The sequence below is a fragment of the Paenibacillus sp. FSL R5-0486 genome, assembly GCF_037975155.1.
In the GTDB taxonomy this organism is placed as follows: Bacteria; Bacillota; Bacilli; order Paenibacillales; family Paenibacillaceae; genus Paenibacillus; species Paenibacillus amylolyticus.
In genome coordinates, this window is the sequence record NZ_CP150237.1 from 1,326,440 (window position 1) to 1,557,125 (window position 230,686).

Annotated in this window: 202 protein-coding genes (2 of these 202 cut by a window edge); 142 read left to right on the forward strand and 60 right to left on the reverse strand. The window is 46.7% G+C overall.

The window, feature by feature from the left end; translation table 11 throughout:
• The 7 genes from MKY01_RS05825 to MKY01_RS05855 all read left to right on the forward strand — a co-directional run.
• Nucleotides 1–48 carry the final stretch of an alpha/beta hydrolase gene (locus MKY01_RS05825; protein WP_339285821.1) on the forward strand. 978 nt of this gene lie to the left of the window's left edge, so only the last 48 of its 1,026 coding nucleotides appear in the window; its start codon lies beyond the left edge, outside the window; it ends in the stop codon at nt 46–48.
• 52 nt (nt 49–100) lie between these two features.
• A complete protein-coding gene (nikR, locus tag MKY01_RS05830; RefSeq protein ID WP_339285823.1) occupies nt 101–637 on the forward strand; it encodes a nickel-responsive transcriptional regulator NikR in 537 nt (178 codons plus the stop codon).
• A gap of 289 nt (nt 638–926) precedes the next feature.
• Complete coding sequence (locus MKY01_RS05835; RefSeq protein ID WP_339285824.1) at nt 927–2,585, forward strand: ABC transporter substrate-binding protein; 1,659 nt, start codon at nt 927–929, stop codon at nt 2,583–2,585.
• A 42-nt stretch (nt 2,586–2,627) separates the two neighbouring features.
• On the forward strand, nt 2,628–3,623 hold the full coding sequence (locus MKY01_RS05840; protein ID WP_076251247.1) for an ABC transporter permease: 996 nt from the start codon (nt 2,628–2,630) through the stop codon (nt 3,621–3,623).
• Nucleotides 3,620–4,621, forward strand: a complete 1,002-nt coding sequence (locus tag MKY01_RS05845; protein ID WP_339285826.1) for an ABC transporter permease — start codon at nt 3,620–3,622, stop codon at nt 4,619–4,621. The genes MKY01_RS05840 and MKY01_RS05845 overlap by 4 nt, the downstream gene beginning before the upstream one ends.
• A 2-nt stretch (nt 4,622–4,623) precedes the next feature.
• Nucleotides 4,624–5,580 (forward strand): ABC transporter ATP-binding protein, encoded by a 957-nt coding sequence (locus tag MKY01_RS05850; RefSeq protein WP_339285828.1) that lies wholly within the window; start codon nt 4,624–4,626, stop codon nt 5,578–5,580.
• A complete protein-coding gene (locus tag MKY01_RS05855) occupies nt 5,570–6,175 on the forward strand; it encodes an ATP-binding cassette domain-containing protein (protein WP_127547193.1) in 606 nt (201 codons plus the stop codon). Before MKY01_RS05850 ends, MKY01_RS05855 begins: the two co-directional genes overlap by 11 nt.
• 192 nt (nt 6,176–6,367) lie before the next feature.
• On the opposite strand, the gene MKY01_RS05860 is transcribed toward MKY01_RS05855, so the two are convergent.
• A complete protein-coding gene (locus MKY01_RS05860) occupies nt 6,368–7,561 on the reverse strand; it encodes a MalY/PatB family protein (protein ID WP_339285830.1) in 1,194 nt (397 codons plus the stop codon).
• 410 nt (nt 7,562–7,971) lie between these two features.
• Here MKY01_RS05860 and MKY01_RS05865 point away from each other — a divergent pair, with 410 nt between their 5' ends.
• Nucleotides 7,972–8,661, forward strand: a complete 690-nt coding sequence (locus tag MKY01_RS05865; RefSeq protein WP_053061461.1) for a stalk domain-containing protein — start codon at nt 7,972–7,974, stop codon at nt 8,659–8,661.
• Between the two features lie 130 nt (nt 8,662–8,791).
• On the opposite strand, the gene MKY01_RS05870 is transcribed toward MKY01_RS05865, so the two are convergent.
• Nucleotides 8,792–10,801, reverse strand: a complete 2,010-nt coding sequence (locus MKY01_RS05870; RefSeq protein WP_315370547.1) for a S9 family peptidase — start codon at nt 10,799–10,801, stop codon at nt 8,792–8,794.
• A 393-nt stretch (nt 10,802–11,194) separates the two neighbouring features.
• Between MKY01_RS05870 and MKY01_RS05875 the strand changes: the two genes are divergently transcribed.
• The 6 genes from MKY01_RS05875 (at nt 11,195) to MKY01_RS05900 (ending at nt 15,387) form a co-directional block, all read left to right on the forward strand.
• Nucleotides 11,195–11,752 (forward strand): STM3941 family protein, encoded by a 558-nt coding sequence (locus MKY01_RS05875; RefSeq protein WP_339285832.1) that lies wholly within the window; start codon nt 11,195–11,197, stop codon nt 11,750–11,752.
• A gap of 44 nt (nt 11,753–11,796) precedes the next feature.
• Nucleotides 11,797–12,663: an aldo/keto reductase gene (locus MKY01_RS05880; protein WP_339285834.1), complete on the forward strand. Its 867-nt coding sequence runs from the start codon at nt 11,797–11,799 to the stop codon at nt 12,661–12,663.
• Nucleotides 12,664–12,888: 225 nt separating this feature from the next.
• Nucleotides 12,889–13,275, forward strand: a complete 387-nt coding sequence (locus MKY01_RS05885) for a GntR family transcriptional regulator (RefSeq protein WP_036606428.1) — start codon at nt 12,889–12,891, stop codon at nt 13,273–13,275.
• Complete coding sequence (locus MKY01_RS05890; RefSeq protein WP_017690291.1) at nt 13,268–13,966, forward strand: ABC transporter ATP-binding protein; 699 nt, start codon at nt 13,268–13,270, stop codon at nt 13,964–13,966. The genes MKY01_RS05885 and MKY01_RS05890 overlap by 8 nt, the downstream gene beginning before the upstream one ends.
• Complete coding sequence (locus MKY01_RS05895) at nt 13,963–14,703, forward strand: hypothetical protein (protein WP_036606429.1); 741 nt, start codon at nt 13,963–13,965, stop codon at nt 14,701–14,703. The genes MKY01_RS05890 and MKY01_RS05895 overlap by 4 nt, the downstream gene beginning before the upstream one ends.
• 180 nt (nt 14,704–14,883) lie before the next feature.
• The gene (locus MKY01_RS05900; protein WP_339285836.1) at nt 14,884–15,387 is read left to right on the forward strand and encodes a hypothetical protein; all 504 of its coding nucleotides are present in this window, start codon (nt 14,884–14,886) and stop codon (nt 15,385–15,387) included.
• Between the two features lie 183 nt (nt 15,388–15,570).
• Here MKY01_RS05900 and MKY01_RS05905 read toward each other — a convergent pair whose 3' ends face one another.
• On the reverse strand, nt 15,571–16,455 hold the full coding sequence (locus MKY01_RS05905) for a WYL domain-containing protein (RefSeq protein ID WP_339285837.1): 885 nt from the start codon (nt 16,453–16,455) through the stop codon (nt 15,571–15,573).
• Complete coding sequence (locus MKY01_RS05910; protein WP_339285839.1) at nt 16,403–17,758, reverse strand: WYL domain-containing protein; 1,356 nt, start codon at nt 17,756–17,758, stop codon at nt 16,403–16,405. Before MKY01_RS05910 ends, MKY01_RS05905 begins: the two co-directional genes overlap by 53 nt.
• A 370-nt stretch (nt 17,759–18,128) precedes the next feature.
• On the opposite strand from MKY01_RS05910, the gene MKY01_RS05915 reads away from it, so the two are divergent.
• The 5 genes from MKY01_RS05915 to MKY01_RS05935 all read left to right on the forward strand — a co-directional run bounded on the left by MKY01_RS05915 (nt 18,129) and on the right by MKY01_RS05935 (nt 25,893).
• Nucleotides 18,129–19,622, forward strand: coding sequence for a TROVE domain-containing protein (locus MKY01_RS05915; RefSeq protein ID WP_339285841.1), 1,494 nt, complete (start codon nt 18,129–18,131; stop codon nt 19,620–19,622).
• 26 nt (nt 19,623–19,648) lie between these two features.
• The gene (locus MKY01_RS05920; protein WP_339285843.1) at nt 19,649–20,449 is read left to right on the forward strand and encodes a nucleotidyltransferase domain-containing protein; all 801 of its coding nucleotides are present in this window, start codon (nt 19,649–19,651) and stop codon (nt 20,447–20,449) included.
• A 427-nt stretch (nt 20,450–20,876) separates the two neighbouring features.
• Entirely contained in the window at nt 20,877–22,493 is a 1,617-nt protein-coding gene (locus tag MKY01_RS05925; protein ID WP_339285844.1) for a 3' terminal RNA ribose 2'-O-methyltransferase Hen1, read from the forward strand.
• A 65-nt stretch (nt 22,494–22,558) separates the two neighbouring features.
• Nucleotides 22,559–25,168 (forward strand): polynucleotide kinase-phosphatase, encoded by a 2,610-nt coding sequence (locus MKY01_RS05930; RefSeq protein ID WP_339287098.1) that lies wholly within the window; start codon nt 22,559–22,561, stop codon nt 25,166–25,168.
• A gap of 95 nt (nt 25,169–25,263) precedes the next feature.
• On the forward strand, nt 25,264–25,893 hold the full coding sequence (locus MKY01_RS05935; protein ID WP_127547173.1) for a copper amine oxidase N-terminal domain-containing protein: 630 nt from the start codon (nt 25,264–25,266) through the stop codon (nt 25,891–25,893).
• 139 nt (nt 25,894–26,032) lie between these two features.
• Here MKY01_RS05935 and MKY01_RS05940 read toward each other — a convergent pair whose 3' ends face one another.
• Nucleotides 26,033–26,425: a RidA family protein gene (locus MKY01_RS05940; protein ID WP_127547171.1), complete on the reverse strand. Its 393-nt coding sequence runs from the start codon at nt 26,423–26,425 to the stop codon at nt 26,033–26,035.
• A gap of 276 nt (nt 26,426–26,701) precedes the next feature.
• Here MKY01_RS05940 and MKY01_RS05945 point away from each other — a divergent pair, with 276 nt between their 5' ends.
• Nucleotides 26,702–26,953 carry a hypothetical protein gene (locus MKY01_RS05945; protein ID WP_076251279.1) on the forward strand — a complete coding sequence of 84 codons (252 nt, stop codon included), beginning with the start codon at nt 26,702–26,704 and terminating at the stop codon, nt 26,951–26,953.
• A gap of 61 nt (nt 26,954–27,014) precedes the next feature.
• Here MKY01_RS05945 and MKY01_RS05950 read toward each other — a convergent pair whose 3' ends face one another.
• Nucleotides 27,015–27,935: an AEC family transporter gene (locus tag MKY01_RS05950; RefSeq protein ID WP_017690279.1), complete on the reverse strand. Its 921-nt coding sequence runs from the start codon at nt 27,933–27,935 to the stop codon at nt 27,015–27,017.
• A gap of 121 nt (nt 27,936–28,056) precedes the next feature.
• Here MKY01_RS05950 and MKY01_RS05955 point away from each other — a divergent pair, with 121 nt between their 5' ends.
• From MKY01_RS05955 to MKY01_RS05965, 3 genes are all read left to right on the forward strand, one after another.
• Complete coding sequence (locus MKY01_RS05955) at nt 28,057–28,572, forward strand: mismatch-specific DNA-glycosylase (RefSeq protein WP_100526891.1); 516 nt, start codon at nt 28,057–28,059, stop codon at nt 28,570–28,572.
• 141 nt (nt 28,573–28,713) lie between these two features.
• Nucleotides 28,714–29,289, forward strand: coding sequence for an RNA polymerase sigma factor (locus tag MKY01_RS05960; RefSeq protein WP_282319188.1), 576 nt, complete (start codon nt 28,714–28,716; stop codon nt 29,287–29,289).
• Nucleotides 29,267–30,880: a hypothetical protein gene (locus MKY01_RS05965; protein ID WP_339285846.1), complete on the forward strand. Its 1,614-nt coding sequence runs from the start codon at nt 29,267–29,269 to the stop codon at nt 30,878–30,880. Before MKY01_RS05960 ends, MKY01_RS05965 begins: the two co-directional genes overlap by 23 nt.
• A gap of 233 nt (nt 30,881–31,113) precedes the next feature.
• Here the strand turns inward: MKY01_RS05965 and MKY01_RS05970 are convergent, their stop codons facing one another.
• Nucleotides 31,114–32,175: a LacI family DNA-binding transcriptional regulator gene (locus MKY01_RS05970; RefSeq protein WP_339285848.1), complete on the reverse strand. Its 1,062-nt coding sequence runs from the start codon at nt 32,173–32,175 to the stop codon at nt 31,114–31,116.
• A 114-nt stretch (nt 32,176–32,289) separates the two neighbouring features.
• Here MKY01_RS05970 and MKY01_RS05975 point away from each other — a divergent pair, with 114 nt between their 5' ends.
• Entirely contained in the window at nt 32,290–33,609 is a 1,320-nt protein-coding gene (locus MKY01_RS05975; RefSeq protein ID WP_339285850.1) for a glycoside hydrolase family 125 protein, read from the forward strand.
• Between the two features lie 307 nt (nt 33,610–33,916).
• Here the strand turns inward: MKY01_RS05975 and MKY01_RS05980 are convergent, their stop codons facing one another.
• Complete coding sequence (locus tag MKY01_RS05980; RefSeq protein WP_339285851.1) at nt 33,917–34,972, reverse strand: Gfo/Idh/MocA family oxidoreductase; 1,056 nt, start codon at nt 34,970–34,972, stop codon at nt 33,917–33,919.
• 49 nt (nt 34,973–35,021) lie between these two features.
• The gene (locus MKY01_RS05985) at nt 35,022–35,909 is read right to left on the reverse strand and encodes a sugar phosphate isomerase/epimerase (RefSeq protein WP_339285853.1); all 888 of its coding nucleotides are present in this window, start codon (nt 35,907–35,909) and stop codon (nt 35,022–35,024) included.
• Nucleotides 35,910–36,038: 129 nt separating this feature from the next.
• Between MKY01_RS05985 and MKY01_RS05990 the strand changes: the two genes are divergently transcribed.
• The 3 genes from MKY01_RS05990 to sigJ are packed head-to-tail and all read left to right on the forward strand — an operon-like array spanning nt 36,039 to nt 39,214.
• The gene (locus tag MKY01_RS05990; protein ID WP_339285854.1) at nt 36,039–36,935 is read left to right on the forward strand and encodes an AraC family transcriptional regulator; all 897 of its coding nucleotides are present in this window, start codon (nt 36,039–36,041) and stop codon (nt 36,933–36,935) included.
• 58 nt (nt 36,936–36,993) lie between these two features.
• Nucleotides 36,994–38,313, forward strand: coding sequence for an FAD-dependent oxidoreductase (locus tag MKY01_RS05995; protein WP_339285856.1), 1,320 nt, complete (start codon nt 36,994–36,996; stop codon nt 38,311–38,313).
• The gene (gene sigJ / locus MKY01_RS06000; RefSeq protein WP_339285858.1) at nt 38,303–39,214 is read left to right on the forward strand and encodes an RNA polymerase sigma factor SigJ; all 912 of its coding nucleotides are present in this window, start codon (nt 38,303–38,305) and stop codon (nt 39,212–39,214) included. The genes MKY01_RS05995 and sigJ overlap by 11 nt, the downstream gene beginning before the upstream one ends.
• A 20-nt stretch (nt 39,215–39,234) precedes the next feature.
• On the opposite strand, the gene MKY01_RS06005 is transcribed toward sigJ, so the two are convergent.
• Nucleotides 39,235–39,918 carry a serine/threonine protein kinase gene (locus MKY01_RS06005; protein WP_076329467.1) on the reverse strand — a complete coding sequence of 228 codons (684 nt, stop codon included), beginning with the start codon at nt 39,916–39,918 and terminating at the stop codon, nt 39,235–39,237.
• A 536-nt stretch (nt 39,919–40,454) separates the two neighbouring features.
• Between MKY01_RS06005 and MKY01_RS06010 the strand changes: the two genes are divergently transcribed.
• Nucleotides 40,455–41,372, forward strand: a complete 918-nt coding sequence (locus MKY01_RS06010; RefSeq protein WP_076329468.1) for a PD-(D/E)XK nuclease family protein — start codon at nt 40,455–40,457, stop codon at nt 41,370–41,372.
• 167 nt (nt 41,373–41,539) lie between these two features.
• On the opposite strand, the gene ald is transcribed toward MKY01_RS06010, so the two are convergent.
• Nucleotides 41,540–42,673: an alanine dehydrogenase gene (gene ald, locus MKY01_RS06015; protein WP_339285860.1), complete on the reverse strand. Its 1,134-nt coding sequence runs from the start codon at nt 42,671–42,673 to the stop codon at nt 41,540–41,542.
• A gap of 189 nt (nt 42,674–42,862) precedes the next feature.
• Here ald and MKY01_RS06020 point away from each other — a divergent pair, with 189 nt between their 5' ends.
• Nucleotides 42,863–44,533 (forward strand): PucR family transcriptional regulator ligand-binding domain-containing protein, encoded by a 1,671-nt coding sequence (locus MKY01_RS06020; RefSeq protein WP_339285862.1) that lies wholly within the window; start codon nt 42,863–42,865, stop codon nt 44,531–44,533.
• 59 nt (nt 44,534–44,592) lie between these two features.
• Here MKY01_RS06020 and MKY01_RS06025 read toward each other — a convergent pair whose 3' ends face one another.
• The gene (locus MKY01_RS06025; RefSeq protein ID WP_124117151.1) at nt 44,593–44,883 is read right to left on the reverse strand and encodes a hypothetical protein; all 291 of its coding nucleotides are present in this window, start codon (nt 44,881–44,883) and stop codon (nt 44,593–44,595) included.
• Between the two features lie 440 nt (nt 44,884–45,323).
• On the opposite strand from MKY01_RS06025, the gene MKY01_RS06030 reads away from it, so the two are divergent.
• A complete protein-coding gene (locus tag MKY01_RS06030) occupies nt 45,324–47,393 on the forward strand; it encodes a hypothetical protein (RefSeq protein ID WP_339285864.1) in 2,070 nt (689 codons plus the stop codon).
• Between the two features lie 46 nt (nt 47,394–47,439).
• Here the strand turns inward: MKY01_RS06030 and MKY01_RS06035 are convergent, their stop codons facing one another.
• Entirely contained in the window at nt 47,440–49,149 is a 1,710-nt protein-coding gene (locus tag MKY01_RS06035; protein WP_339285866.1) for a sigma 54-interacting transcriptional regulator, read from the reverse strand.
• A gap of 395 nt (nt 49,150–49,544) precedes the next feature.
• On the opposite strand from MKY01_RS06035, the gene MKY01_RS06040 reads away from it, so the two are divergent.
• On the forward strand, nt 49,545–51,215 hold the full coding sequence (locus MKY01_RS06040) for a collagen-like protein (protein WP_339285868.1): 1,671 nt from the start codon (nt 49,545–49,547) through the stop codon (nt 51,213–51,215).
• Between the two features lie 368 nt (nt 51,216–51,583).
• Here the strand turns inward: MKY01_RS06040 and MKY01_RS06045 are convergent, their stop codons facing one another.
• The 4 genes from MKY01_RS06045 to MKY01_RS06060 all read right to left on the reverse strand — a co-directional run bounded on the left by MKY01_RS06045 (nt 51,584) and on the right by MKY01_RS06060 (nt 54,748).
• Nucleotides 51,584–52,459: an SDR family oxidoreductase gene (locus MKY01_RS06045; protein ID WP_036612068.1), complete on the reverse strand. Its 876-nt coding sequence runs from the start codon at nt 52,457–52,459 to the stop codon at nt 51,584–51,586.
• A gap of 29 nt (nt 52,460–52,488) precedes the next feature.
• Nucleotides 52,489–52,968, reverse strand: coding sequence for a hypothetical protein (locus MKY01_RS06050; protein WP_036612071.1), 480 nt, complete (start codon nt 52,966–52,968; stop codon nt 52,489–52,491).
• 127 nt (nt 52,969–53,095) lie between these two features.
• The gene (locus MKY01_RS06055) at nt 53,096–53,653 is read right to left on the reverse strand and encodes a MarR family transcriptional regulator (RefSeq protein ID WP_047841886.1); all 558 of its coding nucleotides are present in this window, start codon (nt 53,651–53,653) and stop codon (nt 53,096–53,098) included.
• A gap of 171 nt (nt 53,654–53,824) precedes the next feature.
• Nucleotides 53,825–54,748, reverse strand: coding sequence for a proline dehydrogenase family protein (locus MKY01_RS06060; protein ID WP_282319173.1), 924 nt, complete (start codon nt 54,746–54,748; stop codon nt 53,825–53,827).
• Nucleotides 54,749–55,068: 320 nt separating this feature from the next.
• On the opposite strand from MKY01_RS06060, the gene pruA reads away from it, so the two are divergent.
• Both pruA and rpoN read left to right on the forward strand, forming a co-directional pair.
• The gene (pruA, locus tag MKY01_RS06065) at nt 55,069–56,616 is read left to right on the forward strand and encodes an L-glutamate gamma-semialdehyde dehydrogenase (RefSeq protein ID WP_282319172.1); all 1,548 of its coding nucleotides are present in this window, start codon (nt 55,069–55,071) and stop codon (nt 56,614–56,616) included.
• 128 nt (nt 56,617–56,744) lie between these two features.
• Entirely contained in the window at nt 56,745–58,049 is a 1,305-nt protein-coding gene (gene rpoN / locus MKY01_RS06070) for an RNA polymerase factor sigma-54 (RefSeq protein WP_282319171.1), read from the forward strand.
• Between the two features lie 120 nt (nt 58,050–58,169).
• On the opposite strand, the gene MKY01_RS06075 is transcribed toward rpoN, so the two are convergent.
• Entirely contained in the window at nt 58,170–59,603 is a 1,434-nt protein-coding gene (locus MKY01_RS06075) for an aspartate ammonia-lyase (protein ID WP_017690253.1), read from the reverse strand.
• Between the two features lie 335 nt (nt 59,604–59,938).
• Between MKY01_RS06075 and MKY01_RS06080 the strand changes: the two genes are divergently transcribed.
• The 3 genes from MKY01_RS06080 (at nt 59,939) to MKY01_RS06090 (ending at nt 63,251) form a co-directional block, all read left to right on the forward strand.
• The gene (locus tag MKY01_RS06080) at nt 59,939–61,216 is read left to right on the forward strand and encodes a methyl-accepting chemotaxis protein (protein WP_036672371.1); all 1,278 of its coding nucleotides are present in this window, start codon (nt 59,939–59,941) and stop codon (nt 61,214–61,216) included.
• A gap of 198 nt (nt 61,217–61,414) precedes the next feature.
• Nucleotides 61,415–62,248 carry a hypothetical protein gene (locus MKY01_RS06085; RefSeq protein WP_282319170.1) on the forward strand — a complete coding sequence of 278 codons (834 nt, stop codon included), beginning with the start codon at nt 61,415–61,417 and terminating at the stop codon, nt 62,246–62,248.
• Nucleotides 62,249–62,543: 295 nt separating this feature from the next.
• Nucleotides 62,544–63,251 carry a stalk domain-containing protein gene (locus MKY01_RS06090; RefSeq protein ID WP_036672368.1) on the forward strand — a complete coding sequence of 236 codons (708 nt, stop codon included), beginning with the start codon at nt 62,544–62,546 and terminating at the stop codon, nt 63,249–63,251.
• Between the two features lie 149 nt (nt 63,252–63,400).
• On the opposite strand, the gene MKY01_RS06095 is transcribed toward MKY01_RS06090, so the two are convergent.
• The gene (locus tag MKY01_RS06095; RefSeq protein ID WP_282319169.1) at nt 63,401–64,375 is read right to left on the reverse strand and encodes a ring-cleaving dioxygenase; all 975 of its coding nucleotides are present in this window, start codon (nt 64,373–64,375) and stop codon (nt 63,401–63,403) included.
• 262 nt (nt 64,376–64,637) lie between these two features.
• Between MKY01_RS06095 and MKY01_RS06100 the strand changes: the two genes are divergently transcribed.
• Nucleotides 64,638–65,399: a TIGR02206 family membrane protein gene (locus tag MKY01_RS06100; protein ID WP_282319168.1), complete on the forward strand. Its 762-nt coding sequence runs from the start codon at nt 64,638–64,640 to the stop codon at nt 65,397–65,399.
• Nucleotides 65,400–65,536: 137 nt separating this feature from the next.
• Here MKY01_RS06100 and MKY01_RS06105 read toward each other — a convergent pair whose 3' ends face one another.
• The 3 genes from MKY01_RS06105 to MKY01_RS06115 form a co-directional block, all read right to left on the reverse strand.
• Nucleotides 65,537–66,331 carry an SDR family NAD(P)-dependent oxidoreductase gene (locus tag MKY01_RS06105; protein ID WP_036612094.1) on the reverse strand — a complete coding sequence of 265 codons (795 nt, stop codon included), beginning with the start codon at nt 66,329–66,331 and terminating at the stop codon, nt 65,537–65,539.
• A 202-nt stretch (nt 66,332–66,533) separates the two neighbouring features.
• Nucleotides 66,534–66,797, reverse strand: coding sequence for a YqkE family protein (locus MKY01_RS06110; RefSeq protein ID WP_076327358.1), 264 nt, complete (start codon nt 66,795–66,797; stop codon nt 66,534–66,536).
• A gap of 483 nt (nt 66,798–67,280) precedes the next feature.
• Nucleotides 67,281–67,931, reverse strand: a complete 651-nt coding sequence (locus tag MKY01_RS06115; RefSeq protein ID WP_315372497.1) for a peptidylprolyl isomerase — start codon at nt 67,929–67,931, stop codon at nt 67,281–67,283.
• Nucleotides 67,932–68,187: 256 nt separating this feature from the next.
• Between MKY01_RS06115 and MKY01_RS06120 the strand changes: the two genes are divergently transcribed.
• A complete protein-coding gene (locus MKY01_RS06120; protein WP_036612104.1) occupies nt 68,188–69,402 on the forward strand; it encodes an MFS transporter in 1,215 nt (404 codons plus the stop codon).
• Between the two features lie 102 nt (nt 69,403–69,504).
• Here the strand turns inward: MKY01_RS06120 and MKY01_RS06125 are convergent, their stop codons facing one another.
• The 3 genes from MKY01_RS06125 to MKY01_RS06135 all read right to left on the reverse strand — a co-directional run bounded on the left by MKY01_RS06125 (nt 69,505) and on the right by MKY01_RS06135 (nt 70,390).
• On the reverse strand, nt 69,505–69,696 hold the full coding sequence (locus tag MKY01_RS06125) for a hypothetical protein (protein WP_036611535.1): 192 nt from the start codon (nt 69,694–69,696) through the stop codon (nt 69,505–69,507).
• A 39-nt stretch (nt 69,697–69,735) separates the two neighbouring features.
• Complete coding sequence (locus MKY01_RS06130) at nt 69,736–70,107, reverse strand: hypothetical protein (RefSeq protein ID WP_036611534.1); 372 nt, start codon at nt 70,105–70,107, stop codon at nt 69,736–69,738.
• A 121-nt stretch (nt 70,108–70,228) separates the two neighbouring features.
• A complete protein-coding gene (locus MKY01_RS06135) occupies nt 70,229–70,390 on the reverse strand; it encodes a hypothetical protein (RefSeq protein WP_017690239.1) in 162 nt (53 codons plus the stop codon).
• A gap of 144 nt (nt 70,391–70,534) precedes the next feature.
• Between MKY01_RS06135 and MKY01_RS06140 the strand changes: the two genes are divergently transcribed.
• Complete coding sequence (locus MKY01_RS06140; RefSeq protein ID WP_282319167.1) at nt 70,535–70,816, forward strand: hypothetical protein; 282 nt, start codon at nt 70,535–70,537, stop codon at nt 70,814–70,816.
• Between the two features lie 153 nt (nt 70,817–70,969).
• Complete coding sequence (locus tag MKY01_RS06145) at nt 70,970–72,868, forward strand: HAMP domain-containing sensor histidine kinase (protein WP_339285872.1); 1,899 nt, start codon at nt 70,970–70,972, stop codon at nt 72,866–72,868.
• A gap of 76 nt (nt 72,869–72,944) precedes the next feature.
• Here MKY01_RS06145 and MKY01_RS06150 read toward each other — a convergent pair whose 3' ends face one another.
• Entirely contained in the window at nt 72,945–73,187 is a 243-nt protein-coding gene (locus MKY01_RS06150) for an NHLP leader peptide family RiPP precursor (protein WP_091015589.1), read from the reverse strand.
• 41 nt (nt 73,188–73,228) lie between these two features.
• Complete coding sequence (locus MKY01_RS06155) at nt 73,229–74,188, reverse strand: hypothetical protein (protein ID WP_282319165.1); 960 nt, start codon at nt 74,186–74,188, stop codon at nt 73,229–73,231.
• Between the two features lie 219 nt (nt 74,189–74,407).
• Between MKY01_RS06155 and MKY01_RS06160 the strand changes: the two genes are divergently transcribed.
• On the forward strand, nt 74,408–75,145 hold the full coding sequence (locus MKY01_RS06160) for a hypothetical protein (RefSeq protein ID WP_282319164.1): 738 nt from the start codon (nt 74,408–74,410) through the stop codon (nt 75,143–75,145).
• Between the two features lie 37 nt (nt 75,146–75,182).
• On the opposite strand, the gene MKY01_RS06165 is transcribed toward MKY01_RS06160, so the two are convergent.
• Nucleotides 75,183–76,436 (reverse strand): acyltransferase, encoded by a 1,254-nt coding sequence (locus MKY01_RS06165; protein WP_282319163.1) that lies wholly within the window; start codon nt 76,434–76,436, stop codon nt 75,183–75,185.
• A 138-nt stretch (nt 76,437–76,574) separates the two neighbouring features.
• Complete coding sequence (locus MKY01_RS06170; RefSeq protein WP_282319162.1) at nt 76,575–77,570, reverse strand: LCP family protein; 996 nt, start codon at nt 77,568–77,570, stop codon at nt 76,575–76,577.
• A 184-nt stretch (nt 77,571–77,754) separates the two neighbouring features.
• On the opposite strand from MKY01_RS06170, the gene MKY01_RS06175 reads away from it, so the two are divergent.
• From MKY01_RS06175 to MKY01_RS06195, 5 genes are all read left to right on the forward strand, one after another.
• The gene (locus MKY01_RS06175; protein WP_282319161.1) at nt 77,755–78,306 is read left to right on the forward strand and encodes an undecaprenyl-diphosphatase; all 552 of its coding nucleotides are present in this window, start codon (nt 77,755–77,757) and stop codon (nt 78,304–78,306) included.
• Nucleotides 78,307–78,513: 207 nt separating this feature from the next.
• A complete protein-coding gene (locus MKY01_RS06180) occupies nt 78,514–80,253 on the forward strand; it encodes a methyl-accepting chemotaxis protein (RefSeq protein ID WP_339285876.1) in 1,740 nt (579 codons plus the stop codon).
• 342 nt (nt 80,254–80,595) lie between these two features.
• Entirely contained in the window at nt 80,596–83,589 is a 2,994-nt protein-coding gene (locus tag MKY01_RS06185; RefSeq protein ID WP_282322224.1) for a glycoside hydrolase family 9 protein, read from the forward strand.
• Between the two features lie 88 nt (nt 83,590–83,677).
• Nucleotides 83,678–86,953, forward strand: coding sequence for a glycoside hydrolase family 48 protein (locus MKY01_RS06190; protein WP_282319160.1), 3,276 nt, complete (start codon nt 83,678–83,680; stop codon nt 86,951–86,953).
• A 527-nt stretch (nt 86,954–87,480) separates the two neighbouring features.
• Nucleotides 87,481–88,275 (forward strand): SH3 domain-containing C40 family peptidase, encoded by a 795-nt coding sequence (locus MKY01_RS06195; RefSeq protein WP_047841902.1) that lies wholly within the window; start codon nt 87,481–87,483, stop codon nt 88,273–88,275.
• Nucleotides 88,276–88,395: 120 nt separating this feature from the next.
• On the opposite strand, the gene MKY01_RS06200 is transcribed toward MKY01_RS06195, so the two are convergent.
• Nucleotides 88,396–89,304 carry an ArsR family transcriptional regulator gene (locus MKY01_RS06200; protein WP_081745958.1) on the reverse strand — a complete coding sequence of 303 codons (909 nt, stop codon included), beginning with the start codon at nt 89,302–89,304 and terminating at the stop codon, nt 88,396–88,398.
• Between the two features lie 179 nt (nt 89,305–89,483).
• Here MKY01_RS06200 and MKY01_RS06205 point away from each other — a divergent pair, with 179 nt between their 5' ends.
• A complete protein-coding gene (locus MKY01_RS06205; RefSeq protein ID WP_051449607.1) occupies nt 89,484–90,989 on the forward strand; it encodes an alpha-N-arabinofuranosidase in 1,506 nt (501 codons plus the stop codon).
• A 529-nt stretch (nt 90,990–91,518) separates the two neighbouring features.
• On the opposite strand, the gene MKY01_RS06210 is transcribed toward MKY01_RS06205, so the two are convergent.
• Nucleotides 91,519–92,271 (reverse strand): MBL fold metallo-hydrolase, encoded by a 753-nt coding sequence (locus tag MKY01_RS06210; RefSeq protein WP_282319159.1) that lies wholly within the window; start codon nt 92,269–92,271, stop codon nt 91,519–91,521.
• 131 nt (nt 92,272–92,402) lie between these two features.
• Here MKY01_RS06210 and MKY01_RS06215 point away from each other — a divergent pair, with 131 nt between their 5' ends.
• Nucleotides 92,403–92,834 carry an Lrp/AsnC family transcriptional regulator gene (locus MKY01_RS06215; protein WP_036611514.1) on the forward strand — a complete coding sequence of 144 codons (432 nt, stop codon included), beginning with the start codon at nt 92,403–92,405 and terminating at the stop codon, nt 92,832–92,834.
• A gap of 34 nt (nt 92,835–92,868) precedes the next feature.
• Here the strand turns inward: MKY01_RS06215 and MKY01_RS06220 are convergent, their stop codons facing one another.
• From MKY01_RS06220 to MKY01_RS06230, 3 genes are all read right to left on the reverse strand, one after another.
• Nucleotides 92,869–93,369 carry a hypothetical protein gene (locus MKY01_RS06220; protein WP_282319158.1) on the reverse strand — a complete coding sequence of 167 codons (501 nt, stop codon included), beginning with the start codon at nt 93,367–93,369 and terminating at the stop codon, nt 92,869–92,871.
• Between the two features lie 104 nt (nt 93,370–93,473).
• Entirely contained in the window at nt 93,474–95,291 is a 1,818-nt protein-coding gene (locus MKY01_RS06225; RefSeq protein ID WP_282319157.1) for an ABC transporter ATP-binding protein, read from the reverse strand.
• The gene (locus MKY01_RS06230; RefSeq protein ID WP_339285878.1) at nt 95,284–97,026 is read right to left on the reverse strand and encodes an ABC transporter ATP-binding protein; all 1,743 of its coding nucleotides are present in this window, start codon (nt 97,024–97,026) and stop codon (nt 95,284–95,286) included. Before MKY01_RS06230 ends, MKY01_RS06225 begins: the two co-directional genes overlap by 8 nt.
• Before the next feature lie 361 nt (nt 97,027–97,387).
• Here MKY01_RS06230 and MKY01_RS06235 point away from each other — a divergent pair, with 361 nt between their 5' ends.
• The 8 genes from MKY01_RS06235 (at nt 97,388) to MKY01_RS06270 (ending at nt 108,957) form a co-directional block, all read left to right on the forward strand.
• Complete coding sequence (locus tag MKY01_RS06235) at nt 97,388–98,311, forward strand: S-layer homology domain-containing protein (RefSeq protein ID WP_315371906.1); 924 nt, start codon at nt 97,388–97,390, stop codon at nt 98,309–98,311.
• A gap of 934 nt (nt 98,312–99,245) precedes the next feature.
• A complete protein-coding gene (locus MKY01_RS06240) occupies nt 99,246–100,217 on the forward strand; it encodes an ABC transporter permease subunit (RefSeq protein ID WP_100528714.1) in 972 nt (323 codons plus the stop codon).
• A 15-nt stretch (nt 100,218–100,232) separates the two neighbouring features.
• Nucleotides 100,233–101,141, forward strand: a complete 909-nt coding sequence (locus tag MKY01_RS06245; RefSeq protein ID WP_036668765.1) for a carbohydrate ABC transporter permease — start codon at nt 100,233–100,235, stop codon at nt 101,139–101,141.
• 41 nt (nt 101,142–101,182) lie between these two features.
• Nucleotides 101,183–102,778: an extracellular solute-binding protein gene (locus tag MKY01_RS06250; RefSeq protein ID WP_315371907.1), complete on the forward strand. Its 1,596-nt coding sequence runs from the start codon at nt 101,183–101,185 to the stop codon at nt 102,776–102,778.
• Between the two features lie 107 nt (nt 102,779–102,885).
• The gene (locus tag MKY01_RS06255; RefSeq protein ID WP_339285882.1) at nt 102,886–104,172 is read left to right on the forward strand and encodes an alpha-L-fucosidase; all 1,287 of its coding nucleotides are present in this window, start codon (nt 102,886–102,888) and stop codon (nt 104,170–104,172) included.
• Nucleotides 104,173–104,235: 63 nt separating this feature from the next.
• Nucleotides 104,236–105,258 (forward strand): carbohydrate-binding family 9-like protein, encoded by a 1,023-nt coding sequence (locus tag MKY01_RS06260; protein WP_339285883.1) that lies wholly within the window; start codon nt 104,236–104,238, stop codon nt 105,256–105,258.
• 7 nt (nt 105,259–105,265) lie between these two features.
• On the forward strand, nt 105,266–107,899 hold the full coding sequence (locus MKY01_RS06265) for a transglutaminase domain-containing protein (protein WP_339285885.1): 2,634 nt from the start codon (nt 105,266–105,268) through the stop codon (nt 107,897–107,899).
• A 5-nt stretch (nt 107,900–107,904) separates the two neighbouring features.
• On the forward strand, nt 107,905–108,957 hold the full coding sequence (locus MKY01_RS06270; RefSeq protein ID WP_339285887.1) for a glycoside hydrolase family 18 protein: 1,053 nt from the start codon (nt 107,905–107,907) through the stop codon (nt 108,955–108,957).
• Nucleotides 108,958–109,108: 151 nt separating this feature from the next.
• Here the strand turns inward: MKY01_RS06270 and MKY01_RS06275 are convergent, their stop codons facing one another.
• Nucleotides 109,109–111,409: an AraC family transcriptional regulator gene (locus tag MKY01_RS06275; RefSeq protein WP_339285889.1), complete on the reverse strand. Its 2,301-nt coding sequence runs from the start codon at nt 111,407–111,409 to the stop codon at nt 109,109–109,111.
• A gap of 314 nt (nt 111,410–111,723) precedes the next feature.
• The gene (locus MKY01_RS06280; RefSeq protein ID WP_339287100.1) at nt 111,724–113,238 is read right to left on the reverse strand and encodes a glycoside hydrolase family 43 protein; all 1,515 of its coding nucleotides are present in this window, start codon (nt 113,236–113,238) and stop codon (nt 111,724–111,726) included.
• A gap of 170 nt (nt 113,239–113,408) precedes the next feature.
• On the opposite strand from MKY01_RS06280, the gene MKY01_RS06285 reads away from it, so the two are divergent.
• The gene (locus tag MKY01_RS06285; RefSeq protein WP_036611501.1) at nt 113,409–114,275 is read left to right on the forward strand and encodes a helix-turn-helix domain-containing protein; all 867 of its coding nucleotides are present in this window, start codon (nt 113,409–113,411) and stop codon (nt 114,273–114,275) included.
• A 62-nt stretch (nt 114,276–114,337) separates the two neighbouring features.
• On the opposite strand, the gene MKY01_RS06290 is transcribed toward MKY01_RS06285, so the two are convergent.
• From MKY01_RS06290 to MKY01_RS06305, 4 genes are all read right to left on the reverse strand, one after another.
• Nucleotides 114,338–114,925, reverse strand: coding sequence for a YdeI/OmpD-associated family protein (locus MKY01_RS06290; RefSeq protein ID WP_339285891.1), 588 nt, complete (start codon nt 114,923–114,925; stop codon nt 114,338–114,340).
• An 11-nt stretch (nt 114,926–114,936) separates the two neighbouring features.
• Nucleotides 114,937–115,446 carry a DinB family protein gene (locus MKY01_RS06295; RefSeq protein WP_339285892.1) on the reverse strand — a complete coding sequence of 170 codons (510 nt, stop codon included), beginning with the start codon at nt 115,444–115,446 and terminating at the stop codon, nt 114,937–114,939.
• Nucleotides 115,447–115,529: 83 nt separating this feature from the next.
• Nucleotides 115,530–116,447 carry a YafY family protein gene (locus MKY01_RS06300; RefSeq protein ID WP_339285893.1) on the reverse strand — a complete coding sequence of 306 codons (918 nt, stop codon included), beginning with the start codon at nt 116,445–116,447 and terminating at the stop codon, nt 115,530–115,532.
• 276 nt (nt 116,448–116,723) lie between these two features.
• The gene (locus tag MKY01_RS06305; protein ID WP_036668788.1) at nt 116,724–117,641 is read right to left on the reverse strand and encodes a winged helix-turn-helix transcriptional regulator; all 918 of its coding nucleotides are present in this window, start codon (nt 117,639–117,641) and stop codon (nt 116,724–116,726) included.
• Nucleotides 117,642–118,038: 397 nt separating this feature from the next.
• Between MKY01_RS06305 and MKY01_RS06310 the strand changes: the two genes are divergently transcribed.
• The 8 genes from MKY01_RS06310 (at nt 118,039) to MKY01_RS06345 (ending at nt 127,007) form a co-directional block, all read left to right on the forward strand.
• Nucleotides 118,039–118,950 carry a glycoside hydrolase family 43 protein gene (locus MKY01_RS06310; RefSeq protein ID WP_339287101.1) on the forward strand — a complete coding sequence of 304 codons (912 nt, stop codon included), beginning with the start codon at nt 118,039–118,041 and terminating at the stop codon, nt 118,948–118,950.
• A 132-nt stretch (nt 118,951–119,082) separates the two neighbouring features.
• Nucleotides 119,083–120,423: a sugar ABC transporter substrate-binding protein gene (locus tag MKY01_RS06315; protein WP_036611486.1), complete on the forward strand. Its 1,341-nt coding sequence runs from the start codon at nt 119,083–119,085 to the stop codon at nt 120,421–120,423.
• 157 nt (nt 120,424–120,580) lie between these two features.
• Nucleotides 120,581–121,471 (forward strand): sugar ABC transporter permease, encoded by an 891-nt coding sequence (locus tag MKY01_RS06320; RefSeq protein WP_036611613.1) that lies wholly within the window; start codon nt 120,581–120,583, stop codon nt 121,469–121,471.
• Nucleotides 121,472–121,497: 26 nt separating this feature from the next.
• Nucleotides 121,498–122,340 (forward strand): carbohydrate ABC transporter permease, encoded by an 843-nt coding sequence (locus tag MKY01_RS06325; protein ID WP_036611483.1) that lies wholly within the window; start codon nt 121,498–121,500, stop codon nt 122,338–122,340.
• A 56-nt stretch (nt 122,341–122,396) separates the two neighbouring features.
• A complete protein-coding gene (locus tag MKY01_RS06330; RefSeq protein ID WP_339287103.1) occupies nt 122,397–123,812 on the forward strand; it encodes an arabinan endo-1,5-alpha-L-arabinosidase in 1,416 nt (471 codons plus the stop codon).
• A 627-nt stretch (nt 123,813–124,439) separates the two neighbouring features.
• On the forward strand, nt 124,440–125,420 hold the full coding sequence (locus tag MKY01_RS06335) for a family 43 glycosylhydrolase (protein WP_282319151.1): 981 nt from the start codon (nt 124,440–124,442) through the stop codon (nt 125,418–125,420).
• Between the two features lie 194 nt (nt 125,421–125,614).
• Nucleotides 125,615–126,460 carry an EcsC family protein gene (locus tag MKY01_RS06340; RefSeq protein ID WP_282319150.1) on the forward strand — a complete coding sequence of 282 codons (846 nt, stop codon included), beginning with the start codon at nt 125,615–125,617 and terminating at the stop codon, nt 126,458–126,460.
• 58 nt (nt 126,461–126,518) lie between these two features.
• Entirely contained in the window at nt 126,519–127,007 is a 489-nt protein-coding gene (locus tag MKY01_RS06345; RefSeq protein WP_282322223.1) for a prolyl-tRNA synthetase associated domain-containing protein, read from the forward strand.
• Nucleotides 127,008–127,428: 421 nt separating this feature from the next.
• Here MKY01_RS06345 and MKY01_RS06350 read toward each other — a convergent pair whose 3' ends face one another.
• Nucleotides 127,429–128,703: an MFS transporter gene (locus tag MKY01_RS06350; RefSeq protein ID WP_036668794.1), complete on the reverse strand. Its 1,275-nt coding sequence runs from the start codon at nt 128,701–128,703 to the stop codon at nt 127,429–127,431.
• A 253-nt stretch (nt 128,704–128,956) separates the two neighbouring features.
• Here MKY01_RS06350 and MKY01_RS06355 point away from each other — a divergent pair, with 253 nt between their 5' ends.
• Nucleotides 128,957–129,166, forward strand: a complete 210-nt coding sequence (locus MKY01_RS06355; RefSeq protein WP_282319149.1) for a hypothetical protein — start codon at nt 128,957–128,959, stop codon at nt 129,164–129,166.
• Nucleotides 129,167–129,319: 153 nt separating this feature from the next.
• Here the strand turns inward: MKY01_RS06355 and queF are convergent, their stop codons facing one another.
• The 6 genes from queF to MKY01_RS06385 all read right to left on the reverse strand — a co-directional run bounded on the left by queF (nt 129,320) and on the right by MKY01_RS06385 (nt 133,455).
• Entirely contained in the window at nt 129,320–129,811 is a 492-nt protein-coding gene (gene queF, locus MKY01_RS06360) for a preQ(1) synthase (RefSeq protein ID WP_036668798.1), read from the reverse strand.
• A 147-nt stretch (nt 129,812–129,958) separates the two neighbouring features.
• Entirely contained in the window at nt 129,959–130,732 is a 774-nt protein-coding gene (gene queE / locus MKY01_RS06365; protein WP_339285895.1) for a 7-carboxy-7-deazaguanine synthase QueE, read from the reverse strand.
• Entirely contained in the window at nt 130,725–131,216 is a 492-nt protein-coding gene (queD, locus tag MKY01_RS06370) for a 6-carboxytetrahydropterin synthase QueD (protein ID WP_339285897.1), read from the reverse strand. Before queD ends, queE begins: the two co-directional genes overlap by 8 nt.
• Complete coding sequence (queC, locus tag MKY01_RS06375; protein ID WP_339287104.1) at nt 131,213–131,890, reverse strand: 7-cyano-7-deazaguanine synthase QueC; 678 nt, start codon at nt 131,888–131,890, stop codon at nt 131,213–131,215. Before queC ends, queD begins: the two co-directional genes overlap by 4 nt.
• 386 nt (nt 131,891–132,276) lie before the next feature.
• Nucleotides 132,277–132,981: an AIM24 family protein gene (locus MKY01_RS06380; protein ID WP_036668803.1), complete on the reverse strand. Its 705-nt coding sequence runs from the start codon at nt 132,979–132,981 to the stop codon at nt 132,277–132,279.
• Between the two features lie 18 nt (nt 132,982–132,999).
• Nucleotides 133,000–133,455, reverse strand: coding sequence for a hypothetical protein (locus tag MKY01_RS06385; RefSeq protein WP_339285899.1), 456 nt, complete (start codon nt 133,453–133,455; stop codon nt 133,000–133,002).
• A gap of 331 nt (nt 133,456–133,786) precedes the next feature.
• On the opposite strand from MKY01_RS06385, the gene MKY01_RS06390 reads away from it, so the two are divergent.
• The 3 genes from MKY01_RS06390 (at nt 133,787) to MKY01_RS06400 (ending at nt 135,989) form a co-directional block, all read left to right on the forward strand.
• Entirely contained in the window at nt 133,787–133,954 is a 168-nt protein-coding gene (locus MKY01_RS06390) for a hypothetical protein (protein WP_339285900.1), read from the forward strand.
• 207 nt (nt 133,955–134,161) lie between these two features.
• Nucleotides 134,162–134,866, forward strand: coding sequence for a hypothetical protein (locus tag MKY01_RS06395; RefSeq protein ID WP_017690195.1), 705 nt, complete (start codon nt 134,162–134,164; stop codon nt 134,864–134,866).
• 151 nt (nt 134,867–135,017) lie between these two features.
• A complete protein-coding gene (locus MKY01_RS06400) occupies nt 135,018–135,989 on the forward strand; it encodes a WYL domain-containing protein (RefSeq protein WP_036669185.1) in 972 nt (323 codons plus the stop codon).
• A gap of 57 nt (nt 135,990–136,046) precedes the next feature.
• Here MKY01_RS06400 and MKY01_RS06405 read toward each other — a convergent pair whose 3' ends face one another.
• Nucleotides 136,047–136,718: a 3'-5' exonuclease gene (locus MKY01_RS06405; RefSeq protein WP_017690193.1), complete on the reverse strand. Its 672-nt coding sequence runs from the start codon at nt 136,716–136,718 to the stop codon at nt 136,047–136,049.
• 436 nt (nt 136,719–137,154) lie between these two features.
• On the opposite strand from MKY01_RS06405, the gene MKY01_RS06410 reads away from it, so the two are divergent.
• Nucleotides 137,155–139,101 carry an FAD-dependent oxidoreductase gene (locus tag MKY01_RS06410; RefSeq protein ID WP_245837997.1) on the forward strand — a complete coding sequence of 649 codons (1,947 nt, stop codon included), beginning with the start codon at nt 137,155–137,157 and terminating at the stop codon, nt 139,099–139,101.
• A gap of 369 nt (nt 139,102–139,470) precedes the next feature.
• Nucleotides 139,471–141,255 carry a proline--tRNA ligase gene (locus tag MKY01_RS06415; RefSeq protein ID WP_339287105.1) on the forward strand — a complete coding sequence of 595 codons (1,785 nt, stop codon included), beginning with the start codon at nt 139,471–139,473 and terminating at the stop codon, nt 141,253–141,255.
• Nucleotides 141,256–141,852: 597 nt separating this feature from the next.
• Here MKY01_RS06415 and MKY01_RS06420 read toward each other — a convergent pair.
• The 3 genes from MKY01_RS06420 to MKY01_RS06430 form a co-directional block, all read right to left on the reverse strand.
• Nucleotides 141,853–143,652, reverse strand: a complete 1,800-nt coding sequence (locus MKY01_RS06420) for a 5'-nucleotidase C-terminal domain-containing protein (protein WP_339285902.1) — start codon at nt 143,650–143,652, stop codon at nt 141,853–141,855.
• A 172-nt stretch (nt 143,653–143,824) separates the two neighbouring features.
• The gene (locus MKY01_RS06425; RefSeq protein ID WP_017690190.1) at nt 143,825–144,241 is read right to left on the reverse strand and encodes an ImmA/IrrE family metallo-endopeptidase; all 417 of its coding nucleotides are present in this window, start codon (nt 144,239–144,241) and stop codon (nt 143,825–143,827) included.
• Nucleotides 144,242–144,283: 42 nt separating this feature from the next.
• Complete coding sequence (locus tag MKY01_RS06430; protein WP_082219000.1) at nt 144,284–144,727, reverse strand: helix-turn-helix domain-containing protein; 444 nt, start codon at nt 144,725–144,727, stop codon at nt 144,284–144,286.
• A gap of 831 nt (nt 144,728–145,558) precedes the next feature.
• On the opposite strand from MKY01_RS06430, the gene MKY01_RS06435 reads away from it, so the two are divergent.
• From MKY01_RS06435 to MKY01_RS06470, 8 genes are all read left to right on the forward strand, one after another.
• A complete protein-coding gene (locus MKY01_RS06435; protein ID WP_253506193.1) occupies nt 145,559–146,041 on the forward strand; it encodes an ArpU family phage packaging/lysis transcriptional regulator in 483 nt (160 codons plus the stop codon).
• A 42-nt stretch (nt 146,042–146,083) separates the two neighbouring features.
• Nucleotides 146,084–147,808, forward strand: a complete 1,725-nt coding sequence (locus MKY01_RS06440) for a GAF domain-containing sensor histidine kinase (protein WP_339285904.1) — start codon at nt 146,084–146,086, stop codon at nt 147,806–147,808.
• Between the two features lie 18 nt (nt 147,809–147,826).
• The gene (locus MKY01_RS06445) at nt 147,827–148,561 is read left to right on the forward strand and encodes a response regulator transcription factor (protein WP_282319144.1); all 735 of its coding nucleotides are present in this window, start codon (nt 147,827–147,829) and stop codon (nt 148,559–148,561) included.
• 188 nt (nt 148,562–148,749) lie between these two features.
• Nucleotides 148,750–149,325 (forward strand): NAD(P)H-dependent oxidoreductase, encoded by a 576-nt coding sequence (locus tag MKY01_RS06450; RefSeq protein ID WP_076319051.1) that lies wholly within the window; start codon nt 148,750–148,752, stop codon nt 149,323–149,325.
• A 47-nt stretch (nt 149,326–149,372) separates the two neighbouring features.
• A complete protein-coding gene (locus MKY01_RS06455) occupies nt 149,373–149,831 on the forward strand; it encodes a VOC family protein (protein WP_076327336.1) in 459 nt (152 codons plus the stop codon).
• On the forward strand, nt 149,828–150,463 hold the full coding sequence (locus tag MKY01_RS06460) for a VOC family protein (protein ID WP_339285905.1): 636 nt from the start codon (nt 149,828–149,830) through the stop codon (nt 150,461–150,463). The genes MKY01_RS06455 and MKY01_RS06460 overlap by 4 nt, the downstream gene beginning before the upstream one ends.
• A 302-nt stretch (nt 150,464–150,765) precedes the next feature.
• Nucleotides 150,766–151,716 (forward strand): hypothetical protein, encoded by a 951-nt coding sequence (locus MKY01_RS06465; protein ID WP_127547909.1) that lies wholly within the window; start codon nt 150,766–150,768, stop codon nt 151,714–151,716.
• 948 nt (nt 151,717–152,664) lie between these two features.
• Nucleotides 152,665–154,515, forward strand: coding sequence for a DUF4127 family protein (locus MKY01_RS06470; protein ID WP_339285907.1), 1,851 nt, complete (start codon nt 152,665–152,667; stop codon nt 154,513–154,515).
• Nucleotides 154,516–154,519: 4 nt separating this feature from the next.
• Here MKY01_RS06470 and MKY01_RS06475 read toward each other — a convergent pair whose 3' ends face one another.
• A complete protein-coding gene (locus tag MKY01_RS06475) occupies nt 154,520–154,864 on the reverse strand; it encodes a DUF3139 domain-containing protein (RefSeq protein ID WP_339285909.1) in 345 nt (114 codons plus the stop codon).
• A gap of 422 nt (nt 154,865–155,286) precedes the next feature.
• Here MKY01_RS06475 and MKY01_RS06480 point away from each other — a divergent pair, with 422 nt between their 5' ends.
• Nucleotides 155,287–155,874, forward strand: coding sequence for a DUF3238 domain-containing protein (locus MKY01_RS06480; RefSeq protein ID WP_339285911.1), 588 nt, complete (start codon nt 155,287–155,289; stop codon nt 155,872–155,874).
• Between the two features lie 48 nt (nt 155,875–155,922).
• Here the strand turns inward: MKY01_RS06480 and MKY01_RS06485 are convergent, their stop codons facing one another.
• Nucleotides 155,923–156,399: a hypothetical protein gene (locus MKY01_RS06485; RefSeq protein WP_339285913.1), complete on the reverse strand. Its 477-nt coding sequence runs from the start codon at nt 156,397–156,399 to the stop codon at nt 155,923–155,925.
• Nucleotides 156,400–156,803: 404 nt separating this feature from the next.
• Here MKY01_RS06485 and MKY01_RS06490 point away from each other — a divergent pair, with 404 nt between their 5' ends.
• The 22 genes from MKY01_RS06490 to nikC all read left to right on the forward strand — a co-directional run bounded on the left by MKY01_RS06490 (nt 156,804) and on the right by nikC (nt 176,251).
• Nucleotides 156,804–157,727 (forward strand): hypothetical protein, encoded by a 924-nt coding sequence (locus MKY01_RS06490; protein ID WP_339285915.1) that lies wholly within the window; start codon nt 156,804–156,806, stop codon nt 157,725–157,727.
• 388 nt (nt 157,728–158,115) lie between these two features.
• Entirely contained in the window at nt 158,116–158,316 is a 201-nt protein-coding gene (locus MKY01_RS06495) for a hypothetical protein (RefSeq protein ID WP_017690177.1), read from the forward strand.
• Nucleotides 158,316–159,779: a phage tail sheath subtilisin-like domain-containing protein gene (locus MKY01_RS06500; RefSeq protein ID WP_339285917.1), complete on the forward strand. Its 1,464-nt coding sequence runs from the start codon at nt 158,316–158,318 to the stop codon at nt 159,777–159,779. Before MKY01_RS06495 ends, MKY01_RS06500 begins: the two co-directional genes overlap by 1 nt.
• 150 nt (nt 159,780–159,929) lie before the next feature.
• Nucleotides 159,930–160,337 carry a phage tail tube protein gene (locus tag MKY01_RS06505; RefSeq protein WP_124117078.1) on the forward strand — a complete coding sequence of 136 codons (408 nt, stop codon included), beginning with the start codon at nt 159,930–159,932 and terminating at the stop codon, nt 160,335–160,337.
• Between the two features lie 177 nt (nt 160,338–160,514).
• Nucleotides 160,515–160,949, forward strand: a complete 435-nt coding sequence (locus MKY01_RS06510; protein WP_017690174.1) for a hypothetical protein — start codon at nt 160,515–160,517, stop codon at nt 160,947–160,949.
• Nucleotides 160,950–161,131: 182 nt separating this feature from the next.
• Nucleotides 161,132–162,877 carry a hypothetical protein gene (locus tag MKY01_RS06515; RefSeq protein ID WP_339285919.1) on the forward strand — a complete coding sequence of 582 codons (1,746 nt, stop codon included), beginning with the start codon at nt 161,132–161,134 and terminating at the stop codon, nt 162,875–162,877.
• Nucleotides 162,878–162,931: 54 nt separating this feature from the next.
• Nucleotides 162,932–163,561 carry a LysM peptidoglycan-binding domain-containing protein gene (locus MKY01_RS06520; protein ID WP_339287107.1) on the forward strand — a complete coding sequence of 210 codons (630 nt, stop codon included), beginning with the start codon at nt 162,932–162,934 and terminating at the stop codon, nt 163,559–163,561.
• The gene (locus tag MKY01_RS06525) at nt 163,558–164,544 is read left to right on the forward strand and encodes a phage portal protein (RefSeq protein WP_339285921.1); all 987 of its coding nucleotides are present in this window, start codon (nt 163,558–163,560) and stop codon (nt 164,542–164,544) included. The genes MKY01_RS06520 and MKY01_RS06525 overlap by 4 nt, the downstream gene beginning before the upstream one ends.
• The gene (locus MKY01_RS06530) at nt 164,537–164,947 is read left to right on the forward strand and encodes a hypothetical protein (protein WP_036668841.1); all 411 of its coding nucleotides are present in this window, start codon (nt 164,537–164,539) and stop codon (nt 164,945–164,947) included. The genes MKY01_RS06525 and MKY01_RS06530 overlap by 8 nt, the downstream gene beginning before the upstream one ends.
• Nucleotides 164,940–165,395, forward strand: coding sequence for a DUF2634 domain-containing protein (locus tag MKY01_RS06535; protein ID WP_339285923.1), 456 nt, complete (start codon nt 164,940–164,942; stop codon nt 165,393–165,395). Before MKY01_RS06530 ends, MKY01_RS06535 begins: the two co-directional genes overlap by 8 nt.
• Nucleotides 165,396–165,399: 4 nt before the next feature.
• Nucleotides 165,400–166,539 carry a baseplate J/gp47 family protein gene (locus tag MKY01_RS06540; RefSeq protein ID WP_339285925.1) on the forward strand — a complete coding sequence of 380 codons (1,140 nt, stop codon included), beginning with the start codon at nt 165,400–165,402 and terminating at the stop codon, nt 166,537–166,539.
• A 137-nt stretch (nt 166,540–166,676) separates the two neighbouring features.
• Nucleotides 166,677–167,267: a YmfQ family protein gene (locus tag MKY01_RS06545; RefSeq protein WP_339285927.1), complete on the forward strand. Its 591-nt coding sequence runs from the start codon at nt 166,677–166,679 to the stop codon at nt 167,265–167,267.
• Nucleotides 167,267–167,851 (forward strand): pyocin knob domain-containing protein, encoded by a 585-nt coding sequence (locus MKY01_RS06550; RefSeq protein ID WP_127547887.1) that lies wholly within the window; start codon nt 167,267–167,269, stop codon nt 167,849–167,851. The genes MKY01_RS06545 and MKY01_RS06550 overlap by 1 nt, the downstream gene beginning before the upstream one ends.
• The gene (locus MKY01_RS06555) at nt 167,852–168,454 is read left to right on the forward strand and encodes a hypothetical protein (RefSeq protein WP_127547885.1); all 603 of its coding nucleotides are present in this window, start codon (nt 167,852–167,854) and stop codon (nt 168,452–168,454) included.
• Entirely contained in the window at nt 168,454–168,873 is a 420-nt protein-coding gene (locus MKY01_RS06560) for a hypothetical protein (protein ID WP_127547883.1), read from the forward strand. Before MKY01_RS06555 ends, MKY01_RS06560 begins: the two co-directional genes overlap by 1 nt.
• Nucleotides 168,873–169,166 (forward strand): hypothetical protein, encoded by a 294-nt coding sequence (locus MKY01_RS06565; RefSeq protein WP_091033898.1) that lies wholly within the window; start codon nt 168,873–168,875, stop codon nt 169,164–169,166. Before MKY01_RS06560 ends, MKY01_RS06565 begins: the two co-directional genes overlap by 1 nt.
• The gene (locus MKY01_RS06570) at nt 169,166–169,324 is read left to right on the forward strand and encodes a hypothetical protein (RefSeq protein ID WP_164783258.1); all 159 of its coding nucleotides are present in this window, start codon (nt 169,166–169,168) and stop codon (nt 169,322–169,324) included. The genes MKY01_RS06565 and MKY01_RS06570 overlap by 1 nt, the downstream gene beginning before the upstream one ends.
• Nucleotides 169,325–169,400: 76 nt before the next feature.
• Complete coding sequence (locus tag MKY01_RS06575) at nt 169,401–169,901, forward strand: phage holin family protein (RefSeq protein ID WP_339285931.1); 501 nt, start codon at nt 169,401–169,403, stop codon at nt 169,899–169,901.
• A 480-nt stretch (nt 169,902–170,381) separates the two neighbouring features.
• Nucleotides 170,382–171,329, forward strand: coding sequence for a glycoside hydrolase family 25 protein (locus tag MKY01_RS06580; RefSeq protein ID WP_127547877.1), 948 nt, complete (start codon nt 170,382–170,384; stop codon nt 171,327–171,329).
• A 933-nt stretch (nt 171,330–172,262) separates the two neighbouring features.
• Nucleotides 172,263–173,909: an ABC transporter substrate-binding protein gene (locus tag MKY01_RS06585; protein ID WP_127547965.1), complete on the forward strand. Its 1,647-nt coding sequence runs from the start codon at nt 172,263–172,265 to the stop codon at nt 173,907–173,909.
• 207 nt (nt 173,910–174,116) lie between these two features.
• Nucleotides 174,117–175,121: an ABC transporter permease gene (locus MKY01_RS06590; protein WP_017690144.1), complete on the forward strand. Its 1,005-nt coding sequence runs from the start codon at nt 174,117–174,119 to the stop codon at nt 175,119–175,121.
• 230 nt (nt 175,122–175,351) lie between these two features.
• Nucleotides 175,352–176,251, forward strand: coding sequence for a nickel transporter permease (nikC, locus tag MKY01_RS06595; protein WP_047841957.1), 900 nt, complete (start codon nt 175,352–175,354; stop codon nt 176,249–176,251).
• Nucleotides 176,252–176,697: 446 nt separating this feature from the next.
• Here nikC and MKY01_RS06600 read toward each other — a convergent pair whose 3' ends face one another.
• The 3 genes from MKY01_RS06600 to MKY01_RS06610 are packed head-to-tail and all read right to left on the reverse strand — an operon-like array spanning nt 176,698 to nt 177,888.
• Entirely contained in the window at nt 176,698–177,120 is a 423-nt protein-coding gene (locus MKY01_RS06600; RefSeq protein ID WP_339285935.1) for an IS3 family transposase, read from the reverse strand.
• Nucleotides 177,107–177,523, reverse strand: coding sequence for an IS3 family transposase (locus MKY01_RS06605; RefSeq protein WP_339285937.1), 417 nt, complete (start codon nt 177,521–177,523; stop codon nt 177,107–177,109). The genes MKY01_RS06600 and MKY01_RS06605 overlap by 14 nt, the downstream gene beginning before the upstream one ends.
• A gap of 47 nt (nt 177,524–177,570) precedes the next feature.
• Nucleotides 177,571–177,888, reverse strand: coding sequence for a transposase (locus MKY01_RS06610; RefSeq protein ID WP_036673079.1), 318 nt, complete (start codon nt 177,886–177,888; stop codon nt 177,571–177,573).
• Between the two features lie 1,021 nt (nt 177,889–178,909).
• Here MKY01_RS06610 and htpG point away from each other — a divergent pair.
• The 5 genes from htpG (at nt 178,910) to MKY01_RS06635 (ending at nt 187,160) form a co-directional block, all read left to right on the forward strand.
• The gene (htpG, locus tag MKY01_RS06615) at nt 178,910–180,790 is read left to right on the forward strand and encodes a molecular chaperone HtpG (RefSeq protein ID WP_339285939.1); all 1,881 of its coding nucleotides are present in this window, start codon (nt 178,910–178,912) and stop codon (nt 180,788–180,790) included.
• A gap of 591 nt (nt 180,791–181,381) precedes the next feature.
• The gene (gene dgt, locus MKY01_RS06620) at nt 181,382–182,797 is read left to right on the forward strand and encodes a dGTP triphosphohydrolase (RefSeq protein WP_076209597.1); all 1,416 of its coding nucleotides are present in this window, start codon (nt 181,382–181,384) and stop codon (nt 182,795–182,797) included.
• A gap of 42 nt (nt 182,798–182,839) precedes the next feature.
• Nucleotides 182,840–183,844 (forward strand): MsnO8 family LLM class oxidoreductase, encoded by a 1,005-nt coding sequence (locus MKY01_RS06625; protein ID WP_339287109.1) that lies wholly within the window; start codon nt 182,840–182,842, stop codon nt 183,842–183,844.
• A 284-nt stretch (nt 183,845–184,128) separates the two neighbouring features.
• Complete coding sequence (locus MKY01_RS06630) at nt 184,129–185,841, forward strand: methyl-accepting chemotaxis protein (RefSeq protein ID WP_339285940.1); 1,713 nt, start codon at nt 184,129–184,131, stop codon at nt 185,839–185,841.
• Between the two features lie 341 nt (nt 185,842–186,182).
• Nucleotides 186,183–187,160, forward strand: coding sequence for an RsmD family RNA methyltransferase (locus tag MKY01_RS06635; protein ID WP_339285942.1), 978 nt, complete (start codon nt 186,183–186,185; stop codon nt 187,158–187,160).
• 130 nt (nt 187,161–187,290) lie between these two features.
• Here MKY01_RS06635 and MKY01_RS06640 read toward each other — a convergent pair whose 3' ends face one another.
• A complete protein-coding gene (locus MKY01_RS06640) occupies nt 187,291–188,247 on the reverse strand; it encodes a D-2-hydroxyacid dehydrogenase (protein ID WP_339285944.1) in 957 nt (318 codons plus the stop codon).
• Between the two features lie 207 nt (nt 188,248–188,454).
• Here MKY01_RS06640 and thpR point away from each other — a divergent pair, with 207 nt between their 5' ends.
• The gene (gene thpR / locus MKY01_RS06645; protein WP_339285946.1) at nt 188,455–189,057 is read left to right on the forward strand and encodes an RNA 2',3'-cyclic phosphodiesterase; all 603 of its coding nucleotides are present in this window, start codon (nt 188,455–188,457) and stop codon (nt 189,055–189,057) included.
• Nucleotides 189,058–189,187: 130 nt separating this feature from the next.
• Entirely contained in the window at nt 189,188–190,045 is an 858-nt protein-coding gene (locus MKY01_RS06650) for a cell wall hydrolase (RefSeq protein WP_036611353.1), read from the forward strand.
• Between the two features lie 275 nt (nt 190,046–190,320).
• Here MKY01_RS06650 and MKY01_RS06655 read toward each other — a convergent pair whose 3' ends face one another.
• Nucleotides 190,321–191,535 (reverse strand): glycosyltransferase, encoded by a 1,215-nt coding sequence (locus MKY01_RS06655; RefSeq protein WP_339285948.1) that lies wholly within the window; start codon nt 191,533–191,535, stop codon nt 190,321–190,323.
• Nucleotides 191,536–191,917: 382 nt separating this feature from the next.
• Between MKY01_RS06655 and MKY01_RS06660 the strand changes: the two genes are divergently transcribed.
• The 4 genes from MKY01_RS06660 (at nt 191,918) to MKY01_RS06675 (ending at nt 200,645) form a co-directional block, all read left to right on the forward strand.
• On the forward strand, nt 191,918–192,499 hold the full coding sequence (locus MKY01_RS06660; RefSeq protein WP_036611349.1) for a TetR/AcrR family transcriptional regulator: 582 nt from the start codon (nt 191,918–191,920) through the stop codon (nt 192,497–192,499).
• Nucleotides 192,500–192,705: 206 nt separating this feature from the next.
• Nucleotides 192,706–194,988, forward strand: a complete 2,283-nt coding sequence (locus MKY01_RS06665) for a YhgE/Pip domain-containing protein (RefSeq protein WP_127551241.1) — start codon at nt 192,706–192,708, stop codon at nt 194,986–194,988.
• A gap of 672 nt (nt 194,989–195,660) precedes the next feature.
• A complete protein-coding gene (gene gltB / locus MKY01_RS06670; RefSeq protein ID WP_339285950.1) occupies nt 195,661–200,259 on the forward strand; it encodes a glutamate synthase large subunit in 4,599 nt (1,532 codons plus the stop codon).
• 230 nt (nt 200,260–200,489) lie between these two features.
• Nucleotides 200,490–200,645 carry a hypothetical protein gene (locus MKY01_RS06675; RefSeq protein ID WP_017690128.1) on the forward strand — a complete coding sequence of 52 codons (156 nt, stop codon included), beginning with the start codon at nt 200,490–200,492 and terminating at the stop codon, nt 200,643–200,645.
• 97 nt (nt 200,646–200,742) lie between these two features.
• Here the strand turns inward: MKY01_RS06675 and MKY01_RS06680 are convergent, their stop codons facing one another.
• On the reverse strand, nt 200,743–201,111 hold the full coding sequence (locus MKY01_RS06680; protein WP_076251429.1) for a helix-turn-helix transcriptional regulator: 369 nt from the start codon (nt 201,109–201,111) through the stop codon (nt 200,743–200,745).
• A 378-nt stretch (nt 201,112–201,489) separates the two neighbouring features.
• On the opposite strand from MKY01_RS06680, the gene MKY01_RS06685 reads away from it, so the two are divergent.
• From MKY01_RS06685 to MKY01_RS06820, 28 genes are all read left to right on the forward strand, one after another.
• A complete protein-coding gene (locus tag MKY01_RS06685; RefSeq protein ID WP_127551237.1) occupies nt 201,490–201,894 on the forward strand; it encodes a hypothetical protein in 405 nt (134 codons plus the stop codon).
• Between the two features lie 155 nt (nt 201,895–202,049).
• On the forward strand, nt 202,050–202,808 hold the full coding sequence (locus MKY01_RS06690; RefSeq protein ID WP_036611338.1) for a CpsB/CapC family capsule biosynthesis tyrosine phosphatase: 759 nt from the start codon (nt 202,050–202,052) through the stop codon (nt 202,806–202,808).
• A gap of 32 nt (nt 202,809–202,840) precedes the next feature.
• Nucleotides 202,841–203,596 (forward strand): Wzz/FepE/Etk N-terminal domain-containing protein, encoded by a 756-nt coding sequence (locus tag MKY01_RS06695; RefSeq protein WP_253506264.1) that lies wholly within the window; start codon nt 202,841–202,843, stop codon nt 203,594–203,596.
• Nucleotides 203,577–204,254, forward strand: coding sequence for a CpsD/CapB family tyrosine-protein kinase (locus tag MKY01_RS06700; protein WP_036611333.1), 678 nt, complete (start codon nt 203,577–203,579; stop codon nt 204,252–204,254). The genes MKY01_RS06695 and MKY01_RS06700 overlap by 20 nt, the downstream gene beginning before the upstream one ends.
• Before the next feature lie 187 nt (nt 204,255–204,441).
• On the forward strand, nt 204,442–205,344 hold the full coding sequence (galU, locus tag MKY01_RS06705) for a UTP--glucose-1-phosphate uridylyltransferase GalU (RefSeq protein ID WP_036611572.1): 903 nt from the start codon (nt 204,442–204,444) through the stop codon (nt 205,342–205,344).
• 35 nt (nt 205,345–205,379) lie between these two features.
• On the forward strand, nt 205,380–206,039 hold the full coding sequence (locus tag MKY01_RS06710; RefSeq protein WP_047844154.1) for a sugar transferase: 660 nt from the start codon (nt 205,380–205,382) through the stop codon (nt 206,037–206,039).
• Nucleotides 206,040–206,073: 34 nt separating this feature from the next.
• Complete coding sequence (locus MKY01_RS06715) at nt 206,074–207,450, forward strand: O-antigen ligase family protein (protein WP_091015441.1); 1,377 nt, start codon at nt 206,074–206,076, stop codon at nt 207,448–207,450.
• The gene (gene pssD, locus MKY01_RS06720) at nt 207,447–207,905 is read left to right on the forward strand and encodes a PssD/Cps14F family polysaccharide biosynthesis glycosyltransferase (RefSeq protein WP_339285952.1); all 459 of its coding nucleotides are present in this window, start codon (nt 207,447–207,449) and stop codon (nt 207,903–207,905) included. Before MKY01_RS06715 ends, pssD begins: the two co-directional genes overlap by 4 nt.
• Nucleotides 207,902–208,381: a PssE/Cps14G family polysaccharide biosynthesis glycosyltransferase gene (pssE, locus tag MKY01_RS06725; protein WP_036611327.1), complete on the forward strand. Its 480-nt coding sequence runs from the start codon at nt 207,902–207,904 to the stop codon at nt 208,379–208,381. Before pssD ends, pssE begins: the two co-directional genes overlap by 4 nt.
• 38 nt (nt 208,382–208,419) lie before the next feature.
• Nucleotides 208,420–209,487: a glycosyltransferase family 4 protein gene (locus MKY01_RS06730; RefSeq protein ID WP_339285954.1), complete on the forward strand. Its 1,068-nt coding sequence runs from the start codon at nt 208,420–208,422 to the stop codon at nt 209,485–209,487.
• A gap of 21 nt (nt 209,488–209,508) precedes the next feature.
• Entirely contained in the window at nt 209,509–210,453 is a 945-nt protein-coding gene (locus MKY01_RS06735) for a glycosyltransferase family 2 protein (RefSeq protein WP_315372840.1), read from the forward strand.
• Nucleotides 210,454–210,464: 11 nt separating this feature from the next.
• Complete coding sequence (locus MKY01_RS06740; RefSeq protein ID WP_076209611.1) at nt 210,465–211,487, forward strand: glycosyltransferase; 1,023 nt, start codon at nt 210,465–210,467, stop codon at nt 211,485–211,487.
• Between the two features lie 43 nt (nt 211,488–211,530).
• Complete coding sequence (locus MKY01_RS06745; protein ID WP_339285956.1) at nt 211,531–212,436, forward strand: glycosyltransferase; 906 nt, start codon at nt 211,531–211,533, stop codon at nt 212,434–212,436.
• An 8-nt stretch (nt 212,437–212,444) separates the two neighbouring features.
• Nucleotides 212,445–213,821 (forward strand): oligosaccharide flippase family protein, encoded by a 1,377-nt coding sequence (locus MKY01_RS06750; RefSeq protein WP_339285957.1) that lies wholly within the window; start codon nt 212,445–212,447, stop codon nt 213,819–213,821.
• Nucleotides 213,808–214,836 carry a polysaccharide pyruvyl transferase family protein gene (locus tag MKY01_RS06755; RefSeq protein ID WP_339285959.1) on the forward strand — a complete coding sequence of 343 codons (1,029 nt, stop codon included), beginning with the start codon at nt 213,808–213,810 and terminating at the stop codon, nt 214,834–214,836. Before MKY01_RS06750 ends, MKY01_RS06755 begins: the two co-directional genes overlap by 14 nt.
• On the forward strand, nt 214,833–216,215 hold the full coding sequence (locus tag MKY01_RS06760) for a sugar phosphate nucleotidyltransferase (protein WP_339285961.1): 1,383 nt from the start codon (nt 214,833–214,835) through the stop codon (nt 216,213–216,215). Before MKY01_RS06755 ends, MKY01_RS06760 begins: the two co-directional genes overlap by 4 nt.
• A 32-nt stretch (nt 216,216–216,247) precedes the next feature.
• On the forward strand, nt 216,248–217,579 hold the full coding sequence (locus MKY01_RS06765) for a UDP-glucose/GDP-mannose dehydrogenase family protein (protein ID WP_339285963.1): 1,332 nt from the start codon (nt 216,248–216,250) through the stop codon (nt 217,577–217,579).
• Nucleotides 217,580–217,592: 13 nt separating this feature from the next.
• A complete protein-coding gene (locus tag MKY01_RS06770) occupies nt 217,593–218,513 on the forward strand; it encodes an LCP family protein (RefSeq protein ID WP_047841973.1) in 921 nt (306 codons plus the stop codon).
• Nucleotides 218,514–218,534: 21 nt separating this feature from the next.
• Entirely contained in the window at nt 218,535–220,694 is a 2,160-nt protein-coding gene (locus MKY01_RS06775; RefSeq protein WP_339285964.1) for a hypothetical protein, read from the forward strand.
• A 10-nt stretch (nt 220,695–220,704) separates the two neighbouring features.
• A complete protein-coding gene (locus tag MKY01_RS06780; RefSeq protein WP_339285966.1) occupies nt 220,705–221,289 on the forward strand; it encodes a VanZ family protein in 585 nt (194 codons plus the stop codon).
• Between the two features lie 84 nt (nt 221,290–221,373).
• Entirely contained in the window at nt 221,374–221,895 is a 522-nt protein-coding gene (locus MKY01_RS06785) for a hypothetical protein (RefSeq protein ID WP_036611303.1), read from the forward strand.
• 251 nt (nt 221,896–222,146) lie between these two features.
• Nucleotides 222,147–222,398 (forward strand): hypothetical protein, encoded by a 252-nt coding sequence (locus tag MKY01_RS06790; RefSeq protein ID WP_127551208.1) that lies wholly within the window; start codon nt 222,147–222,149, stop codon nt 222,396–222,398.
• Between the two features lie 32 nt (nt 222,399–222,430).
• The gene (locus MKY01_RS06795) at nt 222,431–223,339 is read left to right on the forward strand and encodes an ABC transporter ATP-binding protein (protein ID WP_036611301.1); all 909 of its coding nucleotides are present in this window, start codon (nt 222,431–222,433) and stop codon (nt 223,337–223,339) included.
• A complete protein-coding gene (locus MKY01_RS06800; protein ID WP_036668933.1) occupies nt 223,332–224,123 on the forward strand; it encodes a DUF2705 family protein in 792 nt (263 codons plus the stop codon). Before MKY01_RS06795 ends, MKY01_RS06800 begins: the two co-directional genes overlap by 8 nt.
• A gap of 177 nt (nt 224,124–224,300) precedes the next feature.
• Nucleotides 224,301–225,374: an AI-2E family transporter gene (locus MKY01_RS06805; protein ID WP_081745953.1), complete on the forward strand. Its 1,074-nt coding sequence runs from the start codon at nt 224,301–224,303 to the stop codon at nt 225,372–225,374.
• 214 nt (nt 225,375–225,588) lie between these two features.
• Nucleotides 225,589–225,984 carry a GntR family transcriptional regulator gene (locus tag MKY01_RS06810; protein WP_076319076.1) on the forward strand — a complete coding sequence of 132 codons (396 nt, stop codon included), beginning with the start codon at nt 225,589–225,591 and terminating at the stop codon, nt 225,982–225,984.
• A gap of 24 nt (nt 225,985–226,008) precedes the next feature.
• Nucleotides 226,009–227,109 (forward strand): DUF5808 domain-containing protein, encoded by a 1,101-nt coding sequence (locus MKY01_RS06815; protein ID WP_339285969.1) that lies wholly within the window; start codon nt 226,009–226,011, stop codon nt 227,107–227,109.
• Nucleotides 227,110–227,167: 58 nt separating this feature from the next.
• Entirely contained in the window at nt 227,168–228,757 is a 1,590-nt protein-coding gene (locus MKY01_RS06820; protein ID WP_339285970.1) for a stalk domain-containing protein, read from the forward strand.
• Between the two features lie 125 nt (nt 228,758–228,882).
• Here the strand turns inward: MKY01_RS06820 and MKY01_RS06825 are convergent, their stop codons facing one another.
• On the reverse strand, nt 228,883–230,241 hold the full coding sequence (locus MKY01_RS06825; protein WP_036668939.1) for a hemolysin family protein: 1,359 nt from the start codon (nt 230,239–230,241) through the stop codon (nt 228,883–228,885).
• Nucleotides 230,242–230,617: 376 nt separating this feature from the next.
• On the opposite strand from MKY01_RS06825, the gene cls reads away from it, so the two are divergent.
• Nucleotides 230,618–230,686, forward strand: the beginning of a protein-coding gene (gene cls / locus MKY01_RS06830; RefSeq protein ID WP_339285972.1) for a cardiolipin synthase. Its footprint extends 1,371 nt past the window's final position; 69 of the gene's 1,440 nt are visible here — the first part of the coding sequence; its start codon is at nt 230,618–230,620; its stop codon lies beyond the right edge, outside the window.

Sequence of the window (230,686 nt, forward strand, 5' to 3'; positions counted from 1 at the left end):
CAGGCGATACATTCGGCAGTACGATTCATGCAACAGTATAGTCGATGAGCAGACAAGTCTGTGGTACACTCGAAGCAAATGAGGGCGCAGGAGGAGAAGTATGGCAGATAAAGAAGATTTGACCCGGTTCGGGGTGGCGTTTCCTACACCTCTAATTGAGCAGTTTGACCAGTATATTGAGGAACAGGGATACAAAAACCGATCTGAGGCTTTCCGTGATCTTGTTCGCAAAACATTACTGCAACCTTCTGCACTGCAATCCGATCAGGATGTGGCAGGCACCATTGTGATGGTCTACGATCACCATATCAGTGATCTTCCCATTCGTTTGATGGAGCTCCAGCACGAGGCGCATCATGACATCATTTCCAATATGCACGTGCACTTGAACCATGACCAATGCCTGGAGGTAATTGCCGTACGAGGGAATCTGGGACGATTGCGTCATTTGCATCAACAGATCCAGGTGCAAAAAGGTGTTTTGTATGCGGAGCTGTCTGTGACTTATGTAGATGAACTCAACAAACTGGCTCATGCTCAGAGTCGTCAGGATGGCAATCCGGATCAAAGTCTGGATCATCACAATCAAGGTGCGGGTCAGCATGGTCACAGTCATCATCATCGCTCTGCGGAGTAAGACAAATACGGGTGTAATTTCTATGAAAATATAGCAAATCTAAAAAAAACAGACTATTGGTTAGATGCCAACCGTCTGTTTTTTTGTTTGTTTGTTATAATACCTGACTTTATAGAGCGCTACAAATGCTCGGTTATACAATTTTTTATTTATTAATTCTGAAATATGAAAAAATATGGATTGTGAAGTTAACTTTGTTGACATATGATTTATATTTTGTGCTACAATTTCTCTAAAAAGTAACACGAAAAAGTGAGTGAAGCACATATTTAGAGGGGGAACGACCAGAATGGGCAGATTTTCATGGAGATGGGGAAAACGAAAAGGTAGAACAGGATTAGGCATTTTGCTTGTATGTTCCATTGGTTTATCTGGTTGTGCACAGAGCACAGCGCCAACAGCTTCATCAGCAGAGAATGGAGAATCAGGAACAACCTCAACCAAAGACGAATTGGTGCTGGCGGTTGGCACCGAGCCGGAAGGTGGGTTTGATCCAACAACCGGATGGGGGCAATATGGGTCACCACTTTTCCAGAGTACCTTGCTGAAGAGGGATGCCAAGTTACAACTGGTTAACGATCTGGCAACGGCATACTCAGTTAGTGAAGATGGGCTGACCTGGACGGTTACACTTCGGAACGATGTAAAATTCTCTGATGGGGAGCCACTTACGGCTGAAGATGTGAAATTTACGTTTGATACGGCTGCTCAGAGTGGGTCTGTCATTGATTTGACGAATATGGCTGATGTGAAGGCACCTGATGATAGCACGGTTGTATTCACATTGAAGTCGCCGCAGTCTACATTCATCAGTCTGCTGACGACACTTGGCATTGTGCCTGAACACGCCTATGGGGCTGATTATGCAGAACATCCGGTCGGATCAGGACCGTACAAGCTGGTTCAGTGGGACAAAGGACAACAGGCCATCGTTGAGGCCAATGAAGAATATTACGGTAACAAGTCTGCATTCCACAAACTCACCTTCCTCTATCTGGATGAAGATGCAGCCTACGCCGCTGCGCAGGCAGGTACGGTGGATATCGCTGCTATCCCGGCAGCGTTTAGCAAACAACAGGTGAATGGTATGACATTGGAGGCCGTGAAAACCGTAGATAACCGTGGCATCATGTTCCCCATGCAACCTGCTGGTACCAAGTCGGGCGATGGTCTTCCCGCAGGGAATGATGTGACATCTGATCTGGCGATTCGCCAAGCGGTGAACGTTGTGATTGATCGTGAGGCTTTGGTTGAGGGTGTACTGGAAGGGTACGGTCGTCCAGCGTATTCCGTCAGTGATGATCTGCCTTGGAGCAATGCAGAAGCTGTATTTACAGATGCCAATCTAGAAGAAGCGAAGCGCATTCTAGCGTCTGGTGGCTGGGTGGATGCGGATGGTGATGGTATCGTCGAGAAAAACGGCGTTAAGGCCGAATTCAATCTGCTTTATTTTGCAGGTGATTTAACAAGACAATCTCTGGCACTGGCTGCTGCGGATATGGTAGCTCAGGCGGGAATCAAAATCAATGTTGAAGGCAAAAGCCGTGAAGAGACAAAAAAGATGGCTTACTCCAACGCTGTAATGTTTGGGTGGGGCAGTCATGATCCTTTGGAAACCTATAACCTCTATAGCAGTACTCATAAAGGAGAAGGGTATTACAATGTGGGGCTGTACAGTAATCCTGTCGTGGATTCTTGGATGGACAAAGCCCTTCAGGCAACAAGTGAAGAAGAGGCATTGCCGTTCTGGCAGAAAGCGGAATGGGATGGAACAACAGGTTTCAGTTATCAGGGTGATGCGCCATGGGCGTGGCTTGTGAACATAGATCATCTGTATCTGGTTACGAATGGCCTGAACATTGGTGAGCAGCAGATCCACCCCCATGGTCACGGCTGGCCGGTGACAACCAATCTGGAGGAATGGTCCTGGGATAACAGTACAAAGTAGGAAACGTACCGGTAGCTTTAGCCTGAATTGGGGAGAGATTGGATGACAGGCAGGAATGGATGGGCCAGATTTGTTGGTTTTAAAATGTTGCGACTTGTATCTCTATTGGTTGGAGTCAGTGTGTTGTCTTTTATATTAATGCAATTCTCTCCTGTTGATCCGATCGAAGCCTACATTGGTGGAGACATGATCAGGGTAAGCGCCGAACAGCGCAGTTTAATCGAAGAACGTTGGGGATTGAATGAATCTCCCGTGGAACGATTACTAACCTGGGGACAAACGCTGATTCAGGGAGATCTGGGGACATCAATGATCTACAGACAACCTGTAGCGGATATTATCCAGGAACGATTCATGAATTCTGTCGCACTTATGGCTGTAGCTTGGATATTATCTGGCATCATTGGTTTCACTCTTGGTGTAGTTGCCGCCATGAGACGGGATTCGAAGCTGGATCGCCTGATCTGTTGGTATTGTTATACGCTGGCTTCCACGCCAGTATTCTGGATTGCGCTGTTGTTGCTGATGGTATTTGGTGTGTGGCTTGGATGGCTTCCGGTTGGGCTTGGAGTACCCGCCGGGATGTCAGCTGATCAGGTTACATGGGGAGATCGGGCTATTCATATGATTCTACCAGCGTTGACCCTCAGTTTGACCGGGGTAGCCTCTATTGCTTTGCATACCCGGCAGAAGCTCACAGATGTGCTCGAGTCAGATTATATTCTGTTTGCGAGAGCGCGAGGTGAGCGTGGATTTCAGCTGTTCCGTCGACATGGGTTCAGACATGTTGTTTTGCCAGCCATCACGCTGCAGTTTGCTTCGTTCAGTGAACTGTTTGGCGGGGCTGTGCTTGCAGAACAGGTTTTTTCATACCCCGGCCTTGGTCAGGCGACGGTTCAGGCGGGGTTGCGTGGAGATGTTCCACTGCTGCTTGGACTTGTGATGTGCAGTGCGATTTTTGTTTTCACAGGTAATATGGTTGCCGACATTCTGTATCGCTTGATTGATCCACGGATGAAGGAGGAGCTGATGTCATGAAGCAGACGGTAGAACGCTCCTCCGAGCAGACGACAGAAACAGCCAAAATACAGAAAGTGAAAACTGCGAATCAAGAGGTACGGTATAACATTAATACCGGGTCTCTACAAGCTGGGAATGGAACAGGAACCTCACGCCCATCGAGAAAAGATTATACGGCTGCCAGAGACCAAAATTTCCGCAACCCTCGCCAAAGAGCGGTGATCTGGGGAAGCCTCGCGGTGATCTGGATTGCCGTTGTGTGGTTGACGGGCAGGCTGCTTCCGGCTGGTTCTACGCTGACTTCACTAATGGATCGGAATTTGGCTCCAACCTGGGCGCATCCATTTGGCACAGATTGGCTCGGAAGAGATATGTTCATGCGTACGTTAAAAGGATTGGCAACCAGCATTCAAGTGGGATTGCTTGCTGCATGTGGTGGCGGATTGATCGCACTGCTATTGGGTTTGGCTGCCGCTTCAAGCAAGGCTGCTGACCGGGTAATCTCATGGATTATCGACCTGTTCCTGAGTGTACCTCATCTGGTATCGCTAGTTATGCTGGCCTTTGTATTCGGTGGAGGTCTGGCAGGAGTGGCGGCAGCGATTGCGCTGACGCACTGGCCGAATCTGGCCCGGATTGTAAGAGCGGAGATGATTCAACTGAAATCCGCAGAATATATTCAGATTTCACACAAGTTGGGCCAATCGAGGTTACAGGTTGCGATGCAACATATGCTGCCACATCTGGTCCCGCAGCTGTTCGTGGGCATATTGCTAATCTTTCCCCATGCGATTCTGCATGAGGCAGCCATTACGTTTCTGGGGCTGGGGTTGTCCCCACAACAACCGGCAATCGGAATTATTTTGTCAGAGTCGATGAGATATTTATCTGCTGGCATGTGGTGGCTCGCCTTTTTCCCGGGACTGGCATTGTTGCTGGTTGTTCGTGCTTTTGATGTATTGGGCAACAGTCTGAAGACATTGACGGGTACAGGTAGTTCAAGGGAGGTGAGGTAAATATGGCTCTGCTTGATATTGAGGGAGTGTCGGTGTCATTTCGGCGCGCTCGTGGTTGGTTTGGACGCGAACAGACTTATGTCATTCAGAATCTGAATCTTTCCATAAACGAGGGCGAGATCGTGGCTGTTGTAGGCGCAAGTGGATCGGGTAAAAGTGTGCTGGCGCAGGCCATCATGGGCATTCTGCCTGCCAATGCCAGGTTAGAGGGACGTATTAGCTATAGTGGCGAGCCTTTGACCCCAGACCGACAACTTCATCTGCGTGGTGAGGAGCTGATGTTAATCCCGCAATCCGTCAGTTATTTGGACCCGCTGATGAAGGTGGGGAGGCAAGTTCAGCAGGTAACCCGAGATTTGGGAAGGAAGCGCGGCTTCATAACTCGATCCCATATGAAAAAGACGGAGCAGGAGCTGACGGAGCGATATCATCTTCCTCAAGGAACAGCCGGGAAATACCCGTTTGAGTTGTCTGGAGGTATGGCAAGGCGGGTGTTGATGGCGACAGCGACCTCAGGTCAGCCCAAGCTGATCATTGCAGATGAGCCGACACCAGGCATTCATCCCGAAGTGCTGGCCGAGACGATGAAGCAATTTCGCGAGCTTGCAAATCAAGGCGTAGGTATCCTGTGGATCACCCATGATGTCACGACAGCCCTGACGGCAGCGGATCGCATCGCTGTATTTTATGCGGGTACCAATGTAGAGACGGCGCAGGTGGATGATTTTAAAGGGAATGGAGAACGTCTGCGTCATCCATATACAAAAGCGCTCTGGAATGCGTTGCCGCAGAACGGATTTCAGCCACTCCCAGGCTCCCAGCCGTTGGCAGGTCAAGAGATCGCCACAGGCTGTTCATTTGCTCCTCGATGTAATGCAGCAACCGCTGTATGTACCCGCGAACGTCCAGAGCTTCGTAAGGTACGGGGCGGAGAAGTGAGGTGTTTCCATGTCACTTGAAGCACGGGACGTGAGTTACCGTTACGATCCGAAATCGTGGGTGTTCCAGCAGATGAATATGCAGGTGAAACAAGGCGAAGTCGTTGGCTTGTGGGGACCAAGTGGCTGTGGGAAAACAAGTCTTGGACGCATCCTTACAGGATATGCCGAACCTGTGGCAGGACAAGTACTTCTGGATGGGAAACCACTCCCACGTACAGGAGTATGTCCGGTTCAGCTGGTATTCCAGCATCCGGAGAAAGCTGTGAATCCACGCTGGCGAATGCGCCGCGTATTGCAGGAGGCGTCTGTGCAGGATAAACAGTTGCTCGAAGCTTTGGGTATTCAGCAGACCTGGTTGGACCGTAGGCCGACTGAATTATCCGGTGGAGAACTGCAACGTTTCTGTGTGGCGCGGGCGCTTGGCACAGCGACACGTTATGTGATCGCAGATGAGATGACAACGATGCTGGATGCAATCACTCAGGCACAGATATGGCATACCGTGATGGAAGTGGCTCGCCAGCGTGATCTGGGGCTATTGATCATAAGCCATGATCGGGATTTGTTGAACAGGTTGTGCGACAGAATTACACCGATGCCGATATCGATGTGACTGTAATTTTAATTATGTTTTGAATAAATAAAATGATCGAATACAAATGGGGTGCCCTTTGTGAAGTCATTGACCATGAATATGAGTCATGGACTTGACTACGGGGCACCCCTTTTTCTATCTTGACAAATATTCACCATTTAACAAACAGTACACGTTTTGTTCGCAACGTACATAGATGTAACTGACAGCTTATTTGCCCGACACATTGCTTAACAACACAGATAACCTGCGCATCGCCTCTTCAACCGTGGAACGTGGACAGGCTACATTAATGCGCATGAACCCTGTGCCCTCTGTTCCAAAGAAGCTCCCGTCATTGAAAGCAAGCCCTGCTTCATGAAGAAGCATATTGCATAGTTGTGCATGTGGGATATTCAGCTCCCGGAAATCCATCCATAACAGATAGGTCGCTTCGGGCAGATGCATTTTAATCTGAGGCATATGTTCCGCAACATATTGCTGTACATACGCCATATTTCCACGGATATAGGCAAGGCACTCATCCAGCCATTCCTCGGCATCATTGTAAGCAGCTTCGGTTGCGACAGCCCCCAGTGTGCTGATATTGGAAAGTCCCATCGTTTTTACACCCTGCGCGAACGATTCCCGCAACTTGGCATTGGGGATGACGATATTGGATGTACAGAGGCCAGGAATGTTGAACGTTTTGCTTGGAGCCGTACAGATGATACTTAGATCAGAGACGGCGTCCGAGATCAGGGTCAGTGGTGTATGAGTTCCGCGCTGATGAACAAGATCGGCATGGATTTCATCTGAAACCATCAGTACGTTGTATTGCAGACACAATGACGTAAGCCCTTCAAGCTCTTCACGAGTCCATACCCGTCCAACCGGGTTATGAGGACTGCACAGAATCAGCATTTTGACCCGACCGGTCTGTAAGCTGGATTCCAGTTGTTCCAGATCCATCGTATAATGACCGTTATTCTCTACCAAAGGATTGGTGATCAGTTCACGGCCCTGACCACGTACTACTTCATAGAAGGGAGCATACACCGGGGTTTGGATGACTACAGCATCTCCAGGATCGGTGAATCGTTGTACAGCAATGCTGAGTGCGGGCACAATACCTGGAGTGAATACGATCCAGTCATCGTTAATTTTCCAGTTGTGACGCCGTTCCATCCACCCTGCAACAGCTGCATGATACGCCTCAGTCCGCACTGTATAACCAAAAATCCCGTGCTCCATCCGTGTTTGCAGGGCCTGAATGACGGATGGTGGAGCAGCGAAATCCATATCGGCCACCCACATCGGAAGCGCATCAGCAGCGCCGAAGATATCCTCAAGCGCATCCCATTTTTCTGATCCGGTAGAGATCCGGTTAATAGACTGGTCAAATGTACTGTTATTGTTATTCATCGTATTTAATCCCCCTTGAGTTCCGTTCCTTCGACCACAAATCGACAAATAATTATCTAATACATTGGTTAATTTCGCAACTGTTGTGCATGTATGATTAGCTTCATATGTATGGTCCGGAATTCAGGACTTTATTCATATAAGAACAACTTAACGAGCGAGAGTACAGCGGGAATACGACAAAGACTATTTTTGTACGCCCTTGGTCCTGTTTTGTTCATATATTATTTACAACCTCTTGTCAGATGCTATTATATTGCTAACATTTGGTGGAACAACGGGCTGTTATCCGAATAAGCTCGTACCCATACATGATGAGCATAACTACATGAGTCTTTCGCGTACATCGAGCGATCGCTTGAATCGTATTATGCATAAGGCTGACATTTGAACTCAGGAGGCGTTTAGGGATGAAAAGCAAAAAGTGGTTGATTGCTGCGGGTGTGTTTGGCATGGTGTTAACCGGATCGGCAGGTGTATATGCAGGTACACAACTGGAGACAATCAAAGCTTATCTGAACCATGGGCTCGCCATCGAAGTGAACGGACAGAAATTTACACCGACAGGTGACCAGGGCAAAAAGCTTGCGCCAATTACATATCAAGGCAGTACATATCTCCCCGTTCGTTCGATTGCTGATGCGTTAAAGACCGAAGTGAAGTATGATTCCCAAAACAATAAAGTAAGCATCGGCTCTTCAAGCTCTTCTGGTGGGTCAACATCCACAGGCAACAGCGGATCTACATCGCCCTCAACAGGTACAAACACACAGGCGGCAGGAGTGAAGTCCAAGTATCTTCCGGCTGATTTCCCATTACCGAAGGATGCGAAGGCAACAAGTCTCATTGAGAACATAATGGATGGTGACAAAAAAGTAGTGCTCACGTACACAACCAAAGAAACGTTGCTAACCGTTGGAACATCCTACAAAGACTACTACCAGACCAAAAATTTGAGTCAGAACACTCAGGATATCCAGGCAGACGGCTTCAGCATCGTGGGTCGTGAAGATGGCAAATATGCCGTGACCATCACAGGTTCGGTGTCTGCAACCAACAAGGATCTGAATGAAATCACCGTAGTGTGGGGCGAAGAGTAATCCTTCCTTCCATAAAAGGTGAACAGCAAAAGCCGCCCGTTGAAATCATAACAGATTTCATTGGACGGCTTTTAGGGTTGAATCCATATCTGGTTCTATACTCTGAATTAATAGTCTAAATATTAGTCCGTTACAGGTACTCGTTGAACCATCCGGCAATATGCTCCAAACGGCGTACCCTCAAGTGAGGGTGACCTCCACGGGACAACTCGTGGTTTGCCCCTGGGAAACGAACAAGTCTTGTGGTCTGCTTGCGCCGTTTTAATGCAATGAACAACTGCTCGGCTTGTTCAATTGGACACCGCAGATCCTGTTCGCCATGCAAAATGAGCAGCGGAGTACTGACGTTTCCGACATAAGCGAGCGGGGAATGTTTCCATAGTTTTTCCGTGTCATCCCACGCGTTACCGCCAATCTGGTCTTCCGTGAAGAAATATCCAATGTCACTTACACCGTAGAAGGATAGCCAATTGGAGATGGAACGCTGGGTAACAGCCGCCTTAAAGCGGTCCGTGTGTCCAACAATCCAGTTGGTCATGAAGCCACCATAACTGCCCCCGGTTACGCCCAATCGTGATTCATCGATAAACTCATACTGGGACAGGGCATAATCCACACTCTCCATGAGATCGCGATAATCGCCACCGCCATAATCTCCGCGACAGGCGTCTACAAACTGCTGCCCGTATCCGAGGCCACCGCGTGGATTGATATACACAACAGCGTAGCCTTGTGCGGCGAGAATTTGGAACTCGTGCATAAACGTAAAACCATACATCATGTGCGGGCCGCCATGAATCTCCAGAATGGTCGGGATTTTGACCCCGTCGACCATGCCATGAGGTTTCATGATCCATCCTTGCAGTCGCAGGCCATCTGAGGAATTAAACCAGAAGGTCTCAGGTGTACTAAGGTGGATCTCATCCTCAAGCTGTGGATTGCTACGGGTGAGCTGAATCGGTTCTACCTCAGGATCTTCCGGTTGTTCATATATATATATATCACCAGGATTTAGTGTATCGGCTACAGCGGCAACGATCTGCCCGTTTTCCAACTCGGCAAATTGATAAATCTCCCGTTCGTTAGGCCATATATAGTCAGCACTGCTGCCGTCTCGAGCGAATTTGGCGATGCGTACACTACCATGGATGGTCGCCAGACAGAAGATTGAAGAACCATCCCTGCTGAATACTGGCCCCGTGGTTGTCAGATGTGAACGCATGTCGCCAACAATGCTGTGATTCAACTGTACGTCCCAATCCGTGCTCAGACATACGAGTTCACCACCTGATATCTGAAGGGTGTACAACTTCACAAGCGTGGCATTTCCATAGGAACGGTCACTGGCGAGCAGTGCAAGAGATTGTCCATCCGGCGCAAAGGCCAGTCGGCTGAACGTATACCCTTCCGGGGTCAACTGTTGCACATCCGATCCGTCTGCCTTGGCAAGGTACACATGATTAGTCAGGGTGTAATCATTATGCTCCTCGTCTTCTTCAGGCATCTGCGCAATCCAAGCGATGGATGTTCCGTCCGGGGACCAGGCGTAGTCTCCGACGTCATAATGACCTGTAGTTACAGGAATTGCTTCCGCATCGATCGGTGCGAGAGCGAAAAGGTGGGAACGTCGACCGTTCCACAATCCACTGGCATCTGACTTCATGCGAATCCGGTCTACGACATGTTCTTGCAGCAGTTTGGGTTTATCGTTTATAGGATCTGTATGTTCTGATTCTTCATTTCCGCTCATATCCACGGATGATTTCGCAAGTATGGTATGGCCATCCGGTGACCAGAGCAGAGAACTGACGCCATGTTTCAGGTGACTGATTTGCTGTGCTTCTCCGCCATCTGATGCGATAATCCACACTTGGGATTTCCCATCAACCTCTCTTAGAAAGGCAAGCTGAGACCCATCGGGCGACCAGGCAGGGGAATGATCCTTCTCACCAGAGGTAAAGGGCCTGTCCTTCTGACTCCCCAGATGCAGCAGTCTCAGGTGAGAACAATAACCGTCACGTGCTTCATTCGTTTTCCGGCTTACATATACCAGTTGTCCGCCTTGAGGGGACGGAGTTGGATCATTAACCCATGTAATCTGATAAAGATCTTCCGATGTTATGCCGCGCTGACTCATCATTGTTTGTCCTCCCACCATGAATTAAAATTGGTTAATTTCCTAACCTTTCCATTTATATTAACGGAAAGCTAGGGACAGGACAATATGACTAAGGATAGGAGGGGAGACTTTTATAACAGCGATCGGAAGGTTGTTCTGTCATCGGAGTGACCCATGTAAATATTCTTTGTTCAATTCATATAGGGGTGTTAAAGGATTTATTCGAAGGATGACGAATCCTAATGTTGAATAAGCGCAGAAATGACGAAAAATGGTCTTAATTTAATGTTTAACACTGGTTAATTTGGTTTAATGTACAATGCAATTCCTGTTCTACATTCAGCTATTTGGTTCATAGCCATTCGTTTATATAGAACTCGTATGATTCAGTCGCAATGGAGGAGGAACGTCACGTTGAGCACATCCTATGAGCAACATGTGGAATATCCAAACCGGAAACGAATGGCGTGGCTCACGGCAGGGGCAGCACTTTTTGTGGCAGCCGGATTTTTTTTGATTTTTGATCGTTCTTCAGTTACGAATGATTCCATCCTTTCGGATGTGATTGGACTTCTATCCATTTTGTTTTTTGGGCTATGTTTCTGTTACAGTCTGGTAAAGATGATCAAGAAGGAACCTTCTTTTGTAATCGATGAGGATGGGTTTGTGGATGCATCTTCTTATACCGCAGGAGGAGCAGTGGCCTGGAAAGACGTTGAGAATATTTTTATGTATGAATTGATGGGACAGAAAATGATCGGGGTCAAGTTGCGGGACGAGAAAGCCTTTCTGGATCGCCAGAACGGGATGAAACGCAAATTGATGACGGTCAACAGCAATATGGTCGATGCAACCATCAGCGTTGCCCAAAGTAGCCTCACAGTTTCGCTGGATCAATTGTATATCATGATGATGAGCCACTGGAGACATGTGAGTGATAACATGATGTATGATTCGTATAGTCGTCGTTAGAGAGGTCACAATGTCCATAGAGTCTTCAGAATGGAGGAATATAGATGATGCATGGTGATGCAACACGCACGATTCTACTTCCGGATGGAACTGCCCTGCCTGCGATAGGACAAGGCACATGGAACATGGGAGAGAAGCAATCCAGTCAGCAAGAAGAAGTACGTGCACTGCGTTCCGGTATTGAACAGGGAATGACCGTGATTGATACAGCGGAGATGTATGCAGAAGGTGGGGCAGAGGTTGTTACGGGAAAGGCCATCTCGGGCCATCGTGATGAAGTTTTTCTCGTATCCAAAGTGTATCCCCATCATGCGGATCGTAAGCAGATGATTACGGCCTGTGAACGTAGTCTTAAGCGCTTAGGAACAGATCGCCTGGATCTGTATCTGCTCCACTGGCGAGGGGGAGTACCACTCGAAGAGACGGTTGAAGCTTTGGAACAATTGAAGAAATCCGGTAAAATCATTCGCTGGGGTGTATCAAACCTGGATACAAGGGATATGCAGGAGTTATGGAGTCTGCCGGAGGGGTCTCAGTGCATGGTGAATCAGGTGCTCTACCATGCAGCTTCGCGTGGTATTGAACATGATCTGCTTTCCTGGATGCGGGAACGGAGCGTTCCTGTAATGGCGTATTGTCCACTGGCACAGGGTGGCAGACTTCGAAGTGAATTGTTGGAGCATCCAGTCATTCAGAAGATTGCGCAGGATCGAGGAGTTACGACTTCGCAGATCGCTTTAGCCTGGGTGATCAGGGATGGAGATGTACTGGCGATTCCGAAGGCGGTACAGCTGAATCATGTGGCAGACAATGCAACAGCAGTGAAAATCGTTTTGACACAAGAGGAACTCGCCCGTTTGGATGAGGCATTCCCTGCACCTAAAGGCAGTGTACCTCTAGATATCGTGTAGCTGGCTCTTTTTTATTGGATAAGCATATGAAAAAGATAACAATACGATTAATAATGTTATGCAGAGCAGATCTTCACGATCTGCTCTTTTTTTTGTATGGATATCAATAGTCGAAGCTGGCCCATCAATTGAGCGAATATATATTTTAACAAATGGGCTTTACAACACTATTTCACTAGTGTACTATGTAACTAATACACCAGTACAGAGGGGAGCGAGAGCTTTGTGACTATAGAATTTGATAACAATTTACCAATCTATCTGCAGATCATGCAGTACATCAAGAGACAGATTGTAACCGGGACACTTCAGGCAGGTGACAAAATTCCTTCGGTTCGTGAACTGGCAGCTGAACTACAGATCAATCCAAATACAGTACAACGGACATTTCAGGAGCTTGAGCGGGAAGAAGTGGTCGAAACCAAACGGGGCTTGGGCAGATATGTGACCAGTGAGGAGCGGAAGATTATGACGATCAAAAAAGAGATGGCCGGTGAATTGCTGGAACGCTTTCTGACCGGAATGCAGGAACTGGGGATCGAAGAGCAGGATATCTTATCCATCGTAGCCGATGCCGTTGCGGAAGGAAAGGGAGGAACAACGCATGAGTAACATCCTTGAACTGAACCAGATCAATAAAACATATGGCAATAAGAAAGCGCTAAGTAATATTACATTGGATATTGCACCGGGACGAATCGTAGGTCTACTGGGGAGCAACGGTAGTGGAAAAAGTACGCTCATGAAGCTGGTTGCAGGTTTGTTGCATCCGAGCAGCGGAACGATTCAAGTCACAGGTAAGCCTGTTGGGCTGGAGACGAAGGCACTGGTTTCGTTCATGCCGGATCGTCCATTAACCGAGAAGTGGATGAGAGTGCGGGATGCGATTGCGTACTATCGCGATTTCTATGCTGATTTTGATGAGGAGAAGGCGCGGGAGATGCTGGACTTCATGAACCTTGTCGAGAGTGACCGGGTACGGCATCTGTCGAAAGGTATGAATGAACGACTACAATTAACACTGGCACTTTCTCGTAAGGCTCGTCTGTATTTGCTGGATGAACCGATTGGCGGAGTAGATCCGGTTGCGCGTGGCAAGATTCTGGATGCGATCGTCAAATTCTATGATGAAGACAGCAGTCTGATCATCTCCACGCATCTTGTGAATGATATCGAACGGATTTTTGATGAAGTTGTCTTTATTCGCGAGGGCGAGCTGGTGATGCGGGAAGAAGTGGAAACGCTCCGTCTGAAATATGGGAAAAGTGTGGATGAGATGTTCAAGGAGGTCTATGCGGAATGATGACATTATTGAAATATGACTTTAGAAGGAACTGGAATACACTGTTGGCGGGGCTAGTTATTTTGATTATCGCGCAAGTGGGACTTTCCCTTTTCGTGTCTGAGGTCACAGGGATTGTGCTTGGTATTATGGGATATGTTGGAGTAGGTGTGGCTATTTATGTGAAAATGATCAAAACATACACGTCCAATATCCGATCATATAATCGCCGCCTTTTACCCGTAACGGGCCTGTCACATGTGTTGTCTCCCTTGATCTTTGGAGCCCTTTGCGGGTTGGGGTTAGTCATTATATTCGCGACTCATGCCTACATCTATATCTCAATGAAGCTACGAATGAACATGGCTACCAATATTGATCTTTCGGGTCTGCATGTCTCGGATTATATTAGTTTGTTGCTGTTTAGCGCATGGGTTATGGTATTCATGACCGTCATTATCTTCCTTTCGATCTCGATTGCAGGCAGCTTCCGTTGGAGAACGGGGCCATGGATTGGAATCGTTGCATTCTTTGTCCTCGTTAATCTGCTTGGCTGGTTGGAAAATATCATTACGACAGGACGTTTTAGTCCAAATGAAATGTTCCGGTACACGGAAGAAAGTACAGGGATCTCGATCACAGCCAATGGCGTATTATGGTCGGACGGCATGTGGGGAAGCATTGTATTTGAAGTTATTGTGGCGGTCATCTTGGTGTGGGCTACCATTTACCTGAACAACAAAAAAGTCGAAGTTTGATAACAGGATAATTTGAACGTGATGCGAGCAACCAGGGTTGCTCGTTTTTTTACATCCAGTAATAATCCACTTTTTGAATCCATTACCATTAATTATACGTATATATAGATATATTGTGTGCTCGATGCGAGATTAGGTTAAAGAGAACAAAAGGATATGTAAGGGAAAGGAGAAAGCGTTATGGAACTATACTTCAGGGATAACTTTTTTAACGCAGGTTACACCGAGATTATGAATCCAAATCAGGAACAGGCAGGGCATCTGGATTTGAAAAGTGTCTTTGGTTCTTCGCTCGATGTATCGGATAACAGTGGATTGGTCTGCAGCGGTAAATTTCGCATGTTAACGAATCGTTGGGATATCACTGCAGCAGATGGGAGACATCTGGGTGTGCTTCGGCCCAGATTTAGTTTTTTTAGTAAAAAGTATGAATATGACGCAGGATCACGAGGTACATATGATGTGTCTGCCCCAGCATTTTCGCAGGAATATGATATAAGTGGCAGTGGTGGCCGCATCGTGGCCAGTTTCCGTCGCACCAGCGGCTGGTTTAGTTCAGGGGCATTTGTATTAGATAACCAGTCGGAACAACTGGACACGTATGAATTAATTGCAGTGGTCATGGGCGTGCACGCGATTAACAAAAGAAGGAACTCGGCAGCTAGCAGTGGTGGAGCGACGTAAGTGGAGCGACGTAAGTGGAACGAATAGAGTTACTTCCGCTGATAAGTTTATGACATTTTTATGAGCAAGCAAGTATCGCAAAAAAAGGTTTGGATGAGATTCTCCAGACCTTTTTTTCGTATATGGATATAGATATGGATTTGTCTTTTGAGCAATAGTTATGGTTAACCCAATCTTACAAAATCATTGACCATCGGCTTTCGCAAGGGAGCCTTCCTCACGTTGGCGGTGCTGAACTTCATTGGAGCATTCGGAATGCATATCAGGATCTTTTTCCGCATAACGGGCTAATGCCTTCGCAGCTGTTTCGGACATTCGCTCCCGCAGCACTGTGTGGTCAGCAATTCGAACCCGTTTGCCGAGAAAACGCATTTTGGATAAGACGTAATCCATCTCATTGCGCGGAACGGTCAGCTCGATCCGATATGTCTGCTTGGCTTCCAGGTACTCGACCTGTTTTTCAAAGCAGGAGAAGGCATAGAGGATTCGGGACAGCTCCTGATTGAACTCGGGCAGTACCTCGATGGTGATGGTCGTTTTACGCTTCTCTGTTATCGCAGCAATTCGGGCAGTGTAACCCGAGGCGGTATCCGGTTCAACCGGTTGGGCTTCCACGGTAACGATGCTGTGCAGCTTGGTCGACATGAGTTTGTCGAAGCGAGGAGCATACCAGAGCACGTACCATTCTTTTTTGACCATGGAATACTCCAGTTTGTACGGGAAGCCGAATTCATCATGGCTCGTGCGTCCATTGCGGACGCGACCCGTCATGCGAAATCCCTGATGATGCAGAATGATTAGCCGTAACTGTCGAAGTAGTGGGTGAGAGACACTGTTTTCTTCGCTTTTGGCTTTTTCGGTCAGGTAATCCTGAAGGTTCAGGTCCTGCTCACCATTAAGCATGTTGTACATTTTATCCAATGTTACAGGGCTCAGCGCTTCTCTCGCAGCAGGGTGATTCAGCATCATGCGAAGCCAGGCCCGTTCCTGTGAGGTCCAGGTGAACAGTCCGGTTTCATTCAGTCGTGTCATCATCTGGTAATTGAACATCTTCTCGAACAGGTTCATAATACTCCGCAATCTCCTTCCATTCCTTGATCATCTCTTGGCGTAGTCTCTGAGGCGCGATTACTTCACAGCTTGAGCCAAAACTCCGCAACCACGGTTTGATCTCGGTGGTACCGTTGACCTGGATTTCGTAGAGAAAGGTATGATCCGTTTCGGGTATAATTTTGCCCCATTGACCTTGCAGACGAACCCGATCCAGAATAAAGTTGCGCTGACCACGCTCCGGGTGGAAAAAGCGAGCTTGAACCGTCACGGTATTTCCCGTATCCACGAGCCAACTGTAGCGACTAATGTCGGTCCACTGCTGCTTCAGTTTGAGCATGTATTGCTCTTCTACTGAATCCTGTTCCTCCAGTTGGGTTATGCCTTCCATGCGGAATTTCACAAAGCCGCGCCGGCCCTGATATCCAATTACATACCAACGACCATACTGATGGTCATAGATCACTTCAAGGGGCACGATCCGGTTGGATCGACCACCTGCTTCCCGTTCAAAGCGTGGATTCGTATTCTGTGAACTGTAGCTGGATGGTTTTTTCGGTGAATAGTATAGGAACTGCACACGTTTACGCTGACGAATCGCACTAAGTAGCGTGTAGAGATGAGCTTCGTCCAGGATACGAGAATAATAGTGATACTTATAGATATAGGGCTCGGTAGCTTCTTCTTGCGGGAAACTTGCCGTAATTGCTTTTTTTAAACTGTCGCGCAATAAGTACCCCTGTACGGAAGGAACCTGGGTGTTCGCCATCATATCCACAAAATCATACAACTCCAGCTGTTCCTCCGCTGTCAATTCGGTAAGGACGTCCTGTTGTAAAGCATATCGATACGGTCTGCCACCCGGCTCTTTTCGGATAACCCCAACCTCTTCCAGATACTTCAGATCGGAACGAATGGTTTTCTCGTCAGGTAACGCCAGATCCTCCGGCAGATCAGCACAGCAGGCGTCCAGCAGTTCCATCGCGGTCAGGGTTTTATGTTGTAAGGTATGCAAAAGGACAGAAAGCCGCTGAACTTCAGTCTCTTTCATCGACTTGGCGCGGAAGAGGAAGAGCAACATAGGCTCTGCCGACTCCCCGTATTGGAAGCGGACGAGATCTGCCATTTCCCGGCCTGCTTCGGCACTTGAGCGTTGGTCGGCGACGGTCTGCATGATTTCTTTTAATCTGCGATTGGTTTTATCAAAGGTATGTACGGATATGCCAAGCCGCTCGGCATATTGTTTGCGGTTATATGCACCGCTTGTTAGGGATAACATGCGTAAGAACTGAATTTCTTTGTCAAAACTCTCTCTTGCCATGAACATTCACTCCTTGTTATCCCTTCATTGTAGCAGGATGAGCGGAAGCTTTCATTTTAAACTTATGAAGATTGACTCATTTCAGAAAATGATTCGTCGCCATACTTTCGCCATGTTCGCGTGCAGATGTGTGAGGCATAATAAGGTTGTGAAGCGGGGCAGCAACAAACTCTGCGGATCAAGGTTCCGAGGCGCCAGGGAGGGTTACTTCGACTGTTAATCGACCAGGTCGTTGGTTCGAATCCAATCGCCGCCGTACATGGCGGTGTAGCTCAGCGGTAGAGCGGGTATTATACCTTCCCACCTTTTTCCTCGGAACATTTTATTATGAAAGAACAGCAAATAGACTCACACCGGGAGGTCATGAGTGATGAGCAGAGCGAAACAATTATTTAATCAACCTCAACCAACGACACGTAATCATGGGGGCTACGGAGCCTATGAGCGATTGGTGGAGGAACAATATATACAGATGTTGATGACCAATACATTGAACAATACTTTTTATGCAGATACCCAGCAACTGATGGACGATGCGATGGTCAGTCATCAGGAGATGGCTGAGGTCGATGCAGGGTTTATGGCGCGGGCGCTGGTCTATGCTCGTAATGAAGGTTTGATGCGGTTACAGCCTCTATACGGGCTGGCACTGCTGTCCAAAGTGGACCCAGATCAGTTTGCAAAGGTGTTCTCCAAGGTCGTACAGACACCGGCTGACTTGGCCGATTTTCTGACGATTCTAAGAGGAACTGGTCGGGGACAGGGCGGGCGAGCGGTTAAGCGTCAGGTGAGTCAATTTTTGAACGGCATTACTGAATATTGGGCCATCAAATACAACGGGCGTGGGCGTGGATACAGTCTGGGCGATATGATCGCTACAGCACATCCCAAGCCGATAGATCTGAAGCAAAAAGCCTTATTCCGTTATTTGCGCGGGCATGAGGTGGATCTTACGGAACTTCCGCAGTTGCAGGCGCTGGAAAAGCTGAAAGCTACCCCAAACCCGGCAAGTCGGATGCATCTGATCGAGAAAGGTAAACTCCCGTATTCGGTGGTCACCTCGATCATGCAACCGACACGTACGGTGTGGGAGGCGTTAATGTCACAAATGCCGACTTTTGCGTTGCTGCGCCATCTGAATGCAATGGATCGGGCAGGTGTTTTTGATAAATCGAAAAATATCGATTATGTTACACGTCGTCTAACGGATGCAGAAGCCCTGCGTAAGTCGCGCATATTGCCTTTCCGATTCGCCAGTGCGTATGAAATGATTGCGAGGGAAGAGCTGCGGGATGCTTTGCGGCAAGCGGTGGAACTATCCATTGGCAACCTGCCAACACTGCCGGGAAGAACGGCTATTTTCCTGGATCGCTCCGGTTCCATGCAAGGGGATTATTTGCGGATTGGTTCGGTGCTGGCACTGGCGCTTTATAAGCAAACAAGAGGTAACGCACTGTTCTGGTTATTCGACCATATGGTTGAGGACGCTCGTCCCAAGATGGATGAGAGCATCCTTTCCCAAGCTCACCGTATTCGCGCACAAGGTGGAACAGACACCGGTCGACCGGTGCGGGAACTTCGGGATATCGGAGAAAAAGTGGATCAGATCATTATGATCACCGATGAACAACAGAATGAAGGCAGCCCGTTATATGCTGAGCTTGAGCGATATCGCCGGATGATGAATCCGGAGTTGAAGGCATTTATTGTGGATATAGCACCTTATCAGCAGGCAATGGTACCGCCACGGGATGGCAAAACCTTTTACATCTACGGTTGGAGTGAAACGGTATTGACGTATATTGCCGAGACTGTGGCAGGATATGATACACTCGCGAACCGGGTGAGAGAGATAGAGATTTAAATTGGGGAATTTGGAGGCGGCTGACCATGAGCTACGTTCATGAAGAAATGAAAGATACGATTAGACAACAGCTGAAGCAGATTGAACAGGAGGAGCAGGTACGGATCATCTATGCCTGTGAATCTGGCAGTCGGGCGTGGGGGTTTCCTTCACAGGACAGTGATTATGATGTGCGTTTCCTGTATGTGAGACCGCTGGAGTGGTACTTGTCGATTGAGGATAAAAGGGATGTGATCGAACGCCCAATTAGTGACCAGCTCGATATCAATGGGTGGGATCTGCGCAAGGCGTTGAAGCTGTTTCGCAAATCAAATCCACCACTGCTGGAATGGTTGCAATCCCCGATTCAGTATGATGAACAGTATAACGTGGCACAGCATATCCGTGCACTGTCGCCTTTGACCTTCTCGCCCAAGTCCTGTATGTATCATTATCTCAATATGGCAAAGGGTAATTTTCGAGATTATTTACAAGGTGAGCAAGTGAGGATTAAAAAGTACTTCTATGTTCTTCGACCATTACTAGCTTGTGGCTGGATCGAACGTCATGCTGCGATGCCACCGATGGCATTTGAAGAGCTGATTCAAGAACTTGTACCTGCGACTACACCGCTATATACGGAGATTCATGAGTTACTACGCCGGAAAAAGGCGGGCGAGGAACTGGATCTGGAGCCGCAGCTGCCAGCAATACAAGCTTTTTTGGCGGAGAAGATCGAGCATTTTGAAAAACTGGCTGGCCAGATGGAGAATGAGCAGATTATTCAATTTGAAGAATTGGACCTGATTTTCCGTTTGGCACTGCAAGAAGTATGGGGGAACAATTAGGACGTTTCTTCTCACCCAGGCGAGCGATTCGATGATGGATGTCCGCGTCCCGAACGTTTTAAAGTTCAGGTCGGCTAGCTGATTGTGACGAATTGCTAGGGAGAGTATGTTCTAAGAAACACAGGACGTCTTATGCGGCCTCCAGGGTGCCTTTTTAAAATGTAAGGAACATGGGACACGTTATTGTCCGAAAAAGTCGGATAAAAGGCTGGAAAATGGCGGTTTAGCCCCATATAGCGTGACTTGGGTTCGTTAGGTTTCAAGGGGGCTTCTCATCATGAAATAAGACGCCAGCATTCGTTAGCGCTCCATCATGCACTTGTGCTGCTTTGGCTCCGGGACGTTTAAGTACGCTTGGGCTTTCAGCAGGTTTGCAAGAAACGCACTAGTGCGTGACGACATTTTTCATATATAAGGAGGAGAACTGATGCATCTGATCTTGAAAGCAAGCGGCGCTGACGCGGGAATTGTATCCCATTTGTTAGCGAAGAATCCGCTGAATATATATGACCGCGTAGACAAAGGTGTGCGTGTAAGAATGGTGTACACTGCGGCTACAGAGAACGAAACAGAATTACTAATTCATGCCGAGCCTGATCCTGTGGATCTGGTCAGAGGTACACCTGATGGATATGACATAACGCAATATATCAATGATCGTGAGTTCGTGACCAGCAGCTTGTTCTGCTCCTACATACGTGGGGCGCTAGGGACGGCCTTGAATGGTAAGCCCAAGGAAGACTATGTGCAATGGGTAGGGCATGCTTTCGAGTTGGAACTGACCTTTGGCCCAGTGGCTTCCGATCTGCCGGATCGAGTTGTGGAAGAATTGTTCTCGCCATTAGGATACGCCGTTTCGGTGGAGCGTGGAGAACTATCGTATTCATTTGATCTGAAAAATAAAAGCACGGTTCGCCATATCATCCTGCGTGGACGTAACACGGTACAACATGCACTGCGTCAGCTTTTTCTACTGATTCCAGTGCTGGATAATTACAAACATTATTTCATCAGTGAAGATGAGATCGATAAAATCAAACGGTATGGTGAAGGGTGGCTGGATGCTCACCCACTGAAAGAACTCATTGTGAAGCGTACGTTGCGTTTTACCGAACTGATTCGGCAGTATGAGCGTCAAGAGGGTGCTTTGACTGTGTCCTTTGGACAGGAGAGAGAAATAGGCCACACCTCGGAAGCGATTATTCAGGAGAATAAAGCAGGGCATCAGGAAGAAGGAGAAAAAGAGTACCTGGGGTCCGAGTCCGATAGCGATGAGATGCAACTGAATGCAGATTCTAGAGGTCCAGGTGAATGTACGGATGCAGATGTAGATACAGAGATAGAAGATGGTGATGCAAAGATTGCTGATGTAGATACAGGTACAGCTGGAGGAGATGGCGGGCAATCTGAACAATCTGAACCTCCTGTGCGGCTAAACGAGTTGCGTTATCGTGCGATTACAGATGTGGTTGCAACGTTGCCAGTCAAACGGCTTATTGTTGATATGGGAGCGGGTGAAGGCAAGCTGTCTGCCCGTTTGGCGTACATTCCCGGTGTGGAGGCCATTCTGGCCGTTGAACCTTCAGGGCAGTCGCGGCTCCGGGCTATGGAGCGCTTCGCGAAGCTGGAGGGTCGTTCTGGAGTGGTGGCTATGCCGGAGCCAATCATTGGTTCACTGTTTTATTTTGACGAGCAGATGCAAAACCAGGACGTTATGATTCTGTGCGAAGTGGTTGAGCATATCGAGGAATATCGTCTGAACGGAATTATGGATACAATCATGAACGATTATCAGCCAGAAGTGCTGCTGGTCACTACACCAAACAAAGAATATAACGAAGTGTATGCAATGGAGCAGGAAAGTTTCCGTCACCATGATCATCGCTTTGAATGGACTCGTGCGGAGCTGGCTTCCCGGTGTGAGGAATGGACGCAGCACGGGAACTATGGCTATGAAATTAAGGGTATCGGTGAGCATGTAGAGGGCTATGGACAACCTACCCAACTGGTCATTTTTGAACGGAGAAAGGAGAGTCTATCATGAGTGGAAAAACGGGTTCTAGCGAAACAGCTAGTGTGGGCAGAGGACAGCAGGATCGGAAAAATGAGATGAAGGAAAGACAGCGGGAGATCCGTCTGCCCTATGCAGGTATCGTCGTTCTTGTTGGCCCGTCCAACAGTGGCAAAAGTACGATGTTGGATCGTCTCGTTGCAGAAAGTGTCATTCGCCGCACAGAAGCCGTCTCGTCAGATCAATTCCGCATGCTGGTTGGAGATGATGAGTATGTGGATTGGAAACACCGTCCCCGCAGTGAAGCGGATGTGATCTATGCGGAGTATCAGCAAGTATCGGCCAAAGCATTTGAGGCGATGGAGGCGATGCTGGCAACCCGCTGCCGTCTGAACAAGCTGACCTGGGTGGATGCGACACATCTGTATCCCGAGGATCGCGAGCGCCTGATTCAGGTGGCAAGAAAGGCTCATGTGCCTGTGATTGCTGTGGTGCTGGATATTCCTGAAAAAGAGCTGCTGGAACGTGATGCCCAGCGGGAGTATCCGCGTGGACGTCAACGGGTGAAACAACAGGTGCAGCAGTTCAAGCGCACATTACGCTCGATCCGTGAGGATGGCTTCGATGCCAGTTATGTGCTGAAGCAGCCGGATGAGATTACGTTTGTCCGCACATCCAATCCGCTGGTGACCGACATGGGTACAGGTATTGATATCATCGGAGATATTCATGGCTGTTACGATGAAATGATGGAAATAATCGTGCGTCTCGGGTATGTGGACGAGGATGGAAGTGGTCTGTACCGTCACCCTGAAGGACGCAAATTGGTCTCCGTTGGTGACGTAACGAGCCGTGGGCCAGAATCTTTAAAATGTCTGTTGTTCTGGCAACGGCATTGTGCCGCCGAGCTCGCCTACATGATTGACAGTAATCACGGCTGGAAGATCGCGCGTTATCTGGATGGTCGTGACGTTACGTTGAGTCATGGTGACGAACGGGTGGAGATGGAACTGCTACAGTTTGAGCGGGAGCAAGGCCAAGAGACAGCAAAGCAAGTACGTGCAGAGCTTAGGGCATTTCTGCTTGACGCACCATCTCATCTGGTCTTTTCCCGGAACGGGGTAAGACAGGTGGTTGTAGCACACGCGGGAATTCGAGATCATTTTATCGGAAAACAGTCCAAACGCATTCAGGATTACTGCCGATATGGCGATGTGGAGGGTACGGATGAGCGGGGTCGGCCTGTGCGCAAGGATTGGTACGTGGATCACAATTCGGGTGAATGCATCGTCTGGGGACATGATCCCCGTCCATATCCTACGATTGTGAATGATACGGTCAACATTGATCACGGTGTCGTTTTTGGTGGCATGCTCACTGCTTGGCGAATGCCAGAACGTGAGGCAGTCAGTGTTCCGGCGAAGCAGGATTATGCGAGGGATCCGGATAGTCCATTAAAGCGCTGGGAACAGCGGCGTTTTGCTCCGCCCAACATACGTAAGTTCAAGGAGGGTTTCACGGTTCAGACAGCATCCAAACTTGATGTGTTTGTGCACGGTGAGGTGGCGAAGACGGCAATTGATACGTTTTCCCATTATACTGTACCGCTGGAAGAACTGATTTACATCCCGCCCACGATGAGTCCGCCGCCGAGTGTCTGTTCTGTAGAGGGATATCTGGAGCATCCACAGGATGCGTTCCATTATTATCGCTCACAGGGCGTTACCCGTATGGTTGCCGAGAAGAAACACATGGGCAGTCGGGCCATTTTGCTTCTTTTCCGGGATGAGCAAGCTGCGGTGCAGCGAGTGGGTAGGCCGATGTTGGGGAACATTGTGACCCGGACGGGCCGATCCTTTTTTGACCCTTCGACAGAGCAAGATGTGCTTTCCAGATTACATGCGGACTTGACCGTAGACGGTTATTTTGATCGTCACCAGACAGAGTTTGTATTGCTCGATGCGGAGATTGTACCTTGGAATCTAAAGGCGCGTGAGCTGATTGCTTCACAATATGCACATGTGGCTGAAGCCTCCATGATGGATCGCTCTACGGTGCTGGACAAACTGCGCGAAGCTCAAGCAGCAGGTCGTAACGTAGAGGAGTGGTTGCAGGAAACAGTAGGTAAACTCGCTAATGCCGAGACGTTCCGCGATGTATTCCAGAAATACTGCTGGGATGTGGAGGATATCGGGGACATACGGATTGCACCGTTCCACACACTGGCACATAGCACGGGAGCATTTTGGGAGCAAACGCATGAATGGCATATGGAGCAGAACCGTGAGTTCGCCCGGATATCGACCATGATGATGGAGACGGAATATCGCGTGATCGCAAGTGAGGCAGATGAAGCGGATGTCATTCTTTGGTGGAATGAGATTACGGCGGAAGGACATGAGGGGATTGTGATCAAACCCGAAACATTCCGCGCCTGGAATAATAACAAAATGATTCAGCCTGCGATTAAAGTACGAGGACGTGCATATTTGCACATCATCTATGGGATGGACTACCTGGCACCCGAGAATCTGTCCCGACTTCGTAAACGCAAAACGTCCAAAAAAGAACGTCACGCCTTAATGGAGAGTGCTTTGGGCATGGAGGGGATTGAGCGCTTTATACGCAGAGAGCCAGTGGAACGAATTCATGAATGCGTGCTGGCAACGCTATCGCTGGAGTCGGAGCGAGTAGACCCGCGTTTGTAAACTGTTATATGAAAATAATTTTTGTTATTCACCTATATTGTATGGGTAATTATGGTATGATACTCTGGCCAAACTAATTGCTGGAGGTTATCCGTATGCGTATCAAAGTAATAAGCAGTTTGCTTGCCATTTTCATGATTTTTGCTACCGTTGCGTCTGCTCACCCGGGAAGAACAGATGCAAATGGGGGACATACCTGTCGAACCAACTGTGCAAAATGGGGGCTGAAACAAGGGGAATATCATTATCACAACGGAGGTTCTTCTTCGAGTTCCAAATCTTCCTCTACAAGTTCATCCAGTTCAGGAAGTACCAAGAAAAGTAATAAGTCTTCAACGGCAACCCAAAAGAAAGCCACTCCTAAACCAGAATATATCAAGTCTGCTGTTCAGGTGAAGGTGAATGGTTCCAAGGTTATTTTCACCGAATCTCCAATTATAATGAATAACACAAATCTCGTACCTCTGCGTGAGATGGCCAAAGCAATGAAAGCCAAAACGTCTTGGGACAGTAAGACTCAGACCATTACCGTTACCAAAGACAAGTACAAGCTAATCTTTACCTTGGGCAGTAAAAAGGTGAAGGTTAACGGGAAAGAAGTCACCCTACAGGCAGCACCCAAAGAAATTAAGGGAACGACGTATATTCCCCTCAGAGTTTTGGTAGAAGGGCTTGGGGCATCCCTCACTTCATCTGGTAATACGCTGACGGTGAAAGTCAAATAATAAGAATAAGAATAAGAATTCATAAAGAAGCAGGTTCGGAGTTTATCCGGCCCTGCTTCTTTTTTGTATATGAACTTCGTTAAAGCGAAACCTCATCAGGCCATTTTACTTGGCGCTGCAACTTTTGACATGACCTGGATCAGTTGGTATGAGCAACGGCGCGAATCTCAATCAGTTGATGAGGGAAGGCCAGACCCGATGTCCCAACCATTGTAACAGCCGGACGATGAGTACCAATATACTCTTTATACACAGCAACACATGGCTCAAGATGCTCCTGCGGGTGAACCAAAAAAATCTCCAGTTCAGCAATGTTCGACTTGGTCACGTTAAATCCTGCGAGCACGCGATCCAAGTTATCCAATGTCTGGCGGACCTGTGCTTCAATATCATTGACACCAATAAACGTTCCCTGCATATCATGCGAAAATTGACCTGCAATGTAGATCGTACCGTTAATGCTGTATCCCTGAGCAACGCTGAATGCCTCTTCCCACGGGACCCCGTGGCTATATATTTGAGCTGTAGTCATAAGTTTCTCTCCTTTGGAAATTCAAGATATGGTTAGTATAAACGGAGAAAAACGACTTGGGCAGTACGCACTTTCATGACAGTGACTATCCATTGGGATAGTGTAAACACGGTGTTTGTGAGCCTAACGACTCATTTCAGAGAATCTTTATATCAGGATATTTAATTTAGGTATAACTAACTTAAGTCCTATATCCTTCCACTAGAATCTGGGTAATAATTATAGTAGGCAAGTGATTAATGGAATCTCATAACGTAACGATAGGGGGTAACCTGTATGGCATCTGTGATTCTGCTGGTGAAACAGACGGAGGACGATGAGAAGGTTATTTATCGCTTCGGACCGAATGAGCGAAAGATGGGGCTCATTGAGATGAATAAGATTAAGGAAAGTGTGAAGGAACTGGAACCTGTCCAGGTGGATGGGGTAAGCCCGAGTTTTTTCTTTAACCGAGCCGCGCAGCGACTGGTACGATGTTTATTCAGGGAAGGCGGCAAGTTCCCGGAACGAACGACGTTTGAATCATAGTTTTAGCACCGCAAAAATAAGTCCACAACCTTGCTCATGGGTCATGGACTTATTTTTCGTTTCAGAACGTTTTGGCATAAGAAATCAGTGCTGTTATCGTGATGATGTTAAGCAACGTTGAGATTAGCACCGTCTGGGCTGCAAAATCTGGTTCGTTATCGTATTCTTCTGCGAGAATGGATGCATTGACACCCGTCGGCATACCGGAAGCGATAATAAGTGCCTGTGCAGCGATACCTTCCAACCCAAGCAGTAGCACAATTGAAATCCCGATAGCCGGGCCAATCAGAAGACGCAAAAATGTGCTAATATACACATCAAGACGGTACAGTTGAATTGGATATTTTACAATCTGTGCCCCGAGTGTCAGAAGCGCCACGGCAACCATACTTTGCTGCGCATAGGTCAGTGGCATGGACAGGAACGTAGGCAAGGGAACCTTCCACATGTGTAACAGAATCCCTAGCAAGAGCGCATATGGAACAGGCATTTTAAGAAATCCAATAATCACGGCACGGTAATTACCTTTGAGCTTCGCGCCCTGAATGGACAACACGCCATAGGTAAATGTCAGTAATGCCTGCAAAGACATGACCAGTGCCTGAATGGAAGAGGCGAGTGGATCCCCGCGGAATACCAGTGCATTGATGGGCAGTCCGTAGTTGCCTGCGTTATCCAGCATAATACTGTTGTTGAAAGCAGCCTTCATGCCTTTATTCATCCGAAGTGAGCGCGCAAATACAGAACCTACAATATAGAGAATCAATACATATATCGCGTAAAAGAGTGTCACGGTCCCAAGCAGTTCGCCTGACATATCCGAGTGGTACATGCTCATAAAGACGGCTGCGGGGGTAATACAATAGAAATTGATTTTGGCGAGGGTGTACAAGTCCAGCTTGAACACCTTTTGCATCCAGGACCCGACGGCGATCAGGAGAAAGACGGGCAGGACGACTTCAAGCATGATGTCTGCAATCATTAGTTCAGCTTCCTTTTTCATGAAAATTTCAATCCGATTTCGAAAATACTTTGCTTATTATATCATTTTATACACACACGAAAGATTTAATTAGCTAAAAAAGATAAGGGGGCTTCCCATCATGATTCCAGATCATCTGGATGTTGGTTTATCGATATTGTTTATAGGCTTCAATCCGAGCATTACGTCTGGAGAGACGGGTCATCATTATGCTTACAAAGGAAACCGGTTCTGGCGCATTCTTGAACGTTCGGGATTAACCCCGCGTTTATATGATGCACAGGAGGATGGAGAGTTGCTGAAGCTGGGATATGGATTCACGAATATTGTGGCCCGTCCCACCAGAGGTATGGAGGATATTACGAAGGAAGAGTACGCAGAAGGACGACAGATTTTACGGCAAAAGTTGGAGAAATACCGACCGGACATCGCTTGTTTTGTCGGAAAAGGAGTGTACACCCAGTACAGCAAGCGTACCAAAGTGCAATGGGGATTTCAGGACGACCCGGTCGTCAAGGAAATTCAGGAATTCGTCGCCCCATCGTCCAGTGGACTCGTGCGCATGTCGATGGATGAGATTGTGGCGATCTATTCCCAGCTTGCTGATTTTGTTGCGGAGAAGAACAGGGAAGATTAGGAGGCAAGTAAGCAGAGTTCACCCAGTCGGTTTTGCCGGTAGGGCGAATTCTTTTTTTTGGATAAAGTGAGAGGTTTCGGGAACGGCTTCCGTCTATATAGTACAGAACCATGCATGGAAGCTGTAGAGAAGGGGGATTACATGAATCAACAGATACCGGAGGAGGAGCTTATTCAGCGTATTGTTGCAGGGGATAAGCAGTTGTTCTCCGTGCTAGTGGATCGATATAAAAATAAAGTCTACGGCATCATGCGCGGAATGGGCGCGAGTCATCCGGATGCAGAGGATCTCGCTCAGGATACGTTCATTCGTATCTATCGTCATCTCCCGTCGCGGCGGGAGGGAAGAAGTTTCTCGTCGTGGGTGTACACCATTGCGGTGAATCGGATGCGGGATTTTATACGGGAAAAGAAACCCGTCATGTCTTCGGTCGATCAGGGGATCGAACCTGTCAGTAATGAAACACCTGAAAAGCGTGTGCTGCATAAAGAGATGCAGCGTGAAATATACCGACAGCTCGAACAGTTACCTGAATCGTATCGCCTGGTGTTATTACTGAAGTACACAAACGAGTTGAGCTATGAAGAGATTGCAGACATTACAGGCATGAGTTCAACCAAAGTGCGCAACGCCCTTTATCGCGGGAAAAAAACGCTGAGGAAGCAAATGGAACGCAAAGGAGGTTTAGCTACGTATGAAGCCTATTTCAAAGGATGAAGATCGGTTATGGGAGGAGCACCTGTACCGTGAGGAGCCGGATGCGGATTTTACGCTTAAGGTCATGCAGAAGCTGGATGGCGTGTCTATGGAAAGTGGAGAAGATCAGTATCCATTCGTGAAAAAATCCATGAGAGCGCATTGGATGCGTCGGACTGGAATCGCTGCAGCGGCAGTTGCGATTCTTGCGGGAGGGGCCTGGTTTGCTTTTGAACGAACAACAGAGCCGCCCTACCCCTCAGTGAGTGCTGTGGATCACCCGCCACTACCGAACATGGCTGTGCCGGAAGAGTTGAAATATTCCTATTTTGCAGATGATTACAAACGTCTTAAACCTCTCGGACTTGTAGTTAATCCGGATATCAATATCAATGACCAGGGCTACACGCTTAAAATTGAAGACGTGCTTGTAGACCGATCACATATGGTAATGACCATGCAACAAACAACACCTGATGGATTAGGGTTATCACGGTCACTGTCTGCGATGGGGAGAATTCATGTTACGGATGAAGAGGGACGACAGGTTGCTACTCTTGCAAGAGATACCAGAACTAAGGGTTCTGTAACTGAACGATTGTTATTCCAGTTTGATGATGAAATTCCGGATCAGGTGGTCGTGCGGGGTGAACTGCGTAATCTAAATGTGGGCGGATATTATGATTACGAGAAGAAATCCTACGAAGATAGAGATGTTACGGTGGATTGGAGCTTCCAATTCAATATCGATATGACCAAAGCCAAATCATTGGCTGTTGAAAATTCTATGGATAACACATATACGTCGCCAGAAGGACTAAAGCTTGATATGACACAGCTTGTACGCACGCCAAACGGAACCCGGCTTGACCTGAATGTGAGTCTGGATGATGAACTTCGTGCCAAAGTTGATGAGAATTGGGCGAGCTATATGAGTATCATCTACCATCTTGAGATTCCTGAAACAAATGAATATCGAATTTTCAATGGAATAAGACCAGATGCCCGTCAAGCCAAGTTCCAGCTCCAAGATCAGAGTGACTTAAGGAACGGTGGGCCGTTGAAGTTGTCAGAGACATGGGACCCTGCGTTGGTAACGGTAGATGCGAAGAACATTCGCTTTGTTCTGGATGGTTACACCCTCCCGGTGAAGGAAGAGAAATCAGTGGAAGTTGATCTGAAGAGGATGCGTAAGGACGTTAATTTTTATACTTTTGTACATTTTGAACAGCTTGGAGATGAAATATTGTTTTATGATTTTGAGTACGAGCCACTGATGGAATCGTATGATCCTCCGAAGATTGATGTAAAGGAAGGGTATTCACTAGTTCTGAAGGGGAGTGGGACGTTCCGAAATGCTTTCATGGGTGATCGCTGGGTTGCAGTAGATTCGGATGGAAAAGAGTATCCTGTTGAAGTGAACGGTTATCCGGATCAACCTAATAATAACGGTGAATACGTTGAAGATGATCTGCAATTAAAAATTCGGGGGTTTAACGAAGAAAATGGAACGAAATTCACTTTGAAGCGAACCGCAGTTAACCGAGAGTATCGTGATGTGAATTGGGAAGTGGATCTTCCGTCGTACGATAACCTGCCTTGGGTGAAATAACCAGTAGTACAATTCCCAGACATGAAGTAAATGAAGCTTCGAATGGATGATATAAGGATGGGTAGATGGATCATCAGATTTAAGTGTGAATGTACAGGAATATAAGGATATAAGCCTAATATACGAAAAAGGCCCTGCATAATATGCGGGGCCTCTTTCGTTTGCACCAGACTTACGGGGACAGCAAGTACCTAAAGAATTCATCTTCAGAAAAGAGCAGTACCCTTTCCGAATTATGCCGATTCCCTTGGAATCAACGTAGTGGATAACATAACCGTTTCTTTTGGTGTCCCCGGGCGTTCGATTCGGCGTTGCAAAGCCTCGACCGCGCGCTGTCCAAGTTCCTCTTTACACAGATTAACTGTGGTCAGGGGCGGGGAGGACGTAACCGCAGAGTGTACATTGTCGATACCGATGACAAGGCAATCTTTAGGTGTGGAGATGCTTATCTCCTGTAGTTTGTGCATCCATTGCAAAGCAATATCATCATTAACACCGATCCAGGCGTCAGGACGTTCGTCATCTGGCATGTTTTGAATTTTGGTGGCCAATTGGTTAACCCATTCCCCGTTCTCATACGGAATGTTCCATTCTCTGAAGCTGGTCGTATGACTGGTGTCCACATGGAAATGATTCAAAGCCAACTCAATCCCGATTTTCCGCTGGGCGAAGCTCGCAGCACGACCATCATCTGTGATGAGGCCGATCCTTCGGCAATTCATAGACATTAGATATCTAGCCACGGTGATGCCAGCTTCCAGATTATCATGGCTGATCGTATCACAATTCAGCAGGGGCTCCTGATGATCTACCAGAATAATAGGACGGCCTGTCTGAGAGAGTCTTTGCAGAACCGTATGAGGGAAAGCCCCCATGACAATAATCCCGGCACAACGTTCCCAGTCCAAATGAGGAGCAATGGCTTTTTCGGGAGAGGTGTTCTCGTCCGTCACTCCGAGTGAGGGAGATACAATGGCATGATGCCAACCACGCTCATTACAGGCGGAGATCATGCCTGACAGAACACGTTGCCAGTAGTGGGGTTCACCGCGGTTGAGCTGATTCATGCAAATGAGAACAAACGGTGGATCGGACGGATCTGCATGGTTTGCAGTAGCAGAACTATTGCTAGTACCTGGAGTACTTTGGCGATACCCCAGTGCCCGAGCGAGTTCCAGAACCCGTGCGCGTGTTCCTTCACTGACACCCGTCTTGCCACTGAGTGCGCGGGAGACGGCATATTTGGATAATCCGAGCTGGTCAGCCAGCGTCTGAATGGATACTTTGCGTGACATATCATTACTCCTTCATTTGACGATCATCTTCTGACACAGTACACTTACAAATAATAATGTTATTATAAATTATCATAACAAAAATAACAATATAGTTATAAGGAGACGACATCCATGGAACAGTTCAGATTACCGAAAATCCCTATGCCGCATCTGGAATTGCCGCAAGCTGTGCAGGATATTCTGACTGAGGCGGACGAGCGTTTGCAACATCGACCGAGATTGCTGACTCAGTTTCGCAATTGTTTTCCGAATACACTGGAAACGACCACGAAGCTACTGGAGGATGGGACAACCTTTGTGATTACAGGGGATATTCCCGCTATGTGGTTACGGGATTCCGTAGAGCAGGTCATGCATTATGTTCCACTTGCGAAGGATGATGAGAAGTTGCAGCGTATTATCGGAGGCCTGATCAAACGGCATACGTTCTACGCTGATCAGGATATCTATGCCAATGCGTTCAATGAAACAGCGAATGGATGGCATTGGGATGCCAATGATGAGACGGAGATGTCACCTTGGGTGTGGGAACGGAAGTTTGAATTGGATTCTCTTTGTTTCTCCATGAAGCTGGCTTATACATATTGGCGGGAGACGGAACTTACGGATATATTCGATGAGCGCTTCAAGAAAGTGATGGAGAATATCGTACAACTATGGGAGACGGAGCAGCATCACGAAGAGCAATCACCTTACCGGTTCATGCGGCGCAATTGTCCTGCCCATGATACGCTACGTAATGAAGGATTGGGTATGCCGGTGAATTATACGGGGATGATCTGGTCCGGATTTCGTCCGAGTGATGATGCCTGTGATTTTCATTATAATATTCCGGCGAACATGTTCGCTGCGGTAACCTTGCGCCAGATGGGGGAGATCGCGAAGTGGGTGTTCCGAGATGAACAACTGGTAAGCCGGATGGCTCGTTTGGAAGAAGAAATACGACATGGTATTGCCCTGTACGGTACTTACCGTCATCCAGAGTATGGGCAGATTTATGCCTATGAGACGGACGGTTACGGCAACTTTTGTCTGATGGATGATGCGGGCACACCTGGACTGATGTCTATACCGTATATGGAGTATGCTTCGATTGTAGACAGGGTGTATCAGAACACACGGCGATTCATTTTAAGTAAGGAAAATCCGTTTTATTATGAAGGGCGGGTAGCCAAAGGTATTGGTAGCCCTCATACCCCTCCGGGATATATCTGGCACATGGCGCTATCCATGCAGGGTCTGACTGCAGACAATGATGAGGAAATACTGGCGATGATTGAATTGCTGGAGAACACGGATGCGGGTACTGGATATATGCATGAGGGTTTCCACGCCGATGATTCCAGCACGTTCACCAGACCATGGTTTGCCTGGTCCAACAGCCTGTTCTCGCAGTTGGTGTATAAGGCAATGAAAAAAGGAATTCTTTAAAATGATGAAAGTTCCAAAAAAATTGCTCACTGCTCGTGAAGCAGCCGTTCCGGTTACGAATCGTTCTTTTGATCGCTGTTATCCCCGGATTTCCTGATCGACTTTTGTAAAGTCGAAATCCGGTGATAAAGGCGAACGCTTTGCTTCTTCAGAATCGATTTCGTCCCCTACACTACTTTCACTATCGAGCGCGACTGTTTTTGAACGATATCATTTTTAGAATAGGAGAGTAGGTAAAAACAAGAAAGCCCAAACTGCTGAACTTTGCAGTTGGGCTTTGTTTAATATGAAAAACACAGGCGCTTCGCTATGTGTTTTTCAGTAGATCGGCGATGAACACTTTCTGGCCTGTGCGGGCGCTTTCCAGGGAAGCGAGGACCATGGCCATGCTGAACTGGTTATCACTGCAATCGGTCTCAGGCAGTCGGCCGGATTCCAGTGCTACGAACATGTCTTCGAGACAACCGTGATGTCCTGTTTTGTCCATGACAGGCAGTTCCGCTTCAATCCGCTCGCTTGGCTGGAAAAAGGATGGTTTGCCGTCAGCATCCAGGCTTTGCGCAGTAACTACTTCAGCATAGATGTCATCATGACCATCCCAGATGGCGGTACCTTTTTCACCGATTACGCGCCAGCTTGCTTCCCATGATGTGGGTACACCTTCTGCGCACCAAGATCCGCGATAGTTGAATACGGACCCGTCAGACATCTCAAATATACATAACGCCATCGCATTGCCCTGATACCAGGAACCTGGAGGATTGAACTCATGGCAGTACACAGATACCGGGTTGGCTCCGAGAATATACCGTGCCTGATCAAATGTATGTATTGCCATATCGAGCAGTAGCGGGCTATCCATCAGGTCCCGGAATCCGCCGAAGTGTGGCCCGAGGAAAAAGTCAGCCCCTGCGTAACCTACCTGCCCTATAGCTCCGCCGGAAATGAGGTGCTGGTAGGCGCGGATACGCGGATCAAAACGGCGATTCTGCATGACGGCTTGAATGTGTCCTGTGCTGCGAGCGGTTTGCACAATATCTGTGCAGTCGGAGAAGGACTCTGCCAGTGGTTTCTCGCCAAACACGTGACATCCTTCCTTCAAGGCTGTCATGGCAATGCCGTAATGACTCGCCGGAATCGTGACATCAAATACGATATTTGCACCAGTCGTTTGAATGGCTTCACGGATATCGGTGAACGTAGGGCAGGTGAGGCCATGTCTTGTAGCAAAAGCAAGGGCTGTCTGTTCATATAGATCGACCAGTCCGACGATTTCTGTATCCGGCCTTTGCAAGGCATAATCCGCCCATGTGTTTGCCATGGCACCGCAGCCAGCAATAATTACCCGATAAGGATGAGTCATGTTCTCATCTCCTTTGCATGGAATTGTGTTATACAGCTCGCATGGTTTCCTATACCGGATTGGGCACAAAATCGCCGCCGCGGCATTGTTTCAAATATCGCAATGCATGCACCTGTCCGGTCATTTCGAGTTCGTCTTTGTAGACAGGATCATGCCAGCCTTCAATGTCAATCGTACCCTGATAACCGTTCTGGCGCAGAATGGTGATAATGTCTGCCCAGTTGTTATCCCCGAAGCCGGGTGTGCGGTGCCAGACAAATTCACGTGGTCCATGCACGCCGTATTCCTTGACAATATCCCAGGCAATCGTGGCATCTTTGCCATGTACGTGGAAGACTTTATGTGCCCATTTGCGTAGCTGTGGAATAGGATCAATCAGGCTGGACATTTGATGGCAAGGCTCCCACTCCAAGCCTACATTTTCATCCGGAACAGCATCAAACATCATCTCCCAGGCCGTCGGGTTATGGGCAATGTTCCAGTCGCCCGTCTGCCAGGTTCCACCCATATCACAGTTTTCAAAAGCAATGCGTACACCCTGGTCTGCTGCCCGGCGTGCCAATTCACCAAATACTTCCTTGAACCGGGGGATAGACTCGTTAATGGGTTGATCGGTCAGACGTCCGGTGAACCCGGAGACGATATCTGCACCAAAGAGCTGTGCATGATCGATAACTCGCTCCCAACTTGCCAATGTATCGGCGTTGTCTCCGGCTCCGGTGAGCGGATTACCAAATACACTCACCGCGGAGATGACAATGCCTTGTTCGTCCACGATTTCACGGACACGTTTGGCTGTCTCAGCCAGGTCCAGGTCACCAGTTGTTTGCCAGAAGGTCAGGTTAAATGATTCGAAGCCATGTTGCATGATCTGCGGGATAACGCGGACGGCGTCCTGCCCGCCTACAAGGGTACCGATGCGTAATGATTTATTCATGGTTGTATTTCACTCCAATATTGGCTTATAGTACTTCGTGACACACTCATTATAGCCGTGGATTAACGGGATGGCTCTAAACAATCTTGTGTAATAATAGTCGGATCTTGTGAAGAGGGGGAAGAAGTCGTGCTGGATCTGAAAGCGCTTCACGAAAATACCCGAATTGACCATAAATCACATCCATTTCAGCTGTTCCAAAATCGGTGTTCAGATATGAAAGCGGAAGAATGCATTTTGTATTTGCATTGGCATGAACATTTTGAGCTGATTATTATGCGCAAGGGCAGTGCGCTGTTTCATATTGATAGCAAACCTTATATGGTTCGAGCAGGTGAGGTCATCATCATTCCTGGAGGTACATTGCATGTTGGATATGCTCTGGATGACGGGGACGTGCATTATGATTCCGTTGTGGTCAACCGTGCACTGTTCCATGATTTCACTCATGATCCTGTGCACGAGCAATATGTCGCGCCGTATTTGGAAGGAAGAGTGAGATTTCCGGTCAAACCGGCAGAGGAAAACACAGCCTGCACAGGCTATTATTCTTTATTGAATGAAGCTGTGGAGGAAATGGCGTTACAGCCCCCGGCTTATCAGCTCGTGGTGAAATCCAAGTTGCACGCCTTGTTCACCCTGCTTGCACGAACCTTTATGCCGCAGCAGCTACCGGATAAAACGGTCGGATCGTATTTTCCAAACCGCGAACGTTTCAAACAGTTGATCGCACAGATTGAAGCGGACCCCACAGGTAAGATGTCTGTTACGGAAGCGGCGAGTCATGTGGGATTAAATGCGTATCACTTCTGCAAAATGTTTAAAAAGCTGACCGGACGTACCTTTGTGGAATACGTGAACGGGTGCAGGATGAGTGAGGCAGAGCAGCTGCTGCAAGGCAGCAGTCTGACCATTACGGAGATCGCCGCCAGAGTCGGCTGCGACAACGCCAACTATTTTACAAAGTTATACAAACAGTACAAGGGAGTAACTCCTTCTGGGGGGCGAATGAAGAAGCAAGTCTGAGTCACAAAAGTCCGCTGCTCATCGTCATGTATGCATTAAGCGGAGGGGATTGATGTACATGACAGAGCATCATAATGAGCCAGTATGGGATGTTATCATCATTGGAGCAGGCATTGCCGGTTTAACCGCCTCGATTTATCTGGCCCGTGCAGGAAAGACTGTACTGTTGCTCGACAAAGGGGTAAAGCTCGGAGGACGCGCTATCTCAAATGAGATTGCGGGAGCACGCGTGAACTTGGGGGCTCATGCTCTCAGTAAAGCAGCGTTGCCCATTCTCCATGAGGTAGGCGTCACACCTATCGGATCAGTACCGAAACCGCCAGATACATTGGTGTTTGAAGGAACAAACGGCGGGAATAAGACAATTTCCCTAGCACAGCTCTTGCTCGGATCGTATTTGAAATGGAGAGAGAAGTGCCAGCTTCTTCGGTTCTACAGTTCTCTCCGAAAGGTAGATACATCCGTTTTGCATAACGTTAGTTTGCGTGATTACCTGGAAACCCTGGTATCCAGTCTACGTGTACGTAGTGTCGTATTTGCGCTCGTTCGTTTGAGCACCTATTGCGATGCTCCTGATCAGGTAAGTGCTTGCGCCGTCATTGAACAACTCAAACAGGACCAAGTATTGTATATAGATGGAGGTTGGCAATTCCTCGTTAGTCGGCTCACAGAACAAGCTCAGCAGGCGGGTGTATCCATCCGCACAAGCTCGGTCGTACGAGAAATTGCCGGAAGTTATCCTCAGATGATGGTTTCCTTAAAAGATGGTTCACAGTTGACGACTCGCCATGTCTTATCAACGGCTGGCCCATTGGATACTTTAGCTCTGCTTAATCCTGCTCTTTCACCCATTGAAGCCAAACTGTATCACAAGTTAACTCCTGTTCGAGCCGCATGTCTGGATCTCGTCGTGTCCGGGATGCCTCAACCGAAAACAAAATTTGTTTTAGGCGTAAATCATCCTTGGTACTACTCCAACCATTCCGCCGCGGCCTCCTTATCAGAGAACCCTGTACATGAAGTTGTGCATGTGATGAAGTATTTGTCGGAATCATCAAAATCGGATCCAAGGCAGGATGAAGACGAACTAAAGGGCTTTCTCGATTTGATTCAGCCGGGGTGGCGCCAGCATATCATTAAGCAGCGGTTTCTTCCACGAATGCTTGTCTCACATGGCAGTGTCACAGCTGAGAACGGAGGTCTCTCGGGTAGACCTGGATCTGAGATCACAGGAAGACCGGGGCTCTATGTTGCTGGCGATTGGGTAGGGGATGAAGGGATGCTGATTAATGCCTCTCTGGCGAGCGCAAAACGGGCTGCTCAAATGATAATAGAAGGTAGAGGAAAAGATAAGGAAGGAATACATTATGGAGATTGAATTGGTATACAGGACATATAGACCCCTTCTTCTTTCTGTCGCATATCGTATGCTGGGATCTGTCATTCATGCTGAGGATGTGGTTCAGGACGCATTTGTAACAGTACAGCAGCAGGGTATTCATAAAGAGAGTAGCTCTGTTCGGAACCTGAAAGCATACTTATGCAAAATGGTAACTAACCGTTGTCTCGATTACTTGAAATCAACACGTAAAAAAAGGGAACTATACGTCGGAACATGGCTACCGGAACCTCTGGTGCAAAATTATAAGGCTGCTCGAGAATCAGTATCAGCCGTGGAACATGATCCACTTCAAACGATTGAACTGGAAGATACGATTTCGTACGCCTTCCTGGTCATGCTTGATCGGCTAACCCCAATTGAGCGCGCGGTATTTATTCTGCGAGAAGCTTTTGAATTTGATTATGGCGATATAGCAGACTTCTTGAATAAGACGGAGGTCGGCTGCCGGAAAATATACAGTCGTCTTAAACGTAAAATCCAGGACGAGCCGGAAGTCGAGTTGACTCCCAGCGTTCAGTCCGAGCAGCTTGCGCTTCGTTTCCTCCAAGCCACGTCGAGTGGAGACATGGGAGGACTATTAAAAATGCTTTCCCACGATGTCGCCTTGTACAGTGATGGTGGTGGTAAAGTTGTGGCAGCAATTAAACCCGTTACATCATGCCAGCGGGTGCTAGCGTTCATTCAAGGGCTCTTATCCAAAGGGGACAGCGCTGGTATTGTACGTCTGGTCAAGGTCAATGGACAACTAGGATTTGTATTAAGTAGCCCCTCTGAGGCATTCCCGACTGTGGTCAGCCTAGCTTTTAGAAACGATTGTGTTGAGCGGATCTATATCTTGCGTAATCCGGATAAGCTGCAACATCTGAATTTAGGTTAAAGTGAAGTGAATTTGGATACTCATTTCATAAATCTGGAGAACAGACGATTGGCTTTCTTGGCGAGGTCGTCCATTTTGACGTTGGCATGATCGAACTGATTGTATCCCCATTTGATCGTTTGCAGCATGCGTGGAGATATGGGCGTTCCTTTGATCCGCGGATAGATGTTGTGATAAGCCCAGACGAGATGCTCCCAGCGATTGTCATTGCCGTCCTGGATATACTCGGATACGTCAATCACTTTCCCGCGTCCATCCTGAAGTATTACATTTTTCAGATGAATGTCGCGAGGGTTCAACCCGCGGCTGCGAACAGCTTCTCGCGCTGCGTCCACATCGAGCATCACCTGCTCGGGGACAGGGATTCCTTTTTCCAAACATTCCAGCAAGGTATCCCCGGGTTCAAAACTGATCACGAGTACATTCCGGCCACTGCCGTAATAGGTAGGGAAGTATGGCAGGCCTTTGAGCTGCTCGTATACCTGTTTTTCATTTTCGAGTTTGTCCAAGGCATGATCCGAGTACATTTTGAAGGCATACTGCGGCAAGCCGTCATACGTAAATACAGCCGCATCCGTACCTGTGCCAATGCAATTCAATCCTTCTACATCGCCGATGATGTTCACGAGCTCATTCCGGTCGCTTCCGATGACTTGGATCTGTTGTAATGCTTCTTCCGCCTGGAACCAATCCGGTCGATTCATGGGTGGTGCCTCCTTTTAGGATATGCCTGTACAATTTTTTTTCATATAATCATTTTCTAACGAACCGAGTAAGTCTTATTTCACGTAAATCGCCAGATCTGAAAATGTAACGAATCAGAGACAAGCTATTGGCTCATTTGCTCGCAGTAAACACGTTCTCCAACCGAAATAAGACTAATTAGCTTGTCTGGGGTTCGTTAGATTCCGTAAAACCTCGTGATCCACGTGATAAGGTGTGTGAGATTCGTTAGCGCCGGGCCTGCACTGGCCCCGCACTGGCCCCGCACTGGCCCCGGGCTAGATCCGAACTAGCCTCCCGGTCCCGAATTCGCTGCCCTCTATAGAGTATATTATGCGTTCTGCTCCGCAATTTCATCTTTTGGTGATGTTACTATATAAACGATACGGATCGAATCGGAAACGGTTGCGTCAGAAGAAAATAACGGAAGCGCGCTTGCGACAAGGTTGCCCGGGCTTTATACTGTGAGCATTAAGGGATCTCATGCAGATCCGGCATACAGAAAGGCAGATTACTTATGGCACAATACCCGCAGTGGTCTTATTCGCAGTCGCGGGCGAGTATGTTCGATGAGTGCCTGCGCAAATATTATTATCATTATTACGGTGCCCATAACGGCTGGAAGACAGACTCTGCTGATGAGATGCAGGTTCGTCTGTATCGTCTGAAGCAGCTCAGCAATCTGTATCTTGTCTTCGGGGATCTCGCGCATCGGATGTGTGAGTCGGCGGTACGCAGCAGGGAAGAGGGCAAAGATAAACCGCGTGAACACTTCCTGGAACAGACGATACGCAAGCTGCTGAATCAGGCGTATGTGGAATCCATGGACGCGGATCAGTGGCGACTGAACCCCAAGAATCGCACGATGTTGTCCGAGATCTATTACGGGGATGATACGTTAAATGACCGGATCGCCACGATTAAGGAACGGGCTTCGGCCTGTGTCGGTAACCTGTACCAGACGCTTACGTGGGAGGACTTGTCCCGAGCAAGTACGGACATTCTGGAGATTGAGAAATGGGATACCATGATGCTGCACGATACGCGTGTGTATGTGAAGATGGATTTATTGTATCGACGCAGTAACGGCAATATTGTTATTGTGGACTGGAAGACGGGCAAAGAAGATGACTTCTCAGATCAGCTAATGCTGTACGCGTCCTATGTAAGGGAGCACTACCGAATTCCTTTGGAGCAGATTGAGCTTCGTGTGGAGTACTTGTTAACCGGAAAACACCGGGAGTTTACAGCGACAGAAGAGGATATCCGGAAGGTGGAGGAGAACGTGGGTCGTTACATTGAGGAGATGCGGTCCTGCGTGGAGGATGAGTATTACAACCGTCCCAAGGACGTCACCTACTTCACAGCGATGCCATCGCATCGGTCCTGCCGGGATTGCAACTTCCGCGAAGTGTGCAGTGAGCGAGCAGTCTGAAGCGCCAAAACCGGAGCAACCTAAAGGCCTTATACCAAACAACGAGCTATTTCATATGTGAAAAAAAACAAGAAGCGCAAGCCGGGAACATCATCTGCCCGACTTGCGCTTCTATTACGTTCCACAGGCCTGGCGACAAGGCGCCGGGTGGAACGATCATATCAAGATTAATGGACAGCGGCGGTATTCTCCAGCGCCTGACCCGCAGGAACATAGGCATGCCCGAGATCCCGGGCAACCGCCTCATACGTGATGTGTCCATTCAGCACGTTAACCGCGCTGCGAATGGACGAACTGCCGCGAATCGCGGCGGCTGCACCGTGGTTGGCCAGCTGCAGCGCATAAGGCATGGTGGCGTTGGTCAGCGCCACCGTGGACGTACGCGGCACGGCGCCCGGCATGTTCGCCACCGCGTAGTGCACGACGCCATGTTTCACATAGGTCGGTTCATCGTGGGTTGTGATATGATCAATGGTCTCAACGATCCCGCCCTGATCAATCGCCACATCCACAATGACCGAGCCCGGTGCCATCGTCTTAACCACTTGCTCGCTGACAAGTGTTGGCGCCTTGGCGCCCGGAATCAGCACCGCACAGATCAACAGATCTGCCGCCGCAACAGCTGTTGCAATGTTGGACGGGCTAGATACTAGCGTGTGGATCTGATTGCCAAAGATATCATCCAACTGCCGCAGACGATTCAGATTCAGGTCAAGGATGGTCACATCGGCGCCAAGACCAATAGCAATTTTGGCTGCATTTGTTCCCACCGTTCCGCCACCAATAATGACTACTTTCCCCCGACTGACGCCTGGTACACCGGACAACAGAATGCCCTTGCCACCTTCCGTTTTCTCCAGTAACTGTGCTCCGATCTGGGAGGCCATACGGCCTGCAACTTCACTCATAGGGGTGAGCAGGGGTAGGGCACTGTTGACCTCCAACGTCTCATACGCAATAGCAGTTACCCGACTTTTAATAAGGGCTTTGGCAAGCTCCGGTTCCGCTGCGAGGTGCAGGTATGTGAACAGAATCAGTCCCGGACGAAAATATCCATATTCACTGGCAAGCGGTTCTTTCACCTTGATGATCATATCGGCTTCGGTCCACACGGACTTGGCATCAGTCCGAATCTCGGCGCCCGCAGTTTGATATTCATGATCCGTGAATCCACTGCCGATCCCCGCGCCTTGTTCGATCAGTACCTGGTGACCGGCTCTGATGAAATCAGCAGCCCCGGCCGGAGTCATTGCTACACGATTCTCATTGTTCTTGATTTCTTTGGGAATTCCGATTCTCATCACCATGCACCTCGTCCATTTATTGGTTGTTAGCTTATACTACAAGTTTATGACTTGGATAATCGTTTTGCACCTTACTTGATGTCTAATCTTTAGAAATTGAACTCAACATATTGTCGAAAAAGACTGTTCAGGACATTTGTCCATGGATTATAATGTAAGAAAAAATAACACGAAGAGGGATCGCCATTGCGAAATGACCGTGTGTTTACGATCAAAGATATCCTTGCACGTCCGGTATTTGGCCGAGCACGACTAGCGGCAGGGAAGGATGGAGTGAACCGTCAGGTTGGCTGGGTTCATGTATTGGAGATTACCAATGTATCTCCATTCGTAAGCCCCCATGATCTTATTTTATCCACTGGACTGTGGCTTCAATCGGAAGAAGGGCGCGAAGAGTATCTGCTTCAGCTCATTGGCAGTGAGGCAGCCGGGCTGTGTGTGGAGTTTGGTACCAGCATATACGGAATCCCGGAAGAACTGATTGAACTAGCGGACAGACACCAGTTTCCGCTGATCGTATTTGAGCAACCGGTCCGTTTTGTCGAGATTACACAGGATATTCACTCTCTGCTCATTAATCATCAGCACCAACTGTTGAAAAGTCTGGAAGCCTACTCCCGCCAGCTTCAGCAGCGTACATTACAGAGTACGGACATGTCTGCTGTGCTGAACCTGTTGCATGAATACGCTGCAAAACCGGTGGTGTACATCTCGTCTATGGAGCCGGGTAGCTTTGTGCCCGAACTTGCTCCGGAGATGGAGCAAGCAATCTATACCTGGTATGAACAGGAGGTAGAACATCTGGATCTGAATGATTCGGATACTGAATTATGGTTCCACATAGACGAAGAGAAGGCTCTGCTGTGTCATCCGGTCGTCTGTTTTGGCCAGGTATTTTCGGCTGTAGGCATGATTGTGCAACCCGCAGCTCCAGTCGAATATCTCAAGCTGTTGCTCGACTATTCAGCGAAGGCAGCGGCAGCGCTCACGCTTCGCTCCCAGTTTCTTGAAGAGAAGATGGTCCGCAATCAGAACGAGCTGATCCAGGATCTGATGAATGGCAACATCCATCAGGAGGAGCAGGCCCAGACCCGAATGGGACTTCGTTTGCTGGTGAAGGGACAGTACTGGTTTGCGGGAGGGGTCATCGAGATTGAGCATCGATTGAAGGGTACGGGCCGGGAGAGGATGGAAGCGAATCATCAGGATGTTCTTGTCCTGCTTCGTTCCCTGCTCAAGAAGAACAATCTGCCTAGCCTGATTATGCTGAAGAACAACCAGGTATATCTGTGCTGTGCGAAGGAAGCGGTAACGGCCGCTGCACGTCATCAACTGCTGCGATTGCTGGAAGGAATCGCCCTGGATGTGAAGCGGTTTGCCAGCCGCAACTTGAACCAGGTCATGATTCATACCGGATTTGGCAAGTTTCGCAGCCGTTTGACCAGTCTGCCGGAGAGCCTTCAGGAGGCCTATCAGGTGATCGAAGTTTCGAGATCGGTAGATTCGATGGAACATGTTCACTTTTACGAACGTATGGGTATATATCAAATGTTAAAGGCATTACCCCAATCCTTCCTGCAACCCTTTGTCCAGGATCACCTGGGTATGTTGATTGAACATGACCAAACGCATCACCTGCGATTGGTAGAGACGTTGGATGCCTACTTGCAGAACTTTGGTTCCAAACGGGATGCGGCCGCCCAGTTATTTATTCATCGGCAAACGTTGTACAACAGACTGGAGAAGCTGGAAGAACTGATGGGTCCAGGTTACATGGATCAAGGGAGAAGAATCTGTCTGGAGATGGCGTTGCTCGCGCACGTGATGATTGAGAATGGACAGTGGCAATCCTCTTGATGAGGTGAAAGGGATGCAACACAGACTGTGCATCGATCTTACACTACCTTGAGCACAGTCTAGCAGTTTTTACTAATCCGCCGGGTGTGTCGTAATGAAGCAGGCAGGCGTTGCAGAGTGGAAGTGGAGCGTCGGCCCCGATAAAGCTTCGTTTGACCGGAGGAAGGTGCCAGTGATAATGAAGAAGGAGCAGCCAGCCGATACGGGGGTGACGACCGGTCGGGACGTCCTTCCTGTTCTGCTTCATTGTCCTCCATTGAAATGCCACTTTGGTGCAGCCATTCATTAAGTCGTTTAGGATTGATTCCAAGTTGTCCGCTCAGATTACAGATATCGAGGTTTATTCTCACACAAATCCGCCTTTCCTGGAATATCGGGCTGGTAGTAGGGTATGAAAGGGAAGCATGAATTCGAGATCGGTAAATGCTCATGTACATGTTGGCTGTGCTTGATTGGCGGAATGATCCATTATGTTAAGAAGTAGCGCGGAGGTGTCTATGTATACCTTGTAAAAACGTTTCCATGTCCGCTGTTTTGAATATTTACTATAAATTGGCTTTTAACAAGATTCTATCACTTCACATGCAATTGCGCGTCTCAATATAGTCTCAATTTTGTGAGAGAATAGAATCAATTTCATAATACCTTCAGCTGCTTCAATCAAAGGTAGATATAGATCAAAACGATTCAATTTGTCTATATCTAGTTACAAAATTGATAGTTTACTGAGTTATGAAATGGATTCAATAAAGTATATTAAAAGTACCAGTATCTAGTACGGAGGACATATATGGGAAACAGTAGTGAGGCTCAATACGACAAATATGTTGAGGATGGCAAACGTTTCATTGGTCGAACCAAGGAACTGACGACACTGGAGCGGTGGTTCAATCATCCGGAAGCCCCATTAACCATATTTTCAATTACGGGTATGGGAGGCATTGGTAAATCTTCCTTGCTTTCAGAGATGTTATCTGTCTCTCGGGATCGAGGTGCGACGGCAATATGGATGGATGGTCGATCATGTGGGGCAACTCCTTCCGTTTTTATGGATTATTTGTCCTCTACATTAGGCTTGGAAACAATGGATAGTGAAGGATACCCGCGACCATTGAGTCTGCTGAGAGACACATCGATCGAGAAGAGATTGGTTCTGGCCGTGGATAATTATGAAGAGCTTGCTCTGTTAGAAAGCTGGTTCATGGAAGTCTTTGTATCCAAACTTCCGTTAAGAGGGATACTTGTCATTCTTGCATCACGCCCGGAACTGGCGTCCACCTGGCGGACACATCCCCGATTACATCAGAGATTTATACAGATGCGGCTTCAACATTTTACAGTTGATGAGATTATGGAATACATCACGGTGGCAGGCTTTCTGAATCAGGGGATGGCGGGTACCATTACGCGAATGACCGATGGACATCCGCTGGGGCTGGCCCTTGCTGTAGAAGCTGCGGATCAGAGGAGGAATCTTCCACAGTCCGAATGGGCTGAACTGTCACATATGATCAGTGCACGATTGTTATTGGAACTGACGAATTCCCGTCTACATCCCATGGTGGAGGTACTGACACTGATTGAGACAGCCAATCAGGAATTGTTATCATCTGTCCTGGACATGACTGTGACGCAAGAAGACTACCACATGCTGAGACAGATGTCGTTTATTCGTTCCGGTCCGGATGGTCTTGGACTGCATGACATGGCCAGGGTACATCTGCTACGGGATTTTCGACAGCGTGAGCCACATCGGTTGCAGACATTGCGTATCAAGATTGCGAAGCTGTTGAAACCGCTACATGAATACGCAGGGGCTCATGAGCGTCGTCAAATCGCCCGAAAGATGCTGCTGCTCTGTCAGGAATCGATGCTTCAATACCGCAAGTACGCAGACGTGTCTCGTGATTCCCTGTTCTCCCCTCTTGAGACGATGAGAAAAGAGGATCTGCCCGCTCTGCACAGCTTGTTACAGCAATGGTGCGAGTACAGCGTGGAACCATGGCAGGCGGTATCCTATGGTCCCTTCCTGGATGAACTGGCGCACCGTTATCCCGAAGGAATCGTATTAATGCGTGACAAACTTGGGGAGACAATCGCCATGTTCATTACGATTCTTGTACATAGGGAGAGTAGTGAGTTGTTACTAAAATATTTTCCAAATGAGATGTATGAATGTTTCACACCACTGGAACTTGAAAACGACCCGGATCAGAGTGATACGCACTTTGCCTTGCTGGCTGCGGCAAGAGATGATGTGCCTGGTTATACACGAGAAGAACTGGTGGGATACATGGCACTGGATCGACTATCTCTACTGGGTGATGGTGCACGAGCGATACTCGTTGCAACGAATCCTCACCTGAAACTATTTTTGCAGAGCATTGGATTCCAGATGCGAAGAACCCGCACCCGTGTCTGTGACAGATTCGAGGACCAGGCGGACATACTTGATTTGGATTTGCGTAGCGGGCAATTCGGAGAGTGGGTCATGTCTCTGCTTGATCCGGAGTCAACAGAGGATCGTATACAGCCGGAAACAACGGAAGTGGATGGTTTAATCTGGACTGAACAGGATGTTCGCAAGATGTTGGGGGATCTTCGTTCCCCGGGAGAATTACATGAATATGCTGGCAGGGTTAGAGGAGTAAAGGATGGAATCCAGTTACAGCTGTATGTCATGGATCTGTTAGAAGACAGATTACATGGCCTATCTCCACAGGATCAGATGCTGTTATATGCGGCCTACTGGACGCATGCTGGCAATCCAACTGCCGCAGCCCAGACGTGTTCCATGAGTCGGGCGACATTTTATCGCCATCTCAGAACAGCGCTGACTCGCTTGGCGCGGATTTTGTAGGGTTCTATTCATTCATATACCAATAATAACGACAAGAAGAGGCTGGTCATAGACCAAGCCTCTTCATGCGATTATAGAGCGTTGCCCTGGAGATGCCAAGTTGCTTGGCGAGGGTTCGTTTGTTGCCACCTGCTGCTTTCAGATATTGAATTAGAAGTTGCGCCTCATAGGTGTCCAATTTTTGCTGGTAGGTAACACCGGAGACAAGTTCGGAATCATCCGAGGGATCTGATTCGTCCACATTTGCAACTGTTTGAGGTTCTTGTTCTGCTCCTGCTGAATCCTGACGTTGCTGATATTCGTTGTTGGCATGTGAATGAATTCCGGATGTCAGTTGAATTTCGGACTGTTCTTGTATGGTGAGGGAAGTGAGGGTGTCGGGCAGATATTCCTGCTTCACCTCACCATCTGTCGTCAGAATGGTCAGGCGTTCGATCACATTTCGTAATTCACGTACATTGCCTGGCCAATCATATTGGAACAGCAATTTGAATACTTCAGGTGGAACCAACTCTATATGACGGTTATAGAGCAATGAGAATTCTTGAAGGAACGTTTGGGTTAACTCATAGAGATCTTCCTTGCGCACACGCAGAGGAGGGATGACAAGGTTAATGACATTCAGCCGATAGTAGAGATCTTCTCGGAATTGATTGCGTGCAATCATACTCCGTAGATTCTGATTGGTCGCAGCGATAATCCGGCAGTCGGCCTGTTTCATTCGCGTTCCCCCCACAGGAAAGTAACTCTTCTCCTGCAACACCCGAAGCAGTTTCACTTGCAATTCCAATGGCATCTCACCGATCTCATCCAGAAAAAGAGTACCCCCTTCGGCAAGTTCAATCTTGCCCTTTTTGCCTTTGGGATCCGCTCCGGAGAAGGCGCCTTTTTCGTAGCCGAATAATTCACTTTCGAACAAGGAAGCGGGAATTGCCCCACAGTTAATAGCGATGAACGGTGCCGTCTGCAATTCACGAAGATCATGAATGGCTTTGGCGAATAACTCCTTGCCTGTGCCACTCTCTCCGAGGATAAGTACGGTTGCTGAGGTGGTGCTGATCTTGCGAATGGTATCCATGCACTGCTTGATGACCGGGCTGCTGCCCTTGATTCTGGCAAATGGATCTAATTCGGGACGTAGCCGAGCAACGGCTTTCTCCAGGTGCTGGACTTTGGAGGTCATATGTAATAGTTCCTGATGTAATCGGATTTCGGTTGTTATATCCACTTCGGCAGCAACTGCACCCACAATATGTCCATCCAGTTGGACAGGACGAGCATTAATCAGGGCGAACAGGTCGGGCCGTGGCTGATGCTGTTTGCGATAGACCGTTTCGCCGGTATACAACGTCTTGAGAGACTGTAGCCGATCTGGAGGAAAAAAGTCCGCCGCGGGTTGTCCGATAATATCATTTTTGCTGATCGAAAAAACATGCTCCGCGCCAGTTGTCCAGTAGGCCACTTTGGCATCTTCATTAATTAATGTCAGAGCTGAACCCGCTGTCTCCAGTGTGGTCTCAAAATAAGCTTCTATTAGGCGATGCGCATGCATCATGGCATGCAAAACATCGGATACGGCGATATATCCCAATAGAGGGCCATCATCCTGAAGGAATAAATAAGAAGATGTGTCGAATAAGCAGAAGGCATCTACCAACGATGTTGATGACGGAATGGTAAGTGTGGGGAGGTCTGTATCCAGAACATCCATATCCGTACGCAATAAAGACATTAATTCTGGAAGTAAATGTTTCATCGATATCACCTCAGTTAGGGCATAACTTTCAGAACTGTACCTGTTACAAGGAACTTTTATGATCGGAGTAAATGGAAATATTTGAGTGAGATAGTTATCCATATTATAGCTTTCAAAGTGAAGTGTGTATAGATTTTTTGACATGAATCATACATAAGACAATCGGAAATAGTGGTTAATTTTGTTTTGTACAACTAGAATACGTTCTCAATCTGAAGCGAAAGTGAAGCATTCATGAACATGACAGTATCAGTTCGTTAATCTCAACACATTCACTGGGCAGGTTAAGTGATTCTATATGTTGACTCTCAATTTGTCCACACCATTAAGTATCGTCTGAATAATACTATACCAAGGACTGAAATGAATGAATTCAATCGAAGGAGGGTGATGAAATGGCGATTCTATCAACTGGGCCCATTGAGAATAATATTTCAGGAATAACGGGGATCCGACCAACTCAATCCGTTACGGTCAAAATCGATAACCGGAATGCGACAGATGTGTTCACAGTGCTTCTTCGGGGCTATTACCTTAATGGAGTCAGAACATTATATGTAGAAGAACTGCTCAATGTATCACCTAATCAGGTCATAACCAAAGTTTATAATGGGAATTTTGATGCTTTTGAGTTTGTATTTTCAACCTCAGACACGGCTGCTCCAGAAGCACAAATATCCGTATGGGGTAAAAATGCCGCAGGCGAATTAGTCGCGGCTCACCGATTGGTATCCCAGGAGTTATTGGGAGAAACGCTGAGCACAACGGGTGTAACTGGAGCCACTGGAGCCACGGGTATTACGGGAGTAACAGGAGGCACCGGAGCTACTGGAGTGACAGGAGCTACGGGAGTAACGGGAGGCACTGGGACCACCGGAGTAACAGGAGCCACGGGCGTTACGGGAGTAACGGGAAGCACCGGGGTCACCGGAGTAACAGGAGCCACGGGCGTTACGGGAGTAACGGGAAGCACCGGGGTCACCGGAGTAACAGGAGCCACGGGCGTTACGGGAGTAACGGGAAGCACCGGGGTCACCGGAGTAACAGGAGCGACGGGCGTTACGGGAGCAACGGGAAGCACCGGGGCCACCGGAGTGACAGGAACCACGGGCGTTACGGGAGTAACAGGAGGCACAGGGGCCACCGGAATAACAGGAGCCACTGGCGTTACGGGAGTAACGGGAAGCACCGGGGCCACCGGAGTGACAGGAGCCACGGGTGTTACGGGAGTAACGGGAAGCACTGGAGCTACTGGAGTGACAGGAGCTACTGGAGTGACAGGAGCGACTGGTGTTACAGGAGCAACGGGAAGTACCGGGGCTACCGGAGTGACAGGAGCCACGGGTGTTACGGGAGCAACGGGAAGCACCGGGGCTACTGGAGTGACAGGAGCCACGGGTGTTACGGGAGCAACGGGAAGTATCGGGGCTACCGGAGTGACAGGAGCCACGGGCATTTCTGGAGTAACGGGAAGCACTGGAGCTACTGGAGTGACAGGAGCTACTGGAGTGACAGGAGCGACTGGTGTTACAGGAGCAACGGGAAGTACCGGGGCTACCGGAGTAACAGGAGCCACGGGTATTACGGGAGTAACAGGAAGCACTGGGGTTACCGGAACAACAGGTGTCACTGGAGCAACCGGTACAGCAGGGCAAGGGTTGTCCTCTTATGCCTATGTTTTTAATACTTCAGCTCAAACTGTAGCTATTGAAGCGGATGTAATCTTCGACAGCAACCAAAATCTTACTAATATTACTCATGCGCCCAATACCGCTGCGATTATTATTGGTAATGCCGGGGACTATGCGGTGTTTTTCAACGTTGCAGGTGTGCAGGCAAACCAATTCACCCTTTATCAAAACGGAGCCCCTGTAGGTGGCAGTGTCTATGGTTCAGGAGCTGGGACTCAACCGAATCCAGGCATGGTCATTATTACGGCTGCTCCCGGTGATGTGCTGACATTACGGAATCATTCCAGCGCATCAGCTGTTGGTCTGCAAACACTAGCAGGTGGAACACAGACCAATGCTAATGCTTCTATTCTTATTCAACAGTTAAGTGGTTAACTTTTAAATAATAAATGGGTGTGTCCAGAAAAATAGACATTTAAAATTGTGGTCCTATCTCATAATTAGTGGTTGACAGTGTTCGGTCGCAAATCATGGGAAGTTCTCACTTTAATAATTTTCGCATTAAAAGAGTCATAATATAAAGTCTAGCCGCTCTTTTTGAGTGGCTAGACTTTAGCTTAATTAATAGTTAAGTTCTCTCATTAAAAACATTATTACCGGCTAGGATTCCTGTAGAGCTCATAACCATCCTCTAGAACGCTGAAGTTCGTTAAACTTAGCATTTTTGTTTATCGCTTTAATATGCGGTGGGGTCGTTAGCGCTTGGAGCGAGAGAGCCCCTTTTCGTTATTGTATAACTTGGTTTACAGCCTTGGTTTAAATGCATCTCGATGTTCTCTCAGGAATGCATCAAGTGAACGCGGCGCTCTGCCAAGCAAGCGTTGGACCGTATCTGTCGGCTTCTCTGGCACAACGGAAGACATCGTCTGAATTTCCACAACGTGGTCTGCAAGCCAAGGAGGCATCTGTCCATGTTCGATCAGATCCGTTCGAAGCTCCTCGGGTTTGAGGTTGAAGAATCCGATCGGACGATTGAACAGGGTGGACATTTTATCTGCAATCTGTGCATAAGTGAATGCTTCGGAACCGGTAAGCGTATAGATGCGGTTCACTGGTTTGTCTCTAGTCAGCACTTCTGTGGCAATATCTGCGATGTCTCGGCAATCGATGAAGTTGCACGGGGAATCTCCAATGCAGCCGAAGAATACATCTTGAGTTGTAATGGTTGGTGCGAGTCGGAGCAGATTTTGCATAAAAGCATAGGGCCGCAGCATTGTATATGTCATCCCGGATTTCACTAGAGCTTGCTCGATTTGTTCATGCCAGCCTGCTACAGTTACTGGTGAACGTTCGTCATATGCTGGGCTGGATATTTTGACGACATGCTTGACTCCCTCTTGCGCAGCCATCTGAATAATGGATGTCTCTAGTTCCACTTGTTTAGGGTTGTTGGATAACGCTAGAAATAGTTGACTGGTACCCGCCAAAGCTCTGCGCATGGATTCGGAATCATTTGCATCGGCAGCACAGATTTCAATCCCGGACAACGCCAAGTCCGCCATTTGTTGACGAAGCTTATCCGGCTTTCTACTTACTGCCCGAACGGGAATACCTCTTTCCATCAAACGTCTCAAAAGTACATTTCCAATCATGCCTGTTGCTCCAATAATAGTAATCATGTTTCAATCTCTCCTTATAATGAACTTGTTTATTTGATAATGTAAGCTCGCCAGCGCCATGTCATGATCGTACAAGCTATTGCACCGGACAATGGAAAATCGAACCCAATATGATCCAACCAAGCCCATGAAGAACTCGGGTTTACGATCTGCAATACATTAGAAATCCCCCACGCCGCCACCAAGCCAAACCCTGCGCCTGCAAGTGCCAAGCAGCCCACGACAATGATTCGGGGGGCTTTTGCCACCCACCGTGTGCGGTTCTTACGGTTACGAAGCCAGAGTCCGGCCCATAGAGCCATAAGCAGAGACGCCCCTCCAATCGTTGTTAAAGCTCGTAACTGAAGGACTTCATCAGCGGTAACGATTCCCCCGATGCTTGCCATGATGGCAGGAGACAAGTAGGCCGGGATTAATTCACGCCACAGCACAAAAGGTTTTGGGGGAGGATTAGCAGCTCGGTTTGGATAAGCTTCCTCGGAATGAATGGGGTCATTAAGGTTAACCATATCACTACTCCTTTTTTGTTTAGAAATCACTGATTTGCTTTCATCTATAAGTAATTAGGAGCCTAACTATATGGTGATGAAAATGGGCTAGTTGAACTAGCCCGGTTCACCTTTCTTCGTTATGCTCCTAGGATTTTGGTTCGGAGAAGTCGTGTGACTCATCTGTAAGTGCAGCAATACCTTGTGTTACACGCCCCAGCAGGTTGAGAAACACACTCCTTTCCTCGATCGTAAGTAATCCAACCATCGCTTCCAGTCTGGCAAAATGTTCCGCAGCCATATCCGTTAGTTTCTTCGCACCTTTGGCGGTCAAAATGACTGACTTCTGACGACCATCAACGGAACTCGTCCGACGAGCAACCAGTCCGTCGCGTTCTAAAATCTCGATTAGACCAGTTACGGTAGCACGGGTTACACCCAGATTTTCCGCCAGTTGGGAGGGCAGTTCTTCTCCTTCGTGATCTTCAAGATCTGCCAACAGACGATATCGTCCTGTCGATAAACCAAATCTGGAGAAATGGATTTCTGCAGCATGCCCAAGTTTGGCTCCTGCTACCATCAGTCTGGATGCGACAAGCACGGCTTGTGCATCCACGTCTAATTGATAGCGATCAACCTGACGCTTCGTTTGTACTAACGAAGGGATGAGGTACATATCAGTTGTTGATTTGTTTTGATTGTCCATACATATAGTATGGTGCCTAACTATATAGTTGTCAACTTTTGTTTAGACCATTCGTCAAGTTGGATGCTCTCGTAAAGTGTTCGTACACAAAAAACCATGTGCCCAGAAAAAAAGAGGCGACATGGTTTTCTTTTGTCTTTTTTCATAAATATTGATCCAGCTGGAAAATAACTATCGGAACATATTCTTAACGACCATCCAGAGATTAGCCGGTTTTTCGGCCAAACGGCGAGTATAGTACGGATACCACATGGTGCCATAAGGTACGTAACAGCGAATGCGATAACCTTCTTTGGCGAGACGTTCCTGTTCGCTCATGCGCAGACCATATAACATCTGGAATTCAAAGGCATCCGGCGAGATTCCCCGATCCTTGACGTATTGTTTTGTCCAGTTAATGATGTGATCATCATGCGAGGCAACCGCAGTGTACACACCCTGATCGAGGTGATTACGAATCATCGTTTTGAATTGATGAATGACTTCAGAAGTATTCTGATAGGCGACTGATCCGGGTTCTTTGTAAGCACCTTTAACCAGTCGAAGCCGGATGCCTTCCCGAATCATATCACGTGTATCTTCTTCGGTACGATGCAGGTAGGCTTGCAATACTGTGCCTGTATTATGCAGTCCTTCCGAGTGCAGTCTTCGCACAATATCCAGCGTTGCTTGAGTAAATGGACTATCCTCCATATCAATTCGAACAAATAGATCATGTAATTTGGCTTGTGCGGCAACGGTACGAATATTTCGATAACCCTCTTCCGGGTCAAGTGCGAGGCCCATCTGGGTTGGTTTTAGCGAGACGTTGGAGTCTACGCCTTCACGTGCAATGCCTTCTACCAGGCGTACATACTCATCCCTGTACAATGCCGCTTCGCTCAGGCGGGTGATGCCTTCGCCCAGATGATCGAGTGTAGCCATAATGCCTTTATTATTGAGTATGTGGATCTCTTCGAGAGCTTCTTCCAAGGTGTTTCCTGCAATAAACTTGCCTGCCAGCTTCTTACCATATCTAATAGACAGGTTCTCTACAGCTTTGTTGCCTGCCACGGTTAATAAGGTTTTGCGATATATTTCCGTTCCCACACTCATTTTCGTTTCCTCCTTCAGCATTGTGCATCCTTAATTCAAGCAAGAAACGTGCCAGATTTGGCGATGGTCTACTATTTTTCATGGAAATTTTAACTTTATAAAAAGGAATCAAAAAAATCTGGGGATAACAGCGATCGGAAGGTTATTCTGTCATCGGAGTGGCCCGTGTGAATTTTCTTTAGTTAAATTTAACGAGAAAAATATTTCAATCTCAACCGGAGTTGGCACGGATTTTGCTACATATATTTGGTGATGAGTAACATGCAAAATAATTCAGGCGAGCAGCCAGCGAATCTTACATCCTGAAGGAGGAATCATTGATGAATATCCCTTTTGTTAACGAACCATTCACACCCTTTGCAGTCCAGGCGAACCAGGAAGCATTTGAAGACGCACTTCGTCAGGTAGAAGCTGAACTTGGGCAGGAATACCCGATTATTATTGGTGGGAAAAAAATAACAAGCAGCCGCACGTTAACTTCCGTGAACCCCGCAGCCAAGAATCAAGTTGTCGGAACGATCCATCAGGCAGATCGAGAATTGGCCGAAAAGGCCATTCAGACAGCGGCGGAGACATTCCACACATGGAAACATACTGACCCGAATGAACGGGCCCGTTATCTATACAAAGCAGCTGCCATTATGCGCCGTCGCAAGCATGAATTCTCCGCATGGATGGTCTATGAAGCCGGCAAGACTTGGCCTGAAGCGGATGCGGACACAGCGGAAGCCATTGATTTTATGGAATTCTATGCACGGGATATGCAGCGACTGAGTGAACCGCAGCCCCTCGTGCGGATTGCAGGGGAAGATAATGAACTGAGTTATATACCGCTGGGCGTTGGTGTTGTTATTCCACCTTGGAACTTCCCACTGGCGATTATGGCAGGTATGACCTCTGCTGCACTGGTATCCGGCAACACGGTAGTATTAAAGCCCGCCAGCACAACTCCGGTGATTGCCGCGAAGTTTATGGAGCTGCTCGCAGAAGTTGGTCTGCCGGATGGCGTCGTGAACTTTTTACCTGGACCAGGCAGTGAAGTGGGTGATTATCTTGTGGATCATGCGCTCACCCGGTTTATCAGTTTCACCGGTTCCCGAGATGTAGGACTGCGAATTAATGAACGTGCAGCACGTACTGCTCCAGGTCAGAAGTGGATTAAACGGGTTATTGCAGAAATGGGCGGCAAGGATTCTATCGTTGTAGACAGTGACAGTGATCTGGAACTCGCGGCAGAGTCCATTACCGCTTCGGCATTTGGTTTCTCAGGACAGAAATGTTCGGCGTGTTCCCGTGCCATTATTCATAAGGATGTATATGATGAAGTGTTGCAAAAAGTGATTGAACGGACACAGAAACTGACGATGGGCAGTCCACTTGAAGTTGGCAGTCAGGTTGGACCAGTTATCGATGACAAGGCATATGCAAAGATCACGGAATATATTGAAATTGGCAAGGGCGAGGGACGTCTTGTGCACGGTGGCGGTACCGGGAACGTTGAAGGTTATTTCATTGAACCAACCATAATTGCCGATGTGGATCCCAAAGCCCGGATTGCTCAGGATGAGATTTTTGGTCCTGTGCTTGCGTTCATCAAAGCAGAATCATTCCAGGATGCATTGGATATCGCCAATAATACAGACTATGGTCTGACCGGCGCGGTGATCTCACGTAATCGTGAACATCTGGAGCAGGCAAGACGTGAGTACTTTGCGGGTAATCTGTATTTCAACCGGAAATGTACCGGAGCACTGGTAGGCACACATCCATTTGGCGGATTTAACATGTCAGGCACGGATTCCAAGGCAGGTGGAAGAGACTATCTGCTGTTGTTTACCCAGGCGAAGCTGGTATCCGAGAAATACTAGACAGAAACCCATGATCCAACTAAAAACTTCTTACATTCACTTGAATAGTATGCTATTATCCCTGCAAATCCTTTTGTTCGTATAAGAAACACAGATGCTTATTACCGAAGGCATAAGGAGGGTAACGGATGTTAGGTGTTCAGTTGGTACAGGAACAACGTATTCGGCTGTCCATCACGCCGGAGATGAAACAATCCTTTCAATTGCTAACCATGTCTGGTCAGGATCTGACCCGTTATTTGCAGGATGCGGCGGAGGAAAATCCGGTGCTTGAACTGGAAGAACAAGCTACGCCCCTTGCCCGGATTCCGCGGCGAATGGATCAGCGCAGGTATGATTCCTATGACCCGTTGCTTCAGGCCAAAGGTGCCGAACCTACTCTGGAACAATTGCTGATTGCGCAAATTCGAGTAATGACAATTCCAGACGAATTGGAAAATATGGCCATATATTTGGCAGGGTGCGTTAATGATGATGGTTATCTGACGGTTGAACTGGCAGAGGTGCAAGCAACACTTGAGCTTTCGATGAGCAAGATTGCAGCGGGACTGGAGCTTCTCCAATCGCTGGACCCTGCTGGTGTAGGGGCGCGGAATCTGCAAGAATGTCTGTTGCTCCAGATTAGACGTGATCCATCAGCAGTGCTGAATGCGGAGTGGATGGTGGAAGCGGGATTGGAAGCACTGGTTCCTTTTCACCCAGGTAGAACAGGGAGTCGATTAGGTATGACTTCACGGGAAGCTCAGACTGCCTATGACTATATTACACGTCTGGACCCCAAGCCCTGTCGATCCATCGGATGTACAGAACGGCCACATTACATTATTCCGGATGCTATTGTTGGGTTGCGTAACGGTGAGGTCCATTATAGTCTGCATGCAACAGGTAACCCTCGGGTATCGATGAATGAAGCGTGCTTCCGCTGGATCAGGGAAGAGGCTCCCGACGCAACCTGGTCTACCCGCGTGGCAGAGGCGAGGGCTATCATTCGGAGTGTACACTTGCGGCGCAGAACTTTAGTGCGTGTGCTGGCGGCAGTGATGGAAGAACAGAAGCACTTTTTGGTCAAAGGCCCATCCGCGCTAAAACCACTTAATCTGGCTGTTATTGCAGAGAAGATTGGCATACATGAATCAACGGTAAGTCGTGCGGTGAACGGTAAATACATTGAGACCTCACATGGTGTATATGAACTCAGGGCTTTTTTTGCCTCGGGAATCAGTACAACGTCAGGGGATAAAACATCAGCATCAGCGGTGAAACGTAGATTAAAAGAAATCATTCGCATGGAACAGGCTCAGCGTCCATACTCGGATAGTCATTTGGCCACATTGCTCGCCGAGGAGGGGATTGTCATCTCCCGCAGAACGGTTGCCAAGTACAGGGAGGAACTTCAGATTCTGCCTTCCCTTGAGCGTAAACGTTGGGCTTAATCGAATAGCTGGCGTCTTATCATCTCTGAATACAAGAACCCCCGCAAACCGGATAAACGGTCTGCGGGGGTTCTTGTTAATTATTTGTGTTTGGGTTGCTGCATTAGTTTTCCTGATTACCTACAAACGTTCCATATTACGCAGGAAGTGTTCTCCGGCAATCCCTGGTGTAGTCATCTGTTCCGGATGAAGAATCTCTTCCAGTTCTTCCGGTGTCAGCAATCCGCGTTCGAGAATAATCTCTTGCAAGGAAAGTCCAGTCTTGAGCGCTTCCTTCACGATGGAAGCTGCCACATTATAACCTAAGTGCGGGTTCAACGCCGTAACCACACTGAAACTTTGCTTCATGATTAATTCGCAGCGCTCACGGTTAGCTTCCATCTCTTCAACTGCATAACGCGTGAAAACATCGATGCCGTTATTCATAATTTTCAGCGATTGCAGCAAGTTGAACGCAATAACTGGGCCCATGACATTCAGCTCGAATTGACCGGCTTCACACGCCATACAGATCGTATGGTCGTTCCCCATCACCTGGAAGGATACCTGGTTAATGACTTCTGCCATAACGGGGTTGACTTTGCCCGGCATAATGGACGAACCTGGCTGACGCGGTGGCAGGCGCAATTCATTGAATCCTGCACGCGGACCTGAAGCCATCATGCGAATATCATTACAGATTTTGGAAAGGCTAACCGCACATACTTTCAGCGCCGCTGAAAGTTCAAGATAGGCATCTGTGTTCTGCGTTGCATCCACGAGATCCTCAGCTGTTTGTAGTGGAAGTCCGGTAACATCAGACAGGTGCTCTGTAACCTTGACGATATATTCGGGTTTGGCATTGAGACCTGTACCTACCGCAGTTGCACCCATGTTAATGGTAAGCAAGCGGCGATTGGCGAATTCAAGACGCTCAATATCCCGTCCGATTACACGGGCATAAGCTCCGAATTCTTGTCCAAGGCGAATAGGTACGGCATCCTGAAGATGGGTACGGCCAACCTTGACCACATCGTTAAATTCCACTTCTTTTTTACGGAACGCATCCTGTAGTCTCTTCATGGTAGCGAGTAACGTCTCCGACAGTCGGTACGCCGCAATGCGCAGTGCTGTAGGTACCACGTCATTGGTGGACTGGGACATGTTCACATGATTATTGGGATTGCAATGGAAGTAGTCTCCCTTGCTTTTGGTTAACAGTTCCAGCCCGCGGTTGGCCAGAATTTCGTTCATATTCATATTCATGGAGGTGCCTGCACCGCCCTGAATGGAGTCTACAATAAAATGATCCAGATGATGGCCTTTCATCATTTCTTCAGCTGCCATGACAATCACATCGCCAATCTTGCTCGGCAGCATCTTCAACTCCATGTTGGTAATCGCTGCTGCCTTCTTCACCGCAGCCAGAGCCGTGATCAGCTCCCGGTGTACCGGAACGCCGGTAATCGGGAAGTTTTCCACGGCCCGTACCGTCTGAATTCCGTAATAAGCATAAGCCGGGATTTCTTTTTCACCGATAAAATCTTTCTCCGTCCGTGTGGACATAGTAGACATCTCGTTCGCCTCCAGTGGCATCAATAAAAATAGTTCGGCTCCAGCGTTGCTGAAGCGCACTCAGTATATCATTTAAGCAAAATGGATGCCAATCTAAATCATTTGGCCTCTTGTGCCGATAATAAATAAAATTAGGGATATTAAATGGGATATTATTCAATTTTTAAGAAAGGGAGGGGTGGCTAAGCTTGTCTTATACATTATGCGCTATATGGTAGAGAAGTCATGCATGAACGGCAAGTATGAGGGGGAATAGAACGTTTTCAGTGATGTATATCACATGAAATTTGGTACTTGATTGGTAAAATAGGAAAAAAGGACTACGGGGTGTGCACATGAAATGGACTTTAGGAGCAAAGACTGTCGCAGGTCTGGTACTGATTTCGATTATTACCTACGGAACTAGCGGCTTTTTTATATTTTTTGTCAAAGACTGGGTTACGTTAGATATTCCGAATTGGGTATACATATCGATTATCCTGATCATGGGAGTATGCTGGAACGGGATTCTGGGATGGTTTGCCTCACGCTGGCTGACTCGTCCAATCGTTCACCTGTCCCGGGCTGCACAGCAGGTTTCAGCGGGAGATCTGACAACCGAGATTCCGCAGCGACGCACGCAGGATGAACTTACTGTATTATATGATGCTTTTCGCGCAATGGTTTCTAACCTTCGAAGCATTGTAAATGATATTGCAGACAGTACAAGAACGACTTCACAGAACGCACAGTCTCTGAGTGAAGCGATTACCCAGGCCGCTGAACAGATCGAGATGATGTCGGATGCGGTAGATCATATTGCAGTAGGCGTAGAAGAGCAGAAGGTCACTTCCCATCAATCTTTGATCACTGCGGATGAGATGCTGAACGATTTCCAACGTATGCATAGCCAGTCAATGGACATGACAGAGATGTCCGGTCAGATGGAACGATCGGTGGATCATACCAAACAGACTTTCTCATCGTTGATGAAAGGGATGGACGAGCTGGCCGAGTCGCACAATCGTTCCCGCGATATTATGCTGTTGCTGGAGAAGGAAGCCTCCGATATCGAGGTAATTACCCAGTCTGTCAAAAACATCGCAGAGGAAACTGGGTTACTTGCCTTGAATGCTTCCATTGAGGCTGCACGAGCTGGCGAAGAGGGTTCTGGTTTTGCAGTCGTGGCGCAGCAGATCCGCAAGCTGGCAGACGAAAGTAAGGAATCGGTACACCGTATTAATGAGCTGATTAGTCGTGTGCAAGAGCGGATCAGGGAGACAGCCCAACTGTCTCATGAGCAGCATGGTCTCGTGGTTAATGAATCGGAGCGGACCGTCTCTGTGGATCAGACGTTGCATGAACTGACAGGTACAGTGGAAGTATTTATGAAGGGTGCACATGATATCGGCTCCAAGATTGCAGAACAGACCGGTCGCGTGGAGCAAACGCACGGTCATGTGAAGAAGATCCAAGGGAAAGCTGGATCGTTCTCGGATGAGGCGAGACGAATTATGGATGCCGCACACGAAGAGACAGCCATCATGGAGGAGATTTCATCCTCGGCTGAAGAACTGAGACAATTAACCGATCGGTTATTGGACAAAACCAAAGCATTCCGGATGCAGCCTTAAGCTGTGTTCGGGATTTTTTTTGTTTTTGGAGCACAGTTTTGGCATGATAATTTGCTTATTCTGGTTAAAGCCGAACGTTCTTTCGTGAAAACGAAAATTTGTAAAGATTATTTTATGAAAGATTAACAAATTCGCAACTTGCAGGCGATAAATGAAGATATAATAGGATTATCACAACAGATAAAGGAGCCCAGTATATTGAAAACTTGGACAGGTATCCTGCTGATGATTATTTTGGCGGTAGCTACGATTAGTACAACTTCGGCTGCCAGAACCATGAATGAATCGCAAAAACAGCTTAACATAGATGATCAATCCAGCCAGACCGAAGTGGTCGAGGCTTCCAATATAGATAAACTGCATGACACAACGAAGACAACACAGGAATCCATTCCTGTGAAAGAGGAATACGTTTCGGTAGCTCCAGAGAATGAGAACGTCAGATTATACCCCATGAAAGTTGAGGGTTCAGGATATATATATAACGGAATGATTTTGGAAGTGGACGGCAAAACGCGAGAATTTAGTGATTGGCAGGGAGAAGGCGGGTCTTACAAACCCGAAGTGCACGAGTTGGATCTGAATGGAGACGGCCAGAAAGAAATTATCGTTTTGTACACGGAAGGTCATGGAACAGGTATTTATTTGGGACAAGCACGTATCATTAATCCGGTAACGCTGGAAGAGATGAAGATGCAATCTCTGGATGAGATTGCGAAACAACATGTGAAGTCAAAAGTTACGGTTAGATCAGACCGTGTGGATGTTGATGTCGCCGTTGATGGCGTTCAAGCAGAACCTTTACGGATCGAGGAAGATACGAGTGGCGGCGTATATAACGAAGAGTTGGGGTTCGGTGGAGTTACCTATTACAGTGTAGAGGATGGCCAGCTTGTCGTATCAGCAGCAGGATCTTACGGTGCGGCTTTGTATGCGGGTGATCTGACATTTGCTTATGAGTATCAAGATGGCGAGTGGAAGGCCGTAGATTTGAAGTACAGCATGGAAGTGTATGAAGAAGAATATTTATGAATCTTTTGATTGATATCATCCTGTTGATATCATCCTGTTGATATCATAGTGCAGTGGGAATTAAAAGTTCTCGATTGTGGAGTTAAGTGAACAACTGACAAGAATATCTTCCTTTCTCCGTATACGGACAATGGGAAACAGGGCGAGGCTGAAAAAAATGGGGACATACAGCCTCGTTTTGTGCTACCCGGAAATAGGCAATGTGTACTAAAAATGCAGTAAACAATTGACATTATCACTTTAGTCGTTTAAATGTATAAAGGACAAATCATTTTAACATTCAGGAGGGATTTTGATGAAGAAAAAAGTTGTACTGGGTTTGATGGTAGGTACACTAACGCTTGGGATCGGAACAGGTGCACTCGCAGCAACAGGGTTGGAGCAGATTAAAGCCTATCTAAACAGCAAGATTACGCTAAAAATGGATGGTGCCACGGTGACAGCCAAAGATGCCAATGGTAAAACAGTGTTGCCTATCACTTACAACGGAACGACTTATTTGCCTGTGCGTGCTGTGGGATCTTTGCTTGGGACAGAGATCACTTATGACAGTGCAACTTCATCCGTCCTGATTGGCGGAAAGAATGGATCTGCGCCCGTAACCAACGGAAAAGTAACGCTGAGTGCACTTGGAACATCCGTACTGGGATCTACCGCTTGGCACACCAAAGATCCTAAGGATACCACATATAAAGGCAAGGATTACAAGGATGTTTATCTGCATAATGATCCTACGAAACAGGGGGATGATATCCAGATTAATACGGGTAAAAAGTATTCTTCTCTGCACTTGGAACTTGCCGCGCTGAAAGGAAATCAGGAGATTCATATCTATGATCAGGATCTCGCGACACTCAAAAAGTTCAATATCACTCCAGAAAGCGGTATGATGAGTCTAGATGTGGATGTTAAAGGTACAGACGCTGTCTATGTAGAGATTGTATCTGAAGATCCGGGTTCGGCTCTGTTTGTACCGCTCACAACATCGTATCTGACGAAGTAAAACACAATCTGCAAGTTTGCGACCTTACAGAAGGGGCAAGACAAGCATAAACATAAAAAAACGATGATTCACTAGGCGATTCCTGAACCGTATCCGGTATTCAGAGTTGCCTGGTGAACATCGTTTTTATTTTCTTTTTGTTACGAATATTAACGAATGACGGTATCCAGCGGTTTGAGATTAGCTTCAATCTCGGCGCGGCGACCTTCAAGGAATGGAGGCAAAGCAAGGGATTCACCCAGATGCTCCAATTCTTCGTCTGTATCAAATCCCGGACCATCGGTTGCAAGTTCGAACAGAATACCGTTTGCTTCACGGAAATATAGGGAGCGGAAGTAGAAGCGATCTACAAAACCGGAGTTAGGGAATTGGAAGTTACGAACCCGTTCCACCCACTGTTTCAGTTCTTCTTCGTTATCCACACGGAACGCAACGTGGTGTACGCTACCACGTCCAGGACGCTCTTGGGCAAGGTCATTCCGTTCCTCAACATGCACCTCGGAGCCGCTGCCACCTTCACCGGATTCAAAAACGAGTACATCAGGTTGACCTGGAGTAAAGGCAGGATAACTTCCTTTAGCTCTGAAACCGAGCAGTTCGGTAAGAACCGGAGCGGTAAGGGAAGCATCTTTTACCGTAAGATGGATAGGGCCAAGACCTACAATGCCATACTCGGCAGGCACAGGGCTCTGATCCCATGGTTTACCACCAGCGACACCTGTATTGTTTTCATCCGAGACCAGAATCAGACGTTGTCCTTCAAAGTCTGTGAACGAAAGCGTGGCACGACCACCCCGTTCAACAATCTCTCCATGTGGGACTTCGAATTCGTCAAAACGCTGCTGCCAGTAAGTAAGTGCCGCATCATTTGGAACGCGCAGTGACGTTCCGGATATGCTGTTCACGCCTTCACGAGTCTGTCCGGCCATCGGAATCTCGAAGAAGGTAAGTTCGGTACCCGGATTGCCTTTTTCATCGCCATAGAAGAGATGGTAGACGGACACGTCGTCTTGGTTGACCGTTTTTTTGATGAGGCGCAAACCCATGATGTTGGTGTAGAAACGATAGTTCTGATCGGCATGTGCTGTTAGAGCGGATACGTGGTGAAGTCCTTTGATTTGCATAATATTTCCTCCTAGATGAAATGGGATAGTGTAAATGTTCAGTTGAACGTTTGTTAAGTACGGTATATTTCATTTCGATTAAGAAAGTTACTAACTTTTCGTTTGTTTTGTTTCTGAATTTATCTTAACATAAAGATATTTAAATTACAATGCTTATTTAGAATTCCAACTGGACAGCTCTTTCATTCAATGGCAAAATGAAAAAGTTAACATTAAAGAGAGATACTGTTGGTGAGATCCTTGTAAAGGAGAGAAGAGATGCATGGCGTATCCAACATGGCTGGACCCTTATGATGCAGAGCCGTTTATCCTGTTCTCCACTTCACATATCGTTTCAATTAGCGTAATTACAGTATTGATTGTACTGATGTTTTTGCTTCGACACCATCTTCGATCATGGTCAGAGAGGGCACGCCGCATACTGCGGATTGTTCTGGCCTGCATCATGTTTGCCTGCGAAATCGTGCTGCAACTCTGGTATGTGTATGGAGGGATATGGAGCCTGCAGACTTCACTGCCACTCGAACTATGCAGTCTGTCTCTGCTATTATCGGCGTTGTTACTGTTAACACGCAGTCGACTGTTACATTCTGCACTGCTGTTTGCAGGTATTGCTGGAGCCCTTATGGCGATCCTGACTCCTAATCTGGGTTATGGTTATGCACATTTTCGATTCATTCAATTTTTCGTTGCTCATGCCTGTATCATTCTGGCTTTACTCTACATGACCTGGGTAGAACAGCTGCGACCTAGCTGGAGATCTGTAGCAGGTTCGATGATATTTGTGAATGTGGCAGCACTAATCGTATACATTGTAGATGTCATGCTTGACGCGAATTACATGTTTTTGAGACACAAACCGAGTACACCCTCGGTGCTGGATGTGCTAGGTCCGTATCCCATGTACATCCTTGGGGAAGAGATCCTTGCATTAGTCTTGTTCTCGCTGATGTACATTTTGCTCTTTGCCATTCCAGATCGGTTGAAGCATCGTGTGAAAAAAGGTAAAAGCTCCGCGGTATAGGGATAATCCTAGTAGTTGCGCCTGCGCCGCATTATAAACTCTTTATATAAAACATCCCGCAGTAATCTGAACGGATCAGATTGCTTACGGGATGTTTTGGCGTTGTCCCTGAAAGGGACCAACTTATCTTTATATTTTTATCCACGGAGCAGAGATTCCGCACCATCCACATAGATTCGTGTACCTGTAACATGAGAGGCTTCATCGGAAGCGAGGAACAGGACGAGGTTTGCGACTTGCTTCGACGTTCCGGGTTCGCCCTTAAGCGGATGTTCATGACCCTCAGGGAATTCAACGGGAATCTGTACTTCTTTCAGATCATCCGACGGATAGGTATTATCATCAATATTGGTATCGATGGCACCTGGGCAGACGGCGTTTACACGGATCTTATAACGAGCCAGCTCCAGTGCAGCCATCTTGGTAAACGCAGTTTGTCCCGCTTTGCTGGAAGCGTATGCAGAGAAACCGATCCCTGAGAAGACCCGGTTACCGTTGATGGAACTGGTGATAATGATGCTGCCGCCATGTTCTTTCAGATGGGGAATAGCATATTTTACGGTTGCGAAGGTTCCTCGCATATTGATCTCCATCGTCTGGTCCCAGTCCTCGATTTCCATCGTTTCAATCGGGGCCATCGTTCCGTTAATGCCTGCATTTGCAAATATGATATCCAGTTTACCCGCTTCAGCCGCAGCCTGATTGATCGCCTTCTGCACATTGTCCGGTTTGGAGATATCACATTCGATCACATACGCTTCTCCGCCAGCCTTTTCAATCGTCTGTTTTGTTTCCTCCGCATTTTCGGGTGTGCGATCCAGCATGTACACTTTGGCTCCATGCTCGGCGAATCGAATAGCAGTAGCCTGACCAATACCCGATCCACCTCCGGTTACAATCGCCACTTTGCCTTCCAAACGTTGTTCTGTCATCTCTGATCCCTCCAAGAGTTAGATTATCGTTGTACGCTCTATTTCTAACATACCCGGCTCAAGACGCGTGAATCATATGTGTATATATCAAAAAGAACAGGACCGCAACGCGGCCCTGTTCTTTGAACAGATCATCTTCATGATCTGCTGTAATATTATTTTGGCATGTGTGATAGAAGACATCCTTAGGTCATGCCCTGGCTTACTTATGTTTCTTCCAGTCCATTGCACTGTTATTGAGCAAATATTCGAAATCGTTATCCCGGCGCTTCTGCTCCGCTTGGCGAGCTTCTTCTGCTTGCTGACGTTCCTGCTCTTTAAGTGCCACCTCAGCAGCCTTTGCCTCATCCGCCTGAGCTTTCAGCTTCTCCAGCACATCACTGCTAAGCAGATCCTTCAGTGTTGTGGGTTTATCCTGTGCTACTGCTGCTTTGGGAGCAGGAGTGCGTTTTTTGGATTTTGCCATAGGAAAATCTCCTTTCCAAACATGAATCAGGTTCCATTTATCGTACAGTAGTCATAGTATATCAGGTTCCCGTAAAGCATTCCATGAATCTCCGGAACAAAAGCAGGAAAACGAGGGTTGCGTGACGAATGAAAACGGGTATAAAATCATATACTATTACCGATACTGCGACTATTCCCTGGAGAAAGGAGTCGTTGTTCGTGGAAGTAAACCGTGGTTTACTGAAAGGGCTTGCATGGGGCGTTGCCTTTAGCTGCCCGTTATGGATTGCGATTATCGGCTGGTTACGTTTGATGGGATGGATGTATTGAGGATGATGCCGGAAGAGGTCATTTTTTATAAAGTCATATATGTAACCGCTATCATTAAAATCAATAAATAAAGCTCTGCCTTGCGAGATACGCACAGGACAGAGCTTTTGTTTGTTTAGAGTTCCTTTCAAGTCATAACCATGGATTATTATCCGTTTGGAAAGGAAGTTAATTAAGGCATTTTTATCGGTTCTGGATACTCCAGACCGTGGGTATCTACCGTAACTTTTTTCATAACTTGATCCGTAACGGGTTTGTCACCTTCACCTATTTCCTGAGCTGCAATGTTATCCACAACTTCCATACCTTCGGTCACTTTTCCAAAAGTAGCATAGGCATTATCCAAATGATCCGCGTCAGCTAACATGATGAAGAATTGGGAGCCTGCGGAATCCAGATCTCCATCTTTTCGTGCCATGGAAATAACTCCGCGAGTATGATTCAGGTGGTTTTTGTGACCGTTGGATGTAAATTCGCCCTTAATCGTGTATCCCGGGCCGCCCGAACCGTTACCATTTGGGTCACCACTTTGAACCATAAAGCCCGGAATGACCCGATGAAAGATCAGGCCGTCATAGAACCCTTTATTCGCAAGGGAGATGAAATTATACACCGTGTTTGGCGCAATCTCGGGATAGAGCTCAATAACGATCTTTTGACCATCCTGCATCTCAATGGTAGCCACCGGGTTTGGACCTTCAGGTGCGGCCGGGACCGGCGCTTGCTCGGCACTGGTTGCAGGGCGTCCGCAACCACTAATGACGATAAGCAACATCGCAAGAACGAGCGATACTGCGGTTGTTTTTTTCCACCGTAAAGACATGAAAACGTTCCTCCTTGCATCTCTGCATTATATATTTTCTCCAAATCATATTTGGATATTTACCCAACTATCATACCGTTTTTGTGGACAGGATGGCAATGTAATACATGTGTTTGTGGTGAACAAGGGATGGCCTTCAAGGAATGATGGGTGTAAAATAAGGAAAATGCTTCCGCATCGGGGACGTACGGGTCTGTTCCGTCCGCTCCAATACACGGCAGTCCCGGCGTCAGTAACGGAAAGGGCGTGCGGGTATATGAACTTCTCGTGGAAGCGCAATCTGGTCATATTGTGGATTGGTGTATTTTTTTGCAGCACCGCCTATTCGATCTCGATTCCATTTCTGCCCCTGTTTCTAAGTGCTGACTTGGGGGTTCGTGATCACTTGGAGTTATGGTCAGGACTGGCATTTGGCATTACATTTCTTGCGAGTGCACTCGTGTCTCCGTTCTGGGGATCACTGGCTGACAAATACGGACGCAAGCCTATGCTGATCCGGTCGGGATACAGCCTTGCCGTCTTGTATTTAATCAATTATTTCGTGCAGGACCCGTATTCACTGATTGTTGTTCGATTGTTTCAGGGTCTGCTTGCAGGGTTTGTTCCAGCAGCGATTGCTCTGGTAGGTACAAATACACCTGAAGAGAAGACTGGTTATGCACTTGGTATTATGTCCACTGCAGGAGCCACGGGTGGTATTATCGGACCGTTAATTGGTGGCGTGGTGAGTCATTATTATGGGAACCGGAATGCATTTTTGTTTTCGGCTATTGTTGTGTTAGTCTCCGCGATCATCGCAACCTTCTGGGTAAAAGAAGAGAACTTCAACCGGAACAAAGCGCGTTCCCACGTCATGGATGACATTCGTGAAGCAAGAGCGAATCGTTTGTTTATGACGGTGCTTGGCATGATGGGCATATGTACGTTCTCCGTCATGATTCTGGAGCCATTATTGACGGTCTATGTGATGGAGATGGGCGTTCAGCCGGATCGTGCCTCACTCAGCTCGGGTATTATTTTCTCAGCGGTGGGGGTAGCAACAGTTATTATGGCACCGCGTTGGGGCAAGATTGGTTCAAGGATTGGATACGGTAAAGTGTTGATCATTGGACTTGTTGGTGGGGCTGTAGGGAATCTTCTGCAGTTCTTTACAACAGGATATATCGCATTCGGCATTTTACGATTTGTGTATGGTTTATTCTTTGCCGCTGTATTTCCGGCAATTAACGCCATGATTGTGCAGGCTACCGCATCGAGTTTCCGGGGCAGGGCTTTTAGTCTGAATCAATCCGCTGCCCAGATCGGGACGATGGCGGGACCGATTATTGGTGGTGTACTTGGGGGCTGGCTACCGATACGCTGGATATTTATTATTAATGGAGTGGCATTGATCATCACTGCGATGGTAGCGAAGTGGTCAGGATTGGATCACAAACTGCCCGTGGCAAGTAAGGTTTCCGCTAAGCGATGATGCTAAATCACTAAGAGAAAGTGAACTTACAGGTAACAAAAAAGATGACGCTGTGAAATTACAGACGTCATCTTTTTTAAGTCTACTACGGATCTATATAAGTTAGTCATCCGAAGAGGGCTTACGAGAAGCCTTCTCTTTGGGAATGGCATGTTCGACCGCATCACGTTGATCCTCATCCTCAAGTGCTTCGGGGAAGGAGTCCTCAGTGAACAGTCCGAAGTCCGGGTCAATATCCCGTTCGGTCACGAGATTATCCGGTTCATGCACATGCTTTTGGCGATCTTCCTTCATCGTGTATGCACCTCCTCATTCAGGATGTCATAACAGCTGTTAATGTCGCGGTGGAATGTCGTTCTCTGGTTTAGCATCCGCACCAGCACCATTAAGCAAGTCGGTACCATGCAAAGCATCCGGATCGGGTGCAGCAGGATCAACCGGACTGTTCGGTTGCAGAAGATCTGCATCCGGTACAGATTCCAGCGGTGTCTCAGCCAAACGTGAATCCAATTCCGGCTCATCCACAGCGGTTGCGGCTACGGGTGCCAGATCCGAATCTTCCGTAACAATCCGTCTGCCGGAAACTTCATCAAAGGTGTCCATATCGCCTTCCGGGACTTCCGTCTCTGGTGGAATATCGCGGGACCTCTGATAACGGTCATAATAGCGGTCGCTCTCTTCGTTACTAATTGGTTTGTCAGACATGAGTAACACTTCCTTTCATTGTCGGTTGTCCAAAGCTTCTTACTCCGTAGTTACCCAAAGCGCTAGTGTTGTAATCTTGCACAGGTTATTATCTCCGGGTGTTCACTACGATATGAATGCCTTAGAATTTGGGGAATACATATTTAACCAAGAAGTATAAGAATCCGAAAAAGATAATGATATATGCGGCATATTTAATAAATGTGGAAGCGACCATACTTGAATCCGATTTATGCTGAACATCCTTATGTTCTACCTCAACCGTACGATGGGGCTCATTCATTGTAATCATCTCCTTAGCGTGTTTGTTTGCTTTGAGAAACCATTACACCCGGAGCAAAGGATTGAATCGCAACCACCGTTTTTACAGCTTTTCCTGTTTTGCCTATGTTATGATGAAGCTTGAATATGTAAGGGAGGGATTCATGTGGACTGGTATACACTGGGTAATATGATCACACGCATCCGTATCGGGCAAAAGGCGTCCACACCCGGGTTCTCCCGTACCGTCATCCGTCGTCCGGATGGTTTGTTTTGGGTAGGCGGTATATGGTCCGGGCAAGTTGTCCAGTTACGGGATTTCCTTTTTTCCGACATATGGACCATCTATGATGATGAGGAGACAGAGCAGTGGCTTGAATTTCGCAGTCAAGTTGAACAGAAAGAACGGGAAATGATAGTGAACCAGTTCGAAGACTTGCATGATTAATCGGATAACTTTAACAATAAAATGGAAATAAGACTATAAATCGACTTAAATGTGAAATTTCATTTTATCTCAAGAAGGTGACGTGACAAACGGTGGCGAATGATAAATGAGAGAATCTAAGATAGGGAAAATTAGAACTTTGAGGTGCTGTGAATGAAAAATGTGCCCAAAGCTATCGTCATCTTATGGATGAGTGTATTGATTATTCTAGGCATGCCACATGGGATAGTCTTTGCAACTACAGGAGTGGTTCAGCAACCTGTATCCATTACAGGATGGGAAGTAAAATGGGGGAACGTTGACGATCAAGGATTCATCAGTGAGGTTAAGGGAGCAGACGAAATATGGGAAAAGCAGGGCAGTGATAAGTTAGAGTATAGCAATACGGATCGATCGAATTCTTTGTGGACTCGCCTGACCATTCCTGAGTTGAGTGAGGAAAGTTCAGCCATTCGATTTGAGAACATTAAAGGCAATCATATTGTTGTTTATCTGGAAGACCGCAAGGTCTACGAGAACTATCATTACAATTATGATAATAATGCTGTGTTGCTGCCCTTATCCAGCGAAAATTCAGGTGACACGCTCTATGTATGGTCGCAAAATGAAAAAGGCCGTCTGGGGATACAAGGTATTGTTCAGGTTGGACCTTATGCCGCGTTACAGGAGAAATATATTCATAACGGACTTATTGATGTAATTTTGGGCGCGACCTTTGTGTTCACAGCGATTACGATGCTGAGTTGTACATTCTTCCTTGGCAAATTCCATAAGGGATTATGGATCTCGCTATGCATCGTGATGGGTTCCATCGGCACGATGATCATCACGTACTCGCAATTTTTGTATACGTTCTATCAGGTATATGGTGACCTGTATTCCGTAGTCTTTGATCTGGCGATGCTGCTGGGTATGCCAGCGCTATGTTATTTTTTTGAACAGATTATCGGGCCAGGACTGCATGGAATCTTCACCAAACTGCGAAAAATACTATTCATATATTCAGTTATCGCGGTGTTCTCTCTATTTATCTATGTTACTTCAGGTGGGCAATGGGAGATCCTCTACAATCTGCTCGTACAGCGTGTGGTTGGCATTGTGCTGGTCATTCTGCTGACAATCCTGTTGGTTGGTACCATCGCCAAAGCGCTGCAACGAAATCGGGAAGCTATGCTGCTTGCAACGGGATTTGGTACATTTGCCTTGATCAGTGTGGCTGAACTGTTATGGTATTATCAGCGGAGTGGGACGTATCATCTGTTATGGTGGAAATGGTCCATGGTTGCATTTGTGATCTCGTTGATTGCCATTCTCGGAAGTCGTTTTGCCGAAAAACATACTAAAGTTCTAGAGTATTCCAAGGAACTGGAGCTGTTCAACAATGAGTTGCAGCGATCCGAAAAGATGGAGATTATTAGTGAATTGGCCGCTTCCGTTGCCCATGAAGTACGTAATCCACTTCAGGTGACAAGAGGGTTCTTGCAACTTATGACGGAACAGGAAGACAACAAAAATAAGGGGTATGTGCGAATTGCACTGGAAGAACTTGATCGGGCTTCGGGCATCATAACGGATTTTCTTACCTTTGCCAAACCTGAGTTTGATCATATTATCTCGCTCAATATCTCGGATGAGTTCAATCATATTGAAGGCATTCTTGTACCGATGGCTAATCTGGAAGGTGGTAAAATCACCACTGACATTCCGCCAGATCTATATATTCGAGGCAATTCCTCGAAGTTTAAGCAGGCTTTTATCAATATTATTAAGAACAGTATTGAAGCTCTGCAGGGACAAGGCCAGATTGATATCTGGGCGTACAAGCAGGATGGAATGATTAAGGTGCATGTCAGGGATAACGGAGAAGGAATGGACGAGGAAGCACTCTCCCGGTTGGGCGAGCCTTATTTCTCCAATAAAATCAAAGGCACAGGCCTCGGCATGATGGTGACATTCCGTATTGTTGAAGCGATGCAAGGACAGATCAGCTTTACAAGCACCAAAGGGGTAGGAACAGAAGCGGTTGTAACTTTTGTCGAGTTCGTCGATTGACGAACTCACAGAAGGATACAGCGGCTTTTTTGTTCCTACCCCTAATTTCTTACACTACAAGATTAGCTCACCCGAATTAACTTCTCCAAGGTCCGCAATTCACATCATAATTTACTTTGGAAGGATTGGGAGGTATGACAAGTACATAGTCATTCTGCTGCTCCTCAACAGTACGTACCTGAATGTGCTCCGGAATTACGATGCCAAACGCTTCACGAAGCGCCTGCTTCGGATTGGAGTGCAATTGTTGTCTGAAGTGCTCGTCAGTCCAAGCCTTTTCAATAATATCCTCATGCAACGTTTTCTCTGATACCATCATCGTCAACATTCCCTTCATATTTAAAATTAAACTGAATCAGCTTAGTCCTTATGCTCAGAATCCCAATTGTGCTCGCTAATCCAGTGATGAAACCCGCCTTGGAGGAGCTGTTTCTTCCGTTGTGTAATGTCCTGAACAGCTTGTACTAAAGTGCTGCATAAATAAGAATTAAACGCCTCAAGATGCGATATTACTAAGTTAGACGATGTTAGTGTACGATTATAGTGATAAGCAATGTCTACGTAAGAGTTCATGAGTTGTGTATTGTATACATTGTCATGTATACGGTCGCTTAGAGGATGAACTGGATAGTTATGATTCAGTGCTGCGGATATGTGGGAGAGGTAGCTGTTGTAGTTTCCATGCACAGCATCTTGTTGCGTGTCTGTGAAGTCATCGGTCATCTGGAGTGTCATGAGTGTGATGTTGATGGCAGAACACACCGGGATAATCCGGTCGGACTGATTCAGCAGAAGCAGTGCACCAGTAGCTCCAATGAGGAGAGGGGCAGCCTTTTGCGCAATCAACAAGGGATTCTGTTGGAAATAATCAATGGAATGCTCACCCGTAACACTCACGGCCCAATCCACTACATATTGTCTGAAATAGACCCAGAACGTGGAGGAAGGATTGAATAATACCGAGTAAGATTGAAGTGCATCCATGTAATATAGATTACCCAGGGATAACTTCAATGTGGCATTCTCCGGTTGTTCATCCATCACGTCGTCCTGATTCAGAAAATATAACATATGGATGAGACAGGCTGTACTTAATTGGTGTGCTTTCTCTGGGGGTAGTTTATCTGAGTGTTGCATCCAAAGTGGAGTGATGTACCCGATGTAGCTGTGTCCCGAATCTCGTAACAGCGGATTAACCGAACGAAGCTGCTCTAATGCATGTCCTGACAAGGGTTCGGGATATTCCCGTACGAGTTGTTCCGCTGAAGCAAACACGACCTCCAGATCGGATCTAAACGGATCTAACCAATCTTTCCGCATTATTACATATCGTCCTTCCTGCGATAAGGTGACTAAGGACTGTTCGACTAGATCATGAAGTTACACTTAGTATAGCGGAAATAAACTGAAAAAAATAGGATTTTTTGTGATCAATTGTGAGAAAAATGATGACTTTTTGTATTTTATGGCATAAAAAAGTGGATTTTAGGCTCAAACTAGGAAGGCACAGGATTTCGACATCGGAAAGGCGGCAGAAAAATGAATTTGAAATGGAAAACATGGATGGCAGCCGGATTGGCAGCCGTAGTTATAACAGCAGCAACAGGACATGTGGCATTTGCTGATCCAGCCGTTCGTGCTGAGCAACATGACGATGCGTCAAAACCTTCTTCCTCCGGCAAACCAGCGAAGCCATGCATGCAGGCAGGACACGGTCTGTTCATGATTGGTGAGACGGCAGACTTGCTTGGGATTGGACTTCGGGATCTGAAAGAACAGATGGAACTTGGCAAGACGTTGTCCCAGATTGCGAAAGAGCGTAAGGGACTTAGTGAGGAGCAGTTATTGCAGAAGTTGAAGCCTACACTGGCACAGCGTTTGGATCAAGCTGTGGAAGAAGGTTGTCTCACCAAGGAACAAGCTGCAGCCACGAAGGCAGACATGGATACCAAGTTGAAAAAGGTCATTAATACACCGCTGCGTGATTTGCGGCGTGAATTTGCCCACCATGGCAAACGTTCCATGGTAGATAAGGGCGAAATTGCCCGGTTTATTGGAGTGACCCCTGCTCAACTGCACGAGCAGCTTCAGGGAGGGAAATCCCTGGCTGAGATTGCTCAGGCAAAAGGCATTAGCGAAACGCAGCTGGTGGACAAGCTGAAGGAACAATTAACGGGTGATTTGAAGATATTTGTGAATCAGAAGGGCAACGTGCATCCAGCCCCGGGTCCCCAGGAACCTGTTCCTGGACGATCAACTTCGAGCGAAGTAAATTAAAGAAGAGCGTCTCCGTGAGGGGACGCTCTTCTTTATTCTAAAACGGCTCACTCGTTCCCGGACTGCGAGTTGGGCCGGGTGACGGAGTTCGCTCAGATGAATTTCTTTTGTCCACAGCAGCTGATGAATTAGGTATCGAACGTGGTTTGCGCATTAACCCTACGGTGAAACGTGAGCCAGGAAGCTTGGACAGCGCCCAACTGATTGCAAGAGCAATGCCAACTGTTACAAGGAACGATAGCAACGTTACAGGCAGATGCCATCCACTGAGTTGAAGCGGTCTGGTGACGTAAGCGATCGCGTAGATCACCAGTGCATGAACCAGATATCCACCAAATGAATAGCGGCCAATCCAGGCTAAGAGGCGCTGAAACCATGTATCTTTGCCCCGCATCAGTACAAGGAAACCATACATCATAAACATCTGAGCCATAATGATCAGGAATGTGGTTGGTTTCAGATAGGTGGAGATATTCAGATTAACAACATCCCCGGACCCACGCAGCACATCGTAACCAAGCCATATATACATCCCTATAAACAGACAGATCGTCCATGGCAGGATCTTTGTGGTCCAGCTCCTCCAGCTATCCACTGACCAGGCACATACGGCACCCAGTAAAAAGTAAAACCAGTACATCACCCATGAATAGGAGCGATATTGCAGCAACGTTGACCAAGGCTCAGACATGGATTCTGTCCAGCCCTCCATATTATAGTAGGACCATTGCATAAGCAGGGCATATAGTACTGCTGCAAAGAGAATTAGTCCGATAATGACTTGCATGGGAGTGAAACGTGAGGTGTTCTGGATACGTCTCTGAATGGCTTTTGCTCCTGTCCAGAACAGGGGGAACAGAATATAGAATTGAAACACCATAATAACAAACCAGAGATGATATCCCGTCTGTGGTATAAACAGTTCACGAATCAGACTGCGAAAATCCGGTATGCCTGCAAGCCAGAACGCGGGGGTGAAGATACGGACAGAAAGCCAGTAGATCAGTGTCCATACGACAAACGGCATATAGATATCGCCAAATCGCTTTCGAATGAAGCGAGGATATTCCGGTTTGGTGTTACGATGATGGTAAAACAACATTACACCCGATAGAAATACAAACGTTGGCGTACCAAATCGGGTCAGATGATAAATCATGGTCAGCATAATGGAATCCGGTTGTTCAATATCAGCGCGATAGATATACTCAGCGATACTATGCTGCATGACGATTGCCAGAAAGGCAATGCCCCGCAGTTCGGTCCATTCCGTTATTCGCGGTTTTTTCACATTGTAATCCTCCCTCCAGGAACCGGAGTTCATCATATAAGGGTACCCGTTAAACATTAAGACTGCATTAAATGGAGAAAATAGATACAAAAAAAGACGGCTTTGGCCGTCTTTTCTATTGATATATATCATGCTTGTTTAGTTCTGTTCCTCTGATGATGGAGTCTCTGAGGACTCGGCATCTTCTTCAAACATTTTCTGAATGTAGGACTGGAGTTTGGCCACATCAACACCCAGCACCTGAGCTGAGCCGACCAGTTCATTGGTGAGTAGTTTGTTCGGTGGAATCTGCTGCTGATCGATATCGTTCACATGGATATCGAAGCCAAGTGATGCGAGTTTTAACATCTGGGTTGGACTGAGGTCTGTCTCAATATAAGGAGCGATGGCTTCCAGGATATCCGGGATTTTGAAAAGCGACATGGTACTCTGCATTTTCTTGGCCAGCTCGGTCATGAAGATCCGCTGCCGTTCGGTACGGGTAAAATCCGATGTGGCATCATGCCGGAACCGAACATATTGCAGGGCGGTTTTGCCGTCCATATGCTGCAATCCTTTTTTCAAGTCAATGTCGTACATATGTTTATCTGCTTTACTGGTGTAATACATGTCTTTCTCCACATCGATCTCAATGCCGCCTACCGCATCAACAAGTGCCATGAAACCTGTAAAGTCTGTGTAGACATAATGCTGAATGGGAATACCGAGCAGATCACTGACGGTTTGTTTGGTCAGCTCCGCACCCCCGTAGGAAAAGGCTGCATTAAGTCTGCTTTTGCCATGCCCGGGAATGGCGACATAGGTATCACGCAGTACGGAGAATAGATGGGCTTTCTTGGTGACCGGATCAATGGAAGCGACCATGACCGAGTCCGAGCGTCCTGCATCGTCGCCTCTTGAGTCTCCACCAAGGAGCAGAATGTTCACCCGTTCCTGGCCCTCCCATCTGGGAATCGTTGTTGTTGGTGTGTCTGAATCGTTGTCTGTGCCGGAAGAGGACGAGTTGGATGAAGTCCCGGAAGCCGTGGAGATGCTATTGGCAAAATGAACAATCGAATATCCGTAATATACAACGACACCTGTAATCGCAAGTGCCAGGGTCAGGGCTGTACCCCATAACCATTTTTTAAGCATAATCTTCACCTTTCTATGATTGAACTGATATGTAACCCAAACTAGTTTAACAAAAAGAAAGCAAAAAGTCCTCTTTGATTTCGTAACTTCGGTCAATGTGAGGATTGTTTGACAAATAGTTAGTGTATATTTAATATGTAAAAAATAATCTTGTTTTGTGTAATGGGGGTATTAAAAGCCAGTTATGAATCAATCACTATTTAATTGGATTAATCAGTTTGCAGACCAAATACCGTTTCTGGACTGGTTTATGATCACATCATCCGAGTATGCGGTTTGGGTCATGATTGCACTGCTCGTTATCGTATGGTTTCTCGGCGATCCATCGAAACAACGAATTGTTTTTTATGCCTGTGCGGCTTCCATTGTAGCGCTAGTTCTGGCCAAATGGGGGATTTCACCAGCGGTCGGTCATCCAAGACCTTTTGTAGAAGGGACTGTGCATCAGCTGGTTGCCCATGTACCTGATCCTTCTTTTCCAAGTAAACATGCTTCCTTTGTATTTGCTCTAGCGGCTGCTTCATTCTTTATTGGACGTCGCTTCGGGTCATGGATGTTGTTACTCGCTGTGTTGACAGGGGTGTCGCGTGTATATGTTGGTGTGCATTATCCAGGAGATATTCTGGGAGGATTCATTCTCGGAAGTCTGCTTAGTGTGGTTCTGATTACAACCCGCAATTATACCAAGTCGATTCCCGACTTCTTCATTAACATACACCGACGTGTTTTTCGTTAGCTTTTGAAAGCAATGTCTAGTGAAGTTTTGGTAGTTTAGTTTATTGAAAGAAGTCTCTTATCTCTGGTTCTGCCAAAGATGGGAGACTTTTTTTGTGTTATGTTCGAAGTTACATGAAATTTATAGAAATTGAATTCTAACATCTACAATTCACGACGATAGGTGACGATATATTATAAATATGTATTATTTTGAGGAGTGGGACACATGGAAGACACGCGGGGGAATAAGTTGGGGATATTGAAGTTAACGATTCGAGGCAAGTTACTGACTGGTTTTCTCATAGTCGTGGCTCTGTTGATTGTTGTAAGCGTTTATGCGTTAATACAGATCCATAATATGTCTGGTAAAGCCAATGATGTGGACCAGACCTGGATGCCGAGTGTAAGCCTGCTTGGTATGATGAATGGTGATGTTTCGGATGTAGAGCGGTTAGCGCTGGCCATTATCGTTGAACAGGACGAAGACGAGAACGTCAAGTTGAATGAAGCGTTACAGCTGCTTCTTACCAAGATTGAAGATGAGCGCAAACAGTTGCAAACGTACTTTGTAGGCAACGAAGCAGCGCTTAAGCTGTATAATGAAGATTTCAGTACAAACTATGATGCCTATCTGGCTAAAATGCCTGCATTCATCGAAATGGGTCTGAAAAACGATTATGCAGGAGCAAGCAGACTTCATACTGAGGCCTACCCAATGTGGTATACAGCAAACGACACCCTTGCCAAGTTAATTACCTTGGGCAATGAAGGATCAGATGCAGCAACGAATGATTCTGTCGAGTTGGCTGAGAATACATTTAATGTAATTTTGGCAGTGACGATTTTTGCATTCCTGATCGCCGTGTTCATTGCATTCTTCATTGCAAGCATCATTTCACGTCCAATCAAAAAGATGAATGAAGCGGCCATGGCTATTGCCAATGGTGATCTGACGGGTGAGACGATTGTACTTAAGAACAAAGACGAATTGGGAACGCTGGCGGCTTCCTTCAATACCATGAGTGGTAATTTGCGCTCCATGATTGAATCGGTATCGATGACTTCTGAACAGGTAGCGGCTTCATCGGAAGAGCTTCTTGCAAGTGCAGAGCAAAATACTCAAGCCTCGGAACAGATTTCCGAAACGGTTGAGGAACTGGCCGTGGGCACGTCAGATCAAGTTGATATTGTGAAGCGCTCTTCACAGGCGATGAATGAGATGGCTCTGGGATCAGAGCAGATTGCCGAGCTTGCTCAGAGTGTATCCGTATCTGCTGTAGATGCGGCGAATCAATCTTCCGAAGGAAATATGATTATTCAGCAAGCGGTTGAACAGATGGGTTCTGTTCGAAATTCTATTGCTTCGCTTACTGAATTGGTTACAGGGCTGGGGGAACGTTCAGCAGAGATTGGAACCATTACCGAGGTAATCAACAACATTGCCCGGCAGACCAATCTGCTTGCACTGAATGCAGCCATTGAAGCCGCACGAGCAGGAGAGCACGGACGTGGTTTCGCCGTAGTTGCGGGAGAAGTGCGTAAGTTGGCTGAGGAATCTTCTACATCTGCGCAAAGAATTACGGATCTCGTTCAATTGATTCAGAAAGATACGGATCATGCTGTTCAGGCAGTGAAAGTGAACAGCAGTGAGACAGAAGCCGGAATCGAGATGGTTACTGCGGCAGGACAAGCCTTCGAGCAGATCTCGGATGCGGTCAACAAAGTAGCGGGGGAAATCCAGGAAGTATCTGCAGGTTCAGAGGAAATGTCGGCGAGTACAACTGAGGTTGTAGGATATGTAAGTCAAATCTCCAACATTGCTGGAGAGGCAGCGGGCGGGGTTCATAATGTATCTGCCGCAACTCAGCAGCAGTTGGCTTCGATGGAAGATATTGCATCATCCGCAGGTTCATTATCCAAAATGGCCGAAGAACTGCAGGAGCAGATTAACAAGTTCAAAGTGTAACTAAGAGATGTTCTGTGATATCTAAGGTGTACAGAAACATACTGACAGGATGGTCAGAATGCCATTCGATTTGTACTGTTGATGATAACAAGGGCGAGAAGCTGTTTCTCTAACGCGCATATGCGTTAGAGAAACAGCTTTTTTTGTCGCATGACGCAGAGCAGGTCACAACAATGTTATTTCAGAAGTCACCAACGCTTATATAGCTGGTGAAACAAACGGCTATAATGGTAATTAATGGTGGAACTTACACTGAAATACACCATGGGAAGGAGCGATATAAACTTGCAGTCCAGAGTAATGCATACGGAATATTGATGAAGAGGAGATGAATAGTTGAACATGAAGGGGAGCTGGTGGAGACGAGTCGCTATGATCGCGTTATCGGCAGGATTACTGGCAGGGAGTTTATCGATGGGCACAGGAATTCGTAAGGCGGATGCGGCCGCCGGAAATCAGAACTATGCTGAAGCACTACAAAAGGCCATTTACTTCTATGAGGCACAGCGCTCGGGTCCGTTGCCAGCGAGTAATCGGGTCGAATGGCGTGGTAATTCGGGCATGCAGGATGGAGCTGATGTAGGTGTTGATCTGACCGGAGGATGGTATGATGCCGGAGATCACGTGAAGTTTGGTTTTCCGATGGCTGCTTCCGCAACGATGCTCGCCTGGTCTGTCGTGGAATACAGTGACGGATATGAACAGGCCGGACAACTGGAGGAGATCAAGGATAATATCCGATGGGCGACCGACTATTTTATGAAAGCGCATACGAAACCAAATGAATTATGGGGACAAGTGGGGGCAGGTAATACCGACCATGCCTGGTGGGGACCCGCAGAAGTCATGCAGATGAACCGTCCTTCGTTCAAGATTGATGCTTCATGCCCGGGCAGTGATCTGGCGGCAGAAACGGCTGCAGCGCTGGCAGCGTCATCGATTGTATTTGCAGATGATGATCCGGCATATTCGGCCAGACTGCTTCAACATGCGAAAGAGCTGTACAACTTCGCAGATACATATCGGGGGGAATACACCGATTGTATCACTGATGCTGCAGCGTTTTATAATTCGTGGACAGGATACGAAGACGAGTTGGCATGGGGTGGCGCATGGCTTTATTTAGCTACTAATGATAGCGCTTACTTGTCCAAAGCCATTGCAGCTACGGACCGGTGGTCTTCTAGCGGAGGCTCAGCCAATTGGCCCTATACCTGGACACAAGGTTGGGACAGTAAACATTATGGTGCCCAGATTCTGCTTGCCCGTATTACGTCCAGTTTGAACATGCCGGAGGCGACAAGATTTATTCAGTCGACTGAGCGCAATCTGGATTATTGGACGGTTGGAGTCAATGGGACACGAGTCAAGTATACGCCAGGAGGTCTGGCGTGGCTGGATCAGTGGGGATCGCTCCGATATGCAGCGAATGCATCCTTTATTTCTTTTGTATACTCCGACTGGGTCAGTGATCCTGTGAAAAAGTCAAGATATCAGGATTTTGCTGTCTCACAGATGAATTATATTCTGGGCGATAATCCGCGTCAGAGCAGTTATGTGGTCGGATATGGGCAAAATGCACCTCAACATCCGCATCATCGGACCGCTCACAGTTCATGGCTGAATAACGAAGATATCCCGGCTAACCATCGCCACATTCTGTATGGTGCCATGGTCGGTGGGCCGGATGCATCGGATGGATATACCGATGATATCGGGGATTACGTGAGTAATGAGGTCGCAACCGATTACAATGCTGGTTTTACCGGCGCACTGGCAAAGATGAATTTGCTATTTGGTCAGAATCATCAGCCCCTGGCGAACTTCCCTGCACCTGAGGTGAAGGGAGATGAGTTCTTTGTGGAGGCTGCGATCAAATCATCAGGTGCCAATTATACGGAAATCAGGGCACAGCTTAATAATCGTTCCGCTTGGCCTGCCCGAATGGGAGATCAACTTTCTTTTAGGTATTTCCTGGATTTGAGTGAAGTGTATGCTGCCGGACGTACGGTATCGGACGTGCAAGTGACAACCTCCTATACGGAGGGGGCGACGGTATCCCAACCAGTTGTGGTGAATGCAGCTCAGCATATCTATGCCATTACGGCGAACTTCGGTAATACCAAGATCTATCCAGGTGGGGAAGGAAATTATCGTAAAGAAGTACAGTTCCGCATTACAGGCCCACAGGATGCATGGAATGCCAGCAATGATCATTCGTTCCAGACGCTGACCACAGGCACTCCTGTGAAGAGCATATACCTTCCAGTCTATGATGCAGGGGTGAAGGTGTATGGACAGGAGCCTGGTGTTACACCAGTCACGGTCCCAGCCGCACCCGCTGGCGTGCAGGCTGTAGCAGGAAGCAGTCAGGTTAACCTGACCTGGGCTGCTGTATCCGGGGCCGAATCGTATACGGTGAAGCGTTCCGAGGTGAGTGGAGGACCATATACAACTGTTGCGACAGGGGTTAATGGATTGACCTACACAAACACGGGACTGACCAACGGGACGGCTTATTATTATGTAGTGACTGCTGTGAATTCAGCAGGGGAATCATCGGGTTCTGTGCAGGTGTCGGCTACCCCGCAAGTAGCTTCGACGGTGCCAGGAGCGCTGACTTTAAGTGGGACAGCTGGTGATGCGCAGTCGGTCCTGACCTGGACAGCAGCCTCGGGCGCTACTAGCTATAAGGTACAACGTTCGGTGGCAGGCGGGACATATGCAGATGTGGCAACCGGATTGTCCGTGTTGACTTACACCGACACAACAGCGCTGAATGGCACCACGTACAATTACCGGATTGCAGCTGTGAATGCGAACGGACAGACACTGTCCAATGTCCTGGCACTGACGCCTTCTGCACCTCCGGTGACGACGGGTACACTCGAAGTGCAGTACCGCAGCGGAGGGTCTGGGAATTCAAGTAATGCGGCGACTCCGCAGTTCAACGTGAAGAATACCGGAACACAGGCGATTGATCTCAGTACCGTGAAGATCCGATATTATTTCACCAAGGATGGTGCGGATCAAATGACCTTCTGGTGTGATTATGCCGAGATGGGCACGGCCAATGTTGAAGGTACATTTGTCGCAGTGAATCCGGCGAAGGGTACCGCAGATACGTATCTGGAGATTAGCTTTAAGCCTGGAGCAGGCAGTTTGGCCGCTGGAGCAGAGACCGGCGTGATTCAAGCACGCTTTTCCAAAAATAACTGGAGTAATTTCGATCAAAGTAATGATTATTCCTATGATGCTTCCAAGACGGCTTTTGCCGTATGGAACAAGGTAACAGGGTATCAGGGAAACACCAAAGTATGGGGCTTGGAGCCGTAACTAGTTCAAGATCATTGGCCGAATAGTAGCATGGGCAGACCAACAGCACTTATATTCAATTTCCACTATTCCAGGGAGGTATATATTAATGTTGAAATCAGCTGCGAAAAAAAGTTTAACAGCCATGCTGGCGGGAACCGTCATGTTGACCGGATACACCGGACTCTGGGCAGGGCCGCAAACAGCACATGCCGCAGATCAGGCCATCGAGATTCAGGCAGACGGCATTAATGAAGCCCGGTTTTTGCAATTATATGATCAGTTGAAAGATCCGGCGAACGGATATTTTTCGCCAGAGGGTCTACCGTATCATTCCATTGAGACCCTGTTGAGTGAGGCCCCGGATTATGGTCATATGACGACGTCAGAGGCATACAGTTACTGGCTGTGGTTGGAAACCATGTATGGTCACTACACTGGAGACTGGTCCCAACTGGAAGCAGCTTGGGACAGTATGGAGAAATACATTATCCCGGTCAACGAAGGTGACGGCAAGGAAGAACAGCCTACGATGAGCTCGTACAATCCGAACAGCCCTGCTACGTATGCAGCGGAAAAACCTTTTCCTGATCAATATCCATCGCCACTTAATGGTCAATATGCAGCGGGTAAAGACCCGATTGATGCCGAACTTAAGGCGACCTATGGTGACAATCAGACTTATCTCATGCACTGGCTGGTCGATGTGGATGACTGGTATGGATATGGAAACCTGTTGAATCCATCACATACGGCTACCTATGTGAACACGTTCCAGCGTGGGGAGCAGGAGTCTGTGTGGGAAGCCATTCCGCATCCATCTCAGGATGATAAATCTTTTGGTAAGGCAAACGAAGGCTTCATGAGCTTGTTCACAAAGGAAACTCAGGTACCGTCAGCGCAATGGCGTTATACAAACGCAACGGATGCGGATGCACGTGCAGTACAGGTGCTGTATTGGGCGAAGGAGATGGGATACAACAATCCGGAATATCTGGATAAAGCGAAGAAGATGGGGGACTATCTGCGCTACGGCATGTATGATAAATACTTCCAGAAAATTGGGAGTGCAAAGAGCGGTACACCAACTCCGGGTACAGGCAAGGATTCCAACATGTATCTCATGGCTTGGTATACGTCTTGGGGAGGTGGCTTGGGTCAAGGTGGGGATTGGGCTTGGCGCATTGGAGCGAGCCATACCCATCAGGCTTATCAAAACCCGGTTGCAGCGTATGCCTTGTCTGACCCGGCTGGCGGCTTGATTCCGGAATCAGCTACAGCGAAGGCAGATTGGAATGCGACGTTGAAACGTCAGTTGGAATTCTACACTTGGCTACAATCCCATGAAGGAGCCATCGGCGGGGGAGCAACGAACAGTCTGGATGGTTCATACAAAGCTTATCCAGCAGGGGTAAGTACATTCTATGACATGGCATATCAGGAGGCGCCTGTATATCGTGATCCGGATTCCAACACCTGGTTTGGATTCCAGGCATGGCCGCTGGAGCGTGTAGCCGAGATGTACTATATTCTTGCGGAGAGCGGGGATTTGACCTCTGAGAACTTCCAGATGGCCAAGAAGGTAATCACGAAGTGGATCGACTGGAGTAAGGATTATGTATTTGTAGGTGAGCGTCCGGTGACGGATGCGCAAGGGTATTATCTGAATGCGGCTGGACAGCGCATTTTGGGAGGAACTAATGTTCAGGTAGCAACAACGCCGGCGCCGGGAGAGTTCTGGATTCCGGGTGGTCAGGAATGGCAGGGTCAACCGGACAAGTGGAATGGATTCAGTTCGTTTACGGAAAATCCGAACTTCCGTGTAACGACCAAAGATCCAGTGCAGGACACAGGAGTTCTGGGAAGTTACGTTAAAGCTCTGACCTTCTTCGCAGCCGGAACACAGGCAGAGAACGGTACACTTAGCGCGGAAGGCCAAGAAGCCAAGGATTTGGCTGAGGCTTTGCTGGATACAGCTTGGGATTACAATGATGGTGTGGGGATTGTTACGGAAGAAGAACGTAAAGACTACTTCCGCTTCTTTGCCAAAGAGATCTATATCCCAGCGAACTGGTCTGGAACCTTTGGTCAAGGCAATACGATTCCAGGTACAGCAGGTGTACCTTCCGATCCGGCGAAAGGTGGCAATGGCGTATACATTGGATACTCCGATCTGCGTCCGGCTATCAAGCAAGATCCGGCATGGGCTTACCTGGATAATCTGTACAAAACGTCATATAACACAACCACGAAGCAGTGGGAAAACGGTGCACCTACCTTTACGTATCACCGGTTCTGGTCACAGGTGGATATGGCTACAGCGTATGGCGAGTATGATCGTCTCCTCGGAGATTCGGATAGTCCGGAAGTGGAAGTACCCGCTGCTCCTGCTGGCGTAACAGCAACTGGAGGAAGTGAGCAAGTGGTTCTGAATTGGAACGCAGCCGCTGGTGCAGCCTCGTATACCGTGAAACGTGCAGAAGTGAATGGTGGTCCTTATACGTCTGTAACGACAGGGGTCACAGGATCAACATTCACGGATACAGGCTTGACCAACGGCACAACGTATTATTATGTCATCACTGCGGTGAATGCCGTAGGTGAGTCTGCACCGTCGACACAGGCATCTGCAACACCACTCGCAGGTACCGTTGTGCCAGGCGTATTCAACCTTACTGGAACGGCTGGCAATGCCCAGGCGGTACTGACATGGACCGCATCAACTGGAGCATCGAGTTATAAGGTACAACGTTCGGTTGGCACCGGAGCATATGCTGATCTGGCAACAGGTTTGACCGCACTGACGTATACCGACGCTACAGCGGTGAATGGTACGGCTTATAATTATAGAGTCGTAGCCATTAATACGAGTGGTCAGACGAATTCAAATGTATTGGTGTTGACCCCATTGGCACCTCCAGTTACAACGGGAACGCTTGAAGTACAATACCGTAATGGTAGTTCAGGAACTTCGGTCAATGCGATTACTCCACAATTTAATGTGAAGAATACTGGTACAACTGCTGTGGACTTGAGCAAAGTGAAGATCCGGTATTATTTCACCAAGGATAGTGCCGCTGATCTGACTTTCTGGTGTGATTATGCACAGATTGGCAGCGGTAACGTGGAAGGGCATTTTGTTTCGATAGATCCGGCCAAGGGCACAGCAGATACGTATCTGGAGATTGAATTCAAATCGGGTGCGGGCAGTTTGGCCGCGGGTGCCGAAACAGGAATCATCCAGGGACGTTTCTCGAAAAACAACTGGACGAATTTTGATCAAACGAATGATTATTCCTTTGATTCCACCCAATCGGCCTTCAGTGCCTGGACAAAAGTGACAGCTTATCAGGATGGCGCCAAGGTATGGGGAATTGAACCTTAAATGAGTTGATCGACCAGCTGTAGAGTGATGTTACCAATCATACAGGTTAAGCCGGGGAGAAATCCCTGGCTTTTCTTTGTTTATGGAAAAGCAAAAATGAAATACAAAATAATCAAACGGACACTGCTGATAAATCGATCCGTATTGAGTCTGGAGGTAAAATTGTGAATTCGGGGAACGGTAATCGGCAAATGAATCATAGTAATGTTTACCATATTTGATATTTTAAATATTAAAATATAGGTCATATGGCATATGCCCTGAATGAGAAACGACCTAACTCTTTTATCGCGGTAAAATGAAGTATATCAAATAGTTACAATGATTTAACCTTTCAAAAAGAAGGGATCACCAGTGAATTTTTCCAGCAGATTATGGACACACCCTGATACTTAGTGCTCAAGTTCGCCTATATCAATACAGGACTTTCGACTGATGAACGTTATGGATAGCCCGTTTACAATGGGGCAAGCCCGGGAGAACCAAGCCAGGTTAAAATTCTGTAACATCAGGGGGAACTCGACATCATGAACTGGAAAAAAACGATTATTACGGCAAGTGTCACAGCAACGATGCTGATGGGAAGTCTGACGACAGGAGCACTAACGGCACAGGTATCGGCAGCTGCTGTTAACAATTCACAAGTAAAAGTAATTTGGGGCGTAAACTTACGCACAACACCTTCTTCTTCTGCGAAGATTGTTCGCTTGGTCGCTAAAGGGGAAACGGTAACGGTGCTTCAGCAATCCGGTTCGGATTGGTATAAGATTAAGGATTCTGCTAACCGGACAGGCTACATATCTTCTTCATCCAAATACACACAAGCGATTAGTGGCGGCACAAGCGGATCGGGTTCGAATAGTGGTACATCGGTGACCGGCAATGCATCTGTAGAAAAAGTGATTGCAGCGGGAATGAAATATTTGGGAACACCTTATGAGTTCGGAGCCAGTCGTAACAGCACAGCTACTTTTGACTGTTCCAGCTTTGTACGCCAGGCCTTCATTGATGCACTGGGCATCAAGCTTCCAGCGGATTCCCGCAAACAGGGAGACTATGTAAAAGCCAAGGGTACAGTTCAGACGAACTGGAAAAACCTGAAACGCGGCGATCTGATGTATTTCATGTCGTATAAAGGCAGCTCTGCATCATCGTATTCGGGCGTGAATAAATCTAGCGCAACCATTACGCACACAGGGATTTACCTGGGCAACGGCAAGGTATTACATACGTATTCCAACGCTGGCGGTGGTGTAACAACTAGTGATATCTCCGGCAAACACTGGGAGTATCGCTTCCTGTTTGGTGGCAGTGCGCTGTAAGTTAGAACAAGAACTTTCTTAAATAACCTACGCATGTTCATATGCATACAAAACACCTCCCATTCTGCCTTTGACAGGCGACTGGGAGGTGTTTTGGTGTTATTTATTATTTTGAAGAACTCAATCGTGATAGTACAGCCGGAACAGGATATCCTGATTGTAGTTGCCGAATCCCTCGCCATATAAGGTAAGCCCGCCCACATGCTGAGCATCTTCCTCCACCGAAAGACGAAGAGTCCATTGGTTGCGTTCGACCGGGATATCTGCGAGTGTAATGTCGGATAGATGTTGTCCATCAATAAACGTACCCTCATTGGTAATTCGCAGTACCTTGAGCATGCCGTACTGATTGACACTGTCACTCCACCATTCCGGGGTGAACATGCCACGTCCGTTGCCTGAATCTCCAGGGCTTGTCCATTCCCCTAATCGGATGCCATTCAGCATGAATGTAATATCTGAGGGCCAATTTGGATTCACCGAAGGGGCTTCTGATCCGATCTCGAGGGCCAGTTCAATGGCATTGATCTGCTGTCCGGATAAAATATAGTTTGGAATTTTGTACTCCACAAATCCACGGCCAAACCACAGAATATGCGCATGCATCCGCTCGGGGTCGAGAAAATAACGAGGGTCATCATACTGTCCGATAACATGATTGGATGTAGCCAGACCACATGTCGGATAGACGTCAAAGTGAGTATAGTGTCCCACAGGGACGGAAACCTCGTGAAGCTTGCGGGCTGTCCCGCTTTCCTGCGGCATGGAGATGCCAATCCAGTCTACAGCAAGGCTGTTCATTTTATGTGTGCCGCCGTCTTTGCGTATCATTTTGGACTGAATAATGCCCACATCCTGAAGTTTGCGGACATGCATGGTCACGATGGCACTACTCAGACCCAGTGAAGCAGCAAGGTCTTTCACATTCATCGGAGTCTCTGCAACAAGGCGGATGATCTGTAGACGGACTTCACTGGCAAGTGCTTCATATAGGGGTAGCCATTCGGCATCGGTATTTGCTCTGATCACAGTTGTTCCTCCATTTTATCTGTATAGAATTAAGTTAAACATAAATTCAGTAAAAAGAATAACATTTTGCAAAATTCAGGTTGAAATTAAGGCTATAATCGATTTTAATATAAATATGAACGTTGATCCATAGAATATCAATTAATTTTTATATTAATCTTAGGGAGTTGAAATTCATTATGGAAAAAGCAAAAATGACGGTTGATAAAGATTTTACTATTGGTGTAGTGGACAAGCGCTTGTACGGATCATTTATTGAGCATCTGGGACGTGCCGTCTATGGAGGGATTTATGAGCCAGGGCATCCATCAGCGAACGAACAGGGTTTCCGCACGGATGTGCTGGAGATGGTCAAGGAGTTGAATGTACCGATTGTACGTTATCCTGGAGGTAATTTTGTATCCGGTTACAATTGGGAAGATTCGGTTGGACCTGTGTCAGAACGCAAACGCAGACTGGAACTGGCCTGGAGAACGATTGAGACGAATGAATTTGGCTTCAACGAATTCGTGGACTGGGCAAAACAGGCTAATTCTGAAGTGATGATGGCGGTCAATCTGGGAACACGGGGTACGGATGCAGCTCGCAACATTGTGGAGTACAGCAACCATCCGGAAGGTTCGTACTATAGTGATCTTCGCATCAAGCATGGATACAAGCAGCCACATGCGATCAAAACATGGTGTCTGGGCAACGAGATGGATGGTCCTTGGCAGATTGGTCACAAAACGGCAGAAGAGTATGGACGATTAGCAGTTGAAGCGGCAAAAGTCATGAAGTGGACGGACCCGACGATTGAGCTGGTAGCCTGCGGAAGTTCGAATCTGAATATGCCATCGTTCCCGGAATGGGAAGCAACGGTGCTGGATCATACGTATGATCACGTGGAGTATCTGTCCTTGCATCAATACTACGGCAATCAAGAGCAAGATACGCCAACGTTCCTGGCACGCTCGCTTGAAATGGATCGTTTTATCGATACCGTGAAGGCGACTTGTGATTATATCAAAGCGAAGAAACGTAGCAAAAAGACGATGTATCTGTCCTTTGATGAGTGGAATGTATGGTATCACTCCAATGAAAATGATTCGAAGATGGACCCTTGGCAGATTGCTCCGCCACAGCTGGAGGATATCTATAACCACGAGGATGCACTGCTTGTTGGTTGTATGTTGATCAGTATGCTCAAACATGCGGATCGGGTTAAAATGGCCTGTCTAGCACAACTCGTTAACGTTATTGCACCGATCATGACAGATACGGGCGGTGGTTCATGGAGACAGACAATCTTCTATCCATTCATGCATACGTCCCTCTTCGGGCGTGGAACAGCATTGGTGCCATTGATCCAGTCTCCAAAATACGATACAAAACAAATCACAGATGTACCTTATCTGGAAGCTATTGCGGTTCATAACGAAGAGCAGGGTGAAGTGACTGTATTCGCAGTCAACCGTCATCTGGAAGAATCCCTTCCGCTCGAAGTGGACCTGCGCAGCTTCGGGAAGTGTACCGTGATCGAGCATATCGTGCTGGAAAGTGATGATCTCAAAGCATCTAATACGGCAGCACAACCAAACCGCGTTGCTCCTCATAATCGCGGGGGTGCAGTTGTATCTGATACTCTGATTACGGCGAGCTTGGCAAAAGCATCATGGAACGTGATTCGTTTGAAAGTGCAGTAATGGATTAGCATAAAGGGATGGGACACGTTGGAGCGCAAAGGCAGGCTTGATGCCTGAGAAGGAAGCCAGCGAACAGCGGATTAGCGTGTTCCTTCAATCAAAAAAGCTGGGTGCGAGTTCATCGCATCCAGCTTTTTCCGTTATAAATTATAGGGAAAGGGAAGGCATGGGGGACATGAGTGATGATGTGGCAGACAAGGAAGCATATAAATTAGGTAATGGCGTGTGTTGAAAATGAAGTACATGGTCCTGTCATACGCATACGCGCTAACGAACCTAGGACACCTTATTGTGCCGATTATTGCTATAGTAGATATTTAACGAATCTGAGACACGGTATCCTGGCAAAATGATGGATGAATCTCGGGAAAAGCATGCCCAGATCGGAAATAAGGTGTCTAGGATTCGTTAGAATATTAGAGTATCCAAAAACAGACTAATGACGTGTGCTGAGTTCGTTACAATCCACCCACCTGTGTGAAAAGGTTAATTCTCTTCCGCTTTAATTCAGCGTAGCTTCCTCTCCAATTTAAAACTCAAAACTTTCACCGTCACGTGGGATGAGCACCTGACCATCCAACTGCTCGGATGCCAGATAAGTCGCAAGATCCGTACGAGACATCACACAATGGTTAATCGCATCCATGTGCACAGCGATGACATGAGCAGATGGCGCATGGCGCTTCACGGCGATAACGTCAGGCCCGTCCATCGTAATGGGATCACCCTCCACGAAGCGTGCACCTCCGGCATTCACGACAATGACTTCAGGCGTATATTGGCGGATGGCCTCAGCAGGTTCTTCACACCAGATTGTATCCCCCGCAATATAGGTGACAGGTTCTCCATCTGCTTCAAGTACGAAACCGGACACGTTGCCCATACGTTCGCCGATTTCACCTGTGCCATGATGCCCGGATGTGCGGGCGAATCGGACAGAGTGATGCTCATGTTTTTTATCTACAGCTGTTACATTCGTGAATCCGGCACCCAGAAATACATTCTCGTCCCCAGGCTGGCAGATCAGGGGAATGTCTTTGCCAAGTTGTTTTGCCGCGGCTTCATCCCAGTGGTCCACATGGGTGTGTGTCACAATCAACAGATCCGGATTCAGATAATCCGTTTCGGTTTCGGGCAAACTCACTCTTGGATTACGTAGCTCATTCGGTGTGTTTGGAAAAGCGGGCATGACTTCGGCGTCCATCAGCATCGGATCAACGAGAATGTTCAGCCCTCCGTATTCCAGCCACAGTGTAGCATTGCGAATCAATTGAATTTTCATTATATTTGCACTCCTTCGAGTTGTTTAATAGTATTACCCTATATGGTATACAACCCGTTTAACGGCGTACATAACATGATGAATGGAATTAGGCCACGCTAATTTCACCGTGAAAGGATTGCTGAAGCAAGATGAATGAAATGATAGATGACACGGATATACGTATTTTGCAGATTCTGATTCAGGATGCCAAACGTTCTCACAAAGAGATCGGTGAAGAGGTTCATCTCACGGGACAGGCCGTTGGTGCAAGAGTGCGCAAGTTGCAAGATCTGGGTGTGATTGAAGGGTATACGGTAAAATGGAACCCGGAACGCCTTGGCCTTGGTCTACAGGCCTTTGTCACAGTTTTCTTGAACTCCGGCGACAGACATGCCGCCTTTCGTACATTCATTGCTGAACGTGAGGACATCGTTGAAGTCCATCGCGTCAGTGGAGAAGGCTGTTATCTGATGAGAGTGCAGACTGGCACCACAGAGCAGCTTGGCCAACTGCTTGAAGCGTTGTTGCCTTACGGAAATTACAAAGTCAGCCTGTCCATAGGTGTAGAGAAATCACAGTGATGTGTGGGGAGCTTGTCCTCATCCATCCCGGTACTCAACGATCCTGTTTCTGTTCCAGCAAAGTCTCCTGAAGTAAGGACACAGCCTGGTTCAGCTCTTTTTTGCTCAGCAGATGATCTGTCTGAATATGAGACCGTGTGCCGTCCTTTAAGTACAGGACAAACATGGGAGAAGCGGACAGGAGCCACTTGCTGCGGGCAGGTGAGGTGAGTTCGACTTTGCGAATCTGGCTCCAAGCAATCTTACGTTTGCCCGTGCTTAACGCATCATCATCCCAGGATAACAACACGGCAGGGGTTTTGGTTAGTCGTGACACAAACATGAAGAACAGCGGTCCGATCAACCACATACCCAGCACGGCTGCAATGGAATAGTATATGGTCTCCAGTCTTTCGGCTTGTCCGTCCACGATGATCCATAATAAGCTCACGCACAAGAGAAGGAAAAGGAAGCATAGACTTCCCTTCCATAGAGCTGTGCTGCGTTGGTAACGAATCTGCTGATGGTCACGCTTGGGTGTTTCGGGTTGTTGCATGGATGTTCCTCCTGATTAACAATGCTGATCGATATGCCAAACGTGCCGCCTGCATAAGCAGAGCGGCATGTTCAACGTTCTGTATTTACTATAACTCAGGTTCATTACCCTGATATAGCTGAATTTTTACCTGCATCACGCGCATGGGTGTACAAGTCTGCATATACACCTTTGGCTGTGATTAGTTCCTGGTGCGGTCCTTCCTCCACAATCTCACCATTTTCCATCACCAGAATTCGATCGGCATGCATCACCGTAGACAGGCGATGAGCAATGACAATGGTGGTGCGTCCCTGGGATACCGATTCCAGCGCCTGCTGCACAAGCTGTTCCGTGTGTGAGTCCAGATTGGCGGTTGCCTCATCCAGGATGAGCACTCGGGGTTGGAACACCACGATCCGGGCAAATGAAATCAACTGCCGCTCCCCAGCGGATAGTCCGCTTCCGCGTTCGGATAGATGTGTATCATATCCGTGAGGCAAACGTGAAATCATCGCATGTGCCCCGACAAACCGGCAGGCCTCAATTGCCTGCTCTCGCGTAATATCCTCACGAAACATTCTCACATTATCAATAATGGAACCGGAGAACAGGAAGGGTTCCTGTTGAATCAGACCCACGATACGATGAAGCTTAGCCTGCGGCAGATGCCGGATATCAGTACCATCAATCTCGATACTGCCCTTGTCTACATCATAGAAGCGATTGAGCAGGGAGATTAGGGTGCTTTTGCCAGCGCCTGTTGTGCCCACGATACCTACCATTTCACCCGGATAGAGGTGCAGGTTCATCTGTTGGATCAAAGGCCGGTCTGCCCGATAACCAAACGACACATCATTAAAATCAATCTGACCCATCACATTTTTTGGTTCCAGCAAGGAAGCCATACCGGGTTTGGGATCGGCAACTTCAGGCTGTGTATTCAGAATGTTCCAGATGCGATCCATTGATACGGTCGTGGACTGGAATGTATTCCATTGCATCGTAATCTGGTTAATCGGTTGAAAGAACTGACGAATATAGCTGATAAACGCATACAATACCCCGACTTGCAGGGACTCACCCAGTACAGCGCGACCTCCAAGCCAGACCATCATAACCAGTGCCGCATTGCCAAGGATATCAAACGTCCGGTTGAAGATAACATTGGAGCGGGCTTGAGCAATGTTGGCTTTCAGGTGAAGTGCGTTCTGTTCCGAGAAACGTTTCTTCTGTTCTTCCTCTTGGTGAAAAGCCTGAATCAGAAACATACCGGACAGGTTCTCCGCCGTAAATGCGATCAGACGGGAAAGACGCGTACGGGCATTTTGATAAGCTTTTCGCAGTCGACTACGGAATAATACCGCAACCACCGCAATGACAGGCAGAACGATCAGGGAGTATGTCGCCAGCACAGGATCAAGTTGGAACATAAAGACGATAATGAGCACCAGCATCATACCATCCCGAATCAGACTGAGCAGTACTTGAGTGAAAAAGCTGCTGATGGTCTCCGTATCACTGGATACGTTCGTGACCAGACTGCCGATATGAAAACGGTCAAAGAAGGACATGGACATCTTGGAGATATGCTTGAACAGGTCCTTTCTGATCCGGGATACAATGTTCTGACCCACATGCTGCAACAGATTATTCTGGATATAGGTAAAAATAAAACTGATGACAGCCAGCCCAAGAAAGATGGCTGCGAGCTGAACGAGAAAGCCCACACTGGTCTGGCCCACGGCCAGATGATCATCGATGGCGATCTTCACCAGATAGGGTTGCAGCAGATCTGCCGATATGCCAAGCAGTGAGCAGAAGAAGATACCGGCAAAAGCCCATTTATGCGGTTTGGCGTATGCCATCATCGCCTTAAACGAAGTTCGTTTACTCTGATCGGCCTCTGCATCTGGGTGAAGTTCAGCGTTAGTGTTAGACATGATGTAATCCCTCCTCCTGCAAACGGTAGGTGGCCGCATATAACCCCTTGGCAGCCATCAACTGCGCATGTGTTCCCTGTTCAGCGACTCGCCCTTCATCCAGAACGATAATATCGTCCGCATGACGGACCGCGCTGATGCGATGAGAGATGATTAATGTAGTCTTGCCCTTGCCGATCTCACGCAGGCTACGCAGAATACCACTCTCGGTGACAGCATCAACCGCGCTCATGCTGTCATCCAGAATAAGTAACTGTGCTTGTTTGATCAGTCCTCTTGCAAGACTGGTTCGCTGACGCTGTCCACCAGACAAGGTGAGTCCACGTTCGCCAAGCAGTGTATCAAAGCGATCAGGAAAACGGACAATATTATCATAGATCATGGCTTGCCGTGCACTATGTTCCACTGTATCCAGCGATACTTCTCGGTCGCTAAATGCGATGTTATCTCGGATGGTGGTACTAAACAGGAATCCATCCTGAGGGACATAGGCGATGCGCGATCTTAGACTTTCCAGCGACAACTGCCGAATATCGGTACCATTGATGCGAATCGTTCCTTCAGGTGGTTCATATGTACGCAGCAATAGCTTAACGAGGGTACTTTTACCTGAGCCGGTCTTGCCTACAATACCGACCGTTCGCCCGGCACGGATATTGAGTTGAATGTTTTGGAGAGCAGGAGATGAACTGCCAGGATAGGAGAAGGTTAGATTCTCCATGGTGATATCTTGTACGGTTTGGAGCGCTGTGGCTTCAGGAAGTTCACGTACATCTGCTACTTCGCTGAGCAGGTCATTCACCCGCTCCAGTGATGCGCCTGAGCGCTGAACGGTATTAATAACATTGCCGATCTGTTGAAGCGGTCCCATAATAATGCGCAGATATAAGGTTAAGGCGACAAAACTCCCGAGTGTAATAGAATTCTGCATGGTCATAATACCTCCGACAAGCAGAGAAACGACCAATGAGATGGCTCCCAGCAGCGGGAGCAATGCTTGAAACAACGAAGACAGACGAACGAGTCGAAGCTGTTTGCTCTTGATCTCATCGACGGTGGTTCCAAAGCGTGCACGAGCACTGTCTTCGATGGCAAACGTCTTGGTTACGCGAATGCCACCCAGCTGCTCTTCCGCCGATTCCGTCATGGTTGCAAGAGCTTCCTGCACGTCGCGAGAGCGCTTGCGAATCCGCGGACCAAAAAACACCACCAGAAATGGGATCGCCAGCAAAGGGACAACACTGATTAAAATGAGCGTCAACGGAATCCCGCTAAGCAACATCATGACAATGCAGGACAACAGCAGGAAGGTGGCATTGGTCATGAGTGTCACACCATTGGATATCGCTTCACGTACGGAAGTAACGTCATTCATGACATAACTGAGGAGTTTTCCGTTCCCCTGTTTGGAGAAATAATGTTCGCTAAGTTCGGAAAACTTACTGAATATACGCTCACGCGTCATGAATTCGAAGCGTCGACCGAGCTTCATAATCATGAATTGCCCGGTACCGAACAGCAGATTATACCCGATGGCAATAGCTAGAAGGGACAGGCTGTACCTTACGACCGTCTGCATCTGAAGCGTGTTCTGCATCAACTGATCCGTGAAGCTGCCGAGTATGCGGGGCAAGGATGCTTGCCCGACATTGGAGGCAATAATCAGAAGAACAGCAACCAGATAAACAAGCCAGTTCGACACAACATAACCGCGAAGTAATCCTTTCTTGGACATAAGCGTTGTTCTCCTTTTGTTATAGGTGAAGTCAGTTCAGCAGGTGGAGTCAAGAAAAGGGCCGACACCTGTTATTAGCGCGTCGTGCCCTCTTACTGTATGCGATCCAGTTCGTTGTTTATCCGTCATCCGATAGATTTCTCTATTCTTATTTTTGCGCTAATCCGATGGGATGTCAACGAAGCCACTTAGCAAAAAGCAGGTGATTTAGATTATCGGCGTTGGAGAAGGGTTCTATGCCGTGTTCTCGTGTTGTATTCACCAGATGTCGAAATTACTGAAACATTTTCTAAGGATGCCCCGTCTGTAGGAATGAAGAGGTAAAAAATAGGCTTTACTAATCATATGGAGGTGCCAGGAAATGAAACATAAAAAAGGTTTGGCTGCAACACTTGCGCTCTGCGTTTCTTTGACAGCAGGAGGTGCATCGGTATTTGCTTTCACAGATGTGAAGGATGAAGGTCAGAAGTCGATTGTGGATTCATTGAAATCAAAAGGCATTGTTAGCGGAGTAACAGCGGATCTGTTCCGTCCAGATCTCGCATTGTCCGAGCCACAGGGTGTTCAACTGATTGTGAACGCATTTGGTCTGAAAAATGAATTTGCGGAAGCATCCGCTCAGAATAAAATCAGTCCGGATACGTGGTATGCCGATGCGGTGCAGGCCGCTACTCAGAATGGACTGTCCATTCCGGTTGAAGTGAACCCGCAGGGCAAGATGACACGTGAACTGTTTGTCATTTTGCTGAATGAAGGGATTAACACAACCGGGAATTATCCGGTCATCATGAAGTATAATCTTGTTAAGGACGAAAATAAAATCGGTAAGGACGCCATATCTGCAGTCCAGAACCTGCTGAACATGAACATCATTGAACTGGATAAGGACGGTAACTTCCGTCCAGATCAGTCGCTTACCCGTATGGAGGCTGCAAGCATGATCTTTAATGCACTTGAATTTGTGGATAAACACGGCAATGGCGGCTCAGCAGAGCCAACTCCAACCAATCCAGGTGAAGGCCAACAAGCAATTGTACCTGAAGTAACAACGACAAAGGTTGATGACAAAACAACCAAAGTTAAACTCAGTGCTGAAATGCCGCATCCTGGTTATGGATTGAAGATTGATGATGTGAAATTGGAGAAGGATGGACGCGCTATCGTGCTCTATTCCATTATTCAACCTGATCCAGACATGATGTATCCGATGGTTATCACCAATGTGACTGCAGAAACGGATATCCCAACAGGGTATACAGCAGAAGCTCAACCTTCTGGTAAGTAAATTCACTGCAAACCCTACAAACTGAACATGGTTAAAACGGATGTGTATCTTCAAAACCACTCTCCATACATGTATGGAGAGTGGTTTTTTATTTGAGTTGAAACTGTACACAGGTTTTCATATGATTATTTATATTACATTTAGTGTAATTAATCCTGTCGCTTTTTTATAAAGAAATGGATATCTACTTAGGATGTAAAGCCAGTTCGTGTTAGCGGAATGGCTTTTTTTAATGGTCTTTTCCGAAATATCTACTGTTTTCAGATTCCACACCTTGTGCAAAATCTACATATATGACTCCAAATTACTAGTGTTTATAAGCGTTTATGTATCCTGAAGGCAAAGATAAAAACAACATATATACGAAAGAGGGAGGAGAAATATAGAATAAAGGCAAGCCATTACAGGCTTGTAGTTTGCGAGAGATGTATGATAGATAATATTACATTGCATCACGTCGGTAAAACCTTGAAACCTGCAAACCTTAGAATTCAGTATGATGGCTGTAGACATCAATACCATGTCCCATGCGTATATGTGGGTTTTGACTTTAAGGTCTGTTTTCTAACCTAGGTTCGGATCTGACATCTTTCAAGTTCATGTGATGAAACTCTCAATGACAACTACAGGAGGGAAATAGGTCAAATTCTACATGTTTTATACCCGCGAAATGACAATGACAAGCTGGCAACAAAAGTGTAAACCCCTGTTGTAACAGTATATTCCGTGATTTTAGAAGTGAAGATTGAAATGGCATATTTACGGATTCGAAAATGATCCATAAACTCAGTATGTAAGCGTTACCAATTAAGAGGGGGAACAGAGCCGCTCGTTATGGAGACGCGGTTCGGAACTCCTTCTTATATTAAAACAGGAGTGCTTCGCTCTTCCTCACAAACGGCCGGATTTTCATTAGAAAAGGAGGAAACAACTGATGCAGCTAAATGGGGAGTCTCCCTCGACGCAAAACTTAACGGTAAACACGATTCCGAATAGCAAGAAAAATAAATTATGGAGAAGGACGATTCGGAACTGGGAGTTGTATCTGTTTATTGCGCCAGCCTTTTTATACTTTCTGATATTCCATTATGGTCCGATGTACGGCATACAAATTGCATTTAAAAACTTTATCCCAACGCTTGGTGTCACAGGAAGCCCATGGGTCGGATTCGATCATTTCATCCGTTTCTTCAATTCGTATTATTTCTGGGATTTATTATGGAATACCCTTAGCATCAGCTTGTATGAGCTGGCTATAGGTTTTCCACTGCCGATTATTCTGGCGTTAGCGTTCAATGAAGTGAAGGATTCCTTCTTCAAGCGTACTGTGCAGACCGTCACGTATGCACCGCATTTCATTTCGGTCGTGGTGATGTCGGGGATGATCATTACCTTTTTATCACCCTCGTCAGGCATGATTGTCAATTTGGTACAGGCTCTTGGATTCCAGGCACCTCAATTCCTGACGGACCCTGCGTGGTTCAAGACAGTGTATGTACTATCAGGAGTCTGGCAAAGTGCAGGCTGGGGCACCATTATATACCTTGCCGCTCTATCGGGTGTGGACCCGCAACTGCATGAAGCGGCTGTGGTGGATGGTGCGAGCCGTTTCAAACGGATTTTGCATATTAACATTCCAGCGATCATCCCTACGATCACCATCTTGTTAATTCTGAATATGGGCAGTATTCTGGGCGTCGGATTCGAGAAAATCCTGCTGCTGCAAAATCCGCTGAACATGGGCTCGTCCGATGTCATCTCAACATTTGTCTATCGGTCCGGTCTGGTTGATGCGCAGTACAGTTTCTCTACGGCGGTGGGATTGTTCAACTCCGTAGTGAATGCGATTCTGCTTATTACCGTGAATCAGATTGCACGCCGCACCAGTGAAAACAGCCTGTGGTAAAAGGAGGGAATACACATGTCATCCGCTGTGAAAGAAAGCAGAAGTGATAAATTGTTCTTATTGTGCAATTACATCTATCTGACGGTAGCGCTCGTCATTGTGCTGTATCCGCTGTTATACATCATCAGTGCTTCAATCAGTGATCCCAAATATGTAGCCTCTGGTGAGATGTGGCTACTGCCAAAAGGGATTACGTTTGAAGGTTACGCCCGGGTGTTTGAGAACACCAACATCTGGATTGGGTACAAAAATACGATTATCTATACCGTTGTAGGCACCATCGTTAACCTGATTGTTACACTACCGGCAGCCTATGCGCTCAGCCGCTCGGACTTTGTGGGACGTGGATTCTTCATGGCGATGTTTATGGTAACGATGTTCTTCGGCGGAGGGCTTGTCCCAAGTTACCTGCTGGTCAAGGATCTTGGTATGGTGAACAGCATGTGGGCACTTATTCTGCCCGGGGCTGCATCCATCTGGAATATTATCGTATGCCGGACGTTCTTCCAATCGACCATTCCCAAGGAGTTACAGGAAGCGGCGCATATTGATGGGTGTACCAACACCCGGTTGTTCATCAAGATTGTGCTCCCGCTTTCGATGCCAATCATTGCAGTGATGGCGCTCTTCTATGGAGTCGGACACTGGAACAGCTATTTTAGTGCCATGATCTATCTGAATGATTCTTCCAAGTACCCGCTGCAGCTCTTTCTGCGCCAGATTCTGGTGCTTCAAGAAATGGCGGCTCAAGGGGGAGGCGCTATCGATACGTCTTCAGCAACGGCGATGAATACCAAAGCGGAGATCGCTGCACTGGTCAAATATGCTGTCATTATTGTTGCCACCCTACCGGTCATTGCGGTGTATCCATTCCTCCAGCGTTACTTTGTACAGGGTGTTATGATCGGTTCCGTTAAGGGATGATCTTAATCCATATACCACATTAAACAAGGGGAGTTGTTGTTATGAAAAAGCTTCGCAAGGCTTCATCCATTACACTCTGTCTCACCTTATTCGCAACATTGCTTGCAGCTTGTGGTTCAACCAATGAAGATGGAGGCACGACCTCCAAAGTAGAGGGGGTCAAAAAGGAAGGTTTCCCCATTGTAGACAAAACGCTAACGTTGAAGGTCATGTCCCAGGATGCGGGCGTAGCCGATTGGAGCACCATGCCTGTGCTGCAAGAAATGGAGAAACTGTCGGGCATCAAGCTGGAGTACCAGCTCTCACCAATCGACAGCTTTGAAACGAAGAAAAATCTGGTTTTCGCGAGCGGAGACTTGCCGGATATGTTCTATGCTGCGGACCTCAAGCCAGCCGAGCAGGTGACTTATGGCAGCCAGGGTATCCTGATCCCGTTGGAAAAATACATTGACGAAGGTTACGCCCCAAATATCAAAAAGATTCTCGATGAGAACCCGGATGTCCGTAAATCATTTACAACACCTGATGGGCATATGTATGCACTCCCATTCATTGATAAAGCCGCCGTGTGGTATAGAGGCCCAATGTGGTACAACGGGGAATTCTTGAAGGCACTTAACGTAGAAGAGCCCAAGACTACGGAAGAATTGTATACGTATCTCAAGCGTGTAAAAGAAGAAGATCCCAATGGCAATGGCCAGCAAGATGAAATTCCGCTTACTTCTGTAAAACTTGATGATCTTCGCATGTTTTTCTTCGGCTTCTGGGGAATGTACAACGAAGGCATCTATTCCGATAAGGACGGTAAAGTTCACTATCCTTATCAAGAAGAAGGTTACAAAGGTTATCTTACATTCATGAACCGCTTGTGGAAGGAAGACTTGCTGGATCATGAGACCTTCTCTCAAACAGGTGATCAGAAAAAAGCTAAAGGTGAAAGCAACAAACTTGCACTGTTCAACGATTACCATCCATACTTCACACTCGGTGGTGAACCTAGCACGGATCATCCGCTGATGACACCCGTGAAGAGCGAGGTGGCAGACTCTCCGGTATACGGCAAGCATCCGGGCATGTCGGCTCGCGGTACCTTTGCTATTACAAGCAGCAACCCGTCACCCGAGGCGACGATGCGATGGATCGATTACCTATACAGCTATGACGGTGCGACACTGTTCAATCAAGGTCCGGAAGGTGTGTTGTGGAAATTCAAAGACAAGGAAAATCACGTGAAAGAGTGGCTCCCCGTTCCTGGCGGCGGTGATCGTGAGGAATACCGGGGTAAAATCACGCCGAACTTTGGTATCTTGACACCGGGTATTAATGATCCGGATGTAGCGAAGGGTCTTCGCACCGAATTTGATGAGTGGATTGACACGCAAAATCAAGAGAAGTTGGTACCTATCGGAAAAGCACCATTTCCTAACGTTTATTTGACGAATGAAGAGCAAAGCGAAGCAACCGCTCTATTGTCTGACCTGGATACGTACGTTAAACAGATGGAAGCGAAGTTTGTGACCGGCCAGGAACCACTTGAGAACTGGGATAAGTACATTGCACAGATGGAAAAAATGGGCAGTGACCGTATCATCGAACTGTATCAGGGGGCATATGACCGCTGGAATTCGGGGCAATAAAGCCTATCGAGGTACATCCCATGCAGAAAGAGAGCAGTTAGCTTCAATATTGTTAGCTGCATTAAATTTTTCGCATATAAGAATTCTTGCGGGAGGTGTGAACCGTTATGCTGAAATGGTTTGAAGAAGCCAAACTGGGGATATTCATTCACTATGGCATCTATGCGGTGGACGGGGTTGCGGAATCCTGGTCCTTCTATAATGGCAGGATATCCTATGAAGAATATATGAAACAGTTGGATGGTTTTACGGCATCGGAATTCAATGCGGAGAAGTGGGCGGAATTGATTGAGAAGTCTGGTGCCCGGTATGCCGTATTAACAACGAAGCATCATGACGGCGTTGCTCTATGGGATACGCAATATAGTGATCTCAATGTTGTTAAACAGACACCAGCGAATCGGGACATTGTGAAGGAATATGCGGAAGCGATTCGGGAAAAGGGCATTCATCTAGGGATGTATTACTCACTCATTGATTGGTCACACCCGGATTATCCTAGCGTGTATGAAGGTGGAGAAGTGCCTGAGGATCTCAGCAGTGTCAACCGGCACTCAAGTCCTGTGGACGGCGTTCAAGTTCAGGAAAAGTGGCAGAAGTTCCTGCGATTTAATAACCATCAACTGGAAGAGATTTTAACAAATTACGGAAAGGTGGATCTGCTGTGGTTCGATGGAGACTGGGAACGGAGTGCCGAGCAGTGGAATCTGCCGGAGTTCAAGCATTATCTGCAATCTTTTAACCCGGATATCATCATCAACTCCCGCCTTCAAGGTTATGGGGATTACAAAACGCCTGAGCAAGGCATTCCGATCACAAGACCGGAGGGACCCTGGGAATTCTGCACCACGATCAATAGATCTTGGGGTTATGTGCCAACAGATCATAAATACAAATCGTTAAATCAGATCATTCGAATGTTCTGCGACTGCATTTCGATGGGCGGTAATATGTTGCTGGATATCGGTCCGCGTGAAGATGGCACCATCGATCAGAGGCAGGAGGATATTCTGCTTGGACTGGGAGCTTGGATCCGAACCCATGAAGAGGCCGTCTTTGGCACGGGTGAAGGCATTATGCCTCGCTATTATCTGGGGGGAAGCACCGTATCCGAGGATCGAAAGACGCTGTACCTGTTTGTGTATGACGATCCAAAAGAGAATGTGTGCATCAAGGGTCTCTGCAATCCGATCAAGAAAATTACCGTGCTGCATTCGGGCAAAGAGCTGAATCATGAGATTCATGGGGGCGTGCCTTGGTTCAATATCCCGGGGACAACGTGGATCAAGATGACCCCGGAGGACACGCATGAACAGGTGACCGTTCTTAAGCTCGAATTCGATGAGGAGCTGGAAATGTACGGCCGCTCTGGAGCCGTTGTCACCCATAACTAACCATTACGGGGAGGGCGTGTGCTGGTAGATGCATGCCCTCCCTTACGAATTGGAGAGAGTGACATGAACAGAAGTGGAGTGCCAGAACCCAGGATTGAGTATGCTCCCAAACATTATATATGCAAGCGTGCGCAGGAAGCATTGGTGTTAGACGGTCGTGTGGATAAGGCATTTTGGAATGCGGCTCATTGGACGGAGGATTTCGTTGATATCGAAGGGGATCTTCGTCCGAAGCCAGAGAAACAGACACGGGTAAAAATGCTGTGGGATGACGACTATTTCTATTTTGCTGCCGAGCTGATTGAAGATCAGATCTGGGCTACCCTGACTGAACGTGATTCCGTTATTTTTTATGACAATGACTTCGAGATTTTTATCGATCCCGACGGGGATTCCCATCAATATTATGAGTTCGAGATCAATGCGCTCAATACGGTATGGGACCTGTTATTAGTGAAGCCTTATCGGGATGGTGGGCCTCCGGTTAACGGTTGGGATATCAGCGGTCTCAAGACGGCCGTATATATCGATGGGGAACTGAACAGACCTGGTGCAGAGAATCGGAAATGGAGCGTGGAAGTCGCGATTCCCTGGGCCAGTCTGAAGGAATGTGCCGAAGGAAGCCGTCCACCTGCGCCGGGTGAGTTCTGGCGTGTCAACTTCTCGCGTGTGGAGTGGCAAACCGAGGTACAGGACGGTGAGTACCGCAAGGTGCTGAATCCAGATACGGGTAAACCTTATCCGGAGGACAACTGGGTGTGGTCACCTATGGGTATTATCAACATGCATTACCCGGAGTTATGGGGTTATGTTGTATTCTCGGATGACGGAACGGATCAGTCGTTTGAGTTGCCTGAAGACGAACGAATCAAATGGGAGCTTCGCAAGCTCTACTACCGTGAACGTAATTATTATGAAACCCATGGTGAATTTACACAGGATGTGAAGCTGCTTTTGGGTGAGGAATCGTTGAGCTGTGAGCCTGTTATTGAAACGACTCGCAGCCTGTTCCAGATTACTGCGTCGTCTTCGGACGGAACGGCCTTGATCTGTATTCGGGAAGACGGAAAGCTGTGGAAGGAGTGATAACGCAATGACCAGCCAAACTTTGGTGTTTTCCCTTGATGCACAGTTATTGGAGAGGATCGAGCAGAAGTTCCAGGAGAAGGTACGTTTTGCAGAGGCCCGCAAATCGGAGTTGTTTCATATTTTTCAGCAGGAGCTAACGCAAGAAGAGACATGGGCATTGAAGTATATATATGCCTATATGCCGGTAAACGACCTGGCTGATTATAACGGGGACCTGTTCTTGAGCCATGTACGCCGGGCTTTGGACACCCGTAAACGTGTGCCTTGGGGAGATCGCGTTCCGGATCATCTGTTCCTTCATTTTGTGCTACCTTATCGGATAAATACAGAAAATATTGAAGATTACCGCGGGTTGATGTATGACGAATTAGCCGAGCGGACAGCAAAGTTATCTATGGCGGATGCCATTTTGGAGACCAATTACTGGTGTCATGAGAAAGCGACCTATATTGGCAGCGATCTGCGCACGATATCACCGCTGACGATGATCCGGAATGCTCGTGGTAGATGCGGCGAAGAATCCACGCTGGCGGTGGCCGCTCTTCGCAGCATCGGTATACCTGCCCGTCAGGTCTACACACCGCGCTGGGCTCACTGTGACAGTAACCATGCTTGGGTAGAAGCTTGGGCAGATGGTCAATGGTATTACATCGGTGCATGCGAGCCGGAAGCCCGTCTGAATCAAGGGTGGTTCAGCCCGCCAGCCCGCAGGGCCATGCTGATTAATACGAGGATCTATGCCGACTATCCCGGACCAGAGGATATTACGCTCTCCGAGAAGGGATATACGGAAATTAATTTACTTGAGAACTATGCGCCCACACGCAACATCTATGTGAAGGTGAAAAATGAACAGGGAGAGCCCGTACCCGGAGCGAGTGTCCGTTTTGAGCTGTACAATACGGCTGAATTCTATCCGATTGCCGAGATTAGGACGGATGCACAAGGGGAAGCGACCTTTAAGACTGGCTGTGGTGACCTTTTGATTCGTGCGGTCAGCGGAGGCAAGTGGAGTGAGATCCTATTCAAGGCTCAGGAAAATAAGGATGTAGAGCTTGTGCTGAACTCATCAGAGCAGCCTACAGGGATTGTAGATTTCGATATGGTTCCTCCTCCGGAAAGGGAGGGAGAGGTCGTGGTTGCATTACCGGAAGAGAAGATTGAGATTCATAATCGTCGTCTGGAGGAAGGAGCGCAGACCCGGAGCGAGTATGAGGACACGTTCCTGAGTGAGGAGGAAGCTGTCTCGCTGGCTAAAAAGGTTGGACTGCCCTCGGTACGTGTATGGGATGTTCTCCGCAAGGCACGGGGGAACAGCCGGGGAATTGCAGCTTTCCTAGAGGAACGTTCCAATCCATACGGTGAGTGGCCGCTCCGGTTGCTGGAGTCGATGAATGAAAAAGATTTAATTGATACCTTTCGTCAGACGCTGGATGATCATCTGATTGGTTCACTCTCGCAACAAGGATCATGGGCGGAATATACGTTCGTGAGATACATCCTGTGTCCGCGGATCTCCTATGAGATGCTGGTCCCTTATCGGGGTGTATTCCAGAATGCCTTTTCGGCAGATGAAGCGGCAACTTTCAGGGAGAACCCCTCGACAATTGCCCAAATGCTGGAACAGCAATACGAATACTATGAAGATCTTCCTAATCTAAAAGGCAAAGGGAATCCAATAGGGACGTTTAGTCTAATGAAGGGAGACTCTCAGTCGCTGGATATTTTGTTTGTGGCTGTATGTCGCAGTTTGGGTATTCCGGCCCGATTACATCCCAGCGCACAGAAACCACAGTATCTAAGTGATAGAGGCTGGGAGGATGCAGTGTTTAGTCTCACCTCACCTCTAACTCAGGAGAGCACAAGCTGGGGGATGCTCCAACTTCATAGGGATATAAAAGTTCCGCAGGATACACCTGAAGCATCTTATTTCGAAAATTTCTCGTTTGCCCGTCTGGAAGATGGCGTCTATAAGACGTTGATTTATCCTTATGGCAGTACGGATGTCTATAGTGAGCCATATGAGGTTGAGGCAGGAGCTTATCGCTTAACGACAGGCGTTAGGCTGAACGATGGAACGGCAAAAGTACGATTCGTTTACTTTACCGTGAACGCTGGAGATACCACTGAGGTTGTCTTGTCTTATCGCGAGACTGAGGTTGAGATTCCTGTACTGGGTAAACTGGCACCAGGAAGTATACTGACCCGTCTGGATGGTTCAGAGGTAGAACTGGAGGAACTTCTGGGATCGGAGGGTGCCATTGCTGCCTGGATTGAACCGGAGCGGGAACCGACCAAACATCTGATTCGTGAACTGTGCGCGCTGGCAGAGCCGCTGGATAAGCTGGGTATACCAATCGTACTCATGATCGGAGATATGGAATGGAACGATGCCTTTGACCCTGCTGGTTATCCAAAACTGCCTATACGCACGGTTTTTGTACGGGATTCCAGTTATGCTTCCTTGTCTGGCTTCAATTCGAAGCCTGCGGCTCATGAAGCGGGTTATCCACATCTGTTCGTGATGGATACTCAGCATCAAGTTCGTTATTCGGCTTCCGGGTACAAGATTGGTACCGGGAAGGAAGCCTTGCAGATTGCTGCTGCGATATCTCAATCATTGAACAGATCGGAGTGAAGAGAGTGACGAAATATATCGCTGCGGGTTATGCTGTTGATTCAGTTCTTCCCGACATGACACACGAGGATCTCTTGAAGTTAACACATCTGAACGTAGCCTTTGGACATGTCAAGAATGATGCAATAACAACCGAGCATCTAAAAAACGGTCATGTTATCCAGAACATCAAGCGGGAGCATCCAAATCTTACAGTGCTGCTGTCTGTAGGCGGATGGAGCGCAGGCGGTTTTTCCGAAGCAGCCTCAACCCAGGCGGGGAGGGACAGCATGGCCGCATCGGCAATTCAAGTATTGGAGGAATATCCTTTTGACGGGATCGATCTGGACTGGGAATATCCTTGTTACGGTGAAGCTGGTATCGCATCCAGCCCAGATGATAAACGGAATTTCACCTTACTTCTCAAGACGATGCGGGAGGCACTGAGTACCAAGGGAGAAGCGGATGGCCGTCATTATCTGCTCACCATTGCGGCAGGGGCTGATCAATACTACGTTGATGGTACAGAGATGGCTGAGGTGCAGCAGTACCTGGACTACGTGCAGTTGATGACCTATGATATGCGCGGCGGTTTTCAGGTTCTGACCGGACATCATACGAATCTGTACACGCCAACAGGAGATCTGTTTCGAATTAGTACGGATGCTTCCGTGAACCTGTTTGTTCGCGCAGGCGTTCCGAAGGAGAAAATTGTGATCGGAGTTGCGTTCTATTCCCGGATCTGGAATGAGGTTCCTGACCGAAACCGCGGACTCCATCAAATGGCCGGGAGTACAGGCGGATATGGACCATCATTTGCCGAGCTGGAAGCGAAGTACATTAACAAGAATGGTTACACTCGTTATTGGGATGAAGAAGCCTGTGCACCGTTTCTGTTTAATGGGTCCAGCTTCATATCGTATGACGATGAAGAATCGATCCAATGCAAATGTGATTACGTAAAGGATCAAGGTCTGGCCGGAATCATGTTCTGGGAGTACGGCTGTGATCCAACTCACCGTTTGCTGAGTGTAGTGCATCAAGGGCTGAAGGAAATTTCGGCTGGGAAAATCGGATAAGGTCGCTGGCCGCGACGAATCAGATTATGTCTACGGAATAAAAACATACGAAGGGTCCGTCCTATACGTCATGCTCATGACGTATAGGACGGCCCCTTGTTTGCGTTATTTTGGTCTAATGAATCAGGCACATGTTAGACGATGTCTCCCTTTATCCAATACATTCCTCGTCATCATCATCAGGAGAATCGGCGGAGCCATTGGGACGGTGCATTTTACGGTATTGCCCTGGGGTATAACCCGTCTCTTTTTTGAATTTGCGGATGAAGTTTGGTGTATCCAGGTAACCGACACGCGTGATGATATCTTTTAACGGATCGGTAGTATGCAGCAGTAGTCGAATGACCTCATCCATCCGTTTCTGCCAGATATATTGGGTAAAGTTCATGCCGATCTTTTCTTTAAAAGAACGACTGAAATAGGATGAAGAGATCGTGAATTTCGATGAAATCGTACCTAAACTGAGATCATAATCAGAGAAATTGGCATCGATATAAGCAACAATTTCATCCATAAGAGAGCTTTCTTCCGTCTCACTCTTCGCTTCGACATGGGCGCAGATTTCGGCGGCAAGGCCTGTCAGTTTTTTCTCCAAATCCTCTAACGAGTCGTAGGAAGTGATCCTTGGAAGTTGATCAACCACATGGTGGATTCCAAGCTCCGAAGCGGTTTTGAGCATTGTATTCAGAATATCAAAGCAGATGCAACGCAGCAGCGGTACAGACGGCATTTCGGATTTCAGCGTATTCAACGCAGTTGTCACCATCTGAACCGCCACATCATAGCTGCCTTGTTTTAAGCTCTGAACCAGCTTTAATAACACATCCTTAGGGACCCAGAAGGAAGAATCCTGTACATCTGAACCGGAAAGGTTGTTAAAGTATGTACTGCTGCCCTGTCCATGCAGCATCGATGCTTCCAGAGCGGTCGAGGCCTCGATGTAGGACTGATTCAACTGTTTCGGATAAGTGTACCGATTGCCTATCCCGATTGCGGGCGCGACCCCGGTGTGTTCTGTCACCATCCATTGCAGTTTCTCAACAATAGGCTCCATACGGGTATTCAGGCTATCTTCATGCCCAATTTCGGCATCGAATCCCACGATAAGGGACAATTGGTCTGCCTGTGGCAGCTCCACGCCGTAAGCATAAGCAGAGAACTCCGGTAGCTCCACATCGTTCATCAGCTGCATGACAGTAGGTTGCTCGGGGTTATCACCGATAGGAAAAGCACGCATTTCCCAGCCCATGATCATGACAAAATAATGGGATCGGTTAAAGCGTATACCAAGCTTATCCGTAAACTCAGAGGGGAAATCTCCGGTGTGACCGTGCTTCAGTAACATGAGCAAAATATGATTGCGAGCATAGGGCTCCTGAAGATCTACGCGCTGACTATAATCATGCAGTGTTTTCTTAATCCATTCCAGCTCGTTGGTGGAGGAGGATGGATCAGGATCATTTTTCAACCGAATGAACTCCATTAAGTCTGAAATCGGATGGTACTGTCTTCGGGCCAACATAATGGCGAGGAACGTGCCCATCACCACCATGAAGGAGAAAACGAGAACAACAAAGGTGCGAATATGAACGATTCGGCTAAAAAATTGGTTGCTGGGCATAGCGGTCACATAAGTCCAACCCGCATCCGATTTAACGGATACAACCGAATGTGGTTCTTGATTTAAGGAGATGCTGTGCGTTCCGGGTTCAAGAGCAAACAGAGCGTTAACTTCCTGTTCGGATATGATTTCTCCCTTGTAATTGGCTGCCAGGACTTGCCCGAAATTATCGAAAATATAAGTCATCCCGTGATAGTCGCTAAGGATGGAATCAATTAAGCCCGTCAGATTGGACTCGTGAATCAAGTACATGACGGTTCCATGGGCAGGAGTATTGTTAGGTGCAATCGGTACAAGGTATGCCAGCATGGAATTGGGTATTCTGGTTCCTTGGACGACCTGCTCCGCTGGACGTATTGTGGGGGACTGTACGTTATTCAAATCCCGGATCATGTCTGTTTTGTTCCACGTAGTAAATTTGTAGCGGCCAGTGAATACATCCAGGTTCTCAGAACCTTGAGAAGAATAGATGTTATCATCTTCACGGAAGAACAGGAATAACTCATCGATAATGGAACTGGTGGCTTTGTATTTGACCAATGCGCCGATTGACTCCCGGCTATAGTACGGATGGTGGGTCCAATACCGCGTTAACTGCTCATCGTAGGCGATGCGAAAAGCGATGTCTTGGAGTTCCTTCATGCGATCATCAATGACAGTTTTGGCTTGAGTGAGCTGATTGACATTGGTCTGTTCAATCTCTGAACGGAGCGTGTCCACAGCGTTGTGATAAATAATGATGGTTAAAATAACAAGAGGGATAAGGAAAATGGAGATATAGGATAGGGTGTACTTAAACAGAAGCTTGGACTTGAAGTGATTCCATTTCATATCTGCAACCTCCCGTTTATCTTAGTGCTGCAGCGATAGCGCTCTCATATGGGCAGTGAAGCTATTGCCAAGATGGGAGTTGCTGAGGTGTTCCTTCTAAAAATACTAGGAGAACTTCTCTAATAAAGCAATGGTTCTTTTATAAATTCCAGTGCAATCCGTAAGAAAGATATAGCTATAGCAAAATCCCCTCAAAGTTCACTCATTTCCTTATGCTACCACACAAGGCTTTTCAAAGAGTAACTACTTTAAGGGGATAATTCTAGCTGATCATATATTATATTTTCTATTACTGAATATAGGAGTTACAACGATTATTCGTCCAGAGGTTCATAGTCAAACCAATCGAAACTTGCAGGCGTACACTCCCCCGATGGAGCATAAGCGTACATGGCGATCATCACACCTGTGAAACCACTTGCCACTTCGGTAGATAACAGATGTGTTTCTCCTGAACCCACTTCGATGGCATCGGATGAACCTTGCTGATAGAGGAACGTAAAGTGATTACGGTCAGCTTTGATTTGTAATACAACCGGCCCCGTGTCACAGTCAAGCACCTGTTCGGTTCGCAGAGAGCCGACGGTTCGCCGCAATACGATTTTCTTCTGACCGTCGATCTGTGTTACAGCCAAATCGTAATGATATTTATCATTCATAAATAAGGTTAATCCGGCTTCCTCACCGCTCGCATTTGGCTCATAACGTAGCTCGGTTGCCATATTGCATAAGAAATGGCTCAATCGACGCCCGACAAAGGCTGGATTTTGTCCGTCATCGAGTGAAACCGAATGACCACGGAGGATGAGCTGCCCGGGATTTTCAGTGAGCGTCCAACTACCCGGAGCCGGGTTACGTAAGAAGATCCAGTTCATGTCCAAAGTTGGTTCGTCAAAATGATCCCGTATAGCCCGAGGTGACCAAGGATGCTCAGGCAATGAAGGTCCGGTCATCTCTGGTTCAATATGTCCGTCCACACCGATTATCGGCCAACCGTCATCCGTCCAAGTGACAGGTGCCAGGAAGGTCTCGCGTCCGAGATGGTGTCGCATGGGGTAACCTGCTGGACGAAGGCCCAGACATACGGCCCACCAGCTTCCATCCTGGATCTGGACAAGGTCTGCATGACCGGTTGCGTGAATGCTGGATTTCATGCTCCGATTGGACAGAATCGGATTATGAGGACACGGATCAAATGGTCCGTATGGCTCTGTGCTCCGAGCGATGGTCTCCATATGGCCATACTCGGTTCCACCTTCGGCGATCATCAGATAATAGAGGCCGTTTATTTTATACATGTGGGGAGCTTCGGGGGCTACTCCTCCGGTTCCAGTCCAGATCAATCGACTATCGGTTAGTCTGGCTCCGGTCGTGATGTCTATCTCGCACTGATAGATGCCTTCGCCTTCATCGCCGTTACAGGCCGTTTGAAAATACACACGTCCATCTTCATCAAAGAAAAAAGAGGGATCAATGCCGCCCTGATCAATAAAAATCGGAGCAGACCATGGTCCCTCGGGCAGGGCACTACGCACATAAAAATTTCCGCCGCCGCTGACATTGCTTGTTGTCATGTAGAACCAGCCATCATGGTGCCGAAGTGTTGGGGCGAAAATGCCGCCAGAACTGCCCGCGTTCGCTAAAGGGAGTTGCTCAGTTGTTGTGAGGACATGGCCGATCTGTCGCCAGTTCACAAGGTCTTTGCTGTGGAAGATGGGCACACCAGGGAAATATTCAAAGGTACTGGTTACCAGATAATAGTCTTCATCTACACGGCAGATACTTGGATCTGGATAAAACCCCGGAATGACCGGATTGGTATATTTCATCATTTATGCTCCTATTCATTTCGAGAGTTTAGTATGAATCTGGACACATTGAAAATCCCTGCTACAAGGCGAATTATAACGCTTATAAGTATATGGAACCTTGATTTTTCGGTCTTGGAATAGCATGATATAGACATTCAACCCAACTATGTTCGCGGAGGGGAATGCTTTTGAGTAATGCATATTTGAGATGGTTTACCTCGGACCATCAACAATTTCCGTTTTTTATCCAGTACGGTGGACATGTTGAGGACATGGAGCTTCATAATCATATGGATTTTACGGAACTTGTGATTGTTCTGAATGGTCATGCAACCCATGTGGTGAACACCGAGGAATTTTTTATTAAAAAAGGGAACGCATTTGTGATTAATGGCGACACCCATCATGCGTATAAAGACCCTCATGATTTTAGGATCTGTAACATTATGTTCAGTCCCGAGATGCTTGCTTCGGCTGGGCCCGATCTGAGAAAATCTAACGGCTTCCAGGCGCTGTTTGTTTTGGAACCGTTTTATCGTAATATTCACTCCTTTCCGAGTAAATTGGCGTTATCCATTTCCAGTCTGGAGTATGTAGAATCACTGATATCGTTCATGATTGAGGAGTATCAGAGTAAACAGCAAGGGTATCAGACGATGTTGATCTCACGTCTTACGGAGATGGTTGTTTATTTGTCGAGGCAATATGATACGCAGGAGAAAGGGATCGAAGGTAATAATCTGATGCATCTGGCAAATGCCATTTCATTTATTGAAGATCATTATCTGGAGCCACTGTCGCTAGAGGATATTGCGGGGAAGTCGAATATCTCCATAAGGCATCTGAATCGGATTTTTCGATCCTATTATCAGATGACCCCGATCTCTTATCTGCAAAAGTTGCGTCTGGAGAAGGCATGTCATTTGTTGAAAAACGGGAATCTGTCCATCACGGAAATTTCGTATGAATGTGGATTTAACGACAGTAATTATTTCACCCGTCAGTTTAAGAAAGCCTTTGGCAAGTCTCCCAAAACATATAGGCAGACTCATTAATACCTGATCGAGTATAAAACACCAAAACAGGGCCTCCTCATAGGGAGGTCCTGTCTGCTGTCTCAGGGAAAAGGGGGAATTCGATAGTTCAAGAGCCGTCCGTTGTCATGCCACTGACCGTACATTTTATTTTCCTTTGTGTGGGTTATGAACTTATCCAATCTGCTCTGGAATAATGCTGGCTGATTCTTAACACTTTGGATCGTATCGATCCGAACGTTTTGATACAGGGTAGGGAAGGCCATGAAATTTGCATAAACCTGATGGTCTTCTTTCAGCCTTTGTTCGATCACACCATCAATTATGAAAGCAGTCGGCTCCATAACAGGAAGAACCTGTCTACCCTCGTCATGCATGAAGCCCAACTTTTCAAGACGACGGACACGTTCCTTGTTCAATTCAGTCCATGAGCTACGTTTACTCCTAGGAGATAATCGCTGTGCTAATTGAGTCTCGGATATTTTCTTTTTAACTCCATCGATCCAGCCAAAGCACAGCGACTCCTCAACCACGTCCAAATACAGCAGGGTATTTGGCACGGGTTTTATGCTTATCATTACCCAGCAAGATTTCTCGACTTTTCCATGTGTCTGCAACCAATTTCTCAATTCATCCCTCGACGTCACGGGGATACAATGTACATTTTCCATCCGATTGTCAACTATACCTGAGCCGGTTCCTGATACCAAAAGAGTGAATAGTCATTCATGATGGAGGCATGCCCCAATTGACGTAGCATGGTAGAAACATTGCCTCGATGATAGGTTCCGTGGTTAACCACATGGATTACTATATTGGATAAGCTGGTTTCGCGAACTCCTGCAAATGGATTATCGAGTAGAGTGGTTTGCTCCAGATCAGCTTGGCCTCGTAACCAATCACTGTATTGTGCCGACAGGTCCGTAAAACATTGGATGTACTCATCCACAGAACCGTGAATTTCACTATTGAGTGGTATGCATGTTTGCAGTGCCTCGGGCATACCGGTGCCAGTTAACACCAGGTACCACATCTTATCCACTGTATAGATATGGCTGAGTGCATGAGCAATGGTTGGATATGAACTGTTCACTTCCTGACTCAGTACAGAGGAGGGCAGTTCCTTGATTCTGCCCAGGATGGTTTGGTTGGCCCATGTGTGGTAGTTATACATTTGTTCCGGATGATTCATTGATGATCGTCTCCTTTAATTTGGCGATGGATTAGATGAACTTACTGAGATGATTATAAAAAAAGAAGTATGACAACAGCGTGTCATACTTCTTCATAGAGCTTAAGTGCGTTTCGAAGTTGTTCTTTCAGGATGCCTCGTAATTCAATCGGTTCAAGTACCTCGGCGCCACTTCCCAAACTAAGTAGAAACGACCATAACCACTTGGCTTGTAACGGTTGATGAACCGGGATACGCATCGTCATACTTCCATCCTCGTGAAATTGCTTATCTGCCTGTTGAAAATGATCCATGGCTTCCGCGAGCGCTTCCGGGTTCACCCGAAATACCACATCACTTACCTGATCTTGCCATGACGGATCTGAGACAACCGTCTCTTGGGGAAGCTCAAGGTGGGGTTGGAAGTGTTCCGATGTCAGTTGCACGTTCATCATCCGGGACAGTCGGAACTCGCGATAATCCTGCCGTGTCTGGCAAAATCCGTATACATACCAATTACGATATTTAAAATGAAGTCTTACCGGTTCCAGATGGCGGGGTGTATGTTCATTTTTTGTATTGATGTAGTCAAAACGGACAACCTGATGATCCGTAATACCTTTACGCAGATGAGGAAGGGCATCCGGTTCTGTTCGGCGAGTCTCCAAATCCACCGACAGACTTGAGGTTTGATGCTCCGGTCCAATCGTTTGCAGACGTTCAATCGTGCCTTGTGCACGTGCATCTTCGAATACTGTGGATAGACTGCTCAGAACCGTGATCAGGGAATCCACATCATAAGAACCGAGCAAGCTTTTATCCATCTTGTATCCGTCCATCATGCCGTAGCCGCCTTTGAGTCCCTGATGGGAGACGACCGGGAAGCCGGCGGCACAGATTACATCAATATCCCGATAGATCGTTCTTGGGGACACCTGAAACTCTTCCGCCAAGGTGGAAGCAGACAATACTTCGTGGTTCAGCAGTTTGTATATAATTGAGATTAATCGCTCCAATTTCAAAAGGTATCCCCGCCCGTTATTCCATTTTGTCATTACAGGCCATTATTATATCACGCCAGGGTAAACAACATGGAGGATTACATAGGGTCTATAGGAGGTCATATCATGCAGTAAGTTTTGTTCCAACATGATTGGACAAGTTCTTCGGTGTGATGAAACAAAAAAAGAGTGCTGGATAGCACCCTTTCGAAGACACATGATTGTTGTTGCGTTGAACAGTTATGTTAGCAGATCGGTCGAACTTAATTAATATCGAGTGAATAGTCAGAGCCGGCTCTACTCTTCTTGCACGTTATAGAGAACCCGAGCGAGCAGATTCTGTCCATAGTTTCCGAAGTTTTTACCAAAGATCGTTAAGCCCCGTTTGTTCAAAGGTTCGTCCGTAACCGCAATGCGGAAGTGAATATCGCTTTTGTAATCCAGCCCAATCTGGTCCAGCGTTACGTCCGAAATGCGGCATCCGTCGATATAGCTGCCTTCCTGTGTAATCCGGATCAGCTTCAGCATGCCGTACTGATTCAAGTGCGGAGGCCACCATTCCGGATTAAAGGTACCGCGTGTATTGCCAAAATCCCCCGGACTTGTCCAGCAGCCAATCTCAATCCCATTGACATAGAAGTAAATATCCGAAGGGTAATTGTCACAAAAGCCAGGGGCCTCCGATCCCAGTTCCATCGACAACTGAATTTCGCTAAAGGACTGATTAGGTTTGAGATAGTTGGGAATCCGATACTCGAGATAACCTTCAGCCAACCAGATCATCTCCGCATCAATTCGCAGTGGATCAGCAAAGTAACGCGGATCATCGAACTCTCCAACAATGCTGTCCCGGGTAGCGAGACCACATGTAGGTGCGGCCTGATAATCGCTGTAATGACCGACCTGAATTTCCACCTCATAACGATTGTTAATCTCTTGTGAACGCAGATCAACCATCAATTTTTCCTCATTGAGATAACATATCTTCTGAATTCCATGTTTGCCAACGGCGGTGTTGATCTCGATCAATCCGCTCTCTTCAAGCTTCTTGATATGCATCGTGATGGCGCCATTGCTCAGTCCCAGCTTGGTTGCAAGATCATTGAGATTAAGACTTTGGTTCTTGGCCAGCAGCTCGATGATCTGAATCCGGATTTCCGAACTGAGCGCTTTGAAGATATTCACACCCGACATCAGATCTTTAATATAAATCATAGGTGGATTTCCTTTCCCCGTTCTGAACAAAGTCTTCGACACAGACATTTGCACATTTATATGTTTTATTTCAGATAATTATAAATCATTCCCTCATGGAAGGGAAGGGTGGAGAAATAGAAGCCAAAACCCTTGTATATAGCGCAAATACGAAAATATAATCTATATTTTGTCCACTATTCCGGTTAAAATAAGTGTTAATCAGTTCACATATATTTGAAATATACCATTGAAATGTCATGTAACCGCTTTTATAATCCTATTATACCTAAATTGATTCAATACTTCATGAACCTAATTAACCATTTGAACAGGAAAGGTGGAGTTTGGTTTGGAAAAGTTAAGCAATGTGAAGAGGTTTAAGTGGAAACGGTTGGCGTTACCGGCATTACTTGTGATGGTATTACTGCTGGCAGGTCAGTCAAAAGCTTTGGCGGCATTCTGGAATCTGACCGGAGATACCGCTGTTCATGATCCGTCGATTATCAAAGAGGGCAGTTCCTGGTACACCTTTTCAACCGGCCCGGGCATTCAAGTATTGAAATCCGATAATGGTTCGTCCTGGTATCGTGTTCCACAAATCTTCTTAAGTAAGCCATCCTGGTGGGCTTCTGCCGTTCCGGGACAAAGCGGATTGGATGTATGGGCACCGGATGTAGAGCAGTATAACGGAAAAGTATGGCTCTATTATTCAATCTCCACCTTTGGCTCCAATCGGTCTGCGATTGGTCTTGCTTCTGCGAACAGCATTGGGGCAGGGCAATGGAAGGATGAAGGATTGGTGCTTCAAACCACGACCGCCAATAATTATAATGCCATTGATCCAAATCTGGTCATTGATGCTTCAGGCAATCCATGGCTGGCCTTTGGTTCTTTCTGGAGTGGCCTGAAGATTGTTAAGCTGGACAAAAACACGATGAAACCGACGGGAAGTATAACTTCCATTGCTGCGCGTCCGAATAACGGAGGTGCTATTGAAGGACCAAGTATTGTATATCGTGGCGGTTATTATTACCTGTTTGCTTCCATTGATTCTTGCTGCCAAGGTGTGAACAGTACCTACAAAATGGTCTATGGACGTTCGACCGGTATAACAGGCCCTTATGTGGACAAAAACGGAGTTAATATGCTGAATGGTGGCGGAACGATATTGGATACAGGCAATGTAAAATGGAAAGGTCCAGGTGGTCAGGACGTGTACAACGGCAATGTCATCGCAAGACATGCCTATGATGCAGAGGATAATGGCAATCCGAAATTGCTGATTAATGACTTGCTTTGGGACTCGAGTGGCTGGCCAAAATACTGATTTATTTTATATAAATATAAAATGTTTTATAAAAGTGTTGACTAAAGTGATCTGGATTTGATAAATTTAACAACAGAAATCTTATTTCATCCAATTGAATACGGTTACAAGTCCAGATCAGGAGGGGTTCAGATGGTAAAGAAAAAGAATTGGGTCACATTTATGCTTCTTATGCTGGTAAGTGCGCTGGTACTCGCAGGTTGCGGAGGAAGCAGCGGTGCAAGTGGGGACAAGGAGTTAACGTTTATGTTCCGCGGCGGTACTGATGAGCAGAAAGCATACCAAGCGGTGGTCAAGAAATTCGAAGAAGATCATCCGGGTGTGAAAGTCAAAATTATCGTAACGGCTGCGGATCAATATGCAACCAAGCTAAGAGCGGCAATTACAGGCAACAGCTTGCCTGACGTATTTTATATCAATCCGGGTGACGTGAAAGCGTATGTGAACAGCAATGTGCTGATGAACCTCACTTCGTATATTGAAAACAATCCGGATGTTGATCTCGATAATATCTGGAAATACGGCGTGGACCTGTATCGTTATGACGGCCAAATGGCAGGTCAAGGTGATATCTACGGTATGCCGAAGGATCTGGGGCCATTTGCACTGGGCTACAACAAAACGTTGTTTGAAAAAGAGGGCATCCCACTCCCTGACAAGGATAAACCATACACATGGGAAGAGTTCATCAAGGTGAATCAGCAAGCGACCAAGGATACCAATGGAGATGGTAAACCGGATGTATACGGTACTGGATTCAACGTACAGTGGGCACTGCAATCCTTTGTATGGAGCAACGGTGGGGATTGGTTGGATGAGACCAAAACAAAAGTAACGATTGATGATCCAAAATTCGCTGAAGCACTGCAATTCTTCGCGGATATGCAGAACGTATACAAAATTACACCTTCCATTGAGGAAGCGCAAACATTGGATACGTATCAACGCTGGATGAAAGGTGAAATGGCTTTCTTCCCTGTAGGCCCATGGGATATGAGTACATTTGAGAAATTGCCTTTCGATTATGATTTGCTGCCATTCCCTGCGGGATCAACTGGCAAATCGGCAACGTGGATCGGATCTCTGGGAATCGGAGTATCTGCCAAAACGAAACATCCAGAAGAAGCAGCAGCATTGGTGAACTACCTTACGGCTTCGAAGGAAGGCATGCAGCAACTGGTAGATGCCAAGGTACAAATTCCGAACTTGCTTGATATGGCAGACGAGTGGGCCAAAGATACATCCACGAAACCAGCCAACAAACAGGAATTCATTGATATTGTTGAAGATTACGGCCGGGCTCTGCCAGGTAACTACACGTACAATGCGGAATGGTATGACCTGTTCTTCACGGACATCCAGCCGGTATTGGATGGCAAGATTACAGCCGCAGACTATGTGAAGCAGCAACAACCGAAAATGCAAAAACTGCTCGACAAAGCGGTTGAACAAGAAAAGAAATCTCAGAAATAGTAGATAGGAAAGGGTGATGCCGGCAGCCTGCAATCATGTTGCTGGCATCATTCGTATTGGAACTTATTGGATTCCATACGGGCATGTGGCATTCGTTGATCGACAAGGTTCAATCGAAGAATGCCACATGCTGATACTAGAAACAGGGGTGAACGCCGTGATTACGAAATCGAGTTTGTATCGCAAAGAGATGCTGTACGGATATCTGTTTATTTTACCTCCGATTCTTGGATTGCTGATCTTTGTCATGTTCCCGTTCCTCTACTCCCTTTATGGTTCCTTTACGGATTGGGACGGATTGGGACAGATGAATTTTATCGGTTTGGCCAACTTCAAGGATTTGCTCACGGATGACCTCTTTTACAAAGCGATGTTTAATACATTCTTCCTGATGCTTGGTATTCCAATTGGATTGTTGCTCGCATTATTGCTGGCGATGGGTCTGAATCGTAAAATTCCAGGCACCACGACATTCCGAGTAATCTATTACATCCCGGTCATTTCTTCCCTCGCTGCGGTGTCCATCATGTGGAACTGGGCGTACAACGGGGATTACGGTCTGGTGAACCAGTTCCTTGATCTGTTTGGGATTAAAGGGCCTAACTGGCTCGCGAACAAAGACACGGTCAAACCGGCTCTGATTATTATGACGGTGTGGAAAGGCTTGGGATACACGATGTTGTTGTACCTGGCAGCACTGCAAAGTGTATCACGTACATACTACGAGGCGGCTGAGCTGGATGGAGCCAATGGGTTCCAGATCTTCCGCAATATCACCTGGCCTATGGTGAAGCCAGTTACCTTTTTCCTCATTGTTACAAATATCATTGGCGGTTCCCAAATCTTCACCGAGATGAACATTATGACACCTACGGGTGGTCCTGAATATTCTTCGGCATCGATCGTTTTCTACATCTGGCAGAAAGCATTCAGTAACTTGCAGATGGGTTATGCCTCAGCGATGGCCATGATTCTTGGTATTTTCATTTTTGTCATTACCCTGGTGCAATTCAAAATGAACGAAAAATCAGCCTATGATGGGGATTGATTGTCAAGGAAAGGAGTGAACCGGAGATGTCTTACAGTCAAAAGAGGAAATTAACAAACTCGATCATCTTTATCGTACTCGCGATTGGGGCGATTGCGATGATTGCACCACTGATCTGGATGTTGTCCACGTCATTGAAGGAGAAGCAGGATGTATTCGCGCTTCCGCCTGTATGGATACCTGAAGTATTCCAATTTGGAAAGTATAAAGAAATCTGGGAAGCAGGCCCGCTGCTCAGCGGGATCAAAAACAGTCTCATTGTTGCGGTGAGTGTAACGGTGGTGGGCACGTTTACGTCCAGTATCGCAGCCTTTGCTTTTGCCAAGTTAAGATTCCCGCACAAAAACAAACTGTTTCTCGCGTTGCTGGCATCCATGATGATTCCTTATCCAACAGTCATGATCCCGCAATTCATCATGTTTGCAAAGCTGGGCTGGGTGGATACGCTGTTACCACTGATTGTTCCTGGCCTGTTCGGTAACGTAATCATGATCTTTTTCCTGCGCCAGTACCTGCTTAGTGTACCTGATGCAATTATTGAGGCGGCCAAAATCGATGGAAGTTCCTACTTCCGGCTGTACTCCAGTATTACGTTTCCGCTTATCAAACCGGCGATTGCTGCACAGCTGATTCTCTGGTTCATGGGCATCTGGAACGATTATCTGGCACCGATTATTTATCTGAATTCACCAGAGAAGCAGACGTTACAGCTCGTTATAGCAAACTTTAATGCCACGTATGCGATTCAAACCGATTACCCGCTTATTATGGCGGCGTCGATTGTGGCTCTGTTACCTGTATTAATCATCTTCCTGATCTTCCAGAAACAGATTATTGAATCGGTTGCCATTTCGGGAGTGAAGGGATGAACCAGCGGAAGAAATTCCGACGGTGGTCGAATTCAGGAAAAGGAGTGGTTGCTTCCATGTTGTTATTGTTGGTTGTTGGAGCTACTGGTTGTTCTGGAGCAGGAGAAACGGTGTCCCGTCCCGTCTTTCCTGAAGCTCCTCAAGATACTCAGTTGTACGACACTTCCATTTTGGACGATGAATCACGCTGGACGGTTAACAATGCGCATGATCCGGCCATTATCAAAACAGACCAGGGATACTACGTCTATTCCACAGACGTTCGTGTAGCAGGAGAAGCGAAACCCGGCGTCATGGTACGCAAATCAGATGATCTGATCCACTGGACATGGGTAGGTCAGGCTCTGCCCGGGATTCCGCAAGAAGCGCTGGATTGGACAGGTGCAGTCAATCTGTGGGCACCGGATGTGATTCAGGCTGGTGATACCTATCGGATGTATTATTCGGCTTCTTCTTTTGGCAGTACACAGTCGGCTATTGGTCTTCAGACATCCTCATCTCCCGAAGGTCCATGGACAGATGAAGGACTCGTTGTGAAAACCTCTGCGAATGAACAAGACAAATTAAATGCCATTGATGCCAATCCCATTGTGGATGCCGAGGGTAATTCGTGGATGGTATACGGTTCATTCTTTGACGGAATCTACATTGCGCCACTTGATCCCGACACCGGGAAATTCAAGGACGAGGGTTACGGTACTCGCATTGCTGCTCGGGATCGTGCAACTGAAGAGGGCGCAGTGGAAGGTCCATACATCGTGTATCACCCGGAGTTCAAAAAGTATTATCTATTCGTCTCCTATGATTCCTTGTTCGAAGATTATAACGTGCGGGTTGCGCGTGCTGATTCAATCACAGGACCGTACACGGACATAAACGGCAATAACATGCTGGATACGGAGCATCTGCCGCAATATGAGATCGGCACCAAAATTCTTGGCGGTTATCGCTTCACAGAAGGCGAGGGCTGGGTTGCGCCCGGACATAACTCTGTTCTGAAGGACGGAGACGATTATTACATCGTGCATCATGCACGGGGCGAGACGGATAAAAACTGGCCATATCTGCATGTACGCAAAATGTTATGGACGAAGGATGGCTGGCCTGTGGTCACACCTGAACGTTACGCAGGTGAGACAGCGCAGGACATTCCGAAATCCATGATTGCCGGGGAGTGGGAAGGCATGGTGCTTGATCCGTCCGTAGACGGGCAGATTCAAGCCGTGCCTTATACCCTAACAAGCAACGGTAAAATTAAAAGTGAAAAAGGTTCAGGAACCTGGACATTTGATGACAAACAAACGCTGACACTGAAGTGGAAAGAAAGCCCATGGGGCGGAGCCTCCACGGAAGAGCTGAAGCTGCTCCCGTCTTGGGACTGGGAGCGAAGCCAGCCCGCGTTGGTGGTAACAGGTCTTAATGACCGCGGTGTGGCGGTCTGGGGCAAGCAGATCAGCGCAGCGGAGGAGTAAGGGGGCGAGCAGCGAGCGCGGTAAGAGCGAGCTGCTGCGCCAAGGTGCACAAGCAGTGAGGGGGAGGAAGGAGCCGCAGGAGCGAGTTTGGCATACGATTTCAACCGCAGAGAGCGGTAGTAAAAGAAATCGGAGGACAAGAGAGCACCAAGGCCCTACCACCCCCGAGCGTCCGCTGTACATGACAAAGTTGGCATGTTAAGGTGCGCTAACGCCAAGGTGTTGCAGCTTTTAGACACTTAAGATTCATCTGTGCTGGCCTATGTCTGAGGCCAATCATGCACTAAATATGGGGAGAGTTGACCCTGCGAAGCGGTCGACCCCATAAGATCGAGCCAACAAAAAAGGCTCGAAGTGAGGTTGTAACCCGGCGAGCGCGGTAAGAGCGAGCTACCGCTCCGAGGGTGCACAAGCAGTGAGGGGGAGGAAGGAGCCGCAGGAGCGAGTTTGGCATCCGATTTCAACCGCAGAGAGCGGTAGTAAAAGAAATCGGAGGACAAGAGAGCACCAAGGCCCTGCCACCCCCGAACGTCCGCTGTGCACCACCCCAAAAGGGTGTTCGCTTTTTCGCAATTGGGTTACATCCCCAACTACGAGCCAAACAACATTTGAAAGGGGAGCATTCCCATGACTGATTCCATTACATTTACTAATCCTATCCTGGAGCAACGTGCTGATCCGTGGGTGTACCGTCATACAGACGGTTACTATTATTTCTCCGCTTCCGTGCCAGCCTTTGACCGGATTGAAATCCGAAGAGCAGAGACGTTGGAAGAGTTAAGAGATGCTGAGCCGGTAACGGCTTGGACGAAGCGTGACACAGGGCCAATGAGTGCCAACATTTGGGCACCGGAGATTCATTTTATCGATGGCAAATGGTACATACACTACGCTGCCGCTCACACCAGTGAGACCAACGAAGGTCTGTTCGATCATCGGATGTATGTCCTGGAGAACGATTCCGCGAATCCACTCGAAGGAGAGTGGGTAGAGAAAGGGCAGATTCACACCCGGTGGGAATCATTCGCGCTGGATGCAACGACCTTTGAACATAAGGGAATCCGCTATCTGGTCTGGGCACAGAAAGATCCCGATATTGTGGGCAACTCCAACCTGTACATTGCCGAAATGGAGAACCCATGGACGCTACGCGGCGAACAGGTTATGATCTCTACGCCAGAGTATGATTGGGAGATCATCGGCTTTAAGGTCAATGAAGGAGCAGCCGTGATGCATCGGAATGGGCGTTTGTTCATCGGCTACTCGGCCAGCGCGACTGATTACAATTATTGTATGGGTCTGCTCACTGCAGATGAAAATGCCGACTTGCTTGATCCGGCCAGCTGGGTGAAATCACCCAAGCCGGTATTCCAGACTTGTGAAGCGAACGGCCAATACGGCCCGGGTCATAATAGCTTTACGGTGTCACCGGATGGCAAGACCGATATTCTGATTTATCATGCGCGTAATTACAAAGACATCGAGGGTGATCCCTTGTATGATCCGAACCGCCATGCCCGTGCTCAAGTGATTCATTGGCGTGAAGATGGCACACCTGATTTCGGTGTTCCGGTCCCAGATGGCAGCGCAGTAGCAGAAGCAAAATAAGAGGTAATGAAACCTTAATATGAGAGCCCTTAGTTAGCGAGTGATGCTGATTAAGGGCTCTTCTGGGTGTGAACGATAAGATAGAGTGGCCTGAACATATGTGTCCTGGACACAAAACAAAGCAACCACAACGATGATTTCTGCGTATGAGAGAGATACAGATTACGATGCAGAACCTATTAGGAGGATCACATATGGATTCACGCGAGACGTTGGACAAGGAACTTGAACAGATTTTGAAATGGGAGAAACAACAGAAAGACTTGTTTATTTGGGATAAAATCGGGCGTTTGCCCTTTGCGATGTTGGATAAAGTGATGCCTAAAGCGCTGAAACAGAAGATCGGAGATTCCCTGAACGACGTGGGTCAGTATGTGCAGAATGGGGGCAAGTTCCTCGTACAGAAGAAAAAAGTAGCCAAGCTGCTGCAAGAGGAAGCTGAGAGGTCCGGTTATTCCATGATGGACACGACCTATCGTCTGGAGCAGGAATCTGAAGCGGAGGGGACAGCAAAGATTCATAGTGTAGAGAATCTGCCACTTCAGGTGCTGGACCGGGTGGCCGATAACATCACAGAGAGTCGAACCAAGTTTGCCGCGGCTCAGGGAGCAGCTACAGGGTTTGGTGGCATTGTAACCATAGCAGCAGATATTCCGATGGTGATGGGGCTTTCTCTGAAGGTACTGCAAGAGATGGCTCTATGTTATGGTTATGATCCGGATGAACCGCTGGAGCGCATCTTCATTGTCAAATGTCTGCAATTCTCTTCCGCTGATATTGTAGGTAAGAAAGCGATCATTGAAGAACTGGCCGCTTATGATGATCCCGACAAACCCATTGAAGTGGTATCGCAGATGCAGGGGTGGCGGGAAGTGTTTAACTCCTACAGTGAATCTTTTGGCTGGAAGAAGCTGTTCCAACTTGTGCCGATTGCAGGCATGGTTTTTGGTTCGGTGAGCAACAAAAATACAATTCGGGATGTAGCCGAAGCAGGCAAAATGTTGTACAAAAAACGGCTGATCCTTCAGCGTTTGAAGTAATATTACAGAAGAAGTTATATTATAGAAGAATATTTATATTGAAAGAGATGAATTGGATATGTTAAACAAACAGGGTTTCTATGATCTTTTAGATCGCAATAATATCGTTTATGAGAGTATTGAACATCCCGCAGTATACACGATGGAGGAAATATTCTCTTATCAGATTCCACATACAGAACGTATCGTTAAAAATCTGTTTCTGCGTGATGACAAGAAGCGCAACTATTATCTGGTGACGATTGCTGGAACGAAGTCAGTTGATTTGAGAAGTTTAAGCGAAAAGATACCTAGCCGCAAATTAAGTTTTGCCAGTGAAAAGGATTTGTTGGAATTCCTCGGATTGGAAAAAGGGCACGTCAACCCTATGGGGGTTCTCAATAATATTCAGAAAAACGTGACCGTAGTTTTTGACAAGGATTTAGTTGGTCAGAAAATTGGAATTCATCCCATGGAAAATACGGCAACGGTATTTCTTGAATTTGAAGATGTGAAGGAACTGATTACAGCTCAAGGTAGCAGCGTTGTCATGTGTGACGTGGAATAAACGGTTGAAGCTAAATACGAGAAAAACATATATAACAAAAGGGTTCCTGCCAGTCTGTGAATACAGAGTTGGCAAGAACCCTTTTGTTATGGTTCAGACATTTTATTTAGAATACAAATGTTGGTGACTAAAGTGAAATCTAACGAACTCAGCAGACGTTATTCGGCGATATTTCACTAATCTCGATTTCTAAAGAATCTCAGACACGTTATTTCTGCATCTCACACGCACATCCCAAGGTTTTCGGCCTTTTTCTCAGGAATAGCGTTGCTCAGATTCTTTAGATTGCGAAACCGGCAGTATTCGTTCAAATAAGTGCTGTCAGGTTCGTTAGCGCAAGATAACGTCTTATAAGGCGATGCTGCCACGTAAGGATTGGATCTAATATAGAATAAAAAGTGGACACCTGTTGATGTATTCTTTATTCCTCACTACCATTTTCTTTCGCCCAGATATTGAGTAATTTATCGGATGGAAGCAGGAATGTGAAAATCCCGAGCAGGGGCAGGAAGCTGCACATCTGCATTACGGGTGATACGCCGAAGACGTCAATCCAGTTCCCCAGCACGAGTGCGCCCAGGCCTCCCATACCAAATGCCAGACCAGTAATTAGACCAGAAACCGTTCCGATTTTGCCTGGAATCAGCATTTGCGCGTATACAACCGTAACCGAGAAGCTGGATAACATGATAAAACCAATAATGGTTAGCAGCACGCCTGTCCAGAACAGATTCGCATAGGGCAACAACAGAGCCAGAGGAGCAGCTCCGGCCATGGACAGGAAGATCAGGTTACGTTTGCCGAATCGGTCCGCCAAGGGGCCTCCGAAGAACGTGCCAAGTGCTCCAGCAGCCAGGAACAAGAAGATATAGATCTGCGCGTCCTCTGTGGACAATCCAAAAGTATCTTTCAGATTAAACGCATAGAAGCTGCCAATGGAAGCGATATACCAGGAACGAACAAAGACGAGCAAGATCAATAGCGTAATGGCGGCAGTAATCTTTTTGCGCAAAGCAGGATTGGGTGCACGACGGGCAGCAGCCTGTCTACGCAGATATCCTCCCGATTGCAGCATACGTCCATACCAACGGGCGATGTAGATCTGAACTGCAATCCCCATGGCAGCAATGCCTGTAAATCCAATGGCACCGAACAGTCCAAACGGGATAAAGATCCAGCGTGTAAGCAATGGGGCAAGGGACTGTCCGGCGTTACCACCAACTTGGAAGATGGACTGTGCCAGTCCACGGCGTTGACCAGCAGCCATATGGGATACCCGTGAACCTTCCGGATGGAAAGCGGCGGAACCTAGACCGACAAAGATAACGGAGATCAGGACAGCCATATAACTGTCAGCGAAAGCCAACAGCAACATGCCGGTAAATGTAAAACCCATGCCAATGGGTAGGATAGATGGTGTCGGTTTTTTATCAGCAAACCAGCCTACGACAGGCTGCATAATGGATGCGGTAAAGTTAATAGCAAATGAGATCCATCCGATCTGAGTATACGTGAGATGCATAGAGTCTTTCAGAATCGGAAAAATGGCTGGAATAACCGACTGGATCGAATCATTGAAGAGATGAACCAAACTGATCGCAATGAGTATCCGGTAAACGGTGCTTTGGGCATCCGATCCGGGTGGGGCTTTCGAACGCGCTGTGGCGTCCTTGGTTAAAGTGGATTGAGTAGACATGTACAATTCTCCTTTGGTCGCGGTCACGAGGGATCAGCGCCTGATGTTGTAATATATGCGTGTAAGCATATTGTTACATAATAGGATAGATTGATTGGACCGACAAGGGGAACAAGGGAAAACGTTGATGAATTGAACTCTATTTCCGAGGTGTTTATTAATAGCATTACATTTACAAAATAAACGTATTACTTTAGCATCTACTGTAAGAAGACCCATATTTATGTGTAAGAAGGATAGAGGAGGGATGGATATGAAATCCTTATCACCTTATGAGTCCGCCAAACGTGAGTTGGTGATGACTATTTTGTATATGGTTGTAATAACGTTTCAGGCTGTCTATGTTGCACCAAAATCTCTATCTGCTGCCATCGTCATATTTATCATTTTTCAATCGATTGGTGTGCTGATGTTGAGACATTACGTCAAAAAAGTCAGAGAACTAAAAGATCAGTCTACTTGAATGCGCTGCGATCCAATTGCGTTGAGACACTTAGTCTCATACAGGTGTATACTAACCAAAGAAAAAGCCGGATCTCTTCAGGTTTTGAAGAGTTCGGCTTTTTTGTGTCCTATAATTTGATTTTATTTATAGCAGAGTTGATTATCCAGCAGTTTAACGATTATCAATCGTCTCCGGGTACATATCATGGTTCATCATGCGGTGGTCGGCCATCTGCTCGTATTTCGTTCCAGGCTTACCATAGTTCGTATACGGGTCAATGGAGATGCCGCCGCGCGGTGTGAATTTGCCCCATACTTCGATGTAGCGGGGGTCCATCAGCTTGATCAGGTCGTTCATGATGATGTTCACGCAGTCCTCGTGGAAATCACCATGGTTACGGAAGCTGAACAGGTACAGCTTGAGTGATTTACTCTCGACCATTTTCACATCGGGAATGTAGCTGATATAGATCGTTGCAAAGTCCGGCTGACCCGTAATCGGGCACAGACTGGTGAACTCCGGGCAGTTGAATTTCACAAAATAATCGCGGTACGGATGTTTGTTATCAAAGTTCTCCAAGATTCCCGGATCATATTCAAACGTATATTTTACGTTCTGGTTGCCCAGCAACGTCACATCTTGCATCTCATCAGGTTGTCTCATCGGTTATTAAACGCTCCTTGTTTCCGTCAAAGCCCGAAGCCTCGCGGTATATATAAATAGGCAATTTTGCCTGTATAATTCTCTTCATTGTCTGAGGACATTTCGTCCTCATCCTACATTAGCCGCCCATTCCACCTATCCTGCCCATCACACGCCGCGTTTGTTGCCCCATACCAATGTATGAAGCTGTGGAAGCACACGAACGTTGTTCAGGTCATCGGAGGCACTGACTTGGTCAATCAGCCACTCATAACGAGCAAGCAGTGAGGACACCAGATCTGGCGTTTCAGCGGAAGTCACATCCGGGTTCCCGGTTTGTAAAAATAAATCCGTGCCCGGATACCGTGCATGCACACGGCGGGCATAGTCCAGGTCTGTCTCATCGAAGATCACGATCTTCAGACTGTGACTTCGTTCTACCGGGCCAGCGGCCAGCCGTTCGATCAGATCATCCAGCACGGCCCAATCGGTGTCCATGCCGGAGCTCGGTGGCTTGGGCGAGACGGTGACTTCGTCAATGTTCGCCAGCCAAGGCTGCCAGCGGGAGCCCTGTGTCTCCACCGCAGTGCGGATGCCGTTCTCCCGCAGCAGGGCAACCAATCCGCCCAGCGAAGCGAGCAGGGCGGGATTACCGCCAGAGATAGTAACATGGGAGAAACGGGTGCCGCCAACGCGGTGCAATTCTTCCCATACATCCTCTGGCGTAATCATTCGAATCAGGTCCTTGCCACTGCCGTCCCAGGTAAAGGCCGAGTCGCACCAGGAGCAGCGATAATCGCAGCCGGCGGTACGAACAAACATCGTTTTTTGTCCGATGACCATGCCTTCGCCTTGAACCGTCGGACCAAAAATCTCCATCACGGGAATACGAGCCTCTTTGCGAGATCCCGTCTCATTCACCTGCTGTGTCACACTACTCATCGATCATCCACTCCCGTCTCACTTCCGCGTAACTGGTGGGTGTCTCGAAGAGTCGGACAAACTCCGTCCGTCCACCATCGGTCAGCCCGGCATAGGGTTCCGTCTGGAGCGCATGTTCCATCTGTTCGAATAGCCAAACGACCATATTTTCAGCCGTTGTATTCATTAAAGGAAGTGTCTCGTTGAGGTATTGATGATCCAGATATCCCTCAATCTGAGTTTTCCATATATTTTTGATATGTCCAAAATCAACCGTCAGCCCGGTTTCACCCGGATAACCGCTGATCCCAAAAATAACTTTATACGTATGACCGTGCAGGTTCTTGCACTTGCCTTCATAACAATGCAGATGATGTGCTGCGTCAAAGGTGAATTCTTTGCTTACAAGCACACGCTTGCGGTGATAGCGCAGCTGGGTGGGTAGAATATCTTCTCCGATGCGTTGCAGATGCTCTACAATACGGAATGTTCCGGGCTCTCTCATCGTACATCCACTCCCGTAGATCCGGCAGCACGTTGTTGTACATAACGATCCAGTCCGGCTTTGCGCAGTTTGCAAGCAGGGCACTCTCCGCATCCATCGCCGATCACGCCGTTATAACAGGTCAAGGTACGCTCGCGGACATAATCAAAAGCACCGAGATCATCGGCCATCTTCCACGTTTGGGCTTTGTCCAGCCACATGAGCGGGGTATGAATGACAAATGGATAGTCCATTGACAGGTTAAGCGTCACATTCATCGATTTTACAAATGAATCCCGGCAATCCGGGTATCCGCTGAAATCCGTCTCACATACACCTGTAACCAGGTGACGTGCTCCTTTTTGCTTGGCCATAATGGCCGCAAAACTGAGGAACAGTAGATTCCGTCCATCTACAAATGTACTCGGCAGTTCGCCTTCTTCATGTGTAATCTCCACATCCGTGCGAGTGAGCGCATTGGGGGCAAGCTGATTTAACAGGCTCATATCGAGTACCATTTGCTGTACGCCCAGATCACGAGCGATCTCGGCTGCACATTCAATCTCCAGCTTGTGGCGCTGACCATAATCAAACGTAACGACCTCTACTTCGGCAAACTGTTGTTTGGCCCAGAACAGACACGTGGTACTATCCTGACCGCCGCTGAATACAACGACTGCTTTTTCTTCGTTCAACATAAAAAAACCTCTCTATCTTCTTGAGATCAAACCATGCACATAGGCATAGAGTGTCGGAAGAACAGAGAAGTTCATGAACTGGCATCCATCAAAAAACACACCTTCTCGATAACCGCTTCAAAAAAGCAGGCAAGAGTAAGTGTCCTTAGTTTTTTACGTACATGATTGCATGGTGACCGCAACGTGTACGCAAGACTTATACTGACCATCACATGGTCAAGTCTTATAGAGGGAGTTCGCGAACCTCTCCCATGCCACAGGCATGGATTTTCTTCTTCAATTGTCTGAACCATTATAACATGAAACGGTGTGGTGACCACCCCACTGGAGCATAGTGGCAGCTAATTGGTCGGCTCCATCAACTAACAGCTTATTTGATCAGTTTATTTGATCAATACATTGCCGAAAGGGATCACTTCTTTCAGAATTCGTTTGAACAGTCCCTCATCGTTAAGATCCTGTTCCAAGCGGTGATTCTCACGTCCCGCCTGAAAGAGTACAGATCCATGTCCTGTCATCTTCCAATGATAATTCATATGCTGACTGGCAAGGTTGTTACCATATACGGTGAGTTCCAGATGTGCATTTTCGGGATAGGCAATAATGCTACCAGCATCCACATAGAGCGGCGCTGTTGGGTGAAGTTCCTGTTGGCAGACCTGACCTTGAGTGAGCAATCCGATTTTGCCTTTGCCGGAAAATTTCATTTTCACTGCATCACGGGTGATTAGCATGTTTTTGATTTTCTGAATTTTGGTATGCATGGTTACACCATCAGAGTAGAAGAACAGGTGGCGGAAGTCATAGAGCAGATCACTGTCCTCCGTGAGCTCCACTTCCTTCATCGTGAATCCGGGAGGCAGGGCAGCCACAAATTGGCAAGGTCCGGTGATTTCGGATTTAATCAGCTTTTTTTTGCGATATATGCCCGTGATATTCATGAATTTATCATTGCGACTCCCACTCGGACCGCGGAAGGCCACAATTTGCTGCGGATGCAAAATATGAAGTCGGTCATCTTTAATCAGTGAAAATGTGACGACTTGTCCTGCTCCGCCTGCTTCAGCATTGTTCAGGTGTATGTTCATGCAGTTGCTCCTGTTCTTTTATACTCGGCCGGAACGGCGACGCATTCCCCAGCGCATCACACGAATCAGAACAAAGTAACCCAATATGAGAGAAACGACAGTGATGATCGTCGTCTGAATTCGTTTGGTGGTAGCTGCTTTGGCATTCTGGTCATCCTGTAATTCACTTACCATTTCAGTGAGTTTTTGGTTCTGAGCGAGCAGTTGTTCGTTCTGGGTCTTAAATGCTTCGACATTGGCCTGGGCTTGTCCCAACTGAGCAGACGTTTGATTTAATTGCTCCATCGTTTGCTTATAACTTTCCTGCAGAGCGTTCACTTCTCCGGGCAATTCGGAGACTCGCTCCCATCCGCTGTATATATCCGTAAAAATATTGGCACTGGCTGCACTTACTGTCGAAGCGATCGAAACGGTAAATAGAATGCATGTGGTGAATAACACCCGAATGAAATAACCCTGCATGGATTTTGGCATCGTTAACACCTCTTTCTTCGGTTAGATAGATCAATCGCCGAGTTCGTCGTATATTGTTGAAATACGGCTCTTACATTATACGTCAAAACCGGGACGATGGGTTCAAGATGATATCGTTTTATTACCCGAAATATATAAAATTATTTAGGAACAGGGCTGTTTAGCTTACAAATCTGCGGGGTAATAGAACGATAGGCAAGCATACCGGACCGTTTTACAGATCTTTTACTTCAGTTCCGGGTGCATGCTATTCACAAATGCGCAATTTAATGAACGATACCAATATATCCGATTGAATATAAGATCGTGAACATGAAGGAGTAGAAACATTATGTATACAGCAGATCAGAACACATCAACCAAAACGATTATGATCACTGTTAATGGAGAGCCAGTAGGGCGTAAGCTGGTCATTGACAGTGTCACCTATGCACCGGTAAACGAAGTAGATGGTGTACAATATTTACACAAAATGGTAATCGATCATCCTACTGTTTAATTTGGGACTTGTCATAGATAAGTGATTGATAAGCTTGGCATAATGCCAGGCTTTTTCGTCGTATATTGTCGTATTGAGACGGATTTAGGGATATAAAACTAATATATTGGAAAAATTTAATGAGAACATGTGTTCCGTGACAATATAGTGTCCATTCACCCTGATAACTTAGAAGATAATACACATAAATCGGGGGAGAGACTACCAGTGAACTCAGTCTTTGAAGTATCTTATTCGTGGAATAAAGAGGCCATACCGACAGGGGGAGCCGACCCCGTATATATGATGGTAGAGTGGCGTAACGGTGCCCCTGCCAAAAGACTTAGGAAAATAGCACCCAAAATTGTATCAAGAGATTTGGAACTTTTGCTCAAACCGGAATATGGAGTACAGCTAAAAGGCATTTATGGATGTCGTTCCAAAGAAACGGATATTGGCTGGTTATTGAGGCTTGGGGATATGTACAAGGGAGAAAGTAAACAAATTTTGCTTGAATTCGTCATGGGACCCCGTGTATCAGGAAAAGCTGCCGTATGTTCAGCCTACTGGAGCACAAGGAAGTTGAAGCAAAGTCAACGTGTATTGTTACGAAGAGAACAGTTGTATATTCAGTACACCAGTCATCTGGGCATGCTACGACAGCCGGAAGATCCCAAGGTGGAGAAGACGATCAAATTAAGTGAAACCGTGCCCCTGATCAAACAAGCCCTGCGCGCCTACGAAAGAGGCCGGGTTCAAGAGGGAAGTAATATGTTACGTCGTCATGCTGATGCCTTGTTAATTGAAGCTGCGCGGAAGCAAGATCTGGACTATTACGCGGAAGCCGAGATCGTTGAAAAGTTGCGTTATCACTATGAGATCACGTTTACAACAGGATATCATGATCGTGAAAAAAAGATATTAGGGGAATAGGGTTGATTTCAGGTGGTAACGGTATAGAGAGAGTCTACATATTTGAAGGTGAAGTTTAGGAGAAGGTCGAATGTATGTATCAATATCATATTAAACAATGGATGGAGTTGTATCAAATTTATTGAAACAACATCGTGGAGGGTCCGGCAAAATGACAGACCGACTAATCCGATTAATGCGCATTATAACGCTGGTGCAGGCGAAGCCAGGCATACTGGCACGTGAGCTCGCCCAGCGATGCGAGACGACGGAAAGGACGATATACCGCGACATGGAGGCCCTCAGTGCAATGCATATCCCGATCGCCAATATGGGACACGGGCAAGGGTACATGTTTATCAGCCAATTTGCCATGTATCCGCTAAATTGGTCTGATGAAGAAGCCCAAGCCTTCATGCATCTTGCTGAAGTTATGGAGAATATTCGTCCTTTGCTGAAACCTGCTTTTGAGAGCGCTTATGAGAAAGTGGTTGCTGCGAGTCAGAAAAACAAAACAGAACGAGTGGAATGGTCGGAGCAAATTAGTGGATTGTTCAAAGCGGGATTGCCCGCATGGCAAAATGAAAACAACGATTCGCAGAATCAATCCATGATTACCCTGCTTCAGGCTGGCATTTCACAGAACACCATTGAAGGGGAGTATCTGTCTCAAGGTAAAAAAGGGATCGTACGTATAGATCCTTACTGTCTTATCCCTCGTGAATACAGATTTGAGCTGTTAGGGTATTGTCACCTGTCGGAGAAACTTCGAATATTTCAGGTGAGCCGGCTGCAAAAGATACGAATATTGCCACGCACGTTTCGCAAAGAGGATTATCTGATGCAATCGCACTTCCGCATTCCTTGGGCATACGAGGGAAGTACGGAGTGGACTGCGTTCAAAATTCGATTTGCACCCCATGCTGTGGAGCGTGTGATGCAGGAGCAATTTTTTTTACGACCCATCCTAACCATTGAACCGGAAGGTAGCCTGTTATTTGAAGCCATATTAAGTGATGTTGACGAATTTCTTGTATGGATATCTAAATATGGACCTGATGCGGAAATTCTCGAACCGGAGATCTGCCGCATCAAGATGAAAGAACGTCTAAACTATTGGCAACAAATGTACAATAAAAGTTGAGATTAGAATGCCACCTATCCTAAGCCAAAACACGATTAAGTACTGTGCTGTGGACGGTTACTCTTTGGTTTTGAAAAGGCTTGCCAGATTGCCAAATGGAGATTCTTTTTCTTCATCTTCTGTGGAGCTGGAATAAACCACCTTGGATGTAATGCCCTCATCATCGGCTGCACAGTTGTTTTCCAGAGTGAATCGGTCAAATTGATGCATAAACACCTTGGCTGTATTGATGGCATCATCCAAGGCACGGTGCTGGGTACCATCAAATTCAATTCCGCAGATTTCAAGAGCCTGAGCGAGTCCGAGTTGACGGAACTTGCCTTCTTTACGAACGGTGCGAGACCATTGTTGCTGGAGATCGTTATGATTGGTGATCCAGGCCACATCAAGTTGATGGGTGCGACAATGAGAGATCAGTTTGCTACGGTCATCGGGTCCCCAGGAACACATGTAATAGGGGTCACTTCCCATCCAGGCGATGAATTGATTCAGTGCTGCCGGAAAAAGTGGGGCTGCATCAATATCTTTCTGCGTGATACCTGTAAACTGAATCGTGTCAGTGGAAAGAACAGACTTATTGGAAGGACGAACATACGTATGGAACGTATCCGTTACGACCAATCCATCCGCACTTTCCGTAACTTTGACGGCACCGATATCAATAATTTCAGAAGAATAGCGAGTATTGCGGCTTACTGTGAATTCAAGATCATATATGATATATGGCATAGGACAAGCTCCTTTATCGATTAATACCTGTGATAGATTTCTATTTCTCTATATTACAGGGAACGTGCTGCCATGTCAGCCATCGCCAGAGAATTCATTGTAGTCAGGATGAACGAACAGTCTGAGTGTTTAATGATCTTTCTAATGCATTTCCGGTTTTGGTAAGTCTTTACTTCGCCAAAAGTGGTCGTTATAATGAGGAAAGTTAGGGACTTTCCTGTGTTTTGTTTGTATTTATGGCAACTTAAAAATAGAATTTTCCGTCTTATTATCAAAACTTCCTAACACGGTTTGAAGTGTTGGGGAGTTTTTTATTATTTATAGCATACTCATGTAGGAAAGGAGGAAAAGTTAGTCGGTTGTTGGTATAACAGTAATAAAACTACTTCACGAGTTAGTATTATTGAATTTAAAGTACATATGGAGGTTTGTTTCTTTGATTAGTAGAAAATTGAAAATAACAGCAATTATAGCCAGTGTGTTTATTGTTTTAATGAGCGCTGCATATGGTGCATTCTATATTTGGAACAAGAATTATAAATTTAATAATAATTATGTATGGCAGCCTTTGGAGGACGTGCAATCTACACTAAACCTGAAAGATTCCTATAACGTTATTGTAGCCGGAACGGATCCGGAAGGTATTACTGCTGCCTTATCAGCTGCCCGTAATGGGATGCGTGTATTGCTGGTAGAAGCAAGAGATCGCAACATGTTGGGAGGATTGTTGACCGAGGGAGGCCTTAATACACTGGATCTAAATTATTCCCCTGAACAACCGCAGTTATTGAGTAGTTTGCGGCAGCCTGACTTTTTGAACAAAGGTATCTTCCAGGAATGGTTTGACCAGATCGAGGGTAGTTCATTTGATACCAACACAGCGGCTAACATTTTCTATCGGATGGTTCGTTCTGAACCTAATATTGACCTGTTGATGAATGTTAAGGAATTAGTCCCCCTTACTGAACAATCTACGGGAGATCACACGACAATAACGGGTATGAGCATAACTAAAGAAGATGGAACAACTGTTCAGATTGCAACCCGCTCCATCATTGATGCAACGCAAGATGCGGATATTGCAGCCGCTGCAGGAGTTCCATACTCCATAGGTAGACAAGATATTGGAGATGGTAAATCCAAAATGGTCTCTACGCTTGTATTCAAGTTAAGCGGTGTTACTGATGAGGTATGGCAAAAGTTTAGGGAAAGAGAGGGAACCGGGGTTGATAAGATGAGTGCTTGGGGGTACGGTGATGCTAGAAAATATGAATCCTCCAATCCACAACATATTAAGATTCGAAGTCTGAATATCGGAAGACAAAATGATGATACAATCTTGATTAATACGATGCAAATCTTTGGGGTAGATCCGTTAGATCCGATATCTGTGAAAAAAGGTCTGGAAATCGGGCGTAAAGAAGCCCCACTAATTGTTGATTTTCTGAAGAAAAATTATGATGAATTTGCAGGGCTAAAATATGCTGGAACAGCAGACGAGCTTTACGTGAGAGAATCACGTCATATCTATGGCGAGTACCGATTAACATTAGCTGATGTCATGGAAAATCGTGATCATTGGGATGCTATTGGATACGGCTCATACGATATTGATATTCAGAGCACGAGTGTTGGAAATCCCGGCACGATTATGTTGAGTCCGATTCAATATGGTGTACCTTTTCGCTCGCTTGTACCGCTAAAGGTTGATGGTTTGCTCGTCGTTGGACGTGCAGCAAGTTTTGATACAATCCCACACGGTAGTGCAAGAGTTGTCCCACTGGGAATGGCAGAGGGAGAAGCAGCAGGAGCGGCGGTCAAGCTGGCATATATCCATAAGGAGTCCTTCCGCGAACTCTCAACTTCCGAAGAGCGAGCATCTGAACTACGTAAGATGCTGGAGAATCAGGGGATGGATCTGAAAGTACATCGTTTCGAACAGCCTGATTATATGGAGCATAAGGATTACAAGGGATTGCTGGCTGCAGCGAGTATGTATATGACTTCAGGCAATTATAATAACGATGGTTGGGAACTGGATAAAGGAATGAATCCAGAACGATTTTTAAGTAAATTGAAAAGAATGCAAGCGATGTTTCCAGAAGCCTACACAGGTAGTGCTGACCAAGCTCTAGCAAATATGGAGAATGCCGTAACCCTACCTTTAACGTTGGATCAGGCTACGTATATGTTATGTCTGGCAATGGGATCTTCAGAAACGGAAACTTCACTTGAACAGGCACTTGCTCATTTGCAAACACAAAACTTTATAAGTGCCGACACGCTTGCTGGCATTGCTGACAAGAACAATCTTACCAATGGGGATGCGTTTATGCTCATTCGTGATGTAGTGGAGTATTATTCTGGAGTTGTATTCGACTAATTGGTTGACAATTACTTGTAAATGAACTAATGTGGTCAAAAATGATAACAGCGTTATAACGAGGACATGATTGTGCAAGCCAGCTTCAACAGAGAGGGAACAGTGTGGTGCAAGGTTCCTGTAGCTGCTTCATAAATTCCTACCTCGCGAGCTGCGGAAGAGAATGCCCATACAGGGTTGCAACCTCCGCCGGCAGGGCCCGTTATGCCCCGTAGGACTGCATGTTCCAGATCGCATAGGTTGCGAACGGATTAATTTGCAGTTAAATAAGGGTGGTACCACGACACATTCGTCCCTTGACGGATGTGTCTTTTTGCTGTTTATGCGCCGTATTTGATAACAAAAAAGGAAGATTAGGAGTGTGTTATGATGCGTCAAAGTGAAATGCTTGTCCCAACATTACGTGAAGCGCCAGCGGAGGCAGATGCAGCGGGACATCGCTGGTTACTGCGTTCCGGCATGATTCGCCAACTGGCAGCAGGGATATACAGTTACCTGCCCCTTGGACGGCGTATATTGTTAAATGTTGAACGGATCGTTCGTGAAGAGATGGATCGTGCGGGATGTCAGGAAGTGTTACTGCCGATTATGCAGCCTGCGGAGTTGTGGGAAGAATCCGGAAGATACACACAGTATGGTCCCGAATTGATGCGTCTGAAGGATCGTCATGCACGGGAATTTGCTCTTGGACCAACACATGAGGAAGTCGTAACCGCTTTAGCGCGGGACGAGGTGAGCTCGTATCGTAAGCTGCCATTCACCCTGTACCAGATCGGAACCAAGTTCCGGGATGAGCGCCGTCCTCGATTTGGATTGTTGCGTGGACGTGAGTTCATCATGAAGGATGCGTACTCTTTTGCTTCGGACTGGGAAGAGCTTGATCGGACTTATCAGGCGATGAACACGGCGTATAGTCGCATTCTGGAGCGTTGTGGTCTGGACTATATCCGTGTTGAGGCGGACGCGGGAACGATTGGCGGTCAAGGGGAAACACATGAGTTCATGGCTCTTGCTGATGTGGGTGAGGACACAATTGTAACCTGCAAACATTGTGGATATGCTGCAAATCTGGAGAAAGCGGGCTATCAGACTTCTGGAGATATGGAGAAAAAAGAAGGAAGCTTGGAAGTTCCAGCTGATTCTGCGAGTGCAGACTCCGCGCTTCAAACGGATCAACATTCAGGAGTGGAAAACGTAGTACGTATCTCGACACCTGGCGTTCGTACGATCGCAGAGTTAACCACTTTTGTGGGCAAAGGTGCTGAACATATGATCAAAACGCTGCTTTATGTGGCGGATGGTCAGCTCGTCGCTGCGCTTGTGCGTGGAGATCATGAACTGAATGACATCGCATTGAAGCAGGTGTTGGGGGTAGAGGAACTGATCCTTGCAGACGATGCAGCCATTGCGGCACATCCAAATCTGAAGGTAGGATTCCTGGGTCCGATTGGACTAAATCTGCCGATGGTGGTGGACGCTGACGTGGCAGTGATGAAGAGTGCAATTACAGGAGCCAATGAAGTGGATGTGCATCTTTCCGGTGTACGCCCAGGGGTTGATTTTGCATTGGAGCGAGTAGAACGAATCCGCTTTGCTGCGGAAGGGGATGCTTGTCCAACATGTGGATCGCCACTTGTGTTTACCAAAGGCATCGAGGTTGGCCATATTTTCAAATTGGGGACAAAATATAGTGATGCCATGGGTGCTTCATTCCTGGATCGTAATGGTCGCCAGTGTGCGCCAGTCATGGGGTGTTACGGCATTGGCGTATCCCGCCTGATGGCCGCTATAGCTGAACAATATGCAGGAGATGACGGCATTAGTTGGCCGGCTGCTGTGGCGCCATATGATGTGCATCTGATTACAGTAAGTTGGAAGGATGAGCAGCAGCGTCAGCTTACCCTTGAACTGGAGCAACAATTGATCGATGGCGGTTACACGGTATTGGTTGATGACCGGGATGAACGTCCAGGTGTGAAATTCAAGGATGCGGAGCTGATCGGATTGCCTGTGCAGATCGTTATTGGCCGAGGAGCAGCCGAAGGACAGGTCGAACTGGGATCACACGCACTAGTAGCATCAGGTGAATCGAAACGAATCGGGTTGACTGCACAGAAAGCTGTGCTTTATGTGAAGGAACAGCTCACTTCCTAAACTCAGTGGATTCGTTAATTATATGAGTTCATATAATAGTACCGAATATGATGCGGTAGCTGATTTTGATTGCTGAAATTCCAATGAGAGCATGAAAAAGAGGGCTATAGGCATACAATTTGGTAGGATTTTATGAGTGATATCATACGAAATAACTATATTTGGATAGTTGTATTTAGTATACAAATGATTTTATGATTAAGGATTTGAAGATGATCATACCCAGGCGGATTTATGTGCAAGTATGCAATGTTGAGAAGATAGAGATGTCGAAATAAAAGTACAATAACCGCATGAACACGGTCATTCCGGAGAGTTTTTATATAGTTCGGTGTGGAAGGCACATGATGAAGTTGGTCCGTAAAGGCCAGGCTGGGATTTATTTTTGCCTCAGATGATTGTCAGGATCAGCAGGATATGTCCACAGGAAATGTTCAAGTATCTGATATGGATTGATGTTTAAGAACGGAGATACAAAAGGGTGTCCCCTTAACCAGTAATCTGGCTTTGGGGACACCCTTTTAGTTATGACAAGATAGATCGGTATGTTGATGCACTATAAGCGGTCATGCCTATATGCACTTTGCTTTGCTGAGCTTAAGAAGCTGCAGGCAATTTCAATTGTTGACCTGGATAAATCCAGTGTGGATTTTTGATATTGTTCAGCTTTTGCAATGCCTGCCAAGTTGTGCCGTATTGTTTGGAGATAGAGTACAGGGAATCTCCGGATTTCACAACATGCAGTTTGGCTGGAGCAGGTTTACTTGGTGTTGGTTTAGATGGTTTTTCCGGTTTTGGTGTTTCTGGTTTTGGCTTGGTTGGAACTGGTGTTTCTGTTGCCGGAGTTTCCGGCTCTACTGCAGGTTTTACCGCTTCACTGATCCGACCATCTGTTTTGATGTCTACAGCGCCAAGCTTCTGCATGTAATTGATCAATGCCTCGTCCAGCGCGCCATACATACCCGTAGTTGGATATTTGGCAAACATGGTATATTCGTCACCACCAACAGCTGTGAAATCATTCGTTGCCAGTGTATACGTTGCTTCCGGATCAAGGGCTTTATCGCCCACGGTTACGGAATGTACACGGCTACCTTCTGCAGCGGAAGTATCGATTTTGAACTTGATACCAGATACTTGCGGGAATCCACCGCTTGGTTCAGGGTAGGAAGCTACACCGACTTCAAGGGCTGCCAGAATATCGGACCCTTTCACTTCAAGGGTTACTACTTGATTACCAAAAGGAAGCACTGTGATGATATCACCTTTGGTTACGATCCCTTTTTCGATGGAAGCACGGATACCACCACCGTTAGTCAGTGCAATATCGGCTTTGCTGACATCACGAATGGCATCTGCAAGCAGGTCACCCAGGTTAGTTTCACCTGCACGTACCTGTTCACGTTTACCATCCAGCAGAATAGCTGTATTGGCTACTTCTTCTTTCAAAATAGGTTCTTGTTCTTTTTGAATGGAGTTCACGAGAGTCGCGACTTTCTCATTTGGTTTGATGTCTTTTGCTTCCGTTTCATCAATTAATGTTGCTTGTTTCTTTGTTACTTTACCACCGTCTACCCATAGATCGATGACACCTACATAGTTGGTGTATTCTCCTGCACTTGCTATCAATGTTCCGTTATCGGATACAAGGCCATCTTGCAGTACAGTGTGACTGTGACCATCGATGAATACGTCGATGCCAGGGACTTCTTTAACAACTTTAAAGCTAGTATCGGTGCTGGACGCGTCTTGTCCAAGGTGTCCCAGTACAACAACAACATCTACTTTGCTGCGGATTTCGTTTACCAGAACTTTAGCTTCCGCAGATGGATCTGTAATATCAAGACCTTCTACGTTTTTTGGATTCGTTTTGTACAACGTTTCCGGTGTAGTCAAAGCGATGATACCAATCTTCACGCCATCTACTTCTTTAATGAGATAAGGATCGAAGAGACGTGTTCCGTCTTTTTTCTTCACATTGGCACTCAGCATGGGGAAGTTCATCATGTCTGCCAGTTCGATCAGACGATCTGAACCATAGTTGAATTCGTGGTTACCCGGTACGATGGCTTGGTATCCCATTTCATTCATGACTTTCACGATGCTCTCACCATTCACAAGAGTGGCAAATGTTGTACCATGCACAGCATCTCCAGCATCGAGCAAGAGTGTGTTCGGGTTTTCGCTACGATATTTGTCAGCGATTCCAGCTACTTTGGCAAAACCCATAGCAGGTGAAGATTCAACTGCACGGGCATGCGCATCATTCGTATGTAGAATGGTAATGTGTTTACCTGTGCCCGGAGTGGTATCCGTTGCAGCTGCGGCAATACCTACACTGCCAAACAGCAAACAGACCGTTAGCAGAAGTGAAACGTAATTCTTCCAGATTTTCATATGATTCCGAAACCTCCCAAAATAATAATCTACTTGAGCATTTACACAGCTCAAATAGTATTTTAACAGACTATTATTAGGAAATCTCGCGAATTACGTAAAAATAAGTAACCTGAAAGTGACATGTAAATCTGCTGTTGGAAAATATAATCTTTGGAAAGAACGTATGTTCTTAAAGTGTGTAAAAAAAATGCTGCGCTTCACGCGGCAGTCCGGTACGCAAACAAAATTTCTCCAAAGATTCATCCGGTTCAGGCATCACTCCGGAGGTCAGCAATTGAATGGCAAAACGGTTAGCCTGTCTTTCCAGCTTGCCTGGAGCAAAATAGGAATGTTCCTCCAGAAAGAATCGATTAATCCCTTTATGAAGTCGGTCGTGTCCAAGCTCATGGGCGCACACGAACCGTTGCCACTCCGGCGGCAAATCATTGTGTATGACGATAAACCTGCGCCGGAGCTTGCGAAAGTACAGTCCCTTGGTGGACTTCCCCAAATTGGTGAAACGAATCTGTATTCCAACCGCGCGGGCAATGCTGAACGGGCAGTTGGTCCGGTGTTTTCGAATCAGCTTTGTTACGATGTCATCCATATGATCTCACCTGCTGCCTTATTAAATTCAGTGGGTCATGCCTCATGGGCGATTGTCCGATTCGTCTGTCTTTTTGCGTTTGTTCATCTGTTTGGCTTCCCAGAACAGACCTGTCAGCACATCCTTGATTCGTTTCTTGTCCTCTTCATCGAGTGGAATACCATCAAACATCAGATCATCATCGTCCTCCAGCATCTTTTTGAAATCACGACGGTCTTTGTATGTAGCCCATTCCGGTACGTCCTGAAGTTCAGCGGCACTCCCTGGTTCAATATAACCAGCCTGCTTCATCATCTCTGTATAGGGCACCGAGAGTGCATCTGAAATCTTGCGGATGGTCGCTGGTTTTGGCACACCCCGGACCCCATTCTCAATACGTGAAATTTGTGAGTTGCTTATTCCAGCTGCTTCGGCGAGCTGATTGATGCTGTATCCCTGTTGCTCGCGCAGTTGTTTCATATAAGGACCAAAAGCGTGCTCCACAATTATGCCAACTCCTTCGATTCGTACAAGTGCTTGAGTTATAAAGAAGGCAGTTGGATGGGGGAGGTAGGTGTGCGTTCAATGCCCGTTTCGGATTCGGATCGTTCTTTTGATCGCTGTTATCCCCAGATTTCCTATTTCCCTCTCTAAAGGGAGAAATCCGGGGATAAAGGCGAACGCTTCGCTTCTTCAGAATCGATTCCGTCTCCTTCACTGCGTATGCGCGTGATACACACCTAAGTCCCTTCCCTAAAAATCTCAGTGGCTTCTTTATAAAAATCAAATGACTTGTACGGAAGTTCATTAATTAAACAGTACTATAACGTATATATACCATTAGGTAAAGAGATATGAAACAATTATGCCAAAAGGCATAGGAAATGAGAGCGAAGGTTTTATTTTATCGTTAAAACGAACCAAAATGGAGGTTTACTCCGATCTCCAGAAAGTGGTATCCTCAAATAGAAATACGAACACTATACGAACAAAATGTAAAGTTGAGGCAGAGCGTGTGTTTTGTAATCACCTTCTTGAAAGTGGAATTCCCCCGGATTATAGCGGTTTGGAGTGATTCCAAAAGGCAACAGGGGAAAATTGAAAAAATGTCGTTACTTTTTTAGGGAACTGGACAACTCTATGGATAAGAGCGTTTTGCCATCGTTCACGATTGCAAAACAATTTCATGTGAAAAATTGAATGAGTGATATGAGTTGAGAAATGAAATTGCTAAAGATGAAGTGGTTGCATGTTTAACTAGGTTGTCTGTCATCGGAGTGATCATGCGAAACTATTAGAAATTTATTTTATAAAGAATACTAAAGGAGGAAGATAAATATGGAATTGATGCTGCCCGAATTGGACCGACGCAAAACGCAAACAGCTGTTGAAGCTGCGCTGGAAAAATACCGAATCTATAAAACCATTGCATTTGAAGAACGAGAGGTTATGGTGACGGCAAGTTACGCCGAGCGTTTCCACGGTGCAACCAATGTGACGGGGGATTCCACGGCGAGAACGGCAATCTACAATGTGGACTTGCAGCGCGCGCGTCAGGCATATTGCGATACGATTGATTTTGTTGTATCCCGGCTGAGTGAAAAGGAACGTGTACTCGTCTGTGAACGATATCTGAAAGACGATGATGTGTTTGACTATAAAGTGTATAACCATGTGTTTGACCCGCCTGTCAGCAAGGATACGTATACGAAGATTCGTACACGTGCTTTCTACAAAATGGCGCTGGCTCTGTCAGATCGAGGTCTGATTAATATGGAGCCTTTGTCTGTGTCCCGCAAAGAGCGACAGAAGCTGGGCTGAGTGAGCGATTGAAGAAGTTGATCCTTTAATATCCAAGGTGGATTGGTTACAATAGTTGAACAAACCACAGTTGGTACAGCCAAAGGAGAGAAGTCTGCGATGTCGGAAGAAGTCGGAATGCAGGAAATGATCACGTTGAAGACAATCGCGGAAACGCTCAATACGTCCAATAATCTGAACTTAATGCTGGATACCGTGGTCGGCAAATTACTGGAGTTGACCGGATTAACGGCAGGCTGGATGTTTCTGATTAATGAACGTGGAGACTATACCTGTGTTTCGGATTACAATCTGCCCCCGGCATTACTGCGTGAAGATAAAGAGCCCATGCGAACGGGTACCTGCTGGTGTGTGAACCGCTTTAAGGACGGTCAACTCAATCATGCGGTCAACATCATTAACTGTAAACGGCTGGAGGATGCGGTGGAATTCCAATGGGGAGATACCCATGATATTACCCACCATGCAACCGTCCCGTTAAGGTCAGGTGAGAAGATGCTCGGCCTGCTCAACGTGGCTGCACCAGCCAAGAAACATTTCAGCGACAGTGAACTGGCGCTGTTACAGGGCGTGGCGTACCAGATTGGTAGTGCGGTAGAGCGGATGAGATTGTATCGCACGGAGCAGCGACGAGCTGATCTGTATGCCAAGCTGGGGGAGTTCAGCACGGCCTTGGGTCTTGCAGTGAACGAATGCACCAATTCTGAGGCTTTTTGTTTAAAAGTTGTACAGCTGCTTGGGCAGCATTATGATTGGCCTTTTGCTACAATCATTCAGCAGAAAAACGGAATGTTCGTTTTGCAGGCAGCCTATGCAAATGATACGGTTCGAACGTTATCAGGTACTCCGTTATCTTCCGAAGTGACGAGCCACATTAACCATGTAATCAATAGTCATCGTGTAACATCTCTGTCTGGGACAGAGATCGCTGAAATATTTACCCTGTGCAAGCCTGACCAGACTACGAATTCCATTGCCTCGGGAATTGCTGCTCCACTTCCGTACCATACGCCGGGAGAAACGGGAATTCTGGTGATCGGAATAGGAACATCAGGTCCTGCACAGGCGGACCGTGAAGTGCTGGAGGCATTGGCCGAACATATTGCGGCCTCATGGGAGAGTCTGAAGCTGGCGGAGAATCGCCGCGAACTTGCACGAATGGAAGAGAGAAACCGGTTGGCTCGCGATCTGCATGATTCGGTTAATCAGATTTTATTTTCACTATCGTTAACGGCTAAAGGTGCGGAAAGTATGTTATCCGGCTCCGAGCAGTTGCTCCCGGCAACGGAAGCGTTGAAGGATATTCGGGCTTTGTCTCAGGAGGCTCTCAAGGAAATGCGCGCATTGATTATGCAGCTCCGTCCCGCGGGACTGGAAGCAGGGCTGCTCCATGCACTACAGGAATACGGCACCAGCCAGGGTCTTCAAGTGGTGACGAATCGGACGGGAATGCGGTCTTTACCACGTAATATAGAAGAAGCATTGTGGCGAATCGGACAGGAAGCGCTGAATAATGTACGGAAACACGCGGATGTTCCTTCTGCTGAGGTCACCCTCAAGTTAAGTAATCATGAAGTGGTGCTCACTGTCACAGATCAGGGAAAAGGTGGTGCGAACAGGCCAAAAGCGTCGTCTGGAAGCTCCCTTGGCCTGTCCATTATGAAGGAACGGGCTCAATCGCTCGGAGGCAACTTAGAAATAGTGAGTTCTTCCCGTAAGGGAACGACAGTAACGGCAGTCATTCCACTTCCGTTCGAATCTGTATAAAGTCAGGGGGAAGAAGAGATGCCGATTACGATTTTGCTCGCAGATGATCATGCGATGGTGAGACGGGGGCTGCACGTTTTTTTGACGACACAGCAAGACATGAAGGTTGTGGGCGAAGCATCGAACGGACAGGAAGCACTGGCTCAGGCGGAAGCGTTAAAACCTGACGTGGTATTAATGGATCTGCATATGCCGGTCATGGACGGAATCGAAACAGCCAGAAGGCTGCGCACGTTATTGCCAGCAACGCGAATCATTGTGCTCACCTCGTTTTCGGATCAGGATCATGTCGTTCCTGCTGTTCGCGCAGGAGTTAAAGGATATCTACTCAAGGATATTGAACCGGAGGATCTGGCTGTAGCCATTCGCAATGTGCATGCAGGTCAGGTGGAATTGCATCCTGACGCAGCAGGTCAATTGATGCATGTGATGGCTTCATCCGATTGGTCCATAAATGAACAGCAACCACAGCATATACTGACAGATCGGTCAGCAGACAATCAACATCAGGAGCCAAAGCAGAAGGGGAAATCAACTGAAGCGTCTCTTGGCGGACTGGATATGCTCACTCGCCGTGAACAAGAAGTCTTGGGGCTGATTGCTCAAGGATTGAGCAACAAGGAAATTGCAGTTCAATTGGTCATCACCGAAAAAACGGTCAAAACCCATGTCAGTCATCTGCTCGACAAACTGGGACTGGCAGATCGGACGCAAGCGGCTCTTCATGCCGTAAGAAATGGCTGGGTCGTGTGACCAATTCCGACATATGTTCATACTTAAGTCGTATAAACTCAACCTAAAGGTTGAGTTTTTTGGTATTTCAAGTTAAGTCTATCTGCTGACGATTTGGATGCAAAAGAAAGGTAAGATAAGAGTAGAAATAACAGATCGGTTGAAACATGAGAGTTTGAATTATTAAAAAACCAAGGAGAGTGACATGAATGAATATTGTTATTTTGGCAGGAAGCAATCGGAACAATGCAACCAGTACACGTCTGGGAGAGTATGCTGTGGAGATTATTCGCGGTCAGGGACATCAGGCCAGCCTGTTTGATCTGTATCAGACACCACTCCCATTCTACGCACCAGATGAAAAACAAGCGGATCATGAACATCTGGCAGACCTGAATACACGTATGCTCGCGGCTGATGCGATCATCCTGTCTACACCAGAGTATCACGGCAGTATTAGCGGTGTGCTCAAAAATGCACTGGATCACCTGAGTCAGGCTCATTTCAGTGGCAAGACCGTCCTGTCCATCAGCTCCTCTGGCGGAGCGGTGGGGGTAAGTTCGCTTTTACAACTGCAAGCGATTGTTCGCAATCTGCATGGCATCAATGCCCAGGAGTGGATATCCATTGGTGGTGCGCAGCGCAGACGATTCGAAGCGACATTTGACGGATATGAAGAGTACGAAGGCAGTCAGGATATAGAGGACCGGGTGCAGCGGGTTATTGGATCGTTTTTAAATCTGGCACAGACGTTAACAAATGCGCGGAATTCAACCATGAGTTGAGAACCAAGGAAGATGAAAAATCGGAAAAGGAAAAGAGGTTGAGCATTATGATTACTGGCATATTTGAAACACATCTAAACGTGACGGATCTGGAGAGATCCCATCATTTCTATGAAACGGTCCTTGGTTTACCTCATGCCTACGGGCAGAAAGAACGTGGGAACTCCTTCTACTGGATTGGTGGAAAAGGCAAAGCCATGCTGGGATTGTGGCAAAAGGAATCTTCCGAGGTGAAACGTCAGCACTTTGCTTTTCATGTATCTCTGGAGGATATGAAACACGCGGTGGCTCACTTGGAGAACAAAGGGATCAAGACACAGAACTTCCTGAATGATGATATCGGTGAACTGTACGTCTTCGGCTGGATGCCTGCGGTATCTGTATATTTTAAGGATCCAGATGGTCATTTGCTTGAATTCATCGCCATGCTCCCGGATGAAGCGAAGCCTGAACTCGGCATGGTGCCGTGGAGTCAGTGGGAGGAGATGCAGGAGAAAACCGTATGATGATTGAAGAATTACAGTTATATACAACACGGATGGAGGACCTCAAGCATTTTTATCGTGATACGTTGGGAATGGAGGTGTCCAATGCGACGGATCAGGCCTTCAACCTGCAGGTTGGAAGGACAAAGATGATTTTCAAAACGTGTGAAACAGATCGTGAGCCCTTTTATCATGTGGCCTGGTCGATTCCGACGAATCGGTTCAAGGAAGCGAAGCAGTGGGCTGCATCACGTGTTGTTTTAAGCAGAGAAGGAGATCGGGATGAGACGTACTCTACTAATTGGAACTCTCATTCTCTCTATTTCGAAGATCCAGCAGGCAATATTATTGAGCTGATTGCTCATCATCGTATTCAGAACGAGAGTGACCATGACTTCTCGACTCAAGATATATTACAGGTGTGTGAAGTTGGACTGGTGACGGAGGATGTTCTGTCTACGGTGAATGGGCTTCAGCAGATTGGACTCACGCGCTGGGGTGAGGTTAGTGATACCTTTGCTCCTGTAGGAGATGTGCACGGTCTGTTTATTGTGGTGAGGAAGGATCGGACGTGGTTTTTCTCCAAGCAAAAAGCACAGATCTATCCGCTGGAAGTATCCATCCGTGGCGTGGGCAAGCTTCGAATTGGCTAAAGATTGTATTCCGGGGCAAAACAGGCATATGTGGAGCATTTCCATCATGTTATAGAAGTAAACGCTTTATTTATTAATTAGGATATATAAGTTGAACTAAATTTACACGATAACGGAGAGGACAGAAAAAACCTGAAAAAGCGAAGCTGAAAGCTTTCTGAAAGAAAGCTACTTCGTAAGCATAATCTCACATTTATCACCGGATTTTCCCTTAGGAAAGGGGATCGAAAAAAAATCTGGGGATAACAGTGATTGGAAGGTTGTTCTGTCAGGCTTACAGATGATGAAGGGTGGTGGCAAGCTTGGATCGACGTTTGTTGGAAGATGGACTAGCGATTATCGTTTCCAGTCGGGAACGTACAGGAGATCTGTGGCACGCCCATTATGGGGCGGGTGCGATTGCGGCATATTTTTGGTTGCGGGAAAATCGTCTCACTGCCCTTGCCGCCGGCAGTGTTACCGCCGAAGCAAAAGCCATGCTTCGCCAGCATGGAATCAGCCCTGGTCAGACCTCTCCGATTGGTGAGATGATGCCCAGGGAAGATGCCGAGGCGTGTATTACGGACGCATTGGATCGAACGATTGGAGAACTGCACTGGGTTGGACACCAGGCCATCTACGGGGCAATCAGTCTGAAAGCTATTCGCGAACTGGATGGATGGGGTACTGCGGAGGATATTGGTCGGCTGGTTGAACTGATCGATTCATTCGATCGAACAATCCCGGGAAGATCCTGGATGAACACAACGATGAAAGAAATTCGCAGTCTGAAGCCGGAAAACAGCGATGGTTTCCCCGAGATCGAAGATCCAACGCAGTTGTCACGCCTGATTCTGGATGAGCTTGGTGCGTTCCAGACTATCTATCACGCGGAAGCGCATCATGATCTGATCGGTCATATGCTGACCTATGGACATGCGCTTAACATATTATATGAATTGGGTTATCCGGCATTATTCCACAAAGGCATTCCGCCTTTCCTTACCATGGTGAAGGCACTACGCTTAAGCCGAGATGTGGATATTGAACAGGAGATGCCGACATTGCAATCACCCGTAGACCTGCTGCCACTAGAACGGGCGGAACGATCAGTGGCGCTCCCTCATGAACTGGAATATTGGCTCACCGACAGACGTTCCCGTGACTGGAACGGAGGTCATGTATTCAAATTCCCGTTCAGTTTCTATCATCATGCCAAGAACGGGGAACCTATACCGGAAACATGGGAGAATTTTCGTTATATCATCGCGTGAGATAAAGCCAACAATATGGAACAAACGATATAAAACGAAGGATATGGAACCAACGATATAGAATCAAAATGAAGAGCACTTGCCAAAGCTGGCAGGTGCTTTTTGGTGTTCTAGCGTTAATATTCCAAGCTACTGAAAGCCGAAGCGGATCCGAATGTGTCCGGAGTTGGCAAGCTCACTGTATTCTGAATCTGCGAGACTAAGCTTTTCATGTCCGAGAATGCACCCTTCATTTACGAGCCCATGTCCTTTATGTGCGATAAACGCTCGTAATATCGTAAAAGGCGGATTGTCTCCCTTCTCATGCAGAGCTCTGCTCCAGACGGATTCGAGGTCTTCCCTCCGGTTTGCGGTTGGAGCAAAGCCTAGAGGAGTGAGAGCTAACGAATCGGAGGCGTCTTATTCAAGGATTTGAAGCGTCTACAGAAATCTGAGGAACCTGAGACACGCTATATTAGAATAAACAGCTGTTTTCGGCGGTTTTGTCAGGGCATTTAGGAAATAACGTGTCTGATGTTCCTTATCATTTAAAAAGAGGACCTGAATGCCAAATAAGACGTCCTGTGTTCTTTAGAAAATCATCTATCCATTCGCCGGAATTAGCGTGCTGGAACTTCAAGCTTTTTGGACACGGGCACCCATCATTCTAAAATCCATCATCGTATAGCTTGTTTGAATTGAAATGCACACATTAGTTTTATCCAGATTAAAACCGACAATTGTCCGCCCCGGACACGACTACATTCAGGCGTAATTCATCCCGTTTACCATCAGCGCGAGTGGGGAAAGGCGGTAAAATGGTATTATCGGATCAGCAGCAAGGAAGACACACCGACAGCTCATACGCTAACGTACAGCCGGCCAGGGGGCCGGTTTTTTAATTCGGTGATTGCATCCTTGCCCTGATCGGGTATTAAAGACTAAACAGATAACAGGAGGCTACGTGATATGAAAACAGTATTGTATGTTCCACTCGATGATCGTCCAGCGAATCTGGATGATGTGATTGTGCAAGGGAAAGCAGCCGGTATCCATATCGTTACACCGAACCTGAGTGATATTAAGAATCGTCTGGACTCGGAGAAAACCGTAGATGGCACAACGCTGCTCGGCACCTCCACGCCGGTTTATGGCAAACCGTCCAAGATTCACGACTTTATTCTGAAACATGCTGCCAAGGTCGACGGATTCATTATTTCATCCGATATGCTCGCTTATGGCGGTCTGATTGGCGGTCGTCAGCTCCGTGAAGATGGAGGAGGCGCATATCCAGAATACGATGATGAAACGACGCATTTGCTGGATGTGATTCGTGTGATCAAGCAGAAATACCCACGCAAACCCGTATTTGTAATGGACACCATCATGCGTTTGGCTACAACCTCGTTTGCAGATGGCTTGGCGCTTGATGCATATAATGAGTCCCGGGCATTGATGCAGCAACCACGTCAGACATCCACTGAGTTTGAGGATATTATCGAAGGTTATAACCTGTCCCCGGATGGAGTGGAATATGGGACAACAACCTATTTTGATAAAGAACAGTATTACAATACAAGACAGCATAAATTCAAAACAAATCTGTACATTTTGGATCAACTGGCTCGCACAGGTTATATCGATTTCCTTGCAGTTGGAGTCGACGATGCTAACACGCAGGGTGTTCAGATCAATGAAATCAAATATGTAGAAGCGCGGATCAATGAATGGCTGGGTGGAACCAATGGGCAAAATCCGGATCGAGCTATCGTCTTGCCGGATGCGGATGGTCTGGGGCACGCTTTGGTTGCTCGCATGGCTAACCAGTTGTTCCGAGGCGGGGCGAAGACACGTTACGCAGTGAAATATTTTGGTCCTCACGGCAATACCATCATTAACACGTATGAATACATGGATGTACACGAGAATGTGGTTCGTCATGTGGATATTGTAGGTGGTGTGCTTGTAGCGGATTCGGCATATCCTGAACCGGAGGTGGTGACGGATGTGGGTGCTGGCTTGGAAAATGAACAGCTAGTGGCTGTAGCAGCCGATCAAGTTGTCCCGTTTGACATGACCTCCGAACTGGATCGTATGACGAAGGGTCACCCAGGTAATTCCGGGGAGAACACGGGCATCGACATTGAGATTATCGCCATTACGGCTCTGGATCAGGTGCAGGCTGCGTTGGAGCAATTGACGCTGAATAGTGAGCAAGGTCTGCCTTCGGTGTTGATTGATTTTGTGGGTAAAGGACCAGCCAATGTTGATGTTGCCGAAGCATTGCTCAACAGTCCATATACCGGACGGGTTCTGGGTTATAGTGCATGGAATACACCAGGTAACAAGATCGGTATTGCTGTAGGTATGGGGCAGTCGAGGTACGCGTTGATTACAACAGAGAAGCATGAGCATAAGTTGCGAGATGCTATGAATGCGCATGGCTCGCTGTTGTTTAAGCGTTTTCTGAAGGATTATTACTACAAAGCGGTAGCGATTGCGGACATCCGCACATATTCCCGAGCACATGCACTGTATACCAACGTGGCTACCCTTTCGGATCAAAATATGTTGCTGTTCAACTCAGAGGAAGACTATGCCCATTTGCAAACATTGCTCCGTGATTTGATGCTGACTTATACCACGGCACTTGCGAATAAAACAGCCTTCCAGACAGGCAATGTGGCGATTAAGCAGATTTGTAATGACGAATTGTCCTATGCGACGTATGGTAGTGCGCTGCTGGAATATGGGAATCCTGATTTCATTTGGGGGCGTGCATTTGAGATTACGTTGAACCCGCAGGTTACGCTGAACTAAACTGTTATCTCACCATGGGTTCCTCATGTTTGGGATAATCACTGGTATGACTGTACTGCTTAATCTCGCCGTTGTTAAAAATGATATATTGATACTTCGCTTCGAGTTCATCCGCGAATATTACTGAGGCACCGTAAGGTGCTTCAGAACTTTTTGAGGAGTAAGTACCTTGTACTTCGATAAGCTGTTCGGGTGAGTAACCTTTCTGTTCAATCAGGTAAGTGGTTACCTGTTGTTCAGCATCATTTTTCTTGAGCGGATTACCAAGCAGTCCGAAGTAAGCCCAGCAGGATATCCCGAGTATAAATGCTAAGATGACAAGTGAAGTGATCTTGAATGTTTTACTCATAGGTATTTCTCCTTCTTTTTAGTAAGAGACAATGAATTTGATAATGAAATTTTAATATATTTGGATAAATTTATCAATTTATTAAACTTAAAGCTTACTTAGATATTCGTTAAAATGATGATTCCAGAATCGTCTTTTTTCCACCCGAACGTCTCCCTTAATCGCACCGAAGTCGTACGGAACACCATCCGCGCTAGGGATGAAAGGGTGTAAGATTATATTATCGGATCAATAACAAGGGACGCACCGAAAGCACATACGCTAATGTAAAGACCGGCCAGGTGGCCGGTCTTTTTGATGCGGTGAAGTAGTCCAGTTACTGGTTCGATAGCATTTGCTTACGATTTCAAATAGAGGAGGGTAGAAAATAAAGGTACTAATATTTCAGACTTTAAAAAAACGAAAAATGGAGGTTTTTTATAATGGCAAATATCATTGAAGTCCGTTTCGCAGCATTTATTCCTCAGGCTTGGATTGAATATATGCGTACATCTCAAGTGATAATTCAATATAATGGTAATAATAGAGATTTTACGTATAATACAGAGAATCAACCTGAGCTTTCGAAGATGGTACAGCATATGGTAGTCGATTTCAGCTCTAAGGAAATTAAATATTTTAAATCTACGGGCTCAACAACAGAAAGAACGGTCGAGATCTCCAGTGGGAAAGTATTGCGTCAGGCACACGGCCATGCTCCCGATACTGGTTTAACCATTTCTAACAAAGTGATTACAAGCTCATCTGCTTCGTTCTCACTCCGAGCTAGTGCGGCTAACCCATTAAATGGTGATGCTCCTCCAATTGATTGGGAATACTCGGTAACCGTTACTAATCAGGGTAAGGTTACAGTGAAAGGAAGACATGATGGGTACCCGGCTCATGAAATTTATAAACGAGTTGACAAGGGAACTCCTATCAGAATTTATACGCATGATCCTCGTGTAACAGGAGATACACCGCTATCCTTATTTGGTTCAATGGAAAGAGAGGTTAACAAAACAGTATAAATAAAAGAAAGCGAGCTGCCAGGTCAATGGTAGCTCGCTTTCTATCGTTTAATTTAAAAAGATGGTAATTATTAATAAAATAAATATAACAAAAGATACTAATAGAAATGATTTAGGATTTAAGCGCTTTTGCGCCACCCATATTCCATATGATGAAACAAGAGCTGCAATTAAAAAGAATGTATAAAATAAAAATCCTTCTTGAGTAAAAGGGAAACTAATACTAGCGAAATTAAAAAAACCAGAAAGGAATGGAATAATATAAACCGGAATAATTGCTACAATTGCAAATAAAATGGTTTGTGTCCAAAAAAAGTATTTATTAATCAATTTCAAAAAGAAAACGGACAAAATAAATAATAACAAGTTTACTGTGAAAAAAGTCGGTGCAGTCCAATTAATTAGTTGTCCCCAATCACTAACTTCTTCATTATACAGAAGAAACATGCTTAAAGTGTAGGCAACTATTCCTGCACAGTAGCTAGAGATCAACACCCATATATAAATTAAATCCGATTTTTTCATTACTTCGCCTCCAATCATGATATAACGCTATCACTTTATTCAATAGTATATTTTTACAGTTTATTTGTCTAGATAAATGAGAAAAAAATCACAATCTACAGTCGTCTTTTTTCCACCCGAACGACTCCCTTAATCGCACCGAAGTCGTACGGAACACCATCCGCGCTAGGGATGAAAGGGTGTAAGATTGTATTATCGGATCAATAACAAGGGACGCACGAAAGCACATACGCTAATGTACAGACCGGCCAGGTGGCCGGTCTTTTTGATGCGGTGAATGTAGTCCCGTTACTGGTTCGGTCGGAATACGACTCTGAGTTAAAAGGGGGAGTCTACTGCTGCTGCATTGTCGCTGCACGGTGTGGGCAGGTCTCAAACTTGTAGCCAAAGGGGGCGAAATGAATGTGTCTATGAGAAATGAAATTAGCACTGTAATGAGCACCGGTAAAATGAGTAAGTTCATTAAAAAAACGCTGAAACAGAAGCTCGCAGTACTTGTTCCAGATTGGGACGGTCGTGTGCTAGATGTACCTGCGTCAGGAGAAGTATTGGTTTGGCCTTGTGCCGTGGTTGCGTTTGCCGAAGAGGTGCCGAAGTCTGCCTGGGCGGGATACCGACGGATCATCAAAATCTCCCCATACGCTCGTCCAGAAGATGGTGGCGCTGAACAGGTGGAAGCTTGGTCAGCTGATCTAATCGAAGGGTTGCACCAGGTAAGGCTGGTGGATGAAGCAGGTGGAGCATTCACTTGCATCTATTTGGGTTCTTCAGATAGTGATCGGGTGGATGCAGGGTCTGGCATGCTTACGCGCAGTCTGCGGTTCGGAGTGTATGTTCCCGAAGGCTCGGGAGCTGCTCTCGCTGTAACAGGAGACGTGTGGCTAGCTGCGCTTCAAGACTGGACACAGCAAGAGCTTGGCTCGAACTGGTCGGTATATGGGGATGTCTGGCCCGGTGGATACGATATGCCGTCTGTGTTATGGCGATTGGCTGGATGCAGCACTTCTGTGGCGGGCACTTCGGCATTGGAGGTTCGACAACAGTGGATTGGGCATGTGCTAACCGATCATCCAGTACTAACACGTCAGACCGTTACTCGGTTGGCCCGGCAACTTGCAGTGCAATCTCGTCTTGCCGTCACTGAAACGGATGGCGAAGAGCACGAAGGTAACACGCGATATATCACAGTGGATGAAGTCACGGCAGATTTACAGACGGATGCGTATTTGAATGGTCAGATTCGCCTGACGTTGCAACAGCGGATTCGTCGTCCGGGTACGAATGTACCTTTCATTCGTGAAATTCACCATAGCAAAGGTATGGAGTAAACGTTAGTCGAGAGGAACCTTCTATTAGAGGTTGTTCAAAAAGCCCGCTTTTGATTACAAAGGATGCCTAACGGCATCATCAGCATCGAATATGGAATTCAGCCTAATAAGCATAAGCTTACGAAGTATGTTTCCTTCGGAAACATTGTAGTTTTCCCTACGCTCTGCTACTCCATTTCTAACTTCATCCCATCTTCTCGGTACTGAAAACCGATCTTTTTGAACATGCACTTTTAAGAGTGGTTCCAGATTATAGCTTTGAGATGATAGATGTAGCTTCAACATTATAGCTTCAAATTCATGGTTCATAGGATCGAAAATTCATAGATCAAGCTTAAAGATCAACGATTCACGAAATCAGTAGTCCAACAAATGAGGTGAGATGGCGATGGCAAGCTCAGTGAAAAAAAGCAAACAGACAGCCCCGCGGTATACACGGGCAGAACTGATGAATCATGCAGAAGCCCTCTTTGCCGTTAAGGCAGAGGTGCTGTACGGTGCGCTGTACGAAGCGGCGCAAGAGACGTTTTCCATTGAAGAAACGCAGGAACGAATTAACCAATTTATGAAAGCGAAGGTGAAGGGATAATGGCAGGTGGAAATTGGGAGCAAACAAATCGTCCGGTCCTTCCGGGCTTATATATGAATTTTCAGGCGGCAGCATCTTCGGCCATTCAAGCGGGTACGCGGGGAACCGTCGTTGTGCCGATCAAGGCCAACTGGGGTCCGGTAGGGACTTTTGTTGAAGTAGGGAGCGAAGCGGCGATTGAACGTATTTATGCGGCGAATGTGCTGGATAACGGTACGGCTTATACTTCCTTGAAGCTCGCCCTGTTGGGTGGGCCGAAGAAGTTGCTCGCTTATCGGGTAGCAAGTGCTGCGGCCAAAGTAGCTACGCTTACCTTGAAGGATAGCAGTGATGCCAATGTGCTGCAACTGGACGCGAAGTATCCGGGGGATCGTGCAAATGGATTCTACGTCACCATCCAGCCCGGTGTGATTGATAATACGAAACATGAAGTGCGTCTCTTCGAAGGTAACCGGATGTTGTATGCGCTCTTGACAGCGGATATTACATCAGCTTCTCTGGCAAAAGAAATTAACGCGGATGAACAAAATGTCTGGGTAACGGCTCAGGCGATTGGCGATGGTGCAGGTGTAGTTGCAACAATTGCGGGTGCGGCATTCAAAGGTGGCGTAAGTGGCAACGATGACCTGACCAATGCAGAATACATTGCTGTACAGGGTGCGCTGGAAGGGGAGCAATTCGACGTCTTGGCTTTGGATCAGGCGGCTGATGCACCTCTGCTTGCGAGTTTTGCGGCATGGGTGAAACGTGTACGTAGTGAAGGTAAACCGGTGGTGGCCGTATTTGGCGGTTCCGCAGCGGACGATACCTCTGCTACAGCAGCACAAAAAGCAGCAGCACGTTCGCTTGCGCTGAACCATGAAGGTGTGATTAATGTCGGTACAGGCGTGCGCCTTGGGGATGCATTCTACAGCTCGGCGGAAACATCCGCCTATGTTGCAGGTCTGATCGCCGGACAACGTCTGAACCAATCCACAACCTATGCAGCTACTCCGTTCGATGATGTGACACGTCGGTGGACGCGTGCAGAACAGGAGCAGGCGGTACAGAATGGCGTATTTATTTTCTTCCATGATGGACGTCAGGTGAAAGCACTTCGCGGTGTAAACACCCTGGTAACTCCGGCCGCTGGACAGAATAATGCGTGGAAAAAAATCCGTTCCATTCGTGTTTTGGATGCGATCAACACGGATTTGCAGCGCTCCGCGGAAGATACGTATATCGGTAAAGTGAACAATACCGAAGAGGGTCGTCAGGCACTGATTAGTGCCATGAAGGCCTATTTGGCGCTACTCGCACAGAGTAATGTTATTGAAGCTGACAGTTATGATGTCATTCTTGACCCGGCATATTATGGTACGGCACCAGTTCTCAAACCGGAAGCAGATCAGGTATTCCTGCAATGGAATGTGAAGCTGACGGATGTAATGGAGCAGTTGTTTGGTACATTTTACGTGCAATAAGGTTGTGTGAAAGGAAAGAACCGTTTTCTAGAATAATTACTATACGTTGAACTGATGGTTTACACGATAACGGAGATCGGAAGATTGTTCTGACTGCGGAGTTATACCGTGTAATATTTATTAGTTCAACGAACCCAAGGAGGAAAATATATGTTGGATGCGTCAAGAGTAATTCTCGGTACCCATGGTCAGTTGCATATCGATGGTGTGTGGCAGACAAACATTAACAAGTTGGAAGCGAGTGTGGAGATTGAAAAGCGTGAGCTGAATCTGGTCGGTAACGACTGGAAGGTGCACAAAAACGGCGCGAAAAAAGGAACAGGCACGATGACGGGCTACAAAGTCACTTCGGATATGATCCAGCGCGGCTTCACCAAATTCGAGATTATTTCCAAGCTGAACGACCCTGAATCGTATGGACATGAGAGCGTTTTGCTTAAAGGTTGTATGGTGGATAAAATTCAGCTTGCCAACTGGACAGCTGGCGAAGAAGTACCGGAAGAAACAGGCTTTACGTTTGAAGGATTTGAATTGCTGAATCCGATTGTGGCGAACTAAAGATTGGAATAGGCACGTGTGATTGGGCTAGTTTGCTCCAGCGTGGTTGCATAGTTACTTCATATTAATATGGACACCAATGCAGGCCGAGATGATCTCGGTCTCTTTGTTGTCTCTACAGGCTTGGAAGCTGGCATAGATAAATCCATTTTTGAAATAAGAAGGAGATAACGCCCGATGAGTATGAATGAAAATATGTCCGAAGAACAGATTTTGGATCAGTTGTTTGAAGCAGCAGAACGTTTGCCAGAGGAGAATGTGCGCATTCAGCGTCTGGATCTGCTGTTGACCTTGCGTGGGCTGACTTCCTCCAAAGTGGATCACATTCGCGAACGCTGTACCATTCGAAAAACGACCAAAGGCCGCACCGAGGAAAAGGTGGACACCGAAACGTTTAACGCGCTGCTCATTTCTGAAGCAACGGTGAAATTGAAAGTCCGCAGCCTGGAGTTGTCCGGCTGGGGAGACACCCGTATTACCGGCCGCATGAAGTTGTCCGGTGGCGAACAGGCAGTACGTCGTATGTTGCTCGCTGGTGAATTGGATGCCGTAGGCGATAAAGTGCTGGAGCTGTCCGGCTTCGGTGTGGAGATTGAAGACCTAAAAAACTGATTCACTCCGGCGGGATGACCACGTTCCTGTATCACATGTGGGTGCGTCATCATCTCCGGCCCGGAGAGTTCTGGTCTTTGCCACGTGGGGAGCGCTCGCTGTTAATTGCGTTCTCGGAAGAGGAAATGTCAGCGATAACTTCGCAAATGAATCGATAACGAAATAGGCTAGGAGGTGAAAAAATGGCAGAAATGATTGTAGGTTTATCCAAATCTAATGCGGAAATGCGGACAACCCTTCGATACCTAGATCAGATCCAACGCTCAACCGAACGTCTGGGCAGAGTTCGTTATCAGAGTCTGATTAAGGTGAACAATGAACTGAGAACGACAGGCCGCAGGTTGGAAAGTATATATAGTATGGCTGTGCGAATCAGCAGGCTGCGAATCACACCGACGATTGGGTTGATTGATAAGCTCAGTCCAGCGTTGGATCGCGCATGGGCGAAACTGAACAGTTTCAGGGACCAGATGGTGACGGCTTCGGGAACAGTATCGCTTGAGGTTCGGCAGAAGATCGAAGTGGCGATGGGTAAAGGAGGGGCTTCGGGTCCTACTATGGCTGTAGTGATTCAAAATAATAAAAATATCACTAACAATGCGAAAGAAGAAGATAGCTGGATTGATAAGGCTAACACTTGGATGGAATTTTTTAATAACCTCAATGATATTTTTGATAACATCATTGATAAAGTTGGTAAATTTATCAATTTGTTCAAAAAGAAAAAAGAAGAAAGTCCTGCATCTGATCCAACCAGAAGTCCAGCATCCAAATGCTGCTGTTGCACAGGTGGAAAGATGGGCAAAAACCGCAGAGTGCGTTCACCGAATGCAGATGGCGGTGGCTCAGATCGTGGCAGACGAAATTATCGAAGTGGTAGAAGGTCAAGTAACCGTTCGAATCGAGGCCCATCTCCAGTACCCAATCCTGTACCTGATACTCCAACTCCTCCGCCCGATCGCAACCGTAATAGGGGAGGAGGAAGAAGAATACGAGGAAGCGGTCGTTTAGGATTTGCGGATGGTGGATTGGGATCTTTAACCGACATGTTGGCTGGTAACGGATTGATGGATAATTTAAGTAGTGGTTTTGCCAAAGGAGCTAAAAGGTTGCTTGGGCCCATCAGCATGCTTGCTGATGTGGCAAATGTAGCGACAGCACCCCCGGAAGAGCGTGGCCGAGCGGTGGGTTCGATGATTGGCGGCACAGCAGGTACTGCGATTGGTAGCGCCATCGGTAGCGTTCTTTTGCCTGGCATCGGGACATGGGTTGGTGGTGCAGTAGGTGGTTGGGCCGGAAGTACAGCAGGCGGTTGGATTGGAGACAAAGCGAAGGATATTGGAAACTTTATGTCTAGTGCTACCGAAGGTGTAGGTGATGCATTGTCGGGTGCAGCGGATTACGTCTCTGAGAAAACAAAAAATATCACCGATGGTATATCCAACTTCTTTGGATTTGGTTCCAAAAAAGAAGAGAAGACAGTCTCGGTAGCAACGGTGGCTCTACCATCTCCAGCTACTACAGGTCCTCAGATGCCACCTGCCTATATGCCACCTGCACTGACCATGACAGGCCCAACGGCGTATATGAACAGCAAGGTCGGTCAACCTACCTCTGCTGGATTCATGGGAACAAGCATGATGCAGAACCAAGCGATGGCGCTTGGTAACGGTGCGCAGACGAATGGGAAATCGTCCACAATGACGGTACAAATATCCGAAGACCAGATGAGCAGTCTGTCCGGATACTTGAAGGATTTCAAAACCGAAACTACCAATCAGATTGCGATAAATATTCCACCAGGTGCGGTGCAGGTGACTGTGCGCGAAAATGCGATTGATTACGATGCTGTCACCAAGCAGGTCGGACAACGGATTACGGGCGAGTTCCGCCGCGCGATGGAAAACCGAAAAACGATTATGGCCTAAGCAGAAAGGAGGCCGTGTATGTCTGTACTTAAAGATGAAGTAGGTCCTAACAAAATGGCATTTACTCTGAAGGATGGCGGCACATCATTTCAATTCCCGGTGAACCCGGAAGAGGTGAGTATTTCCAGGTCCAAAGGGTATGAAACGATTAATATGCTGGAGCATGGCGAGTTTGATTTTGCGCAGGGGGAGAAGGTGAAGGAGATCACCTTCTCTTCTTTTTTTCCCAAAGAGTATGATGCCTTCTATTGCATGTACGAAGATTTGCCTGATCCGCGTGTAGCGATGAATGTCCTGAACACATTTCTGATCTCCAAAAAGCCGCTGCGCCTCATCATTTCAGAGACGGGCGTGAACGTGCCTGTTTTTATTGTTTCGCTTAATGCGAGCTTTCGTGGGGGGGAGACAGGAGATATTTACTTCGACCTGACCCTGCGCACATGGCGTGATTCCAAGGTGGAGAAGGTCGGTTCTGCGGCATCCGGGGGCAAGTCAGGTTCTCGTACCGATTTGAAAAAGAGTAGCAAGACCTACACCGTCAAATCTGGCGACTCCCTGTCCAAAATAGCAAAGCTTGAGCTGGGTAGCAGTTCCAAATGGAACGAGATCTACAAGCTCAACGCAAAGATCATCGGGAGTGATCCGAACCGGATCAAGCCCGGACAAAAGCTGGTGATGCCATGACCTACAAGGTCATTGTCGACGACAAATACGACATCACCAAGTTGGTGGAGACGATTACGCTGAAGGACTCGCTGGACCAGATTGCGTATCAGGCCAACATCCGACTGGCGGTGTCAGCGTCTTCTGGTCTGCCTTCGATCTCACCGGGCATGGCGGTGCGGATTAGCGGGATTCCTTTTGGCGAAAAATCCATGGTTCATCTGTTGCATCCTGCGGTCATCTGGGAGGTGGAAAGCTCGAACAGCGGCACCAAGCGGCTGTCTCTCACGGTGTACGACCGGATGATTTATCTGGAAAAATCAGAGGACGAGTTCCTGTTGCCGAAGGATCAGACCGCTACGCAACGACTCAAAACCTACGCCAAAGAGTGGAAGATTCCATACGCTACATTGCCAGAAACCAAGACAAAGCTGGGAAAAGCCGTGTATCGGTCACAGACGATCTTCTCGATGATGTTTGCCGATCTGAAAGAAACGGCGAAGTCCGGCGGGGAAATGTACCATCCACGGATGACGCCCGGTGGGTTGCAGCTCTTCCAGGTTGGAAGTAATGCAAAGGTGTATGAACTTGATCGACTGATTGATCTGACCCAGATGCGTACGCTCGAAGGGGCGGTTACCAAAGTTAAAGTCATGGCGGCGTCGGAGTCACCGAGTGGCAAAGAAGTTCCTTCCAAAGTGCTTGCGATTGAGCAAGATCGTGTGGAAGAACTGGGCACATTGCAAAAGCTGGTAGAGGACGATCAGGTGAAATCGACAACCGCCGCCAAAAAACTGGCGAAAAGTCATCTGACGGGTATTCAGGAGACATTTACGATATCGGCACCGGATATCAATACGATTCGCGCCGGGGACGCAGTGTTGTTGAAAGGACTGAAGCTAATCGTCATGTCGGTCAGCCGTGATCTGTCTGCTGGACCTGGAACGATGACGTTGGAACTGGGGACAGCCGAGCTGGTGAAAAGGAGGTATTACCTTGAATAAAGATGATCCGTATGGGCATTTTGCCGACGTCATGCGGGGTGCGATGAGTACACATTCCCGTCAGGCCGTGAGCGGGCTGGGCGCGGTACTGGGTACGATGACCTCATCCGGCGTGAAGCTGGATGATTTCAAGCACGAAGTGCAGGATTATCTCGTGGCCGAGTTGCCGGGCACGCTTGGACTACCGGAGCGCGAGGCTGCTGGCGCGATTTCCGGTATACCTGACGTGGCAAACGGCGGAACGACGGGCACGGGACGGTTTCTTTTGCAAGAAGAGGAAGTGGAAGAAACGGTGTTGTCTCTTGGTAAGGGATTGAAAGCCGGAGATCGCGTGCTGGCGATGCGGGTCAATGGCGGTAACGATATTGTGGTGCTGTGTAAGGTGGTGAGTGCGCATGCCTAGTTTGTTCCCGGAAACGGGTGTGGTATGGGGAGATGAGGAGGATCTGTCGGGGGCGGATTCGGAAGAGGTACGCTTTGGGCGGAGCTGGCGATTCGATTACGATGTAGGGGATTTTGTATTGACCCCAAGTGGTAAAGTAGCCGCAGCGGATGCACATGAAGCCTGGGTGCAATGGTGCATTAAGGCAGTGAAAACGCCACGTTACAGACATGTGATCTATTCTCGAAGCTATGGTTCGGAGCTGGAGGATCTGGTGGGTCAGGGTGATAGCCGAGGTGTGATGGAAAGTGAGATTACCCGGATGGTGACGGAAACGTTGCTGGCTGATCCACGCACTGAATCGGTAGACCAGTTCACGTTCGATTGGAATCGGGAACAGTGCATGTTCTCGTGCCGGGTGGCGAGTGTGCAGGAAGAGATGTTTATTCTGGAAAGTGAGGTGATCTGACGGGATGGCTGAGATTCCGCGTTATTTGGAGGACCAGACGGAGGAACAGATTATGCAGCGTATGCTGGATCGTCTGCCCGCGGATCTGGATAAGTCGGAGGGTTCGTTCCTGTGGGATGCGGAAGCTCCGGTAGCATTTATGCTGTCTGAAGCGGCATTGTGGGCGCAGGAATTACTGCGGCGCGGGTTTGCGAGTACGGCTGCGAGTAGTGATCCGAATTTTCGTTCGGAAGAGCTTGATCTGCGGGCAGGAGAGCACGGCATTACGCGGCGGGCTGCGGTGGCGGCACAAGGTGCGGTGAGGTTTACGGGTACGCCGGGGAAAGTGGTGCCTGCGGGAACGGTCGTGGCTACACTCGCGGATGAAGTATCTGCTGAAGCTTCGCTCGAATATGAGACGGTGGGGCGTGTGGAACTGGATGCAGAGGGATCCGGGGTGGTAGGCGTGCGAGCGCTTGTTGCCGGAAAAGAAAGCAATGTGCCTGGGGGCACGGTAACTGCGCTGTCTACACCTGTAAGTGGCGTGACTTCTGTCACGAACGTTGAGGTGATAAAAGGCGGTGCAGATATTGAGGCCGATACGGCGCTATTGGAACGCTTTTATGCCAAAGTCCGCAACCAAGGGACAAGCGGCAACAAAGCACAATATGTGCAATGGGCCAGTGAAGTGCCAGGTGTTGGTGCAACGCGTGTTATTTCTTTATGGCAAGGGCCGGGCACGGTGGGATTGTATTTGCTGGACACGGAAAAGCGCGCTGCGGGTACCGATTTGGTAGCGGCTGTGCAGAAGTACGTGGACCCGACGCAGGATGGACAGGGTGAAGGCGTTGCACCGGCGGGGCCAGTGGTGACTGTCATGCCAGCAGAGGAAGTGCCGATGAACATTCAGGTGAAGCTGACGCTGGCAAGTGATGCGACACTGGCCGATGTACGGGCATTGATCGAACGCGGGGTGACCGCGTATCTGAAGCAGTTGGCTTTTGCCGATCCACTCGTTCGTTACACTCGCATTGCTGCGATTCTGCTGGACATTCCGCCCATTATCGACTATTCGGAGCTTACCGTGAACGGTGTGAGCGACCAGAATATTGAGATAACCGCGAGTCAGGTGGCGGTTCTGGGGATGGTGGATGTGCATGAGTAGTGTTGGGCAGATGGTGGACGAGGAAGTAGTTTTGGAGTGCGGAGACCAAGGAAGATTGGGAGAAGTACGCCGATCCGGATTGGATCTGGTAAGCGAGACGCTCCATGTTGATGTGCAAGGAAGGGAGGGGACAGGGCATGAGTGCTCCTTCTATTGTAGATGTTGGACTGACGAGTGAGAAAGGGCGGGAGCTGTTCTCGTATTTGCCCAGGTATTATGAGACTTCTCGTGTAATGCAAGCCGATATGCAGGCCAAAGGCACAGAAATGGATCTGCTGTATCAGGCGTTGGATGAGACGTTGGAGCAGTTTTTTGTCCGCACGGCGACGTGGGGGCTGGACTTCTGGGAAGAAGAGCTTGGCATTGAGACGGATCGTCTCAAACCTGTGGAACAGAGGCGTGCCGTAGTAGAGTCGAAGCTGCGTGGTGCCGGAAAGTTTTCGGGGAGACAAGTTGTGAATGTGGCTGAGGCATATGCTGGGGGCAAGGTGGATGTAACTTTTCAGTCCGAATCGTGGAGTTTTACGGTGAGCTTTGTGGATACGATGGGCATCCCGCCCAATATCGATGATCTGAAACGAGCCATTGATGAACTGAAACCGGCCCACATGGCCGTGGAATATAAATACCGTTATCTGGTCTGGGACGACTTGGACAACAAACATATGACATGGGATGAACTCGATGCCGCGTCCCTGACGTGGAATGAACTGGAGGTGTGGGCGTAATGCCAAAAGAAACAGATCGACTAAAATTACCTCTTCCCTTGGGGAATGAGAATGTGACTCGGGAGAGTATTAACGGGATTTTTGAAAAGATTGATGCTGGTGTGGCGACACGGGAGGATCTGGAAACATTACGCCAAATGATGGGCGAGATGGACACCCCGGATGCATCCCTTACGGTAAAAGGTAAAGTGCAACTGTCAAATAAGATTGACGGTGACTCTGAAGAACTTGTACCTACTGAAAAGGCGCTCAATGATGCTAGATTAGCTGCTCAAAAATATGTAGACGATAAGCCATGGCAAAAGTACAAGCTCACACAGGATGATGGAATTGTCAAGGTGGTGGGGAGTTCGGATTTAAATGACTATTTGACCCCTGGATTTTATTTCAGTAGTGTGACTGCAAACGGCCCAATTCAAGGTTCTTTTTATATTGAGGTTATTATTTATTCTTCTTCGTTTTTATTACAAAGGGTTACGACTTTTATTAGTCCGTCAATCACTTATACGCGGATTAGAAATAATAACTCTTGGCATCCTTGGGTATTGCAAACACCAGAAGAAAATCTATGGGGGGCGTTATAGATGGCTGTAATAACACAAAAGTTATACGGAGGTTACGCATCCACCAATTCGGTTGGTAGTATTTATAGGGTCCCATGGGGTAAAACAGTTATCCTTAAATCACTAACCATATGCAATACAAGTGCGACTAAACAAATGTTTAGTGTGGAATTAGAAGGCATCGATTTCGCTCGATTACACGACATCGAACCGGGTCAAACTTTGGTTATACCTGTATTAGATCAAGTTATGAAAGCAAGCGAATCTGTGCTTGTTTTTTGCCCGACTGCAAATGCCTTATCAGTTAGGTTAAGTGGCAAGGTAACTGACAGGACAGACATGCTAACCGCCAGAATGAAGGTTAACACAACAAATAACACAGTTATTCCAGCAGGAAAAATGATTGTTAAATCAATAGTCATATGCACACTTTCAACGAGTCCGATAGATTTTTACATGAAACTGGGGAGCGATTATGTCATTTACGGAAAAGCATTAAAACCGTTGGATACCTTGTTTATTCCATTTTTAGATCAGGTATTGGACAACGAATCAGTCGTTTGCCGAGTGTCTAACATGTCAACCTCTGTTACTGTTCATGTCAATGCTTTGGTGGTGAACTAATGCCGAGACTTGAATATTATACGTTGGATAATTACGCGCTGGATGGACCTGATGAGGGGAGGAAGTTTGCTTCAGGGTTTGGATATAACTTAGGTGATAAAAGATTTCTTTATTCAGATGGAACTGCATTTACCTGCGGATATATAAGTGTTACCAATCTGAATTTTTTACCATCGCAAATCATTATCACTTTTCATGATGATGAGGATTTTATATTGGGTTATAACTCCAAAAGAATAGATAACGGTTATCCTGTGTACAACGGGTATAGATGGACAAGCACAGGAACAATGTGGGTTGATTTCCGAGTAGAGGACAAAAGCGCTGGCAGAACTTATATCACAAACGGTGGATTTCAGGTACCGTTGCCATATTTTGAATTGACATCAAGTCCATTTTATTGGAGGGCATACGAATAATGAATATTGGGATTAGAATTATATACGATCAAGACGGTGAGATCATCTATCGAGCTGGTGAAATACAAGGTGATGTACTTCCGAGGAAGGAAATCACTGAACTACATTACATCGATTTGGAGTATGGGGCAATCGATTATCACACTCATCGAATTGTCAGTATCGATCCTGCTACGAAACAACCAGTTTTAGAGGAGCTTCCCATTGTCGAAACACCAGAACAGCAGAAAATAAAAGAATTGGAAGAACAGATTTTGTTGTTAGCCAATGAAAATACAGGAGGGATTTTGTGATGGTAAATGAAGTTGTGGTACGTATTGCAGCAGAAAGAATCTTAAATAAAGGACTCAACCCAAAGACAAGTCAAGTGTACTTGCTTGATGACATTACCAATACTGATTATCGCCAGGCTATTGAGGATTACATTTTAGAAAAAACTGAAGGAATTTAATGAGCGTATCCAAGTGGTGCGCTTTTATTATGCCCTCTGGAGCAGCTGGTATTTAAAAACCAAAGGAGGTGAAACCATGGAACGATGGGACACCCTATGGAAATGGGGAATTGCGCTAATGAGCAGCTCGACAAATTACTTTTTTGGTGATTGGTCAGGAGTGCTCGGCGTTTTGCTAGTCTTCGTGATTCTCGATTATCTAACCGGTATCGCGGCGGCGGGGATGACAGGCAAGCTAGAAAGTAACGTTGGGATGTTCGGCATCGCAAGAAAGGTATTTATATTTGCAATGGTATCGGTGGCTCATCTGGTGGACGGTGTTCTGGGAGACGGACATTTGTTCAGGGATGCGGTCGCCTTTTTTTATATCGCAAATGAGTTGTTGTCCATCATCGAAAACGGGGGTAAGTTGGGCGCTCCAATTCCGCCAGTGATTCGGCAAGCTATTGAAGTGCTCAAGGGCAAAGGGGGAACCGGGGAACTTCCCGGTAACTTCTCCCCGAAGGGCAAAGATTCTTTTTCCAATCTAGAAACAGAGGATGTTGAACCTTCTGAAACTCAAGATAACGTTAAATAGTTTGAAATATTTTTAGTGTCTTCTTTACTATACCGTTGCTGAACATCGCAAGTGTAGTTTTTTTGAACTATATACATCTATACAGATTGAACTTAACATTTTCACACAATAACGGAGAGGACAGAAAAAACCTGAAAAAGCGAAGCGGTCGCCTTTATCCTCCGGATTTTCCCCTTTATAAAGAGAATCAAAAAAATCCGGGGATAACAGCGATTGGAAGGTTATTCTGTCATCGGAGTGTCCGTGTGAACAAGGCTCAGTTCATTTTCCAACACATCAGGGACACGCACACAAGCAAGCCCTGATCCAACCGCATTAACTATAGGAGCATTTTGCATCAATCCAGAGAGTGACATCCAGTCAGCAATGTATAGATCAGAATGCTGTAATCTGTCTATACTTGTACCCGGGAACGCTTGAATCGAATGATGTAAAATGCTGATACAAACGGCAATTTGCCGCATAAAGGGTGTGAGAAACATGCAAACGAGAAGTTCGGGCAACACACAGGGCATTGACGTCTCCCGATACCAGGGCAATATTGACTGGGCGAAAGTGAAGGCAAGTGGCATGACATTTGTATTCATCAAGGCAACTGAGGGACAGACATATACCGATCCGAATTATCAGAAAAATGTAACAGGAGCACTGGCGGCGGGCTTGATGGTGGGAACGTACCATTTCTTCCGTGCGACATCTACCGATGGTGCCAAGGCAGAAGCGGCACATTACGCCAATACACTTAACAAAGTTGGAGGGGCCAAAGCTTTACAACTTCCACCCGTCATGGACTACGAGAACAACCCTGGCAACCTGAGCAAAGTGCAGATGAATACAGTTGCCAAAGCTTTTTTAACCGAATTACAACGTCTGACAGGTGTGAAACCGATCATATACACGGGCAATTCATTTGCCGGTAATTTTGACACATCACTCAGCTCATACGATCTGTGGATCGCACGTTACAGCAACACCCGTGTACCGGAAGACCAGCCGGCATGGAAGCGTTGGACGTTCTGGCAGTATACGGATTCAGGCAAGGTGAATGGTATTAGTGGCAACGTGGATATGAATGAATTCGAGGGAACAGCGGCACAGCTCAGAGCAAGATACGCAGCAGTAACTCCAAAACCACCGGAGCCATCCAATCCGACGAATCCAAGTCATCCGAATCCACCAACCGAACCACCGAAAGGGGGCGAACCGATGACAGCCGAAGAGAAAGCAGCGTTTGATGCGCTCAAATCCCAGGTCGATAAACTGCAGGCGCGTCAGCAAATGGAAGTTCCAGTATGGGCGAAGGCAGCTGTGGATGCAGCACTAGCATATGACACCAAAAATCCATTGTTCAGCATCGATAATGGGGCGAGTTATGATTTTTACCGTTTTATTACCGTGATGCATCGCAGAGGTTTGTTTAAAAAGTGAGCTGATTCTTAGCAAATTAAAATGTTGATTTTATCTGAATATGGATTGAATGGAGAAGGGACACAAGACGCTTTTTGTCGAACTGTGTTCCTTTTTTGTGCTTTGTGTAAGTAATATTAACGCATATAATAAAGTTGAAGACTTATGTCTGTAAATCTCTTGTCTAATTGATTAATGTAATGTAAAGTAAGTTACACGAAATTGTTTTTCACCACAGTTTATTTACACAATCCTCCTCATCATGACAAAACCATAACATATGAAGTTATTGTAATGTCTCCCTGTTGTACAATCCAACATCTCAAGATGACTCGTTCTTACATTTTACACATCCAATCTGCAAGAGAAAGCCACCGATTTAACAACTTACACGATTCATCAAACAACCTAGCCTATGTTGAGTTTCTTTCATCCGTATTGCTAACGAACGATAACGATACCTAATCCGGTCTCCACACTCCATGCTCAACACGACACGCTCAAGGAACAGACTTTATTGCGTAGCCAGCAGCGTAGTATCCATATGCCCATCAGTATTTTTAATCTACCAACGTAAACTTGCTCTTACCAGTCCATACCCACTCGCTGTTGCTTATTGACCTTAGTTCAAATAAAACGCAACAATTTCATTCAATTTCATAGATTCATCTCACAAGATCCGTTGTTGAACCTTTTTCATTTTCTATAAAAGTAATCAAACGACGTCCTCAATCCATGTGCACGATCTGAAATTTACCTGTATTCCATACGTGTCCCATGCTGTTTTTCATTTTATACACATGCCTTACTTTTCCCAGAACATTAATTCAGGTATCGCAGGCATCTAAAGCCTTTTATATGATACATAGCACCAAACCGATTGCCAACATTGGAGATCTTTCATGCCAGCATCACACACATTATGAGACAGGGAAGGGTGTTGTACGTATGCGAATGAGAAAAAAATGGATGTCCGGTGTTCTAACGATGGCCTTAAGTACCGTATTGGTGTTGTCCGGTTGCTCCAGTAACGAGAGTGGAGAGACTACGCCTGCTCCGGCAGAAGGAACCGACCCTCCAACCGAAACGGTAGCGCAGGATACGATGATTATGGGGCGTGGTGGGGATTCCGTGGCACTCGATCCGGCGATTGTAACCGATGGGGAGTCACTGAAGATTGGGCATCAGGTGTTTGATTCATTGCTGGACTACAAGGAAGGCGGAACAGAAGTCATTCCTGGACTAGCGGAGAGCTGGGAGATTTCGGCGGATGGGCTCAAGTATGTGTTTAAGCTGAAGTCCGGTGTGAAATTCCATGATGGAACTGACTTCAACGCAGAGGCTGTTGTGTTCAACTTCAACCGCTGGGGTGATCCGGCGAGTGAATATAAATTCGAGGGAGATTCCTTCGATTATTACGATTCCATGTTTGGTCCAGAGGACGGTCGTGTGATTAAGGAAGTGAAGGCGACGGACGAAACTACGGTGGAGTTCACATTGAACCAGCCACAAGCGCCTTTCCTGCAAAATATTGCGATGACGCCATTTGGCATTGCCAGCCCAACCGCGATTCAGGAGAAAAAAGAGAACTTTAAGAGCGAGCCTGTGGGCACCGGCCCATTTGTATTCAAAGAGTGGAAGCGTAACGACTCCATTACCCTGGAGAAAAACGCCAATTACTGGAAAGAAGGACTACCGAAGCTGAACAAAGTAATCGTGCGTTCCATTCCGGATAATACCGCTCGCTTCAATGCCCTGCAAAACGGCGAGATTGATGTCATGGAAGACCTGAACCCGGACGATCTGTCCATTCTTGAAGGCAACAGCGAGTTACAGAAGATCGAGCGTCCACCGTTCAACGTGGCGTATATCGGCTTTAACTTTAAGAAGAAACCATTTGATAATGTCAAAGTCAGACAAGCCCTCAACCATGCGGTGAACAAGCAGGCCCTTATTGATGCATTTTTTGCTGGACAAGCTGAGCCTGCTGTCAACCCGATGCCGCCAACGCTGTGGGGATACAACGATACCATTGAGGATTACCCATATGATCTGGAAAAAGCAAAAGCTCTACTGGCCGAAGCTGGATTCCCTGACGGATTGCCTGATCCGGTAACCTTCTATGCAATGCCGGTATCCCGTCCGTATATGCCAGATGGCAAGAAGGTAGCGGAAGCAATCCAGGCCGATTTTGAGAAAATCGGAGTGACCACGAACATTGAATCCCCAGAGTGGGCGACGTATCTGGATGATGCCAAGGCCGGGGAGAAAGATGATATCTACATGCTCGGCTGGACAGGGGACAACGGGGACCCGGATAACTTCCTGTACACGTTGCTGGACAAAGACGCCATTCCGGGCAACAACCGCAGCTTCTATGTCAACGAAGAGTTGCACACATTGCTGACGAGGGCACAGACAGAAACCGATCAAGACAAACGTGCGGAGCTTTACAAACAAGCGCAGGCAATTATCAAGGAAGACGCACCGTGGATTCCACTCGTGCACACCACGCCAATTCTGGCGGGTAAATCGAACCTGAAAGGTTTCGTTCCTTCTCCACTGGGCACAGAATCCTATGCCGGTGCTTATTTTGAGTAAGCTGTAAGTTGAACTTATCCATTTCAGGATAACTGTGATCTGAAGATGGCACTACAGTTCGGAGTGATTACGTTTTAATTCTTTCTATCAAAGCGCTGGTGAGACGCAAAGCTTGGCAGAACCCACATCCGGACGTAACTATCCAAAGCATGCGTTTCTGCCGGCGCTTTTTATTTTGCACGATATGTCGAAGGCAGGTGAACAGGATTGAACAGCTATATTGTCAAACGTGTGCTTGTGTTGCTGCCCGTACTGCTGGGCATGACCCTGATCGTCTTTTCCATTATCCACGCGATTCCGGGTGACCCGGCCGAGACCATACTTGGGCAAAAGGCAACCGAACAATCCAAGCAGGCCCTTCGTGACCAACTGGGTCTGGATAAACCCTGGTTCCAGCAGTATTTCGCCTACTTGGGCGATTTGCTCAAAGGTGATCTGGGAACATCCATCCGCACCAAGGTGCCTATTGCCCAGGAAATTGTGCCTTATCTGACAGCAACCCTTGAATTAACGATGGCCAGTATGTTGTTTGCTGTCATTATTGGGGTGAATGCCGGGATTGTCAGTGCATGGAAGCACAACTCCTGGTTTGATTATTGCTGTATGGTCATTGCTTTGGTGGGTGTATCGATGCCTATCTTCTGGTTAGGTCTGATGGAACAATGGTTGTTCGCGAACAAGTTGCAGTGGCTGCCATCCATTGGACGCATGAATGCGCGTGATCCGGTGGAAGCCATTACGGGCTTGTATGTGCTGGATACGATGATTGCTGGACAATGGAATCAGTTGTGGACCGTAACGAAACATTTGATTCTGCCAAGTGTTGCACTGGGAACGATTCCAATGGCTGTTATTGCCCGGATGACCCGTTCCAGCATGCTGGAAGTGATGAGTTCCGATTACATTCGTACAGCAAAGGCGAAGGGACTGGGTCCGTTTTTTGTCGTATATGGACATGCGCTCAAAAATGCGTTTATACCCGTGCTTACGGTTATCGGCATCCAGACCGGATCGTTGCTCGGGGGTGCGGTGTTGACCGAAACGATCTTTGCCTGGCCGGGCGTGGGACGTTATATATATGAAGCGATTAGTTCGCGGGACTATCCGGTGATCCAGAGTGGCATTCTGATCGTGGCGTTCTTTTTCGTGGTAATCAACCTGATTGTGGACTTGCTCTACGCCGTGTTTGATCCTCGTATTAGTTATAAATAGGGAATTCATCAAGAACCAATCTGCAGAATCGAAGCTAAAAGCTTTCTAAAAGAAAGCTGCATCGGAAGCATAGGCTACGCATGAATCACCATATTTTCACCTTTAAATAGGTGGATCAATATAATCTGGGGATAACAGCGATCAGAAGATGATACTGCAATCGTAGGGCTTGAGTGTAATAGAACGCGTTGATCTTTTGTTATATTCATGTTCAAGAAAGGAGACACCGCATGGCCAAATTATCGACCAATACCGGACCATCCATTGACGCTGCGTCGGCGAGCACATCCGGTCCATGGCGGGAAGCGTGGAGAACGTTTCGGAGAAATCGGCTTGCGCTTGCGGGTTTGATCATTATCGTATTTTTTATCCTGTTGGCCTTCCTCGCGCCATACATCGCACCTTACGATTACAAGGAACAGGTGCTGGTGGATCGGCTTCAGTCCCCTTCGGCAGAGCATTGGTTTGGTACCGATGATCTGGGGCGTGACGTGTTTTCCAGAGTGCTGCATGGGGCGCGTATTTCCTTGTGGGTGGGCTTTTTCTCCGTCATTGGTTCCATTATCGCGGGTACGCTGCTTGGTCTCATTGCCGGATTTTATGGAAGATGGGCGGACATGCTTATCTCGCGTCTATTTGATATCTTGCTCGCCTTTCCGGGGATTTTGCTGGCCATCGCCATTGTGGCGATATTGGGCCCGTCTTTGCAAAATGCACTGCTCGCCATTGCCATCGTGAACATCCCGACCTACGGAAGATTGGTGCGTTCACGGGTACTCAGCTTGAGACAGGAGGAATTCATTACGTCGGCACGGACACTTGGAGCGGGCAACGGTCGAATCTTGTTTCGCCACATCTTGCCCAACAGCCTTACTCCTCTGATCGTGCAAGGTACACTCGGAATTGGGACTGCGATTATCGAAGCTGCTGCACTCGGATTTCTAGGCATGGGTGCACAACCACCCGACCCGGAATGGGGTAAAATGCTGTCAGACTCCCGTCAGTTTATACAAAAAGCACCGTGGACACTGATCTTCCCCGGCGTTTCCATTATGTTGACCGTTCTCGGCTTCAACCTAATGGGCGACGGCCTGCGCGACACCCTTGATCCGAAAATGGCTAAAAAATAGAATTATCAAACTCAAACTCAAACTCAAACTCAAACCGTAACCGTAACCGTAACCGTAACCGTAACCGTAACCGTAACCGTAACCGTAACCGTAACCGTAACCGTAACTTGTAACTTGTAACCCAAGCTCGAACTCAAACTGCAATTTTGATTGAAACCCTAACTCTGCAAGCCTAACTTTTTCTGTAACGCAGCATGCGTGCCAAAGGCAACGTTAACACTAACCGTAAGCACTAATTTTTATCACAATCCTATCTGAAGCTGTAACGCCAACATTTGCTTCGACTCTAACGAACTCGGGAGACCTTATTTTACGATTTTCAGCCAATTTCCCAGTCTAACGAACCTCACACACTCTATTTTGTGAAAAACCTGCCAAAAGTCTCAAAAGGTTGGCTAAAGTCGAGAAATAGCGTGTCTACTGGACCTATGTCAAAAAAGTAGACACTACGCTGCGGATTTGTCCGTAAATTTCATTGCAAAACGAGCAGGGGAAAGATACCCTAGCGCGCCATGCATTCGCTTGCGGTTGTAATAGAACTCAATGTACTGGTAGATGGCAGTATAAGCCTCTTCCGGTGTCTTAAAACGAGGGTTGCAGTAAATGAGTTCCTTCTTTAAAATACTGTGCCATGACTCAATACAGGCGTTATCATAACAGTTTCCTCGGCGGCTCATGCTTGATTCCATTCCGTATGATTTTAGTTGCTCCACGTATTCTTTTGACGTGTATTGAGAGCCGCGATCCGAGTGATGGAGTAATCCCGGAGCGGGGCGTTTGGCCTTGTAAGCTTCCTCCAGTGCCCCCATCACCAAACTGGTTTCCATATGGTTATATAGACGCCAGCCTACAATTTCACGTGTGCACAAATCCAGAACGCTGGCGAGGTAGACGACCTCCTCGGCAAGGAATGTAGGTGATGTCGGTAACCCATACCGTATTCGGTTTGGACGTTTTAAATTGCTGATTCAGCGTATTTGGTGCAAGGGGATGGTTGTGTTTGGAATCCGTCGTCTGAACGCGATATTTGGGCATGACCACAGAACGTAGATTCATTTGACGCATGTATATACTGACGGTACGTGAAGAGACTCGCAACCCTTCTAAATGGAGCAGATACGTAATTTTAGGACTTCCACACCGCATCTGGTGGTCGTAAAAATGATACCGAATACGCTTCATGACCTCGCCTTTGCGGTCCTGCCGCTTGCTGGTTCGGTCCATTCGCCATTTGTAATATCCGCTCCGTGATACTTGAAAGGTTCTGCACATCTTCTCCAAAGAAAACTCGGAGCGATGGTCTTCCACAAACTGAAATCTTAGCTCTTTGGTTTGCTGAAGATGTGCACTGCTTTTTTTACAATCGCCAGTTCTTCTTGTGTATCCGCAAGCGTGTGCTCTTTCTCTTGAAGCAACCGGCGCATCTCTTGGAGCTCTGCTTCCAGTTCCTTCACTCGATCTACGCTTGCAACAGGCTCATGTTTTAGTTCGCGGTACTTACTCATCCATTGGTGCAACGTACTTTTTGGAATGTTGAGTTCTTCTGCCAAATCTCCAAGTGTCTTCGTCTGCTCTTGAATAAATTTGACCGTTTGTTTCTTGAATTCTTCGTTATATCGTTGCCGCTGTTCTCCCATGTGGACACCTCCGTTAGTCTTATTATCCTTCCGTCCGTTAACGGGTGTCCACTTTTTATTCTAGCTCCATACAATTCGTTAGATTATGAAGTCATCCCAAAAAGGCCAATTAACGCCTCTGAGATTCGTTAGCGCGTGCTGTCATGCTGCTCAAGACATTCAAGCAACCAAGATACCAACATATCAAAGTACCAACATGCCTACCAAAGTACCCATACAACATACATCAGTCTCAATACAGTAAGGCCGAGGATACTCCAAGGTACATTAGATGAAATATGTTTTAACGCTATCTACTATATCACAAGACACATTACAATCTTTCACTATGCCGGTTCGAACTCTGGTTCGGGTCGGCTTTTGTTTTACCTGCGGGATTACGGTAAAATGATTGGTGATGTGCAAAAGTTAAAGAGTTATTCGATCTTTTAGTTAAAATAACCGCCTACGTATTGACACCCAATTTTCCCATATGTTATATAAAAGGAAGGGTTTAGCACTCCGATCATCAGAGTGCTAACAGATGATGTTTTTACTATAAGCTTACATATGGAATGATTCTGTTTTTGAAAATAGATATTGAACCTGAGTAGAACATGCGAAGCCAAGGTATGCAACAGACTTGAAGCTGCATTCCACGTCTAAGAAATATCACTTCATTGATATTCTCTATCCTAAAAAATCAGTCGCTGATCAAATGCAAAAGTAGTTCAGGGGACGAAATCGATTTGGAGGAAGCAGAGTGTTCGCCTTTATCACCGGATTTCTCCCTTTTAAAAAGGGAATCAAAGAAATACGGGGATAACAACGATCCGAAAAACGATTCGTAACCGGAACGGCTACATTGCAGAACGTCGTGCACTTATTTTTACAGTGAGCCAGTTAGAAGTGAAGCACAATATCTGTGGACTAGAGCGATCAAAGGTTTTTGAGTCTACTAATGGCCGCAGGATTATCTCAGTTACTTTCTATTTTCAATCAAATCATTCGATATCCCAATTTGAAAGGAGTCCAACCATTCATGGCTAAAAAAGAATTTCAGGCAGAATCCAAACGTTTGCTGGATATGATGATCAACTCCATTTACACCCAAAGAGAAATCTTTTTGAGAGAATTGATCTCCAACTCCAGTGACGCCATTGATAAAATTTATTACAGAGCACTTACGGACGATGCGCTCGTTTTCAACAAAGAGGACTACTTCATCAAGCTCACGATTGACAAAGAAAACCGCACGCTCACACTGACGGATACCGGAATTGGGATGACGCAGGAAGAGCTGGAGAACAACCTGGGGGTTATCGCGAAGAGTGGTTCCCTGGCGTTCAAGAAAGAAAATGAAGCAAAAGACGGCCACAACATCATCGGACAATTCGGGGTTGGTTTCTACTCGGCATTCATGGTGGCGGACAAGCTGACCGTAACAAGTAAAACGCTGGGCAGCGACGAGGCTTGGAAATGGGAGTCCGAAGGCGCAGATGGTTACACGATCACACCAGCTGAGAAAGAATCCGTAGGTACAGAGATCGTCCTGACGATTAAAGAAAATACCGAAGAAGATTCGTATGACGAATTTTTGGAAGAGTACCGCCTGAGATCCATCATCAAGAAATACTCCGACTTCATTCGCTACCCGATCAAGATGGATGTAACGGGTCAACGTCCAAAAGAGGGCACGGAGAACGAGTTCGAGGAATACCAAGAAGAACAAACCGTGAACAGCATGGTGCCGATCTGGCGTAAAAATAAAAGCGAACTGACCGAAGAAGACTACAATAACTTCTATATGGAAAAACGCTACGGTTTTGACAAACCGCTTAAACACTTGCATATTAGCGCAGATGGCGCTGTGGTATACAATGCAATCCTGTTCATTCCGGAAAATACGCCGTTTGATTATTATACGAAAGAGTATGAAAAAGGCCTTGAGTTATACTCCAACGGTGTATTGATCATGGATAAATGCGGGGATCTGTTGCCGGATTACTTTGGATTTGTCAAAGGTATGGTGGATTCGGAAGACCTGTCTCTGAACATTTCCCGTGAGATGTTGCAACATGACCGTCAGCTTAGCCTGATCGCGAAGAACATTAAGAACAAAATCAAGAGCCAACTGCAAAGCCTATTGAAGGACGAGCGAGAGAACTACGAGAAGTTCTACCAAGCGTTTGGTCGTCAATTGAAATATGGTGTATACAGCGACTATGGTGTGAACAAGGATACTTTGCAGGATCTGCTGTTGTTCACGTCTTCCAAAGAGAGCAAACTCGTGAGCCTGGACGAATACGTCTCCAGAATGCCGGAAGATCAGAAGTACATCTACTATGCATCTGGTGAGTCCATTAGCCGTATTGAGAAGCTGCCACAGATCGAGGGTGTTCTTGAGAAAGGGTACGAAGTATTGTACTTTACTGATGACATCGACGAGTTCGCAATCAAGATGATCACGAACTACAAGGAGAAAGAATTCAAATCCATCTCCAGTGGTGACCTGGGTATCGAAGATAGCGCAGACAAAGAAGAAACGGACGCTCAAGACAACGACAACAAAGAGTTGTTTGAAGCGATGCAAGCTCAATTAGCGGGTAAAGTCAAAGCCGTTAAAGCTTCCAAACGTCTCAGAAGTCACCCGGTATGTTTGTCCACCGAAGGTGAATTGACGATTGAAATGGAGAAAATCCTGAAAGCTATGCCGAACAGCGAAAACGTACAAGCAGACAAAGTGCTCGAAATCAACGTAAATCACGATGTCTTCAAATCGTTGAAAGACGCTTTCGCGCAGGATCAGGAAAAACTAAACCTTTACACAAGCCTATTGTACCATCAGGCATTGTTAATCGAAGGATTGCCAATTCAAGATCCAGTAGAGTTTACCAACGATATCTGTAAGGTTATGGTGTAATACCGTTACACCCACCATCTCCACCCCGACAGGGCGTTTCAGTCCTGTCGGTTTTTTTGTTTTTTACCCACAACGGGTAGGAGCGGGGGAGGCAGACCATCATTGTAGCGATCGATGAACATCGTAATGAAATTCTTTAGCCTTTCAAAGTTTTGAAGAATTCTCCCTTTATAGAGAATAGGGAATGTAATGACTTTGGGAGTGAATCAAACAGCAAAAGTAGTGAAGGGGACGGAATCGATTCTGAAGAAGCGAAGCGTTCGCCTTTGTCTCCGGGTTTTTTCCTAGTAAAGGGAATTCAGAAAACCTGGAGACAACAGCGATCATAAGAACGATCCGTCACCGGAACGGCCACGCAAACTGTATAAGTCACTTTTTTTTGTCATAAGTCACGATAGTGTGAGTTCAATTTTAATCATTGTCATTTAGATGCACGGATGATAGTCTGGCAGGGTATAATAAGAGAAGATGACTGTTCATTACAAGTTGATGTAAGAAGAGATGACAATCGGAGACAGGTTTTACTTTTCGAAACCACAGATGTTGTGTATAATCACTCAAAATAGAGACAGTCGGCTAGGAGTGATCCCCATGCAATGGAACGATCTGAGAGAACATAGACAATATCCTGAATTAACCAAATTGGATGGATCTCGTGCAGCGTATGAACGAGACTATTCGAGACTCATTCATTCACCGACCTTCCGTCGGTTACAGGGCAAATCGCAGGTGTTTGGCGCAGGAACGGGTGATTATTATCGTACTCGCTTGACCCATTCACTGGAGGTGGCACAGATTGCACGAGAGGCTGCCCGAAGTTTGATTCGCCGTTTTCCCGAGGTAGACTGGGACCGTGCGGATAACCCCGGCCTTATTATTGATTCAGAAGTGGTGGAGTGCGCTGCAATCGCACATGATTTTGGCCACCCGCCGTTTGGACATAAAGGTGAAGAGGTATTAGATGGTATTCTGGATGACCTCATTAACACCGAGGCTAAGAAAATCATGAAAAAAAGCCGCAGCGCCAAAGTTCCCAAGGTCGAGTCTGAAGTCCGTGCCGAGTTAAAACGGAAATACGAGCATTTTGAAGGCAATGCGCACAACTTCCGTCTCATTATGCACTTGGAGAAACGTGAAGATATCGACGGACTGAATCTGTCTGATGCGGTGTTACTAGGAATCAACAAATATCCGTACCCTGGGACAGAGAGCAAAAAAGGCATGTATCATCATGAGTGGCAATATATTCGGGAGATCCGTGATCGCTGGAACGTGCCGGCAGGCAAGAAGACGCTGGAAGCACAGTTAATGGACCTCTGCGACGATATTGCGTACTCCTCACATGACCTGGAGGATGGCATCAAAGCAGGCAAAATTGAAGTACATGAGCATTTCCTGCAAGATCCGCATGTGAATCGACTGATTGTGGATAAAATTACAACGCTGGAGGATCTGTTCTGGAACGGATGGACCCGAGAAGCGATTGGGCAAAAGGTAGAAGAGGTCCTCGCTTCGTTCCTGCGCATCTGGAATGAAAAGATGCCGTTCTGCGAGCACGATTACTCGCGTACCCGCCGTGAGGTGAAAGCCTACTGGGTGAGCTTTTTTGTAGGCAGTCTTGGCGTTATTGACGACGGCGACTGGAAGAAGGTAACCTTTGTCCGTGAAGGGGCTGAAGACCTCGATATGCTGCGTACGGTGAGTGTGCTCAAAAGTTTTGCCTGGGTAACCATGATTCGTGACCTGCGTGTGCAGCGGCTACAGAAGCGCAGTGAGTGGATGATTAAGCGATTATGGGATGCATTCCTCGATCCGGAAACGTCCAAATCCATTATTCCATCCGACTGGCTGCAGCGGTATGAGAAGGATCAAGCCAAAGCCCAGCCGATCTGGACTTGGGAACACATGGTGATCGATTATATCGCAGGAATGACGGATGCATTTGCCGAGAAAATATATAATGAACTCTACGGTCTGAAGGTGGGTTCGATCTACGATCTGGATTAAAATTAACCGATATAAAGGGAGATGAGACGCGTGGCTAAGCGAATGAGTGAGATGTTCAGTCTGGGCGTACTTGACCTTGTTCCAAGGTTGAACGATGCCACAGCGGAACGGGCGCTTCAACAATCGGTGACACTTGCGCAACATGCCGAGGCTTGGGGATACGCCCGATACTGGACGTCAGAGCATCATGATATGGCTGAACTGGCATCGGCCTCTCCTGAAGTACTGTTATCGCACATCGGAGCAAGGACAACAACGATCCAACTTGGCTCTGGTGCGGTCTTGTTGCCGCATTATAGCCCGCTCAAGGTTGCGGAGTCGTTCCGCCTGCTGGCTGTGCTTTATCCGGGGCGCATTGAGCTTGGGCTCGGACGTGCTCCTGGCGGTGGACCTCATGCCACGATGGCACTCAGTGGCAATTACTTGCAGCATGTGTCCAAGCTGCCTGAATCACTCGCAGCACTCACAGAACTGCTCGAAGACCGTTACATGTACGAGGATCATTCCGTGACAGCTCGTCCGATTCCCGAGCTCCCGTTATCACTCTGGATGTTGGGAACTAACGTGAAGAGTGCAGAATTTGCGGCACGGTTTGGCATGGGATATGTCTTTGGTCAATTCATGAGTGATGCCGATGGTAAAGAGGCTGTAAGGCGATACCGAGAAGGATTTATGCCTAGTGCAACGATGAAGGAGCCTGAGGTTATGGTGGCAGTGAGCGTATTGTGTGCCGAGTCAGAGACGGATGCTTTGGACTGGAGTCGTGACATGGCGGAGAGGCGCAAGCTGAATGGGAAAGAAAATTCAACTGAGCCGAATTCAAGTGGTACCGCGGTCTCTAATACGAATGATGAAGCCGTTAGTGATCAAAATGAATCGGTACGACACTATGCAGGTACACCTGAGCAGGTATGGGCTCGATTGCAACAGGTGAGTCGCAGGCTGGATACGGAGAGGTTGCTTCTGGTTACGGCAGGACCAGATTATGAGCGCAGGTTGGATTCATATCGATTGCTGGCTGAGCATAAGACAGCAATACTGAACTAGGCTGATCACTTTATGATGTTAGCCGTTGAAATCCGAACAAACCGAAGAGCTGCAGATCGGGACTTTACCGTATGCTGCAGCTCTTCGGTTTGGACTTTGTCAAGATTCAACAATCTTTTACAAAACCAAGCATCTTAATGACAAAATAATGTTATAATACTTTACGTCTATTTTCCTATCGATATAATATAGAGAAGTTCTTTTGACAAGAGGTCAAAAGAAGGGAAAACAATGACATAAGCACCTGAATTCGGGATGACCGAAGAGGTCAAGGGGGAAATCATATGTTCAGCAGATTTAAGATCAAGAGTATCGGTCTGCGTATCAGCATCGCGTTCTACTTGTTAATCCTCTGTTTAATTATTTTGAGTGTCACGATTGTCACCCGGATGAATTCAATTGAAACCAACACTAACGAAATTACGAACAATTGGATGCCATCAATCCAGCAAATTAACCGGTTAAATTATACCACAGAACATGTCCTGTCACTAAGTTATCGTCACTTTGACGCGGAAGAAACAGACAAGGCATTTTTGTCAGAAGAGCGTACCAAGTATATTCGTGAAACGACGCAGGCGATTAAAATCTATGATCAGCAGGAGAAGTCTGCGGAAGAGTTCGAACACTGGAATGCGTTCAAGAACAAATGGGAAGCGTATCTCAAGATTAATACGCAATCGATCAAGCTGAGTGATGAGGGTCAGACACAGCTGGCGAAGGAAGTAGCTGATAAAGGTGCTGATTCCTTTGACACCATGCAAGTCGATCTTGATTATCTTGTGGAATACAATCAGGAACAGTCCAATCTTGCGGCGGCCCAAACGATCAGATCGGTACAGGATGGTAGATTAATCATCATTATCGGTGTTCTTGTCATGATTGCCATTACAGCGATCAGCATTCCGATTATTCGTTCACAGGTCGTGAAACCACTGCTACGTGTCATTAGTGCGGTGAAACTGATTGCAGAAGGACAATTGAATGTTCAGGACATACATACCAAACATGAGGATGAAGTTGGTGTTCTGGCCAAAGCGGTGAATGACATGAAAGGTAACCTGACTTCCATGGTTCTGAGCGTCAGACGAATTGCGGAAGCTGTTAATCTACAAAGTGGGGAACTGGCAATATCCTCAGAAGAGGTTAAGATTGGTAGTCGCCAGATTGCTGTGACAATGGAAGAGTCAGCCAAGGCCGCAGAGAGCCAGGCAGAGACAGCCGTGGAATCAGCTCGTACGGTTGAAGTGTTGAATGATCACATTCAGAGTCATACGGAACAAGGCAGCCAGTTGCGCGTCATGTCGGATCGTGTACTGGAACAAGGGCTGAATGGTCGCAAGGTGATGGAACAGTCGGTGCAGCAGATGCAACAGATTTCCGGCTCGGTCTCGGCTTCCATGGACAAAATGGAACGGTTGAATCGTAAAAATGAAGATATTTCCAAGCTGGTTCAAGTCATTCATGACATTGCACGCCAAACCAATCTGCTGGCATTAAATGCCTCCATTGAGGCAGCGCGTGCGGGAGAGAGTGGACGCGGATTCGCCGTAGTGGCATCAGAAGTGAGGAAGTTATCTGAGGCTGTGCAGACTTCGGTTGAAGAGATCACGGCGATTACCGAGGATATTCAGCAGGAGTCACAAGGGGTGGTTGCGGAATTACGTACGAACGTTCAGGAGACCGAACTGGGTCAGCAACATGTGCTTACTTCAGGTCAACTCTTCCGTACAATTAACGAATCGGTGGAAGGCATGGTTGGTGTCATCGGCACTATGACAGATGGTCTCGCAGGCATGCAGGAAGCAAGCGGACGAATGAATGATTTCAGTCAGCAGATTTCCGCTGTTTCGGAACAATCGGCAGCGAGTGTGGAAGAAGTTTCTGCATCGGCGGAAGAGCAAGTAAGTTCTATGGAAACGATTAGCGGCAACATTCAAAGTCTGAAAGAATTATCGGAAGATTTGCTTACATCCATTGAAAAATTAAAAATATAAGCTTCTTCTTTTATATAGAAGAAGCTGGAATCACGCAGGCGGCTAATGGTGAGAAAGCAGTATGATATATGAGCTGTTGGCCTATAACGTTTACTGGCAAGAACGATTAGATTTCCAGTGTTATAATCTCAAAATAAAGTAAGGCGTTCCTCAACATGGGAACACCTTATTTTTTTTCTTCCAAATAGATACGTGCAAGGAAATGGATAGTTGTCTAGGAGCCTAACATTGTATACAATGACTACCTGAAAGCAAACGTATGAGTCGTATTTGATATGTCTTCAATGAGCTTACTATTTATATAGAAGAAACATGATTAATGAAGGAAGGAGAGGGGAATTTTGCCTGATGAGACACTTGGTATGTACGCTACTTCTGGGAAACACCTCTACACCTTTGCTTGCCACGAGAACGAGCAAGAATTATGCATGCTGGAGTTGACTACGCTGCTTGAACCGAGTTCGGAGATCCGTATGGATATGGGGTCGTATGTGTGGTCTGAACGATGTATTCCACCTGGACGCAGTCCTTTTATCCACGGCAGACTAGACGTGATCGGCGAAGGGGAGACTGTGATGGATCTGCTTCCTCTTGCCAAAAATATTCACCTGTTGCCAGATGAGACATTCAAGGTAGTTTGTCTAAAAGAAGGGGATCAAGCCCCTGATTATGCACAGTCTCGTCAACTGGAAAAAGAAGTTGGCATGTGCATTAAAGGCAAGGCACAGATGAAACAACCTAAGGTGACTTTCGGCCTAATCCGAACAGGAGAAAAATGGATCTTGGGCCAGTGGACAGAAGCGGATCGATCATGGCAGATTCATCGGCAGAAGCCGCAAAATTACTCAACTGGATTTGGCATCACGCTTGCGAGAGCGCTGGTTAACATTGCTGTTCCGAGAGTAGAAAACCATCGGTTGCTTGATCCATGCTGTGGTATGGGAACGGTTGTGATTGAGGCTTTATCCATGGGAATTGATGCAAAAGGTAACGATCTCAATCCGCTGGCTGTCCGAGGTGCGCGAATCAATCTGCCGCATTATGGATATGATTCAGATCGAATCACACTGGGGGATATGAATGAACTGCAAGATTTGTATGATGCGGCAATTCTGGACATGCCCTATAATCTCTGCTCTGTACTTCCCGATGCTGAGCAACGAGCCATGCTGGAGAGTTTGCGCAGATTGGCAAAACGGGCGGTGATTGTTTCCACAGAGTGGGTAGAAGAGCACTTGTTGGAAGCGGGATGGACTGTAAAAGAGTACCGAAAAGTACACAAAGGCACGTTTATACGTCATATTTGGCTGTGTATGTAAGCGTAAAAAAACAAAAACGCTACCTCTAAGGGAATTTAGATTTCCCAGAGGTAGCGTTTTTTATTGCGTACATATCCATTGATATCGTTGATCTGATTTGCACAATATTGCATGGGAACGGGTGTTTGTGTTAATATTTATGACTATAATCCACAAGGTTCAACGGCAGTGTATCGCCAGCGACGTAAGCTTCCAGATTTTTGATGAAAATATCGACTGCTCGATCCGCGTATTGCTCTGTACTTCCTGCGATGTGAGGCGTAATTAACACGTTATCCATGCCCCATAGCGGGTGGTCTGCAGGAAGAGGTTCTTCTTCGAACACGTCCAGTGCGGCGAAGGCAACTTGGCCGTTTTGGAGTGCATTCAGCAAGGCTTCCGTTTTCACACTGGGGCCACGGCCTACATTGACAAAGCAGGCACCGGATCGGAACTGCTCAAATGCAGTTTGATCATATATATGTTTGGTTTCATCAGTTAGCGGTAAAATGTTAATTACATAATCGCCCTGGCTCAAGGCTTCATGTAAACCGGTCATGTCGTACATTTGGTCCACATTGGGGACATCCTTACCTGAGCGGCGAACTCCGATTGTGCGCATGCCGAGTGCTTTGAGAATACGGGCTGTTTCCGTACCGATCTCACCTACACCAACGATGACCGCTGTTTTGCCATGCAGTTCCGGCAGTGGTTTGGCAGGAGCTTTCCATTCGACCTGCTGTTGATGCAGCATAGCTTTTCTCAGCCAGCGACTGTGGGATAACATCATGCCCAGAATAATTTCGGTGATTGGAATCGCGTGAACTCCATTTGCACTGGTGACCTGAACGTTCTTTTGTTGCAAATCTGCGAAGGGGAGATTGTCCACACCAGCAGACCAGACCTGAACCCACTTCAACAGGCTATCCTGTTTCAATGCATGTTCTGTGACGAGTGGGGACCAGCCGAGAATAATCTCAGCTTCTTTCAACTCAGCGGGGTCCAATTCCTTGGCTTTTCCGAATTTCAGGGTGTATCCTGGTGCAGTATTCTGAATTCGTTGTTGCTGTTCTTCGGATAGAGATGGAAAACATACAATTTTACCCATAATGTGTGGTCCTCCTGAGATAAATAGTTTGATGAGTTTGATGATTAAAGTGTATCAGATTTGGTGTTGGATGTGCATTAAGGTGGGAAATGCAGGAATCTAGCCTTATTTGCAAATGGTTATATTTGTGTCACTCTATACTTACCCAACTTGAAACGATATGTATAGTTATGAAATAATAGAGCGAACTTTAGAGAGGTGTATGCAATGAATAACCAATCACATCAGGATCATTCATCCCGACGGGAAAGATTGTTTGTAGCAATTCGTCTTCCTGTTGCTGTTCAGCAGTCTCTTCAGATGGATGCGAGGCTTGTACAGAACAAGCTAGATTTTCGTAAATGGACAGATCATAGAGATTATCATATAACCTTGCAATTTCTGGGGGATACGTTAGTTAGTGACATTGGGCACCTGCGAAAAGCATTGCGCTCAGCAGCAAGCGGATTTCAGCCGTTTGAACTTCAGCTTTCCGACTGGGGCACATTTGGACTTGAAGAAGCACCTAAGGTGCTTTGGAAGGGTGTTAGCGGAGAGATAGAGCGCTTGTTTTCATTGCAAAAACAAATCGTGCAGGCGACTTCGCCCCTGGGGTATGAAGCTGAATTAAGACCTTATGCTCCCCACATTACCATCGCCAGAAAATATCTGGGACAGCTTCCAGGTAATGAAAATAAAGGGGTATCTGGAGTGCTTCCGGAACATTCCACAGGTGTTAATTCATGGATGGTGGAGGACATTGTACTTTATGTGACAAGGCTGGGACAATTGCCAATGTATGAGGTCGTGGATACGTTCACTTTTTCCTGATAATCATTTTTATGCCATAAAATCACATTGACATAACGTTTATCCCTATGTAATATTAGCCATCGTTATTCAAATTCTTTTTTTTGGGTTACTTAGTTAAGGGAATTGTTTCGACAGGAGGAATCTTCGAATGAACATTATAAGCAAAAATCGTTGGGTAGCACCGATGTTATCAGTGCTGCTTGTATGTATAGTGGGGGTAAATGTCGTTCAGGCGACGGGGAAGTGGAATGAAGCTAGTGATAGTAAACAGATGACCGAACTTACGGCTTCTGTGCAAAATAACCAAACATCTACGCAAGAAGAGAGGCGCATGATGGAAGATGGGACAAGTCTGTCCTCTAATCTGTCTGCCCAAACCGTAGCGTGGACTGAATCTCTGCCAGCGAAGAACTGGCTTACGACTGCTCAAGAAGAGCAGGAACTGCAAGAAGCCAAGGCCAAGAACAAAGCTAGAGCGGTAGCTGCGGCCAAAGCAAAAAAAGAAGCTGCACTGAAATTGGCCAAAGTGAAACGTGCCAAAGAAGTCGCTGCTGTAACAACTCCCCCCCAAAAACTATACTTTACACGGACCAAACTTCTGAACCAGGAAGACTCGAAACTTGCAACCTGGTCATACAGTGTGTCCGATAAAGAACTGCATCTGCTGCAAAAAATTGTCATGGCAGAAGCGGAAGGTGAACCGTACGAAGGCAAAGTGGCAGTTGCCAATGTTGTCTTAAACCGGCTACGGTCAGCCAATTTTCCCGATACCATTTACAAGGTCATCTATCAGAAATCCCAGTTTAGTCCTGTAGCGAACGGACGTATGAAACGTGTGGTTCCCAACGAGGACAGCATCAAAGCAGTGAATGCTGCGTTGAATGGGAAGAAGGAAGTTGCCGATGATACGTATTATTTTTTATCATTGACGCTTGCCGACGATCTGACAGTTGCTCGCTCGCAGAAAAAAGTAAAAACGATCGGTCATCATACTTTTTACAAGTAATCGACCCGTAAATTCTGCAAACAGGCAGGGTAGTTAACTGTGTGTGCTTCACACGGCCCTTGAAAAAGCCTGAATCGTAGTTTTATTTCGTTATTAAAAAATATCGTTATACTCTAAATTACCCTTTTTTCTGCCAAATCATACGGTGGAATTAGTGAAAATAAAAGAAGGTTCCCTTCCAAAAATTCGGAAGGGAACCTTCTTTGTATATCGTGAGCAATTGTCTTGTCCCCTATAACACCTCGTGAGAGCTGTTCTATAGGTCCGTAGAGGCGTCAGAATGGTATTCTGGTACCTGACAAGGACGTGGCAGTAATTCCGGCTGTGAAGCGCTCCACGGAGGTTGTTGTGACTTCGGCTGTCGTCGGAAACAATAAGTCATGAACAGCTTGAGCACAGCACTTCGGATCATAGACCGAATGGTTACCTGAATGATGCGCTACGTTCAGCGGGCTTTCAGTTTGAGTAGATGCCTGCTCCACTAGTTGTCTGAAACGATTGGTGATCACGTCGGCAGAGTGAATGACGTGGCCGTATCCGGCTTGTACAAAGTATTCACAGTTCTCTTCCTCTTGACCTGCAATCGGAGGAATGAACAACATCGGTAGACCCTTGGCCAACGCTTCAGTGCATGTCATGCCACCTGGCTTCGTAATCAGCACATCGGATACATCCATCAGTTTGCTTACTTCCCGTGTATATCCCAGAATACGAATATTCGGGTGCTGGAAGCAAGGCATTTCCTTCATTTTTGCGATCATTTTTTCATTGCTTCCTAGACAGAAGACCAATTGAACACGATCTGCCCAAGACGTGAGAGCTTTCATATGATCCTCATCAAACGAAAGTCCCCATCCACCACCCATAAGTAGCGCTGTAGGCATGTTCTGAAGCCCCATCTCTTCCCGTAGCTTCACTTTATCTCCAGCTTCCCAGAAGTCTGGATGCACAGGGATTCCCGTGATCTGAATATGGGAGGGATCTACACCCCGGATTTCAAGCAATGCTTTGACCTGAGGGGTAGAGACCAGATATTTGTTCACTTCCGGATTAATCCATGTTCCGTGCACGTCATAATCCGTCACGACCGTATAGAGCGGGATATTCAGACCCTGGCGTTTGAGCCGGGAGATGACAGCATTCGGAAAAGGATGGGTACAGATCACCGCATCGGGTTTCAGTTGGGATACGACCTGTGCCGTCTGTGTATAGAAAATTCGGTGCAACGCCAGCTTGGTAAAACCATTTAATGATTTATTGTACTGTGTGCGGTACAACAGGCTGACCAGTTTGGGTTGAACCGATAGTGTCTTTCGATATGCAGAGAAAATTAGTGGAGCTACCGTTGGGTTCAAAAATTTGCCTAGTTCAATGACACGACTGTGAACATGTGGACTGACTTTTTTGATGCCATGTGCCAGCGCATGAGCGGCCTGAGTGTGACCGGTACCGAAACCTTCCGATAATAAGAGCACTCTTGGTTTTCGCATGAGTTCACCTTTATTCATAAGTTTTAATTCAAAAAGAAGATATTCATTGTTTATTCTAGCTATGGAATGCGTTACTACATGAATATACATTGAAGCACAAAATCATGTTTCTTCTATAAATATTTACACCATATATCTTACAATGAGACAACTTAAACTTCATTATATACACGTATTATCTGAGTCATCTTACACTATAGACGACGACAGAAGGAGTTTCCACTGCATTTAGGTTAAAAAATATTAACACAATTTTTAAAATGTTAGGGTTGCAATCTGTTTTAGAAGGTGGTATTGTAGTTTTTGACCGAATGACTGAATTGTATTTCTGGTCATTTATGTAGAGCGATTGAACAATGAATGTGATTAAAGGAGGGATTAGATGGCTCCGATTGACAGGAGACAGCAGGTTATTCATGCAGCAGCCCAGTCGTTTGCCATGTTTGGATACAAAGCAACGACGATGGATCAGGTCGCCAAGATTGCGAACGTTGGCAAAGGAACGATCTATACGTTTTTCACCAATAAGGAACAATTGTTTGATCAGATCCTGGTAGAAGTGATTCAGGAAATGAAGAACATCGCGCATCGTGAAGTACATCAGGAAAGTGCATTTTTCGATAATCTGTTTCGGGTACTGGATGCCTTGTTAGAGTTTCGTCGTGATCACGATCTGCTCGTTAAGTTATCTCAGGAGCTGAAGGACTTTGGAACACTGCAGGCCAAGGAAGGCTTGGACAAGGTGGAGAAAGTAATCTCCGACTTTCTGGCTAAGGAGCTTGAGAAAGCGAAAGACAATGGAGAGATTCGAGATTGTGATCCGCAAGTCGTCGCATTTATGATGATTCGCCTGTATATTGCACTCACCTCAGACTGGAGCAAACAACATCAACCGCTGAGCAAAGAGGAAATTAAGACTTACTTTCGCCTTTTCTTAATGGAAGGAATTGCTGCTGTAACGTAATCCAAATTTAATCTACTATAATATAAGGATTTTCACGCGTATCAAGCAGGGAGGCTTGTCGGAAGACAGGTTGTTTTTTTGTCCTAAAGTGACCGTTTGAGGAAAGTGGTCACTTCGTGTTTCAGTATGTTTTCTGGAATGCGACATTGTATTTCATTATGGTTATTCCTGCTCATTGAGCAGAGAGATTAAGGGGAGAAAATGACATGAAATCTTTATCCGTGTTTTTCAAGGATGTGGGATCGGCCGTGAGAAACCCGAAGGTGTTGATCCCTGTTATTGCAATTATGTTTATACCGATCCTGTATAGTGGCATCTATCTGGCAGCCTATTGGGACCCGTATGGTCATGTGGATGAGATGCCGGTTGCCGTTGTCAATCTGGATAAAGGTGCTGAGCTGGAGGGCAAATCCCTCCATGTAGGTAGTGATCTGGTGGATGAGCTGAAGAAAAATGGCGATTTTAAATGGGACTTTGTCAGTGCCAGTCAAGCCAAAGAAGGCATGAGTAATGACAAATATTATATGCAAATTACGATTCCGGAGAACTTCTCATCTCAGGCAACAACATTGCTGGATGACAAGCCGGAGCCGGCTGATCTGATCTATGAACCGAATGGCAATTACAGTTTTGTTGGTGCACAGATCGGTAAGACCGCTATTAAGGACCTGAAAGCAAAAGTCTCAGCCAAAGTAACGGAATCCTATGCAGAGACATTGCTCGACAAGTTCTCCGAAGTATCGGATGGCTTGGCTGAGGCAGGCGATGGGGCGGGTGAACTGAATACCGGTGCAGGCAAACTGGATGATGGTGCTGTTAAGCTCAAGGATAACCTGGCGAAGCTTGCATCCGGAACGCTTGAACTTCAGGAAGGACTTTCTCCATTAAGTGATGGTGTTAACGCGTTGCACACAGGGGCAACCAAGCTTGAAAGTGGAACATCAAATCTTGTATCCGGTCTGCAACAGCTTCAGGCAGCTGCTTCGAGCCAGCTTCAGAGCGGAGCAGATCAGTTGAAGGATGGCAGCGCCAAGTTGGAAACTGGACTCCAGTCTTCACTGGATGGCACAAGTAAGTTGCAGGCTGGTCTGAAATCATCAGAACAGGGCAGTGCGAAGCTGTCGGATGGTCTGCAAAGTGCTGTTCAGGGCAGTGGTACACTGGCAACAGGCCTGCAATCGGCTGTAGATGGCAGTTCCAAGGTTGCTGATGGTGCACAGGGCGTAGCCGCCGGATTGAAACAGCTTGCTGCATCGAACCCCGAACTGGCCGAAAATGCGGATGTACAGAAACTGCTTGCGGCAAGTGAGGCTGTTGCTGACGGCAGTGCACAACTGCATGAGAGTGAGCAGAAGCTGGCACAAGGTGCAGATCAGCTACATCAGGGCAACCAGCAACTGGCTGCGGGTGCAACTGAGCTTCATGGAGGTCAGGAGCAACTTCTTGCTGGTGCGAACCAGCTGGTGGATGGTCAGAAACAATTGCTGGCTGGTGCAGGGCAGCTTAGTCAAGGAGGAGCGAAACTCTCCGATGGTCTGAAGCAGTTCAGCGGCAAATTGGGTGATGCTGCAAGTGGCGGTACATTGCTTGCAGATGGTGCCAAGCAACTGGGCTCAGGAACAACAGCTTTGCAAACGGGTGTAGGTAAACTCAGTGGTGGCGTTAGTTCACTAACCGATGGTTCCAAGCAATTGGGTGATGGCGCGGGCAAACTGGCTGACGGCCTTACTGAGCTAAAAGATGGCTCGAGTGAATTGGAAACCAAGCTGAATGATGCCGCACAGAAAACATCCGAAGTTAAGAAAACGGATGATGTAGTGAACATGTTCGCTGAACCGGTAAACTCCTCGGAGAATACAGCAGAGAACGTGAGCAATTATGGTACAGGATTGACACCGTTCTTCCTGTCAATCGGTCTGTTTGTGGGATCGTTGATTTCCACGATTGTATTGAAAATGCGGGAAACGTCCGTACCTGGTGCAACAGGCTGGAATCGTTTTGTCAGCCGGACACTGGTATTTGGGTCCGTAAGTATTTTCCAATCAGTTATCGTGGCAAGTTTCATGTTATATGGTCTTGGACTGGAGACGCACAGCGTAGGGCTGTTCTATCTGTTTACCATTATTACGGGGCTGACCTTCATGTTGATCGTTCAGGCACTTGTAACCTGGCTGGATCTGCCTGGACGTTATGTTGTCATTCTGCTTCTGGTCTTCCAGCTTGCGGCTAGTGCAGGAACCTTCCCGGTAGAACTGATTCCATCATGGCTTCAGGCATTTAGCCCTTGGTTGCCAATGACACACAGCATTATGGGCTTCAAAGCCGTAGTATCGAGTGGTAATCTGGATGTGATGTGGCATCAGGCAGGTATTCTTAGCATCTATGCAGGTGTATCCATTCTGCTGACGCTTGCTTACTTCCTCTGGAATGGCAGACGTCCGAAAAAAGAAGTCGAACAGGCTGATTCTGGTCAAGTTGTGACGGCATAAGTCGAACCTGATCTTCAGCAGGGTCATATTTTTGAAAAAAAACTTTATTTTCTTGTAGTGAAATTATGCAATATAGTAGTCAAATAGTGCAAATAGCCTGTGACCCTAAAAAGGGGTTGCAGGCTATTTTGTATACAAATGCATAGAGAAGTAAAGTTTCGCTGGCTTAAGCAGTGAAAATTTGGTGGAATTATGGATAAACGTAGGCGGCACATGGAACGATTTTCTTCTGTCAGCAATTTAATTCAGTTGTACTCTGGCTTAAAAAGTGTATAATTATTCGAAAAAGAGATGAATTTAAACGTCACTACTGTAAAGCTGTACTGCAAAACATTTCTTATCAGAGGTATTAAAAAGTTTAAATTGCGCTGATGTTAGGTCGGTGTTAAAATAATAGAACTATATCAAAAAAACGTCGCTCCATTTCAGTAGCCGTGCCAGCGGCTGCGTGTTGATTTATACAGGCTGTTTGCCGGATCGTCCGGATCAGCTCATCTCATTTAATGGCTTCTGCCCAATAGCAGGCATTATTTTTGACAGTCTCATGCTGTCACCTCTTCTATCTAGCAGGCTCTATCGCAAGCGAAAGGCCAGCTCCTCCCGTTTCATTGTTGCCTGTTGCCTATGTTCTTGATCTTTCCGAAATACTTCATTATAGAAAGGTTGCGTTCCATGAGACACATCGGATTACCTCCAAAACAGGGTCTGTATGACCCGCAGTTCGAAAAAGACGCATGCGGAATGGGTTTTGTTGCCAACATCAAAGGAGTACCTTCACACGATATCGTTAGTCAGGCACTGACCATGCTTAGTAACATGGAACACCGTGGAGGACAGGGAAGTGAGCCGAATTCCGGTGACGGAGCAGGTATCCTGATTCAGATTCCACATCGCTTCTTTGCACAGGAAGCGAAACGCCTTGGTTTTGCATTGCCTGAACAGGGATTCTATGGCGTAGGGATGTTGTTCCTTTCCCAGGACCCTGCCATTCGCAGTGCGCATGAAGAGAGCCTTAAGAAGATTATTGAAGAAGAAGGTCAGACGTTCCTGGGTTTCCGGGATGTTCCTACTTTTGATGAAATGCTTGGCCGTTCTGCGCTTGCAGCAAAACCTTATGTACGTCAGGTGTTTATTGGAAGATCCGCAGATGTGAAGGATGAGCTTGGATTCGAGCGTAAGCTGTATGTTATTCGCAGACGCGCTGAGCTGGCTATTCGTTATTCCGCAGATGAAGCAGAAGGTGGTTCGTTCTACCTTCCGAGCATGTCTTGTCGCAAAATTGTATATAAAGGCATGCTGACAACTGAACAAGTTGGCGGGTTCTATCTGGATCTGCAGGAAGAACTCGTGGAATCGGCCATTGGACTTGTGCATTCCCGTTTCAGTACCAACACCTTCCCCAGCTGGGAACGTGCCCACCCGTATCGCTTCATGATCCACAACGGTGAGATCAATACGATGCGTGGTAACGTGAACTGGATGCATGCACGGCAATCCTTGTTCGAGAGCGAGTTGTTTGGTAACGACATCGCGAAAGTAAAACCGGTTATCAATCCGGACGGTTCGGATACAGCCATGTTTGATAACACGCTGGAGTTCCTGTATCTGAGTGGTCGTTCCCTGCCACACGTGGCGATGATGATGGTTCCTGAACCTTGGAGCACAGATGAGGGCATGGACCCTGCCAAAAAAGCATTTTATGAATATCACAGCACGATGATGGAGCCTTGGGATGGACCAGCAGCAATGGCCTTTACAGATGGTTTGCAAATTGGTGCAACACTTGACCGTAATGGATTGCGTCCAGCTCGTTATTATGTAACCAAGGATGACCGTATTATCCTGTCCTCCGAAGTTGGGGTACTTGATATTGCGCCGGAAGAGATCCTGTACAAAGATCGTCTGCGTCCAGGTCGGATGTTGCTTGTGGATACACAAGAAGGCCGCATCATCGCGGATGAGGAAGTAAAAGCAATCATTGCAGCCGAGAATCCGTATCAGGATTGGCTTGATGAGCATTTGATGGATCTGAGCGAGTTGCCGGACGCACCGGAACTTCCTGATCCAAAACATGATAACGTGACCCAGCTTCAGCTCGCTTATGGTTATACATTTGAAGAACTACGTAAAATCCTGGAGCCGATGGCAACAACCGGTATGGAAGCTACGGGCTCGATGGGTTATGATGCACCGCTGGCTGTGCTGTCCGATCGTCCACAGCGTCTGTACAACTACTTTAAACAGATGTTCGCCCAGGTAACCAACCCGCCAATCGATGCAATCCGTGAAGAGATTGTAACGTCTACGGCAACAACCATTGGTCCTGAGCGCAACTTGCTGAACCCTGAACCGGAGAGTTGTCGCCAGATCCGTCTGGATACACCGGTATTGTCTAATGAAGACTTTGCGAAGATTCGCCATGTGCGTCGCCCAGGCTTCCGCTCCATGACGATTCCAATCTTCTTCACCGCTGCGGAAGGGGCAGAAGGACTTCGCAAAGCGATGGATTTGCTCTTCGAAGCTGCAGATCGTGTCATCGACAAAGGTCATAACATTCTGATCCTGTCTGACCGCGGTGTGGACGCAGAGAATGCTGCCATTCCTGCATTGCTTGCTGTAGCAGGTCTGCATCACCATCTGATTCGCCAGGGAACCAGAACCAAAGTCAGCATTATGCTTGAATCGGCAGAACCGCGTGATATTCACCACTACGCGTTGCTGCTGGGTTATGGTGTAAGTGCGGTGAACCCTTATCTGGCCTTTGAAACGCTGGATGACATGATTCAGCAAGGATTGCTGCGTGGTATCTCGCATGAGAAAGCAGTGAAAAACTACATTAAAGCAGCTACCAAAGGCGTTACTAAAGTGTTGTCCAAAATGGGGATTTCTACGATTCAATCGTATCGTGGAGCTCAAATCTTCGAAGCGGTGGGTCTGAAATCAGACTTCGTTGACCGTTACTTTACCTGGACACCTTCCCGTATCGGTGGAATTGGGTTGGAAGAAGTGGCAGCCGAAGCGTTGACACATCATAACCGTGCCTTTACGGAAAAAGACGGTAACGATAAAGTATTGGATTCCGGTGGGGATTATCAATGGCGTAACGACGGAGAAGAGCATCTGTTCAATCCGCAAACCATTCATACCCTGCAACATGCGGTACGCACTGGGGATTACAAGCTGTATAAAAAATATTCCAAACTTGTGCAAGGTGAGAATGATCAATTGTTGACCATTCGCTCCATGCTGAAGCTGAAACCGGTAGGAGCTTCCATTCCACTCGAAGAAGTTGAATCCGTAGAAGATATCATGCGTCGATTCAAAACAGGTGCAATGTCCTTCGGTTCGATCAGTAAAGAGGCGCATGAAGATCTTGCCATCGCTATGAACCGTGTTGGAGGTAAATCCAATACCGGTGAAGGTGGAGAAGATCCGGCTCGCTTCATTAAAGATAGCAACGGGGATTCCCGTCGCAGTGCGATTAAACAGGTAGCATCCGGACGTTTTGGTGTTACATCCAACTATTTGGTTAATGCCGATGAGATTCAGATTAAAATGGCTCAGGGAGCTAAACCAGGTGAAGGCGGACAGCTGCCAGGACGTAAAGTGTATCCTTGGGTTGCTGAAGTTCGTGGATCTACACCGGGTGTAGGTCTGATCTCGCCACCACCGCATCACGATATCTACTCAATCGAAGATCTGGCAGAGTTGATCTATGACTTGAAAAATGCCAATCCGCGTGCTGAGATTAACGTGAAGCTGGTATCGGAAGTGGGTGTGGGTACCATCGCAGCTGGTGTAGCCAAAGGCCGTGCCGATATTATCCTTGTCAGCGGTTATGACGGTGGTACAGGTGCATCGCCGCAAGGTTCGATTCGCCACGCAGGTATGCCTTGGGAACTAGGTCTTGCAGAGACACATCAAACGTTGATGTTGAACAATCTGCGTGACCGTGTTGTCCTCGAAACAGATGGCAAAATGCTTAACGGCCGTGACCTGGCGATTGCTGCCTTGCTAGGAGCAGAAGAGTATGGATTCTCTACGGCACCGCTCGTTGCACTTGGCTGTATCATGATGCGTGTCTGTCAGATGGATACCTGTCCGGTTGGTGTAGCGACACAGAATCCGGAATTGCGTAAAAATTATATGGGTGATCCAGCTCATGTGGTTAACTTCATGCGATTTGTTGCTGAAGATGTGCGTGAGATCATGGCTGATCTTGGTTTCCGTACTATTCAGGAGATGGTCGGACGTACAGATTGCCTCGAAACGGTAGAAGCCGTAGATCACTGGAAGAAAAAAGGTGTGGATCTGTCTGTATTGCTGCACGTGCCTGAAATGCCGGAAGGTTCTGCACGTTACCGTACACAGCATCAGAATCACCAATTGGAAGAAACGCTGGATATGCAACAATTGTTGCCACTGGCACAGGCTGCTATTGAATCCAGTCAACCGGTTGAAGCGGTGCTTCCAATTACAAACGTTAACCGTGCAGTAGGTACCATTTTGGGTAGTGAGATCACACGCAAATATGGACTCGCAGGATTGCCTGAAGATACGGTTAAATTTAAGTTTGTCGGCTCTGCCGGACAAAGCTTTGGGGCCTTTGTACCTAAAGGTATGACCTTGACCGTTGAAGGGGATTCCAATGACTACGTAGGTAAAGGACTGTCCGGAGGTAAACTGATCGTGATGCCTTCTCCGAAAGCAACGTTTGAGGCGGAAGATAACATCATTATTGGTAATACGGCTCTCTACGGAGCAACAAGCGGTGAAGCGTATATCCGTGGTATTGCGGGTGAGCGATTTGCTGTACGTAACTCGGGCGCCAAAGTAGTTGTTGAAGGTGTAGGCGACCATGGTTGTGAGTATATGACAGGTGGACGTGTCGTTGTACTGGGCGATACAGGTCGTAACTTTGCAGCAGGGATGTCCGGAGGTATTGCCTATGTGTATGATCCGGAAGGCACATTCCTGAAACGTTGTAATCTGGAAATGGTTCTTTTGGAGCGTATCGAAGATGTGGCAGAAAGTGCAGATCTGCGAGGCATGATTCAACGTCATGTTGCCAACACAGGAAGTGCTGTCGGTCAGCGCGTTCTGGATAACTGGCAAGATGCGCTGAATCAGTTCGTTCGGGTTATTCCGAAGGACTTCAAACGTATGACAGAACAGATCGAACGGATTCAGGCAACAGGTTTGACTGGAGAAGCAGCGCTGCTTGCAGCGTTTGAAGCGAATATGCGTGAACTTGCACGTGCTGGAGGTTAATAACTTCCTTGTTCAAAGTTATAAGTGCATGAACAGGTTGTATTAAGAATAATAGGAGCAATATGGTTGCCATTCCGGCACCATATTGCTCCTATTTTGCTTTCGACAAAATTAGAACCCCATCAAAAAACGTTATCGCCATGAGACGACAACATCGAGGAACTTTCTCAAGTATAATAAGGCTAGTTTTGGAGGGCAGGGAAAGTATAAAGATAAGAGAGGTTAGCGGAATGAATATGAAGCATCCAAACAGGGACGATCGTAGGCCGACAGGTAAACAAGTCGAAGCAACCCAGATGGACATCATGAAGGTGTTACTGCAATGCGGAATCGACCCGGAGCGTTGGAACCATTTCGTATCCTCCGTCAACAACAAGCGTCCTTGACACAATAGACAAGCATGGAATGAAAGGGAATTAAGACACAAAAAAAGCCCAGAAGCCAGAGAGGTTATCTCTCGGGAACTGGGTCCTCTTTTCGGGTTTAGTCCATGCTGCGTTCCATTCGGACAAATGCAATAAAACGACGTGCCTCTTCTTCTGTTAAAGACTTCCCATCAATCATCAGATCGAAGCGTTCTAACACTTCTTTGTCCGATAACTCCAAGGTATCCACGAAATCACGTACGTCTTCATCCATCACGACATCACTTTGCTTTGTACGTCCTATAAGATAATCGATAGACACCTCAAAGATGTCAGCAAGTCTCGTTAACACTTCGAAATCCGGTTTACGTCGATTCTTCTCGTAGTGGGAGAGAGCAGCTCTTGTAATATGAATGGAGCTCGCAAGTTCTTCTTGAGTAAGTCCCCGCTGTTCCCGTAATTCTGCAATGCGATTTCCGTAGCTCATAAGCTATTTCCCCCTGAACGACATCAAATATATATTGAAACAATCCTGAGCCAAGTGTTTGATCAGGGCAGCTTTCCTGCAAAAGAGTAACTCCTCATGTGTTTCCTTTAACCCATTTCCATTTGTAAATAGGTCTGTCTAAGGACATCTCAAATTGTCGTAAATCAAAAGAACCATGTCCAAATACCGCTTGACATGATACGTATTGTATCGTAAATTGGACGTATGGAGTTACAAAATGTATCATTTGGAATATTTTAAGTATCTCCTTGTTGCCTGGACCATATACCTGTGAGAAGGAAGTGGAGGCAGTCCATGTAGGCTAATCCATTCTAAAGGAATGAAACCATGTATTCAATAATTCAGGAATGGGCTGATATGAAATTAAATGTCCATATGTACATTCAGGAGTTTCATGGGAAAATGGTAGACCGCAAAAGACGCCCTGTTCTGTTACTTGGAATGGACACTCAAGCAATCACCTTCCTGAGCGACCTGAACTTGCCGGTATCATCAGAAATGCTCATTGGTTTGGATGTTGAAGATCAACATGTATGTGTACGACTTCACGCAAGGTTGCAATGGAAACAGCCCTTCGGAGAGCTCACAATGTATCATTCAAACTTGCATATTCAGCACGAACAGAAACTATATATAACTGGACAGTTAAACACAATGCTTACTGAAGTTCAGTTTCCCGCGGTTTCCCGTTTTCAGTATGAAAAGGCAACAGAACAAAAGGCTCTGCAGGAACCCTATCATTACATTGATTTCACCATATAATTCCAAGTCGATTCTTAACAATTTCTGAACAAAACATGTACTTAACGCCATTTTACTATATTTCATAGCGTTATGCATTAGTTCTTTAACACCAAAAGCATTTGCGCAATGAATAAAGGGGCGAGGGGGCTCATACTATTTCAGGAAGTTTGGATATGGTTGAAATGCACTGCCACATATTATCCGGCCTAGATGATGGTCCTGTTCGAATGGAGCAGTCCGTTGCGATGGCTGAGAAGGCGGCAGCCTCAGGAATTACCTCCATTATTGCTACTCCGCATCACCTGAACGGGCAATACAACAATGAACCGATGGTGGTCAATCAGGCCGTGAACCTGCTCCATGCAGAACTTCGCAAACGTAACATTCGCCTGGAGATCCGTCCCGGACAGGAGATCAGGGTGCATGACAACCTGATTGGAGACTTATATGCAGGAAAGTGCTGCACACTCGCCGGAAGTCGTTACATGTTGCTGGAACTGCCCTTTGGTCATATTCCCTCACAGTTCCCCAGGATACTGCATGAATTACGAATAGCGGGAATTACCCCTATTATTGCTCATCCGGAACGTAATCGTGTCATTTTGAAGAAGCCAAAGTTGTTGGCTGATTACTTGAGTCAAGGCGGACTATGTCAGCTCACAGCTCAATCTTTCACTGGGCTTTTCGGACGGAAAGTTCGGCAGTGGTGTTTTCATTTTTGCAAAGAAAACGGGTTTCATTTCATTTCATCAGATGCACATGATACGTGCAAAAGGACATTTGCCATAAGTGAAGGAGAGCGGGCCATCGAGCGTCGATTTGGAGCTGAAGCCGTTAAGCGGCTGGCAGAGAATGCGTCGCACATTCTATCAAATTCGTGTCTGGTCACAGAACGCTGGAAACCTCGCAAATGGCTACTGTCCATCTGGTAGTTACATAGGATAGATCACAACGTATAGGAGGAATGAAAGTGGAACTGAAAGGATATTTTCGACTCTTACAAAAGAAACTGTGGTTGATTGTTGCAATTGCTTTGATAGCCGGTGTGGGTGCAGGGGTTAAAAGCATTTTCTTCACCCAGCCCATCTATGAGGCAAGTTCCAAACTGATCGTGAACCAGACCTCTAACGTTCAAGGCCAGGCGATGATGGACTTCAGCATGATTCAAACCAATATCAAACTCATTAACTCATACAGAGAAATTATTAAATCTTCCGCCATTATGGATAAAGTCGCTACCACGTATCCGGACCTAGGCTTAACCTCTGCTCAGCTCATGAATAGCACTTCCGTCTCTACAGCCAGCGAATCCCAAGTGATGAGCATAACTGTACAAGGGACTACCTACGAAAAAGCCGCAAAAACGGTCAATGCCATCTCCAACGTGTTCCAATCTCAAATCCCCCTAATCATGAAAATCGATAATGTGGCTATCCTCAGTGAAGCAAAAGTGGATAGTAACGCATCTCCAATCAATATGAAAACCACATTAAGCATCATTGTCAGTCTGTTCGCAGGTCTTGTGCTCGCCATTGCACTTGTATTCCTGATGGATTATCTGGATGACACATTCAAATCCGAAGCCGAACTTGAAAAAGAGCTGGGTCTGCCTGTGCTTACCGTGATATCCAAAATGAAAAAAGACGATCTGAAAAATACGAAAAATTACGTATCTCAACAGAAAGTGGGGGATGGCAAATATGTCGCGGCTAACCAATGAAAATAACAGTCTGGTGACCTATTTTAACTCCAAATCTCAGATCTCGGAGGGATACCGTAAATTACGGACGAACATCCAGTTCTCCTCAATCGACAGTCATATCAAAAAAATCATGGTGGCTTCCGCTGAATCCGGCGAAGGAAAGACCACAACCATTAGCAATCTGGCGGTAACCTATGCCCAGGAAGGCAAAAAAGTTCTGCTGATCGATGCGGATCTGCGTAATCCTTCCTTGCACCAGGTGTTTTCCGTACCCAATCATATCGGTCTTAGTAGTGTGCTGTCTAATCAGTACAGTGTGGAAGACGTGCTTAGAGAGAGTTATATCGACAATCTCCAATTGTTCACTTCTGGCCCAATTCCGCCGAACCCTTCCGAGATGATCGGTTCCAACCGGATGAAAAGGCTGATTGAGAAGTTAGAGGATCAATATGATGTCATCATGTTTGATACACCACCGGTGCTTGCGGTAACGGATGCACTCATTGTGAGTTCGCTGTGTGATGGTGTGTTACTGGTCGTGAACTCGGGCAAGGTCAAGAAGGAACTGGTGAAGAAGACCAAGGCTGCTCTGGAGCATGTGAATGCACGAATTCTGGGCGCAATCCTGAACAATATCAAAAACGCTGCAGTTCCGGTGGGCTACGGAGAGAAGTAAACCTTCCATCCAATGCTCCCAAGTAAACAGGTAATGTCTACTGCACCTTTATCACTGTAGGCACTCGGTCATGCTGTGGGTTCAATGAACCTTAGACGTTAATCGTCGAAGGTATGACGTGAGGACGGGTTAGATGCCCTGGTTCAACTTTATCAAACTAAAAAAAAAAGAGGATAGGGTGGTATTTATGAAAAAAGTGAGAAAAGCAATCATTCCTGCAGCTGGACTAGGTACACGATTTTTGCCAGCCACAAAAGCGATGCCCAAAGAAATGCTCCCTATTGTGGACAAACCAACCATACAGTATATCGTTGAGGAAGCCATTGCCTCTGGAATTGAAGACATCATCATCGTAACGGGTAAAGGGAAGCGGGCAATTGAAGATCATTTCGACAACGCTTTTGAATTGGAACATAACTTGCTGGAAAAAGGGAAGCTGGGCCTGCTTGAAGAGGTTCGCAAATCCTCTAACGTGGATATCCACTACATAAGACAAAAAGAGGCCAAAGGACTTGGTCATGCTGTCTGGTGTGCACGTAACTTTATCGGTGACGAACCTTTTGCCGTGTTGCTCGGAGATGACATCGTCGTATCGGAAGTTCCATGCACCAAACAATTGATCGATCAATATGATCAGGTTCAACATTCCATTGTTGGCGTACAAACCGTACTTGCTGAACAAACAGACAGATACGGCATTGTAGACCCGCTTCAATCGGATGGCCGTTTGACAGAGGTTCTCAGGTTCGTAGAGAAACCTGCCCAAGGCACAGCGCCTTCCAACCTGGCGATTATGGGGAGATACGTACTGAGTCCAGAGATTTTCGAACATTTGGAGCAACAAGAGATTGGTCAAGGGGGAGAAATTCAATTAACAGATGCGATTCAGCGCTTAAATGAGACACAAGGAGTGTATGCTTACGATTTCGAGGGAGTACGTTATGACGTTGGCGAGAAACTGGGATTCATTTTGACAACCATCGACTTCGCTCTGCAAAAACAGGAACTTAGAATTCCAATGCTGCAAGCTCTGCAACAGATTCTGGAAAAAGAGTCGGTAGAACATGTAGCCGGGGGGGAGTTTGAATGAGTCCATCTCCCCAATCGAAGGAAGCGGAGATTGTTATGGACCCAAGTCTGGGGTACAATGCATCAACGATGTCAGGACAAAATGCGGATAAAGTGTATCTATTTATGAAAAGAATGCTCGATTTGCTGGGTTCTTTCATAGGTTTGATCATTTTGTGCCCCTTGTTTGCGGTCATCGGATTACTGATCAAAATCGAGGCCCCGCAGGGGTCTGTTTTTTTTCGTCAGGTACGAGTAGGACAGAATGGAAAAGAGTTTCATATGTACAAATTCAGGTCCATGGTTGCGAATGCAGAAGATCTGCTGGAACAACTGATTGATCAGAATGAAGTGAACGGGAATATGTTCAAAATGAAGAATGATCCCCGGATTACCCGGATTGGCAAGTTCATTCGGAAAACCAGTCTGGATGAGCTGCCACAGTTGTGGAACGTGTTCAGAGGAGAGATGAGTCTCGTTGGACCCAGACCGGCTCTGCCCAGGGAAGTGAAGAACTACACTTCCTATGACAGACAACGTCTTCAGATGATCCCGGGATGTACGGGATTATGGCAAGTCAGCGGTCGAAATAGTGTTGGTTTTGAGGAAATGGTGGAGCTGGATCTGACGTATGCCCGTGAGCGCAGCATGATGGTGGATATCAAAATTATCTTCAGAACGTTCAAGGTGCTGGTAGGTTCGAAGGATGCGTTTTGAAACACGATTCTGGCTTTGAGGTGGCATAGCAGATATGCAAAAGACCGGTATACTTGCTGCATTAAATATGAAGTCGTTTAATATCATTCTTTTTTCGCTGGTAATTGTCTTCGCAGCAATCTATCTTCCGCTAGTCTCGGTTGTTGCACTCATAGCTGTGATTCTGCTGGGCGTTTATATTAAACAGCCCAGCTGGATTTTTATGATTCTCATCGTAAGTTTTTCATTATCCATTGATAAAATATTTAGCATTCATCTGGCAGGACTGGATTCGCTGTCCTTCTACAAGCTGGCGATTCTGGGTTTTGTCGTCTCTCTTTTTTTACGCTTTGGTATTCGCAAAGAGTTGATATATCCTGCACTGGCGATTGGTTTTTTATTTGTGGAGAGTTATTTTCTATCTGATCTGCCTAGTAAGGTTAGTCCGCTCGATCCATTCAAGGCCTTTCTGGGGGTCATTGTTCCTTTTTTGTTGCTGATGCCCCATTTTTCAAGAGAGATCAGTCAACGAATTATACGTGTACTTGCATGGTTGCCGCTGTTCAGTCTTGCTGGTGGTTATATTCTGCAACTCGCCGGCATATTGTCCATTACTAACCTGGAGATGTCGGGTGTAACCCGGTTACAGGGAGCTAACATCGCTGCGCATCTGGCTATGTTGTGTTTTATCTCGATCTGCGTCTGTCTGATTCAGATCAAGCAAGGCCATCAGGTTGTTCTGTATTACATGCTTACCTTGACACATCTGGTCATTCTGGTCCAGACGGGAACAAGGGGGCCACTTATTGCGCTTATTCCGATTATTCTGGTCTATCTTTTTGATCAACTGAAAGCCTTCATCAAAGGCAGAGTTAGTGCCATTATTCCTCTCATTATGTTTGTTGTCGCTGTGGCCTATATGGTGATTGCACAGTGGGACAATTATGAGATGAGGTCAGAGAGCAAAGGCCTGTCGGGAAGGGATGTAGCTTGGAATTATTTTATTGGCAAAGCAAATGAGTATCCGATATTTGGACGTGGACTCGGCTCAACTCTCGTAGCGAACGATGGAAGTATTTTTTCTGGATTCGTTGTTCCGCATAATGAATACATTCGTTTTTATTACGATGGCGGGTTAGTTGGAGCCATTCTGTTGTTTCTATCGCTGCTGCTGGTGTTTCGGGCTGTTTACTTCCGATTGGGCGGCATGATCCGGTTGTATTTTGCCGGAATGATTATCGGTTTCCTGACCTATTCCTTTTTTGACAATACCCTGTCCACGGTTCATCTGATTGCTCCATTCTGTATCTTCCTGAACGCGTTATATGCTACGGGAAATGGAGTCCATTCCAAGTCAGGGGCCGAAGCAGAAGTGGATATACAGATACAGCGAGCCAAGGACGTATCCTTTTCAAAGGAGATTAGAACATGAAGGTCTGTTTGATTAGTTCTACAGGCGGTCATTTTGATGAATTAACCAAAATTATTCCTGCGGTTGAAGAACATGATTATTTCCTGATTACCGAGAAGAATAAAAGCAGAAAAGTAGAATCGGCACAGGGCAAAGTATACTTCTTAATGCAGCAAGAGCGTAAAAATGCGATGTTCTTGCTAATCTTTGTGGCTAATATTATCAAATCGTTCTTTTTATATCTGCGTGAGCGTCCAAAGGTGATCATTACAACAGGGGCGGGAGCTACCTACCCTTTTTGCCTCATCGGTAAAATCTTCGGTGCCAAGCTGATTTATATCGAAAGTTATGCCAAAATCTATTCCTCCAGCGCAACCGGGAGATTGATGTACAAAATCTCGGATGAGTTCTTCATCCAATGGGAAACGTTGCAGGATAGCTATCCCAATGCGAAGTACAGGGGGGCTTTATTTTGATATTTGCTATCGTTGGAACCCAGCGTTTTCCCTTCAATCGGATGTTTGAGCTTATTGATGAGGCGATTGAGGCAGGTATTATTGAAGAAGAGGTTGTTGCCCAATCCGGATATACCGAGTATCAGCCGCGGAATTTCACTGTGATTCCCTTCCTTACCCAGGAAGAGATGAATGAATATGTGGAGCGCAGCAGATGCATTATTTCTCATGCGGGTGTTGGCTCCATTACAAATTGTCTTGAACGCGGCAAGCCCGTTATTGTCATTCCACGCCGGAAAGAATGGGGCGAACATGTGGATGACCATCAGCTTGAGATTTCCAAGGTTTTTCAGGATAACGGCTATGTGGCCGTCGCGGAGAGTCAGGCTGAATTACAAAAACTGGTTCCTTGCATAGAGGAGCTGACGTTCCAGCCTTATGTGAGAAAACAGTCTGATCTGATCTCATCCATTAAAAATTACGTGAACAGTCTGTAAGTGGTCTGAAGATTAACCATGAAAAAAAGGAGTCTATCATGAAACCAAAAGTATTGGTTGTTGGATCATCCTTGAAGGATATGGGCGGAATTGTGAGTGTCATCAAAAACATTGAGGATTCCTCCATCTCGGAAATGTATGCCATGCAGCGGGTCGAAACGTATATCACGGGCAGCGTGTTCTCACGGCTGCTTATTTTTATACGGGGATTCATGCAATTCTGGATGAAACTGTACACGTTCAAGCCGGATATCCTTCATATTCATATGGCAAACAACGGGAGCTTTTATCGGAAGTCTATATTTCTGCTAACCGCACGAAAGTTGTTTCGAAAGTCAGTTATTCTGCATATTCATGCGGCCAGCTTTGATGATTTCTACAATCATTTTGCTCTGCAGCGCAAGTATTGTCACTACATTCTGAATCAGGCAGACAAGTTGATTGTCTTGTCCCAGACGTGGAAAGAATACTTTGCTACGATTGTGCCGGAGACAGCGATTGAGGTTCTTTATAACGGGGTCTTTGTCAAAGAACCGTTTGTAAGAGAACAACAAACAGCCGTTAATGCTCTCTTCATGGGCAGACTCGGTGAGCGTAAAGGAGTCTACGATCTGCTTCAGTCCATTCAGCAATTGAAGGCGCTAGGCGTTACAGCTACCTTTAATCTGGCAGGGGATGGTGAAGTCGAAGAAGTCAAAGCAATCGTGCAGCAGTATGGAATAGAGGATCGTGTCAATGTACTCGGCTGGATTAACGGAGAGCAAAAGGAAAAACTGATGCGGGAAGCGGATCTACTGGTCCTGCCTTCTTATCATGAGGGATTACCTATGGCCATACTTGAAGCAATGAATTGTGGCTTGCCCATTATATCGACCACCGTCGGAGGCATCCCCGAAGTGATTACATCCGGTCATAATGGGCTGTTAATCGAGCCGGGAGATGTGCACGGGCTGACATCAGCGCTGGAATATCTCATCACGGATGAAGAGGTTAGAGCAAGAATGGGTTCACATAACAGAGAGATTATATCGGATAAGTTCGATATGAATCTTCTCGTGGGCAGATTATCAGGAATATATGATGCACTTCAAGTGAAGGTATCCTAGTGAACAGGAAAAGGTGATGAAATGAACCCCTTGGTATCTTGCATCATTACGACCCATAACCGGGCCGAGTTATTGAAAAATGCGTTGAGAAGTGTACGGGAGCAAACACATCCGTATCTGGAGATTTTCATTGTGGATGATGGCTCAGAAGATCAGACGCCAGAGATCTGTCAGGCTTGGACCCGGGAAGATTCACGGATTCGGTACATCCGAGTTCCATATCCCAAGGGAGCCAACCATGCACGGAATGTAGGGATATCCCAAGCCAATGGCAAGTACATTGCCTTCCTGGATGATGATGATGAATGGATGCCTGACAAAATAAAAACCCAGGCGGAAGTGCTGGAACGAAAACAGGAATCATTCACCTTCTGCAGCAAGTATCTCGCATACACGAATGAGCAGCATCAGGTGGTCAAACGGAAATTGTCGGTGGAACCTCGCGATGTTATTCGGTATGAGGATCTGCTTACATTCAACTGGATCGGGGAAACGTCCAAAATCATGGTACTTACCTCACTGGCCCGTGAAGTTCGATTCGATGAAAATCTGACATCCGCTCAGGATTATGACTTTTATCTGCGTATATTGAAACGAGGCTACATCGCCGTGAATGTGAAAGAACCGCTGGTGGATATCAACATCCATAGTGGTCCACGAATTTCAACCTCTACAACGGCCAAGTACAAGGGCCAACGCAAGATTATTTTGAAATACTACAATGACATGTCCAAGGAACAGAAGCGCCGTCAGTTACACCATTATCGAATGCTCGAATGGTCGAGAAATACACTTCGCAATAACGTTTATTTGAAAAAAGCACTGTCGTTGTACCCTTGGTGGAAAGATTGGGTGCTGCTCAAGCGTAATACCAAAATTATGATGCAAGGATTTTTAATGAGATTTCATGCAAGGCGCGCAGTTGGAACGTATACAGAGGAACCTGTGCGAATGAAACTAAAGTAAGAGGTGCCTGGATGGAAAATCCGACGGTGTATATGCTGCCCAAGATGATTGAGAACAATAAATTCAATGAGCTGTTATCCGATTCCATTGAGAACAAGGGATGGGAAGTGAAACAGTTTACCAAAAGAGATCTAATCAAACTGAAAAAAAATGATGTGCTGCATTTTCATTGGCCCAGCTTCTATTACAGAGGTTCATCCGTGCTGACAACAGTGATCAAATCGATTCTATATGTATTGATGATCTGTTTTGCACGTTTGCGCGGGGCCAAATTGTTCTGGACGGTGCACAACATCTGGCCACACAACAGCGGCAAGACGCGGTTTGATTATTGGATGAGAAAAATACTGGTCCAAAATTGCTCCAAGCTGATTGTCATGGGCAAACCCTTGATCTCTGAGATCTGTTCGACGTTTGGGATTGATTCCAGCCGGATCGAGGTTATTCCGCATGGACATTACAAGGGAGTGTATCAGGGTAAAGGCGTGAATATCCGCTCCCGGTTTGGCATCCCGGAGGATAGTTATGTGTATGCGTTCTTCGGTCAGGTGTCGCCTTACAAGGGCGTGGATGATTTGCTGGAGGCATTCAAGGATCTGGATTCCGAACAAGCCCATCTGTTGATTGCCGGTAAAAAGGTAAAGGATTATGACCTTGGAGATGAATTTCTCAAGAGTGGACATATTCATACTCATTTTCATTTCATCGAAGATGATGAATATTCGGATTATTTTGATGCAGTTGATTCGATCATTCTTCCATACAAGCAAATTGCAACTTCAGGCAGTGCGATTCTGGCATTGACCTTCTGTAAACCGGTGGTGGCACCACGGATTGGCTTGTTGGAGGAATACCTGCCCGAAGATTGTGCGGTCCTCTACGAACCTTCCGATCCGGATGGATTGCTTAAAGCGATGAATATGATCCGGTTAAAACAATCGGAGTTTCAGGAAGGCAGTGGTTTTGTCAAAGCGTTGGAGCGGCTGGATTGGCCAGTGATTGCCCAAAGGACACTTACCCTGTACTCCAGTTAGTGCAGATGAACGGGTGGACCTAATTGAAAAATATGGGGATGAAATGATGAAGGTAACCGTCGCGATCTGTACGTATAACCGTGCACAGGATGCGGTAGAGGCCATAAGAAGTGCAATACAACAGAATTACGCAAGCAGCGACTATGAGATCATACTCATTGATAACAATTCAAAAGACAACACACGGGAAGTCGTGCTTCAAACCATCTTGCAGCATGAGAACCATTCGATCCGGTATGTGTTGGAAGAAAAGCAAGGCTTGTCTGTAGCCCGTAACCGGGCCATTCACGAGGCACGTGGCGAGTATATCCTTTTCCTTGACGATGATGCCTTTGCTTGCAGGGACTGGATTCACCAGATCGTTAGTGTGTTTGAGATGAATGAAAATATCGGTTGTGTCGGTGGCAAGATTGATCCGATCTGGGAAGTACCTGAGCCAATGTGGATTCCACCGGAGAACAAGTCGCTATTCACCATTCTGGATTTTGCAGATGAAGTCACTGAAATGAAAAGTCCTTATATTCCATTTGGTGCAAATGTGGCTTTTCGTTTATCTGTCTTTGATCAACTGGCTCCCTTCCGTGAAGATCTTGGAAGAGTGGGGAACAACCTCCTCTCCAGTGAAGAGAGTGAGTTAATTGCAAGAATACGGACAAAGTTCAAGGTATATTACACGCCGTATGGCGCGGTACAACATAAAGTAGCCAAAGAGCGAACGACAAAGAACTGGTTTCTACGCCGAATCTATTGGCAGGGTGTGAGTGATGCCATTCGTGATCAGGATCGTGGTGTTGTGCGTACGGCCAAACATGGCATCAAGCTTGCACAGGGGATCACAACCTCACTGATCTACATTTATAATGCAGATCGGTTCACACGTCAGCTTGCCAAAGTATGTTACCGAAACGGCATGATTGTTGGGTCGCTTCGTCAAAACAGTAAGGGATGAGGATCGCTATGGCGCAATTTGCACTTCGCAAAGTATTCAGAGGAAACGGCTTAATGAGTGCCATATTTCAGACAAGTGGAACCAATCTGCTGGTCATGACACTGACGATGTTGTCTTCCATTTTGACGTCACGTATGTTCGGCGTAGAGGGAAAGGGCGCATTCTCGGCCATCCTGTTCTGGCCAGCGCTCTTAACCGGATTGGTCGGATTTGGACTACCAACTTCTATCATTTATAACATCAAACAGAGCGCAACCGAGAAGAGTGCACAGTATGTTCGGTTAAGTTTTCTTTTTCAAGTTCCGGTGTGCATCATCATTGGCATTGTGGCCTGGTTTGGATTGCCTTTCTGGCTCTCCAGCTTTCCGCCGGAGGTCGTGCAGATATCCAGATGGTATACGATTGCTACCGTTCCTGTACTTATTGTCATCAATCTCATATCAGCCCTCTCGCAGAGTCGGGAGAAATTCGCTGTATATAATGGTATCCGGTTAATGATCCCCCTGTTTAATGTAGGCGGGCTTTTTGTGTTATGGGGCCTGGGCATGCTGAGCATTCAGCTCGCGGCTGCGATCTATTTTGTAACCAGCTTCTCAGTGGTGGCGTGGGCTATCTATGCCAACCGTGATGAATTGAGACTGAGATGGTTCAAGGATCGGGTGGACCAGAGTTCGGCCAAGAAACTTTTTGGTTATGGCAGCAAGGTGTATGGCGTTGAATTGTTAGGAACGCTGTATACCCAGTTTGATAAAATCATTATTTTGGCTTTGCTCACCCCGCGTGATTTTGGACTGTATTCCGTCGTATTTGCGTTATCCCGAATCTACAATGCGGTTCAGACGGCGATTAGTAATGTTGTTTTTCCAAAAGTGACCGGATTGCCCCAAGAGCAGATTATTCGAACGGTCGGCAGAGCTTTCCGCATCTCGCTCATGGTCATGATGATCATTGTAATACCCACTATGTTTGTGGGGAACTACCTGATGGGTCTTCTGTTTGGCTCCGAATTTTTGGAAGCGAGCGTAGCATTTTATATTTTGGCTGTGGAATGCATCATTGGTGGTGGCTCCTGGATTCTGGCATCCGCATTTAATGCACTGGGTCGGCCAGGGCTTGTGATGATCAGACAGCTCATTGCACTCTCGGTAACGGTGGCTTTGTTCTTTGTATTCACCCCGCTGTGGGGGCTCAACGGAATTGCGATTGCCTTATTGATCGGGTCCATTGTACGAATGGTGGTTACTGTGGCTGCGATGAAGATTGTATTTAAGGTGAAGTTTGCCGCCATGTTCTATGACAAGGAAGATCTAACGTTTCTCTATGAACGGTTAAATAAAAAAAGAAGAAGAGTCACCCAAGGAGGAGATGGAGATGCTGGGCACTAACAATATTCATCCAATGGAAGAGTTGAAGGGACATTTACGTCAGATTTTGAAGGTCATTCCACCGCGTACCGAAATCTATTATTTGGATTACCCGGTGCATAGCAATGGTGGCGACTTGTTGATTATGAAAGGTACTGAGGCTTTCTTCCGGGACAATGATATTCATGTACGTGCCAGATACAGCATTCTGGATTGCCCTTTATCCCTCAAGGTTCCGGAAGGTATCACGATTGTGTTGCACGGAGGAGGTAACTTTGGTGATCTGTACCCTGCCCATCAGAAATTGAGAGAGCGCATGATTGCCCAGCATCCGAATCACCGGATTGTCATTCTGCCACAGACGATGTTTTATAAGAGTGATATTGAATTGAAAAAGACAGCCCAAGTATTCAATCGTCATAAGGATGTACACTTTTTTGTCCGGGATACCTTATCTTATGAGATAGCCAGTAAAGAATTTCAACAAACCAATGTGTATCTATCTCCGGATATGGCGCATCAGTTGTGGCCTCTTAAGTCCAAGAGCAAGCCTACCGCAGAGATGTTGTATTTCTTTCGTAAAGACATTGAGAAAACTCAGAATCAGGTGCATTACGAATCCGTCAGTGGACCTAAGGCCACGTTTAAAGACTGGGAGACATTGTACAACCGGGTAGACCGGAAGATCATTCGCATGATTACTTCCCGGTTAAAGTCAGGGAAAGGTAGCTCTTTCGCCCGCTGGTTGTGGTACAAATACTCTGATCGGATGGTACATACGGCCATTAAGGAATTCAATCAATACCGAACCATCACGACATCCCGTCTGCATGGACATATTCTGGCCTGTCTCCTGGATCAACCGAACATCCTGCTGGATAATTCATACGGCAAGAACTCGAATTATTATGTAGCTTGGACCAAGAGCAATCCGGCAGGCAGACTGGAGTCCAATCAGACCAGCACATATAACAAGCCAACCGAGACCGGCAAGGGAGCAAGTACGGTTGTGCTGTCGGATGGTGCGGCCCTATGAGAAGTATTCTGTTATCCGGTGGTTCTGGCAAGCGTCTCTGGCCGTTATCCAACGATTCCAGATCCAAGCAATTTCTTAAAGTTCTTCATGGGCCAGAGGGAAATCCGGAATCCATGGTACAGCGGGTATGGCGACAGCTGAATCATGCCGGACTTGCATCAGAGGCACTTATTGCGACCAGTTTGCCACAGGTGGAGATTCTGACTTCTCAGCTGGGAGACGATGTGAGACTGGTTGTGGAGCCTGAGCGCAGAGATACGTTTCCTGCGATTGCGCTGGCAGCCTCCTATCTGTATTCCGTAGAGAGTGTGAGTCTGAATGAGACGATTGCAGTGTTGCCTGTAGATCCCTTTGTTGAGAAAGAATTCTTCGAAGTGCTGGCAACCTTACCGGAGATGCTTGATAAGTCTGGTGCTGATCTGGCCTTGATGGGAGTGGTGCCGACGTACCCGTCAGAGAAGTACGGATACATCATTCCGCAATCCCAATCTTCCAGTGATAATAACAATGAATACGTGAATGTAGCGAAGTTCCAGGAGAAACCCTGCGAATCCGATGCGGTCCTCATGATTGAGCAGGCCGCATTATGGAATTGCGGGGTTTTTGCTTTTAAGCTTGGTTATTTGATTAATCTGCTCATTGAGATGGAACTGCCGATCCAGTATGACGAAATGCTGAAGCAATACGGAAGATTGAACAAGATCAGTTTTGATTACCAGGTTGTCGAGAAGGCAAATCAGATTATCGCTATTCCGTATAACGGCTTCTGGAAAGATCTAGGCACGTGGAACACACTCACGGAAGAGATGGGAAGCTCGGTTGTAGGAAAAGGGTGGATTACGGGAGATTCCCTGAATACGCACTTGGTCAATGAATTGAACATTCCGGTTGCTATATTGGGATTGTCGGATGTGGTGGTCGCCGTGAGTCCGGATGGCATTCTCGTCAGTGACAAAGAGGCCAGCCCACGGATCAAGGAAATCTTGAAGAATGAGGATCAACGCCCCATGTATGAGGAGCGCAGGTGGGGTTGCTACCGGGTTCTGGATTACACAAGAAACGAAGCTGGCGGCGAGGTTCTCACCAAACGAATCTGCATCAGTGCCGGGAAAAACCTGAGTTATCAATACCATTTGCTTCGCAACGAGGTATGGACGGTTGTATCGGGAACAGGGGAATTGATTCTGGATGGGCAGAGCCGAATGATCGGGCAAGGAGATACGGTGATCATTGACCGGAGTATGCTTCATTCCGTCAGAGCCGTTACGGAACTGGAGATCATTGAGGTACAGATCGGCAGTCAGCTGATTGAGGAAGATATCGTTAGAGTGTCTACCGAATGGCAGGACATTGTTCAGACATATGTGAAGCACGCGTAACCAACACATTAGAACATGGGGGAGATTATGGAATGAATATTACGGTGATTGGCACAGGGTATGTGGGTTTGGTATCAGGCGTATGTTTTTCGGAACTGGGAAATAACGTGATCTGTGTCGACAACAATGTGGAAAAAGTGAATATGTTAATGGACGGTCATGTTCCGATCTATGAACCGGGTCTGAAGGATACCATGAATGCCAATATGAAAGCAGGAAGGCTGTCCTTCACCACCAACATTCAGGATGCTATCAGTCGTTCGGATATCATCATTATCGCGGTGGGTACGCCATCCCTGCCTAATGGCGAAGCAAATCTGAGCTTTATTGAGCTTGTCGCGCGAGAAATAGGTTCTTATATGGATAATTATAAAATAATAATGACTAAAAGCACTGTTCCTGTCGGAACTAACGATCGTATTCAGGAATGGATCAGCAGTTTGACGAATCATCCATTCGATATGGCATCGGTACCGGAGTTCCTGCGAGAAGGTACCGCTGTCCAGGATACGCTCTATCCTGACCGGATAGTCATTGGGACACATAGTGAGCGGGCAGTCGCCACGTTGAAAGAGCTGCATCAGCCATTAACCGATCAGATTATTGTTACGGATATTCGCTCGGCCGAAATGATTAAATATGCATCCAACGCTTTCCTCGCAACCAAGATCTCATTTATCAACGAAATCTCTAACATCTGTGAAAAAGTAGGAGCAGATGTCAGCCGCGTTGCCGAAGGCATGGGCTATGACAGACGAATCGGTGCTTCCTTTCTCAAGGCAGGCATTGGTTACGGAGGTTCCTGTTTCCCTAAGGATACACAAGCTCTGATTCAAATTGCAGGTAATGTGGATTATGACTTCAAATTGCTGAAGTCCGTGGTGGAAGTGAACAAAGATCAACGCTTCAACGTCATTCGTAAACTGGAAGACGCACTAGGCTCACTCGAAGGGAAGGAGATTGCCATCTGGGGGCTCGCTTTCAAACCGGATACCGATGACGTTCGTGATGCTCCGGCGATTGAGATCATTCAACGTTTGCTTGAGCAGGGAGCAGTGATTCGGGCATATGACCCCATCGCTACCGAGAACTTCCGCAAAGAGGTGGATTCCCCATCCATTACGTGGGAAGAGCGTGCCATGAAAGCGGCGGAAGGTGCTGATGCACTCTGTGTTCTGACGGAATGGAAAGAGTTCATGGAGGTTAATCTGACTGATTTGGCAGCGCATATGAATCAACCCATCCTGATTGATGGAAGAAACATCTACGGAGAAGATCAGATTAAAGATACGTCCTTTCAATACTACTCCGTTGGTCGTCCAGGTCTAACCAATATCGATGGAAGAAAAACGGCAGTCATCTGACGGAGGCCATAACATGAGACGCGGGATCAAAATAACATTAGGTGCCATTTCCCTTGTTGCAGTTGTCATGATTGGATATTCTGTGTATCTGTATTCGCATGTTAAATCAGCGGCGGATCAAATGTATGAACCACGGGAACCCATCAAGCAGGTATCTATTGTAGACCAGCGGGGTGGGGGAGATTTCCCTGTGGACATGGAGAATGAAGAACCTTTTAATGCTTTGATTCTGGGTGTGGATGAACGTTCCAATGATCGGGGGCGCTCCGACACCATGATAGTATTAAGTGTTAATCCTGCGAAAAAATCCGCACTTATGTTTAACATTCCCCGAGATACCAGAACGAATATTGTTGGTCACGGCACGGAGGATAAGATCAACCATGCCTATGCTTTTGGGGGCGTTAACATGTCTGTGCAGACCGTGGAACAATTGCTCAACGTTCCCATACATTACTACATGAAAGTGAATATGGAGGGCTTTGCACAAGTCATCGACATGGTGGGTGGAGTGAATGTGAATAACCCGTTTGCATTTGACTATGAGGGTTACCGGTTCGAGCAAGGGAATATTCATCTGGATGGTGAAGCTGCTTTGGGATTTTCGCGGATGCGTTATGATGATCCGAAGGGAGATCTCGGGCGGAATGACCGTCAGCGGGAGATCATCAAACAAGTGCTGAAGAATACGGTCCAGGTATCCAACGTGTTGCAACTGGAGACGTTGCTGGACGAAGTCAGTGCTCACGTCAGAACCGACGTTACCTTTGATGAGATGAAGCAGATGTTCTCCAATTATCGTTCGGTACTGGATCATATTGAATCCGTTGAGATTAAAGGCACGGGCAAGAAAATAGACGGAGTGTATTACTATATCGTGGAACAATCGGAACGAGACAGGATACATCAGATGATTGAAGAACATTCAAAATGATTGGATAGGGCGGTGAACCAGATGCGTATCTCCAGGCTAATGAAATTGTCCCTGATTGTGCTACTAATGTATATGCTCATGATACCGGCAAGTACAAATTATGTTCAATCAGCTCAAAACTATCAATGGAAGAATATACCTATTGGTGGTGGGGGGTACGTTACAGGCGTGGTTATTCATCCGACTGAGCCTGATCTGGTTTACGCTCGAACTGACGTTGGAGGAGTATATCGGTTGGATACAGCTTCAGGAGATTGGGTCCCACTACTGGATCATTTCGGAGATGAAGACAGCAATCTGTACGGCGTGGATGGAATTGCGCTGGATCAGCAAAACCCCAATGTCGTGTATATCGCTGCTGGGAAGTACGGGAACGTGGGGCCGAGTGATATTCTGAAATCTACAGATCGGGGAGAGACCTGGATTCGAACCGGACTTAATCTTCGGAATGAATCAAATGGAAATATCCATCGAGCCATGGGAGAGAGCATCGCGGTTAATCCCACGAACTCCAATTACCTGCATGTGGGTACACGATATGATGGATTGTACACTTCCAGTGATGGTGCAGCCACGTGGAGCAAAGTATGGGATGTACCTAGCGGGCTGCCCGGTGAGGGAATTCGGAGTGTAGCTTATGGATTGAATCCCGTGACGAAGCAAGGTCAAGTTGTGTATGCGGGGGTTCGCGGCATTGGTGTGTATAGCAAAGCACCAAGAAGCAATGGGCAGACCACTTGGCAACTTACCGGGAGAAGTCCCGAATATCCTGCACGTATGACTGTGGCGAAGAACGGGACGTTGTATGTGACCACGGATAATCAGGGCGTCTACAAGTTCAATGGTGTGCAGTGGACAAATATAACACCCAGCTCCAGTTACTCATCTTATTATGGAATCACGATTGATCCCAATAATGATAATCACATCCTGGCAGCCGTTCGAACAGGCGGAGATAATCTGCCACTGTATCGTTCCGTTAATGGCGGACAGAGTTGGACAACAGTGAGCAAAACGCTGGTATCCAAACCGTCCTGGTGGACACCCAACATGTTTTTCTCAGCGACATCCAGTATCAAGTTTGATCCGCATAATCCGGGCACTGTATACGCTACAGACTGGTTTGGCGTGTACAAGACGGAAAATATCAATGGTACCACTGGATTGACTGGCAATACAGCGAGTACTTGGGAAGCCATTACCGATGGTCATGAAGAAGTCGTCGCACTCACGGCATCCACACCACCTCAGGGTGTTTCATTTTTTAGTGGTTTAACGGATCAAGTCGGATTTAGACATGAAAATGTAACCGATGTTCCTCTTAATAAAATCCCGCTCGCAGGTATGCGAGAAATTGTGAGTATTGACTATCACGAGGCAAATCCGAATTACATGATATTTCTGGGAAGCAGTGACTGGTATGGTACCACCACACGTTTATTTGTCTCTTCCAATAACGGAGTTACAGTAACTCCAATGAATGTTCCGGCTGGCTCCAAACTGGGGAGGGTCGCCTATTCAGCTATTAATCCAAATGTAATTGTTTATTACCCCCAGACCGGTAATCCGGTCAGAAGCACGAATCGTGGTGCAACATGGCAAAATATGAATGGTGCCCCTTTTCAGGCCATCGGGGGGAATATGGTCTTTGCCTATAATCATCCACTGGCTGCGGATCGCATCAATGGATATAAATTTTATATGTATGCTGCGGGTTATCTGTATCGGTCTACGGATGCAGGTGCCAACTGGTCCAAAGCGAATACGGTTCGCCTTCCGATTAATACGGATATCAATACAAGCTTCATTAAAGTCGAGGCTGCACCTGGCGTGGCGAATAATGTATGGGTGAGTCTGGGAACCGATGGATTATATGCATCAACGAATTCGGGAAATACATTTTCCAAGATCCAGGGTGTGCAGAATTCCAAATTATTTGCCTTTGGTAAAGCTCAGCCCGGCAGATTGGTTCCAGCTGTCTATGTATATGGCACCGTAAATAACGTGAATGGATTCTTCCGTTCCGATGATATGGGGATAACCTGGAACAATATAGGTCCTTTAGGTAATGGAATCGGGCTGGGCAATGAACCGCAAATTATGGCGGCAGACCGTCAAATCTATGGTCAGGTATATGTAGGTACAAATGGCAGAGGCATGTATGTTGGATCAATAGAATAACGAGAGAGATATGAAAGTGGTGAAGATCAAAATGATGGAGGAGGGCTCCGGGCGCACGAGACAAAAGCATGTACGAAGAACGTACGGATTTCTCATTGCTCTGCTGTTGATTGTGATCTGGATTCTGGTTATCTGGTCCATGTCCACGCAATCCTCTCAACAGCAAGACATTCAGCCTTGGCTTCATAAATGGTCTCAAAAATTGCACATCGGTTTTACACTTCCTGATGTGCAATTCACTTACGGGGAGTATGAGTATTCGCTGAAGCAGCGGCCGTATGATTTTGCAGAGTTCATCTTTCGCAAGAGTGCGCACTTATTTGTATACGCTGTGCTCGCCGTGCTTGTGTACGGCGGGATGCGGTACAGAAGAACATCCCTTGTGACCAGTATCGTTTCTGCTCTGGCTGTAGTGTTTGTTATAGCCTCCATTGATGAGTATATTCAGCAGTTCAGCCCGGACCGGACAAGCTCGATACGTGATGTTGGAGTAGACTTGCTCGGCGGCTGCTGTGGGATTGCCATATATGCAGGACTTCAGTCCATTATCCGAAGGATCAGAAAAGGAAAGCGTACTTCTATTCACAGCGAGTGATTTCCCAGGAAATTAGATGTATCGTTCAACTTCTACTTGTCTGCCATCCATCATAAGTATGGAGTAGGACAAGGAGGACTGGACATGCTGCGAAGAAGGAACCGGAATGCTTTGCTCAAAAAGATCGGGTTCATCGCGATCATTGTATTATTGCTGTGGTTGATTGCCAGAACCATTCCGTATTTGTTTCAGGCAGATACATCGGATGAAGCTGCTGCTGTTGCCGAAGAGTTTTACAAATATGAGCAGACGGGTGACTTCGGCAGTTCATGGGAACTCTTTCATCCCCTGATGAAAGAGCGGTTTCCCAAGAGTGCTTACGTACAGAACAGAGCACATATATTTATGCAGCACTTTGGCGTGGAAACGTTTGAGCTGGAGATGGAAAAGCCGGAGCGCGAGTTCGATGTAACCGTGATCGATGGCGTTAAGCCATTTTCTGAAGCCTACAGAATCCGGGTCACCCAGAAGTACTCAGGTACCTTTGGCCAATTCGATATTGTGCAGACCTGTTATCTGGTAGAGGATGGCGATGAGTGGACCTTACTTTGGTATTATCCAAATCAGAAAAACGAGGATACCTCGCAGGTCGACAATAGTGACTGATCAGGAAATAGTATTAACCCATACATTGAACCGAATTGTATCATTTACCTAACATGAGGCTCCATAAATGCGAGACTTTTGTCGCATTTTTGGAGCTTTTTTTGTGTTTTGCTTGTTTTTATAGCTTTAAAGCCTTGACATTAGTCCCGGTGTCAAGTAAATTACGAGATAGATACAAAATGTATCAATTTTCAGCGTCTAACGACAAATAACAAGGACTTCTAAGCTCCTTGTGAGGGGAAGGAATATCATTGATCGAAACGGGCCGCTTTTACTGTGTCAGTTGTGGGATGATTGTGTCGGTCACTAGAAGCTCTGTCGAAATGAAGGAAGAGGGCAATGGAGGCAATCACGTATTTCGCACCGGATTCTACCGGAGTGAAATGCCGCTTGGATGCTGTGAAGCGTGTGTAGTTGAAGCGAAACGTCAGGGGAAATCCCAGTTTGCGGGACAATATACTAAAGATTATGATACACTATGTGCATATGAGAAACGGGCATGAATGATGTGCTCGTCCATGAAGGAGGGGATTGAATGCAGCAGGAGCCGGTCGTCCGGATTCAGGGCGTCAGCAAGATCATATCCTCCCGATCATTGGTCAGCGACCTGACTCTGGATATTTCTCCGGGGCAGGTTTTTGGTTTTTTAGGACCTAATGGCGCGGGAAAAACAACGACGATTCGAATGATGGTTGGACTGATGTCCATCAGTAAAGGTGATATTTTCATCTCGGGACACAGTGTGAAAAATGAATTTGAGCAGGCGGTAGCCCAGGTAGGAGCTATTGTGGAAAATCCGGAAATGTACAAGTTTCTGACCGGGTACCAAAATCTCGTTCACTTTGCCCGCATGTCGCCGGGAGTTACGAAGGAACGTATTGCGGAAACAATTGAGCGTGTGGGGCTCACAGCCCGTATTCACGATAAGGTCAAAACCTATTCACTTGGCATGCGCCAGCGTCTGGGGGTCGCGCAAGCGATATTACATAAACCGAAGCTGCTTGTACTGGATGAGCCGACCAATGGTTTGGACCCACAGGGTATACGGGAACTGAGAGATTATTTGCGTCAGCTCACCCAAGAGGAAGGCATTACGGTCTTTGTATCCAGTCATTTATTGTCGGAGATGGAGCTGATGTGTGATACGGTGGCCATCATCCAGAATGGCAAGTTGATTGATGTAAGAAACCTTCGGGCTGAAGCCGGTTCGGATGCTTTAATCGAAGTTGCTTTTGAGCTGAATGATGCTGACCGCGCTGCGGATCTGATTCAGGGTGCTGTCGTACAGGGCAATGTCCTGGTGATGCGGGTGTCTCGTGAGCAGATTCCGGATATCAATGCCAAGCTGGTTAGCGAAGGGTTTCAGGTATACGGTATTCGTAACGTGACTCACACCCTGGAAGAACAATTTTTGCAAGTCACTGGGGGTGGAGGCATTGGGTAGTTTTGGTAATCTGATATTAAATGAGAATATGAAAATTTTTCGTCGTCCCCGTACCTGGATCATGTTATCGATTCTGGCGCTGATCTCGCTATTAATGCCAGTGTTACTGCGAGAAGGAATGGGGTCCAATGAAGTTTTGTACTGGGAAGCGGCTGTAACGACCATACAGATTACGTTTTTCCTGAACACGATCTTCTGTGTCGTGATTGCAGCGGAATCGGTTGCGGGCGAATTTACCTGGGGAACCATTAAGTTATTGCTGATCCGTCCATGGTCACGAAGCAAAGTTCTTGCTTCCAAATATCTGACCGTCGTTGGCTTCAGTATTGTCAGTACACTGCTGATCATCGCGATGGCCATGCTAACGTCTTATATCCTTTTCTCGCATGATGCTCCGGGAGGAAGCAGTAGTCCGGCTACGAATGCTCTGACGTTATGGGGATATTTGTACGTTGATCTGTTCATTACGCTTGCGATTGCCTTTATGGTGTCCTCTGTATTTCGTTCAGGTGCACTTGCGATTGGATTATCCCTGTTCATTATGTTCTCACAGAGTATCTTCTCACTGATATTCAATCCGGTCCGTTATGAGTGGGCCAAGTATGTTCTATTCAACAACATGGATCTTAGCAAATACATGACCTCCGGGGCGGATTTTGCACTAATGGGTGGTCCGAGTGCAGGAATGACACTGGGTTTCTCCATTGCAGTTCTGGCGGTGTATTACGTTATTTTCATGGTGATTTCCTGGGTTGTATTCAGCAAAAGAGATGTGGCAGGCTAACGCCTGCTTCTTTTTTTTGCTCCAATGTTTGTTTTGGAAAGAAAATAAGTGTATATTCAGCATCGCCTGTGGCATGACTGTCATTTAAGGGTACTTAGTATCATAAGTAAATGACTAGATATACATATGAACGCCGCAGTCACTTTGGCAGAGCAGCGCATGGAGGGATCACGTTTCTTGATAAATAACAAGTTCTACCGCATATGTACAGCGATTATTCTGCTGCTGCTCATCGTGTATCTGGGGGAAAAAGTGAACTTTATTTTCAGCCCCCTGACCTCACTGATTCACATCATCATCATTCCGCTGCTGATTGCTGGTTTCTTCTATTACCTGCTACGCCCGCTCGTCGATTATATGGAAAGGCATAAGATCAAACGTGCATTATCAGTTCTGATTATTTATGTCGTAATTGCACTAATACTTGCAGGTTTTAGTGTGCTTGTATGGCCTTCCCTGCGTGAACAATTGATGAATTTCGTAGAGAATGCTCCAGCGTTGGTTACTTCACTCAGCGATCAGTTGAATGCACTTGAAAAGAGCAATGTTGTATCCAGATACCTGCCTGATGATTCCAATCTATTCTCACGATTATCCGATGTTCTGAGCCAAGGGATCACTCAGGTAACCAATTATGTCTCGGGGTTATTCTCCGTGGTATCCAATCTGGTTATTATTCTGGCAACGTTCCCGATTATGTTGTACTACATGCTCAAGGAAGGTAGCAAGTTTGGAACGAATCTGACCTTATTGTTGCCAAGACATTATCGGAAGGATGGGGAAGAAACCGTCCATGAGATCGATGAAGCACTAAGTAACTATATTGTTGGCCGGGTTATTGTTAATGTAGCCTTGGGGATTCTGATGTACATCGGTTTTCTCATTTTAGGTTTGCCTTACGCATTGCTGCTGACTGTTGTATCCATTATTCTGAACTTCATCCCTTATGTGGGTGCTTTGCTGGCAGCTATTCCGGTTGTCATTGTTGCGTTTATCGAATCACCTTCGATGGCGATCTGGTCACTGGTCATCATTGTAATCGCACAGCAAATTCAGGATAACCTGATCTCACCGTATGTCTATGGCAAACAGCTCGATATTCATCCACTGACTACCGTTATCCTTTTGCTCGTGGGTGCTGACCTGGGAAATATCTTGGGTATGATCATCGTGATTCCCCTATATATGATTCTGAAAATTATAGTTCGCAAAATCCATTATCGGATTGTCGAAGATAAGACTGAAACTTAAATGGAATTTGAAATACAACGCTGTCATGTGCCACTACTGATGTTTTTTGTTGAATCACATCGATAAGCTCAACAGGATAAGCCGCATATCAATGGTGAAGGGGCAGGTAAGTTTGCCCTCGCCATTGGTATGCGGCTTTTTTTCATACATATTGTTCACTCATGTTATATCTGTTATACTTGATATATAACAGATAACAAAAGAAGGTGAACCCTTGATTATTCAACTGGATATGCAATCCGAACTTCCCATCTATTCGCAACTTGTTTATCAAATTATTGAAGGCATTGCTGGTGGTGAGTTACAGCTAGGTGAGGCGTTACCTTCGGTTCGGAATTTGGCCGCAGATATCGGTGTTAACCTTCACACCGTCAATAAGGCTTATACATTACTCAAGCAAGATGGATACATTCTGGTTCATAGACAAAAGGGAGTTGTAGTGAACCCTGATGGAATGCCTGGTTTAACGGATGATTTTTTGAAAAAGCAACAAAGAGAATTAAGACCGATTATTGCGGAAGCGATCTGTCGTGGAATGACCAAAGAAGAATTATCTGCAGTGTTAGACCAAATGTATGATGATGTGAAGATGGGTCACAACAAAGAATAATGGAATCAAGGGAGTGTGTTATGTATGCAGCTATTTAGTATATTACCTATCATTTTAATCTTTGCTCCATTAGCCTTACTTCTATCCTTTACACCATATCTGACAAGGGAAACCATTAGCTTTGGGGTTACGGTAAGTCAATATAATTACTACACACCCATCTTACGTAAGCTAAGAAGTACGTTTGCTACAGTAAGTCTGATCGGAAACGGGATGATTATACTTGTCTGTCTGTATTTTCTCCGATCTGCTAATGAAGATGCTACCGCAATGATTACCGGTGTTAGCACAATGATATTTATTGTGTACTGGACAGCGCTACACATCTTATTTCATTTCAAGATGAAAAAGATAAAAGGAACACTTACAACTGTAGAAGCACCTCAAAGAGTTAAAATCGATACCACCTTCCGCCAAAATAAACTCACCTATTCCAACTATTGGTTTCTCATTCACATGGCTATTATTGTTGCCATTGCGATCATTTCGATCCTGAATTATAAGGCACTACCTAACGTCATTCCAATAAAATATGATCTTCAGGGCCATGTCACTTCCAGTGTGCCTAAAACTTACCTCTCGGTACTGGCTATTAATCTTGTACAGCTAGGAATCATTGCACTTATGATGTTGGTTAACTGGAGTATTAAATCAAGCAAACAACAGCTTACTACGTCTAATCCGGGCCAATTTGCTGCTAAAAATATTCAATTCCGCCGTAAATGGTCCCTATTTACGCTTGTAACAGGCTTACTTCTTACCATCTTATTTGCCTTTATTCAGATCAATATGTTCGTCCCTAATCTGGTCTTGTTAACAGCTATTAGCTTCATCACTCCTGTGGTGATCGTGTTAGGTGTTGTATGGCTGTCTCTCACAGGCAGACAAGGCGGTGGGAAAATTCGTAATCAACAAGAGGATCATGAACGATCTAAGGAGCAGCCTGTGAATGACGATGATTATTGGAAGCTTGGGTTTATTTACTTCAATGCCAATGATCCTTCTTTAACCATAGAAAAGCGTTATGGAATAGGCTGGACAATTAACTTCGCTCGTCCACTATCTTGGGTCCTGTTGTTATTCATCATTGCTATTGTTGTTATAAGCATAGTCCTGAGCAAATAAATGCTCATAATGCTATGCATATACTAGATGAAATTAATTATTAGGAGGAGTTATTACAATGAACAATTGGAAAAAGCTATTACTTTCTCTTACTTTCGTAGGTCTCATCCTTCCGGTAACATCCATCTCAGAAGCTGCTGAAAAATCCGCTGGTAGTGAAAATCTTGTTCCTATTCGTGAGATTGCAGAAAAGAATGGGGCAGAGGTATCTTGGCAACAAAAGACAGGAGAAATCACAATACGAAAAAGTGAGCTTACGATTGTAGTTAAGGTAGGAGAGAAACAGGCGATGGTGAATGGGCAAGCCATATCCTTAGACAATCCTGTTCAGTTAACGAAAGGAACTACCTATATGGATGGGGCATTTCTTTCCGAGACGCTGAAGGCAGCACCTGAGGATATATTCATTTCCCTTATTAGTGAGGGCGATGGCAAGGAGGCTGCCAAGTATGTTCATACCTCTGTGAGTGGAGTGTTATCACCCACGTTGTTGAGTCAGCTGTGGGGAGCTTTAGAAGGACAAAATGGCAAAATTACAAGTGAAGCCATAGCTAAGCATGTAGAAAATAATACAGTGCATCGCAATGTTACCTATACGTTCAAAACAGAGCTAACTCGTTTAAATATTACGGTCAGGATGAATCATAACGGACTTGTGGATGATTTGCATATTGCCGCCGCTACGCCAGATGTGTATCAAAAACCAAGCTACGACGACCCATCTACCTATACAGAACAAGACATTACGGTTGGTCAGGGTGATTTAGCTTTGCCAGGGACATTAACTTTGCCCAAGGGAGAGGGGCCTTTCCCGGTTGTCATTCTGGTACACGGATCTGGGCCTAGCAATCAAGATGCTGCCATTGGTGGTGCAAAGCCGTTTCGCGATCTTGCGGTAGGTTTAGCTTCACAAGGAGTTGCTGTATTAAGATACGATAAGGTCACGTATGAGCATACCTATAAGGTGGCTTCACAGCCTAAATTCACATTAAAACAAGAGAGCGTAGATCAGGTAAACGATGCAGTGGAATTGCTTAAAAAGAATGCACATATTGATTCTACAGCGATTTTTGTAGCTGGACATAGTCAAGGCGGGTTTGCAATGCCATTAATCATTGCTGAGGATAAACAACATGATATTGCAGGAAGTATTCTACTTGCTGCACCAAGTAGTAGCTTTGCGGATGTGCTTACCGAGCAGCAGGACGAATTGGTAGAGCGGATGAAGCAGCTTGGTTTAGACACGGATGTCATTCAAGGGCAAGCTGATTTTTATAAAAATGTGGCTGCGATGGTTAAAGATCCAAAATATTCTGTAGATCATCTTCCTGAGGCGTTTCCACTTCAACCTGCGTATTGGTGGTTTGAGCAGAGAGATTATGTGCCTGCGGAACTGGCTAAAACACAAAATACACCTATGCTTGTTATACAAGGCGAAAACGATGTGCAAGTGTCTATGAATCAATTCCAAACCTGGAAATCGTCTCTTCAAGGTCATTCCAATGTAACGTACAATAGCTATCCAAAGGTAAATCATCTTTTATCCAGCTATGATGGACTTTCAATCGGTCAAGAGTACGCTGAGCCATCTAATGTCTCCAAAGCCATTATCGATGATATTGCGAAGTGGGTATTAAAATCAAACTAAAAATGGGAGTTCCATTCTTGGGTTGAATGATAACATGGAGAAGTGACGGATAGGGCGAGATATAATAAGAAGAGGAGCACTTACCAAAATAGGCAAGTGCTCCTCTTCTTATTTATAAATTTGCTTTATTTAGACCAATTGGACTCTTTCTCGTCTTCATCTGTATAATCAGACATGGTCAGTGGTTCCTTGGGAACAACGGCCACTTTGTAGAACCGATTCTTGTCTTTTTCCAGCAAAACAAAGATTAGATTCTCGAACTCATATTCTTCCTGTTCGTTCATCTCGGGACGATGGCTGTAGAGCCATCCACCAATGGTGTCCCACTCATCTGCATCCAGGCTGGACATAAACATGTCGTTCACCTTTGATAAGGAAACCTTGCCATCCATAATGACATAGTTCTCATTGATGACTTGAATATCTTCCACTTCGTCTGCGTCGAACTCGTCGCGAATCTCACCAACAATCTGCTCAAGCACATCCTCGATGGTTACAATTCCGGAAGTTCCTCCATATTCGTCGACAAGTACGGCGATATGTACGCCATCCTTCTGCATTTTCTTGAGCAAGTCCTTCACAGGAGTTGTTTCGTGAACAGCCGATACAGGCTGAATCAGGGAGGATAGATCAACAGGTTCATCGTTTCCGTAAAGTTCCAGGAAGAATTGTTTCGTATTAATGATACCGATGATATCGTCTTTACTCTCATTCACTACTGGAAAACGTGTATATTGTTCTTCACGAATGATCTCCAGGTTTTCCTCGTTTGTTCTATTCACATAAAGGCAGACCATATCGGTCCGGGGTACCATGATTTCTTTGGCTAACATCTCATCAAAAGCAAAGATCCGGCTTACATAACCGAATTCGGCTTGGTTGATTTTACCACTTTCAAAGCTTTCATTAATGATGATCTGCAACTCTTCTTCGGAGTGTGCATCTTCATGTTCAGAAGCAGGTTTGATTCCGAACAGTTTCACCAGTTGGTTCGCTGAGCCGTTTAACAGCCAGATAAAAGGATACATAATTCGGTTAAACCAGATGATAGGTGTAGACGTCAGCAGTGCAACAGTCTCGGCTTTCCGGATTGCAATCGTTTTTGGAGCGAGTTCACCAACCACAACATGCAGATACGTGATGGAAGCAAACGCGATAACAAACGATAAGAATGAAGAAACCGCCTCAGGAATTTGCAAGCTTTCGAACACAGGGTGGAGAATCTTCTCTACCGTTGGTTCACCCAGCCAGCCCAGTCCCAGAGAAGTGATCGTGATTCCAAGCTGGCAGGCAGACAAATATCCGTCCAGATTGGCAACGGCTTGTTTAACAGCCAGCGCACGCTTATTTCCTTCTGCAATCATTTGATCGATCCGGCTCGGACGAACCCGTACCAGAGCGAATTCCACTGCAACAAAAAACGCCGAAAGTCCTATCAAAAAAGCAACCAATACTAAATTTAACGCATACCTCTCACTTTCCATTCACTGCTCTTCTCCTTTAGGTAATAAGTTTTTAACGATTATTATATCTAATTTTACGTAAGAAGACCACCTCCAGACAAAGAAATGAGGAAGAGTCTGGAAGGTGGAATGAGCAGATTGGCGTCACAATGCGAATCTGTTCCATCATTAAACTGATATGTAGAAGGTAACACAGTCAGAATATACAATGAACGAAGTACAAATTTGAATTTCCAGAATCAAGTAATCCGTCTGCTTATGTAAAGTTTTATCTAAGCAAACGTTACGAATAGGGGGTACATTGGGTATCTATGATTAGCTGTATACATAATCGTCAAAGATGTGTAGGTGAGAGAAAGGCAAGGCCATGAAGCTTGCCACTTGAGGAGGAAGCCGAATGTTCTGGCTGGTCATTATATTACTCGTATTTATTTTCCAGGCAGCCACAATTCTTTTGCTGGAATTT

Bases quoted from the DNA above. Each gene is read 5' to 3' on its own strand.
- nikR (WP_339285823.1), top strand. From the start codon at position 101: ATGGCAGATAAAGAAGATTTGACCCGGTTCGGGGTGGCGTTTCCTACA.
- MKY01_RS05835 (WP_339285824.1), top strand. From the start codon at position 927: ATGGGCAGATTTTCATGGAGATGGGGAAAACGAAAAGGTAGAACAGGA.
- MKY01_RS05840 (WP_076251247.1), top strand. From the start codon at position 2,628: ATGACAGGCAGGAATGGATGGGCCAGATTTGTTGGTTTTAAAATGTTG.
- MKY01_RS05845 (WP_339285826.1), top strand. From the start codon at position 3,620: ATGAAGCAGACGGTAGAACGCTCCTCCGAGCAGACGACAGAAACAGCC.
- MKY01_RS05850 (WP_339285828.1), top strand. From the start codon at position 4,624: ATGGCTCTGCTTGATATTGAGGGAGTGTCGGTGTCATTTCGGCGCGCT.
- MKY01_RS05855 (WP_127547193.1), top strand. From the start codon at position 5,570: ATGTCACTTGAAGCACGGGACGTGAGTTACCGTTACGATCCGAAATCG.
- MKY01_RS05860 (WP_339285830.1), bottom strand. From the start codon at position 7,561: ATGAATAACAATAACAGTACATTTGACCAGTCTATTAACCGGATCTCT.
- MKY01_RS05865 (WP_053061461.1), top strand. From the start codon at position 7,972: ATGAAAAGCAAAAAGTGGTTGATTGCTGCGGGTGTGTTTGGCATGGTG.
- MKY01_RS05870 (WP_315370547.1), bottom strand. From the start codon at position 10,801: ATGATGAGTCAGCGCGGCATAACATCGGAAGATCTTTATCAGATTACA.
- MKY01_RS05880 (WP_339285834.1), top strand. From the start codon at position 11,797: ATGATGCATGGTGATGCAACACGCACGATTCTACTTCCGGATGGAACT.
- MKY01_RS05890 (WP_017690291.1), top strand. From the start codon at position 13,268: ATGAGTAACATCCTTGAACTGAACCAGATCAATAAAACATATGGCAAT.
- MKY01_RS05895 (WP_036606429.1), top strand. From the start codon at position 13,963: ATGATGACATTATTGAAATATGACTTTAGAAGGAACTGGAATACACTG.
- MKY01_RS05900 (WP_339285836.1), top strand. From the start codon at position 14,884: ATGGAACTATACTTCAGGGATAACTTTTTTAACGCAGGTTACACCGAG.
- MKY01_RS05905 (WP_339285837.1), bottom strand. From the start codon at position 16,455: ATGAACCTGTTCGAGAAGATGTTCAATTACCAGATGATGACACGACTG.
- MKY01_RS05910 (WP_339285839.1), bottom strand. From the start codon at position 17,758: ATGGCAAGAGAGAGTTTTGACAAAGAAATTCAGTTCTTACGCATGTTA.
- MKY01_RS05915 (WP_339285841.1), top strand. From the start codon at position 18,129: ATGAGCAGAGCGAAACAATTATTTAATCAACCTCAACCAACGACACGT.
- MKY01_RS05920 (WP_339285843.1), top strand. From the start codon at position 19,649: ATGAGCTACGTTCATGAAGAAATGAAAGATACGATTAGACAACAGCTG.
- MKY01_RS05925 (WP_339285844.1), top strand. From the start codon at position 20,877: ATGCATCTGATCTTGAAAGCAAGCGGCGCTGACGCGGGAATTGTATCC.
- MKY01_RS05930 (WP_339287098.1), top strand. From the start codon at position 22,559: ATGAAGGAAAGACAGCGGGAGATCCGTCTGCCCTATGCAGGTATCGTC.
- MKY01_RS05935 (WP_127547173.1), top strand. From the start codon at position 25,264: ATGCGTATCAAAGTAATAAGCAGTTTGCTTGCCATTTTCATGATTTTT.
- MKY01_RS05940 (WP_127547171.1), bottom strand. From the start codon at position 26,425: ATGACTACAGCTCAAATATATAGCCACGGGGTCCCGTGGGAAGAGGCA.
- MKY01_RS05945 (WP_076251279.1), top strand. From the start codon at position 26,702: ATGGCATCTGTGATTCTGCTGGTGAAACAGACGGAGGACGATGAGAAG.
- MKY01_RS05950 (WP_017690279.1), bottom strand. From the start codon at position 27,935: ATGATTGCAGACATCATGCTTGAAGTCGTCCTGCCCGTCTTTCTCCTG.
- MKY01_RS05955 (WP_100526891.1), top strand. From the start codon at position 28,057: ATGATTCCAGATCATCTGGATGTTGGTTTATCGATATTGTTTATAGGC.
- MKY01_RS05960 (WP_282319188.1), top strand. From the start codon at position 28,714: ATGAATCAACAGATACCGGAGGAGGAGCTTATTCAGCGTATTGTTGCA.
- MKY01_RS05965 (WP_339285846.1), top strand. From the start codon at position 29,267: ATGAAGCCTATTTCAAAGGATGAAGATCGGTTATGGGAGGAGCACCTG.
- MKY01_RS05970 (WP_339285848.1), bottom strand. From the start codon at position 32,175: ATGTCACGCAAAGTATCCATTCAGACGCTGGCTGACCAGCTCGGATTA.
- MKY01_RS05975 (WP_339285850.1), top strand. From the start codon at position 32,290: ATGGAACAGTTCAGATTACCGAAAATCCCTATGCCGCATCTGGAATTG.
- MKY01_RS05980 (WP_339285851.1), bottom strand. From the start codon at position 34,972: ATGACTCATCCTTATCGGGTAATTATTGCTGGCTGCGGTGCCATGGCA.
- MKY01_RS05985 (WP_339285853.1), bottom strand. From the start codon at position 35,909: ATGAATAAATCATTACGCATCGGTACCCTTGTAGGCGGGCAGGACGCC.
- MKY01_RS05995 (WP_339285856.1), top strand. From the start codon at position 36,994: ATGACAGAGCATCATAATGAGCCAGTATGGGATGTTATCATCATTGGA.
- sigJ (WP_339285858.1), top strand. From the start codon at position 38,303: ATGGAGATTGAATTGGTATACAGGACATATAGACCCCTTCTTCTTTCT.
- MKY01_RS06005 (WP_076329467.1), bottom strand. From the start codon at position 39,918: ATGAATCGACCGGATTGGTTCCAGGCGGAAGAAGCATTACAACAGATC.
- MKY01_RS06010 (WP_076329468.1), top strand. From the start codon at position 40,455: ATGGCACAATACCCGCAGTGGTCTTATTCGCAGTCGCGGGCGAGTATG.
- ald (WP_339285860.1), bottom strand. From the start codon at position 42,673: ATGAGAATCGGAATTCCCAAAGAAATCAAGAACAATGAGAATCGTGTA.
- MKY01_RS06030 (WP_339285864.1), top strand. From the start codon at position 45,324: ATGGGAAACAGTAGTGAGGCTCAATACGACAAATATGTTGAGGATGGC.
- MKY01_RS06035 (WP_339285866.1), bottom strand. From the start codon at position 49,149: ATGAAACATTTACTTCCAGAATTAATGTCTTTATTGCGTACGGATATG.
- MKY01_RS06040 (WP_339285868.1), top strand. From the start codon at position 49,545: ATGGCGATTCTATCAACTGGGCCCATTGAGAATAATATTTCAGGAATA.
- MKY01_RS06045 (WP_036612068.1), bottom strand. From the start codon at position 52,459: ATGATTACTATTATTGGAGCAACAGGCATGATTGGAAATGTACTTTTG.
- MKY01_RS06050 (WP_036612071.1), bottom strand. From the start codon at position 52,968: ATGGTTAACCTTAATGACCCCATTCATTCCGAGGAAGCTTATCCAAAC.
- MKY01_RS06055 (WP_047841886.1), bottom strand. From the start codon at position 53,653: ATGGACAATCAAAACAAATCAACAACTGATATGTACCTCATCCCTTCG.
- MKY01_RS06060 (WP_282319173.1), bottom strand. From the start codon at position 54,748: ATGAGTGTGGGAACGGAAATATATCGCAAAACCTTATTAACCGTGGCA.
- pruA (WP_282319172.1), top strand. From the start codon at position 55,069: ATGAATATCCCTTTTGTTAACGAACCATTCACACCCTTTGCAGTCCAG.
- rpoN (WP_282319171.1), top strand. From the start codon at position 56,745: ATGTTAGGTGTTCAGTTGGTACAGGAACAACGTATTCGGCTGTCCATC.
- MKY01_RS06075 (WP_017690253.1), bottom strand. From the start codon at position 59,603: ATGTCTACTATGTCCACACGGACGGAGAAAGATTTTATCGGTGAAAAA.
- MKY01_RS06080 (WP_036672371.1), top strand. From the start codon at position 59,939: ATGAAATGGACTTTAGGAGCAAAGACTGTCGCAGGTCTGGTACTGATT.
- MKY01_RS06090 (WP_036672368.1), top strand. From the start codon at position 62,544: ATGAAGAAAAAAGTTGTACTGGGTTTGATGGTAGGTACACTAACGCTT.
- MKY01_RS06095 (WP_282319169.1), bottom strand. From the start codon at position 64,375: ATGCAAATCAAAGGACTTCACCACGTATCCGCTCTAACAGCACATGCC.
- MKY01_RS06100 (WP_282319168.1), top strand. From the start codon at position 64,638: ATGGCGTATCCAACATGGCTGGACCCTTATGATGCAGAGCCGTTTATC.
- MKY01_RS06105 (WP_036612094.1), bottom strand. From the start codon at position 66,331: ATGACAGAACAACGTTTGGAAGGCAAAGTGGCGATTGTAACCGGAGGT.
- MKY01_RS06110 (WP_076327358.1), bottom strand. From the start codon at position 66,797: ATGGCAAAATCCAAAAAACGCACTCCTGCTCCCAAAGCAGCAGTAGCA.
- MKY01_RS06115 (WP_315372497.1), bottom strand. From the start codon at position 67,931: ATGTCTTTACGGTGGAAAAAAACAACCGCAGTATCGCTCGTTCTTGCG.
- MKY01_RS06120 (WP_036612104.1), top strand. From the start codon at position 68,188: ATGAACTTCTCGTGGAAGCGCAATCTGGTCATATTGTGGATTGGTGTA.
- MKY01_RS06125 (WP_036611535.1), bottom strand. From the start codon at position 69,696: ATGAAGGAAGATCGCCAAAAGCATGTGCATGAACCGGATAATCTCGTG.
- MKY01_RS06130 (WP_036611534.1), bottom strand. From the start codon at position 70,107: ATGTCTGACAAACCAATTAGTAACGAAGAGAGCGACCGCTATTATGAC.
- MKY01_RS06135 (WP_017690239.1), bottom strand. From the start codon at position 70,390: ATGAATGAGCCCCATCGTACGGTTGAGGTAGAACATAAGGATGTTCAG.
- MKY01_RS06145 (WP_339285872.1), top strand. From the start codon at position 70,970: ATGAAAAATGTGCCCAAAGCTATCGTCATCTTATGGATGAGTGTATTG.
- MKY01_RS06150 (WP_091015589.1), bottom strand. From the start codon at position 73,187: ATGATGGTATCAGAGAAAACGTTGCATGAGGATATTATTGAAAAGGCT.
- MKY01_RS06155 (WP_282319165.1), bottom strand. From the start codon at position 74,188: ATGCGGAAAGATTGGTTAGATCCGTTTAGATCCGATCTGGAGGTCGTG.
- MKY01_RS06160 (WP_282319164.1), top strand. From the start codon at position 74,408: ATGAATTTGAAATGGAAAACATGGATGGCAGCCGGATTGGCAGCCGTA.
- MKY01_RS06170 (WP_282319162.1), bottom strand. From the start codon at position 77,570: ATGCTTAAAAAATGGTTATGGGGTACAGCCCTGACCCTGGCACTTGCG.
- MKY01_RS06175 (WP_282319161.1), top strand. From the start codon at position 77,755: ATGAATCAATCACTATTTAATTGGATTAATCAGTTTGCAGACCAAATA.
- MKY01_RS06180 (WP_339285876.1), top strand. From the start codon at position 78,514: ATGGAAGACACGCGGGGGAATAAGTTGGGGATATTGAAGTTAACGATT.
- MKY01_RS06185 (WP_282322224.1), top strand. From the start codon at position 80,596: ATGAAGGGGAGCTGGTGGAGACGAGTCGCTATGATCGCGTTATCGGCA.
- MKY01_RS06190 (WP_282319160.1), top strand. From the start codon at position 83,678: ATGTTGAAATCAGCTGCGAAAAAAAGTTTAACAGCCATGCTGGCGGGA.
- MKY01_RS06195 (WP_047841902.1), top strand. From the start codon at position 87,481: ATGAACTGGAAAAAAACGATTATTACGGCAAGTGTCACAGCAACGATG.
- MKY01_RS06205 (WP_051449607.1), top strand. From the start codon at position 89,484: ATGGAAAAAGCAAAAATGACGGTTGATAAAGATTTTACTATTGGTGTA.
- MKY01_RS06210 (WP_282319159.1), bottom strand. From the start codon at position 92,271: ATGAAAATTCAATTGATTCGCAATGCTACACTGTGGCTGGAATACGGA.
- MKY01_RS06215 (WP_036611514.1), top strand. From the start codon at position 92,403: ATGAATGAAATGATAGATGACACGGATATACGTATTTTGCAGATTCTG.
- MKY01_RS06220 (WP_282319158.1), bottom strand. From the start codon at position 93,369: ATGCAACAACCCGAAACACCCAAGCGTGACCATCAGCAGATTCGTTAC.
- MKY01_RS06225 (WP_282319157.1), bottom strand. From the start codon at position 95,291: ATGTCTAACACTAACGCTGAACTTCACCCAGATGCAGAGGCCGATCAG.
- MKY01_RS06230 (WP_339285878.1), bottom strand. From the start codon at position 97,026: ATGTCCAAGAAAGGATTACTTCGCGGTTATGTTGTGTCGAACTGGCTT.
- MKY01_RS06235 (WP_315371906.1), top strand. From the start codon at position 97,388: ATGAAACATAAAAAAGGTTTGGCTGCAACACTTGCGCTCTGCGTTTCT.
- MKY01_RS06240 (WP_100528714.1), top strand. From the start codon at position 99,246: ATGCAGCTAAATGGGGAGTCTCCCTCGACGCAAAACTTAACGGTAAAC.
- MKY01_RS06245 (WP_036668765.1), top strand. From the start codon at position 100,233: ATGTCATCCGCTGTGAAAGAAAGCAGAAGTGATAAATTGTTCTTATTG.
- MKY01_RS06250 (WP_315371907.1), top strand. From the start codon at position 101,183: ATGAAAAAGCTTCGCAAGGCTTCATCCATTACACTCTGTCTCACCTTA.
- MKY01_RS06255 (WP_339285882.1), top strand. From the start codon at position 102,886: ATGCTGAAATGGTTTGAAGAAGCCAAACTGGGGATATTCATTCACTAT.
- MKY01_RS06260 (WP_339285883.1), top strand. From the start codon at position 104,236: ATGAACAGAAGTGGAGTGCCAGAACCCAGGATTGAGTATGCTCCCAAA.
- MKY01_RS06265 (WP_339285885.1), top strand. From the start codon at position 105,266: ATGACCAGCCAAACTTTGGTGTTTTCCCTTGATGCACAGTTATTGGAG.
- MKY01_RS06275 (WP_339285889.1), bottom strand. From the start codon at position 111,409: ATGAAATGGAATCACTTCAAGTCCAAGCTTCTGTTTAAGTACACCCTA.
- MKY01_RS06280 (WP_339287100.1), bottom strand. From the start codon at position 113,238: ATGAAATATACCAATCCGGTCATTCCGGGGTTTTATCCAGATCCAAGT.
- MKY01_RS06290 (WP_339285891.1), bottom strand. From the start codon at position 114,925: ATGGAAAATGTACATTGTATCCCCGTGACGTCGAGGGATGAATTGAGA.
- MKY01_RS06295 (WP_339285892.1), bottom strand. From the start codon at position 115,446: ATGAATCATCCGGAACAAATGTATAACTACCACACATGGGCCAACCAA.
- MKY01_RS06305 (WP_036668788.1), bottom strand. From the start codon at position 117,641: ATGATTTATATTAAAGATCTGATGTCGGGTGTGAATATCTTCAAAGCG.
- MKY01_RS06310 (WP_339287101.1), top strand. From the start codon at position 118,039: ATGGTATTACTGCTGGCAGGTCAGTCAAAAGCTTTGGCGGCATTCTGG.
- MKY01_RS06315 (WP_036611486.1), top strand. From the start codon at position 119,083: ATGGTAAAGAAAAAGAATTGGGTCACATTTATGCTTCTTATGCTGGTA.
- MKY01_RS06325 (WP_036611483.1), top strand. From the start codon at position 121,498: ATGTCTTACAGTCAAAAGAGGAAATTAACAAACTCGATCATCTTTATC.
- MKY01_RS06330 (WP_339287103.1), top strand. From the start codon at position 122,397: ATGTTGTTATTGTTGGTTGTTGGAGCTACTGGTTGTTCTGGAGCAGGA.
- MKY01_RS06335 (WP_282319151.1), top strand. From the start codon at position 124,440: ATGACTGATTCCATTACATTTACTAATCCTATCCTGGAGCAACGTGCT.
- MKY01_RS06340 (WP_282319150.1), top strand. From the start codon at position 125,615: ATGGATTCACGCGAGACGTTGGACAAGGAACTTGAACAGATTTTGAAA.
- MKY01_RS06345 (WP_282322223.1), top strand. From the start codon at position 126,519: ATGTTAAACAAACAGGGTTTCTATGATCTTTTAGATCGCAATAATATC.
- MKY01_RS06350 (WP_036668794.1), bottom strand. From the start codon at position 128,703: ATGTCTACTCAATCCACTTTAACCAAGGACGCCACAGCGCGTTCGAAA.
- MKY01_RS06355 (WP_282319149.1), top strand. From the start codon at position 128,957: ATGAAATCCTTATCACCTTATGAGTCCGCCAAACGTGAGTTGGTGATG.
- queF (WP_036668798.1), bottom strand. From the start codon at position 129,811: ATGAGACAACCTGATGAGATGCAAGATGTGACGTTGCTGGGCAACCAG.
- queE (WP_339285895.1), bottom strand. From the start codon at position 130,732: ATGAGTAGTGTGACACAGCAGGTGAATGAGACGGGATCTCGCAAAGAG.
- queD (WP_339285897.1), bottom strand. From the start codon at position 131,216: ATGAGAGAGCCCGGAACATTCCGTATTGTAGAGCATCTGCAACGCATC.
- MKY01_RS06380 (WP_036668803.1), bottom strand. From the start codon at position 132,981: ATGAACATACACCTGAACAATGCTGAAGCAGGCGGAGCAGGACAAGTC.
- MKY01_RS06385 (WP_339285899.1), bottom strand. From the start codon at position 133,455: ATGCCAAAATCCATGCAGGGTTATTTCATTCGGGTGTTATTCACCACA.
- MKY01_RS06390 (WP_339285900.1), top strand. From the start codon at position 133,787: ATGTATACAGCAGATCAGAACACATCAACCAAAACGATTATGATCACT.
- MKY01_RS06400 (WP_036669185.1), top strand. From the start codon at position 135,018: ATGACAGACCGACTAATCCGATTAATGCGCATTATAACGCTGGTGCAG.
- MKY01_RS06405 (WP_017690193.1), bottom strand. From the start codon at position 136,718: ATGCCATATATCATATATGATCTTGAATTCACAGTAAGCCGCAATACT.
- MKY01_RS06415 (WP_339287105.1), top strand. From the start codon at position 139,471: ATGCGTCAAAGTGAAATGCTTGTCCCAACATTACGTGAAGCGCCAGCG.
- MKY01_RS06420 (WP_339285902.1), bottom strand. From the start codon at position 143,652: ATGAAAATCTGGAAGAATTACGTTTCACTTCTGCTAACGGTCTGTTTG.
- MKY01_RS06425 (WP_017690190.1), bottom strand. From the start codon at position 144,241: ATGGATGACATCGTAACAAAGCTGATTCGAAAACACCGGACCAACTGC.
- MKY01_RS06435 (WP_253506193.1), top strand. From the start codon at position 145,559: ATGGAATTGATGCTGCCCGAATTGGACCGACGCAAAACGCAAACAGCT.
- MKY01_RS06445 (WP_282319144.1), top strand. From the start codon at position 147,827: ATGCCGATTACGATTTTGCTCGCAGATGATCATGCGATGGTGAGACGG.
- MKY01_RS06450 (WP_076319051.1), top strand. From the start codon at position 148,750: ATGAATATTGTTATTTTGGCAGGAAGCAATCGGAACAATGCAACCAGT.
- MKY01_RS06455 (WP_076327336.1), top strand. From the start codon at position 149,373: ATGATTACTGGCATATTTGAAACACATCTAAACGTGACGGATCTGGAG.
- MKY01_RS06460 (WP_339285905.1), top strand. From the start codon at position 149,828: ATGATGATTGAAGAATTACAGTTATATACAACACGGATGGAGGACCTC.
- MKY01_RS06470 (WP_339285907.1), top strand. From the start codon at position 152,665: ATGAAAACAGTATTGTATGTTCCACTCGATGATCGTCCAGCGAATCTG.
- MKY01_RS06475 (WP_339285909.1), bottom strand. From the start codon at position 154,864: ATGAGTAAAACATTCAAGATCACTTCACTTGTCATCTTAGCATTTATA.
- MKY01_RS06480 (WP_339285911.1), top strand. From the start codon at position 155,287: ATGGCAAATATCATTGAAGTCCGTTTCGCAGCATTTATTCCTCAGGCT.
- MKY01_RS06485 (WP_339285913.1), bottom strand. From the start codon at position 156,399: ATGAAAAAATCGGATTTAATTTATATATGGGTGTTGATCTCTAGCTAC.
- MKY01_RS06495 (WP_017690177.1), top strand. From the start codon at position 158,116: ATGGCAAGCTCAGTGAAAAAAAGCAAACAGACAGCCCCGCGGTATACA.
- MKY01_RS06500 (WP_339285917.1), top strand. From the start codon at position 158,316: ATGGCAGGTGGAAATTGGGAGCAAACAAATCGTCCGGTCCTTCCGGGC.
- MKY01_RS06505 (WP_124117078.1), top strand. From the start codon at position 159,930: ATGTTGGATGCGTCAAGAGTAATTCTCGGTACCCATGGTCAGTTGCAT.
- MKY01_RS06510 (WP_017690174.1), top strand. From the start codon at position 160,515: ATGAGTATGAATGAAAATATGTCCGAAGAACAGATTTTGGATCAGTTG.
- MKY01_RS06515 (WP_339285919.1), top strand. From the start codon at position 161,132: ATGGCAGAAATGATTGTAGGTTTATCCAAATCTAATGCGGAAATGCGG.
- MKY01_RS06520 (WP_339287107.1), top strand. From the start codon at position 162,932: ATGGCATTTACTCTGAAGGATGGCGGCACATCATTTCAATTCCCGGTG.
- MKY01_RS06525 (WP_339285921.1), top strand. From the start codon at position 163,558: ATGACCTACAAGGTCATTGTCGACGACAAATACGACATCACCAAGTTG.
- MKY01_RS06535 (WP_339285923.1), top strand. From the start codon at position 164,940: ATGCCTAGTTTGTTCCCGGAAACGGGTGTGGTATGGGGAGATGAGGAG.
- MKY01_RS06540 (WP_339285925.1), top strand. From the start codon at position 165,400: ATGGCTGAGATTCCGCGTTATTTGGAGGACCAGACGGAGGAACAGATT.
- MKY01_RS06545 (WP_339285927.1), top strand. From the start codon at position 166,677: ATGAGTGCTCCTTCTATTGTAGATGTTGGACTGACGAGTGAGAAAGGG.
- MKY01_RS06550 (WP_127547887.1), top strand. From the start codon at position 167,267: ATGCCAAAAGAAACAGATCGACTAAAATTACCTCTTCCCTTGGGGAAT.
- MKY01_RS06555 (WP_127547885.1), top strand. From the start codon at position 167,852: ATGGCTGTAATAACACAAAAGTTATACGGAGGTTACGCATCCACCAAT.
- MKY01_RS06560 (WP_127547883.1), top strand. From the start codon at position 168,454: ATGCCGAGACTTGAATATTATACGTTGGATAATTACGCGCTGGATGGA.
- MKY01_RS06565 (WP_091033898.1), top strand. From the start codon at position 168,873: ATGAATATTGGGATTAGAATTATATACGATCAAGACGGTGAGATCATC.
- MKY01_RS06570 (WP_164783258.1), top strand. From the start codon at position 169,166: ATGGTAAATGAAGTTGTGGTACGTATTGCAGCAGAAAGAATCTTAAAT.
- MKY01_RS06575 (WP_339285931.1), top strand. From the start codon at position 169,401: ATGGAACGATGGGACACCCTATGGAAATGGGGAATTGCGCTAATGAGC.
- MKY01_RS06580 (WP_127547877.1), top strand. From the start codon at position 170,382: ATGCAAACGAGAAGTTCGGGCAACACACAGGGCATTGACGTCTCCCGA.
- MKY01_RS06585 (WP_127547965.1), top strand. From the start codon at position 172,263: ATGAGAAAAAAATGGATGTCCGGTGTTCTAACGATGGCCTTAAGTACC.
- nikC (WP_047841957.1), top strand. From the start codon at position 175,352: ATGGCCAAATTATCGACCAATACCGGACCATCCATTGACGCTGCGTCG.
- MKY01_RS06605 (WP_339285937.1), bottom strand. From the start codon at position 177,523: ATGTGCAGAACCTTTCAAGTATCACGGAGCGGATATTACAAATGGCGA.
- MKY01_RS06610 (WP_036673079.1), bottom strand. From the start codon at position 177,888: ATGGGAGAACAGCGGCAACGATATAACGAAGAATTCAAGAAACAAACG.
- htpG (WP_339285939.1), top strand. From the start codon at position 178,910: ATGGCTAAAAAAGAATTTCAGGCAGAATCCAAACGTTTGCTGGATATG.
- dgt (WP_076209597.1), top strand. From the start codon at position 181,382: ATGCAATGGAACGATCTGAGAGAACATAGACAATATCCTGAATTAACC.
- MKY01_RS06625 (WP_339287109.1), top strand. From the start codon at position 182,840: ATGAGTGAGATGTTCAGTCTGGGCGTACTTGACCTTGTTCCAAGGTTG.
- MKY01_RS06630 (WP_339285940.1), top strand. From the start codon at position 184,129: ATGTTCAGCAGATTTAAGATCAAGAGTATCGGTCTGCGTATCAGCATC.
- MKY01_RS06640 (WP_339285944.1), bottom strand. From the start codon at position 188,247: ATGGGTAAAATTGTATGTTTTCCATCTCTATCCGAAGAACAGCAACAA.
- thpR (WP_339285946.1), top strand. From the start codon at position 188,455: ATGAATAACCAATCACATCAGGATCATTCATCCCGACGGGAAAGATTG.
- MKY01_RS06650 (WP_036611353.1), top strand. From the start codon at position 189,188: ATGAACATTATAAGCAAAAATCGTTGGGTAGCACCGATGTTATCAGTG.
- MKY01_RS06655 (WP_339285948.1), bottom strand. From the start codon at position 191,535: ATGCGAAAACCAAGAGTGCTCTTATTATCGGAAGGTTTCGGTACCGGT.
- MKY01_RS06660 (WP_036611349.1), top strand. From the start codon at position 191,918: ATGGCTCCGATTGACAGGAGACAGCAGGTTATTCATGCAGCAGCCCAG.
- MKY01_RS06665 (WP_127551241.1), top strand. From the start codon at position 192,706: ATGAAATCTTTATCCGTGTTTTTCAAGGATGTGGGATCGGCCGTGAGA.
- gltB (WP_339285950.1), top strand. From the start codon at position 195,661: ATGAGACACATCGGATTACCTCCAAAACAGGGTCTGTATGACCCGCAG.
- MKY01_RS06675 (WP_017690128.1), top strand. From the start codon at position 200,490: ATGAATATGAAGCATCCAAACAGGGACGATCGTAGGCCGACAGGTAAA.
- MKY01_RS06680 (WP_076251429.1), bottom strand. From the start codon at position 201,111: ATGAGCTACGGAAATCGCATTGCAGAATTACGGGAACAGCGGGGACTT.
- MKY01_RS06685 (WP_127551237.1), top strand. From the start codon at position 201,490: ATGAAATTAAATGTCCATATGTACATTCAGGAGTTTCATGGGAAAATG.
- MKY01_RS06690 (WP_036611338.1), top strand. From the start codon at position 202,050: ATGGTTGAAATGCACTGCCACATATTATCCGGCCTAGATGATGGTCCT.
- MKY01_RS06695 (WP_253506264.1), top strand. From the start codon at position 202,841: ATGAAAGTGGAACTGAAAGGATATTTTCGACTCTTACAAAAGAAACTG.
- MKY01_RS06700 (WP_036611333.1), top strand. From the start codon at position 203,577: ATGTCGCGGCTAACCAATGAAAATAACAGTCTGGTGACCTATTTTAAC.
- galU (WP_036611572.1), top strand. From the start codon at position 204,442: ATGAAAAAAGTGAGAAAAGCAATCATTCCTGCAGCTGGACTAGGTACA.
- MKY01_RS06710 (WP_047844154.1), top strand. From the start codon at position 205,380: ATGGACCCAAGTCTGGGGTACAATGCATCAACGATGTCAGGACAAAAT.
- MKY01_RS06715 (WP_091015441.1), top strand. From the start codon at position 206,074: ATGCAAAAGACCGGTATACTTGCTGCATTAAATATGAAGTCGTTTAAT.
- pssD (WP_339285952.1), top strand. From the start codon at position 207,447: ATGAAGGTCTGTTTGATTAGTTCTACAGGCGGTCATTTTGATGAATTA.
- MKY01_RS06730 (WP_339285954.1), top strand. From the start codon at position 208,420: ATGAAACCAAAAGTATTGGTTGTTGGATCATCCTTGAAGGATATGGGC.
- MKY01_RS06735 (WP_315372840.1), top strand. From the start codon at position 209,509: ATGAACCCCTTGGTATCTTGCATCATTACGACCCATAACCGGGCCGAG.
- MKY01_RS06740 (WP_076209611.1), top strand. From the start codon at position 210,465: ATGGAAAATCCGACGGTGTATATGCTGCCCAAGATGATTGAGAACAAT.
- MKY01_RS06745 (WP_339285956.1), top strand. From the start codon at position 211,531: ATGATGAAGGTAACCGTCGCGATCTGTACGTATAACCGTGCACAGGAT.
- MKY01_RS06750 (WP_339285957.1), top strand. From the start codon at position 212,445: ATGGCGCAATTTGCACTTCGCAAAGTATTCAGAGGAAACGGCTTAATG.
- MKY01_RS06755 (WP_339285959.1), top strand. From the start codon at position 213,808: ATGCTGGGCACTAACAATATTCATCCAATGGAAGAGTTGAAGGGACAT.
- MKY01_RS06760 (WP_339285961.1), top strand. From the start codon at position 214,833: ATGAGAAGTATTCTGTTATCCGGTGGTTCTGGCAAGCGTCTCTGGCCG.
- MKY01_RS06765 (WP_339285963.1), top strand. From the start codon at position 216,248: ATGAATATTACGGTGATTGGCACAGGGTATGTGGGTTTGGTATCAGGC.
- MKY01_RS06770 (WP_047841973.1), top strand. From the start codon at position 217,593: ATGAGACGCGGGATCAAAATAACATTAGGTGCCATTTCCCTTGTTGCA.
- MKY01_RS06775 (WP_339285964.1), top strand. From the start codon at position 218,535: ATGCGTATCTCCAGGCTAATGAAATTGTCCCTGATTGTGCTACTAATG.
- MKY01_RS06780 (WP_339285966.1), top strand. From the start codon at position 220,705: ATGAAAGTGGTGAAGATCAAAATGATGGAGGAGGGCTCCGGGCGCACG.
- MKY01_RS06785 (WP_036611303.1), top strand. From the start codon at position 221,374: ATGCTGCGAAGAAGGAACCGGAATGCTTTGCTCAAAAAGATCGGGTTC.
- MKY01_RS06795 (WP_036611301.1), top strand. From the start codon at position 222,431: ATGCAGCAGGAGCCGGTCGTCCGGATTCAGGGCGTCAGCAAGATCATA.
- MKY01_RS06815 (WP_339285969.1), top strand. From the start codon at position 226,009: ATGCAGCTATTTAGTATATTACCTATCATTTTAATCTTTGCTCCATTA.
- MKY01_RS06820 (WP_339285970.1), top strand. From the start codon at position 227,168: ATGAACAATTGGAAAAAGCTATTACTTTCTCTTACTTTCGTAGGTCTC.
- MKY01_RS06825 (WP_036668939.1), bottom strand. From the start codon at position 230,241: ATGGAAAGTGAGAGGTATGCGTTAAATTTAGTATTGGTTGCTTTTTTG.